The organism is Pseudomonas sp. A25(2017), from assembly GCF_002001065.1.
Lineage (GTDB): Bacteria > Pseudomonadota > Gammaproteobacteria > Pseudomonadales > Pseudomonadaceae > Aquipseudomonas > Aquipseudomonas kilonensis.
The window spans coordinates 1-200,883 of the sequence record NZ_MUOA01000068.1 but is presented as its reverse complement, the minus strand read 5'-3'; the positions used below and the strand labels follow the sequence as shown (position 1 = coordinate 200,883).

Genomic DNA, 200,883 nt, shown 5'->3' with positions numbered 1-200,883 from the left:
GTGCTGGCCAACCGCGACAGTCTCAACGTGCTGGAAAACTTTGTGTATGGCGATACGCCGGAACTTGCAGGCATTCGTTGCGTGCTCGATGACCTGAAGGCCGCCGGCCCCGATGGGCAATGGGAGTTCTTGCTGGGCCCCTTGGCGGACCAGAGCAACATCCGGCAACTGCCGCTCAAGACGCTGCTGGTCCAGTTGGAGCTGCGCCGGCTGATCGCGCCACGCTATGCCTATTTCGCGGAGTATCGCTTCAAGTACCTGAGCGAGCCGCACGAGCTGCTGGCGCACTTCGAAGGTGAGCGAAGGGACTTCGTCTCGGCCATCATCCAGACCTCCAGTCGCGCCCGGGCCTGGGCCACGGTAAATTTCGATGGGATGTACCAGCAATATCACGCTGAGCGTAATCGCGTGGTCAAGGCGCTGGATTATTTCCAGGAAAAGGGCTGGATCGAGCTGGAAAGCAAACAGATGACCGAGGTGTACAGCGTGCTGCAAGCGGACCTGGATACGCAGGTCTTGAGTGCCGAGCTACACGCCTATTTCACCCGACACGAACAAGGTGAAATCGCGCGAATCCACGCCATGCTCGAGTTGTTCGCCACCGACCGTTGCCTGGGTTACCGCCTGGCGCAATATTTCGGCGATGACCATGCGCCAATCCAGTGTGGCCATTGTTCGGTGTGCCATGGGCATGTCGCTCGCCTGCCGGAGCCGCCTGCGTTGCCGGCGCTTGTGGATAAAAACTTCGAGGCGCTGTGCGGCGACTTTATCCACAAGCACGAGCAGCATAGCGGCAGCGTGCCGTCTGCCGAGCGCCTCACCCGCTTCCTGTGCGCAATCAGCGTGCCGCTGTTCACCCGATTGAAGGCGCGGAAGATCCACGGATATGCCGCACTGGAGGCATACCCATACGCTGAAGTTCGCCAGTGGACCCAAGCGCACCTGTGAGCTGCATCCATCCGCTGAATGCCCTTCATCACACGAATAAATTTCAAAAATATTCGGCGGCTGACTAAGGTGAAGGCTGTCTTCGGATCGCCAACAAGAGAGCCAACATGAACCAGACACCTTTCGATATTCAGCGTGCCGCGGTGGTCGGAGCAGGCACCATGGGCAGGGGCATCGTGATGTGCCTGGCCAACGCTGGCGTAGCGGTGCAGTGGGTCGACAACAATCCGCAGATGCTCGAGCAGGCCCTGGTCGCCGTGGCCGAGACCTATGCCCATGGCGTGCGCCAGGGCCGTATCGACCAGGGTGAGGCCGATGCGCGGATCGCCCGGGTGACACGGGCGGAGGATTACGCGGCAATCCGCAATGTGGACCTGGTGATCGAAGCGGTTTACGAAAACCTTGAGCTCAAACAGAAAATCTTTCGTGAGCTGGACGGCCTGCTCAAGCCCGAAGCCATCCTGGCGAGCAACACCTCGGCGCTGGACATCGATGCCATCGCCGCTGTCACCCGCCGGCCAACCCAGGTCCTGGGCCTGCATTTCTTCAGCCCGGCGCACATCATGAAGCTGCTGGAAATCGTTCGCGGAGCACAAACCTCCAAAACGGTGCTGGACGCGGCGTTGGTGCTGGGCAAGCGCATGGGCAAGGTCAGCGTTGTATCGGGCAATTGCCATGGATTCATTGGCAACCGAATGCTTCATCCTTATGTGCTGGAAGCGCGCAAGATGCTGCTGGAGGGGGCATTCCCCCATCAGGTGGATGCGGCGTTGCAAGGCTTCGGCTTCGCCATGGGGCCGTTTCGCATGTACGACGTCGTCGGCATCGACCTGGAATGGCGCGCCCGTGAGCTGGCGGGCAAGGGCCAGGACGCGCCCGAGGTGCAAGTGGACAACCGTTTGTGCGAGCTGGGACGCTTCGGCCAGAAAAGCGGCAATGGGTACTATCACTACGAACCGGGCAGTCGACAGGCCGAGCATGATGTCGAGGTCGATGCGCTGGTGCTGCGGGTCAGTGAGGCGCTGGGTTTCCAGCGTCGCGAGATCGGCCCGGAGGAAATCCTCGAGCGCTGCTTGCTGGCGCTGGTCAACGAGGGGGCAAAGATCCTGCAGGAAGGCATTGCCGAGTCGGCCCACGATATCGACCTGGTCTACCTGAACGGTTACGGCTTCCCAGTGGACAAGGGCGGGCCGATGGCCTGGGCCGACGGGCAGGGGCTGGAGAATATCCACACACGCCTGTTGGAGCTCGAAACGAAGCAGGGCGACCAGTGGAAGCCCGCGCGCCTGATCGGCGAGCTGGCAGCACAGGGCAAGGGGTTCGCGAACCGATAGGTCGCCATCCCGTGAACCATTGAACAACCATGAAGAGCACTTGATGCCCCAACGCAACGAATACCCACACTTGCAACCCATCACCACGCGCTGGCACGACAACGATGTGTACGGTCATGTCAATAACGTCACCTACTACAGTTTTTTCGACACCGCCGTGAATACCTACCTGATCGAAGTGGGTGGCCTGGATGTCCATGACGGAGAGGTGGTGGGGTTCGTGGTGAGCTCGGCCTGCGACTACTTCGCCTCGATTGCCTTTCCAGACCGGATTGAAATTGGCCTGCGGGTCGGCAAGCTGGGCAGCAGTTCGGTGCAATACGAGCTGGCGGTGTTCAAGGCGGGTGAGGAGGAGGCTTGCGCGGCGGGGCGTTTTGTTCACGTATTCGTGGACCGGGCGTCGAATCGGCCAGTGGCGATTCCGGATCGGCTGCGTGGGGCTTTGGAGCAGTTGGTGGTCTGAAACAAAAAATCGCAGCCTCCTGTCAGCTCTGGGAGCTGCCGGAGGCTGCGATCTTCAACGGCGGATATCAGTCAGCCGTTAGTCGCGGTAGTGGCGATGATGTTTTTTGCGATGCCCGTAGGCATGGCCGCGACCTGGGTGGCCGTCACGGTAGTAGCGGCGGTCACCACGGCGACCGTCATAACGACGATCATCGTCATCGTCCTTGCCCATGTAGTTACCCAGCGCGCCACCCGCGCCGCCGCCCGCCGCCGCACCGATCAGGCTGCCAGTGCTGCCGCCGACACTACGGCCGACCACGTTACCACCGGCCGCGCCCAGCGCACCGCCGATCGCCGCTTCGCCGCGGCTGTGTCTGTCTGCACCGACTGCACTGCCGCCCGCACCGCCCAGCGCCGCGCCGATAGTGGAACCGGTGTTGCCGCCCAGGGACTGGCCGACGACCGAACCCAAAACCCCGCCCAATGCGCCGCCCACACCTGCTTCGGCAGTGCCACCGGCAGAAGCGATGCCACTGGTCAGGCTAAGGGACAACAAGAGAATGGAGGAGAACTTCATAGAGGAGCCTCAAAGGGATGACGGCGCGATCCTGAGGCTGGCTTCGCTTGGTTACAATAGAAATCCGACGAGTAACACGACTTGTGCACAATTCTCTAAGTTATTGTTTTCTAGTGGGAACTTAAGGCAATTCGGCCGGTCTTTAGCTACTTCGGACAGGCCGTTTTCTATGGGAAACGGCCTTTTTGTGGGCGTTCGAAAAATAGGATTGTGAGAACAAAGCTGTGTGGGAGCAAAGCTTGCTCGCGACACAGGCGACTCTGAACTTCTGAAAGACCGCACCGCTTTCATCGCGGGCAAGCCTTGCTCCCACACAACCTAAATCCTCGCCATAGACGTGTGTGTCAGGCCGACTTGGCCAGGATCAGTCCATTCTCACTCGCCGCTTCCAGGCGGATCGCGACGAATTTCGACGTTGGGGTATGGCTGCCGTCGCCCGTGCTTTCCAGTGGCACCAGCGGGTTCACTTCAGGGTAGTAGGCCGCAGCCTGCCCGGCAGGAATGTCGAACGCCAGCAGGGTAAAGCCCTTGACCCGACGCTCGCGACCGTCATCCCAGAGCGAGACGATGTCGGCTTTCTGTCCCGGCTTGAAGCCCAGGCGAATGATGTCCGCTTCGTTGACGAACAACACGTCACGCTGGCCCTTCACACCGCGATAGCGGTCATCCAGGCCATAAATGGTGGTGTTGTACTGATCGTGGGAACGCATGGACTGCATGATCAGGTCGGGCAACTGGCCGGTGGCCCGAGTGCGTTCATGCACAAGGTCGGTCGGCAACCGGTTGGGCTTGAAGTTGGCGCGACCCGACGGGGTGTTCCAGCGCCGCGAGCCGGCGCTGTTGCCCAGATAGAATCCGCCGGGGTTCTTCAGCTTTTCGTTGAAGTCCTTGAAGCCGGGTACGGTCTCGGCGATCAGATCGCGGATGCGACTGTAGTCGGCCACCAGCCAGTTCCAGTCCACCGGGCGGCTACCCAGCGTGGCGGCGGCAATGCCGGCGATGATCCACGGTTCAGAGCGCATCTGGTTCGACAGCGGCTGCAACTGGCCCCTGGAGGCATGCACCATGCTGAAGGAGTCTTCCACGGTCACCGCTTGCGCACCTTCGGTTTGCAGGTCGATGTCGGTGCGGCCCAGGCACGGCAGGATCAGTGCCTCCTTGCCGTGAGCCAGATGGCTGCGGTTGAGCTTGGTGCTGATCTGCACCGTCAGGTCGCAATTGGCCAAGGCCTGGAACGTGCGATGGCTGTCCGGTGTGGCTTGGGCAAAGTTTCCGCCCAGGGCGATGAACACCTTCGCCTGGCCGTCGGCCATGGCGTGGATCGCCTCGACTACGTTGTGGCCGTTTTCACGCGGTACCTTGAATTGGAAGCGCCGCTCCAGCGAGTCGAGGAACGCCACTGGCGGACGCTCGTTGATGCCCATGGTCCGGTCGCCCTGGACGTTGCTGTGGCCGCGTACCGGGCACAGGCCTGCGCCTGGCCGGCCGATGTTGCCGCGCAGCATCATCACGTTGGCGATTTCCTGGATGGTCGCCACCGAATGACGGTGCTGGGTAATACCCATCGCCCAGCACATGATCACGTTCTCGCTTTTGGCGTACATGCGCGCCGCTTGCTCGATGTCGACCAGGGTCATGCCCGATTGCTCGACGATCTGTTCCCACGGCGTATCGTCGACCGCAGCCAGGTAGTCCAGCACGTTGGTGCTGTGTTCGTTGAGGAACGCGTGGTCGAACACCGCCGCAGCGCCAGTGTTCTGCGCGTCACGCTCCCACTGCAGCAGGAATTTCGCCATGCCGCGCAAGATCGCCATGTCGCCACCCAGGGCCGGGCGGAAATAGGCGGTGTTGGTCGGCTTATTGCCGTTGGTGAGCATTTCGATCGGGCTCTGCGGATGCTGGAAGCGCTCCAGGCCACGCTCCTTGAGCGGGTTGATGCAGACCACTTGGGCGCCGCGTTTCACCGCCTCGCGCAGCGGTTCGAGCATCCGCGGATGGTTGGTACCGGGGTTCTGGCCCCAGACGAAAATCGCGTCGGCGTGCTCGAAATCGTCGAAGGTCACCGTGCCCTTGCCCACGCCAACGCTCTGGGACAGCGCTACGCCGCTGGCCTCGTGACACATGTTCGAGCAGTCGGGGAAGTTGTTGGTGCCATAGGCGCGCACGAACAGTTGATACAAGTAGGCCGCTTCGTTACTGGCTCGGCCCGAGGTGTAGAACTCGGCCTGGTTCGGGCTGGACAACCCTTGCAGGTGCTTGCCGACCAGGGCGAACGCCGCTTCCCAACTGATGGGCTTGTAGCGGTCGGTTTCGGCGTCGTAGCGCATTGGCTCGGTCAGGCGACCCTGGTACTCGAGCCAGTAGTCGCTCTGCTCCAGCAGCGAGCTCACGCTGTGCTTGGCGAAAAATGCCGCGTCGACGCGGCGCTTGGTGGCTTCCCAGTTCACGGCCTTGGCGCCGTTCTCGCAGAACTTGACCACGCCGCTTTCCGGCGAGTCACCCCAGGCACAACCTGGGCAGTCAAAACCGCCATTCTGGTTGGTCTTGAGCATCATGCGGATGTTCTTCAGCGCGTTGTCGCTGGTCAACCAGGCCTGAGCGACGCTGATCAGCGCTCCCCAGCCACCGGCCGGGCCCTTGTAGGGCTTGTAGCGCGGTACGGGTTTCTGGTCGGCTTGTTGATGATTGCTCACGCTTGTTTCTCCATCGCAGGGCTGTAGACCCGCGGCGCACTTTTTTGCGGCAGGTGGATGAGGTTGAGGTTGTGTTGGCGGGCCCACTGCACCGCAAGGCCCGTGGGCGACGACAGGCTGACCAGGGTCTGGATGCTGGCCCGCAGGACTTTCTGGATCAGTTCGAGGCTGCAACGGCTGGTGACGATCGCCACGCCGCCGGCCACCGGGATCTGCTGCCGGATCAACGCGCCGATCAGCTTGTCGAGGGCGTTGTGCCGGCCAATGTCTTCGCGACCCAGCAGCAATTCGCCCTGGGCGTTCATGAACAGCGCGGCGTGGACCGCGCCGCAGTACTGGCCCAGGGGCTGGAACTGGCTGATACGGTCACGCAGGCCATCAAGCCACTGGGCCGGTGGCAGCGGTGCGCCGGGCAGCACCTTGAGGTTTGGCAATGCCTGTTCCACCGCTTCCACACCGCACAAGCCGCAGCCACTGGTGCCCGTCAATTGCCGGCGTTGCTGCTTGAGGTTCCAGAAGGCGCGGTTGGCGATGGTCACCTCGGCATGGTGCGCAGCACCCGTACCGCTCAGTTGCAGGTCATAGATGTCCGATGCGTCTTCAATGATGCCGCTGCCGAGGCTGAAGCCGACGATGAAGTCTTCAAGGTCGGAGGGGGTGACCAGCATGACCGCCTGGCTGATGCCGTTATAGGCAATCGCCAGCGCCACTTCCTCGGCCAGCGCGGTGCTGTCCGATTGGGAGTGGTCCAGGTTGCAGTAGCGATAGCTCTGGCTGGCGGCCGGCGCGGATGTTTCCATCGCAGGCGCTGGACTGACCGGAGGCTTGTCGTTCATAGGCATCACTGAAAGTAGGAATAGTGTTAAGACTAAATGCGGCAATCTGCCACGTCTAATCGCTATTACTGATCTTCCAATAGATGACGTCGATCAAGAAGTCGTCGCTGATTTCTGATAAAGGGCAAAACAGGCCTCTGCCAAGGCCGAGCGTGGGGCGCCGCGTCGCATGATCAGGCCCAGCGGGACTAACGTCTGCGCGCTTTCGATGGGCTGTATGCGCAAGTCTTCGGTCAGCACATTCAGGCCGCTGTCCAAGGGCATCACCGCGCAACACAGTCCGCCGTGCACAGCTTGTAACAATTGATGCACCGCGTCGGTTTGCAACAGCGGTTGAGGCGTGAGGCCCCGGCTGTGGAAGTTGTGGTCGATGGATTGGCGAAAATGCATGCCGCTGGTGAGCATGCCCAGGGGCAGCTCGATCAGCGCTTCCCAGCTCAGCGGTTGTTCGCCGAAAAAGAAAAAGCGCTGGTCGTAGAGCAGGCCCATGCGGGTGTGGCTGAAGGGCAGGGCTTCGAAACGTTCGTTGTCCAGGCGTTCCAGATAGGAAATACCCAGGTCGATACGGTTGTTCGCCAACTGTTCAAGGATGCGTTCGGAGCTCAGGGACGACAATTCGAAACGCAGGCTGGGGTGCTCGGCGTGCAAGCGCTGCATCATTGCCATCGGGTCGAAGTCCGACAACGGCACCACGCCCAGGCGCAGCGTACCCACCAGGTTGCCACGACAGGCCGCCGCTTCGGCATGCAGCCCGTCATAGGCCGCCAACACCGTGCGCGCCCAGGCCAGCACCCGTTCCCCCGGCGCGGTAAAACCTTCAAAGCGCTGGCCGCGATTGACCAGCGGCAGGTCGAGTTCTTCTTCAAGGCTGCGCAGGCGCATCGACAGGGTCGGCTGGGTGATGTGGCAGCGTGCGGCGGCTTGGCCGAAGTGGCGGGTTTCGTCGAGCGCGATGAGAAATTTCAGCTGCTTGATGTCCATCTTCGCTCCAGGGCGCAGGAAGGTTCGGATTCTAGCGCTTGCGCGTGGCGGGGTCATTGGTCGGTTGGGAACCGGGTTCGTTTCGCCTGGTCTAGTCTTTGCGTCTGGACACTTAAATCAAGGAGCGTGTGCCATGAGTATTTTTAGCTTTGTGAAGGAAGCCGGTGAAAAGCTGATCGATCTGCTGACCCCCGGGAATGCCAATGCCAGCGAACAACTGAAAGCGCACATCGCAAAGGTCGGCCTGGGTAATCCGAATGTCCAGGCGACCATCGACGGCGACAAAGTCATTGTCACCGGTGAAGTAGCGAGCCAGGAAGAAAAGGAAAAGATCCTGTTGGCGGTGGGCAATATCGCCGGTGTCGGCAGTGTCGAGGACCAGATTACGGTGACTGGCCCGGTGGCTAAAGAGGCCAAGTTTGTGACAGTCGAAAAAGGTGACACCTTGAGTGCCATTTCCAAGCGTGTTTATGGTGATGCGAATAAGTACCAGAAAATTTTCGAGGCCAATAAACCGATGCTGTCGCACCCGGACAAGATCTATCCGGGGCAGGTGTTGCGTATTCCCGAGTAACCTTCAGGCCTGACAGCCCGGATGTTGTCGATCGAGTGCATATCCATTGCTGCGGTAACGGCGGCTTATGGTTCCGCTCTTACAGCGGGTCACTTTTGAAGAGCGCCAAAAGTAACCAAAAACGCTTTGCCCCACCACTCGGTGCCTCGCCTAGGCTCGGCATGCCCTCTCTCCGGCATTGCTCCGTGGGCCGCCGCGAAGGGCCATCCATGGCCCAGCGCGGCTATCCCGGCATCCATGCCGGGATGCCCACTCCACAATGCCTGCGTTCGGCCAGCGTGGTTAACGGGGCACCGAGATCAACGTCCACCGCGAGGCGGCCTTAGAGCCGACCTGACTCTCCCGGTCGTACACCCATCAGCTCTGTTTGAGCAGGACCTGTGGGAGCAAAGCTTGCTCGCGATGCGGCCTTAGGGCCGACCTGACTCTCCCGGTCGTACACCCATCAGCTCTGTTTGAGCAGGATCTGTGGGAGCAAAGCTTCCTCGCGATGCGGCCTTAGGGCCGGCCTGACTCTCCCGGTCGTACATCCATCAGCTCTGTTTGAGCAGGACCTGTGGGAGCAAAGCTTGCTCGCGATGCGGCCTTACAGCCGGCCTATTTCTCCGACCGTGCCCCGATCCAACTGTGGGAGCGAGCTTGCTCGCGATGAATACGGCGCGGTTCAAAGCCCGGCAATCAAGTCCCGATAATCCCCCAACGCGTCAAACTCCCCCGTGTCCTTCGGTCCTTTGCGGCTATCCGGCTCGCTCACGGCCAGCAAGTGCGCCACGCCGAAGTCCCGAGCACTGCGCAGCACGGGCAGGGTGTCGTCGATGAACAGGCTGCGGGCCGGGTCGAAATTCAAGTCGGCTTGCAGCGCGTCCCAGAATTGCGGGTTTTCCTTGGGGAAGCCGTAGTCGTGGGAACTGATCAAGCGGTCGAAGTAAGGGGCCAGTTCGATGCGTTCCAGCTTCAGGGACAATGAATCGCGGTGGGCGTTGGTGATCATCACCACGCGCTTGCCGGCCCGCTGGATCGCCGCGAGGAAGGTATCGGCGTCCGGGCGCAAGGCGATCAGGTGCGCGGTTTCCAACTTCAGTTCGCGTACCGGCAGTTTCAGCTCGGTGCTCCAGAAATCCAGGCAATACCATTGCAACTGGCCGGCGTTGCGCTCGAACAGCGGCTGCAGCTCCATCTCGGCCATCGCCCGGCTCACGCCATGCAGTTCGGCGTAGCGCTGGGGCAGGTGTTCGAGCCAGAAATGGTTGTCGTAATGCAGGTCCAGCAGGGTGCCGTCCATGTCCAGCAGAACCGTATCGATCTCATGCCAGGGCAGCAAAGCCATAAAACTTCTCCATCGGTAATCGGATATCCGACACAAACAATCAGAATAGGCCGGGTATAGTAGCCCGCTATCGCCCAGGGAGCCGTTTATGCGCCAGAAACCCACCATACTCGATCGCCGGATCGTCGCTACCAGCCGCCTGTTTTGCGTGGAAGAACTGAAACTGCGGTTTTCCAACGGTGTGGAGCGCACCTATGAACGTCTGGCGAGCAAGGGGGTGGGCTACGGCGCGGTGATGATCGTGGCGATGCTCGATGCCGATCACGCGGTGTTGGTGGAAGAGTATTGCGGTGGCACCGACGCCTACGAACTGTCCCTGCCCAAGGGCTTGATCGAGCCAGGCGAAGACGTGCTGGCGGCGGCCGAACGGGAGCTCAAGGAAGAGGCCGGTTTCGGTGCGCGCCAGTTGGAACACCTGACCGAACTGTCGTTGTCCCCCGGCTACATGAGCCAGAAGATCCAGGTGGTGCTGGCGACCGATCTGTATGAAGAACGGCTGGAGGGTGACGAGCCCGAGCCGATGCGTGTGGACAAGGTCAACCTGCGTGAGCTGTCGGCCCTGGCACAGAACCCGCAGTTCACCGAGGGCCGGGCCTTGGCGGCGCTGTACCTGGCCCGTGACCTGCTGGCCCAGCGTGGAGCATTTCTGTCATGACATTTCCTCATTCGCTGATGGCCCCGGTGGTCGAGCTGGCGCTCCAGGCCGGCGAGGCAATCCTGCCGTTCTGGCGCGCCAACGTGCAGGTCAACCACAAGGCCGACGAGTCGCCGGTGACGGCCGCAGACATGGCCGCTCATGATGTGATCGTGGCCGGGCTGACGGCACTGGCCCCGGATATTCCGATCCTCTCCGAAGAAGACGCCGATATTGCCCAAAGCGTGCGCGCCGGCTGGCATCGCTGGTGGTTGGTGGACCCGTTGGATGGCACCAAGGAATTCATTTCCGGCAGCGAGGAGTTCACCGTCAACATCGCGTTGGTGGAGCAGGGCCGTGTGGTGTTCGGCGTGGTATCGATGCCCACCAATGGGCGCTTTTACGTCGGCGGCGCAGGGCTGGGTGCCTGGCGTAGCGACAAGGGCGGCGTGCCTTTGCCTATCGCGGTTCGTGACGTCCTGGCCCCGGGTGAAGCTTTTACCGTGGTCGCCAGCCGTCGGCACACCAGCCCGGAGCAGGAGCGCCTGCTGAATGGCCTGAGCGGGAGCCTGGGTGAGCTGCAACTGACCAGTATTGGCAGTTCGTTGAAGTTTTGCCTGGTGGCCGAAGGCGCGGCGGATTGCTATCCACGACTGGCGCCGACCTCCCAATGGGACACCGCCGCCGCCCAGGGGGTATTGGAAGGTGCGGGTGGCGAGGTGTTGGACTTGAGCGGCGAACCGTTCTGCTATCCACCGCGTGAGTCGCTGTTGAATACGTCGTTTCTGGCGTTGCCGGCGAAAGCGGCTTGGCGTGCAAAGTTGTTGGAGCTTGCTCGCTCTTAAGCCTGGCTCGATCCTTTGTGGCGAGGGGATTGTGGGAGCAAAGCTTGCTCGCGATACAGGCGCCTCGATCTCTGAAAGACCGCAGCGCATCCATCGCGGGCAAGCCTTGCTCCCACACAGCGATAGCTCGCCACAGGGGCCGGCGGTGTTTCAGCGATGCAACACGTACTGCCCCTCGAACTGCACCGCCACGTCCTCGCTGCCGGTATTCATCACCCGCGTCTGCAACGCCAGCCGGGCCCGTCCGTAACGCCGGTAGGTGGCCAGGAAGCGCTTCCAGAGCTTTTCCTCGGGTGCTTGGCAAACCACAGTCGCGTCGCGGGTCACTGGCAGTGGATAGCTGATCTGTCCTTCCTGAATCACGATATGCCCGTCTTCGATGCCTTCCTCGCGCAGGGCCAGGTGCAACCAGCCCCAGCCACCGAGCACCGCGCCGCAATACAGGCTGCCACCGAACATGGTGCTCTTGTGATTGACGTTGGCCGCAAGCGGCAAAGACAGGCGCAGTTGCCGGGCCTGCCAATCGAGCACCTTGAGGCCCATGTCCCGGGTCAAGGGGATGTCGTGGTGCAGGATCGATTCCAGGTAACGACTGTCGCGGTTCATTGCGGGGCCTTTTGCTTGAACGGGAAATGACGATAACTCAATCGGACTCATCGGCCGAACCGTGGCTGCTGTCGCCGAAGTTCAGCCCATGTTTGCGTAACTTGTCGTGCAAGGTCTTGCGTGGAATGCCCAAGGCTTCGGCCAGGCTGCGCACCGAGCTGTGGGGGCGGGCCAGTTCAGCGGCGATCAGGGTTTTCTCGAAGTTTTCCACCTGCTCGCTCAAGCCGCCACTGACCACTTCCACCGGTGCGCCGGGGCTGCCGTCTGGCGCGGCGTTGTCCAGGGCCAGTTCCAGGCCCAGGGCAAAACGTTCGGCGGCGTTCTGCAACTCTCGCACATTGCCCGGCCAACTGTGGCGCAGCAGCAACGCCCGTTGCGCCGGTTGCAATTGATGGGGCGGCAGGCCGTGGCGAGCGCTGGCTTCGTCAGCGAAGTGCTGGAACAGCATCAGCGCATCCTCTCCCCGTTCGCGCAATGGCGGTATGCGCAGCGGGGCGACGTTCAGGCGGTAATACAGGTCGGCGCGAAAACGCCCCTGGTCGGCGGCCTGGCGCAGGTCTTCCTTGGTTGCGGCGATTACGCGGATATCCAGCGGGATCTGTTGATTGCCCCCCAGCCGCTCCACCATGCGCTCTTGCAGCAGACGCAGCAGTTTGACCTGGACATCCAGGCTCATGCTTTCGATTTCATCCAGAAACAGTGTGCCGCCATTGGCGAACTCGAACTTGCCGATGCGGCGTTTCTGCGCGCCGGTAAACGCGCCGGGTTCGTGGCCGAACAGCTCGCTTTCCACCACCGACTCGGCCAGGGCTCCGGCGTTGATCGCCACGAAGGGGCCGTTGCGCCGGCCCGAAAGATCGTGCAATGCACGGGCGACCACTTCCTTGCCGGCGCCGGTTTCACCAAGGATCAACACATCGGCGCGGGTGGCGGCCAGGGCGCCGATCTGCTCGCGCAGGCGCAACATCGGTGTCGATTGGCCGACCAGACGGGCGCTGAGTTCATGGCGATCGCTCAGGGCCAGGCGCAGGCTGCGGTTGTCCAGCACCAATCGACGCAAGGCCAGGGCCCGGCGTACGCTGTCGAGCAGGTGATCACTGGCGAAAGGCTTTTCCAAAAAGTCATAGGCCCCGGCGCGCATCGCCTGCACCGCCAGCGGCACGTCACCGTGGCCGGTGATCAACAGCACCGGCAGTTCTGAGTCCTGGGCGTGGAGTTCGCCCAGCAGTTCGAGGCCATCCATGCCCGGCATGCGAATATCGCTGACTACCACGCCCGGCCAGTCACGGGGCAGTTGCGCGGCCACGCCCTTGGCTTCGGCCAGGGGCAGGATTTTCAGGCCCGCCAGGTCGAGGGTCTGGCTCAGGGCCTGACGCAAATGGGGATCGTCGTCGATCAGCACCACCTCAATCCGGTTGTCGATGGTCATACACTTCGGTCCTCGGACGGTTGCAGGCTCACCCCGGGGGCGCCAGCGCGCAGTTTCAGGGTAATCAGGGCGCCGCCTTCCTTGTGGTTGGCGAACGACAGTTCGCCGCCAAAGGCGCGCATCAGGGTGTCGCAGATCGCCAGCCCCAGGCCTAGGCCTTGGGTGCGCGTCTTGGTGGTGTAGAAGGGCTCGCCGGCGCGGCCCAGGGCTTCCATGCAAAACCCCGGGCCGTTATCGCGGATGTACAGGTTGACGCCGGTTTCGGTGGCCTGGGCACTGAGCCAGAGTTTGCGCGGCGGGCCTTTCTCGGTGAGCGCATCGAGGGCGTTGGCCAGCAGGTTGCCGAGTACCTGGCGCAAGCGGGTTTCGCCGGCCTCGACCCACAGGGTGGCGGCCGGCAAGTCGCGGATCAGTTCCACTTCCATGCTGCGCCGGCGTTTGGCGAGCAGGGCCAGGGCATCGTCCAGCGCCGGCTGCAGGGCGACGCTTTCCGGGGCATGGCGGTCGCGGCGGGCGAAGGCGCGCAGGTGGGCGATGATCGACGCCATGCGCCCCGTCAGTTCGCTGATCAGCTTGAGGTTGCCCCGGGCGTCGTCGGTGCGTTGGTGATCGAGCAGAATCTCGGCGTTTTCCGCGTAGCTGCGAATCGCGGCCAGCGGCTGGTTGAGTTCGTGGCTGATGCTCGCCGACATGGTGCCCAGGGCCGACAGCTTGCCGGCCTGCACCAGGTCATCCTGGGCGCGGACCAACTCCTGCTGGGCCTGTTCGCGCTCCAGCACTTCCTGTTTCAACCGTCGGTTCAGCCCTTCCAGGTCACTGGTGCGCTCGGCCACCCGGCCCTCCAGCTGTTGGCGGGCCTTGGCTTCGAAGGCGATCCGATCCAGGTAATGGCGCCGGCGTTGCATCATCAACCCGAGCAACAGCATCAACACCAGCAACGCCGCGCCACCGATGGCGACCACGGTGCGCACCGGACGATCAATCAGCGTGCGCGGGGCGAGAATGCTCACGCTCCAGCCGGTTTCCTCGATGGACTGGGTCTGGGTCAGCCAGGCGTTGGCGTCCAGGTTCAGCGGCTTGGGATCACGGGTCGGATACGGTTGTACCGCGCTGATGGCCTTGCGCTCATCGTCATTCAAGGGCCGGGTCGCGCGAAATCGCCATTCCTGTCGCGACGTAAGGATGACCACGCCGTTGTGGTCGGTCACCAGCAATTGTTCGGGGGTCTTGCCCCACAGGCTTTCGGTGTGGTCGAGGTCGACCTTGACCACCAGCACGCCGATGACTTTTTCGCGGTCGTGCACGGCGGCGGCAAAGAAGTAACCGCGCTTGGCCGACGTCGTGCCCAAGCCGAAGAAGCGGCCCAGGCGTCCGGCCATGGCTTCGATGAAGTAGGGCCGGAAGGCGAAATTGCGTCCGACGAAACTGTCGTGTTTGTCCCAGTTTGACGCGGCCAGGGTCTTGCCGGAAGGGTCCATCAGGTACATGACTTCGGCGCCGGTCTGGGCGCTGATGTTTTTCAACAGCCGGTTGGCGTTGCCTTGGGTCACGCCATCGTCCGGCGCCGATAAGGCGGCGCGCAAGGCGGGCAGCTCGCCGAGAATCTGTGGCAGCACCTCATAGCGGTGCAGCGTGCCCAACAGGTTGGCGACGTAGAGGTCCAGGGTCTGGCGGTTCTGCCCGGCCAGCTCGCTGCGGTAATAACGTTCGGCCAGGTGTTCCAACGGCCACAGCAAGGGCGCCAGGCACAGCGCGAGCAAGGCCAGGCTGCGCCAACGGGGTCTGCGGGGAAGGGTGGAATTCATGAGCCTCGGACGCCTGTGGTGACAGGCGTATTATGCCTAGTTGCCTTGCAAATACTATTTGTAAGGCAGTACTAGGTTTGTCCGGCGAGGCACTGCTGCAACGCGCTTCGCCAGTCCGGTTGGCTCACCTCCCACTCCTTGAGCAGGCGCGTGCAATCCAGGCGCGAATTAAGTGGCCGCGGGGCTGGAGTCGGATAGGCGCTGGATTCAATGGGCTCCAGCAGCGCACACGGTTTGTGCCGATCGAGCAGGTTTTCGCCGATGGCCTGGGCGAAACCGAACCAGGACGTCTCACCCTGGGCCGTCAGGTGATAGGTGCCCCAGGCGCCGGGGTGGCCGGCCTGCCAGCGCTCGATCAGTTGCGCCGTACTGTCGGCAATGGTGCCGGCCCAGGTCGGTGCGCCGACCTGGTCGGCGACCACCCGCAACTGCGGTTTTTCCTGCAACAGGCGCTGCATGGTCAACAGGAAGTTGCGGCCCTCGGTGGAGTACACCCAACTGGTGCGCAGAATCAGGTGCTGGCCACCAGCCTGGCGGATGGCATTCTCGCCGGCCAGCTTGCTGCGTCCGTAGACACTCAGCGGGTTGGGCGTGTCGTCCTCGGTGTAGGGGGCGGGTTTGAGGCCATCGAAGACGTAGTCGGTGGAGTAGTGAATCAGCGGGACGCCCAGTGCAACCGCTGCCTGGGCCAGGATGCCCGGTGCCGTGGCATTGATGGCGAACGCCCGCTCCGGTTCACTTTCGGCCTGGTCGACGGCCGTGTGGGCGGCAGCGTTGATGATCAGGCCGGGCCTCAGCGCCTCGATGGGCGCGCGCAGGGCGTCCGGTTGCGCCAGGTCGAGCTGGTCGCTGCCGCGCACGATCAACTCGCCCAGGCCGCTCAGGCGCGACTGGAGCGCCCGGGAAACCTGGCCATTCTGGCCGATGATCAGGATACGCAAGGGGGCACTCATGGGAACAGGTCGGCCTCGTGCAGGGCCTTGCCGTTCTGGTCCTTGGCCGAGAGGATCGGCGCGCCTTCGAGCTCCCAGTCGATGGCCAGCTGCGGGTCGTCCCAGCGAATGCAGCGTTCGGCCGATGGCGCGTAGTAGTCGGTGGTCTTGTAGAGGAAGTCCGCTGATTCGCTCAGTACGACGAAACCGTGGGCAAACCCTGGCGGCACCCACAGCTGCCGATGGTTCTGCGCCGACAGGCGTACGCTGGCCCACTGGCCGAAGGTCGGCGAGCTGCGGCGGATGTCCACCGCGATATCCAGCACCTCCCCGGCAGTGACGCGCACGAGTTTTCCCTGGGCCTGTTCGATCTGATAGTGCAGGCCCCGCAGCACGCCCCTGGTGGAGCGTGAATGGTTGTCCTGAACGAACGGCAGGGTGCAGCCGGTCGCCTCGGCAAACGCCCGGGCATTGAAGCTTTCGTAGAAAAAACCTCGGTCGTCGCCAAAGACTTTCGGTTCGATGACCAGGACGTCTGGCAAGCGAGTGGCGATGACATTCATCGTGTTTCTCCGGCGATCTTGAACAAGTACTGGCCGTAGCCGGTCTTGCCAAAATACTGGGCGCGCTCAAGGACGTGCTCGCGGCTGACCCAACCTTGCTGGTAGGCAATTTCTTCCAGGCACGCCACTTTCAGGCCTTGGCGATGTTCGATGGTCTGCACGTATTGCGAGGCTTCCAGCAGGCTATCGTGGGTGCCGGTGTCCAGCCAGGCGAAACCACGGCCGAAGCGCTCGACGTGCAGGTCGCCGCGTTGCAGGTAGGCATTGTTGACGTCGGTGATTTCCAGTTCGCCGCGCTTGGACGGCTTGATGGCCTTGGCGATCTCGATCACGTCGTTATCGTAGAAATACAGGCCGGTTACCGCGTAGCTGGATTTGGGCGCGGTGGGTTTTTCTTCGATGGACATCGCCCGTCCTTCTGGATCGAAATCGATCACGCCAAAACGTTCAGGGTCCTTGACCCAGTAGCCGAACACTGTCGCGCCACTCTGCCGGTTGACGGCGGTCTGCAATTGTTCGCCAAAATGCTGGCCGTGGAAAATGTTGTCGCCCAGGATCAGGCACACCGAGTCGCTGCCAATGAACTGCTCGCCGATCAGGAACGCCTGGGCCAGGCCATCGGGCGTCGGCTGCTCGGCGTAGCTGAACTGCACACCAAACTGATGACCGTCGCCCAAGAGGGCGCGGTATTGCGGCAGATCCTGGGGGGTGGAAATCACCAGGATGTCTTTGATGCCGGCGAGCATCAGCACCGAGATCGGGTAATAAATCATCGGTTTGTCATAAACCGGCAAGAGTTGCTTGGAAACCCCAAGGGTGATCGGGTGCAAGCGTGTGCCGGAACCGCCGGCCAGAACAATGCCCTTCATCATGCAATTGCATCCTTGTTGTCGAGCGAGCCCAGGCGCTCGCCTTGATAGCTGCCGTCCTGGACACGTTGGCACCACAGCAGGTTTTCGAGGTACCACTGCACGGTCTTGCGCAGCCCGGTCTCGAAGGTTTCCCGTGGTGTCCAGCCCAGTTCCCGTTCGATCTTGCTGGCGTCGATGGCGTAGCGCAGGTCGTGGCCGGGGCGATCCTGGACGAAGCTGATCAGGTCGGCATAGTGCTCGACGCCTTCGGGTTTGCGTGGCGCCAGTTCTTCGAGCAGCGCGCAGATGCTGCGCACCACGTCGATGTTTTTCTGCTCGTTGTGACCGCCAATGTTGTAAGTCTCGCCGACCGCGCCTTCGGTGACGACCTTGAGCAGTGCACGGGCATGATCTTCGACAAACAGCCAGTCGCGCACTTGCTGGCCGTTGCCGTAGACCGGTAATGGCTTACCGGCCAGCGCGTTGAGAATCACCAGTGGAATCAGCTTCTCGGGGAAGTGAAACGGCCCGTAGTTGTTCGAGCAGTTGGTCAACAGCACGGGCAAGCCATAGGTGCGTTGCCAGGCACGGACCAGGTGGTCGGACGCCGCCTTGCTCGCCGAATACGGTGAGCTTGGGGCATAGGCGGTGGTCTCGGTGAACAGGTCATCCACACCGTGCAGGTCGCCATACACTTCGTCGGTGGAAATGTGGTGGAAGCGAAACGCGCGTTTCTGCGGCTCGGGCAGGGCCTGCCAATAGGCTCGAGTGGCTTCCAGCAGGCTGTAGGTGCCCACGATATTGGTCTGGATGAAGTCCGCCGGGCCATCAATGGAGCGGTCTACATGGGACTCGGCCGCCAGATGCATGATGGCGTCAGGCTTGAATCGCGCTAGCACCGCACTGACGGTTGGTTGATCGACGATATCGGCCTGGACGAATTCGTAGCGGCTGTCGTGATCGATGCTGCTCAGTGATTCGAGATTGCCGGCATAGGTCAGCTTATCGAGGTTCAGGACCTGGTGTCCGGTATCAAGAATCAAGTGCCGTATGAGAGCCGAGCCGATGAAACCGGCACCGCCAGTGATGAGAATGCGCATCCGGGTAAGCCTTTTTCCGTGAGACGACAGAGCCTTAGGAGCATAGCTTGTAGGCATGGCGGGGGCGGTGCAAGCGAATATCCTATGGACACCCCCTCCCCATATAGCCTCTCAGGAGAGCTGTGCATATTTTTGAACAGGGGGGGGTTGCTTATCCCCCGACTCAGTGGCGTGATAGGCATCCGATCAAAACCACCTCAGGGGTCGTTGTATGCCGCTCACTACGTTGGTTCACCGTGCCAGTTTGCCAAGCCCACAGATCAGCGCCGAGCAGGCGTTGGTGCTGTTGCGCTTGAATTACGGACTCAGCGGCGACCTGCGACCCCTTGGCAGCAACCAGGACCTGAACTACCGCGTCGACAGCGAGCGCGGGCGCTTTGTGTTGAAAATTTGCCACGGCGACTACGCCGTCCAGGAGCTCCAGGCCCAACACGCTGCTCTCAAGCAGTTGGCCGGGCACGGCGCGGTGAAGGTGCCGCGGGTGATTACCGCCAGCAACGGCCAGGACCTGCTGACATTGGACGTCGACGGGCAAGCGGTCCATATGCGACTGCTGGAGTACATCGACGGCCAGTCCCTCACGCAGCTCAAACACCTGCCGCCTGAGTTGGTGACCGGCCTGGGCCGCCTGTGCGCGGAAATGGACCTGGCCCTGGCGACATTCGACCACCCAGGCCTGGAGCGCACCCTGCAATGGGACGCGCGCCACGCCCCCGCCCTGATCGATCACTTGTTGCCTGTCATCGACGACGATCAGCGGCGGCAACTGATCGCCGAGGTCGCGCAACAGGCCGAGCGGCGCTTGCAGCCGCTCAAGGCCAGCCTGCCGGTGCAGGCGATCCACATGGACATCACCGATGACAACGTGGTCTGGCAGCGCGATGCCCAGCGCCAATGGCAATTGCAGGGCGTCATCGATTTCGGCGACCTGATCCGCACTTGGCGCATCACCGACTTGTCGGTGACCTGCGCCGCCCTGCTGCACCACGCCGACGGCGATCCGTTCTTTATCTTGCCGGCGATCAAGGCCTATCACGCGGTCAATCCCTTGCAACGTGAAGAACTGCTGGCGCTATGGCCACTGGTCGTGGCACGCGCCGCGGTACTGGTGCTCAGCGGTGAGCAGCAGGTTTCCATCGACCCGGACAACCAATACAGCCGCGACAACCTGGCCCATGAGTGGGAGATTTTCCGGGTCGCGCACTCGGTGCCCCTCGAACTGATGGAAGCGGCGATTCTCACCGCCGTCGGCCACAGCCTGCCGGCCATTGCCAGCGAAGGCTTTGCGCCGCTGTTGCCGACCCTGGTGGGGCGTGAATTTGCCTTGATTGACCTGGGTGTACTGAGCCCGCATTTCGAGGCCGGCAATTGGGAGCAACCGGGGATCGACCAGCGCCTGTTGAGCGAGGCCGCTGGCGTTCACGGCCTGGCGGCCAGCCGCTACGGGCAGTACCGGTTATCCCGCACCCGACCGGACAGCGCCGTCGAGCCCGATACTTATCCACTGCACGTGGAGTTGAGCGTTCCTCAGGGGACGCCGCTCGAATCCCCGTTCGCCGGGGTCGTGCACAAGACGGCCGACGGCCTGTTGCAGCTGGACAGCGCGCAGTTGAGCGTGCGGCTGTGGGGCGTGACGTCGCCGCTGCATTCCGGCGCGGCACTGGTCAAGGGGCAGGTGCTGGGCGAAGTGACGGGACCGTTGCGGGTCCAGTTGTGTCGGGGCGCCCAGGTGGATCCACCACTGTTCTGCACACCTTCCAGGGCATTGGCCTGGCAGGCGCTTTGCCCTTCGCCGGCGGTGCTGCTGGGGCTGGCTTGTGATGCCGAGCCGGAGATCGATCCCGACGCGCTGCTGGCCCGTCGCGATGCGAGCTTTGCCCGTTCGCAAAAGCACTACTACGTCGACCCGCCGCGTATCGAGCGCGGCTGGCGCAACCACCTGATCGACATGCAGGGCCGCTCGTACCTGGACATGCTCAATAATGTCGCGGTACTGGGCCACGGCCATCCACGCATGGCGGCGGTGGCTGCCCGGCAATGGTCGCTGCTCAATACCAACTCGCGTTTTCACTATGCGGCGATTGCCGAATTTTCCGAGCGCCTGCTGGCGCTGTCGCCCTCCAACATGGATCGGGTGTTCCTGGTCAACAGCGGCACCGAGGCCAACGACCTGGCGATCCGCCTGGCCTGGGCCTACAGCGGCGGGCGGGACATGCTCAGCGTATTGGAGGCCTATCACGGCTGGTCGGTGGCGGCCGATGCGGTCTCGACCTCCATCGCTGACAATCCCCAGGCCCTGAGCAGCCGCCCGGACTGGGTGCATCCGGTGACCGCACCGAACACCTATCGCGGCGAATTCCGTGGCCCCGACACTGCGCCGGACTACGTGCGCAGCGTCGAACACAACCTGGCGAAAATCGCCGAGAGCAAACGCCAGCTCGCCGGTTTCATCTGCGAACCGGTGTACGGCAACGCCGGTGGGATCGCGCTGCCGCCCGGTTACCTCAAACAGGTCTACGCGATGGTGCGCGAGCGCGGTGGGGTCTGCATCGCCGACGAAGTACAGGTCGGTTACGGGCGCATGGGCGAGTTTTTCTGGGGTTTCGAAGAGCAAGGCGTAGTGCCGGACATCATCACCATGGCCAAGGGCATGGGCAACGGCCAGCCGCTGGGCGCGGTCATCACCCGCCGGGAAATCGCCGAGGCGCTGGAAGCCGAGGGGTATTTCTTCTCGTCGGCCGGTGGCAGCCCGGTCAGTTGCCAGATCGGCATGGCGGTGCTGGATGTCATGGAAGAAGACAATCTCTGGGAAAACGCCCGGGTAGTGGGCGGGCATTTCAAGGCGCGGCTGGAGGCCTTGATCGACCGCTATCCATTGGTCGGCGCGGTGCATGGCTCCGGGTTCTACCTGGGCGTGGAACTGATCCGCGACCGCAACACCCTGGAGCCGGCCACTGAAGAAACCACGGCGTTGTGCGATCGCCTGCGAGCGTTGGGGATCTTCATGCAACCGACCGGCGATTACCTGAACATCCTCAAGATCAAACCGCCGATGGTCACCACGCGCCAGAGCGTGGATTTCTTCGTCGATATGCTGGTGAAGGTCTTGGACGAGGGGCTGTAATCGATCGGGAACGCCAGGCTGTAAAGCTGTGTTCTCCTGTGGGAGCGGGCTTGCTCGCGAAAGCGGTGTGTCAGTCACCGCATAGGTCGCTGACCCGACGCCTTCGCGAGCAAGCCCGCTCCCACAGATATTTCGTTATAAAATCGATTTTTGTCGGTATTTTCAGCTGTTTTTTGATTGTGTTTAGTCTTTCTGACTTTATTAGTCGATATTTATCGTTTATAAAGTTGCCACTGCCCCATCGCCCAGGAGATGACCCCATGACAACGTTGCACAGCACTCCCCGCGCGGATGGTTTCCACATGCCTGCCGAGTGGGCGACCCAGACCCAGGTCTGGATGATCTGGCCCGAGCGCCCGGACAACTGGCGCCTGGGTGGCAAGCCCGCGCAGGCCGCCCACGTAGCGGTCGCCAAGGCCATCGCCCGTTTTGAACCGGTGACTGTGGCGGTGTCTGCGGCCCAATACGAAAATGCCCGGGCGCGTCTCGACGTGCCGAATATCCGCCTGGTGGAAATGTCCAGTGACGACGCTTGGGTTCGCGACACAGGGCCGACGTTCGTCATCAATAACAACGGTGAAGTGCGCGGTGTCGATTGGGATTTCAACGCCTGGGGCGGTTTCGACGGTGGCCTGTACACGCCGTGGAACCGTGATGCGCAAGTGGCCGGCAAGATCCTCGAGATCGAGCGCAGCCCGCGTTATTGCACCGAAGGTTTTGTGCTCGAGGGCGGTTCGATCCACGTGGACGGCGAAGGCACCCTGATTACCACCGAAGAGTGCCTGCTCAACCGCAATCGCAACCCGCACTTGAGCCGCGAAGAGATCGAGGCAGTGCTCAGCGCGCAGTTGGCGGTGGACAAGATCATCTGGCTGCCTGATGGTCTGTTCAATGACGAGACCGACGGCCATGTGGATAACTTTTGCTGCTACGTGCGGCCGGGTGAAGTCCTGCTTGCCTGGACCGACGACCCGCAAGACCCTAACTACACCCGCTGCCACGCAGCGATGAACGTGCTGCAAAACAGCACTGACGCCAAGGGACGCCCGTTCACAGTGCATAAAATGCCGATTCCGGGGCCGTTGTATGCCACCGAGCAAGAGTGTGCCGGCGTGGATGCGGTGGAGGGTTCCCAGGAGCGTAACCCGTCGGTACGGCTGGCCGGTTCCTACGTGAATTTCCTGATCGTCAACGGCGGCATCATCGCGCCAAGCTTTGACGATCCGCTGGACACGCCGGCCAGGGACATCCTGCAGAACCTGTTCCCGCAGCACGAAGTGGTCATGGTACCGGGGCGCGAACTGTTACTGGGGGGTGGGAATATCCATTGCCTTACACAACAGCAACCTGCGCCGCGGGCAAAATGAGTGGCGATGTAACAGCTGGGTGATAACGACCGCGCCGGCTCTAGGCCGGCGGTTTTGGATCCATCCCGGCAAGCCCGCGGCCTGATTGGTGCGCGGGTTTTTTTGTGCCTGTTTATTGGCGTGACGGATACATTGGCATAGCTCTTGTATCTGTACTTCGGCAGTTCTGGGGAGAGAACTGAGTTGTTTTGTCATAAACCTTGGATAAATTGGCCGCTCATCAACCAGGAGAGGGCGCTGGAATGAATATGATAAGCGAGCGCACATGCCATCCCTTGGCCGTTAATGGTGAGTCGCTTCAAGCCTTGGCGCAGTGGTTGAAATCCAACGGAACGCGTCAGATCAGAGAACCTGATCCGCGCCAGGTAATCGTTGAGCGTTACCCCGTTGGCCTGTTCAGCGAGGCGGAGCTGGAAGCGTTGTGGGATGTGATGCAAGGATAGAATTCGACGGATTGATAAAAAGCGCTGGCCGGGATGGCAGCGCTTTTTTTGTGTCCGCCGGACTTGCGGGCTGATGCAACTCGTGTGGGAGCGGGCTTGCTCGCGAAAGCGGTGTGTCAGGCACCGCATATGTAGCTGACCCGACGCCTTCGCGAGCAAGCCCGCTCCCACAGGATCAGTGTTCACCATGGGTATTCGACCGATCCACGAAACAGATTGAAAGCCATTCCAGCGTTTTTCCGCAGCGCTCCGGAGACTACCCTGCTGCCATCGAATCCTCATGGCTAGCGGAGTCCCCATGACCACTCTTCATTATATCTACGACCCGCTGTGCGGCTGGTGTTACGGCGCCAAGCCGTTGGTGCAGGCCGCCCGGACCGTTTTGCCGGTGATTGCCCATGGCGGCGGCATGATGACCGGTGCCAATCGCCAGCAGGTCTCGCCGCAGTTGCGCAATTACGTGATGCCCCACGACCGGCGCATTGCCGAGTATTCCGGGCAACCATTTGGCGAGGCCTATTTCGAAGGTCTGCTGCGCGACCACCGCGCCGTGTTCGATTCGGCGCCGCCGACCGCCGCCATCCTCGCTGCCGAACAGCTCGGCGGCCACGGCCTGGAGTTGCTCGGGCGCCTGCAAACCGCACACTACGTCGAAGGCCGGCGCATCGCTGACGAAACCGTCCTGCTGGAGCTCGCCCAAACCATCGGCCTGCCGGCCCAGGCGTTCCTGACGGCATTCAGCACGGTTGATGTGCAAGGGCATATCAAGGCCAGTCGCACCTTGCTGGCCCAGGTCGGCGGCCAGGGTTTCCCAACCTTGGCCTTGGAGCAGGATGGCCAGTTCACGCTGATCGACATCGGCCCTTGGTTCGGCAAGCCCGAGGTATTCGCCCAATGGCTGACGCAAGCCTTGCCGGTTCAGGCCTCCACGTCATCAGCGGCCTGCGGTCTTGACGGTTGTTCGCGGTGAGCAGTTCTTAGACATTTTTTGCCTAATTACAGACGTTTCACGAAATTGACACACCGTTGAGGGCGCGACTAGGATTCGCCTACGCCTGTGGCTAACAACCATGACTCTTAAATAATAAAAAGGCCCGACACGATCACTCGTGGGCGGGCCTTTTCATTATTTCCAGGAGCAAGAGTCCGAAAAAGAGCGCAAAAGCGCCATTTCGGTTGCCCGCCACAGTGCGTATCAACCCGTACAAGGAAAATAATCATGTTGAACAAGCGCATTAGTTTGATCGCACTGGGGATCTTGAGCACGACACACGCCATGGCCAACGACCAGGCGCAGTCCAAAGGGTTCGTTGAAGACAGCAGCTTGAAAGTGCTGTTGCGCAACGCTTATATCAACCGCGACTACAAAGATGGCAACGAAGACAAGGCCGAATGGGGCCAGGCGGCCATCGGTACCTTCTCGTCCGGCTTCACCCAGGGCACCGTGGGTGTCGGTGTGGATGCGTTCGGCCTGTACGCGCTGCGTCTGGACGGCGGTAAAGGCCGCAGCGGGGCGGGCGGCATCGACTTCTTCAAGCAAGGCGACAGCGGCAACGCCGCCGATGACCTGTCCAAGTTCGGGGCAGCGGTCAAGTTCCGCGTCTCCAACACCGTGCTGGCCTACGGTGACCAGATGCCGGCCCTGCCGGTGCTCAGCTATGACAACTCGCGCCTGCTGCCGGAAAGCTACACCGGCACGCTGATCACCTCCAAGGAGATCAAGGGCCTGGAACTCAATGCCGGCCGTTTCACCGCCGAATCGCGCAAGAGTGCTGAAGGCCGCGACAGCGGTGGCCTGAAGTCGATCAACGTCTTGGGCGGCAGCTATCAGTTCACCGAGCAGTTCAAGGCTTCGCTCTACGCCTCGGATGTCGAGGACGTATTGAAGAAGCAATACGTGAACGCCAACTACGTGTTCCCGCTGGCCAAGGATCAGTCCCTGACCCTGGACTTCAACGGTTATCGCACCAAGCTGGACAACAGCTACGTTCGTGAAAACAACGTCACCGGCGACGACAACAAGATCTGGAGCCTGGCTGCCACCTTAGCCACAGGGCCGCACAGTTTCACGCTTGCCCACCAGCGCAGCACTGGCGACAGCAACCTGGGTTATGCCTACGGTGGCTATCAGCGCGAGCAGAATCGGGTGGGTGATGGCGGTAACACGATCTACCTGGCCAACTCCTACTGGTCCGACTTCAACGCTGAAGACGAACGCAGCTGGCAGTTGGGCTATGGCCTGGACTTCACCACGTTCGGCGTGCCGGGCCTGACCTATAACGTCGCTTATGTGCGTGGCGATAACATCACCACGTCCACCAGCGAAGGCGGTACCGAGCGCGAGATCTTCAACCAGTTCAAGTACGTGGTCCAGAGCGGCCCGGCCAAGGACTTGAGCGTAAGGTTGCGCAGTTCCGTGCTGCGGGTGTCGCAGAAGTCCAGCGAGTACAACGTCAGCGGCAATGAGCTGCGGGTGTTCGTGGATTACCCGATCAACGTCTTCTGATGCCTGAACAGGTTACAAGCGTATAAAACCGTGGCGAGGGAGCTTGCTCCCGCTGGCCGTAGGAGCTGCCGAAGGCTGCGATCTTTTGATCTTTTGATCTTTTGATCTTTTGATCTTTTGATCTTTTGATCTTTCGCTTGAGACTCAAGCGTCTGGGGAAAGATCGCAGCCTCGTTGCACTCGACAGCTCCTACGAGCCCAGCGAGGGCAAGCTCCCTTGCCACAACTGATTCGTGCCTGCCTGAAGTGAATAGCGTTGCGACCTCAAACTCGGGTCCTTTTGGCTTTTAGCGCAAGAAAAGCCACTGAAACCGTCGGTATTCCCGAGAAAAAGTCGTACTAATGCATCTTTGCCCGCCGTTTCAAGCATCGCTTGAAATGCCTCAAATACTTTCTCATGGACGTAAATCCTGCACCTACTAGATTAGGCCGCTCAACGCAGCGGAGACCTATGAAAAATGATCGTTCTGAACAGGGAAGTGGGCGAAGCGCTAAGACGTGACAAATACGTCAACGTTCGCGGTGGGGACTTCAACCTCTACGGTCATTTCGGCGATTTTGTCCGGTTGACCAAAAGCTGGGAAAACATGGAGCCCGACAGCTACTACGGCCAGGCCGAGTCAGGCATGCGTTTTCGCCGCTACAGCGACTTCGAATACAACCCTACGACCCGTGAGCTTGCGCAGCTCGAACACCGGGCCTACGTTCAGTCCAAGGCCAACAACAGCTATGTCGGCGGACTGGAGCGGCACTTCGAGGACTTTTCCAACGAAGTGATCAATTCGCCGGTGATGCGCAGCCTGATCGACACGGACTTCGAGGTTTACAAGAACGTCCTGCCGCAGGAATTGCACGATGAAATCTGGCAGTGCCAGATCCATCAGATCCGCATCGAGATCAAGCCGGGCAAACAACTGGAAATCACCCCCGAAGGGATTCACTGCGACGGCTATCCGTTCAGCGGCGTGCACTTCTGGGGCCGTCAGAATGTGGCAGGTGCGGAAAGTCGCTTGTACACCGCCCAGGAAGAACAGCTGGCGGCGACGACCTACGAGGATATCCTCGACACGACGTTTTTCCTGGATCGCGACATGCGCCATTACGTGACCCCGGCGCGCAACACCCATAGCCATGACATGGCGTACCGGCAGATCCTGGCCATTTCCTTCTCGCGGCCCGGGACCGCTTTCGACATTGTTCGCTGAACGGCTCGAACCCATGGACGACCCGACGCAGCAGGTCCTGTTGCGCCGGACCATGATCCGGGACGCCGAGCGACTGGAGCGGTTCTTTCGCGGTTTCGACGAAGTGTCGTTCTGCGAATGGCAGGACGCCCGATTCTTGCGCGGTGTGTTGTTGCAGGAAACCACCACCGCGTACCTGGCCATCGATGCGAGCGGTGAAGTCGTGGGCGCGGTGATCGGCGGCATGCTCGGTACCCGTGGCACGATCAATCACTTGGCGGTCAGCCCGCAGCATCGCACCAAAGGCCTGGGCCAGCGCCTGGTGGAAGCCGCATCGGCTGACATGAAGCGGGTCGGCGTGCTGCGCATGTTCCTTTTCGTCGATGATGCTAATCTGGCTGGCAAGCGTTTCTGGGCCGCCCAGGGGTTCTGTGAGCCCCGGGGTGAAATCACCTTCGAGAGGGATTTATGAACAAGACTTCCAGCCAACCGCTGGCGGTCGAACCACAAGCCTCGCGTACCTTTGCTGAAGCCAGTCCGGTGGTAGCGGGTTATTTCACGGTTTCGTTTGTGTTCGGTCTGATGGCGGTCAACGCCGGGCTGCCCCTGTGGCTGCCGGTGGCGATGTGCCTGTTCGTTTATGCGGGCGCTGCGCAATTCGCCGCGCTGGCGTTGATTTCCAGCGGTGCGTCGCTGACCACCATCGTGCTCACCACGTTCCTGATCAATGCCCGGCACATGCTGATGTCGGTCTACATGGCCAAGGCCCTGCGTGCGCTGGGGCTCAGCCGTTTCGAGCGCTGGTGCTACGCGGCGGGGCTGACGGACGAGTCGTTCGCGTTCCACAGCGTCAAGCTCGGCAGCGGGGCACCGGTGAGCGTGCGCTACCTGGTCGGCTTCAACCTGTTCTGCCACACATCCTGGGTGCTCGGTGGCTTGCTCGGCGCCGTGTGCGCGCAATACGCGGCGCACCTCATCAAATACCAGCTCGACTATGCCCTGACCGCGATGATGCTCTATGTGCTGGTTTCGTTGTGCAACACCCGCAACAAACTGATCGCGGCCCTGGCGGCTGTCGTCTGCATGGGCGGGCTGAGCCTGCTGGGCAGCTCGCCATTCAATGTCTTCATTGCCACGTTCGTTGGCTGCGGGGTGGGCGTATGCCTGACCAAACGTTCCTGATCCTGGTCGTGGCCCTGATGATGGCTGTGACCTTCCTGCCGCGCGCCCTGCCGTTGCAGATCAATACCGAACACTGGCCACCCTTCGTCGCCCGTGCCTTGGAATACTTGCCAGTGGCGATCGTCGCTGCCATCAGCCTGACCCCCTTGCTGATCAAGGACCAGCAGATACAACTTGATCGCCCTGAATTCTATGCCGCGATACCGACGCTGTTATGTGCGTATTTCAGCCGCAACCTGTTTCTCAGTGTGGCGGTGGGCACGGCGGCGTACATCGCGCTCGGTTCGTTCCTGTAGCGTCAGGTCCACTACATCGTGCAGCGCCTGGCCGGACAGCTCCGAATTGTTCACCGCCAGGCGGACCTCAAGGAAGTCTTCGAAGTCCGGGAAAATCGCCAGGCCGTTGCGCAACGCCGCCTCCCGGGATACCAGCCCCAGGCCATCGAGTTGCGTGATCAACGACAACGTCAGCGTTTCACTGCAGGAATACACCATTCGCTGGCTCGACCCATATTCGCCCAGGCCTGCATCGAGAAAACGCAGGAAACTCTGGGAATACGGACATTCTTCTGCCGGACGCACCTGAAACTTGTCACCGAGCAAGCCAAGGGAATCGTCTGCGTCGCCACAATGGGCGCCGACCACCTGCACCTGTACATCCGGCATGGTGATGCTGGTAAAACCGCCCAGCGGCTGCCCGATCAGGATCGCCAGGTCAAAATCTTCGTTCCTGAGCTTGCTCAGGTTCTCCATCGACTCGGCGTAGCTGAATTCCAGCTGATACTGGGGGAACACGGCGATCAAACGGTCGATCATCCGCCGGTTGAACTCCGCCGGCAGGGTGGTATTGAGTGCCACTCTGAGGGTGCGCTGTCGCGGCGTCTTGAGCGCCGCGACTTTCTCCTCCAACTGCCGGGTGGCAACCAACACCTGATCCATGAAGGGGGTCAGTTCCGAGCCTTGGCTCGTCAACGTCAGGCCCTTGTTCGAGCGTCGGAACAACCGGAAACCGAACTGTTCCTCAACCTTGTTCAACTGCGCCGCCAACGCCTGCACCGTGAGGCACGAATGCTCGGCCGCTGCCGACAACGAGCCGGTCTGCACGATACGCATGAGGTTGCGTAGGGTTCTGCTATCCATGAGGTAATGCCCTCTGCTTAAGTGGGCTCGCTATTGTTGTGCACCTGGTCCGGGCCAGGCAGTGCATGCTGGCTATCATCATGCACCTTGCCACGATTGTCGCGATTTTGTGCCGAAAAACGCTCGGAGGCGATGGTTGGAGCTTATGCGGAATTTGGGGTTTTTGCCGGTTTGGCGTGAATTGGCTTGCCCGATATTCGAGATATTGCGGTCGTACCAACGGCCTCCCCAGTGCGGGAGTTACCCGGTGCCGTTGACTTCGACAGTGCCCTGAAGCAGGTAGCCTTGGGTTTTGGGCTGCAGGAATATATGGATACCGTCTGGATAGACACACCGTATGTGCCGGTGATTGTCAGACGTCGCTACCTTCTACATATCGTTGAGAAAAGACCCAACGCTCGAGAGCGCTTCACGGAATTTGCAGTGGATACGGTGCGCCTGAAAAATTATCTACTCAGACTTGTTTGTTCGCAGATGAATAAAAACTTAAAAATAATCCACATCTGTACTATCCTCTAAGCACCACCCCGCGACAAAGGAGCCCAAACCCATGGCGACTTCCTCCATCACGCTCAACGCACAGCAACAATTGGACTCCCCGGACGCGGGTCGAGTCGCGTTGAAGTTTTTCTTCAACCTCATGGCGCTCTGGGGCTGCAGCGTCGAACAGCAGCGCACATTGCTGGGCAAGGTGGGAAACACGACCTTCTACAAATACAAACAGTTGCCGGAAAACGTGAAGTTGCCTCGCGATACGCTGGAGCGCATTTCCTACCTCATGGGTATCCACAAGGCGCTGAGCATTATCTTCAGCAATAGCCGGGACCGTGCTTATCAATGGGTCAGCAGTCCGAACACCGCGGCACCGTTCAACGGCCAGTCGGCGCTGTCCTACATGCTGACCGGACGAGTGGTGGACATCGCCGATGTGCGGCGATACCTCGACGGAGTGCGCGGTTAATGGTGCCACCACTGGCGGACCCGCAATGGAAACGGGCCTATCGGATCGTCAACAGCAGCTTCCCGCCGATTTCGCTGTTTGAAGACGTACTCGACCCCGAAGACCTGCCCACGGCCTACGCCCTGGAAGCGTTGACCAACGATCGGCTGATGGAACAAGCCGGCGTGCTGTCCCGGGTCCGCCCCGAGGACCGCATTTCCGGGCCCGGCTCCTCGCCGGTGATGGCGGCGTTTACCCACATCGGCAAAAGCAGCCGCTTCAGCGACGGCACCTTCGGTGTCTACTACGCGGCCAGCAGTCAGGAAGCTGCCATCGCCGAGACCTGCTACCACCAGGCGCGATTCCTTGGCGCGACCAACGAGCCGGACCTGGAATTGACCATGCGCACCTACGTCAACAAGGTCGTCAAACCCCTGCACGACATCCGCCACGACCACCCCCACCTCCACAACCCGGACCCCACCGCCTACGGCCCATCCCAAGTGTTCGCCCGGCAACTGCGTGAAACCTTGTCGTGGGGGCTGCTGTACAACAGCGTCCGCCTGCCCGGCCACGAATGCGTGGCCGCGTTTCGCCCGCCGGCGGTTTCGATTCCGACGCAGGGCAAGCACATTCGGTATGTCTGGAGTGCCCAGAAACGGGAGATTTCGTTTGTGTTTGAGGTGACTCAGGTGTGAGTCAGGCTTTTAGGGTGTTTTATGGCTGGGCAATAATTATTGCCCAGCCATAATTTTCAATAATTCGTGAGTATTGAAAGTAGAGGCTGCTGTGCAGCCCAGCGGGAGCAAGCGTCCTCGCCACAAAAGCGCCGATTGATCAAATCTTGAACTGCTGCACCGAAGCCTGCATCGACCCCGCCGCATTGTTCAATTGATCCGCCGTTTGCGTCAGGGTGTGAATCGAGCGGGTGTTCTCACGGGACTGTTCGGCAATCGACTCCACCCGCTGGGCCATCTCATCACTGGCCTTGGATTGCTCGGCAATGGTCTGGGAAATTTCCTCCACCACTTCGGCCGCATGCCGGGCACCGGTGCGGATTTCGCTGATGGACACCCCGGCCTGCTGGGCCAGGTCGACGCCTTCGTCCACGCGGCTGACGCAAGCCTGCATGTTCGCCACCGCGTCCCGTGCGCTGGACTGGATGCGCTCGATCATCGCGGTAATTTCCTGAGTGGACTGGGTGGTGCGCGCCGCCAGGTTGCGCACCTCATCGGCCACCACCGCAAAACCACGCCCCGCCTCACCGGCACGGGCGGCTTCGATGGCGGCGTTGAGCGCCAGCAAGTTGGTTTGTTCGGCGATGCTCTTGATCACCTGGATGATGGAATGAATGTCCTCGGACGACGCGTCCAGCGCCGTGATCTTGCTGGACGACTGGTTGACCACCTCGGCGATCCGGTTCATGCCTTCCACCACGCCGAGAATCACCTGGCCACCGCTGCTCGCCAAATGCTCGGACTGTGCTGAAATCGTCCGGGCGCTGTCGGCGTGCTGATGGATCTGGCTGATATTCGCCATCATCTGCTCCATGCTCGCCGCCATGCTGGTCGCGCTCTGGGCCTGCTGGTCGGCGCTGGAGACAATCTGCCGCGCCGTATCGCCCAAATCCCGGGACGTGCCGTGCAACTCATCGCTCTGGCCGCGGATCGTAGCGATCATCTGCCGCAGATTGGTCTGCATCTGCTCGATCACACCTTGCAACTGCCCCAGCTCATCCTTGCTCTGGGCCCCCATCGAGCGCTGCAAATCCCCTTGGGAAATCGCCTGGGTATTGAGGATGATCTTGTTCAGCGGCGTAAGCACCGCCTTGAGCAGGCTCCACGACAACAGCGCCAGCGCCACGCAGGTGGCCAGCAACGTCACGATCAGCCAGCGCTCCGAGGTGTGAATGCTTCGGTCCTGATGCTCGCGCGATGACTGCGCCTGGTTCTCGATCAGTTCGCTCACCGCCTCGTTGCGCTCCTCCAACGCCGAGAACGCCCCATCGAACTCCGCCCGCAACGCCTGGCCATCCTGGGCACCGTTCAGGGCCTTGCCGATGACTTGCTTGGCTTTATCGATGTAGGTTTCGACCTGTGGCTTGAGCTCGACAATCGCCTTGGCGACATCCCCCGGCAACTTCGCCTCGGCGTTTTCGGCGATGACCTTGCGCATCCGCTGCGTATGTTCATCGAACGCCTCCAGCACCTCCTTCGCCCCCTGGACATCCCCCGGCTTCACCAGCAGAGCGGCGAGCACATCGGCACGAATGGCGTCGTGCATCATGTCCGCTTCCATGTGCTTGCGCATGGCCGAAATACTGGTCTCGTTCTGCACCAGGGCCTCGGTCATGGAGTGATAACCCCACAACCCGATACCGCCGAGCAACAGCGCAAAAGAAAGACTGACCAACCCCGAGCCTATGACCTTGGTGCGGATCTTCATTGCTTACTGCTCCTTGGCGCGGGGGGAATTCTGGGAAAGTGTAGTCGAGCGCCAGCCGAGCCTTGGGACAGGCCAAGCTCTTATCTGAGGCTATCGGCGGGGGAGTTGATTAGATGAATACGCCGCAAATTGTTTGGGCCAGGGACAGGGTGAACCTGTGGCGAGGGCGCTTGCTCCCGCTGGGCTGCGAAGCAGCCCTTCTTTAACTGCCCCAGCAGACTAAAGCCGCCGGACGCTAATCGCACTTTGGGAGAACCATCACCGTGTGGCGTAGCCTTAAAGGTTCTGCTACCTGGGTTGCTGTCAACGACAGCGCTTTGCCAGATCTTTTCTACGCCTGTCTGATCACTCAACCCCGCAGTTTCAGTTCCCTCACCCGTTTGATCACAAACTGTTCAAACAGAGGGTGCTCAGTCACCACATCGAACATCTCATATCTTGTGAATGCTCGAATGACGGCTCCGCAGATTTCTGCCTCGTCGAGCGCTTTGTTTTTTCCGTAAGCAGCAGCAAGAATGCCGTTCATGTTCTGCAAATATCCCTGAGTGTCAGTGTCATGCAGGATTTGGTTGAATACTTCCCGCCACGGCCTTTTGTCGATTTCCCGTATGTCGCGGCCGATGAAAGTCCAGCTCATGTAAAACTGGCCGTCTATTTCAAAGCTTTCGAAACGACAGTCTGTCTGAAAGGTTTCGCTGCTGACTTCGGCGTTTCGTTCTGGAGGATACGGCGCCGTTTGGGATCTTCGCCTGCTGAGAACTCTGGAAGTGCTGTCCACTTGCACGCAAATCACAGGCTGCGGGAGCGGGCGTAATATTTTATTGAATGTTGCTTCTTTGGATGCCCCGGCCTGGGTAAGGACCGAGCGGAAATATTGCTCCACACTGGATGCGGCTTTGAATGCCTCACGCAACCAGTCAGATGGCATCAACAGCTCTGCCGCGAAGCGATTGGCTTCGGTCTCCATTTGGCTGTAGGCAGCATCAACTTCCCGGTTCTCCAGATGAGAGACAATTGTGCCTGTGTGCCATGGGATAACTACGTGCCCGATTTCATGGGCCAGTGTAAATTTTCGACGGGTAGCAGGTGCGCTTGAGTTGATCAGGATGCGAGGCTTGGTAGCAGCACCAATACCAATAGTGATTCCGTCCACGCCGAACGGTAGTTCAAGGTATTCAAGCTCTCCATAGGCAGAGGCTAGCTGTTCTAGATCGTAAGGCGGTGTCAGCTTGCGGATAGCCAGGACGCGACTGGCCATTTTTTCTTCTGGGGTCACTAGATCTTGCCCACGCTGCGTAGCCAGGCTTCGACTTTGGTCGCTTCAGCGACCGATCGTGCGCGCGCAGCAATCGCAAATTTGTCTTGATCGAGTTGGTCCTTAAGAGAAGTGCCGTACTTGTGGGCAGTCAATACAAAGGGTAAGACAGACGGGGTGGTTGACCACAGTTGGTACTCTTCCCACTTCATGCCCAGGTATTCATGCAGTTGCATGTCGGCACCTTGACGGCCCTCGTGCCAGTCCTCGACGAATCGATCGATCTCTTCTTCCAGCACATCGCCTTTAAGGCAAAGCTCTACAAAATTCATATGAACCTCTCAGTTCGGTTTGATCCTTCGTCCGCGGACGGCAGGTTTCAAAGCAAGCCCGGTTTCAGGGCAGACCGAACCCAGGTGAAAGCCACGTCGGTCGAAGACTTCAAACTCGCCGTGAAGCGAATCCCATGAGTAGTATCGTTGCTCTACGGCATCAAAGTAATACTTACGGCCACCCTCTACATACGCGACTCTGAAACCGCTGACAATAGAAGGATCAGGCCTCGGTTTACCGCCCATCCAAGGTTCCCTTAATCCTGAAAACTGGTCTTGGCATATTCGCCAAGGATGGGCGGGACTATACCGTAGCTGGATTGGCATGGGCGGCAGGCTGGAGCCCGGATTCGTTTCAAGAAATCGCAAACTGCATGTGAGGGAGCCAGGGGATCTCCAAAACGAAAAAACCCGCCAGAAGGCGGGTTTTTCGGGGGATCCAGAGATTTTGAAAGCCTTCTCTGGAACCTTGTATGGTGCCGGCACCAGGAGTCGAACCCGGGACCTACTGATTACAAGTCAGTTGCTCTACCAACTGAGCTATACCGGCGTGTGGGCGACGATTATAGCGATTGGATGCGTTCTGTAAACCCCTGAATTCTGACTATTTTTGCGCAGGTCCGGCTCAGGCGCGGTGCAGCAGGTTGCGCAGTTTATTCAGGGCTCGCCAGATGTGGCTATTTTGCATGGCGTGGAGTTCGGCTTAGGCCTGTTCAGGCCGTTGCTGGGCGGCGCTGAGTTGGCGGTCGGTTTCGTCGACGGGGTGGCTGAATTTGTGGCCTTTGCAGAGTTGGAAGCCGTCGAGGTTGCACGGGGGATGTCGAAGGCGGGTTTGAGGGCCAGGTGTTCTTCGGCGAGGTAGTAGGTGTTGATGCCGTCGAACAGGATGGCTTGGTAGCCGGCACCGGTCACCAGGGTTTCCCAGGTTTGGTCGCGGGCCCATAGAGTTTCGATGAGGATGATCCAGGGGCGCCAGCGGCTGAAGTCCATGCCGCGCAGGACGATCTCTTCGTGGCGTTCGACGTCGACTTTCAGGAAGTGGATGGGGCGGTCTTGGGCGCATTGTTCGCCGATGGCGGCCAGGGTGCGGACCGTCTGGGTGCGCACGGTCCATGCCGGCATCACGATGCTGTTGGGCGACGCTAGTTTCTAGCATGGACAGGCCCGTGTCGGCGATAGTGTAGAAGCTCAGACTGTCGGCGTTTTCACCGGCCACGCATTGCAGGTTGATGTCGTCGGTGCGTTGCACAGTGCGTCGTAGTAGGCCTGCACCGGTGACGCAATTACTGGCGCGGAGCAGCACTGAATTCGGCGGTTATGTCGTTTTGCTTAGACGCTTATGCACAACGGGCAGGATGAGGCGCTGGGCATCTTGCGATTTTGTGACCGCTTTCGCGTTTCGTCGCAAATGACTGTTTTCATGGTTTTTTATCCATATGAACAAAAAATGACCAATGCTGATTCGGTCAGGAAATCACGGATTTCTTGGATCCAGGTTTATTTCATCAACAGAGTTATCCACAGGCTGTTTCGTCTCAGTAACGCTCTGCCAACAACAACAGATTGCGTGGCGTCAGCGGGGTCTCGCAGAAGGTGCCAAGGCGAACGTCATAGCCCTTTTGCGTGAGGAAAAGTGCTCGGTCCAGCACCAGCCAAAGCTCCAGTGGCCGTCGGAAAAGGCCTCGCAGCAACTCCAGGTTACGCACCTCGGCCAGGCGTTGATGGCCCGCTGCTTCCAGGGCGAGCCAATCCGGCGTGCCGACTGTGGATAAGTCTTTCAGAGCCGCCAGATCGGTGCAGTACTGGGCGAAGGATTTTTCCAGCCAGGCGCTGGGCAATGAGGGAGTGGGCAGGTAATCGTCGCACCCTCTGATTTGCCGTTGCAGCAGGTCGAAACCCAGGCGCCAGGCCATGGATTGGTCCCGTTGTCTTCTTACGCGCGCGCCAGCGGTGATGGTTTCGGTCTGCGGCAGGCCGAGATCGTCGAGTGATAGCTGTAGGGCTGAGCCTTTGGCCGCATCGGACAACGCTTGATAACGCTCGCTGCTGATGCGGTTGTAACAGCATGGCGCGATAGCCAGTTGTGCACAGCCAGCTGCGCTGGCCAGGTGCATCAGGCGCACGTGCAGGTCACCGCAGGCGTGCAGGGCCACAGGGGTGTGTCCTGGATGCAGCGTCAGGGCCGCGTCTGCCGCTAGTACGTCTTGTTGCAGGTGCGTGGCGGGCAGGTGATGGCGCTGGCTCAGTTGTTGGCCGCTGGCGACCAGTGCGGGGTCGTACTCCAGGCAGGTCAGTTGCTGCTCGCCGTGCAGCAGACGTCGACCGAGGTGGCCCTTGCCGGCACACCAATCGAGCCAGTGAGTTGGCTGGGTGGTGAAGTGCAGGCGACTGGCGAAGGCTTCGATCTGCTGCCATTTGCGGCCGGGCACATCGACGTTGAGGCGATGGCGTGGCGCTTCGAGCGTGCTGGCCGGCAATTCAGCAACAGCGCTCAGTGCGCGGGAGACAACGGCCAATTCCGGGAATGGCGCTGCCGCGTTTTCCATCAACCACGGTTGGTGATGATCGTTTTCCGCCGCTTCCAGCGAACGCTGGCGTAGCCATTGGGCCAATTCCGGGTGAGACGTTTCCCAAGGCAACTGCAGATGGACGAACGGACGCGGTTTCCACAGTGCCTGGTGCGCCGTGAGAAAAATGTCCAACGCCGTGAAGCGGGCGAGCAGTGCCTCGCCCGTCAGGACGTCGCTGTCAGCGTCCTTGGCAGGCATCGACGCGCAACCAGCGTTCCAGTTGCTTGAAACCTTGTACCAGGACGAAGGACATCAGCAGGTAGAACATGCCGGCCGCGAAGAAAATCTCCACCGGCATATAGGTCCGGGCAATGATGGTGCGGGCCATGCCGGTGAGTTCCAGCAAGGTCACGGTACTCGCCAGGGCGCTGGCCTTGAGCATCAGGATCACTTCGTTGCTGTAGGCCGGCAGGCCGATGCGCGCGGCGCGGGGCAGCATGATGTAGAACAGCGCCTTGGGCCGCGACATGCCCAGGGCCCGCGCGGCTTCGATCTCGCCCTTTGGGATGGCCTGGATCGCGCCGCGCAAGATCTCGGCGATGTAGGCGGCGGTGTGCAGGGTCATGGTGGCCGTGGCGCACCAGAACGGATCCCGCAGGTACGGCCACAGCGCGCTGCTGCGCACGGCATCGAATTGCGCCAGGCCGTAGTAGACCAAGAACAGCTGGACCAACAGCGGCGTGCCACGGAAAAAGAAGATGTAGGCGTAGGGCAATGCCCGCACCTGCCACAGGCGCGAAGAGCGGGCGATACCCAGCGGAATCGCCAGCAGCAGCCCGGCGATCACGGCGATGGCCACCAGCTCCAGAGTCAGTGTGGCGCCTTGGGCCAGCTTCGGCAGCCACTTGATGATGACGTCCCAGTTCATTGGGTGCTCCTGGTGAATCCACGGGCGGCGCGTCGTTCCAGCAAGTGCATGCCGATCATGGCGAGCACCGTCAGCCCCAGGTACATGAAGGCTGCGACCATATAGAAGGTGAACGGTTGCTTGGACACGGTCACGCCGATTTGCGCATGGCGCATGATTTCTTCCAGGCCGATCACCGAGACCAGCGCGGTGTCCTTCATCAGGATCATGAACAGATTGCCCAGGCCGGGCAGGGCGATGCGCCACATCTGCGGCATGATCAATCGGGTGAAGATCCGCCATTTCGACAGGCCCAGGGCGACGCCGGCCTCGCGATGGCCCTTGGGAATCGCCAGGATCGCGCCGCGAAACACTTCCGTGGCGTAGGCGCCAAAGCACAGGCCCAAGGCAATGACCCCGGCGGCGAAGGCGTTGAGGGCAAGGTCGGGGTTGCCGAAATATTCACCCACGGCGCGCATCAGGTTGACGGTGCCGAAATAGATCAATAGCACCCAGAGCAATTCCGGGATGCCGCGAACCAGTGTTGAATAAGTGCCGCCCAGCCATTGCAGCGACTTGTATGGCGAGGTCTTGGCCAGGGCACCGAGCAGGCCGAGTACCAGCCCCAGGCCTAAGGCAGAAAGGGCCAACTTGACGGTCATCAGCGCGCCGGCGGCGAGCGCTGGGCCGAATCCGTAGAGATCGATCATCATGGGTGTGTGTTCATATCGCGGCAGGCTTTGCTAAGGGCGGGCGCCGCGCAATAGCGGGCGCCAGCCAGGCACGTCAGGATCAATAGATGCTGAACGGGAAGTACTTGTCGTTGATTTTTTTATAGGTGCCGTCGGCAACAATTTCTTTCAGCGCTGCGTTCAGTCGGTCACGCAGTGGATCGGCCTTGCGCACGGCGATGGCGATCTTGTCGCCCTCTACCACCGGGTCACCTTTGAATTCGTAAGCACGGCCAGCGTCGGTTTTCAGCCAGTCGTAATTCACGTATTTGTCCGCCAGGATTGCGTCAACGCGGCCGGAGATGAGGTCCAGGTAGGCGTTTTCCTGAGTGTCGTAGAGTTTCAGTTCGACGCCTTCCATGTTGTCTTCCATCCAGGTACCAGCGAGCGTGGAGCGTTGTGCACCGATGACCTTGCCCTGGAGAGACGCTTTATCGATGTTGAAATCGACGTTTTTCGGTGCGATGAATTGCAGTTTGTTGGAGTAGTACGGGTCGGTGAAGTCTACGGCTTGCTTGCGTTCTTCGTTGATCGACAGCGAAGAAATCAGGAAGTCGAACTTCTTGGCCATCAAGGCGGGAATGATGCCGTCCCAGTCGGAAGTGACCACTTCGCACTCGACTTTCATCTTGGCGCACAGGGCGTCGCCGATGTCTTTATCGAATCCTACGACCTGGCCGCTGGCGTCCTTGTTGTTGAACGGCGGATAGGCCGCTTCGATGCCCATCTTCAGCTTTTCCGCCGCCATGGCATTGGCCGAAAAGACCAGGCCGGCAACTGCGGCCAGGAGGAATTTCTTGTAGGTCTGCATCAGTACTGCTCCGTTAGCGGTTGCTGGACATGAATTGTTTGCAGCGCGCCGAAAGCGGGTTCTCGAAGACCTGCTGTGGCGATCCTTGCTCCTCGACCAGGCCTTGATGAAGAAACACGACTTCGCTGGAAACCTGACGGGCGAAGCCCATTTCATGGGTGACCAGCAGCATGGTGCGTCCTTCTTCGGCCAGGGCGCGGATCACACTAAGTACTTCCTGAACCATTTCCGGGTCAAGGGCGGAGGTGGGTTCGTCGAACAGAATCACCTTGGGCTGCATCGCCAGTGTGCGGGCGATGGCGGCGCGTTGTTGCTGGCCGCCAGACAGTTCGGCCGGGTAGGCGTGGCGCTTGTCGGCGATACCGACCTTGGCCAGCAGCGCTTCGGCCACTTCGACGGCTTCGGCCTTGCTCTGGCCCAGCACCCGGCGCGGCGCTTCGATGATGTTATCGAGCACGCTCATGTGCGGCCAAAGGTTGAAGTTCTGGAAGACAAAACCGATCTCGCTGCGCAGGCGGTTGATCTGTTTGCCGTCGGCGGCCACCAGTTCACCGTTCTTTGCGGCCTTGAGCTTGAGCGCTTCGCCGGCCACCAGGATCTGGCCCTGGTTAGGGTTTTCCAGCAGGTTGATGCAGCGCAGGAACGTGGACTTGCCGGACCCGGAGGATCCGAGGATCGAGATCACATCGCCGTCGCGGGCGGTCAGCGAGACGCCTTTGAGCACCTCCAGCTGTCCGTAGCGTTTGTGCAGGTTGCGGATTTCAAGCGCGGGCGTGGCCTGGGCCATGTGCGGTCCTCATGGTATGTGCTCCCTTGCTGTTGGCTGCCTTCCTTGGCGAGGCGGCCAAGCTAGCATGCGTCCGAATGGCAGCCAACAGCGCTACGGGCGGTAAACCGGTGATGTGCGGCAGGTTGTCGCATCGGCGCAGCAGACTGTCGCGCCATCAACAACCGAACGGCCGTTTGAACCTGGTTACCGATAAAAAGTCCGGGGAGTCGCGTAAAAAAAGGCGCGATGGTGCCAGCTTTGGGCGGGGGTTGGAAGGGTTAACCGGATGAGCGTTCGTGTTGTGCCTGTTTATTGTCCTGGGAGGGGATTATCTGAATTCCTCTATTCCAATCCGCAGTGTGGGCAAGTTCCAATCGGTCTAAACCCATGTGGACGATTAATAATCACACAAGAAGCCTCAATTGGTTTTTTCCAGAGAGCGGGAGTTTCCATCATGAAATCCCTCCACCATTTGTTGTTGCCTTTCGTTGCCATCAGCATCCTGCTGTTCCCCATCGCCCTCAACGCCACCAACCTCGCGCCCATCGACAACACCGGCGTGCAGGTCCAACCCATGCAGCAGAACGGCATTACTTACCTGTCGGGCGGTATCGGTGAGGATGAAGCCCGGGCCATCGGGCAGGCCCAGGGCTACAACTTGCACATGACATTCGCGGTTGGCCCGGAAAACAAATACATCCCGGATGTGGAGGTCACCGTCCAGAACGCGTCGGGGCAAACGCTGCTGACGCTGGATGAGGCCGGGCCGCTGGTTTATGTGCAACTGCCGCCGGGCAAGTACAACGTGGTGGCGACGCGCAACGGTGAGGCGCGGCGCGACACTGCTGAGGTAGGCAGTGGGGCCGCGCGCAACCTGGTGTTCCATTGGAACAGTGACGAATAGCCGGCCGGCTTATTCGCTGGCGGGTTCTTCCAGGGTCTGGCGGTAACGGTCCAGCGCCTCGCTGAAATCCTTGATGAACTCCGGTGTGCTGAGCCAGCGCTGGGCGGTCTCGCGGTCCATTTCATCGACCCACATGCGGTAGTCCACCAGCATGTCGGCGGCCAGGTTGGTCGCCGCCATGCTTTCATTTTCGGCGTTTTTCAGGTCGAGCAGGCCTGGGCGCTCATTGATCATCACGCTCAGGGATGCGAGCAGCGTATCGAGCATTTCACTGCGGCTGATGGCCTCGGCTTCGCGCAGTTTGGCGAACAGTTCCAGCACGTAGACCGGCGGCTGGGCGGTGGCGTGGGCCGGGTCGCCATACATCGGGATCGATTTGCGCCCGGTCATGCGGATCTGTTTGGCTTTGTCTTTGGCGCGCTTGGCGCGTTTTTGCTGTTTGTTCAGTGAGGCCATTGGGCTTCGGTTTCCAATTCGTTAGGGGAGGTCCGCAACACCTGGATTGGGGAGGAATGGGCTGCGGCCGGTGACGTGCAGGATAGCGTTCTTGGGGTAGGCGCTGCTGAAAAAACACACTAAAGGCGGTTATCGGGTGTCGGCTGTCACGTCTTCAAGGCGCGCCCGTTCGCGATCCAGCTCGTTGCGCAGCTCTTCTTCCGTGGGCAGCACCAATTGGTATTGGCTGGCGAACAACTGTTCATGGCCTTGCAACACGGAATAACGCACCACCGAGTCGTCTTTGCGCGCACAGAGAATGACGCCCACGGTAGGTTTGTCGTCAGGGCCGCGCTTGAGATCATCGTAGAGACGTACATACATATCCATCTGGCCGATGTCCTGGTGGCTGAGCTCGCCACGTTTGAGATCGACGATCACAAAGCACTTGAGCAGGTAGTTGTAGAAGACCAGGTCGATGTAGAAGTCTTTGCTTTCGGTGCTGATGCGTTGTTGGCGGGCAATGAAGGCGAAGCCCTTCCCCAGCTCAAGCAGGAAACCCTGTAGCTGGTCGATCAAGGCCTGCTCCAGGTCCGTTTCCAGTAGCGTGCCGGCGTTGGGCAGGCCGAGGAATTCCAGAACCACCGGATCCCTGACGATGTCCCGGGGGCCGAGGTTCATCTCCTTGATATGGGTGCCGGCTTCCTGCTCCACTGCAGGCCTGTCGCGGCTGGCCAGCAAGCGTTCGTAATAGAAACTGCCGATCTGGCGCTCCAGGGCGCGGGTGGACCAGTTTTGAATGGCCACTTCGTTCATGTACCAATGACGGGCGACGTCGTGTTCTACGCGCAAAAGCGTGCGGTAGTGGGTCCAGCTCAATTCGGTACGCACTGCGTTCCAAATTGGGAACTTCTGATAAAAGTCTCGCATGTGCCGTAGGTTGCGTTCATCAAATCCCTTCCCGAACCGCGCCGTCAGCACTTTCGCCAGTGACGGCAGCAGCCGTGTCCCATAGGCCGCCCGTTCGGCGCCGCCCTGTTCGAATTCAATGATATGCCGGCCGATCTGCCAGCAGGTTTGTACCTGGAGCGTATCGACGGCACGCAGAACCTTCTGGCGTGCCTGGCGAATCAGCTCACCGAGTTCGTTGATCAAGGGGGCGAGCTGTGGGTCATCTTGAGGTAGCAGTGGCGTCATCGCAGTGTCCAGCCATTGAGAGGGGCGGACCGCAAGGATGCTCCAGGCGACGTTTCGATGATGCCGGACGGGGCTGATTACTTGGGAGGAAAAATAGCTGATTGACGCAGGACGGGTATGACGCCGTCCCATGTTGGTTGACCTTGGCTTGTAGGAACTATTCCCGCAGCCTGTCAGCCACCGCGAACCCCTTCGCCACAAAGCGCTTGGCGGGTGACAGTCAGACCTTGCCTTGCGCCAGTGTCTGGGATGCAGCCACATAGTCGGCCTGGAATTGCTTGCTTTCCACCCAATCCAGCGCGGTCTGCTCATCCACTCCAGTGGTCAAGCGGCGGTATTCGATCAATGCGGTAAAGATGAAGTCGGTCGCTTCTTCCTCACCTTCCTGCTCCAGCACCAACTCCAGCAGTGGATGCCCCAGGAAGGCGATGCACATGGCCTGCTGGCTGATCTTTTCGGCAGCGCCCATGAGTCGGAACATGTCCGATAGGTCCACGGTTTCCAGGTCGATGCGCTCGTCGTTCGGGTCGAGGAAATCGTTCGGCGCAGCAGCACGCTTAGTACGGTTCTGCTTGGCTTTCGCCTTGGCGCGCTGGCTGCGCTTCTGCTGTTTGTTCGCCGATGACATGGTCGGATTCCTGATGGATAAGGCCATCTATCCTACAGCTTCAACGCGCACGCTTCGAATCTCAATCCACGATGAAGAGCGTAGCCCCCGATGAAGTGGAGGAACGATGGGGTTCGGCCTGGTCGGCGACCTGGTAGCTCATGCCGGGCTTGAGCAAAAATTGCCGACCGTCTTCGAGTTCAGTATTGAGCTCGCCCTTGAGGCAAAACAGGATGTGGCCCTTGGTGCACCAATGGTCGGCCAGGTACCCCGGCGTATATTCCACCATCCGCACGCGAATGTTCCCGAACTGCTGGGTGCGCCAATACGCGGTTCCAGTGACACCTTTGTGTTCGGTGGGCTCGATGGTTGACCAGTCGGTGGTGCCAAAGGGGATGCCGGTGATGTCCATGTCGACTCGCTTGCTGGAGGGGAGCGGACGAATGTAGCCGACTCGGTAAGGCGGAGGAAGAAAATCCCGGGCAATAAAAAACCCCGATCAATTGCTTGATCGGGGTTTTCGGTATTTGGTGCCCAGAGACGGAATCGAACCGCCGACACGGGGATTTTCAATCCCCTGCTCTACCGACTGAGCTATCTGGGCAACGGGGCGCATTAAACGGGTTTTTCAGGGGGGCGTCAAGCAAGTTTTCAAAAAATATTTAACTATTACCGTCGCTTACGATCCGCCCCCGTGTTGAACAGCTTATTCGGATGGCGGTACGTAGCCTTCGGCCTTGGCGTAATCTTCGCCGGAAAAGTACTTGTCCATCTCGCCCTGAAGGTATTTGCGATCTTCGGCGTTCATCATGTTCAGGCGTTTTTCGTTGATCAGCAGGGTCTGGTGCTTCTGCCAGTCGGCCCAGGCCTTGGCCGAGACGTGGTCGTAGATGTCCTGGCCCTTGGCACCCGGGAACGGCGCACGTTCCAGGCCTTCGAGTTCTTCTTTGTACTTGCGGCACATGATGGTGCGGGTCATTGCAACTCTCCTGCGTTCATTACGGCGGCCGCGCGTTCGAGCAAGGTTTTGACCGGGGCGGCAAGGCCCAGGCGCGGCGGGGTGGCGAGGTTATACCAGAGCCAGTCGGCCTCGGCCACGTGATGGCCGGTTTCCCGGACCCGGACCAGCCAGGGTTCGATCGCCAACTGAAAGTGGCTGAAGGTGTGCACCAGGCTTGGCATTTCCTGTTGGCTGCCCAATTCCAGCGAGTGTTGCAGGGCCAGGTGCTGCAGGTCGTCGAGGTCGTCGAGCTCCGGCAGGCTCCACAGACCGCCCCACAGCCCCGTGGAAGGGCGACGGTAAAGCAGGATCGCGCCTTCGTGGTTCGCCAGCATCGGCATCAAAGTGCGCTTCTTGGGCACTTCCTTGCGAGGCTTGGGAATCGGGTAGCGGGTTTCCAGGCCCAGCATGTGGGCCTCGCAGCCTTGCTTCAGCGGGCAGAGCAGGCAACTGGGCTTGCTGCGGGTACAGAGCGTGGCGCCCAGGTCCATCATCGCCTGGGTGTAGGCGTTGACGCGGTCCTGTGGCGTGAAGCGCTCGGCGGTGGCCCACAGCTGCTTCGCAACCTTGGGTTCGCCTGGGTAGCCTTCCTGGGCGGTGAAGCGCGCCAGCACCCGCTTGACGTTGCCATCGAGGATCGGCGCCCGCAGGCCCATGCTGATGCTGGCAATGGCGCCAGCGGTGGAGAGACCGATCCCCGGCAACTCAGTGAGTTTCTCCACGTCCCGGGGAAATTCGCCGCCGTACTGTTCGACGACGATTTTCGCGGTTTTCTGCAAGTTGCGCGCACGGGTGTAATAACCCAGCCCGGTCCACAGGTGCAGCACTTCGTCCTCTGGCGCAGCGGCCAGGGCTTGGACGGTGGGCAGCGAGGCCATGAACCGGTCGAAGTAGTTGAGTACGGTACTGACCTGGGTCTGCTGCAACATGATTTCCGAGACCCACACCCGATAGGGCGAGATGGCTTGTTGCCAGGGCAAATCGTGGCGCCCGTGGCGGTCGAACCAGTCCAGTACGGCGGTGGAAAACTGCTCGGCTCTCATCGCTTGAACAGCCCCTTGAGCGCATCTTTGAGTTCGGGGCTGACCTTGTCGCCCAGCTTCTCATCGATCTTGTCGCCGAGACGGTCGCCGGCCAGTTTCGCCGCGACCTTGCCCAGCCCGTCGTTGTCCAGGCGGCAGGCCTTGGCGCCCAGTTCCAGCGGACCGCGGCAGCGCAACGGCCATTCGACGTCGACGTAGCGTTCGTTGACCTGGCAGGCCGGGTCGGGCATATCGCTCTTGTCGCCTTCGACGATGACGCCGATGCGATAATCCATGCCCAATACCCGCAGGTCGATGTCGCCGTTGCCGTTGACGGTCATGCCGGGGATGCGGACTTTCAGGTCCGGGTTGTGGGCAACGCCATTGTTGAAGGTGAGATTGCCGTTGAGTTGCTGGAACGGCGTGTCCTTGCCCCGGGGTTCACCGCTGAGGGTCTGGCGATTGAGGGTGGCGATGCCTTTGCACAATTGCTGTTCGAGGTTGGCATTGAGCAGCACGCCATCGTTGATGACGAACCCGGCGGTGCCGTTGAGGCTGTCGATCAGGGCTTTCTGGCTATTACCGCTGGCGGTGATCGCGCTGTTGACGGTGACCAGGCCTTTGACCGGTGGATTCTTGCCTTGGCTTTCGATGATCTTCTCGGCAGGGACCCGGTTGATGCGCGTTTGCAGGCTCAACTGTGGCGTAGGCTGGCGCACGTCCAGGGTGCCCTTGGTTTCGAAGTTGCCGCTGTACAGGTCGCCTCGCAGGTTCTCCAGGGTCAGCAGGCCGCCCCGGCCGGTGGCCTTGAGCGCAGCGTTCTGGATCGGCAGTTTATCGAGGGTCAGTTGCCCGAAGGTCAGGTCGGCATCGAGGTCCAGCTTGCTCAGGCGTTCCACCGGAAACAATCGATCGTTACTCCAGGCACCCTGGGTCGGGGCGCTTGGCAGCGGTGTACTGCCGGCACCGGCCATGGCGCTGGCTTCGGTGTTGCTGACTTCGGCTTCGCGGGCGGCCTTGGAGCTGTCGGCTTCGGCGGACTTTGGCGCCAGGTAGCGGTCGACGTTGAACGTGTCGGCCTTGAGTTGCGCGCGCAGTGACTGCTTGGCGAAGTCCTCCACGGCGATGCGACCGCTGAAGTTGCTGTCGTCCACTTTCAGGTTGATGTCGTTGAGCTCGACACTGGTTGGTGTACCGGCAATGCGGCTGGACAGCTCGACCTTGCTCAGGCTGCCTTCGGCCATGTCCGGGAGTTTCTGGCCGACGCTGTCGACGAATTTCGCCAGATCGAACTGGGCGATCGATATCCCGCCATTCAATTGCGGGGTCTTGTCGAGGTCGTTGACCTTCAGTTCACCCAGGGCGCGCAGTTGATTGAGCGACAGCTTGATGCCGGTCCACTCGGCGACGTTGGCCGCCTTGTCCAGGAACAGTTGGCCTTGGGCGGCGAAATTCAGGGTCTTGCCCTGCAAGGGGTCGCCGGTGGCTTCGCCGGACAGTTTCAGGTCTTCGAACTTGTAGCGCTGCAGGGCACGCTCGAAGCGCAGTTCACCTGTCACTTCGGTGCGTACGCGCACGGCCGGCTGGTTGCTGGACAGGAAGGCGGTCAGGGTCACCGGGATGTTGGTGGAGTCGTGGACCGGACCGGTGCTCAGTTGGATGCTCTCGGCGGTGTACAGCTTGCCGGTCTGCTCGTCGGTGTATTCGACCCGGGCGTTGTTCACGGTCAGGCTGTCGATGTCCAGGCGGGTCGGCTGGGCAGGTTTTTCTGCCGGGGTGCCGGTGGGCGGGGCCGGTTGCTCGGCCGGTGCCGGGGTGTTCGCCGTCGTCGCGGAGGCTGGCGCCTTGCCGATGTCTTCCCAGTTGCCGTGCCCGTTCTTGTCACGGTTGAGTCGCAGGTTCAGGCCTTCGACCCGCACATCGCTCATTTGTACTTCCCGGCGCAGCAGCGGTATCACCCGTACCGAAAGACCGAGCATCTGCAGGTCGGCGAAAGGCTGCGTTGGGCTGGCCAGCGTCGCGACGCTGGCGTCGTGCAACTCAAGGCCCAGCCATGGAAACAGGCTCCAGCCGATGTCGCCATTGAGGGTCAGCTCGATGTGGGCCTTGTCGCGGGCTATCTGGCGGATCTCTTCTTTGTAGTCGTTGGGATCGAACAGGTGGCTCAGGGCAAAGCCCAGGGCCACAATGATCAGCAACAGCCCGAGAAGTACCAGACCCAGGATTTTGCCGAACGCTTTCATGGGCGAATCCTTGTAGGTTGAGTTCAAAATTTAGCCGGGAGTATAACGTCCTGAGTTGGCGGCGCGTTGGGGGATCGTTTCTCGATTCGCCGCCGCGCTGTCCCCCGTGGCGAGGGAGCTTGCACTCGCAGGGCCGTAAATGCTGTGTAGCAGCCGTGTAGGAGCTGTCGAGTGCAACGAGGCTGCGATCTTTCCTCCAACGCTTGAGTCTCAAGCGAAAGATCAAAAGATCGCAGCCTTCGGCAGCTCCTACAGTGCAAGCCCCCTCACCATCGGATTTGTCTCCAACCATCGATTAGCTTTCATTAAGCGGCATCTTCAGCTTGGCCGCCAGCGCCTGGGCTTGCAGATGCCCGGTCGGCGCCAACAAATGCAGCTCGGCACCGTTTAACGCGGCCATTCGCCGGGCTTCGCTCACCAGCCGTTCAGCCACGCCACGGCGACGGGTAACGTTTCGTACGCACAGGTGGGACAAGCGCCAGGCGTTCTGGTGCCGTTGCAGGCGTGCGGCACCGAGCAGGCGGTCATTGAACCGTGCTGCGACCAACGAGCCTTCCTCAAGGCATTGCGCGATCAGTTGCGTGGCATCGCCAAAGGGTTCAAACAGCCAGGCCGGGGCATCCCGGTAGATTTTCTGCAGGTCCTGTTGGTCCTGACAATTGGCGTCAGTAATGAGCTCGACAACGATGGGCATGAAAATTCCTGAAAAAATAAATCGTTAGCCCCCTACAGAAAGCGAGCAAGCGTGCGATAAGACAGATGGCACGAAAAAGGTGATATCACTTTGGTTTTTCTGCCGCGAGCAAATGGTAACCTTTGCCCGTTCGTCCGTCCTTCTGCGACTTGATGTCGCACACTATGGAGCCTCACCAGAAAATACAGCCATGCCTGCGTGCAATGAAGGCTGAGGGTGAGGCGTGGCTGACGGATCATTCCAATAATTGGGGGATACACAATGAGCACGAGCATCACGGCAGACGGCATCGCCGACCAGCCAGCGTTCCTCTCCAAGGAACGTATCATCGCCAAGCCCGGTTTCAACCGGTGGCTGGTTCCACCGGCCGCACTGGCCATTCACCTCTGCATCGGCATGGCCTATGGCTTCTCGGTGTTCTGGTTGCCACTGTCCAAAGCCTTGGGTGTCACCAAGCCTGTGGCCTGTGCACCGGATATGAGTTTCATCTCGCAAGTCTTTTCGTCCCAATGCGACTGGCCGATCTCGATGCTCGGCTGGATCTACACCCTGTTCTTCATCTTCCTGGGTTGCTCGGCAGCCATCTGGGGCGGCTGGCTGGAACACGCCGGGCCACGCAAGGCCGGCGTTGTATCGGCATTGTGCTGGTGCGGTGGCCTGCTGATTTCCGCGTTGGGTATCTATACCCACCAGATCTGGCTGATGTGGGTCGGTTCCGGGGTGATCGGTGGTATCGGCCTGGGCCTGGGCTACATCTCCCCGGTGTCGACCCTGATCAAGTGGTTCCCGGACAAGCGCGGCATGGCGACCGGCATGGCGATCATGGGCTTCGGCGGTGGTGCGATGGTCGGTGCTCCGCTGGCCGCGGCGCTGATGAACCATTTCGCTTCGCCAACCGGCGTGGGCGTATGGCAGAGCTTCCTGGTCATGGCCGCGATCTACTTCGTGTTCATGATCGGTGGCGCCTTGTCGTACCGCGTTCCACCGACCGGCTGGAAGCCTGAAGGCTGGACCCCGGCACCGAAGAAAGCCGCGAACGCGATGATCACCCATCGCCACGTTCACGTGAACGTTGCCTGGAAAACCCCGCAGTTCCGTCTGGTATGGCTGGTGCTGTGCCTGAACGTATCCGCCGGTATCGGCATCCTCGGCATGGCTTCGCCACTGTTGCAGGAAGTGTTCGGCGGCAAGTTGCTCGGCAATGACCTGCCTTTCGGTCAGCTGGACGCCGTGCAACTGGGCCAGATCGCGGCCATCGCGGCGGGTTTCACCGGTCTGTTGAGCCTGTTCAACATCGGTGGCCGGTTCTTCTGGGCCTCCTTCTCGGATTACCTGGGTCGTAAAAACACCTATTTCGTGTTCTTCGCCCTGGGCTTTGCCCTGTACGCGCTGATCCCGAACCTGGGTCACCTGGGCAGCGTCGCGCTGTTCGTGGCGGCGTTCTGCATCATCCTGTCGATGTACGGCGGCGGTTTCGCCACGGTGCCGGCCTACCTGGCGGACCTGTTCGGTACGCAAATGGTCGGTGCAATCCACGGTCGTCTGCTGACTGCCTGGGCGGCGGCAGGCGTGCTGGGTCCGGTACTGGTGAACTACCTGCGTGAATATCAACTGAGCATCGGTGTTGAACGTGCCGCGGCCTATGACATCACCTTGTACATCCTCGCCGGCCTGCTGGTGCTGGGCTTCCTCTGCAACCTGATGGTCCGTCCGGTCGCCGACAAGTACTTCATGACCGATGCCGAACTGGCCGCCGAACAGGCGCTGGGCCATGACAAAGGCGCCGACAGCAGCACTTCGCTGGAGTGGAAAGCCGCACCGGGCACCAAGTCCCTGGCGATCGCCGCCTGGCTGGTGGTGGGCATTCCGTTGGCGTGGGGTGTGTGGGTGACCCTGCAGAAGACGGCGGTGTTGTTCCGCTAAGACCGTTGCCCTGACCGTCAGGCCAGGGCAACCCTAAATGTGGGAGCGGGCTTGCTCGCGAATGCGGTGTGTCAGTTAACGATGATGTCGACTGATACGCCGCCTTCGCGAGCAAGCCCGCTCCCACATTTGCTTTTGGGTGACCTTGAAAGCTTGTATGGACATGTCTATCACCGACAGCCCGGGATTCAGCCCGTCAGTGATGTCACCTCTTGTGTTTCTGTTTGCCGCTCGCGCCCCTATAATGGCTGCCTTTTTCGCCCAATGATTTTGCGGAGCTGGTGATGGCCGAACGTAAGGCGTCTGTCGAGCGCGACACTCTGGAAACCCAGATCAAAGCCTCGATCAACCTGGATGGCACCGGAAAGGCCCGGTTTGATATCGGTGTACCTTTTCTTGAGCACATGCTGGACCAGATCGCCCGTCACGGGCTGATCGACCTGGACATCGTCAGCAAGGGCGACCTGCATATCGACGACCACCACACGGTGGAAGACGTCGGTATCACCTTGGGCCAGGCCTTTACCAAAGCCATCGGCGACAAGAAGGGCATCCGTCGCTACGGTCATGCCTACGTGCCGCTCGATGAAGCGCTGTCGCGCGTGGTCATCGACTTCTCCGGTCGTCCGGGCCTGCAGATGCACGTGCCGTACACCCGTGCCACCGTCGGCGGCTTCGACGTTGACCTGTTCCAGGAATTCTTCCAGGGCTTCGTCAACCACGCCAACGTGACCCTGCACATCGACAACCTGCGCGGGCACAACACCCACCACCAGATCGAAACCGTGTTCAAGGCTTTCGGCCGCGCCCTGCGCATGGCCGTCGAGCTCGATGACCGCATGGCCGGCCAGATGCCTTCCACCAAGGGCGTCCTGTAATGCAGACGGTCGCGGTAATCGACTACGGCATGGGCAACCTGCACTCGGTGGCCAAGGCCCTCGAGCACGTGGGCGCTGGCAAGGTGCTGATCACCAGCGATGCCGACGTGATTCGCGAAGCCGACCGGGTGGTGTTCCCCGGCGTCGGTGCGATTCGCGATTGCATGGCCGAGATTCGTCGCCTGGGCTTCGACAAGCTGGTGCACGAAGTCAGCCAGGACCGTCCGTTCCTTGGCATCTGCGTGGGCATGCAAGCCTTGCTCGAGCGCAGCGAAGAGAACGACGGCGTCGATTGCATCTCCATGTTTCCAGGCCAGGTGAAGTTTTTCGGCAAGGGCCTGCATGAAGACGGCGAGCACCTGAAAGTCCCGCACATGGGCTGGAACGAAGTGAAGCAGACGGTGGATCACCCCCTGTGGCACAACATCCCGGACCTGGCGCGCTTCTACTTCGTGCACAGCTACTACATCGCCGCCGGCAATGCGCGGCAGGTGGTGGGCAGCGGTCACTATGGCGTTGATTTCGCCGCGGCCCTGGCCGATGGTTCGCGCTTCGCCGTGCAGTTCCACCCCGAGAAGAGTCATACCCATGGCCTGCAGCTGTTGCAGAACTTCGCCGCGTGGGACGGGCGCTGGTAATGGCCCGCAAGAAACCGCCGATCCTCACCCTCACGCCCGAGCAGGAGAGTGAAGCGAACCGCAAGATCCAGCGGTTCATGGAGGACCGTTTCGAGCTGGACCTGGGCTCGTTCGAAGCGGCGGAAATTCTTGACCTGTTTACCCGCGAAATTGCTCCGCACTATTACAACAGGGCGATTTTCGATGTGCAGACGCACCTTAAAGAAAGGTTCGAAAGCATTGAAAGCGACTTGTGGGCGCTCGAGAAAAACTGATTTTCGAGCCAAGCTGAATATTCGTATTTGAAGGTTTGCCAGATGCTGATTATCCCCGCTATCGATCTCAAGGACGGCGCTTGCGTACGTCTGCGTCAGGGCCGCATGGAAGACTCCACGGTGTTTTCCGATGACCCGGTGAGCATGGCCGCCAAGTGGGTGGAGGGCGGCTGCCGTCGCCTGCATCTGGTCGATCTGAACGGTGCCTTCGAAGGGCAGCCGGTCAATGGCGAAGTGGTCACGGCCATTGCCAAGCGCTACCCGAACCTGCCGATCCAGATCGGCGGCGGCATTCGCTCGCTGGAAACCATCGAACATTACGTCAAGGCTGGCGTGAGCTACGTGATCATCGGCACCAAGGCCGTGAAAGAGCCCGAGTTCGTTGCTGAAGCGTGCCGCGCCTTCCCGGGCAAAGTCATCGTTGGCCTGGACGCAAAAGACGGTTTTGTCGCCACCGACGGCTGGGCTGAAGTCAGCACCGTGCAGGTGATCGACCTGGCCAAGCGTTTCGAAGCCGACGGCGTGTCTGCCATCGTCTACACCGACATCGCCAAAGACGGCATGATGCAGGGCTGCAATGTCCCGTTCACCGCCGCCCTGGCTGCCGCGACGAAGATCCCGGTCATCGCTTCCGGTGGCATCCACAACCTGGGTGACATCAAGGCGCTGCTCGACGCCAAGGCGCCGGGCATCATCGGTGCGATCACCGGTCGCGCGATCTACGAAGGCACCCTGGACGTCGCCGAGGCCCAGGCCTTCTGCGATACCTATAAAGGCTGAGGACTCACCATGGCGCTGGCCAAACGCATCATCCCTTGCCTGGACGTGGACAACGGCCGGGTGGTCAAGGGCGTCAAGTTCGAGAACATCCGTGATGCCGGCGACCCGGTGGAAATCGCCCGTCGCTACGACGAACAGGGTGCGGACGAGATTACCTTCCTCGACATCACGGCCAGCGTCGATGGCCGCGATACCACATTGCATACCGTCGAGCGCATGGCCAGCCAGGTGTTCATCCCGCTGACCGTGGGCGGTGGCGTACGCACCGTGCAAGACATCCGCAACCTGCTCAATGCCGGGGCCGACAAGGTGTCGATCAACACCGCGGCGGTGTTCAACCCGGAATTCGTCGGCGAAGCGGCCCAGCACTTTGGCTCGCAGTGCATCGTCGTGGCCATCGATGCGAAGAAGGTCTCCGGCCCGGGCGAAACCCCGCGCTGGGAAATCTTCACCCACGGCGGGCGCAAACCCACGGGCCTCGACGCCGTCGAGTGGGCGAAGAAGATGGAAGGCCTGGGCGCCGGTGAAATCCTGCTGACCAGCATGGACCAGGACGGCATGAAAAACGGCTTCGACCTCGGCGTCACTCGCGCCATCAGCGATGCCCTGGGCATTCCGGTGATCGCTTCCGGCGGCGTCGGCAACCTGCAACACCTGGCCGACGGCATCCTCGAAGGCCATGCCAGCGCGGTGCTGGCGGCGAGCATTTTCCACTTTGGCGAATACACCGTGCCGGAAGCCAAGGCCTACATGGCGCATCGCGGTATCTGCATTCGCTGACTGCTGGACACCATGGCGGGCCCAAGGCACTCTTGGGCACACCATGGATTGCGGTAGCCCGACATGCTCAAACGCCTCGTTCTTGCCTTTGCCGGTGCCACGCTGCTGCTCGCCGGTACCGTCCGCGCCGCTGAAACATCGCTGGTGTTACTGACGGAAAACTTCCCGCCGTACAACATGGCCAAGAACGGCAAGAACTTCGCCCAGGACGAAAACATCCATGGCATTGCCGCGGACATCGTCCGCGAAATATTCAAGCGTGCCGATATCTCCTACAGCCTGACGCTGCGTTTCCCCTGGGAGCGCATCTACAAACTCGCCTTGGAAAACCCTGGCTACGGTGTGTTTGTCATGGCGCGGTTGCCGGAGCGTGAAAAGCTTTTCAAATGGGTCGGCCCGATCGGCCCGGATGATTGGATCATGCTCGCCAAGGCCGACAGCAAGATCGCCCTAGGCTCGCTGGAGCAGGCGCGCCAATACAAGGTCGGTGCCTACAAGGGCGACGCGATTGCCGAGACATTGGCCAAGCAAGGGCTGAACCCGATTGTCGTGTTGCGCGATCAGGACAACGCCCGGAAACTGGTCAACGGCCAGATCGACCTGTGGGCCACCGGCGACCCTGCCGGGCGGTACCTGGCGCGTCAGGAAGGGGTGAACGATCTCAAGACCGTGCTGCGATTCAACAGTGCCGAGCTGTACCTGGCCTTGAACAAGGACGTGCCTGACGACGTGGTTGCCCGGCTTCAAAAGGCCCTGGATGAATTGCGCAAGGAAGGTGAAGTGGACGCGATCATGGCGCGGTATCTCTGAGCGCTGTGCAGGACTGTGCCGCCGCCATCGTCGGATCGCCGCCCGGAGCAAGCTCGCTCCCACAGGTATCCGGGTGTTCATAAATACTGCCTTCACCACAGATCAAAATGTGGGAGCGAGCCTGCTCGCGAATGCGGTGGATCAGCTTGCAGAGATGTTGAATGTGCAGCCTTCATCGCGAGCAGGCTCGCTCCCACAAGGGATCTGCTGTGAATACAAATCTTGTGCCCGATGCAGAACCACTGTGTGCGAGCTTGCTCCGGGCGGCGATCCGACGATGAAGGCAACGCGGTCGCCGCTACCGATAAACCCCATCCTTCCCATGCCCGACCATCGCCCGATTGCTGCGCAGGCTGATCATCGACTTGATGTCGATCCATTCGATGCCCTGGGCCTTGAGCTTGGGTAGCTCGCGTTCGAGCACGGCCAGGGTCTGCGGGTAGGGGTGGCCGATCATCACGGCCGAGCCCTGCCGGCGGGCCAGGTCGATGGCGCTCTGGAGTTGCTGGGCGATGGCGGCTTCGGTGCGCTCGTCGTCCAGGAACACGTCCCGCGACACGCTGGCGAGGCCGATCTTCTGCGCCTCGGCGGCGGCGACTGTCTGGGCGCTGGTGCGGCTGTCGACGAAAAACTTGTGGCGCTGCTGCAAATTCGCCATCAGCCACGCCATGGCCTGGGGCTGGGCGGTCATGCGGCTGCCCATGTGGTTGTTGATCCCGCTGGTGTAGGGCACTGCCGCGAAGGCGGCGTCGAGGCGCTTGCCCAGTTCTTCGGCGGGCAGCTCAGGATGCCAGGCGAACGGCCCGGTGGCCGGGTCCATGGGCATGTGCAGCATGACCAGTTTGCCGGCGCGATGGGCCTCGCGGGCGAATTCGGCGGCGTGGGGTGTGTCCGGCATGATCGCGGCGGTGACCGGGCCGGGGAGGGCCAGTACCCGGCGATCCCTAGGCAGGTTTTGCCCCAGGTCATCGATGATCAGGCTCAGGTACGCCTTGTGCGGCGAAGAGGGTGTGGCGGGCGCCGCGTTAACGGCCCCCGCCAGCAGGCACAGCAGGACGAAGGTAAAACGCAGGCCCATCTCAGCGGCCGGACGTGATGTTCAACCCTTTGAGCAGGCTCAGGGCCTGGGCCAACTGATAGTCGTCATCCTGCGGCATTGGCTTGGCCTTGGCGCCTGAGCCGGTCGGCTTGTCGGCACCGCCGTTGCCATTGCCCAGGTGACCTTGCAGGTCGGCTTCCTTGAAGTATTCGCTGTCCTGCTCGTTGGTGATCTTGGCCTTGCGCACCTCGATGTCCGGGACGATGCCCTGGGCCTGGATCGAGCGGCCGTTGGGCGTGAAGTACAGCGCGGTGGTGATCTTCAGGGCGCGGTCGTTGTTCAGTGGCAAGACGGTCTGTACCGAGCCCTTGCCGAAACTGGTGGTGCCCATGACCACGCCACGCTTCTGGTCTTGCAGGGCGCCGGCGACGATTTCCGATGCCGAGGCGCTGCCGCCGTTGATCAGCACTACCAATGGCACGGCTTCGCTCAGGTCGTTGCCGGTGGCCGAGAAGCGCAGCTCGGAATTGGCGATGCGCCCCTTGGTGTAGACGATCAGGCCCTTGGTGATGAAGTGATCCACCACTTCCACTGCCGATTGCAGCACGCCACCGGGGTTGTTGCGCAGGTCCAGGACCAGGCCGTTGAGCTTCTTGCCGTTGTCCTTGCGCATCTTGGCCAGGGCCTTGGCGACTTCTTCGCCGGTCTTGACCTGGAACTGAGTGATGCGGATGTAGCCGTAGCCCGATTCCAGCAACTGGCTCTTCACGCTCTTGACCTGGATGACCGCTCGCGTGAGGGTCACGTCGAACGGCGTGCCGCCGTCGCGCACCAGGGTCAGGGTGATCTTCTGGCCGATCTTGCCGCGCATCTTGTCCACGGCTTCGGTCATGCTTTGGCCGCGGGTCGGCTGGCCGTTGATCTTGACGATGAAGTCACCGGCCTGGATGCCGGCCTTGGAAGCGGGTGTGTCGTCGATCGGCGAAACCACTTTGACAAAACCGTCTTCGCTGCCGACCTCGATGCCCAGGCCGCCGAATTCGCCGCTGGTGCTTTCCTGCAGCTCGGCAAAATCCTCCGGCCCCAGGTAGGCCGAATGCGGGTCAAGGTTGCTGAGCATGCCTTTGATGGCGTTCTCCAGCAGTACTTTGTCGTCCACCGGTTCGACATAGGCGGCCTTGATCCGGTCCATGACCTCGGCAAAGGTGCGCAGTTCGTCCAGCGGCAGCGGGGCCTTGGTGGTCGCGGCTGTGGCGGCGGGTGCCGACGGGGCCGGTTCGGCGGCGAAAGCCAGGGGCGCAGCGATCACGAGGGCGATCGTCAGGGCCAGCGAGGTAAGGCGGGACAAATGCAGCATGTCGAACGAACTCCTTAATAGGATGGGCGCGCTTATCCTTGCGCACGACACCATTGGGTCGGGTCACTGGGGCGACCCTGCTGACGAATAGCGAAATACAGTGCTGGCGTATCCTGCCCGCCACTGTTACCGACCGTGGAGATGGACTCACCGGCCTTGACCACATCCCCCGCGGACTTGAGCAGCGTCTGGTTGTGGCCGTACAGGCTCAAATAACCGTTGCCGTGATCCAGGATCACCAGCAGGCCGGCGCCGCGCAGCCAGTCGGCGAAGACCACGCGCCCGCCATGCACGGCATGCACCTGGCTACCGGCGGAGGCGCTGATCATCACGCCGTCCCACTTGGTGCGGGTGTCGTCGCCGCGGGTTTCACCAAAGCGCGCAAGCAGTCGACCATTGACCGGCCATGGAAGTTTGCCTCGTGCCGAACCAAAAGCGCCGCCGAAGGTTTCTCCGTCACTGGAAACCAGTGCGCCGGGGCTGGATTTTGCCGGTTTGCGCGGTGCGTCGCCGGCGTCTGCGTCGGCCTGGGCTTCACGCAAACGCTTTTTTTCGGCTTCCTGCTGGGCGATCAGCGCTTTCTGGCGCGCTTCTTCCGCCTCTCGGGCCTGGCGGGCCAGGGTTTCTTCGATGGTTTTCAACACATTGGCCAGTTCGGCCTGGTCCTGCTCGCGGGCCTTGAGTTTGCTGTCGCGAGCCTTCACATCGTCATTGAGCTTGGCCAGGGCCACCTGGCGTTCCTTGCGGACCTTCTCGAGTTCTTCGCGCTGGGTGTCGAGGCTGCTTTTCTGCACCAGCAACTGGGCTTGCTGCAGTTCGATGTCTTTTTCGACATTGGCCAGTTGGCGCAGGGTTTCGTTGAAGCTCTTGAGCTGTTCCAGGCGTGCCTGGCTCAGGTAATCGTAATAAGTGAGGGTGCGGGCGAATTTCTCGGGGTTCTGCTGGTTGAGCAGCAGCTTGAGGTATTCCTGGCGACCGTTCTGGTAGGCGGCCCGGGCCTGGATGGCGATCAGCTTTTGCTGTTCAGTGCGCGCGCTCTGGAGTTTTTTTTTCTCTCCATCGAGTCGTTGCAGCTCGGATTCGCTTTTCTTCAGCTCTTTTTGCAGGGCCTCGACCTGTTTCTCCAGATTGCCCATCTCGGTCTCGGTGCCGCGCAGGTCTTTCTGCACGCCGGATTTCTCTTCCTGCAACTTGCCCAGCAGCTTTTTCAGCTCGGCAATGTCCTGGCGCGTGGCTTCCAACTGTTGTTGGGTTTGCGCGCGCTCGTCGGCAAAGGCCGGTTGGAGCAGGCAGGTCAGAGCGAGGGCTATCAGGACGCGAAGCATAGAGGCGGGCGACACCAGGGAAAGGGACGGCCTAGTATGCCCGCCCCACGCTGCAAAAAAAACGCCCATTTGGGGCTGTGTGATAACTGGAGTGGTGCAGGGCGCTTATTTCCCGCCAAACCCCTGTGGGAGCAAAGCGTGCTCGCGATGACGTCGGCACATCCAACGAAAATGTAGATTGTCAGATTGCTATCGCGAGCAAGCTTTGCTCCCGCAGGGTTTGCGGTGATTGATGGATCAATCAGACCAGGATCGACGTCCCGGTCATCTCCGCCGGCTGCTCCATGCCCAGCAGCATCAGCATGGTCGGTGCCACGTCGGCCAGCACGCCGCCGTCGCGGACCTTGAAATCACGCTTGCCGACATAGATAAACGGCACCGGCTCGGTGGTGTGGGCGGTGTGGGCCTGGCCGGTGGATTCATCGGACATCTGCTCGACGTTGCCGTGGTCGGCCGTGATCAGTGCTTCGCCGCCGACCTTTTCCAGGGCTTCGACGATGCGGCCAACGCAGGTGTCCAGGCATTCCACGGCCTTGACCGCCGCGTCGAACACGCCGCTGTGGCCCACCATGTCGCCGTTGGCGTAGTTGACCACGATCACGTCGTAACGCTGGTTTTCAATGGCCTCGACGATGCGGTCGGTCACTTCCGGCGCGCTCATCTCCGGTTGCAGGTCGTAGGTGGCGACTTTTGGCGAGGGGATCAGGATGCGTTCTTCGCCCGGGAAGGGTTCTTCACGGCCGCCGGAGAAAAAGAACGTCACGTGGGCGTATTTTTCGGTCTCGGCGATGCGCAGTTGGGTCTTGCCGTTCTTCGCCAGGTAGTCGCCCAGCACGTTTTCCAGGCTGCCGGCGGCGAAGGCCGATGGCGCGGGGATGCTGGCGGCGTATTGGGTCAGCATCACGAAACCGGCCAGTTTCGGCTGGCGAGCGCGTTCGAACGCCTTGAAGTCGTCCTCGACAAACACGCGGGTCAGTTCGCGAGCGCGGTCGGCGCGGAAGTTCATGAACACCACGGCGTCGCCGTCTTCAACCTTGACCGGCTCACCGATGGTGGTGGCCTTGACGAATTCGTCGCTTTCGCCGCGCTCGTAGGCGGCTTGCAGGCCTTCCTGGGCGGTGGCGGCGTTGAAATCGGCGCTGCCGTCGACGATCAGGTTGTAGGCCTGGGACACGCGGTCCCAACGGTTGTCACGGTCCATGGCGTAGTAGCGGCCAATGAGGCTGGCGATGCGCCCCTTGCCGAGTGCCTGGAACGCTGCGTCCAGCAGTTCGATCGACGACGTGGCGCTTTTCGGCGGGGTGTCGCGGCCATCGAGGAACGCGTGCAGGTAGATCTGCTCGGCGCCGCGCTTGAAGGCCAGTTCGGCCATGGCAATCAGGTGGTCCTGGTGGCTGTGCACACCACCGTCGGACAGCAGGCCCATGAAGTGCACGGCCTTGCCAGCGGCCACGGCTTTATCCACGGCGGCGCAGATGGTCGGGTTTTCGAAGAATTCACCGTCGCGGATCGATTTGGTCACGCGGGTGAAGTCCTGATACACCACGCGGCCTGCGCCGAGGTTCATGTGGCCGACTTCGGAGTTGCCCATCTGCCCGTCCGGCAGGCCGACGTCCATGCCGCTGCCGGAGATCAGGCCGTTGGGCACGGTGGCCCACAAACGGTCCAGCACAGGCTTGTTGGCCGAATACACGGCGTTGGATTCGTGGCTGTCACTGTGACCGAAGCCGTCGAGAATCATCAGGACCAAAGGTTTAGGCGTGGTAGTCATGGAATCCACTCGTGGCGGGTTAAAAGAAGACGATGGAAAAGGGACGGGCAGTTTAAAGGTAAGTTCCGACGGCGTCACCGCCGGGCGGGGTTTGGCCGGCCTTGTGTGCTGTGTATACTGGCCGACATTTTAACGCCCTGGAACCTCCTTCGATGGTTGCTCACCTGATTGAATTTGCCACTAACCACTACATTCTCGTCGGTATCTTCGTCGTACTGCTGGCGTTGCTGGTAGCCCATACGATGCAGGGCGGCGGCCGCAGCCTCAGTACCGCCGAGCTGACGGCGCTGGTCAACAAGGATGCCGGCGTGGTGGTGGACATCCGCCCGAGCAAGGACTACGCCGCCGGCCACATTGTCGGGGCGGTGAATATTCCCCAGGACAAACTGATCGCCCGTATCGGCGAGCTGGAAAAACACAAGGCCAAGACGCTGATCCTGGTAGATGCCCAAGGCCAGCACGCCGGCACCCACGCCCGCGAGCTGATGAAGTCCGGTTTCACCGCCGCCAAGCTGTCCGGTGGTGTGGCGAGCTGGAAAGCCGACAATCTGCCCCTGGTGAAGTGAAATGCCCCACGTTGTTGTCTATTCCAGCGATTACTGCCCCTATTGCTCCAGAGCCAAGTTCCTGCTCCAGAACAAAGGCGTGGCCTTCGAAGAGATCAAGGTCGACGGCAAGCCGCAACTGCGCGCCGAAATGACCCAGAAGGCCGGGCGCACGTCCGTGCCGCAGATCTGGATCGGCAGCACCCACGTGGGCGGTTGCGATGATCTGTTCGCCCTGGAGCGTGCCGGTAAGCTCGACGCACTGCTCAAGGCCTGAATTTCCCACTGAAAGAACCTGAAAGTAAGAAGGATCTGCGATGACTGACCAACAGAACACAGCTGCCAGCGAAGAAGAAGCCGCACCGCAATTCTCCTTGCAGCGCATTTATGTACGTGACCTGTCCTTCGAAGCCCCGAAAAGCCCGGCGATCTTTCGCCAGCAGTGGGAGCCGAGTGTAGGCCTGGACCTGAACACTCGCCAGAAAGCCCTGGAAGATGACTTCCACGAAGTGGTGCTGACCCTGTCGGTCACCGTGAAAAACGGTGACGAAGTGGCGTTCATCGCCGAAGTGCAGCAGGCCGGGATCTTCCTGATCAAGAACCTGGATGCGGCCTCGATGAGCCACACCCTCGGTGCGTTCTGCCCGAACATCCTGTTCCCGTACGCCCGCGAAACCCTGGACAGCCTGGTGACCCGCGGCTCGTTCCCGGCCCTGATGCTGGCCCCGGTGAACTTCGATGCCCTGTATGCGCAAGAACTGCAGCGCATGCAGCAAGAAGGCGGCGTGACCGTTCAGTAAACGGCGCTGCCAGCCCGGCACAAACCCTGTGGGAGCGAGCTCTGTGGGAGCAAAGCTTGCTCGCGATGAACGATGACGCGGTTTTGCAGTTGAACCGTGTCGACCTCATCGCGAGCAAGCTTTGCTCCCACAGGCTTGCTCCCACAGGTGTTTTTGGCTGACAGGAAGGGCTCAGGCGAAGCCGTTCTGCCGCCACGCTTCATAAACCGCCACTGCCACGGTATTGGACAGGTTCAGGCTGCGGCAGCCTTCGCGCATCGGCAGGCGCAGGCGCTGGTCGGCGGGCAGGGCGTCCAGCACCTCGGCCGGCAGGCCACGGCTTTCCGGGCCGAACAGGAACGCATCACCGGCGACGAAGCTGGCGTCATGGAACGGCCGCGAACCCTTGGTGGTAAAGGCGAACAGGCGCGGATGCCCCAGGCTCTCCAGACAACTGGCAAGGTCGGCGTGACGCTGCAAGGTGGCATACTCGTGGTAGTCGAGACCGGCACGGCGCAGGCGCTTGTCGTCCATGTCGAAGCCCAGCGGTTCGATCAAATGCAGGTGGCAGCCGCTGTTGGCGCACAACCTGATGACGTTGCCGGTATTCGGCGGAATTTCCGGTTGAAAAAGGATGACGTGAAACATGCACGGCTCCGCAGATAAAGATGAGCGGCATTCTACGCCGCAAACCGATAAACGTTCGAAGCTAATGCCTCGGGTGATGGGCTCGTTGGCGATCGTCGGCGTGATGGTCGGGCTGATGATCGGACGCCTGACCACACCCGAACCGAGCGTGCTGCAGCAGGTCGAGGTGACCGACGGTGGCGTGGTGGCCTGGTTCAATAACGAACCCAAGTTGCACGGGGAAGTCATCGACGGCTCGGTGGCGTTGTTGTTCGAAGCAGAAGGTCGATCGCAGAACGGCCAGTTGAAGCTCAACGGCAAGGACGTGAACTGGCGGGTGCGTTTGAGTGACAAGGGGTTGTTGCTGACGCTGGTGGCTGCGCGTCCGCTGCGCGGGGCGTGGACCGCCAGCGAGGTCGATGACCGCTGGCGGCTGGAGGTCCGTCTCCAGGAGCAATAAAAGAGGGAATCCCCGGCCTGCCTGTACCAAGGTCCCCAAAACGGGAGGGCTTACCGCGAAGGTCCAGCCCTGGTGTAAAGAAGGGAAACCTTGACCTGCCTGTATCAAGGCCCCCAAAACAGTGGGCTCGATGAGCCCGGTATAAAATGGGGAATCCCCGGCCTGCCTGTACCAAGGTCCCCGAAACTGGGTAGTGATTGAGTTATTGCAGGGGGCGTGCCAGTTTTAAATGGCTTGTCACAAAAAGACCGCTGGTGATGCGAAAAGCCCCGTATTCCGGGGCTTTTGTTTTTATTTGTGCGGTTTTTTTCGAACGGGGTCGATGGTTTTGGCTCGTTGTGCATGCGCAATTGCGGTTCGCAGTGCATTGATGCGGTGCACAAAGCTTTTAAAAGCATCGCGAGCAGGCTCGCTTCCACAAGGTTCAGTGGTGTTCACGCGCTCGCGAACACCGAAAATCCATTGTGGGAGCGAGCCTGCTCGCGATTGGCCTTCAAGATCAGCGAAGAGCTAAAGGCTATTCAGCCCTCATCCCCGTCATCATCATCCCCACCGTCAACCTTCATCCCCAATTCCTTGATCTTGCGGGTCAAGGTATTGCGGCCCCAGCCCAGCAGCACGGCGGCGTCGCGGCGGCGACCGGCGGTGTGCTTGAGGGCGGTCTCGATCATGATCCGCTCGAAGCTGGGCACGGCGCTGTCCAGCAGGCTCGACTGGCCACGGGCCAGGGCCTGATCAGCCCACTGGCGCAGGGCTTGCTCCCAGTTGGTCACCGGGGCTGAATCCTGCGGCAGGCTCAACAGCTCCGGCGGCAGGTCGCTGATGTGCACTTCGCGGCCCGAAGCCATCACCGTGATCCAGCGGCAGGTGTTCTCCAGCTGACGCACGTTGCCCGGCCACGGCAGGTTCTTGAGGTATTCCTCGGTTTCGCTCTTGAGCAGCTTGGGCTCGACCGCCAGTTCCTGGGCCGCGCGGCTGAGGAAGTGCCGGGCCAGGGTCGGGATGTCTTCTCGACGGTCCGCCAGGCGCGGGATATGAATGCGGATCACGTTCAGGCGATGGAACAAATCCTCACGGAATTTGCCGGCGTGAACCAGGGTTTCCAGGTTCTGGTGGGTGGCGGCGATGATGCGCACGTCCACCTTGACCGGCGTATGCCCGCCGACCCGATAGAACTCGCCATCGGCCAGTACGCGCAGCAAGCGGGTCTGGGTGTCCGCCGGCATGTCGCCGATTTCATCGAGGAACAACGTGCCGCCGTCGGCCTGCTCGAAGCGCCCGCGCCGCAGATTGGCGGCGCCGGTGAATGCCCCTTTTTCGTGGCCGAACAGCTCGGACTCCATCAGGTCCTTGGGAATCGCCGCCATGTTCAGCGCGATGAACGGCGATGCCGCCCGTGGACTGTGACGGTGCAGGGCGTGGGCCACCAGTTCTTTACCGGTGCCCGACTCGCCGTTGATCAGCACGGTGATGTTGGAGTGGCTCAGGCGCCCGATGGCGCGAAACACTTCCTGCATCGCCGGCGCTTCGCCGATGATTTCCGGGGTACGGGCCAGGGCCGGCACCTCTTCCATGCCCTGTTGTTCCTGGGCATGTTGATTGGCGCGCTTGACCAGCGACACGGCTTCATCGACGTCGAATGGCTTGGGCAGGTATTCGAAAGCGCCGCCCTGGTAGGACGCCACGGCGCTGTCCAGGTCGGAATGGGCGGTCATGATGATCACCGGCAGCCGCGGATGCTGTTCGCGAATCCGCGCCAGCAGGTCCAGGCCGCTGGCGCCCGGCATGCGGATGTCGGAGATGATGACGTCCGGTTGCTGACGCGCCAGGCGACTCATCACCCCATCGGCGCTGTCGAAGCTCTGGGTGGTCATGCCTTCCTGTTGCAAGGCTTTTTCCAGGACCCAACGGATAGAACGGTCGTCATCGACGATCCACACGGTTTCACTACGGCTCATGTCGATGTGGCTCCTTGTTCCAGTGGCAGGAAGATCGAGAAGGTGGTGTGGCCGGGGTGGCTTTCACACTCGATCAAGCCCTGATGCTGACTGATGATGTTCTGGGTAATGGCCAGGCCCAGCCCGGTACCGTCCGGACGGCCGCTGACCATGGGAAAAAAGATGGTTTCCTGCAGCTCGGCAGGGATGCCCGGGCCGTTGTCGATGATTTCGATCTTGGTCACCAGGCGATGGCGCACGTGGCCGATGGTGAACTGGCGCATGGCGCGGGTACGCAGGCTGATGCGGCCTAGGCGCAGCTCGTTCTGGCTGCTGATGGCTTGCATTGCGTTGCGCACGATGTTCAGCACGGCCTGGATCATCTGCTCGCGGTCGATCAGGACATCGGGGATGCTCGGGTCGTAGTCGCGCACCAGTGTGATGCAACCCTGGCTTTCCGCTTCCACCAGGCTGCTGACGCGCTCCAGCACCTCATGCACGTTGCACATCGCCAGCGATGGCAGCTTGTTCGAGCCGAGCATGCGGTCCACCAGGTTCCGCAGGCGGTCGGCTTCCTCAATGATGACGTTGGTGTAGTCCTTGAGGCTTTCTTCCGGCAGTTCGCGGGCGAGCAACTGCGCCGCGCCGCGAATCCCGCCGAGGGGGTTCTTGATCTCGTGGGCCAGGCCGCGCACCAGCATCTTGCTGGTTTCCTGCTTGGACAATTGCGCTTCTTCCTTGGTGATGCGCAGCAAGCGATCACGCGGGTGGACTTCCAGCAACAGCAGGGTGGCGCCGTTGTTCAGGATCGGCGTAACCGCGTAGTCCACGGTCAGGGTCTGGCCGGTCAGCGCGGTGAGCATCGCTTCGCGCTTGGTGAACGGATGGGCCTGTTCCACCGCCTGGCGCAAGGAGTTGAGCGCTTCGGTGGATTCGGTGAACAACTCGCTGATGAACTGCCCGTGGCTGCGCTGGCCACTGACGGCCAGGAGCATCTCCGCCGCCGGGTTCATGTACTCGAGGCGCAGTTCGGCGTCGAGCAGGATGGTCGCGGTGGTGAGGTTGTCGAGCAGCAAGCGGTGTAGTGCGTCGCTAATGGTCATCAGGACCTCTTTTGGAGCGTAGCAACTCGGGACCGGTCCCAAATTGCGCGCGCGATTAATGCGCTGTTACAAGGAAAATGCAAAAAACAAACCAAGGCTCCGAAAAGAAGCGTTTAGAGCCTCAAAAAGGTGTTTTTCGCCCGGTTGCGTGGCATTCAGCCAGCTTTTACGGGTACTTTCGAACCAAAATGGGTTTGGGATCTGAGTAGTGTGCAATGTATTGCACCAATATAGTGCGCAGTCCTGAGTGACGTCAGAAGAACGGCAGGATGCTGCTTTTTTCTTCTTCAGGCTTTTCGGCGAGGGGGCATTCGGGGCGTTGACCGTAGTCGGTCGTGGTGCAGGGCTTGATGCGGCGCTTTTGCGCCAGGGACATGCGTTGCATATGGAAGGGCTGGTTGGCGGTGCGTTCGACGATGCGGTCCTGCTCATCGAGGATTTCTACCGCCAGGTGATGGGTGCCTCGATCGATGTTGCTCAAGGCAAACACCGGGCTCGGCCCCGGCGCCCCCGTCGGCTGGCCGTCGAGCAGCAGGCGGTAGCGGTGGCTTTTTTTCAGGCCGGGTTCGCTGGTGACGCTGACGATCAGTTCGCCTGCGGTGCTGCGTATCGTCGCGTCCGGCTCGGGTATCAACAGTCGGAGCATTTCGTAATGAAACAGCGGCTCGGGCCGGGTTTCGGCGGTGGGCGCCGTTGTTGTGCCCGGGGGCGTTGGCATCCGGTTGCCGGGTGGCAGTTGGACTTTCTTCGCATTGCCGGGGCGCGGCTGATCGGTGAAGACGCGATTACCCTGGGCATCGATGTAGGTGTAGACCTGCGCCACCCCAGGCAGCGCCGCCAGTGCCAGGCTAAGCGCGAGCAGCCAGCGGATCATGGCTGGTGCACCCGCTGCACGGTGAACGTGACGGTTTCGCTTTGTTGCACGAGGGTGTCCCCGTCGATGACTTGCACCGCCAGGCTGTGCTCGCCCCGATCGATGTTCACCAATTGCAGGCGCGGTACGTTGGTCGGCTGGCCATAGGGTTGGCCGTCCAGCAGCAGCCGGAACAGGTGAGGGCTGCGCAGGCGCGGTTGCGCCCGCACGCCAACGGTGAAGGTGCCGTTGTTGGCGCGCAGGGCTTCTTCGGTGGGGATGTCGGTCAGTTCCAGTGCCTCGTAGGCATTGCGCGGCTCGTCGCTGTTGGCGGGGGCTGGCGGTGTGTCCGGGCTGGCCGGGGATTGGCGTTCGATACTGTTGAGCGGCGGCAACTCCACCGTCTGGGCCGGTACGCCTTGGGGCGGCTGGTTGCTGTAGGCGGTGTTGCCGTCGGCGTCGGTGTACTTGTAGATCTGCGCGGCGGCGGGCAGTGCCAGCAGCAACAACAGGATGATTGAAAAGCCGCGACCCATGGAAAATCGACCGAAAACGAAAAGTGATGGGTGCAGCATAGGCCAGGGCGGATGGTTGGCCCAAGTTGTTGTGTTGCATGCGCCTCCTGTGGGAGCGGGCTTGCTCGCGAAAGCGGTGTATCAGTCGACATCTGTGTGTCCGACACACCGCATTCGCGAGCAAGCCCGCTCCCACAAGGGGAGGTAGGCTGTCTTAAGCTTTTGTGGAGGTACACAGCTCTCCGGTCGCTCGGATCAGGGCGAGGCGGTGCACCGGGTGCTGCTTGTTGTGGTGGGTGGCTCGGGCCAGCCATTGCGGGCACTGCGGGTCGGTGCGGTAGGGGGCGAAGTCGGCCAGTTGTTGCAGCAGGCGTTTTTGCAACCGGTCGAGTTGCGGGCGGATCTGTCCCACCAGGTCCGGGCGCGGGAGGTCCGGGGCCTTACCTTCCTGGGCCCAGTCGGACAAGTTGATGTACTGCACCATTTTGTTGGCTTCTATCTGGGCGGCGAAAAACGCTTCCACGGTTTCGCCACTCAGCTTGTAGGCCGGCGCCTGGGCGACAGCCGCGGCAATGACTTCACGCTCGCGCTGACGGTCTTCTACCGGTTTATGGCTGTCCCATTTGCTCAGGGCCACTTGATCGGCGAGGGCCAGGCGTTCGCCAATGGCGTTAAGCAGCGGGGTCAGGGCCTCGGGGGCGTGAGTCGAGGCGGCTTCGGCGGTGGTGGCCAGCAGCGCGGCTGACAGGGCAAGGCAGAGTTTGAAGCGCAAAGTCATGGACAGTCTCGTCTTCTATGGGGGGGGGCGACGGGGCATCATGCACGTAACTGGCGCCCATAAAAAAGGCCTCCCGAAGGAGGCCTTTCTTTATTGCACGCCGTGCGTGGCGGCGCTTACTGGATTAGCAGCTGTAGTACAGCTCATATTCCAGTGGGTGTACGAAGGTGCGAACCTTGATTTCTTCTTCGCTTTTCAGTGCGATGTAAGCGTCGATGAAGTCATCGCTGAATACGCCGCCCTTGGTCAGGAAGGCACGGCCCTTGTCCAGCTCTTCCAGGGCTTCTTTCAAGCTGCCACACACCTGTGGAATTTCCTTGGCCTCTTCAGGCGGCAGGTCATACAGGTTTTTGTCAGCGGCGTCGCCAGGGTGGATCTTGTTCTGGATACCGTCCAGACCGGCCATCATCAGTGCAGCGAAGGCCAGGTACGGGTTGGCAGCCGGATCCGGGAAGCGCGCTTCGATACGGCGGGCTTTAGGGCTGTTCACGTAAGGAATACGGATCGAGGCGGAACGGTTGCGAGCTGAGTAGGCCAGCATGACCGGGGCTTCGAAGCCAGGTACCAGACGCTTGTAGGAGTTGGTCGACGGGTTGGTGAAGCCGTTCAGGGCCTTACCGTGCTTGATGATACCGCCGATGAAGTAGAGGGCGGTGTCCGACAGGCCAGCATAGCCTTCGCCTGCGAAGGTGTTCTTGCCGTCCTTGGAGATCGACATGTGAACGTGCATGCCCGAACCGTTGTCGCCGTACAGAGGCTTCGGCATGAAGGTCGCGGTGCGGCCGTAGGCGTCAGCAACGTTGTGTACGCAGTACTTCAGGGTCTGGACTTCGTCAGCCTTCTTGACCAGCGTGTTGAATTTCACGCCGATTTCGTTCTGGCCGGCAGTTGCCACTTCGTGGTGGTGAACTTCCACGGTCTGGCCCATTTCTTCCAGTGCGTTGCACATGGAGGTACGGATTTCGTGGTCGTGGTCGAACGGTGGAACCGGGAAGTAGCCGCCTTTGACGCCTGGACGGTGGCCTTTGTTGCCGCCTTCCACGTCCTGGTCGGACATCCACGAACCTTGTTCGGAGAAGATCTTGAACATGGAGCCGGAGATATCGGACTTGAATTTGACTTCGTCGAAAATGAAGAACTCAGGCTCAGGACCGAAGAAAGCGGTGTCGCCGATACCGGTGGACTTCAGGTATTCCTCGGCGCGGTGGGCGATGGCGCGTGGGTCGCGGTCATAGCCTTGCATGGTCGAAGGTTCGATGATGTCGCAGACCAGGATCAGGGTCGGCTCTTCGGTGAACGGATCCAGGACGGCAGTTTCGTCGTCCGGCATCAGGATCATGTCGGAGGCTTCGATGCCTTTCCAGCCGGAGATGGAGGAACCGTCGAACATTTTGCCGATTTCAAAGAATTCGTCGTCCAGCGCATCACGGGCCGGCATGGTCACGTGATGTTGAGTACCTTTGGTGTCAGTGAAGCGCAGATCAATCCACTTGACGTCATGATCTTTGATGAGTTGAACCGACTTCGACATATGTCCTCCGGGTGGCTTCGGGCGGGTAGTGGAGTGCCCTTAGATATGGGTGATGCCGGCGCGAATACTCTGCCAAGGCAACCTGCCTCACAAGGGAGCAAATTGCATGCCAGTGCCCCGCCATGGGTTTTTTTGCACCAAATCCACGCTTTTAAAGGCGTAAATCAAAGATTGTCAGACAATAACGCACTGCAATGTGGCGCCGTCAATCGATAATGACCTGTTTTGGTGCGTGTAAAACCATCTGCACATAAACTGGTTAAACCTTGAGCAATTTCCGCTATAATCCGCGCCCCCCTTTTTCGGCTGGCCGTTCGCGCGCTGTTTTCATGAAACTAATCGTAAAAGTCTTCCCCGAGATCACCATCAAGAGCCGCCCGGTACGGATGCGTTTCATCCGCCAGTTGGCCAAGAACATCCGTGCCGTGCTCCGAGACCTGGACCCGGCCGTGGTGGTGAATGGCGTGTGGGACAACCTCGAGCTGGAAACCCGTGTCAGCGAACCCAAGGTCCTGAAGGAAATGACCGAGCGCCTGAGCTGCATGCCGGGCATCGCGCATTTCCTGCAAGTCGATGAATACCCGCTGGGGGATTTCGACGACATCCTCGCCAAGTGCATGCTCCATTATGGTGATGCCCTGGCCGGCAAGATTTTTTCGGTGCGCTGCAAGCGTGCCGGCAAGCACCCGTTCAGTTCGATGGACGTGGAAAAGTACGTCGGCAGCCAGTTGCGCCGACAGTGCGGCGCGGCCGGTATTTCGCTGAAAGACCCGCAGATCGAAGTACGCATCGAAATTCGCGACCAGCGGCTGTTCGTGATCCACAGCCAGCACAACAGCATTGGCGGCTATCCGCTGGGTTCGCTGGAGCAGACCCTGGTGCTGATGTCCGGCGGTTTCGACTCCACGGTCGCCGCCTACCAGATCATGCGTCGCGGGTTGATGAGCCATTTCTGCTTCTTCAACCTCGGCGGGCGTGCCCATGAACTGGGCGTGATGGAAGTGGCGCACTTCATCTGGAAGAAGTACGGCAGCTCCCAACGCGTGTTATTTGTGAGTGTGCCGTTCGAAGAAGTCCTGGGCGAGATTCTCGGCAAAGTCGATAACAGTCATATGGGCGTCATTTTGAAGCGTATGATGTTGCGCGCCGCTTCACGAATTGCCGACCGCCTGCAAATCGATGCGCTGGTGACCGGCGAGGCGATCTCCCAGGTGTCGAGCCAGACGTTGCCGAACCTGTCGGTGATCGACTGCGTGACCGAGAAGCTGGTCTTGCGGCCGCTGATTGCCAGCCACAAGCAGGACATCATCGACCAGGCCAATGAAATCGGCACCGCCGAGTTTGCCCGGCACATGCCGGAGTACTGCGGCGTCATCTCGGTCAATCCGAAGACGGCGGCCAAGCGCGGGCGGGTGGAACACGAAGAGAAAGAATTCGACATGGCGGTGCTCGAGCGTGCGCTCGAAAACGCCAGGCTGGTGCCAATCGATCGAGTCATCGATGAGTTGGGCCAGGACATTCAGATTGAAGAAGTCGGCGAAGCGCTGGCCGGTCAGATCATCATCGACATCCGTCACCCGGACGACGCTGAAGACGACCCGCTGAGTATCGCCGGCATCGAGGTAAAAACGATGCCGTTCTATGCAGTGAACGCGCGTTTCAAGGAACTGGACCCTACTCGCCAGTACCTGCTGTATTGCGACAAAGGCGTGATGAGTCGCCTGCATGCCCACCATTTGCTCAGTGAGGGGCATGCCAATGTGCGCGTTTATCGACCGAGCTAAGTGCCCGGGGCTGTTTGCCTGTGGCCTGCGTCACCGGCCCCCCGACGCCGCCGACAGGCTGTAACGGCTTTGTCGGACTCAACGTAAATCGCTGCCACGACCTGTCAGCACACCGAATCCTCTGATCGAGATACACAAGTGATCGAAAATCTACGCAACATCGCCATCATTGCTCACGTTGACCATGGTAAGACCACCCTGGTAGACAAACTCTTGCGTCAATCCGGCACCCTGGAGCGCAACGAGCTCAACGACGAGCGCGTGATGGACTCCAACGACCAGGAAAAAGAGCGCGGTATTACCATCCTGGCGAAAAACACCGCCATCAACTGGAATGGCTACCACATCAACATCGTGGACACCCCGGGCCACGCCGACTTCGGTGGTGAAGTAGAGCGCGTGATGTCGATGGTCGACTCCGTGCTGCTGCTGGTTGACGCTCAAGACGGCCCTATGCCGCAAACCCGTTTCGTGACCAAGAAGGCTTTCGAAGCCGGTCTGCGTCCGATCGTGGTCATCAACAAGGTTGACCGTCCAGGCGCGCGTCCGGACTGGGTTCTGGACCAGATCTTCGACCTGTTCGACAACCTGGGTGCCACCGAAGAACAGCTGGACTTCAAAGTCGTCTACGCCTCGGCCCTGAACGGTATTGCCGGTCTGGACCACACCGCCATGGCTGAAGACATGACCCCGCTGTACCAGTCGATCGTCGACGACGTACCAGCACCGAAAGTCGACCGTGACGGTCCGTTCCAGATGCAGATCTCGGCACTGGACTACAACAGCTTCCTGGGTGTTATCGGTGTTGGCCGTATCGCCCGTGGTCGCATCAAGCCGAACACCCCGGTGGTTGCCATCGACGCCGACGGCAAGAAGCGCAACGGTCGTATCCTCAAGCTGATGGGTCACCACGGCCTGCACCGCATCGACGTTGAAGAAGCAGCGGCCGGCGACATCGTCTGCATCAGCGGCTTCGAGCAACTGTTCATCTCCGACACCCTGTGCGACCCACTGAACGTCGAAGCGATGAAGCCGTTGACCGTCGACGAGCCAACCGTTTCCATGACCTTCCAGGTCAACGACTCGCCATTCTGCGGTAAAGAAGGCAAGTTCGTGACCAGCCGTAACATCAAGGAACGCCTGGACAAAGAGCTGCTCTACAACGTGGCACTGCGCGTTGAAGAAGGCGACTCGGCCGACAAGTTCAAGGTCTCCGGCCGTGGTGAGCTGCACCTCTCGGTACTGATCGAAACCATGCGTCGCGAAGGCTTCGAAATGGGTGTGGGCCGTCCTGAAGTGATCATCCGCATGGTTGATGGCGTCAAGCACGAACCGTACGAAAACGTGACCATCGACCTGCCGGAAGAATCCCAGGGCGCGATCATGGAACAAATGGGCCTGCGTAAAGGCGACCTGACCAACATGGTTCCGGATGGCAAGGGCCGTGTGCGCCTTGAGTACAACATCCCGGCTCGTGGCCTGATCGGTTTCCGTAACGAGTTCCTGACCCTGACCTCCGGTGGCGGCATCCTGACTTCGATCTTCGATCGTTACGACGTGATGAAGTCCGGCGACATGTCTGGCCGTCAGAACGGTGTCCTGGTATCGGTTGCGACCGGCAAGGCACTGACCTACTCGCTGGAAACCCTGCAAGCGCGCGGCAAGCTGTTCGTCGAGCACGGCCAGGATATCTACGAAGGTCAAATCGTCGGCCTGAACAGCCGCGACAACGACCTGGGCGTGAACCCAACCAAAGGCAAGAAGCTCGACAACATGCGTGCTTCGGGCAAAGACGAAACCATCGCCCTGGTTCCGCCGGTCAAGTTCACCCTGGAGCAAGCTCTGGAGTTCGTGCAGGAAGACGAGCTGTGTGAAGTGACGCCGAAGTCGATTCGCCTGCGTAAGAAAATCCTTGGCGAAAGCGAGCGTACCCGCGCTGCCAAGAAAAGCGGCAACTGAGTTTCGACTTAGTTAGCAGCTAAAAAAACGCCCCTGATTGTGAAATCAGGGGCGTTTTTTTATGCCTGGAGTTTGTGTCTAGTTTGTCAGGGCCCTATCGCGAGCAGGCTCGCTCCCACAGTGGATTTATGTCGGACACAAAATCTGTATCCGCTGAAAATCAACTGTGGGAGCGAGCCTGCTCGCGATAAACGATGGTCCAGGCGCAGTTGAGCCAGTAGTCGATCAGAATTTGTCCAGCGTCCGCGGATTCCGCTCGCGCTCCACTTCCTTGGGTTTGTAGGCGCAATAGCCCGGACGTGGCCCGACCCGTGGATGGTTGCGGCAGGTGTCCGGACGTTTCTCGTAAATGGTGCACAACCGGCTTTTGCGGTCCAGATAAAGGCAATCGTTGTTGCTCATGCGCTGGAGCGTGAAGATTTCCGACTTCTGGTTGTAGCGCTCGACGATCCCTTCCTTTTGCAGGCGCTTGGCGATGTTCTTCGGCGGGTCGCCCAGTTCGAACTCATCGACGATGCCGATGCGGATCAGGTCCTTGATCTTGACCTCCACCGGCAGCGTGCAGCAGCTCGACACGCAGGAACCGCACATCGGGGCGGAGTACTTGGCCCAGGTATCGAGTCGGTCGATCTCCGCGGCGGCGATCAGGTTGGGCTTCATCATCACGGTTTACCAGCATGCATCAGGGCGCGCGATCATACCGGGACTGGTGAAATTTTGAACGACCATCCGCCAGTTTTTTTTCATCCCGGCCAAACCCGCCCGGATCGGCACGGCCCCTGCATTCATTCGACCATCCGGCAATTCCATGGCGATGATTCTCCGACACTCGGGGAAATCCACCGAACCAAGAGCCTGTACCGTCTGTCAGACCGTCTAGGCTCAGACAATTCCATGCTCGTTCGAGGTCTTATCAATGACTCAAGAACCACTTGTTCGCGAAGCCGAAGTTGCCGCATTTCGCGACGCCGTGTTGACCAAACTCACTTATGCCGTCGGCAAGGATCCGGATCATGCGTTTGATCACGACTGGTTCGAAGCCATTGCCCTCGCCGCCCGCGACCACATGGTCGATCACTGGATGGACCACACGCGACAGATCTACCGCAAGGGCCAGAAGCGCGTTTATTACCTCTCCCTGGAATTTCTCATCGGTCGCTTGCTCTACGACAGCCTGAGCAACCTCGGCCTGCTGGATACCGCCCGCGAAGCCCTGACCGAGTTGGGCGTGGACCTGGAGCGCATCCGTCTGCTCGAGCCGGATGCGGCGTTGGGCAACGGTGGCCTTGGCCGCTTGGCCGCATGTTTCATGGAGAGCATGTCGACCCTGGGCATCGCCGGCCATGGCTACGGTATTCGTTATGAACACGGCCTGTTCCGCCAGGCGATCGTCGACGGCTGGCAGCAGGAGCAGACCGAACACTGGCTGGATTTCGGCAACCCGTGGGAGTTCGAGCGGCCGGAGGTGGTCTACCCGATCGGCTTTGGCGGTGGCGTCGAGACCGTGACCGATGAGGCGGGTAAAACCCGGCAAGTCTGGTCCCCGGCCGAAACCGTGCGGGCCATCGCCTATGACACACCCGTGGTGGGCTGGCGCGGTGCCAGCGTCAACACCCTGCGCCTGTGGCGTGCCCGCGCCGTGGAAGACCTGCACCTGGAGCGCTTCAACGCTGGCGACCACCTGGGCGCGGTAGCCGAAGTGGCCCGGGCCGAAAGTATTTCCCGCGTGCTGTACCCGGCCGACAGCACCGAGGCTGGCCAGGAACTGCGCCTGCGCCAGGAGTACTTCTTCGTGGCCGCCTCGCTGCAGGACCTGCTGCGTCGTCATCGCAACATGCACACCTCGGTGCTGACCCTGGGCGACCACGCGGCGATCCAGCTCAACGACACTCACCCATCCATTGCCGTGGCCGAGCTGATGCGGCAACTGGTGGACGTCTACGACGTGGCGTGGGACGCGGCCTGGCAGATCACCCAGGACACACTGTCCTACACCAACCACACGTTGCTGCCCGAAGCCCTGGAAACCTGGCCGGTGGGGCTGATGGAGCGCATGTTGCCCCGGCACATGCAGATCATCTACCTGATCAACGCCCAGCACATCGATTCGCTGCGAGCCAAGGGCGTGCACGATTTTGATGTGCTGCGTTCGGTTTCGCTGATCGAAGAGGACAACGGTCGCCGGGTGCGCATGGGCAACCTGGCGTTCCTCGGTTCCCACAGCGTCAACGGCGTGTCCGGGTTGCATACCCAACTGATGCGCAGCACGGTGTTTTCCGAGCTGCACAAGCTCTATCCGGATCGGATCAACAACAAGACCAACGGCATCACCTTCCGCCGCTGGTTGTTCCAGGCCAACGCCGAATTGACCTCGATGATGGTCGACGCCCTCGGCCCGAGCGTGCTCGACAACCCCGAGGAGCGCCTGATCGAACTGGAGCCGTTTGCCGACAAGCCGGCGTTTCGCAAGCTGTTCGCCGAGCAGCGCTTGCACAGCAAGAAGGCCCTGGCTTATCTGATCCACGAGCGCCTGGGCATCGCCGTGAACCCGGCGGCGATGTTCGACGTGCAGGTCAAGCGGATCCACGAGTACAAGCGCCAGTTGCTCAACTTGATGCACACCGTGGCGCTGTACCAGGCGATCCGCGCCGAGCCGGAAGTGGACTGGGTGCCGCGGGTGAAGATCTTCGCCGGCAAGGCTGCCGCCAGCTATCACCAGGCCAAGCTGATCATCAAGCTGACCAACGACATCGCCCGGGTGGTGAACAACGACCCGACCGTGCGTGGCCTGCTCAAAGTGGTGTTCCTGCCCAACTACAACGTCAGCCTGGCCGAAAGCATCATCCCGGCGGCGGACCTGTCGGAGCAGATCTCCACGGCCGGTTTCGAAGCGTCGGGCACCAGCAACATGAAGTTCGGCCTCAACGGCGCACTGACCATCGGCACCATGGACGGCGCCAACGTGGAGATGCATGAGCGCGTCGGCGGTGAGCACATGTTCATCTTCGGCCTGACTGCCGAGCAGGTGGAGGCCCGCAAGCAAAACGGTGAGTTCAGCGCCGCGCCGGACATCGCCGCGTCCCATCGGCTCAACGATGTGTTGCAGGCGATTCGCGGCGGGGTGTTCTCGCCGGATGATCCGATGCGCTACGCCGGGCTCGTGGACTCGTTGGTCGATTACGATCGCTTCCTGGTCTGCGCCGACTTCGACTCGTACTGGAACGCCCAGGCCAAGGTCGAAGAGCGTTGGCATGACTCCAAGCAATGGTGGCGTTCGGCGGTGCTCAACACCGCGCGCATGGGCTGGTTCTCTTCGGATCGGACCATCCGTGAGTACGCGACCGACATCTGGAAAGCCCTGGAGTAGCATTTGCTGTAAGAAATGTGAGCGAAGCCCAACGGCGGTTGGGCTTCGTCGATATACTAGGCGCCAGTTTCGCCGGGCTATGTGGCCGGGCTCAGCACTGGAAGTGCCAACAATCCAATGTGGGAGCGAGCTGTGTGGGAGCAAGGCTTGCCCGCGATGAAAACGCCGCGGTCTCTTGAGGACCGCAGCGCCTGGATCGCGAGCAAGCTTTGCTCCCACACAGCTCGCTCCCACAGGGTTTGGGGGTTTCCACTAGACTGATCCAGGCACCGCATCACCCCGGTTACGCCCGCACGGGCCGCTTAGGGATATCGACCATGCAATGGATCTTGACGCTGTTGGGCCTGGCACTCGGCTGGGTGGTGGACGAGTCGTTCGCCGATGCGCTGATAGGCGCGCTGGTGGGGCTTGGCATCGCTCAGTCGTTTCGATTGGGGCGCCTGGGTATCCAGGCGGCCAAGCAACAGATCTTGTTGCAAGAGGCCCAGCAGAGCTTGCTCACGTTGGAGGCACGGCTGGCAGTGTTCGAGCGCGGGGCCGTTGCCGCATCGAGTGAGCCTGCGCCAGCGCCCGAGGTTGTCGTGCCCCAGGCCGCGAAGCCCGAAGCGCGCACCGAGCCAGAGCTGGTCTGGGAGTTGCCGCCAGATCTCGAGCCCGTTCCCACGATGGCCACCCAAGCCAGCCAGCCGTTGCCCGATGACGTTTGGAAACCCGCGCCAACCACGTCCAGTCGGCGTGCCGACCGCGACTTCACCCCGTTGCCCCTGGAACCGAGGGTTTCGAAACCCGCGGCCCCCCGTGGCCCGAATCTGTTCGACCGCGCCGTGATTGGCGCGCGCAACTGGCTGTTCGGTGGCAACACGGTGCTGCGGGTCGGTGTGGTGCTGTTGTTCCTCGGCCTGGCGTTTTTGCTGCGCTACGCCACCGAAGGCATGGTGGTGCCGATCGAATTGCGTTACGCCGGCGTCGCGGCCAGCGCGTTGGGCCTGTTGGGCCTGGGCTGGTGGTTGCGCCAACGCAACAGCAACTATGCGCTTATGCTCCAGGGCACCGGGATCGCGGTGCTGTACCTGACGGTGTTCGCGGCCATGCGCCTGCATCCGTTGCTCGATTCCAAGGCGGCCCTGGGCTTGCTGGTCGCGGTGACGGTGTTCTCGGCAATCCTGGCGATTACCCAGAACGCCCTGGGCCTGGCTGCGGCTGCGGCGCTGGGCGGGTTTGCCGCGCCGATCCTGACCTCCACCGGCAGTGGCAACCACGTCGCCCTGTTCAGCTATTTCATCCTGCTCAATGCCGGCATCCTTGCGATTGCCTGGTTCAAGGCCTGGCGCCTGCTCAACCTGATCGGTTTTGTCGGCACCTTCGGCATCGGTTTCGCCTGGGGCATGCGTTCCTACACGCCGGAACTGCTCTGGAGCACCGAACCGTTCCTGATCCTGTTCTTCCTTGTCTACCTGGCGATTGGCTTGCTGTTCACCCGGCGCAAGTTGCTGGAAATGAGCGATGCTCCCGAAGACGCCAGCCGCGATGCGCTGTTGCACTGGTCGGCGCGCAAGGGTGATTACGTGGACGGCACCATGCTGTTCGGCCCGCCGCTGGTGGGCTTCGGCTTGCAGTTCGCGTTGGTGCAGCATTTTGAGTTCGCCGCTGCGTTCAGCGCCCTTGCCCTGGGCATGATCTACATGGGCCTGGCGCGGGTATTGATGGGCGGTCGCGCCCTGCTGCTGGCGGAAACCTGCCTGGCCTTGGGGGTGATTTTTGCCAGCCTGGCGATCCCTTTGGGGCTCGATGCTCGTTGGACCGCAGCGGCGTGGGCCGTGGAGGGCGCAGGGATCTTCTGGCTGGGCCTGCGCCAGCAGCGCCCATTCGCCCGGGCTTTTGCCTTGTTGCTGCAGTTGGGCTCGGCACTGGCGTTCGTCAGCGAATTGCGTATCGGCGACGGCAGCCTGCTCGATGGGTCTGCGCTGGGCGCGTTGATGCTCGGCGGCGCCTTGCTGTTCACCTTCTACCAACTGCACAAGGCTGAGCCCGGACACAGCGCCCATTGGGAGCGCCAAGGCCTGCCGGTGCTGGCTGTGCTGGGGTTGAGTTTCCTCTATCTGCTGGCACCACTGTTCTTCTTCACCCACGGCACCGCCATCGCCTGGGCCCTGGCTGGATTGGCAACGCTGTTTGTTGGCCTGCGCCTGCAGTCGCGCAGCTTCCTGTTCAGCGCATTTGGGGTGCAATTGCTCGGCGGCGCGCTGTTCCTGCTGCGCTTGCAAGGCGCCGAGGGGGATTCGGCGGCGGTGTTCAGCGCGGGCTGGAGCGGTTTGCTCAGCGCCTCGCTGATCGGCCTGGCGTTGATTGGCGGCATGTTGCTGGCGGCACGTGACGACATGGTGCGCAACGATGTTCGGTTGCTGCGCGGCTTGTCGGTGGTGTTGCTGGCGGGGCTGGTGCTGATCAACCTCGCGGTGCTGTTCGTCCTGCCGTGGCAAACGGCGAGCGGTGTGTGGGCGGCCAGCGGCCTGTTGATCATCTGGCTGAGCCTGTACCTGAAACAGCGCGTGAGTTTTGTCTTCGGCCTGCTGCTGCAACTGCTGGGCGGTGCGGCGTTCCTGACCGCGGGGCCGGCGCTGTTGGGGCCGCTCAACGCCGAGGATCTGCGACCGCTGGCCCATAGCGGCTTCTGGACGCCGCTGGTGCTGGGGCTGGCAGCCCTGGTGGGCGCATGGCGCCTGCAGCGGGCGCACGCGGCGCGGGAACTCGAGGCCTTGAGCTTGCAGCGCTTGTCCGAGCTGCTGCTGATCTGGGGCGCCGGTTGGTGGGCGCTGGCGTGGGTCAGCGAAGTATTGCGCTTTGCCCCGGCGAACCTGCAAGGCAGCTGGCTGCTGCTGGTCGCGGCGATCAGCGTGGCGGTATGGACGGTCTTGGCGCTGCGGTTGAAATGGCCGGCGCTGGGGCTGCTGTGCACCTTGCTGATTCCGGCGGCGGGCTGCGTGCTGGTAGCAACGTGGCACAGCCACTATCACCCTGCCGCGAATTTCGGCTGGCTGGCCTGGCTGGCGGTATTTGCCGTGCATTTCCTCTCTCTCAAGCGCCTGGCTGCAACACTACCGGCCCAAGCACGCAGCACGGCCCATGTGCTCGGTTGCTGGTTGCTGATGGCGGTGTTGATGCTGGAGTTGCGTTACGGCCTGCTGTTGCTGTCCGAGCAGTACAACGCCTGGCGCTGGCTGGCCTGGGCGATCCTGCCAGGCCTTTACCTGGTGCTGATGGCCACGCCGCGTACCTTGCCGTGGCCGGTAGCGGCCCAACCGCGCGAATACCGCGTCTATGCGGCGGCGCCGATGGCGCTGTTGATGCTCGCTTGGTTCTGGCTGACCAACACCTTCAGTGATGGCAACTCAGAGCCGCTGCCGTATGTGCCGTTGCTCAATCCCTTGGAATTGGGCCTGCTGTTCGCCTTGTTCGGCATCTATGTGTGGGCCCGCAACGCCGTGGCGCAATCGACGAACCGCTGGAGTCGCGTCGGGCACATCGCCCAGTTGATCGCCGGTGTGTCGCTGTTCGCGTTCTTCACGGCCCTGGTGATGCGCACTGCCCACCAGTGGATGGGTGTCCCGTACGAACTGGATGCGCTGCTCGAGTCGATGTTCGTGCAGGCCGGCTTGTCCATTGTCTGGACCCTGATTGCCCTGGGCCTGATGATCGGGGGCCACCTGCGCCATCGTCGTGAAGTGTGGCTGATCGGTGCGGCGTTGATCGCCGTGGTCGTCGCCAAGTTGTTCTTTGTCGAATTGAGTAACCGTGGCGGTCTGGCGCGGATCGTGTCGTTTATCGGCGTGGGTGTGTTGCTATTGGTGGTGGGCTACTTCGCACCGCTGCCACCCAAGCGCCCGGAGACGGTCGCCGAGGATGAGCCGCCTATGCCTGTCAGTGAGGGAGTGTCATCTTGAGTCGCAAGTTGAATCGGATCGGGCTGGGTGTGGTCGGATTGTGGGTAGCCTTGTCGGCTACGGCCCAGGAGCAACCGGCGGATTTCGCCCATCAGGTGCCATTGGCCTTGAGTGGCGAGGGGCCGTGGTATCGCCTCCCATTGCCACTGGACGTTCAGCTGCAAGCGCGGCAGACCGACCTGAGCGACCTGCGGGTCTTCAACGCCACCGGCCAGCCCCAGGCCTACGCCCTGGTGCGCGAGTCGGCCCAGAGCCGGGAAAACCGCACCCTCACCGACGTGAAGTGGTTCCCGCTGTACAACGCCGTCGATGACAACGAGCGTGCGCCCAGTGTGCGAGTGCAATCGAACGCCAACGGCACCCTGGTGGAGGTCCAACCCTCCAGCCGGCTCGAAGCAGGGGAGGAGGCGTTGCGTGGCTGGTTGTTGGATGCCAGCGCGATCAAGGCACCGTTGCAGCAGTTGATCCTCGACTGGACCAGTGAGCGCGACGGTTTCCAGCGGTTCACCATCGAAGCCAGTGACGACTTGCAGCACTGGCAGTCGTGGGGCGAAGGCCAGGTGGCGCGCTTGACCTTTGCCGATGAGCGAGTCGAGCAGCATGAAGTGAGCTTGCCGGGGCAATCGGCGCGTTACTTGCGGTTGTTGTGGGATTCGCCGTCCTCCGCGCCGATCCTGACCTCGGCCCAACTGCAAAGCGCCAGCCGCGAAAGCCTGCCGTTGCCGCTGGTCTGGTCGCAGCCGTTGGCCGGCAGCACTGCGAAGGCCGGTGAATACACCTGGCAGTTGCCCATGGGGCTGAACATCGAGCAGGTGCAGGTCGAACTGAGCCAGGCCAACAGCCTGGCGCCGGTGACCCTGGCCGGTCGCCGTGAAAGCAGCCATCCGTGGCAACCGTTGGGCAGTGGCTTGCTCTATCGCCTGACCCAGAACGGCCAGGATGTGTTGCAAAACCAATTGCAACTGTCCGGCCAGACCGTGCAGCAATTGAAATTGACCGTGGATGAGCGCGGCGGCGGCCTGGGTAGCGAAGCCCCGGCCCTGCGCTTTGCCGTGCGTCCGACCCAGGTGGTGTTCCTGGCGCGCGGCGAAGGGCCCTACCGCCTGGCGCTGGGCAGCGCGACCGTCAAAGCGGCCAGCTTGCCACTGAGCACGCTGGTGCCCGATTACAAACCGTCGCGCCTGGCGACGCTGGGTACGGCGACCATGAACGGCGCGGCCACGTCGACCCCGGCGGCGGCCACGGCAAGCGCGCCTGCGACGGTCGAGACCAACTGGAAGAAAATCGGCTTGTGGGCGGTGCTGCTGCTCAGCGTGCTGTTCCTCGCGGCGATGGCGTTCAGCCTGTTGCGCAAGCCGCCGGTCAAATCCCCGTAGGAGCTGCGTAGGAGCTGTCGAGTGCAACGAGGCTGCGATCTTGCCCCAGACAATTGAATCTTGAGTGAAAAATCAAGATCAAAAGATCGCAGCCTCGCTTCGCTCGACAGCTCCTACGCAGGTTGGCAGGCTCGGATATGAACTCAATCCTCCATATCCCGTCTCATAGGAGGAATTAAGTCCCGACTCGCGCTAAACTGCGCTGGTTTTTCCGTCCCCTATTCTTCGGAGCCGTCCATGTCCCGCGTTACCTTGAGTCGCTATTTGATTGAGCAGACCCGCAGCAACAACACCCCTGCCGATCTGCGCTTTTTGATCGAAGTGGTGGCGCGTGCGTGCAAGGAAATCAGCCACGCCGTCTCCAAAGGCGCGCTGGGTGGTGTCCTGGGCAGCATGGGCACCGAAAACGTGCAGGGCGAAGTGCAGAAGAAGCTCGACGTGCTGTCCAACGAAATCCTGCTCGAAGCCAACGAATGGGGCGGTCACCTGGCCGGCATGGCGTCCGAGGAAATGGACAATGCCTACCAGATCCCGGGCAAATACCCCAAGGGTGCCTACCTGCTGGTGTTTGACCCACTGGACGGTTCGTCGAACATCGACATCAACGCACCGGTTGGCACCATCTTCTCGGTACTGCGTTGCCCGAATGAATACCTGAGCCAGAACGAAGCCTTGAATGAAAAGGCCTTCCTGCAGCCAGGCACCGAGCAGGTCGCTGCCGGTTACGCCATCTACGGCCCTCAGACCATGCTGGTGCTGACCCTGGGTGACGGCGTCAAGGGCTTCACCCTGGACCGCGAAATGGGCAGCTTCGTACTGACCCACGAAGACATCACCATTCCTGAAACCACCCAGGAATTCGCCATCAACATGTCCAACCAGCGTCACTGGGAAGCCCCGGTAAAACGCTACGTCGAAGAATTGCTGGCGGGCGAAGAAGGCCCGCTAAAGAAGAACTACAACATGCGCTGGGTTGCCGCGATGGTTGCCGATGTGCACCGCATCCTGACCCGTGGCGGTCTGTTCATGTACCCGCGCGACAGCCGTGAGCCGTCCAAGCCAGGCAAACTGCGCCTGATGTACGAAGCCAACCCGATGTCGTTCCTGGTGGAACAGGCGGGCGGCGCTTCCACCGACGGCCACCAGCGTATCCTCGATATCAAGCCCGAAGGCCTGCACCAGCGCGTAGCGGTGTTCCTCGGCTCGAAGGAAGAAGTGGCGCGCGCCACGGCCTACCACAAGGAATAAATCATGGCCGAGCCCTGGCAGCCGTTGCTCGACTGGTGGTTTGGTTCAGCCAAGACACCGGACGAGATATCGGCTGACAGAGGCAAGCTGTGGTTCGGCAAACGCCATGATCGCCAGGCCAACGAGCGCTTTGGCGATCAGGTCGAGCTGGCACTGGCCGGCGGATTGACTGACTGGGCGCAACGCCCGGAAGGTTGGCTGGCCCTGGTGCTGCTACTCGACCAACTCCCGCGAATGATCTTCCGCGACACCCCCAAGGCCTTCTCCGGTGACCTGCGTGCCCAAGCGCTGGTGGCCCAGGGCATGGCAGCGGGTTTTGACCGGCAACTCAAACCGATCCAGCGGGTATTCATCTATCTCGTACTCGAACACTGCGAAAACCTGGCGGTGCAGAACGAGGCCGTGTCACGGTTTATCGACTTGGTGCGAGAACAGCCGGAGGCGCAGCGGGCGGTGTTTGAGGACAACCTGGATTATGCCGAACGGCATCAGAAGATCATTGCCCGGTTTGGGCGCTTTCCCCATCGCAATGCGGTGTTGGGGCGCGAGTCCACGGCTGAGGAAGTGGAATTCTTGAACAGGCCTGGGTCCAGGTTCTGAGTGTTCTGCGCGGCTGATGCCGTCTTCGCGAGCAAGCCCGCTCCCACAGTTGATCGCGTTTACCTGACGGAACTCGGTCAACTGTGGGAGCGGGCTTGCTCGCGAAAGGGCCCTTGAGAGCACTAGATCCGGAAGCTACCCACCAACTGCTTCAACCGCGCCGCCTGCTGCTCAAGGTCGGCACAGGCCCGCAAGGTGGCTTGCAGGTTTTCCACGCCTTCCTGGTTCAGGGTGTTGATCTCGGTGATGTCGACGTTGATCGACTCCACCACGGCGGTCTGTTCTTCGGTGGCGGTGGCCACGGATTGGTTCATGCCGTCGATCTCACCAATACGCTGGGTCACGCTGCCCAGGCGCTCGCCGGCCTGGTTGGCGATGCCGACGCTGCTTTCGCTCTGGCGCTGGCTGTCCGTCATGGTCAGTACCGCTTCCCGGGCGCCGACTTGCAGCTCTTCGATCATCTTCTGCACTTGCTGCGCCGAATCCTGGGTGCGGTGGGCCAGGTTGCGCACTTCATCGGCCACCACCGCGAAGCCGCGTCCGGCTTCACCGGCACGGGCCGCTTCGATGGCGGCGTTGAGGGCGAGCAGGTTGGTCTGCTGGGAAATACTGGTGATCACCTCAAGAATCTGGCCGATGTTCACCGTGTTGCTGTTCAAGGTTTCGATGTTGCCGCACGAATCGCTGATCTTGGCCGACAACTGCTGCATGGCCGCGATGGTTTTATCCACCACTTGTTGGCCGTCTTCGGCCAGGTTGCGCGCATCGCTGGAGTGTTGCGAGGCGAGGGCGGCGTTCTGGGCGATTTCCTGGGCGGCGGCACCGAGCTGGTTGATGGCAGCGGCCACACTGCTGGTGCGCGAAGCCTGCTGGTCGGAGTTGAACATCGACGAGTTGGACGCGCTGACCACGCGCAGGGCGACTTCGTTGACCTGGCCAGTGGCCGAGGCCACTTCGCGGATCGAGGTGTGAATGCGCTCGACAAAACGGTTGAACGACGTGCCCAGGGCACCGAATTCGTCCTGGCCGTGGATGACCAGGCGTCGGGTCAGGTCGCCTTCGCCCTCGGCGATGTCATGCATGGCGCGCCCCATGGTCAGCAGCGGTTGCATCAACACGCGGATCAACATGCCGAGCAGGGCGATGATGAACACCACCGCGATGACCATGGCAATCAGCGCCGAAGTACGGAACTCGCTGAGCATCGCCAGCGCGGTGTCCTTGTCGAGCACCAATGCCACGTACCAATCGGCGCCCGGCACGCCGCTGACGCGGGTGAAGGAGATGAATTGGGTCTTGCCGTCGAGGTCGACTTCCTTCACGCCCGGGCTGATTTGAGGCGCGCCGTTAGGGTAGGCCTCGGCCAGGGTCTTGAGCACGCGCTTGCTGTCGGGGTGGATCAGGATCTTGCCGTCTGCACTGACGATGAACGCGTGGCCGTGGCCGCCGAAGTTCAGCGAATTGATGATGGCGCTGATGCTGGACAGGTCGATGTCCGCACCGGCCACGCCAATCATCTGGTTCTGGTGCTGCACCGGGGTGGCGACGGTGATCACCAGCTTGCCCGACGAGGCGGCGATGTAGGGTTCGGTGACGATGGTTTGCTGTGCGCTGTTGGCGGCCTTGTACCAGCCACGGGCGCGCGGGTCGTAGTCGGCGGCGCGATTGCCGGCCGGTACCGAGAACATCACGCCGTCGGTGCCACCAAAATAACTGAGCTGGAAATTGCCGGTGTAGGCCGGCAGGCCCACGGCGCGCTTGAGGCTGTCGGCACTGTTGCCGTCCACGGCGATCTGCTGGGCCAGCGATTGCAGCAGTTGGATGCGGCCGTCTACCCACGTCTGGATGTTGCGGCTGGTCAGGCTGCCGAGTTCCTGCATGGAGGTCTCGGTGCTGGCGTGCAGGCTCTGGCGTTGACGGTAGTCGTTGAACAGGATGAAACAGGCGAATGCGACGGCCACCACGAGGGCGGCAGCCAGCAGGATTTTATGGCTGAATTTCATGTTTCTGGTCATTAAGAGCACTACCGCGAAGGGACGGGTCAGGACGGGCTGTCAACTTGCCATAACGCAGGGTTTTGCGCTGTTACTTCTTATCGGCGCAAAAGCCCTGCCCATCAGGCGTCAGGGCCCCAATCCCGACGAAAGGTACGACGGCGTCACAAACCGGGTGATTCACCGATGAAACACCTCTGCACAGCCAATAAATACTGGGCGCGTCAGGGAACCAGATAGGGGTTTTCTCTTCTAAGGATCAGGTTGGCACCCTGCCACCACCCTTCGTTCCAGGAGTTACTCCATGTCGCTGCGATCTATCGCCCTGTTGTTTATGTGCGTCGTGTTGACTGCATGCAGCAAGGTCAACCAGGAAAACTATTCGAAACTGTCGGCTGGCATGCCCAAGTCCGAAGTCGAAACGTTACTGGGGAAACCGACCGATTGTTCAGGCGCGCTCGGCATGTCCAGCTGCACCTGGGGCGACCAGAAAAGCTTTATCAGCGTGCAGTACGCCGGTGACAAAGTGTTGATGTTTTCCGGCCAAGGCCTGAAGTAAACCGAGGCCAGAGGCCTGCGGGAGAAAAATAATGATGCGGTTAGTTTTTGTGCTTTTGGCTGGCCTGGTTTTGGCTGGCTGTGCCACTTCTGGCGAAGATCCGCTGGCACCCAAGACGGTCAACAGCGTCAATCTCAAGCGCTACCAAGGGACCTGGTATGAGTTGGCCCGCCTGCCCATGTATTTCCAGCGCAATTGCGCGCAATCGGAAGCCCACTACACCCTCAAGCCAGACGGCAACGTGGGTGTGCTCAATCGCTGCCTGACCTCGGACTGGCAGTGGGAAGAAGCCAGGGGCACCGCCTCGCCGCAGGTGCCGGGCAAGACCGACAAGCTCTGGGTCGAGTTCGACAACTGGTTTTCACGGATCGTGCCGGGTGTGGCGAAAGGGCAATACTGGGTGTTGTACGTCAGCGATGACTACAAGACCGCCATCGTCGGCGACCCAAGCCGTCGCTACATGTGGCTGCTGTCCCGTACCCCGACCGTCAATAGCGTCGTGCGCGAGGAACTGCTGAGCATCGCGCGCCAGCAGGGCTACGACACCACACGCTTGATCTGGCGCGCGTCGGATCGACAGATGGCCAGGACTTCGAATTAGTCGGTGGGCTTGAGGGAGTGTCAGCAGCAGGGGAGCTCCTCCATCTTGTTTTTTTGGGGGGGCTTGAACGGGAGCGCACTTTCCGTGGGGGGCATCCGGTAGTGCTGTTGCCAAATATCGAAAGCGAGCGACTCATCCTCTTTGTTAAGATCCTGTACGCCGCAAGAATAGCGGACATTATTTTGGGATAATCTGTTTCCAGCAATGATATGAGCTGCGCAAGGCTGATGTATGGATGGGTCGGCAGTGCCGAAATCAATCAATGTGTTGGGTGATTCTCCATTAAACGGGAGAATTATTTTGTGGCCAGTCGAACGTACGATGTATATATAGGTTTGACTGCTCTCGTGCTGTTCTTGAAGTGAAATGATTCCTTCGCGTAACAGTGCTTCAAGATTGAGCTCGTCATCGGGTGATGTAACTGTAAATATGATTGTGCCGTCCCTGACTTTTTCGAAGTCACTGGCTTTGATGGCATGGTTGCCTGTGGCGCAAAATATAACATCGCATTTAGCATAAAGCTCATCAATGCGGTGTGCGATATTTTCTTCAGGGATTCCGGTCGTTCGGCCAGAGTCTGTATCGTATACCAATGGTTTTTCTGCGTGCCTTGCCTGGAGCTGGTGTGTTATTCGGCTGCCAAGAGTCCCGTGGCCAATCACACCCACTTTGGTGTCTTGATTGAAGAGCATGACACCACCGTTTTGTAGGTATAGTTCGGCAGCAAGCAGTATGCTGTCAGCCGATGCATGGTCACTTTCCCTTTTCAAGGCAAGTCTACCCACTGAAATGATTGGGCGGTCATTAATGTTGAGTGAAATATACCTTTGTTCGCCATTTAACGCATATTCCGCAATTCCGGAAATAACATCGGGGCCTAGTGCTCGCAGAATTTTTTCGTTTAAGGCGAAATAGCCTCCATGGTCCAAAACTATGCAGTTGTTGTCGCCAATTGCGGTGTGTAATTTATCTATGGTTTCTTGTGAAGCAAGTTTTATATCCTGCTTTGAGATGTCCAAAACTGGATAGTCTTGAGTTGTTAATAATGCCTTGAGAGAGCCTGCCGTTCTTTTTGTGGAATTTTTTATTATGATTCCGCACAGATCAAAATGACGGGAAATGCTTTCGATCATCGGGAAGGTTGACTCGTAGCCAGGACATACAAGGAGTACTCTGGCTCTGGCCGATCTGAGGCCAGACTGGGTGACAACGTCGTTATAGAAACTCAACGCTTTAGTGTAAGTGGTTCTTTTTATTCTGTTTAGGATTAGCATGGAGTGTGCGGGCTCGTCTGCGCCATTGGATTTGGGCTTAATTGTTGGAGAGTGGTTGAGATGTGGGCAAAAAACTGGTTGGGTTTTTTGTGTTTTTAACGAAGGATGCCAGATCCTCATGGAATGCTATATTTTTCAATCCAGGCCGCATGTTGAGGAAAGGCTTTCAGCAGCTCGTTTCTTTGACCGAGCCGGGAATCCAGGTCGTTCCAAGCGGGCACTGTGACTTCACTGATCAAACCGTATTCACCACCCAGCTGAAGCTCACTGCATTTCCAAATGTCGGCGGGCGCATAAAGTTGCAATGAATGCCCCTGTACCAGATCCGGGCCGAGTATATGTTCTTCAGTATCTCCATTCGTATGGATGTAGCGATATGTTATTGGTGAGCCGCTGTGGTAGAAATGAATGATGGGCGATAAGTTGGTGTGAAGATAACCGATAGGGCTGTCATCAGTCAGTAGGTAATAAATGACGCTCGCAAGGCCGCGTTCAATACTCAGCCCGGCTCGGTCAAAGTTTACGTTAATGGCAGAATCAAATGTTTGAGAGAAAAAACCTCCCTCGACATGCTTGCGTAGGGAAAGCATGTTCTGGATGTCTTTTTTTGTCATATATTTTTTCCGCGTTTTGGTCGACGTGAATTTTTAATAGGTGTCTGGAGTCGTAATGATTGGTTTTTTTAGGGACTGCCAACAGGTCGCGGCGATAGTGTAAATTTTGAGCGCGGAATGTCTAATTTTTGTTGTTATTAATTGTTGCGATTCTGGAGTTTGCTAGAAGCAGACTCTATTAATGGTTCGGTTAAGTTAATTCGAATGCATTTGGCAGAGCACGGGGTTCAACAATTGGAGGGCTTTGGGGCGAACGGATGGGCTGCAGGCTGGAGGAAGGGATTTGGTCCGCCTTTGGCAAGACCAAATCCCTATGGTGGATTGTTGGATGTTGACTTATGTGTAATAGAGCGTCGTTGCAGGACAATGATGAATCGACATTTCAGCGTAGCAATTCCCTTAGTACCTGGGTGAACGCCGCAGCGGCCTCGCGTTCGTCAGGATGACGGCCGTTTTCAATCACGCGCTTGCCCTTGACCCACACATCCCGTACCTGGCGATCGCCGCCGGCAAACAGCCAGCGATTGAGGATCCCGTCACCCTGGGCCGTGGCCAGGTACGGGTCGTTGCCATCGAGCACCAGCCAGTCGGCACGCTTGCCGATTTCAAGGGCTCCGATCGGTTGCCCCAGGGCCTGGGCACCGCCTTCCAGCGCCGCGTCAAACAAGGTGCGGCCGACCATCGGCTGATCCGCTCGATACAAGCGGTTGCGCCGTTGATCCCGCAGGCGCTGGCCATATTCCAGCCAACGCAATTCTTCGACCACGCTCAATGACACATGGCTGTCAGAGCCGATCCCCAGGCGCCCGCCCTGGGCGAGGAAATCCACGGCCGGGAAAATCCCGTCCCCCAGGTTGGCTTCGGTGGTCAGGCACAGGCCGGCAATCGCCCGGCTCCTGGCCATGAGGCTGACTTCCTGGGCGTTGGCGTGGGTGGCGTGGACCAGGCACCAGCGCTGGTCGACTTCGGTGTTTTCGTACAGCCATTGCAGCGGGCGGGCGCCGCTCCAGCTCAGGCAGTCATCGACTTCCTTTTGCTGCTCGGCAATGTGAATGTGCACCGGGCACTCGCGGTCACTGGCGGCCAGCACATCCTGGATCTGCCCGGGCGTTACGGCACGCAGCGAGTGGAAGCACAGACCCAGCGCCTGGGACGGCTGCCCGGCCAGGATCGGCTGCAGGCGTGACTGAAGCTTCAAGTAGTTTTCGGTGCTGTTGATGAACCGGCGTTGCCCGTCATTGGGCGCCTGGCCGCCAAAACCGGAGTGGCTGTAGAGCACCGGCAGCAGCGTCAGGCCGATGCCAGCGGCGCTGGCGGCGTGGCTGATGCGCAAGGCCAGTTCCGCCGGGTCGGCGTAGGGCGTGCCGTCGATATCATGGTGCACGTAATGGAATTCGGCGACCGAAGTGTAGCCGGCCTTGAGCATTTCGATGTACAGCTGACGGGCGATGATGCCGAGTTGGTCGGGACTGATTTTTCCGACGAGGCGGTACATCAAGTCGCGCCAGGTCCAGAAACTGTCGTTGGGATTGCCCGCCACTTCCGCCAGCCCGGCCATGGCCCGTTGGAAGGCGTGGGAGTGCAGGTTCGGCATACCCGGCAACAGCGGACCGCCCAGCCGTTCGGCGCCGTCTGCGTGGGAACCGGCCTGGACATGGGTCAGGACGCCTTCGGCATCGACCTCAAGACGTACATCATGGGCCCATCCACTAGGCAGCAGCGCGCGTTCGGCAAAGAAGGCGGACATGGTTCAACCTCATCGTGCGTAATTTGTATATACATATACAGACGTTTGCCTGGCCGGTAAACTCCGGCAAGCTAGCATTCTTATCCGCAGAACAAGGAACCGCCGTGTCGACTCCGCCTGCCAAACCGCCGCTGGCCGCAAACATGGGTGACAGTCCGGCCCCCCTGTACGCCCGCGTCAAACAAATGATCACCCAGCAGATCGACAGTGGAAACTGGCCGCCGCATTACCGCGTGCCGTCGGAAAGCGAACTGGTCAGCCAACTGGGCTTCAGTCGCATGACCATCAACCGTGCGCTGCGGGAAATGACCGCCGACGGCCTGTTGGTACGCATGCAGGGTGTCGGCACCTTCGTGGCCGAGCCCAAGAGCCAGTCCGCGTTGTTCGAAGTGCACAACATCGCCGACGAAATCGCCTCCCGTGGTCATCGGCACTCCTGCAAGGTCATCACTCTGGAAGAAGAGGCGGCCGGTTCCGAGCGGGCCCTGGCCCTGGACATGCGCGAAGGCCAGAAGGTGTTCCATTCGCTGATCGTGCATTTCGAGAACGACATCCCCGTGCAAATCGAGGACCGCTTCGTCAACGCACTGGTGGCGCCTGAATACCTCAAGCAGGACTTCACCGTGCAAACGCCCTACGCCTATCTCAACCAGGTCGCGCCGCTGACCGAAGGCGAGCATGTGGTCGAGGCGATCCTGGCCGAGCCGAGCGAATGCAAGTTGCTGCAGATCGAAAAGGGCGAGCCGTGCCTGTTGATCCGTCGCCGTACCTGGTCCGGACGCCAGCCGGTGACCGCCGCACGCCTGATCCATCCAGGCTCCCGTCACAGTCTGGAAGGGCGCTTTCATAAATGAGCCATTTGAAGGTTTTGCGCGCGGCAGACTACCCACGCATGCCGTGGAAAAACGGTGGCGGCAGCACTGAGGAAATCACTCGCGATGCCGGCGCCGGCCTGGAAGGTTTCGGCTGGCGCCTGTCGATTGCCGATATCGGTGAGTCGGGCGGTTTTTCCACCTTCGCCGGTTACGAGCGGGTCATCAGTGTCTTGCAGGGTGAAGGCATGACGCTGAACGTCGATGGCCAGGCCACGCGGGCTCTGCATCCGCTGGACCCCTTTGCCTTCAGCGGCGAGAGCCATGTGTTTTGCACACTGCTGGGCGGACCGATTCGCGACTTCAACCTGATCTACGCGCCGCAGCGTTACCGCGCGCGGTTGCAGTGGTTGGGCGGTCTACAACGGTTTTTCAGTGACGCGCAAACGGTGCTGGTGTTCAGTGCCGCTCCGGGACTGGCTATCAGGATCGGTGAGTCCGCCGTGGACTTGGGCCTCTACGACTGCTTGCAACTGAGCGGTAACACCGGGTTGGTGGATGTCTCCACTCACGGTCAATGCTGCGTGATCGAGCTGACGGCTCACTAATTTCAGCTTATTGAGTACCTTGTGGGAGCAAGGCTTGCCCGCGACGAGGGCGATGCGGTCCGCCAGAAAATCGAGTCGCCGGCATCGCGGGCAAGCCTTGCTCCCACAGATAAATCCCCCTCGCCACAAGGTGCCTGCCTGCTGTTTCTTCTGTGCACCAACTTGTTACCGAATGCCCCAGCGTGGCGCAACACCACGCGTCTGTGACCCTCCAATTTCCCCCTCGAAAACCCTCTTGAAAAATTTCATGCCGCTCAGCAGCCCTTAAATCACAAGGCTTTCAGCCAATTGCCCAACTGTTTCTGAACACCACCTCTAACAAGTTGGCCGCCTGATTGCATATGCTTGTACATACAAGTAAAGACGTATGCGTATGAGTCACCGATATTCAACGCAACGTCCGCTGAATCGCTGCCCACTGCCCGGGCTGGTCTGGATTGATCGCTGAGGAGTTTTTGCTGTGACCGACGCTACCCGCAAACCCGAAAAATACCGTGACGTTGAAATCCGTGCCCCTCGCGGTAACACGCTGACCGCCAAGAGCTGGCTGACTGAAGCGCCGCTGCGCATGTTGATGAACAACCTCGACCCGGAAGTGGCCGAGAACCCCAAGGAACTGGTGGTCTACGGTGGCATTGGCCGCGCGGCGCGCAACTGGGAGTGCTACGACAAGATCGTCGAAAGCCTCACCAACCTGAACGACGACGAAACCCTGCTGGTGCAATCCGGCAAGCCGGTGGGCGTGTTCAAGACCCACAGTAACGCCCCTCGCGTACTGATCGCCAACTCCAACCTGGTGCCGCACTGGGCCAGTTGGGAGCACTTCAACGAACTCGACGCCAAGGGCCTGGCCATGTACGGCCAGATGACCGCCGGCAGCTGGATCTACATCGGCAGCCAGGGCATCGTGCAAGGCACTTATGAAACCTTCGTCGAGGCCGGTCGCCAGCACTACGATTCCAACCTCAAGGGCCGTTGGGTCCTGACCGCCGGCCTGGGCGGCATGGGCGGTGCGCAACCCTTGGCCGCGACGCTGGCCGGTGCGTGCTCGCTGAACATCGAGTGCCAACAGGTGAGCATCGATTTCCGCCTGAAAACCCGCTACGTCGACGAGCAAGCCAAGGACCTCGACGATGCCCTGGCGCGCATCGAGAAATACACCGCCGAAGGCAAGGCGATTTCCATCGCGCTGTGTGGGAACGCTGCCGAGATACTGCCGGAAATGGTCCGTCGTGGTGTGCGCCCGGACATGGTCACCGACCAGACCAGCGCCCACGACCCACTCAACGGCTACTTGCCGGCCGGCTGGACCTGGGACCAATACCGTGCCCGCGCCAAGACCGAACCCGCCGCCGTGGTGAAGGCCGCCAAGCAATCGATGGCCGTCCACGTCAAAGCCATGCTGGCCTTCCAGAAAATGGGCGTGCCGACCTTCGACTACGGCAACAACATCCGCCAGATGGCCCAGGAAGAGGGCGTCGAAAATGCCTTCGACTTCCCAGGCTTCGTCCCGGCGTATATCCGTCCGCTGTTCTGCCGCGGCATCGGCCCGTTCCGCTGGGCTGCGCTGTCCGGCGACCCGCAGGACATCTACAAGACCGACGCCAAGGTCAAGGAACTGATCCCCGACGACGCCCACCTGCACAACTGGCTGGACATGGCCCGCGAACGCATCAGCTTCCAGGGCTTGCCGGCTCGTATCTGCTGGGTTGGCCTGGGCCAACGCGCCAAGCTGGGCCTGGCCTTCAACGAAATGGTCCGTAGCGGCGAGTTGTCGGCGCCGATCGTCATCGGTCGCGACCACCTCGACTCTGGTTCCGTAGCCAGCCCGAACCGTGAAACCGAGTCCATGCAGGACGGCTCCGATGCGGTCTCCGATTGGCCGTTGCTTAACGCCTTGCTCAACACCGCCAGCGGCGCGACCTGGGTGTCGCTGCACCACGGTGGCGGCGTCGGCATGGGCTTCTCCCAGCACTCGGGCATGGTGATCGTCTGCGACGGTACCGACGAAGCGGCCGAGCGCATTGCCCGCGTGCTGCACAACGACCCGGCCACGGGCGTGATGCGTCATGCCGATGCCGGTTACCAGATCGCCATTGATTGCGCCAAGGAACAGGGGCTGAACCTGCCGATGATTACCGGCAAATAACGCAAAACCCATGTGGGAGCGGGCTTGCTCGCGAAGGTGGTTTTACATCCGAGGCATGTGTTGAATGACACACCGCTTTCGCGAGCAAGCCCGCTCCCACAAAAGAGCATCGCCGAACCAGAACAATCCACAGAGGTTGAACCATGGCTGTCACCAGCACACGTGCAAGCAGCAAGCCGTTGATCGAGAAACGTTCGATCGACTACATCCCGGAAACGGAGAGACACGGTCGGCTGTTGAGCCAGTTCACCCTCTGGATGGGTGCCAATCTGCAAATCACAGCCATTGTCACCGGCGCATTGGCGGTGGTGTTGGGTGGTGATGTGTTCTGGTCGTTGATCGGTTTGCTGATCGGCCAACTGCTGGGCGGTGGCGTCATGGCGTTGCATGCCGCGCAAGGGCCCAAGCTGGGCCTGCCGCAGATGATCTCCAGCCGGGTGCAGTTTGGTGTGTATGGCGCGGCCATCCCGATCGTGCTGGTGTGCCTGATGTACCTGGGTTTCACCGCAACGGGAACCGTGCTTTCCGGCCAGGCGCTGGGCCAGTTGTTTGGTGTCAGCGACAGTGTCGGCATCCTCATTTTCGCCAGCGTCATCGTGCTGGTCACGGTGCTCGGTTATCGGGTGATTCACTTCATTGGCCGTGTCGCCAGCGTTATTGGTGTGATTGCCTTTGTTTACCTGTTCGCTCGCCTGATGAGCCAGACGGACGTTGGCGCACTCCTGCAAATCCGCCATTTCAGCTGGAGCGGTTTCCTGCTTGCGGTGTCGCTCGCGGCATCCTGGCAGATCGCCTTCGGCCCCTACGTGGCGGACTATTCGCGTTACCTGCCGAGCCAAACTTCCTCGGTGAAAACCTTTTTTGCCGCAGGCGCCGGTTCAGTCATCGGCGCACAGGTGGCGATGATCCTCGGCGTGTTTGCCGCGGCCTCGGCCAATGGGCAGTTCGCCGGTCACGAAGTGGCCTACATCGTGGGCCTGGGTGGCACCGGCGCCACCGCTGCGTTGCTGTATTTCAGCATCGCATTCGGCAAGGTCACCATCTCCACGCTGAACTCCTACGGCAGCTTCATGTGCATCGCGACCATCATCAGCGGTTTTCGTGGTCACCTGAACGTAACGCGCCTGCAGCGACTGGTCTTCGTGCTGGTCATCGTCGGCGCTGCGACCCTGATCGCGCTGCTCGGCCAGCACTCGTTCCTCGGTGCGTTCAAGTCCTTCATCCTGTTCTTGCTGGCGTTCTTTACACCTTGGAGCGCGATCAACCTGGTGGACTACTACTGCATCACTCGCGAGCGCTATGACGTGCCGGCACTGGCCGACCCGAACGGTCGCTACGGTCGTTGGAACGCCCTCGGCATCAGCGTCTATGTCTTCGGCGTCCTGGTCCAACTGCCGTTCATCGCCACCAAGTTCTATACCGGTCCGCTGGTGGAAGAGATGGGCGGTGTGGACATTTCCTGGATCATCGGCCTGGTGGTTCCGGCGGCGCTGTATTACGTCGTCGCCAAGAAGTGGCACAGCGCGGTACCCGATCAATTGATCCTGCCAATCGAGCAGGACACGGTTGACGCACAACCGAGCAGGGCGGGCCGCATCCAAGCGGTCTGATGGGACGTTGACAGGGCTGGATGCCTCTTGACTGCCGTAAGCCAATCCAACTGATTAGGAGCGTCACATAATGAAGTCGAACAAGACCCTGCTGACCACATTGCTTTCCATGGGCCTGCTGGCCAGCGCCGGCGCCACACAAGCGGCGGGTTGGTGCGAGTCGGGTAAACCGGTGAAGTTCGCCGGCCTGAATTGGGAAAGTGGCATGTTGCTGACCGACGTCCTGCAAGTGGTGCTGGAAAAAGGCTACGACTGCAAGATCGACAGCCTGCCGGGCAACTCCATCACCATGGAGAACGCCCTGAGCAGCAACGACATCCAGGTGTTCGCCGAAGAGTGGGTCGGCCGCAGTGAAGTCTGGAACAAGGCCGAGAAGGCCGGCAAGGTAGTCGGCGTCGGTGCCCCGGTCGTGGGTGCCATCGAAGGCTGGTACGTGCCGCGCTACGTGGTTGAGGGCGACGCCAAGCGCAAGCTCGAAGCCAAGGCTCCAGGCCTGAAGAACATCGCTGACCTGGGTCAGTACGCCGCCGTGTTCAAGGACCCGGAGGAACCGTCCAAGGGCCGCTTTTATAACTGCCCGGCCGGCTGGACCTGCGAGCTGGACAACAGCGAAATGCTGAAAAGCTATGGCCTGGAAAAAACCTACACCAACTTCCGTCCAGGCACCGGCCCGGCGCTGGATGCAGCGGTGCTGTCGAGCTACAAGCGCGGCGAGCCGATCCTGTTCTACTACTGGTCGCCCACGCCGCTGATGGGCCAGGTGGACCTGGTGAAACTCGAAGAAAAACCAGGCGTGGATAAAAGCGTGAGCATCAAGGTCGGCCTGTCCAAGACCTTCCACGACCAGGCTCCGGAACTGGTGGCGGTGCTGGAAAAGGTCAACCTGCCGATCGACATCCTGAACCAGAACCTCGGGCGCATGGCCAAGGAACGAATCGAGTCGCCGAAACTGGCGAAGATCTTCCTGAAGGAACATCCTGAAGTCTGGCACGCCTGGGTCAGTGAAGACGCTGCCAAGAAAATCGACGCGGCTCTGTAGGTCGAATACTTCCCGGCCAACCGTGGGGCTGGCCGGGACGTTCACCGCATCCATCTGATCGAGAGTCTCTTATGTTTCCCGAAAGCTTTACCTTCTCCATCGCCGATTGGGTCAACGGTTGGGTTGACGCCCTGGTGACCAACTATGGCGATGTGTTCCGGCAGATCTCCGACACCTTGCTGTGGGCCATCGTCAACCTCGAAGGCCTGCTGCGCATGGCGCCCTGGTGGCTGATGCTGGCGATCGTTGGTGGCATCGCCTGGCACGCCACCCGCAAGGTCGTCGCCACGGCGGTGATCGTCGGCCTGTTGTTCCTGGTGGGCGCGGTGGGCCTGTGGGACAAGCTGATGCAGACCCTCGCGTTGATGCTGGTGGCGACGCTGATCTCGGTGTTGATCGGTATTCCGCTGGGCATTCTTTCGGCGCGCAGCAATCGCCTGCGTTCGGTGCTGATGCCGCTGCTGGACATCATGCAGACCATGCCGAGCTTCGTGTACCTGATTCCGGTGTTGATGCTGTTTGGCCTGGGCAAGGTCCCGGCGATTTTCGCCACGGTGATCTACGCCGCGCCGCCACTGATTCGCCTGACCGACCTGGGCATCCGCCAGGTGGACGGCGAAGTGATGGAAGCCATCAACGCCTTTGGCGCCAACCGCTGGCAACAGCTGTTCGGCGTGCAATTGCCCCTGGCCCTGCCGAGCATCATGGCCGGGATCAACCAGACCACCATGATGGCCCTGTCGATGGTGGTCATCGCCTCGATGATCGGCGCCCGTGGCCTGGGTGAAGACGTGCTGGTGGGCATCCAGACCCTCAACGTCGGACGCGGCCTGGAAGCCGGGCTGGCCATCGTGATTCTCGCCGTGGTCATCGACCGCATTACCCAGGCCTATGGTCGTCCTCGGCACGAGGTGAGCAAATGAGCAACGCAGCCATCAGCAAGATCGAAGTCAAGAACGTCTTCAAGATTTTTGGCAATCGCTCCAAGGAAGCCCTGGACCTGATCCGCCAGAACAAGACCAAGGACCAGGTGCTGGCCGAAACCGGTTGCGTGGTCGGCGTGAACGACCTGTCGCTGAGCATCGGCACCGGTGAGATCTTCGTGATCATGGGGCTGTCCGGTTCCGGCAAGTCCACGTTGGTGCGCCATTTCAACCGGCTGATCGACCCTACCAGCGGCGCGATCCTGGTGGACGGCGAAGACATCCTGCAACTGGACATGGACGCCCTGCGCGAATTTCGCCGGCACAAGATCAGCATGGTGTTCCAGAGCTTCGGCCTGCTGCCCCACAAGAGCGTGCTGGACAACGTTGCCTACGGCTTGAAAGTGCGCGGCGAGAGCAAGCAGGTGTGCGCCGAGCGGGCGCTGCACTGGATCAACACCGTGGGCCTGAAAGGTTACGAGAACAAATACCCGCACCAGCTCTCCGGCGGCATGCGCCAGCGCGTCGGCCTGGCCCGGGCCTTGGCGGCGGACACCGACATCATCTTGATGGACGAAGCCTTCAGCGCCCTCGACCCGCTGATCCGCGCGGAAATGCAGGACCAGTTGCTGGAGCTGCAAAAGACCCTGCACAAGACCATCGTCTTCATCACCCACGACCTCGACGAGGCCGTGCGTATCGGCAACCGCATTGCGATTCTCAAGGACGGCAAGCTGATCCAGGTCGGCACGCCCCGGGAGATCCTGCACTCGCCGGCGGATGAGTATGTTGATCGGTTTGTGCAGCGGCGGGCGGCGGTGGTGTAAGGCAGGACTCAGTTGTGGCGAGGGGATTTATCTGTGGGAGCAAAGCTTGCTCGCGATACAGGCGCCTTGGTTCCAGAGAGATCGCGTTGTTTTTATCGCGGGCAAGCCTTGCTCCCACAGATATCCGCTCCTCGCCACAAATGTTATTGGCAACTTTATGTGCATGAGGCTTTAGATGTCCCAGGCTGAAAAAATCGTAATCACCGGCGCCCCGCTGCGCTGGCAGGATGTCGTCGCCGTCGCGCGCTTCGGCGCTGTGCTCGAGCTGTCGACCCAGACCTGGGCGCGGATCGACAATGCCCAGGCCATCGTCCAGCGCATCGTCGCAAGCGGCGAGCGCGCCTATGGCGTCAACACCGGCCTGGGGGCCTTGTGCAATGTTTCGCTCAAGGATGAGCAGCTCAGCCAACTGTCGCGCAACACGCTGCTCAGCCATGCCTGTGGCGTCGGTGCGCCGCTTGCCGATGAGCAAACCCGGGCGATTATCTGCGCCGCGATCCTCAACTACAGCCAGGGCAAGTCCGGCATCCATCGCCGGGTGGTCGAAGCGCTGCTGGCGCTGCTCAATCGCGGCATCACACCGCAAGTGCCGTCCCAGGGTTCGGTGGGTTACCTGACCCACATGGCCCACATCGGCATCGCACTGCTGGGTGTCGGCCAGGTCAGCTATCGCGGGCAAATAGTCCCGGCGCAAGAAGCCCTGGCCGCAGAGGGTTTGCAAGCGGCGCAACTGGGGGCCAAGGACGGTTTGTGCCTGGTCAACGGCACGCCGTGCATGACCGGTCTGAGCTGCCTGGCCCTGGCCGATGCAACGCGGCTGCTGCAATGGGCCGATGTGATCGGCGCCATGAGCTTCGAAGCCCTGCGCGGGCAGATTGCCGCGTTCGATGCCGACGTCATTGCACTCAAGCCACACCCGGGCATGCAGAAGGTCGGCGTCAACTTGCGGGCACTGCTGGATGGCAGCGAAGTCATCGCCGCGAGCCTGGGCATTCGCACCCAGGACGCCTTGAGCATCCGCTCGATTCCCCAGGTGCACGGCGCGGCTCGCGACCAGTTGGCCCACGCCCGGCAACAGATCGAAACCGAACTCAACGCAGTGACCGATAATCCGCTGCTGCTGGGTAGGCCGGAAAACTTCCGGGTCATGTCCCAGGCCAATCCTCATGGCCAGTCGGTCGCCTTGGCGGCGGATCTGTTGGCGATTGCCATGGCTGAGATCGGCTCCATCGCCGAGCGTCGCCTCGACCGCTTGATCAACCCCCACGTCAGCGGCCTGCCGGCCTTCCTGGTGGCCAACCCCGGGGTGAACTCGGGGATGATGATCGTGCAATACGTCGCCGCGTCGCTGTGCGCGGAGAACAAGCAACTGGCGCAACCGGCGGTGCTCGACAATTTCGTCACCTCCGGGTTGCAGGAAGACCATTTGAGCATGGGCACCAACGCGGCCCTGAAGCTGCACCGGGCGCTGGAAAACTGCACGCAGATCCTCGCCATCGAATACCTGCTGGCGGCCCAGGCCTTTGAGTTTCTCAAGGCCCAGCGCTTCGGTGCCGGCACCGACATCGCCTGGAAGCTGCTGCGCGAGCGCGTCCCGGCCTACGACCAGGATCGCTGGCTGGCGCCGGACATCGCCAGTGCCGCCGGCCTGCTCAAAGACCCGAACGTGCTGCACAACGTATTACCGAATTTGAATTGATCAAAAAAGCGCCAGCGTGCCAAGGCACCTCTTGCCCACAAGGCATCGCCCAAAAAGCGAAGGTGACGGATAACGGAACATTCCGGAGCGACTGGTGGGTAAAAACAAAACTCTCAAAAGGAGCAATACATGACTGCCTTAAACCTGATTCCCGGCCAATTGAGCCTGGCTCAATTGCGTGACATCTATCAGCAACCCGTGACCTTGAGCCTCGACGCCAGCGCGTCGGCGCAGATCGAGGCCAGTGTTGCCTGCGTTGAACAGATCCTTGCCGAGAACCGCACCGCCTACGGCATCAACACCGGTTTCGGCCTGCTGGCCTCGACCCGCATCGCCAGCGAAGACCTGGAAAACCTGCAGCGCTCCCTGGTGCTGTCCCATGCCGCCGGCGTGGGCGAGCCGATCAGCGATGCGCTGGTGCGGTTGGTCATGGTGCTCAAGGTCAACAGCCTGAGCCGCGGTTTTTCCGGCATCCGTCGGCAGGTGATCGATGCGCTGATTGCGCTGATCAATGCCGAGGTCTACCCGCACATTCCGCTCAAGGGCTCGGTCGGTGCTTCCGGTGACCTGGCGCCACTGGCCCACATGTCCCTGGTGCTGCTGGGCGAAGGCAAGGCCCGCTACAAGGGCGAATGGCTGCCGGCCGTCGACGCGCTGAAAGTGGCTGGCCTCGCGCCGCTGACCCTGGCCGCCAAGGAAGGCCTGGCGCTGCTCAACGGCACCCAGGTGTCCACCGCGTTTGCCCTGCGTGGTCTGTTCGAAGGCGAAGACCTGTTTGCCGGTGCGCTGGCCCTGGGCGGCCTCACGGTGGAAGCGGTGCTCGGCTCGCGTTCGCCATTCGATGCACGCATCCATGCCGCCCGTGGCCAGAAAGGCCAGATCGACGCCGCCGCTGCCTACCGCGATCTGCTGGGCGAGCGCAGCGAAGTCTCCGATTCGCACCAGAATTGCGACAAGGTCCAGGACCCGTACTCCCTGCGCTGCCAACCGCAAGTGATGGGCGCTTGCCTGACTCAGTTCCGCCAGGCCGCCGAGGTGCTGGTGATCGAGGCCAACGCGGTGTCGGATAACCCGCTGGTGTTCGCCGCCGAGGGCGATGTGATTTCCGGTGGCAACTTCCACGCCGAACCGGTAGCGATGGCGGCCGACAACATGGCCTTGGCGATTGCCGAAATCGGCTCCCTGAGCGAGCGCCGCATTTCGTTGATGATGGACAAGCACATGTCGCAACTGCCGCCGTTCCTCGTCGCCAATGGCGGGGTGAACTCCGGCTTCATGATCGCCCAGGTCACCGCTGCGGCCCTGGCCAGTGAAAACAAGGCGCTGTCCCATCCCCATTCGGTGGACAGCCTGCCGACTTCGGCCAACCAGGAAGACCACGTCTCCATGGCCCCGGCTGCCGGCAAGCGTCTGTGGGAAATGGCCGAGAACACCCGTGGGATCCTCGCGGTGGAATGGCTCGCGGCGTGCCAGGGGCTGGACCTGCGTGGCGGTTTGAAGACCTCTGCGAAGCTGGAGCAGGCCCGAGGGCTGTTGCGTGCGCAAGTGCCGTTTTACGAGAAGGATCGCTTCTTTGCGCCGGACATCAATGCGGCCAGTGAATTGCTGGCGAGCCGGTGCCTGAACGAGCTGATCACGGCGCAGTTGTTGCCGAGCCTGTAAGGGCCTCATCGCGAGCAGGCTCGCTCCCACAGGGGACCGGTGTCGCCCCCATTTTTGGGCACACCATAGAACCCATGTGGGAGCGAGCCTGCTCGCGATTCGATTTTGAATGAGACGAGGAAAACGGGATGAAAACCCTCTGGCAAAACTGCCACGCCGCCACCATGGCCCAGGGCGTCTACTCGATCATCGAAGACGCCGCCATCGTCACCCAGGGCGAGCACATCCAATGGATCGGCCCGCGTGCCGAATTGCCGACGGGTGACTACCCGGCGGTCAACGACCTCAAGGGCGCCTGGGTCACGCCGGGGCTGATCGACTGTCACACCCACGCGGTATTTGGTGGCAACCGCAGCGGTGAGTTCGAGCAGCGCCTGCAAGGCGTCAGCTATGCCGAGATCGCCGCCGCCGGTGGCGGCATCGCCAGCACCGTGCGCGCCACCCGCGCCGCCAGTGAAGACGAGCTGTTCGCCAGCGCCGCCAAGCGCCTGGCAAGCCTGATGCGCGACGGCGTGACCACGGTGGAAATCAAATCCGGCTACGGCCTGGACCTGGCCAGCGAGCGCAAGATCCTGCGGGTCATCCGCCGCCTCGGCGCCGAGTTGCCGGTCAGCGTACGCAGTACCTGCCTGGCGGCCCACGCCTTGCCGCCGGAGTACAAGGAGCGCGCCGACGATTACATCGAGCACATCTGCAGCGAGATGCTGCCGGCCCTGGCGGCTGAGGGGCTGGTGGATGCGGTGGATGCCTTTTGCGAATACCTGGCGTTTTCCCCGGCTCAGGTCGAGCGGGTGTTCATCACCGCGCAACAACTGGGGCTGCCGGTGAAGCTGCACGCCGAGCAATTGTCATCCCTGCACGGTTCAAGCCTGGCGGCGCGTTACCAGGCGCTGTCGGCCGATCACCTGGAATTCATGACCGAGGACGACGCCAAGGCCATGGCCGCATCCGGCACCGTGGCGGTGCTGTTGCCGGGCGCGTTTTATTTCCTGCGCGAAACCCAACTGCCGCCCATGGATGCCTTGCGCAAGCACGGTGTGAAAATCGCCGTGGCCAGCGACCTCAACCCCGGCACCTCGCCGGCGTTGTCGTTGCGCTTGATGTTGAACATGGCCTGTACCTGTTTTCGGATGACCCCGGAAGAAGCCCTGGCGGGGGCGACGATTCATGCGGCCCAGGCCTTGGGCATGGCTGACACCCACGGTTCGCTGGAAGCTGGCAAGGTCGCGGATTTTGTCGCCTGGCACATCGACCGCCCGGCCGACCTTGCGTACTGGCTCGGTGGTGATCTGGAAAAACGCGTCGTGCGTCACGGCGTGGAAATCGATTGAGGAGAACGGTTGTGGAGAAGGTCCTGAATTTCAAGCAAGGGCGCGTGCCGCTGTTGATCAGCATGCCCCACGCCGGCCTGCGCCTGACCCCGGCGGTACAGGCCGGGTTGATCCCCGAGGCCCAAAGCCTGCCGGACACCGACTGGCACATCCCAAGGCTCTACGAGTTCGCCGCCGAGCTGGGTGCCAGCACCTTGGCCGCCGAGTACTCGCGGTTCGTCGTCGACCTCAACCGCCCCGCCGATGACAAGCCGATGTACGTCGGCGCCACCACCGGTTTGTACCCGGCGACGCTGTTCGATGGCGTGCCGCTGTTTCGCGAAGGGCTGGAGCCGTCGGCCGAGGAGCGGGCGACGTATCTGCAACAGGTCTGGATGCCTTACCACCAGGCGTTGCAGCAGGAACTGGCGCGACTCAAGGCCGAGTTCGGCTATGCTTTGCTGTTCGATGCCCATTCGATCCGTTCGGTAATCGCGCACCTGTTCGACGGCAAGCTGCCGGACTTCAACCTCGGCACCTTCAACGGTGCCAGTTGCGACCCGACCCTGGCCAGCCAGCTCGAAGCCATCTGCGCTCGCCATGGTGAATTCACCCACGTGCTCAACGGGCGGTTCAAGGGCGGACACATCACCCGGCACTACGGCAACCCGGCCGAAGACATCCACGCGGTGCAACTGGAACTGTGCCAGAGCACCTACATGGAAGAGTTCGAACCGTTCAACTACCGCGCTGACCTGGCGGCGCCGACTCAGGTGGTGCTCAAGGAACTGCTGGAAGGCTTCCTGGCGTGGGGACAACGAACCTACGAAAAATAAACGCCAACGCGATTCTCTGTGGCGAGGGGAGTTATCTGTGGGAGCAAAGCTTGCTCGCGATACAGGCGCCGCTGTTTCAGAGCAATCGCGTCGTCTTCATCGCGAGCAAGCTTTGCTCCCACAGAACCCGCTTGCCACAGGTTTGTGTTCTCCTCGAGTCTCGGGAGCAACTGTCGCCACCGTGCAAAACCGAGTCGCCACAGTTCATCTTCAGCCCCTCGGCGCTGCGTAATGTTTTGGGCACGGTGCAACAAGACACCGACCTACAATAATCCGCTGCCGCACGAGACCTTCCCGATGAAAAGACTGTTCAAACGCTGTCTGTCGATCCTCTGCGGTACCACCCTGTTGAGCGCCGGGGCGATGGCCGCCGAGCCGGCGTCGTGCCAGACCGTGCGCATGGGCGTGGTCAACTGGACCGACGTGATCGCCACCAGCGGCATGGCCGATGTGTTGCTCACTGGGCTGGGCTACGACAGCAAGCAGACCAGCGCCGTGCAGCAGATCATCTTCGCCGGCATCCGCGACAAGCGCCTCGACATCTTCCTGGGGTATTGGAAGCCGGCGATGGACAAGAACATCGCGCCGTTCCTGGCGGCCAACCAGGTGAAAGTATTGGACAAACCGAGCCTGGCTGATGCCCAGGCCACGCTGGCGGTACCGGACTACGTGGCCGCCGCGGGGCTCAAGACCTTTGCCGACATCGCCCGGTTCAAGGACCAACTCGGTGGCAAGATCTACGGCATCGAGCCGGGCAGCGGTGCCAACACCACCATCAAGACCATGATCGAAACCAACCACTTCGGCCTCAAGGACTTCAAGCTGATCGAATCCGGCGAGGCGGGGATGCTGGCCGCGGTGCAGCGGGCGGTGAATCGCAAGGAATTCGTGGTGTTCGTCGGCTGGACCCCGCACCCGATGAATATCAACATGAACATCGCCTACCTGACCGGCAGCGAGGATGTCTATGGCCCGAACGAAGGTGCCGCGACCGTCTCCACCGTGACCGCGCCGGACTACGCCCAGCGCTGCCCGAACGTGAACCGGTTGCTGGAAAACCTCACCTTCACCGCCGCCCAGGAGAGTCAATTGATGGTGCCGATCATGGAGCGCAAGACGCCCCAGGACGTCGCCCGGCAATGGCTGCGCGATCATCCCGAGGATTTGCGGCGGTGGCTGGTCGGTGTGACCAGTTTCGATGGCAAGGATGGCGTGGCGGCGGTGCAGGCCAGTCTCAAGAATTGACCTACCTGGCTGTGGCGGGGTGATTTATCTGTGGTGGAGTGATTTATCTGTGGGAGCAAGGCTTGCCCGCGATAGCGATGTGTCAGTCGACATAACGATTGGATGTACCACTGCCATCGCGGGCAAGCCTTGCTCCCACATTTCAATAGGTGGTGTTCTTCATGGCCTCATATCCACTCTCAGAACAGATGTCAGCCTTCATCGACAAAATCCTGAGCTTCAACAGCCCGGACGACAGCCTTACCGGTTTGCGCCAGGCCTACAGCCAAATGTGCCGGGCGTTCACCCCGGCATGCCCGCCAACGCTGGCCATCGAGGATTTCGAACTGGCCGGCGTGGCTGTGCGCGCCTACCACCCACGGGGTGCAGCGCCGCCCGCCGGCTGGCCGTGCCTCCTCTATCTGCACGGCGGTGGTTGGGTGGTGGGGGACCTGGACTCCCATGACTTCATCTGCATGGAGCTGGCGGCTGCCCTTGAAGCGCTGGTGGTGGCGGTGGATTATCGGCTGGCGCCAGAGCATCCGTTTCCAGCCGGGTTGGACGATTGCCTCGCCGTGTGGCACCATCTGGCAGCCGCGCCCTTTGCCATCGACCCGCGTCGGCGGCTGGTGGTCGGTGACAGTGCCGGCGGCAATCTTGCCGCCGCGTTGTGCCTGGCTTTGCGCGATGCCGGGCAAGTGTTGCCACGGGCCCAGGTGCTGATCTATCCGGCGCTCGGTGGCCCGGCAGCACTGCCATCGCGCCGTGAATGTGCCGATGCGCCGCTGTTGAGCAGCAACGATCTGGACAGCTATCACACCCACTACCTGAATGGCGCTCAACCGTCCGCGCTCGCCATGCCGTTGCTCGCCGAGCACCTGGACGGCTTGCCGCCGGCGTTGATCGCCGTGGCGCAATGGGACCCGCTGCGCGACGATGGCGTCCTTTATAGCGAGCGGCTGAACGCCGCAGGCGTAGCCTCTGTGTTGTACATGGGCGAAGGGTTGGTCCACGGTTGCCTGCGCGGTCGGGGCCAGGTGCCAGAGGTCGATCGGATGTATCGCACGCTGCTGGCGTACCTGGCTGACATGCTTTGACTGCGCAGGGGACATGCTCATAAAGGTAATTCGGGTTTATGATGCCGGACGGCAGACTAAATAGACGTCCCCACAGGGATGACTCGACCCCTTACGGAGCGCGCAATGCAGACTTTGTACCCGCAGATCAAACCCCATGCCCGGCACGATCTGGCTGTCGATGACACCCACACGCTCTATGTCGATGAAAGCGGTTCCCCGGAAGGCCTGCCAGTGGTGTTCATTCACGGCGGCCCGGGTGCTGGCTGCGATGCACAGAGCCGCCGCTACTTCGATCCGAACCTGTACCGCATCGTTACTTTCGACCAGCGCGGCTGCGGTCGGTCCACCCCCCATGCCAGCCTTGAGAACAACACCACCTGGGACCTGGTCGAAGACCTGGAGCGCATCCGCAAACACCTGGGCATCGAGAAATGGGTGCTGTTTGGCGGTTCCTGGGGTTCGACCCTGGCCCTGGCCTACGCCCAGACTCATCCAGAGCGGGTACACGGCTTGATCCTGCGTGGGATCTTTCTCTGCCGACCGCAGGAAATCGAGTGGTTCTACCAGGCCGGCGCCAGTCGCCTGTTCCCTGACTATTGGCAGGATTACATCGCACCGATCCCGTTGGACGAGCGCGACGACCTGCTCAGCGCTTTTCACAAACGCCTGACCGGTAACGACCAGATCGCCCAGATGCACGCGGCCAAGGCCTGGTCCACCTGGGAAGGTCGCACCGCGACCCTGCGTCCGAACCCGCTGGTGGTCGATCGCTTCTCCGAGCCGCAGCGGGCGCTGTCGATCGCCCGGATCGAATGCCACTACTTCACCAACAACGCTTTCCTCGAACCCAACCAGTTGATTCGCGACATGGGCAAGATCGCCCATTTGCCGGGCGTCATCGTGCATGGCCGCTACGACGTCATCTGCCCGCTGGACAATGCCTGGGAGTTGCATCAGAACTGGCCCAACAGCGAACTGCAGGTCATTCGCGACGCCGGTCACGCCGCTTCTGAGCCGGGGATCACCGATGCACTGGTGCGCGCCGCTGCGCAAATGGCCCGGCGCCTGCTCGACCTGCCGCCCGAAGAAGCATGAAGGGGCTGTTGCAACGCGTTCGCGGCGCACGGGTCGAAGTATCAGGCGAGATCGTCGGGGCCGTGGATCAGGGCTTGCTGGTGTTGGTGGCCGTCGAGCCCGGGGATACCCGGGCCAGCGCCGACAAACTCCTGCACAAGCTGCTTAACTATCGAGTGTTCAGCGACGCCGACGGCAAGATGAACCTGTCCCTGGTGGATGTCGGTGGCGGGTTGCTGCTGGTGTCGCAGTTCACCTTGGCGGCGGACACCAAAAGCGGTCTGCGCCCGAGCTTTTCGACCGCCGCGCCTCCTGCCTTGGGCGAAGAGTTGTTCAACTATTTGCTAACTCAGGCGAAACAGGTGCATGGCACTGTGGCATCAGGTAGATTCGGCGCCGACATGCAGGTTCACCTGGTCAATGATGGCCCGGTAACCTTCCTGTTACAGGCCTGAAAGCGTTTGAAACATCTTTTCGGTGCCGTTTCGAGGTAAAACAGGGAGTTTTCTCGATAAATACTTTGCTGCCCCTGATGCGTTGTCACGCGGGCTACTAGATAATCGCGCGCTACGGGGGATCAGCGTTCGCTGGTCCATTTGACTTAGGTAGAGACTTGTCCTGGACCGTTTGGGGAATCATTTTGTCCCATCGGAGTCGGAACAATGCTCGCCAACTTGGCAAGAGTGGTCGGCAGGGACGGTTTTTCAGCGCCGTTACCGTGCAGATACTTTATCTGGCCGTTGGTTTTTTGATCAGTTTTCGGCGAGGGTTGCTCGTGATTGTTAGTCCCTGTAATGCACCAAAAATGACTGCCAAACGGTTTAGAAGCGCCTTGGTAGCGGGCTCGGCCCTGCTGTGCCTGTTCGGCGCGGGCCAACTGTGGGCATTCAGCCTGGATGATGTATCGGCGAAGGCACAAGAGCTGGCCGGGCAGAAGTTCGAAGCCCCGCGCAGCAATTTGCCGAACGAATTCCGCGAAATGAAATTCGCCGATTATCAGAAAATTCGTTTCCGCACCGAAAAAGCGGAATGGGCCGACCAGAAGACGCCGTTCCGGCTGTCCTTCTATCACCAGGGCATGCATTTCGACACGCCGGTGAAAATCAACGAAATCACCGCGACCACCGTCGACGAGATCAAGTACGACCCGACCCGTTTCGATTTCGGCGACGTGAAGTTCGATCCCAAGGCCACCGAACAGCTGGGCTACGCGGGTTTTCGCGTGTTGTACCCGATCAACAAGGCCGACAAGCAAGACGAAATCATGACCATGCTGGGCGCGAGTTATTTCCGCGTCATCGGCAAGGGCCAGGTTTACGGTTTGTCCGCTCGTGGCATGGCCATCGACACCGCGTTGCCATCCGGTGAGGAGTTCCCGCGCTTTCGCGAGTTCTGGATCCAGCGTCCGAAACCGACCGACAAGCACCTGGTGATCTTCGCCCTGCTGGATTCGCCACGGGCCACGGGTGCTTATCGCCTGACCGTGCGTCCGGGCACCGACACCGTTGTCGACGTGAAATCACGCGTGTTCCTGCGTGATCGCGTCAACAAGCTGGGCATCGCCCCGTTGACCAGCATGTTCCTGTTCGGCGCCAACCAGCCGTCCAAGGTGCTGAACTACCGTCGTGAGCTCCACGATTCCAGCGGCCTGTCCATCCACGCCGGCAACGGCGAGTGGATCTGGCGTCCGCTGAACAACCCGAAACACCTGGCCGTGAGCAACTTCTCGGTGGAAAACCCGCGTGGTTTCGGCTTGCTGCAACGGGGTCGTGACTTCAGCCACTATGAAGACCTGGATGACCGTTACGAAAAACGTCCAAGCGCCTGGATCGAACCGAAAGGCGATTGGGGCAAGGGCAGCGTCGATCTGGTAGAGATTCCGACCGCCGACGAAACCAACGACAACATCGTTGCGTTCTGGAGCCCGGAAAAACTGCCTGAGCCTGGCCAGCCGCTGGACTTCGCCTACCGTCTGCACTGGACGCTCGATGAAGCCAACCTGCACTCGCCAGACAGCGCCTGGGTCAAGCAGACCCTGCGTTCCACCGGTGACGTGAAGCAGTCCAACCTGATCCGTCAACCGGACGGCAGCGTGGCCTACCTGGTGGATTTCGAAGGGCCGTCCCTGCAAGCGTTGCCTGAAGACGCCGAGGTGCGTAGCCAGGTGAGCGTTGGCGACAACGGCGAGATCGTCGAGAACAGCGTGCGCTACAACCCTGAGACCAAGGGCTGGCGCCTGACGTTGCGCTTGAAGATCAAGGACCCGAGCAAAGCGACCGAGATGCGTGCCGCCTTGGTCCGGCCGCTGGTTCCTGTCGAGCTGCCAGCCACCGCGCACTCCGTGGCCACACTGGCCAAGGCCGACAAGGTCGCCAAGCAGCAGAGCGAAAAAGAGAAAGCCAACGAGCAAGCCGGCGAGCAGAAAGAAGCCAAGGCCGTCAAAGCGGCCACCGCCGCCGCCGAGCCGACCCCAACCCCACAGGAACCGGAACAGACTGAACAAGTCCTGACCGAGACCTGGAGCTACCAGTTGCCTGCCGATGAGTAATACGTCCGTACAACCAGAGTCTCTGCGTGAGTATCTGGCCCATTTGCCGATGACCGACGAGCAGCGCGCCGAGCTGGCGGGCTGCTCGTCATTCAGCGAATTGCATGAGCGCCTGGCTTCTTCGACATTCGACGCACCCAACGAGGCGGCGCAAGCCTCGGTGGGCCGTCGCCTGACGCTGAGCACCGCCGAGGAACTCGAGGACGCCGAAATGCTGGCCCTCGACTCCAGCGGCCGGGTGTGCTTGAAGGCGACACCGCCGATTCGCCGGACCAAGGTCGTACCGGAGCCGTGGCGCACCAATATCCTGGTGCGCGGCTGGCGGCGCCTGACCGGTCGTACCAACCCGCCGAAGCCGCCCAAGGATGAGCGCGTGCTGCCCCATGCACGCTGGCGTACCGTGGGTTCGATCCGCCGCTATATCCTGCTGATCCTGATGCTTGGCCAGACCATCGTTGCCGGCTGGTACATGAAGGGCATCATGCCGTACCAGGGCTGGTCGCTGGTGGACCTGGACGAAGTCATGCACCAACCGCTGATGCAGACGGCCACGCAAGTGCTGCCGTATGCATTGCAGACCAGCATCCTGATTCTGTTCGGGATCCTGTTCTGCTGGGTGTCGGCGGGTTTCTGGACGGCGCTGATGGGCTTTCTCGAATTGCTCACCGGCCACGACAAATATCGCATCTCCGGCGCTAGCGCCGGCAACGAGCCGATTCCCAAGGACGCCCGCACCGCGCTGGTGATGCCGATCTGCAACGAAGACGTGGCACGGGTATTCGCCGGTTTGCGCGCGACCTTCGAGTCGGTGGCCGCCACCGGTGACCTGGATCGCTTCGACTTTTTCGTGCTCAGCGACAGTAACGAAACCGACATCTGCGTGGCCGAACAACAGGCCTGGCTGGACGTCTGCCGTGAAGCCGGGGGTTTCGGCAAGATCTTCTACCGCCGTCGTCGCCGTCGCGTGAAGCGCAAGAGTGGCAACCTCGACGACTTCTGCCGTCGTTGGGGCGGTGACTACAAGTACATGGTCGTACTCGACGCGGACTCCGTGATGAGCGGTACGTGCCTGACCAGCCTGGTGCGCCTGATGGAAGCCACGCCGGACGCCGGCATCATCCAGACCGCGCCACGGGCCTCGGGCATGGACACGCTGTATGCGCGCATGCAGCAGTTCGCCACTCGGGTGTATGGTCCGTTGTTTACTGCCGGCCTGCACTTCTGGCAGTTGGGTGAATCCCACTACTGGGGCCACAACGCGATCATTCGCATGAAGCCGTTCATCGAGCACTGCGCCTTGGCGCCGTTGCCCGGTAAAGGCGCGTTCGCCGGTGCCATCCTGTCCCACGACTTCGTCGAAGCTGCGCTGATGCGCCGTGCCGGCTGGGGCGTGTGGATTGCCTATGACCTGCCGGGCAGCTACGAAGAGCTGCCGCCGAACCTGCTGGACGAACTCAAGCGTGACCGTCGCTGGTGCCACGGCAACCTGATGAACTTCCGCCTGTTCCTGGTCAAGGGCATGCACCCGGTGCACCGTGCGGTGTTCCTGACCGGCGTGATGTCCTACCTGTCGGCGCCGCTGTGGTTCTTCTTCCTGGTGCTGTCCACGGCGTTGTTGGCGGTGAACACGCTGATGGAGCCGCAGTACTTCCTCGAGCCACGCCAGCTTTATCCGCTGTGGCCGCAATGGCATCCGGAAAAGGCCATCGCCCTGTTCTCGACGACCATCGTGCTGCTGTTCCTGCCCAAGCTGCTGAGCATCGTGCTGATCTGGGCCAAGGGCGCGAAGGAATTCGGTGGCAAGTTCAAGGTGACCATGTCCATGTTGCTGGAGATGCTGTTCTCCATGCTGCTGGCGCCGGTTCGCATGATCTTCCACACCCGTTTCGTGCTCGCCGCTTTCCTGGGCTGGGCCGCGACCTGGAACTCGCCGAAACGTGACGACGACTCCACGCCATGGAGCGAAGCGGTCAAGCGCCACGGTCCGCAAACCTTGCTGGGCTTCTTCTGGGCCTTGCTGGTGATCTGGCTGAACCCAAGCTTCCTCTGGTGGCTGGTGCCGATCGTCGGGTCGTTGATCCTGTCGATCCCGGTGTCGGTGATCTCCAGCCGCGTGGGCCTGGGCTTGAAGTCCCGCGATGAGAGCCTGTTCCTGATCCCTGAGGAATACGCCCCGCCCCAGGAGCTGCTGTCGACGGACCAGTACACCCATGAAAACCGTTGGCATGCGCTGAACGACGGTTTCATCCGGGCGGTGGTCGATCCGCAACAGAACGCCTTGGCGTGTGCGCTGGCCACCTCGCGTCACGGCCAGGCCGAGCCGATTGAATGGCTGCGGGTCGAACGTGTTCGTCACGCCCTGAAGGTGGGTCCTGCCGAGCTCAGCAACACTGAGCGACTGGCGTTGCTAAGTGACCCGGTGGCCCTGTCCCGCCTGCATGAGCAGGTCTGGAGCGAGGCTCATCCGGAGTGGCTGACGGCGTGGCGTGAGTCGGTCAAGGCCGATCCTCATGCACCGTTGCTGCCGCTACAGCCGGTGAGCGTACAGCCTCAACTGGCCTGATACGCAAAAAGCCCCGCTTCTGGAAGGAAGCGGGGCTTTTTGTTGGGCGTATTTTCTATCTGCGGATCGCCCTTGTGGCGAGGGAGCTTGCTCCCGCTGGGTGGCGCAGCCGCCCCCGATTTTGTGTTGCGGTCAGTGTTGCGGATTGATGCTATCCAACATCCGGTTTGCCAATAACCTACTCAGTTCGATCAGTTGCTGAATGCCGAAGGCAATGTGGCGCCGCGAGCCTTTCAGATCGAACGCGAGGTCGCTGACCATGGCGTCGGCTGAGGCCAGGTTTTCGCTGAGGTTGGCCAGCAGGCTTTCGGTGTCGATGCCGTCGACGACGGTGAAGAGCTGGCCCGATGGCTGTTTTTCTTCGGGGTTGGGCTGTTTGGGCTTCAGGTAGTAATCGAGTGCGCGGTCGGTGGCTTCCTGGAGTTTCTTGGGGTCGGTTTCTGGTTCTGGTGGGTTGGGTGTGACCTTGTGCATGGTGACGCTCCTTGACTGATGGAGCCGCCAGACATCGCTGCTAAACGAAAAGGGTGGCGGCAGTACGCGGGTTAGCAGACCAGGAATCAAGGAACCCGGCGCACCGAAGTGCCCCACGCACAGCCGCCATAAAGCGGACCTGCGTGCCTTGATATTGTGCCGAGCTGCTAAACCCGATCGCTGAACTGACAGCGACCTGCAAACGTTAGAGCCCAGGGCCAAGGCGCACAAGCCGGCGGATTCTGGCGTAGTTGTAGGCAATGGCGCAAGGCTCCGTAGCCTTGGGATGACGGATTGTGGGACGCAGGTATTTTTGTATGTATATCCGTTATTTAGGTCACGGCTGCTGACGGTTCCGCTCTTACAGCGGCTCACTTTTGAGAAGCGCAAAAGTAAGCAAAACGCTCATGCCCCACCACTCGGTGCCTCGCTTAGGCTCGGCATGCCCGAACGAAGGCATTGCTCCGTGGGCCCGCCGCGAAGGGCCATCCATGGCCCAGCGCGGCTATCCCGGCATCCATGCCGGGATGCCCACTCCACAATGCCTGCGTTCGGCCATCGTGGTTAACGGGGCGCCGAGATCAACGTCCACCGCGAGGCGGCCTAGTAGCCGACCTGGCTCTTGCGGTCGTACACCCCTCAGATCTGTTTGAGCAGGACCTGTGGGAGCAAAGCTTGCTCGCGAGGCGGCCTTATAGCCGATCTGGCTCTCCCGGTCGTACACCCGTCAGATCTGTTTGAGCAGGACCTGTGGGAGCAAAGCTTGCTCGCGAGGCGGCCTGACAGCCGACCTGGCTCTCCCGGTCGTACACCCATCAGATCTGTTTGAGCAGGGCCTGTGGGAGCAAAGCTTGCTCGCGAGGCGGCCTGACAGCCGGCCTGGTTCTCCCGGTCGTACACCCATCAGATCTGTTTGAGCAGGGCCTGTGGGAGCAAAGCTTGCTCGCGAGGCGGCCTGACAGCCGGCCTGGTTCTCCCGGTCGTACTCCGATCCCATTGTGGGAGCGAGCTTGCTCGCGAAGACGGCGGTACATTCAGCATTGATGCAAGCAGACCCACCGCCATCGTGAGCAAGCTCGGCTCCCACAGGGATCGGCGGTGGACGCTGATTTTATAAACGACCAAAAACCTATGTGGGAGCGAGCCTGCTCGCGAAGGCGGCGGTACATTCAGCATTGATGCAAGCAGACCCACCGCCATCGCGAGCAAGCTCGGCTCCCACAGGGATCGGTGGTGGATGCTGATCTTATAAACGACCAAAAACCTATGTGGGAGTGAGCCTGCTCGCGAAGGCGGCGGCACATCCAGCATTGATGCAAGCAGACCCACCGCCATCGCGAGCAAGCTCGGCTCCCACAGGGACCGGCGGTGGACGCTGATCTTATAAACGACCAAAAACCTATGTGGGAGCGAGCTTGCTCGCGATGGCGGCGGGGCAGTCAGTATTGATGTTGCCTGACAGACCGCTATCGCGAGCAAGCTTTGCTCCCACAGATCTAACGGGTGTACGACCGGGAGAGCCAGGTCGGCTGTTAGGCCGCCTCGTGGTGGACGTTGATCTCGGGCGCCCCGTTAACCACGATGGCCGAACGCAGGCATTGGGCCGTGGGCACCTCGGCATGGATGCCGAGGTAGCCGCGCTGGGCCATGGATGGCCCTTCGCGGCGGCCCACGGAGCAATGCCGGAGTGAGGGCACACCGAGCCTAGGCGAGGTGCCAAGTGGTGGGGCAGAAGCGCTTTGGTTACTTTCGCGCTTTTCGAAAGTGACCCGCTGTAAGAGCGGAACCCTAAGCCGCCGTTACAAAAAAACGGATATACACACAAATCCTAAGTAAGGCAGCCGCAAGGCATCAAACCCGGAACCGCCCCACCAACGTCTGCAAATGCACCCCCAACCGCGCCAGCTCAGCACTGGAGGCGGCAGTCTCCTCACTGGACGACGCCGTTTGCTCCGACACATCACGCACATTCAGCACGCTACGGTTGATCTCCTCAGCCACCGCACTCTGCTGCTCGGCGGCGGCGGCGATCTGCTGGTTCATCGACTGGATCGCCGAGACCGTACGAGTGATGTTCTCCAACGAGCCCCCCGCACGGCGGGTCAGTTCGACGCTGCTGTCGGTCAGGTTGCGGCTGTTGTCCAGGGTGGTCGCGACCTGTTCGGTGCCTGATTGCAGGCCGACGATCAGTTGCTCGATTTCTTCAGTGGATTTCTGGGTGCGCTGGGCCAGGCTGCGAACCTCGTCGGCCACCACGGCGAAACCACGACCGGCTTCTCCCGCGCGAGCCGCCTCGATTGCCGCGTTGAGGGCCAGCAGGTTGGTCTGTTGGGCGACGGACTTGATCACGTCCAGCACACTGCCGATCTTGTCGCTTTCTCGCTTCAAATCGCCCATGGCGGTGGTGGAGTTACCGACTTCGAGTGCCAGGCGTTCGATTTGGGCAATCGCTTCTCCGACCACCTTGTCGCCTTCGCGCGCCTGGGCATCGGCAGCGGCTGCGGCCTCGGAGGCTTCTTCGGCATTGCGGGCCACTTCCTGCACCGTGGCGGTCATTTCGTGCATGGCGGTGGCGACCTGGTCGGTTTCCACTTTCTGGCTGTTGACCCCGGCGCTGGTCTGTTCGGTCACGGCTGAAAGCTGCTCGGCGGCGCTGGCGATTTGCGTGACGCCCTCGCTGATGCCGCCGATCAATTGCCGCAGACCCACGGTCATGCTCTGCATGGCGCGCTGTAGCTGGCCCAGTTCGTCGCGGCGGTCGGAGTTGAGGTTGTGGGTCAAGTCACCCGCCGCCACACGTTCGGCGATCTTGAGGGTCTGGCCCAGGGGGGCGACGATCTGCCGGGTGATGACCAAGGCAGCGATGACACCAAACAGCAACGCGAGCACGGCAGCCGATGCCAGGAAGGTCTTGGCCTTGGCTGCGTCGTGGTCGCGAACGGCCGTCTGGGACGCTGTCAGCTTTTGGCTGGCGTCGATCAATACGTCGCCTTGTGATGCCATGCGCTTGAGTGCCGCGGCGTTATCAATCTGGGAGTCGCGGAACTGGCTGACCGCTGTGCGATAGGCATTGATCGAGTCGTTGGCCTGTTGCAGGTTGGCGGCATGTTCCTCGGGCAATTGCTCTGGCAAGCGTGCGAGAAGTTTGAGGACATTGTCGATGGCCTCAAGGGCCGGTTGCTGGGCTTCGTTCTTGCCGCTGTAGGTATAGCCGCGAACTTGATAGCGCGCTTGCTGGACCGCCTTGCTCAGGGTCACAACGCTGTTGAACTGGGCGACGCTGTCGCCTTGCAGTAGCGATTTCTCCACTTCAGTGACGCGGGCCACGGCGTTGTCGGCACTGGCGCCAAGTTTGCTGCGGGCATCTTCACGGCTAACGGTAGCGCGGGTCATCTCGGCGAAGGCGCTTTTATACTCGGCAACGGCGGCCAATTGTTTATCGATCAGCGCTACATCGGCCGGTTGCTCAATCAGTTGGCGGGCGGTCTTCAGCCCTGCTTCGAGTTTGTCAATCAGGTCGTTGACTTGCTGCGGGCCGTTCTCGCCCCGTGTGGTGTAGTAGTCCATGCGGGCGAGGCGCAAGTCCTTGGTCAAATCGTTCAGGCTGGCAATGAACCCCAGTTTGTCGCCACGGCTGATCACGTTACCCAAGCCGCTCCAGCCGGTGAAGGCGATGATCACGGTCAGGAACAGCACCAGGCCGAAGCCGAAACCAAGTTTGCGATTGACGCCTATGTTACCTAGCCATCGGAACATGCCGTTACTCCCAGCAGCGTTGAGTTTATATGCTGGAAGTTATATCGACCGGTTGGAAGGGATCTGTAGCGAGTAGGCGTCAGTTGCTTTGCGTAGCGAGCAAGCTGCCTCGCCACGTGTTCCCGCTTTTTCGGTGCTTAGACTTTGAAACGTCCTACCAGCGTCTGCAAATGAACCCCCAGCCGTGCCAGCTCGGCGCTGGAGGCGGCGGTTTCCTCACTGGAGGAGGCGGTTTGTTCGGACACGTCGCGAACGTTCACGACGCTGCGGTTGATCTCTTCGGCCACGGCGCTCTGCTGCTCGGCAGCGGCGGCGATCTGTTGGTTCATCGACTGGATCGCCGAGACCGTGCGGGTGATGTTTTCCAGTGAGCTACCGGCCCGGCGGGTCAGTTCGACGCTGCTGTCGGTCAGGTTGCGGCTGTTGTCCAGGCTGGACGCGACCTGTTCGGTTCCGGTCTGCAGGCCAAGGACCAGTTGCTCGATCTCTTCGGTGGACTTCTGGGTGCGCTGGGCCAGGCTGCGCACCTCGTCGGCCACCACCGCGAAACCACGCCCGGCTTCACCGGCCCGGGCCGCCTCGATGGCCGCGTTGAGGGCCAGCAGGTTGGTCTGCTGGGCCACGGACTTGATCACGTCCAGGACGCTGCCGATCTTGTCGCTCTCGCGTTTGAGGTGGCCCATGGCTTCGGTGGAATTGCCCACCGCGTTGGACAAGCGCTCGATCTGGGCGATTGCTTCACCGACCACCTTTTCGCCTTCGCGAGCCTGTTGGTCCGCGGCGACCGTTGCTTCGCTCGCTTGCTCGGCATTACGCGCCACTTCCTGCACCGTGGCGGTCATTTCGTGCATGGCGGTGGCGACCTGGTCGGTTTCCACTTTCTGGCTGTTGACCCCGGCGCTGGTCTGTTCGGTCACGGCTGAAAGCTGTTCGGCGGCGCTGGCGATTTGCGTGACGCCGTCGCTGATGCCGCCGATCAATTGCCGCAGACCCACGGTCATGCTCTGCATGGCACGCTGTAGCTGGCCCAGTTCGTCGCGTCGCTCGGAACTGAGGTTGTGGGTCAGGTCGCCTGCCGCCACGCGTTCGGCAACCTTCAGGGTCTGCTCCAGCGGGGTGACGATCTGCCGGGTGATCGCCATGGCAGCGATCACCCCGAACAGCAGGGCCAACGCGGCGGCCGAGATCAGGAGGCGGTTGGCTCGGGTGGCCTCGTGGTCGCGCACGTCCGTTTGGGACAGCGTGATGTCTCTACTGGCCCCGCGTAGCACAACCCCCAAGTCGGACATGCGCTTGATGGCGGCAGCGCTGGCGGTCTGGGCTTCATGGAACTGGCTGATCGCGGCACGATAGGCCTTGAACGACTCACTGGCCTGTTGCAGGTTGGCGGCGTGTTCAGCGGGTAGTTGGGCCGGTAGGCCGCCGAGCGCTTTCAGCGCGTTATCGATGGCATCCAAGGCCGGCTGCTCGGCGTCGGCCTGGCCGCTGTAGGTGTAGCCGCGAACCTGATAGCGGGCTTGCTGGATGGCCTTGCTCAGGCTCACCACGCTGTCGAGTTGAGCCGCGTTGTCGCTTTGCCGTATGGCATTTTCAACGCTGGCGACTCGGGCCACGGCGTTATCGGCGCTGGCGCCCAGTTTGCTGCGCGCATTCTCTCGACTGACGTTGGCGCGGACCAATTCGGCAACGACAGTCCTGTACTCGGCGACAGCCGCCAGTTGCTTGTCGATGAGCGCCACGTCGGCCGATTCCTCGATCGATTGGCGAGCAGTCTGTAGCCCAGGCTCCAATTTACCGAGGAGATCGTTGAGGTCACCTGGACCTTTCTCGCCGCGGGTCGCGTCGTAATCCATGCGCGCGGAGCGCAGGTCCTTGGTCAGGTCGTTCAGGCTGGCGATGAGCCCCAGCGTGTCGCCGTGGGCAATCACCTTACCCAGGCCGGTCCAGCCGGTGAAGGCGATCATCACGGTCAACAACAGTACCAGGCCGAAACCGAAGCCGAGTTTGCGATTGACGCTTACGTTACCTAGCCATTGGAACATGCTGATACTCCCTTGAAGGGCGGAATTGCTTTGTATAAAGCACTATCGGCCCATAAAGGGGGAGCAGGAGAAATGAGTTAGATGCGTTTGGAATACCGTCGCAAACCAAAGGGGTCAGAACAGTCGTGCGAGCAGCGCTGTAACCGCGGTCTCGACCCGCAGGATCCGCTCACCCAGTTGTACCGGTTGCAAGCCGGCCTTGCCCAGCAGGTCGATCTCGTAGGGAATCCAACCGCCTTCGGGCCCGATGGCCAAGGTCACCGGTTCGGTCAGCGCGCGAGGGCAGGGCGGGTAGTTGCCGGGGTGACCGACCAGGCCCAAGGTGCCGTCGGTGATGGCCGGCAGGCGGTCCTCGACGAAGGGCTTGAAGCGTTTCTCGATAACCACCTCAGGCAACACGCTGTCCCGGGCTTGTTCCAGGCCCAGGATCAGTTGCTCGCGGATGGCCTCGGGTTCGAGGAATGGTGTCTGCCAAAAGCTCTTTTCCACGCGATAGCTGTTGACCAGCACCACACGCGGCACGCCCATGGTGGCGACGGTCTGGAACACCCTCCGGAGCATTTTCGGACGCGGCAGGGCCAGCACCAGGGTCAGCGGCAACTTGGCCGGTGGAAGCTGGTCGAGGGTCACTTGCAGTTCGGCCTCGCGGGCTTCCAGGCGCAGCACCTGGGCGGTGCCCATCAGCCCGCCGATGCGCCCGACGCGCAGGCTGTCACCGACGGCGCTGCGATGGACTTCCTGCATGTGGGTCAACCGGCGATCGCTCAGGATCACGCGGTCAGGCCCGATGAAGTCGGCCTCTTCGAGCAGCAGCAGGTTCACGCTTGGGTCGCTGGCGGCTGGTCGTTGTGGTCATCGACCGGCTGTTCCTCGGGCTCTTCTGCCCGGCGCTTGCGCACCAGGCCACCGAACAGGATGCCGATCTCGAACAGCAGCCACATCGGCACAGCCAGCAGGGTCTGGGAGAAGATGTCCGGCGGGGTCAGGATCATGCCGACCACGAAGCAGCCGATGATCACGTAGGGGCGGATCTTCTTCAAATAGGCCACGTCGACCACGCCGATCCACACCAGGAGCACCACGGCCACCGGGATTTCGAACGCCACGCCGAAGGCGAAGAACAGCGTCATGACGAAATCCAGGTAGCTGCTGATGTCGGTCATCATTTCCACGCCCGCCGGGGTGGCGGCGGCGAAGAACTTGAAGATCAGCGGGAACACCAGGTAATAGGCGAAGGCCATGCCGGTGTAGAACAGCAGGATGCTGGACACCAACAGCGGCACGGCGATGCGTTTTTCGTGCTTGTACAGGCCCGGCGCGATGAAGCCCCAGATCTGGTGCAGGATCACCGGGATCGCCAGGAACAGCGAGACCATCATCGTCAGCTTCAGTGGCGTCAGGAACGGCGACGACACGTCGGTGGCGATCATTGTCGCCCCTACCGGCAGGTACTGGCGCAGCGGCGTGGAGACGAAGGTGTAGATCTGCTGGGTGAAGGAAAACAGTCCGGCGAAGATGATGAAAACCGCCGCGACACAACGCAGCAGGCGGGTGCGCAACTCGGTGAGGTGCGATACCAGCGGCATCGGCTGGTCGTTTTCAGGGAGATCGCTCATGGGGCTCGCGGCGGCAAAGTAGGGTCGTTAGGCGCAGGGACAGCAGCGGGCGCTGCGTCCGCTACCGTCGGTGTCACTGGCGTCGGTTCAGCCGCCGACCCCACGCCATCCACGGCTGTCTGGGGCGCTATCGCCTGTTCGGCCACGGGCTGAATAGGCGTCGGTTCCTGTTGGGTCGGCGTGAAGATTTTCCGCGCCTCCTGCTCCAGGGACAGAATGTGTTCGTTGTGAAGCTGCCGACGAATGTCGTCGGCGCCGATTTCACGCTCAACTTCCTGTTTGATCGCATTGAAGCTGCGCTTCAGGCGCCCGATCCACAGACCGGCGGTGCGCGCAGCCCCCGGCAGACGCTCGGGGCCCAGTACCAGCAGGGCGACGAGGCCGACGAGCAGCAGTTCAGTGAAGCTGATCCCAAACATTAGTCAGTGCTCACGAGTCTTTGCGGATGGGCTCTTCGACCTTCTGGGCCTGCACGTCGATGGTATTCGGCGCATTCACCGGCTGGGTGGCCTGTGGGTGTACCGGTTGGGTCGGTTGTGCGGCCTGAGCCTGGCCTGTCGTCGGATCGGCCGGTTTCTCATCATCGTTCATGGCCTTGCGAAAACCCTTGATCGACTCGCCGACATCGGTGCCGAGGTTTTTCAGTTTCTTGGTACCGAACACCAGCACCACGACGACCAGGATGACGACCCAGTGTTTCCAGTCAAAAATACCCATGTGGCTATTCCTCTCAAAAGTTGATCAGGCGGACGGGCGCGAGGCTTTCTCGACGTGCCCGGACAGACCGAAGCGACGGTCCAGTTCATCCAGTACGGCCTGCGGATGCTGCCCCAGTTGGGCCAGCATGACCAGGCTGTGGAACCACAGGTCGGCGGTCTCGTAGATCACGTCGCTGCAATCGCCACTGATGGCGGCGTCCTTGGCGGCGATGATGGTCTCGACCGACTCTTCGCCGACTTTCTCCAGAATCTTGTTCAAGCCCTTGTGGTACAGGCTGGCGACATAGGAACTGTCGGCCGCGGCGCCCTTGCGCTCTTCCAGCACCTGGGCCAGGCGGGTCAGGGTGTCACTCATGGGTATGTCCTGAATAAATGGCGTGCGGGTCCTTGAGCACCGGGTCGACGGTTTTCCAGTCGCCGTTCTCGAAGACGCGATAGAAGCAGCTTTGACGGCCGGTGTGGCAGGCAATCTCACCGACTTGCTCGACCATCAGGATGATGACGTCGCCGTCGCAGTCCAGGCGCATCTCATGCAGGTGCTGCACGTGCCCGGACTCTTCACCTTTGCGCCACAGCTTGCCACGGGAACGTGACCAATAGATGGCGCGGTTCTCGGCGGAGGTCAAGGCCAGCGCTTCGCGGTTCATCCAGGCCATCATCAATACGCGCCCGGTCTTGTGGTCCTGGGCGATGGCCGGCACCAGGCCGTCAGCGTCCCATTTGATCTCGTCCTGCCAGTTTTTCATCTTTGACTCCGACCATGGGCCGCGCACCTGACGTCGGCGGGCCCAGCGTTGAAACAGTGTGCCAGCGCGAACCGGTGCTGGCTATCGGCGAACGACCAGATACAAACCAACGATCACCATGATTGCGGCGGGCCAATGGCCCAATTCGCTCAACGGTCCACCAGCCGCCAGCATTGCGCCACCTCCCAGGTGAGCCGCGCCAAGCAGCCGCAGAAACCAGTCATCCTTGCGTCGGTGCCACGGCGGCGTCGGGTCGTGTGCGTGGGGTTGGGACATGCGTTCGAGCAGGTCGCGGGTCATGTTGGCCAGGTGCGGGAGCTGCTCGAACTGGCTTTGCACGTTGCCCAGCAAGGTTTTGGGGCTGACGCGCTCGCGCATCCAGCGTTCGAGGAACGGTTGGGCGGTGTTCCACAGGTCGAGGTCCGGGTACAACTGGCGGCCGAGACCTTCGATGTTCAACAGGGTTTTCTGCAACAGCACCAACTGTGGCTGGACTTCCATGTTGAAGCGTCGCGCGGTCTGGAACAGGCGCATCAGCACCTGGCCGAAGGAAATATCTTTTAACGGTTTTTCGAAAATCGGTTCGCACACGGTACGGATTGCCGCTTCGAATTCGTTGAGCTTGGTCTCGGCCGGCACCCAGCCCGAATCGATGTGCAGTTGGGCGACGCGACGGTAGTCACGCTTGAAGAAGGCGAACAGGTTGCGCGCCAGATAGTCCTGGTCTTCGGGGGTCAGGCTGCCGACGATGCCGCAGTCGATGGCAATGTATTGCGGGCTCCACGGCTGCACCGTGCTGACGAAGATGTTGCCCGGGTGCATGTCGGCGTGGAAGAAGCTGTCGCGAAACACCTGGGTGAAGAAGATTTCCACGCCGCGTTCGGCGAGCATCTTCATGTCGGTGCGCTGGTCGGCCAGGGTCGCCAGGTCGGTGACCTGGATGCCGTAGATGCGCTCCATCACCAGCACTTTCGGCCGGCACCAGTCCCAATAGACTTGCGGCACATAGAGCAGCGGCGAGCCTTCGAAGTTGCGACGCAGTTGGCTGGCGTTGGCCGCCTCGCGCAGCAGGTCGAGTTCGTCGTAGATGGTTTTTTCGTAGTCCTGGACCACGTCCACCGGGTGCAGCAGGCGGGCATCGGCCGACAACCGTTCGGCGGCGCGAGCGAGGATGAACAGCCACGCCAGATCCTGGGCGATGATCGGCTTGAGGCCCGGGCGAATGACCTTGACCACCACTTCTTCGCCGCTCTTCAGCTGGGCGGCGTGAACCTGGGCCACGGAGGCCGAGGCCAGGGGCTCGACGTCGAAGCGGCTGAAGACTTCGCTGATCTTCTTGCCCAGTTGTTCCTCGATCAGCGCCACCGACACCTTGGAATCGAACGGCGGCACGCGGTCTTGCAGGCGCATCAGTTCATCGGCGATGTCTTCGGGCAACAGGTCGCGCCGGGTCGAAAGGATCTGCCCGAACTTGATGAAGATCGGCCCCAGGTCCTGCAACGCCAGGCGCAAGCGCGCACCGCGACTCAGGTCCAGCGTTCGCCGGGGAAGCCAGCGCCACGGCAGCACGAAGCGCAGGGCCAGGAGAAACCAGGGCAACGGCAGGGCGAACAGCAGGTCATCGAGGCGGTAGCGGATCACGACGCGCTGGATGCGCAACAAACGGCGGACGGCAAGCAGCTTCATGCGTTATCGCTTGGTTTCAAGGGATCGGGAAAGGCGCTCGAAACGCGCCTCGAGACGTTCCAGGTCAAGTTTGATCTGGTCCAGTTCATTAAAACGGGCTTGTGCTTCGCGTTGGCCTACGAGGGTACGCGATTCTTCGGCCAGGTATTCACTCAGATTCTGTCCCAGGCTGGCGAAGCCCTGGCGATACCAGCGGCTGCGGCTACGCAAATGGCCGCTGAGCAATTGGGTCGCCACCGGACCGATCCAGCGGGACACTTCGTATTCCCAGTCCAGCTCCAGGTCCTGGAGAATCGCCGCCAGCTCCAGCAGTACGCCGCTGTCGCCGTCGAGCTCCACGTCGGGGCTGTGCAGCACCGCGGTCTTGTCCTTGCCCAGGGCCAGGTTCAGCAGGCTCGACGCCGGGGCGCGCAGCGTGCAATCCGCTTCGGCCTCCCAGTGCGCGGCGAGCAGCAGGCCTTCGTCGCTGGGCAGGATGAACAACCGCAACGCCGGGCTGCGGCAGTCGACGGCGATCACGCTGCCGCTCAAGCGCGCCAGGCGCGCGAGCGCCGTGCTGTCCAGGCGCAGCACCCGGTTGAGGCCCAGTTCGACGCTGGCGAGCAGGCCGGTGAGCAGCATCAGGGTTTGATGCCGCGATGCAGGGCGACGATGCCTGCGGTCATGTTGTGGTAGGTCACGCGGTCGAAACCGGCCTCGACCATCATCGACTTCAGGGTTTCCTGGTTCGGGTGCATGCGGATCGATTCGGCCAGGTAGCGATAGCTTTCCGAGTCATTGGTGATCAGCTTGCCCATCAGCGGCATGAAGGCGAACGAGTAGGCGTCATAGGCCTTGGACATCAGCGCGTTGGTCGGCTTGGAGAACTCCAGCACCAGCAGGCGGCCACCGGGCTTGAGCACGCGCAGCATCGAACGCAGGGCATCTTCCTTGTGGGTGACGTTGCGCAGGCCGAAGGCGATGGTCACGCAGTCGAAATGGTTGTCGGGGAACGGCAGCTTTTCAGCGTCGGCCTGGACGAACTCGACATTGCCGGCCACACCCAGGTCCAGCAGGCGGTCGCGACCGACCTTGAGCATGGATTCGTTGATGTCGGCCAGGACCACCTGGCCGGTCGGCCCGACAATGTGGGAAAACTTCTTCGTCAGGTCACCCGTGCCACCGGCGATGTCCAGCACGCGATTGCCGCTGCGCACGCCCGACAGCTCGATCGCGAAACGCTTCCACAGGCGGTGCATGCCGCCCGAGAGCAGGTCGTTCATCAAGTCATACTTGGCGGCTACGGAGTGGAAAACCTCAGCGACTTTTTCCGCTTTCTGGCTTTCCGGCACGTTCTTGAAGCCGAAGTGAGTGGTGGGTTCGGCATCGCTGCCTTTGCGCTGATCAGTCATATCGCGGTCACCAAAAAAGAATGCGGGACATTCTAATCCCGGTAGAGGGCTTTGTCTTGGCAAGGCTGAAGGTAAGATGGGCTACCGCCGGGACGTTTTGACGCAGCCAGGGTTTGAAACGTTCAGGCAAGTCCCGATAAAACAGGAGTCACCCGATGGCCCGTATAACTGTTGAGCGTGCCCATGGCCTGGGCAAGGAAGCGGCGCGAGAGAAAGCCGACAAGCTGGCGCAGAAGTTGTCCGACAGCTATGGCCTGGAGCCGCAGTGGGTGGGCGACACCCTGAAACTCAAGCGTTCCGGGGTCAAGGGCGAAGTGCATGTGGGCGAGGACTCGATCCGCGTCGACGTGGAGCTGGGCATGTTGATGTCGGCCATGAGCGGCACGATCAAGAGCGAAATCGAAAAAGCACTGGATAAGGCGTTGGCCTGATCGACCGAAAGGGGGGTGAACACAGAATCAAAGTTCACCACCAAACTCTGTGGGAGCGGGCTTGCTCGCGAAAGCGGTGGATCAGTCAACATCAATAGTGAATGACACACCGCATTCGCGAGCAGGCCCGCTCCCACATGAGGCCACTCACCGTCCAGTTTGTGTCAGTTGTTAGGGTGCCCTTTCTAATTATTGTCACTACTTTGTGCCTGAGCCCGACCGTGTGCGGGCAGTTCCTCAAACCTTTTTTCGAGTGAGGTGCACCATGGCCAAAGTTATTTTGAAGAAAAAAACCGACGTTGAATCTTCCACGCTCAGCGACGTGAAAACGTACGCGCGCAAGATCTGGCTGGCGGGCCTGGGCGCCTACACGAAGGTCGGCCAGGAAGGCAGCGAGTACTTTCAGGAGTTGGTAAAGGCTGGCGAAGTTATTGAAACCAAAGGCAAAAAGAAAATTGCCGGAAAACTTGAAGCGGCCAACAGTGAATTGATTGAAGCCAAGAGCGAGGTCAATACTTTCAAGGCCCGGGTTGAAGTACAACTCGATAAAGTCGAGAAGGTATTCGATGCCCGTGTTGCAAGTGCCTTGAATCGTATCGGCATTCCGTCTAAACATGACGTTGAGACACTCTCTGCTAAGCTCGATGAGCTGACAGCATTGCTCGAACGTGTCGCGCGTAAACATTAAGGAGAACGGGATGGCTGGCAAAAAAATCACAGAAAAAGAGGGCAGCTCGTGGGCCGGGAAGATTGAAAAGTATTCCCGCAAAATCTGGCTTGCTGGTTTAGGCGTGTACTCGAAGATCGACACTGACGGCAGCAAGCTCTTCGAGTCCCTGGTTAAGGACGGCGAAAAGGCCGAAAAACTCACCAAGACGGCAGTCGGCAAACAAGTCGATGCAGCCAAGGACTCTGCCGAGTCCGCCAAGTCGCGAATCGGCGGCGTGAAGGATCGTGCACTGGGCAAATGGGACGAACTGGAAGGGGCTTTCGACAAGCGCCTGAACAGTGCGATCTCGCGTCTGGGGGTGCCGAGCCGTAATGAAGTCAAGGCACTGCACAGCAAGGTCGACACCCTGACCAAGCAGATCGAAAAACTCACCGGCGCTAAAGTCGCACCGGCGGCAGCCAAGACTGCGGCGGCCAAGCCGGCTGCTAAAACGGCGGCCAAGCCACTGGTCAAGGCTGCGGCAAAACCCGCGGCCAAGCCTGCGGCGAAAGCAGCGGCCAAGCCCGCGGCTAAAACTGCTGCAGCCAAGCCTGCTGCCAAGGCGGCGGCCAAACCGGTAGCGGCCAAAGCGGCAGCCAAGCCTGCGGCCAAACCCGCGGCTAAAACGGCAGCGGCCAAACCGGCAGCGAAACCCGCCGCCAAGCCTGCGGCAAAAGCGGCGGCCAAACCTGCTGCGGCGAAAAAACCGGCCGTGAAAAAACCGGCCGCGCCGAAAGCCGCGGCACCGAAGGCGCCGACCGCCGCCGCCAAACCGGCAACCCCGACGAGCCCGGCGAACTCCGCCGCCGCTCCGACCCCGGGCGCCATGCCAACTCCAGCGCCGGCTCCAACGACGCCTACCACCCAGTCCTGATTCTACGGGACATGCAAAAACGCCCGGCCTGTGAAGGTCGGGCGTTTTTGTTTGTATGCAGGTCAACCTGTGGGAGCGAGCTTTGTGGGAGCAAGGCTTGCCCGCGATGAAAACGCCGCGGTCTCTTGAGGACCTCAGCGCCTGGATCGCGAGCAAGCTTTGCTCCCACAAAGCTCGCTCCCACAATGGATCTGCCACTGCCGGCGGTTACTCGTGTTCTTCCAGGTAACGCAACGCCAGTTGCTCCGTCGCCACCTTGGCCGCAGGCGGCAGGTGCGGGGCCACCAGCATCATGATCTGGTAGACCACCAGTCGCACCTCGCCCTCGCGGTCCAGGATCCGCTGGTAGTCCAGGGAGAACAGCAAGGTCATGGTGATCTGCTCCACCAACTGCCCCAGGGCCTGGGTATCGCTGACCAGCAATCCCTGGGCCTTGAGTTGCGCCAGCAGTGAGGCGAGGGTGCGCTTCAGGGCATTGAGCAATTGGCGGATACCCTTGGCCAGCTTCGGCAGGCGTCCGGCCAGGTTCGACAGGTCCTGGAACAGAAACCGGTACTGGGCCAGGCGCTCGACGATCAAGTGCAGGAACAGCCAGTAGTCTTCCGGCGCCAACTGCACGTCCGCCGGAGGGTCCAGCAGCGGCGCCAGTTCGCCCTGGAATCGCTCGAACAGCCCGAGGATCAGCGGTTCCTTGCCATGGAAGTGGTAGTAGAGGTTGCCCGGGCTGATGCCCATTTCGTTGGCAACTTCCAGGGTGGAGACGTTCGGTTCGCCCTTTTCGTTGAACAATTGCAGGGCACATTCAAGGATGCGGTCGCGGGTTTTCATCCGGTCTTCTTAATGATCAAGTCATGCCACGGCCAATCGCCTGGCCGTGGGGTAAGGCCTTCAGCGCACGCGAACATAGGTGCCGGGAGCGGCGTCCAGAGGCGGGTAGTTCGCATTGCCCAAGGTCATCTGGGTTTCGTGCTGGGCACCGGAGCGTTCCTGGATCCAGCCCAGCCATGGGGTCCACCAACTGCCTTCGACGTGCTTGGCGTCGTAGTACCAGGCCCGTGGGTCGCTGCTCAATTTTGCGCTTTCGATGAAGTTGGCCTTGGGGTTGCCCGGCGGGTTGAGGATGCTCTGGACATGGCCGCTGTTGGAAAGCACGAAGCGTTTTTCGCCACCGAGCAACAGGGTCGAGCGATACACCGCGTCCCACGGCGTGATGTGGTCATTGATGCCGCCCACACTGAAGCTGTCCACCGTCACTTTCTGCAGGTCGATGGGCGTGCCGCACACTTCCAGGCCGCCGGGATGGGTCAGTGGGTTGTGCTTGAAGAAGTCCAGCAGGTCGCCGTGGTAAGCCGCCGGCAGCCGGGTGCAGTCGTTGTTCCAATAGAGGATGTCGAAGGCCGGTGGCTCCTTGCCCAGCAGGTAGTTGTTGATGAAGTAGGTCCAGATCAGATCGTTGGGGCGCATCCAGGCAAACACCCGGGCCAGGTCGCGGCCATCGAGGATGCCTTTCTGGTAGGAACGGCGCTTGGCGGCTTCGAGAGTCTGCTCGTCGATGAACAACGTGGCCTGGCTGTCGATCTGGCTGTCCAGCAGGCTCACCAGGTAGGTGGCACTGGCGACCCGGCGTAACTGGCGCTTGGCTTGCAGGTGGCCTTGCAGGGCCGCGATGGTCAGGCCCCCGGCGCAGGCGCCCATCAGGTTGACCTCGCGGGCACCGGTGATCGCCCGGCAGACGTTCATGGCCTCTTCCACGGCCTCGACGTAGCTGGACAGGCCCCATTCGCGGTGGCGTACGTCAGGGTTGCGCCAACTGATGATGAAGACCTGCAAACCGTTTTTCAGGGCGTACTGGACGAAGCTGTTGGAAGGACTCAGGTCGAAAATGTAGAACTTGTTGATCTGCGGCGGCACGATCAGCAACGGTTTGGCGTATTGCTTTTCGCTCATGGACCGGTACTGGATCAGCTCGAGCAATTCGTTGCGAAACACCACCGCGCCAGGGGTGGTCGCCAGGGTCTTGCCGACTTCAAAGGCATGGGGCGTGACTTGTCGCGGCAACCCGTCGTTGTGCAGCAGGTCATCCACCAGGTGGCTGAGGCCTCGGACCAGGCTGGTACCGCCGGAGTTGAACAGTTCCTTGACCGCCAGTGGGTTGAGCAAGGTATTGGACGGCGATACGGCGTCGTTGAGCAGGGCGAAGGCGAAGTGGGCGCGGGCGCGGTCATCCTGGCTCATGGTGCTTTCGTCGATCCAGCTCGTGACCTGCTTCTGCCAGCTCAGGTAAGCCTGCAGGCTGCGGCGGTAGAACGGATTGAGCTGCCAGGTGGGATCGGCAAAACGCGGGTCGTTGGGGTTGGTGGGGTGCAGGGTCTCGCCCAGCAGCACGCGGCCCAGTTGGCCGCCCAGTTTCAACGCGTGCCGGGCACTGTGCACCGGGTTGCGCAAGCCGTGTGCGGCGACGCTGCGCAAGGTCGACAGCAAGTCCCTGCCACGCAGGCCGGTGACCGCACTTTGTGCGTTGATGAAGTTGGCAGGGGCGGGTATGGAACCCTTCGCCGGTTTGTCGCGCATGAGTCAACTCCTTCGTCATCAGGCTAAAAACAAACACACCGAACCAGACAACATAGTCGCTGTTTCGGGTCGCTGCGCGGTCCGGCGTCCTGCCAGGCGCTAATGGGCGGTTTTAGCCGCCGCCCAGCGGCGAGGGATGCGGATGCATCACGGCACGCTGACGTTCTTCCTCGAGGAATTTCATGATGATCGGCGCCACCGCCTCGGCCCGGGTGATCAGGAACAGGTGGCCATCATCGATGATGTGCAATTGAGCGTTGGGAATGCGCCAGGCCAGCATGCGCATGTTGATCAGCGGGATCAGCGGATCGTCGTCGCCGGCCAGCACCAGGGTCGGCTGGTGGATCTTGTGCAGCCAGTGGATGCTGGTCCAGCCCAGGCCGGCGAACAGTTGCCAGTAATAACCGAGCTTGCCCGCCGAACGAACCTTGGCCGCATGGCTGGCCGCCAGGCTCGGGTCGCGACGGAACGAACCGCCGTAGATCAGTGGGGCGATACGCATCACATGGGACGGTTGAACGTAGCGCCGGGGGCTGGCCATCATCCACAGTACCTTCGGTTTGCCCGGTATCATCACCGCCCCGGCCGCCGTGGCCGCCAGGACCAGCTTCTTGCAGCGCTCGGGGTAGTCATAGGCGAACTGCTGGGCCAGGGCGCCCCCCCAGGACACGCCGATCACGTTGACCTGCCCGTAGTCGAGGTAATCGAGCATCCGCGCGGTGAGTTTGGCCAGGCCAGGAAAGCGATACGGCCGGTTGGGCGTCGATGAACCGCCGACACCGGGTACGTCAAAGGCGATGACTTCCAGGTCCGGGTCCAAGGCCTGGATGAACGGGAACACCAGCTCGAGGTTGGCGCCGATGCCGTTGAAAATCAGCAGGGGCGTCAAGTGAGGCTTGCCGGGACGTACCGCGGTGCGCAAGGTCTGGCCATCCAGATCGACGGTACGGAAGATGTACGGTTGCGGCATGCTTCAAGCCCTGTGGGTCATGTCTCGGTTTACCTGTGTTCGGTCTGTCAGACCGAGTCGCGGCCTTCGCGAGCAAGCCCGCTCCCACGTTGGGTTCTGCTGTGAACATGAGTTTCAGGTTCGCAACCGATCAAATGTGGGAGCGGGCTTGCTCGCGAAGACGGCCTTGTATTCACCAGTAATGTCGGCTGTCGAAGTGCATTCGTGAGCAAGCCCACTCCCGCAGCAGACGAGTTGCATCCATTACCGCTCATGCACATAGGTGCCGGGTGCCGCTTCACCGGCCGGGTAGGCCTTGTTACCCAGCACGGTCGGGGCTTTCTTCAGTTTGCCCGAGCGCTCGGCCTGCCAGGCCTGCCAGTGCAGCCACCAGGAATCGGTGTGCTTGGTGGAGTTTTCCTGCCAGTCCTCGGCCTTGGTCGGCATGTCCTCGCTGGTCATGTAGCGCGACTTGGGGTTGCCTGGCGGGTTGAGGATGCTCTGGATATGGCCACTGCTCGACAGCACGAACTCCACCTTGCCGCCAAACAACTGCGCCGATTTGTAGCAGGACTTCCACGGCGTGATGTGGTCGTTGGTGCCAGCCAGGGAGTAGATGTCGGCGGTGACCTGCTTGAGGTCGATGGGCGTGCCGCACACTTCCAGTGCATTGGGACGGATCAGTGGATTGTTCTTGAACATTTCGATGAGGTCGCCGTGGAACGCCGCCGGCAGCCGCGTGGTATCGTTGTTCCAGAACAGGATGTCGAACACGGGCGGCTCGTTGCCCAACAGGTAGTTGTTGACCCAGTAGTTCCAGATCAGGTCGTTGGGGCGCATCCAGGCGAACACCTTGGCCATGTCGCGGCCTTCGAGTACACCGGCCTGGTAGGAGTGACGCTTGGCCGCCTCAAGGGTCTGTTCGTCGACGAACAGTGCCACGTCGGTGTCCAGGGTGGTGTCGAGCACACTCACCAGCAGGGTCAGCGCATTGACCTTTTTCTCGCCGAGGGCGGCGTAATGGCCCAGCAGCGCGGTGCAGGTGATGCCGCCCGAGCAGGCGCCGAGCATGTTTATGTCCTTGCTGCCGGTGATGGCCGTGACCACGTCCACCGCTTCCTTGAGCGCCTCGATGTAAGTCGACAGGCCCCACTCGCGCTGCTCCTTGGTGGGGTTGCGCCAACTGATGACGAAGGTCTGCACGTTGCTGCGCAGGCAGAAGCGCGCCAGGCTCTTGTCCGGGCTCAGGTCGAATACGTAGAACTTGTTGATCTGTGGCGGCACCACCAGCAGCGGTCGCTCGTGGACCTGCTCGGTGATGGGCCGGTAGTGGATCAGCTCCAGCACGTCGTTGCGAAACACCACGGCGCCTTCGGTCACGCCCAGGCTCTTGCCGACCTCGAACGCGCCCATGTTGACCTGGCTCGGCATCCCGCCGTTGTGCACCAGGTCCTTGGCCAGGTGGGACAGGCCGTCCAGCAGGCTCTTGCCGCCGGTTTCGAAGAAGCGCTTGACCGCCGCCGGGTTGGCCGCCGAGTTGGTCGGGGCCATGGCTTCGGTCATCAGGTTGATCACGAAATGCCCGCGGCTGATGTCCGCGGGCGAGAGGTTGCTGTCGTCGATCCAGGCGTGCAGCTCCTTGCGCCACGCCAGGTAGGTTTGCAGGTAGCGCTTGTAGAGCGGGTTCTGGCTCCACGCCGGGTCAGCGAAGCGACGGTCGTCGCCGGCCGGTTGCAGTTCGGATTTGCCGAACAGGACATTCTTGAGTTCGACGCCGAAATGGGCGACGTGCTTGACGCTGTGCAGCGGTTGTTTGATGGCCTGGGTCAGCACCATGCGGGCAGAGGCCAGCAGATCTTTTCTGCGCAAGCCGACGACGGGATTCAACCCCAGGGTATTTTCCGAGGCTTGATACTTCAGGTCATCGTTGTTCTTGTTGCTCATCTACGACGCTCCATTGTCCTTCAGACGAGTACCCGGATCGTGCCATGAAGACACACAGCCGATACCAGGTACGCTGCTCGGGTGACCATTAATTCCGCATCGAGGTCCAATGAGGAAACGTATGCCAGGAACTCGCCGGTTCCTTTGCAGGTAACTTGCCAGCTCCATTGGTTACCCGAGTTTAATTTTTTTCGCAAGCAGGCCAGTCATTGACGTTGCCGCGCGGGCATTCAAGCAGATGAGTCTAGAAAATTCGCCCTAAAGCGCCAGCCCTTGAGTTAGAGCATCAGCTTGACGACGGACTCGTTCGGATCGCGGGTTTTCCCGGCAGCCTTGAGTTCGCCAAGATAATCGTTCCACAAGTCTTCCTGACGCACCGCCAACTGATAGAGATAGTCCCACGTGAACAGTCCGCTGTCGTGGCCGTCGTCGAAGGTCAGTTTCAGTGCGTATTGGCCGGCCGGTTCGACCTTGGTCAGGGCAACGTTGAGCTTGCCGTATTGCAGGATGGGTTTGCCGTGGCCCTGGACCTCGGCGGAAGGCGAGTGCACCCGCAGGAATTCGGCGGGCAGGTGATACTCCTCGTCCGGCGCGTATTTGAGCGTCAGGGTCCTGGAGGCTTTGTGCAGGTTGATGGCGGTGGGGAGTTTGGTCATGGCCTGTGATCCGTCTCTGAAGGATGCCTTGATCTGCAAAAACGACACGGTCCATGTGGGAGCGAGCTGTGTGGGAGCAAGGCTTGCCCGCGATGAAAACGCCGCGGTCTCTTGAGGACCGCAGCGCCTGGATCGCGAGCAAGCCTTGCTCCCACACAGCTCGCTCCCACAGGTCCCGGGAAACCTGTCAGTGATTTACAGGATATACCGCGACAGATCTTCGTTCTGCGCCAGCTCACCCAGGTGGCTGTTGACGTACTCGGCGTCGATGAGGATCGGCGCTTCGTTGTGGGCGCTCGCCAGGTCGCCGGCGCTGAACGAGACTTCCTCGAGCAAGCGTTCGAGCAGCGTGTGCAGGCGACGGGCACCGATGTTCTCGGTCTTCTCGTTGACCTGCCAGGCGATCTGGGCCAGGCGCTTGATGCCTTCTGGCGTGAACTCGATGTTCAGGCCTTCGGTCTTGAGCAGCGCGCAATACTGTTCGGTCAGGGACGCGTGGGGCTCGCTGAGGATGCGTTCGAAGTCTTCGGGCGTCAGCGCCTTGAGTTCGACACGGATCGGCAGGCGACCCTGCAGCTCCGGCACCAGGTCGCTCGGCTTGCTCAGGTGGAACGCACCGGAGGCGATGAACAGGATGTGGTCGGTCTTGACCATGCCCAGCTTGGTGTTGACCGTGCAGCCTTCGATCAGCGGCAGCAGGTCGCGTTGTACACCTTCGCGGGACACATCGGCACCGCCGACATTGCCGCGCTTGGCGACCTTGTCGATTTCGTCGATGAACACGATGCCATGCTGCTCGACCGCCTCCAGCGCCTTGGCCTTCAACTCTTCTTCGTTGACCAGGCGACCGGCTTCCTCATCGCGCACCAGCTTCAGCGCTTCCTTGACCTTGAGCTTGCGGTTTTTCTTCTTGCCCTTGCCCATGTTGGCGAACAGGCTCTGCAACTGGTTGGTCATCTCTTCCATGCCGGGCGGCGCGGAAATATCGACGCCGGCCATTTCGGCCACTTCGATCTCGATTTCCTTGTCGTCCAGCTGGCCTTCGCGCAGGCGCTTGCGGAACAGCTGGCGGGTGTTGGAGTCCTGGGTCGCGGCGGCGTCGGCGTTGAAGCCCATGCGCGCCGGTGGCAGCAGGGCGTCAAGGATGCGCTCTTCGGCGGCGTCTTCGGCGCGGTGGCGGACCTTGGTGATTTCCTGTTCGCGCAGCAGCTTGATGGCGGCATCGGCCAGGTCACGGATGATCGACTCGACGTCGCGACCGACATAGCCGACTTCGGTGAACTTGGTGGCTTCGACCTTGATGAACGGCGCGTTGGCGAGTTTGGCCAGGCGCCGGGCGATTTCGGTTTTACCGACACCGGTCGGGCCGATCATCAGGATGTTCTTGGGGGTCACTTCGACGCGCAGTTCTTCGGGCAGTTGCATCCGGCGCCAGCGGTTACGCAGGGCGATGGCGACGGCGCGCTTGGCATCGTCCTGGCCGATGATATGGCGGTTGAGTTCGTGGACGATTTCGCGGGGAGTCATGGACATAATAATGGGTGGTCCTCAAGCAGGAATGGGCCGTGGCGTGGGTCGCCTGGACAGGCTTATTCCGCGAGGTCCTGCTCCTCAATGGTCTGGGTGTGGTTGGTGAATACACAGATGTCGCCGGCAATGCCCAAGGCAGTCTCGACGATCTCACGGGCCGACAGGTCGGTTTTTTTCAGCAGGGCGCTGGCCGCAGCCTGGGCATAGGCTCCGCCGGAACCCATGGCGATCAGGCCGTCTTCGGGCTCAACGACGTCGCCGTTGCCAGTGATGATCAGGGAGGCGTCCTTGTTGGCGACCGCGAGCATGGCTTCGAGGCGGCTCAGGGAGCGGTCGGTGCGCCATTCCTTGGCCAGTTCCACGGCGGCACGGACCAGGTGGCCCTGGTGTTTCTCAAGCTGGCCTTCGAAACGTTCGAACAAGGTGAAGGCGTCGGCAGTGGCCCCGGCGAAACCGGCGATGACTTCGCCGTGATACAAGCGGCGGACTTTCTTCGCGTTGCCTTTCATCACGGTGTTGCCCAGTGAAACCTGGCCGTCGCCGCCCATGACGACTTTGCCATGACGGCGGACTGAAACGATGGTGGTCAAGGGAGAGTCTCCACGCAGCGGGGCGAAAATGCCCGGATGGAACTCATATGGGGGTGGCGTGGTTTTTTTCAACTGCGGGGGACGAGTGGTGCGAGTCACGTAGGAGCTGTCGAGTGCAACGAGGCTGCGATCTTTCCCCAGACCATTGAGTCTCAAGCGAAAGATCAAGATCAAAAGATCGCAGCCTCGCTCCGCTCGACAGCTCCTACAGGCCCAGCGGGAGCAAGCTCCCTCGCCACGAAAGCCCCGCAGCCACAGATGCCTTCGTTAGAATCAGCGGCTTTGGCGTTGTTGTAACAACAGATTGCTGAAACCGCTGCCAGCCAGTTGCTTCTGGGCCTTGGTCAGTTCCTCGCGGTTGCTGAACGGCCCGACCAGTACCCGGTACCAGGTTTCGTCCTTCACGGTGCCGGACTCCACTGACACGGACTGGCCTAGCAGAATGATCTGTGCCCGGACCTTGTCGGCGTCGGCTTCCTTGCGGAACGAACCGGCCTGCAGGAAGAACTTCGTCACCGGCGCGGCTTTCTGCACCGGAGGGGCCGGTGGCGGCGTGATGCCGGCCAGGGCCGCCTGGGCGCGAGCGGTGTCGATCTTCGCCGCTTCGGCTGGGGTCACCGGCGTGGTGGGCACTTGCGGCGTCGGCAGGGTTTTCTCCGGCACGGCCTCGGGCGGCACGATGACTTCCGATTCCGGCAGCAAGGTGTAGAAGTCGTACTTCGGCTTCACCGGTTGCGTCGGGCTTGGCGGGGTCTTGTTGGCCTCGGCGATGCGCGTGGCTTTCTGCTGCTCTTGCCGGACGCGCTTGACGTCATCGCCCTGGCCCGGATCCAGCTTCATCAGAAACACAATGAACGCGCCGACGGTCAGGCCGATGGCCATCCACAACCAGCCCGGAATCGGCTGTTTGGCCGGGGGCTGGTAACGACTGGCGCCGCGCTTGGGTGCAGGTTTTTTCTTGGCGGCCAACTTACATGCGCTCCAGGGTTTCCAGGCCCAGCAGTTCCAGGCCTTGCTTGAGCGTACGCCCGGTCAGCGCGGCGAGGCGCAGGCGGCTCTGCATTTGCTCTGGGGTTTGCGCGTTGAGGATCGGGCAGTTCTCGTAGAAGCTGGAGAACAGGCCGGCGACATCGTACAGGTAGGCGCACAGGGTGTGCGGCGTGCCCTTGTCGGCGACGTTATTCAACACTTCACCGAACTGCGCCAGCTTCGCCGCCAGCTCCTGTTCATGAGGGGCCTCGAGCACAATCTGGCCGTCCACTTCATTGAAGCTTTTGCCGAGCTTGCGGAACACCCCCGCCACGCGGGTGTAGGCGTACAGCAGGTACGGCGCGGTGTTGCCTTCGAAATTGAGCATCAGGTCGAAGTTGAAGCTGTAGTCGCTGGTGCGGTGCTTGGACAGGTCGGCGTATTTCACCGCGTCGATGCCCACGACCTTGGCGATCTTGCGCAGTTCGTCTTCGGCCAGCTCGGGGTTCTTGCCCTTGACCAGGGTGTAGGCGCGGTCCTGGGCTTCGGTCAGCAGGTCGATCAGCTTCACCGTGCCGCCATCGCGGGTCTTGAACGGGCGGCCGTCGGCGCCGTTCATGGTGCCGAAGCCCATGTGCTCCATCTCCATTGGATGGGTCACGAAACCGGCCAGGCGTGCGACTTCGAACACTTGCTGGAAGTGCAGGGCCTGGCGCTGGTCGACGAAGTACAGCACCCGATCGGCCTTGAGCACGCCGTTGCGGTAGCGCACAGCTGCCAGGTCGGTGGTGGCGTAGAGGTAGCCACCGTCGGCCTTGACGATGATCACCGGCAGCGGCTCGCCATCGGCGGTCTTGAACTGGTCGAGGAACACGCACTGGGCGCCGTTGCTTTCCACCAGCATGCCCTTGGCCTTGAGGTCGTTGACCACGTTGATCAGGTCGTCGTTGTAGGCGCTTTCGCCCATCACGTCGGCCATGGTCAATTTGACGTTCAGCAACTCGTAGATTTTCTGGCAGTGGGACAGGGAGATGTCCTTGAACTTGCTCCACAGTGCCAGGCACTCGGCATCGCCGGCCTGCAGCTTGACCACCAGGCCCCGGGCACGGTCGGCGAACTCGGGCGACTCGTCGAAGCGTTGCTTGGCGGCGCGGTAGAAGTTCTCCAGGTCCGACAGCTCGTCACTGGTGATTGGGTTTTCCTGCAGGTAGGCCATCAGCATGCCGAACTGGGTGCCCCAGTCGCCCACGTGGTTCTGACGGATCACGGTGTCGCCGAGAAACTCCAGGACCCGGGCCACGCCGTCGCCGATGATGGTCGAGCGCAGGTGGCCGACGTGCATTTCCTTGGCCAGGTTGGGGGCCGAGAGGTCGACCACGGTGCGCTGCAACGGGCCGGCCTTGCGCACGCCAATGCGTTCGTCAGCCAGGGCCGCGTCAAGGCGCGAAGCCAGGGCCTGGGTGTTCTGGAAGAAATTGATGAACCCGGGCCCGGCAATGTCGGCCTTGCTGACGTTCTCGTCGGCCGGCAGCGCATTGATGATTTTCTCCGCCAGGTCCCGTGGCTTCATGCCAGCCGGCTTGGCGAGCATCATCGCGATATTGCTGGCGAAGTCGCCGTGGGTCTTGTCGCGGGTGTTTTCGACCTGAATCGCCGGCGACAGGCCTTCTGGCAGCACACCTTCAGTGACGAGTTGGGCGATGGCTTGCTGGATGAGCTGGCGAATGGTGTCTTTCATGGTCTTCTCTTTCAACCGCAGGCGCGGCGGCGCTTCGATGCGCTGGTGGAAAAACTGGGCATTATCCGTGGCGAAGACGGGCTTGCCAACTGTAGCGGGTCGGTTGGGGATGTGTGGTGACTATTCGAGCGTCATCGCGAGCAGGCTCGCTCCCACATTGGAATGCGATTCCCTGTGGGAGCGAGCCTGCTCGCGATGACGATGTCTGAATCAATACAAATCCACCGGATCCACATCCAGCGACCAGCGCACCGCCCGCCCGCTGGGCATCTGTTCCAGCACCAGCAGCCAGGCGCTCAGCAGTCGATGCAGCGGTGCCCGGGCATTGGCCTGTAATAAAAGCTGCGCGCGATAGCGCCCGGCCCGCCGTTCCATCGGCGCCGGCACCGGGCCCAAGAGTTCGATGCCGGTGAGATTCTGCTCCGCCAGCAAGCGCTCTGCCTCGCTGCAGGCCTCATCGAGAAAGCCTTCGGCCTGCCCCGGCTTGTGGGCTTCGGCCCGCAACAGCGCCAGGTGGGCAAAAGGCGGCAGGCCGGCGCTGCGGCGTTCGCTCAAGGCCTGTTCGGCGAAGGCGAAATAACCTTGTTCGGTCAGTTGGATCAATAGCGGATGATCGGCCAGGTGGGTCTGGATGATCACTTTGCCCGGCTCCTCGGCCCGCCCGGCCCGGCCTGCGACCTGGACGATCAACTGCGCCATGCGCTCGCTGGCGCGGAAATCACCGGAAAACAGTCCGCCATCGGCGTCGAGGATCGACACCAGCGTGACCCGTGGGAAGTGGTGCCCCTTGGCGAGCATCTGCGTGCCCACCAGGATGCACGGCTGGCCCTTCTGGATCGTGGCGAACAACTGGTTCATCGCGTCCTTGCGCGAAGTGCTGTCGCGATCCACCCGCAGTACCGGGTAATCGGGGAACAGGATGCCCAGCCGTTCTTCGGCACGCTCGGTGCCGGCACCGACCGGGCGCAAGTCCACTTTGCCGCACTGCGGGCAATGCCTTGGCACGCGCTCGACGTGGCCGCAATGGTGGCAACGCAGCTCGCCATGGCGTTGATGCACGGTCATCCGTGCGTCGCAACGTTCGCAGCCCGACATCCAGCCGCAGTCGTGGCACAGCAGGGTCGGGGCAAAACCGCGGCGATTGAGGAACACCAGGACCTGTTGCCCGGCAGCCAGGGTCTGGCCGATGGCTTGCTGCATCGGCCCGGAAATGCCGCTGTCCAGCGGGCGACTTTTCACGTCCAGGCGCAGGAAGCGCGGTTGCTTGGCGCCGCCGGCCCGCTCATTGAGGCGCAGCAGGCCGTAGCGGCCGGTGTAGGCGTTGTGCAGGCTTTCCAGCGATGGCGTGGCTGAGCCGAGGACGATCGGAATGTTTTCCTGGCGGGCGCGCACCAGCGCCAGGTCGCGGGCGTGGTAGCGCAGGCCTTCCTGCTGTTTATAAGAGCCGTCGTGTTCTTCGTCGATGATGATCAGGCCAGGGTTCTTCATCGGTGTGAACAGGGCCGAACGGGTGCCGATGATGATGTCGGCCTCGCCGTCACGGGCGGCGAGCCAGGCCTCCAGGCGTTCGCGGTCGTTGACCGCCGAGTGCACCAGGGCGATCCGGGCGTTGAAGCGCTGTTCGAAGCGCGCCAGGGTTTGTGGGCCGAGGTTGATTTCCGGAATCAGCACCAGGGCCTGCTTGCCGGCCTCCAGGGTCTGGCGGATCAGTTGCAGGTAGACCTCGGTCTTGCCGCTGCCAGTGACGCCGGCCAGCAGAAAGGCGTGATAGCTGTCGAGACCTGCGCGAATCGCTTCGCAAGCAGCCCGCTGTTCGGCGTTGAGCGGCAGTTCCGGCTGGGCCAGCCAATGTTCATGGCGGACACCGGGGGCGTGCCTGCGCACTTCCACCTGCACCAGGTCCTTGGCCAGCAGTAGATCGAGACTGTCCTTGCTGAGCATCAGTTTGCTCAGCAATTGATGCGCCACGCCGTGGGGATGCTGGGCCAGGGTCGTCAAGGCCTCACGCTGGCGCGGGGCACGGGCGATGCGCGGGTCGTCCAGCGAGGCGCCAGGTGCCACCGACCAGAACCGCTCCTGGCGCGCCTCGGCCGGTTCGCCCTGGCGCAGCAGCACCGGCAGCGCCCAACTCAGGGTGTCGCCGAGACTGTGCTGGTAATACTGGGACGTCCACAGGCACAACTTGAACAGCGCGGCGGGCAGTGGCGGTGTGGCATCGAGCAGGGCCAGGGCTGGTTTGAGCTTGTCGACCGGAACCTCGCTGTGGTCGGTGACCTCCACCAGGATGCCGATCATTTCCCGCCGGCCGAACGGCACCCGCAGACGCATGCCCGGCTGCAACTGGGTGCGCAGGACCCCGGCCGGGGCGCGGTAGTCGAACAGGCGGCGCAGGGGCGAAGGCAAGGCGAGGCGCAGGATGGCGTCGGGCACGCGGGAGGGTCTCGATAAACGGATGAATTCAGAAAGCTGGAACAACCCCTGTGGGAGCGAGCCTGCTCGCGATAGCGGTAGATCAGCCACATGGAGATAGGTTGACACTCCGCCATCGCGAGCAGGCTCGCTCCCACAAAAGAGCTTGCGCATGAGGCCGGGAGCCTAGCAGACGGTTGGTACAAGTCATAGCTTGCGTGATTGATGTTGTCTGGTAGAATCCGCGGCCTAATTACGTGCGGTATTCAACAATAGTGTTGGATGGCGGCACGCTAGCCTGAGGAAAACAGCATGAAAACCGATATCCATCCGGAATACCCAGCAATTGCCGTAACCTGCAGCTGCGGCAACAAGTTCGAAACGCGTTCGACCTACGGCAAAGCCCTGGCGATCGACGTTTGCAACGAATGCCACCCGTTCTACACCGGTAAGCAAAAGACTCTGGATACCGGCGGCCGTGTTCAGAAGTTCGCCGATCGTTTCGGTGCTTTCGGCAAGGTTACTCCAAAAGCCTGAGGCTGATCATTCTGGAGGGTCGTCTCGACTGCTCCGGATTGATAAAGAAGGCGTCCCTTGTGGACGCCTTTTTTGTGTCTGCGATAAGTCGAGGTGTCGAGTTTCGTCGCGTTCAATGGGCGGAGCGGGATGTCTCGACGAAAAATTGTAGACATTTCTCTGTCTGATTGTATGCATATAGGCCTTGTGTTTCGCGGCCCTTGGCCCAAAGTCGTAGGGCTGGGCGCTTGACAGTAGTGACTGGTCAGTCTTGTGGGGACTTTACGAGGCGCGTATCCTCGGCGGTCCGTCTGTCCAACACAGTAAAAAGCGGAATGCCCACATGTCTGATCTGAAAACTGCCGCTCTCGAATATCACGCTCATCCTCGTCCAGGAAAGCTGAGTGTCGAGCTCACCAAGGCCACCGCTACTGCTCGCGACTTGTCGCTGGCCTACAGCCCCGGCGTAGCCGAACCAGTCCGCGAAATCGCTCGCGACCCTGAACTGGCCTACAGATACACCGGTAAAGGCAACCTGGTTGCAGTCATTTCCGATGGCACCGCGATTCTCGGCCTGGGTAACCTCGGCCCATTGGCTTCCAAGCCGGTCATGGAAGGCAAGGGCGTGCTGTTCAAGCGCTTCGCCGGTATCGACGTATTCGACATCGAAGTCGACTCCGAGAGCCCGCAAGCCTTCATCGACACCGTCAAGCGCATCTCCATCACCTTCGGTGGCATCAACCTGGAAGACATCAAGGCACCTGAGTGCTTCGAGATCGAGCGCGCCCTGATCGAACAGTGCGACATTCCGGTATTCCACGATGACCAGCACGGCACCGCGATCGTTACCGCGGCCGGCATGATCAACGCCCTGGAAATCGCCGGCAAGACCCTGCCGGAAGCCAAGATCGTCTGCCTCGGCGCTGGCGCTGCGGCCATCTCCTGCATGAAGTTGCTGGTGAGCATGGGCGCCAATATCGAAAACATCTTCATGGTCGACCGTACCGGTGTGATCCACTCCGGCCGTGACGACCTGAACCAGTACAAGGCTGTGTTCGCCCACGCGACCGAGAAGCGCTCCCTGGCGGACGCGCTGGACGGTGCCGACGTGTTCGTCGGCCTGTCGGGCCCGAACCTGCTGAGCGCGGAAAACCTGCTGCGCATGGCGTCGAACCCAATCGTGTTCGCGTGCTCGAACCCGGATCCGGAAATCGCCCCGGAACTGGCTCACGCGACCCGTAACGACGTGATCATGGCCACCGGCCGTTCGGACTACCCGAACCAGGTCAACAACGTACTGGGCTTCCCGTTCATCTTCCGTGGTGCCCTGGACGTTCGCGCCAAGCGCATCAACGAAGAAATGAAAGTCGCGGCCGCCAACGCCCTGCGCGAACTGGCCAAGCTGCCGGTGCCTCAGGAAGTGTGCGACGCCTACGGCGGCATCAAGCTGGAATTCGGTCGTGAGTACATCATCCCGAAACCAATGGACGCCCGCCTGATCACCTTGATCTCCGATGCCGTGGCCAAGGCCGCCATCGAGACTGGCGTGGCCACCCTGCCGTATCCGAAGAACTACCCGCTCAAGAGCGTGGATGACGTGTTCAACGGCTAAGCCGTTGTAGCGCTTCAACAAAAAGCCCCGGCTCCTGTGAGTCGGGGCTTTTTTGTGCCTGCCGGTTTTGTGTGGCCACCACAAATCCCTGTGGGAGCCGAGCTTGCTCGCGATTGCAGTCTGGCATTCAACATCGATGCAAGCTGACCTTCCGCCATCGCGAGCAAGCTCGGCTCCCACATTTGGTCGGTGGTGGGCTTTGATTGTGGCTACCGCAAATCCCTGTGGGAGTGAGCTTGCTCGCGATTGCAGTTTGGCATTCAACATCGATGCAAGCTGACCCGCCGCCATCGCGAGCAAGCTCGGCTCCCACATTTGGTCGGTGGTGGGCTTTGATTGTGGCTACCGCAAATCCCTGTGGGAGCGAGCTTGCTCGCGATTGCAGTCTGGCATTCAACATCGATGCATGCTGACCCGCCGCCATCGCGAGCAAGCTCGGCTCCCACATTTGGTCGGTGGTGGGCTTTGATTGTGGCTACCGCAAATCCCCGTGGGAGCGAGCTTGCTCGCGATTGCAGTCTGGCATTCAACATCGATGCAAGCTGACCTTCCGCCATCGCGAGCAAGCTCGGCTCCCACATTTGATCGGTGATGGACTTTGATTGCGTCCACCGCAAATCCCTGTGGGGGCCGGTCAGAACAGATCGATCGGCGCCGCTTCATCCGCCGGCAGCGGGCTGCCCGGCGCTACACCGTTGCCCAGCTCATTGGCCGAGGGAGGGGTGTCTTCGCTCTTGAACAGTTCGAAGTACGCCCCCGGGGTGCCTGGCGTGGCGGCGCGGCCGCTGACCGGGTCGACCCGCAGGCTGAGGATGCCTTCCGGTTCCGGCTGGGTGTGCGGCGGCTTGTCCTTGAGGGCGGCGCCCATGTAGTTCATCCAGATCGGCAGCGCCACGGTGCCGCCGAACTCGCGGCGACCCAGGCTTTCGGGCTGGTCGAAACCGGTCCAGACGGTGGTTATGTAATCGGCGTTGTAGCCGGAGAACCAGGCGTCCTTGGATTCGTTGGTGGTACCGGTCTTGCCCGCCAGGTCGGTGCGGCCCAGGGCCAGGGCGCGGCGGCCAGTGCCGAGCTTGATCACGTCCTGCAGCATGCTGTTGAGAATGTAGGTGGTACGGCCATCGACAATGCGTTCCGCGATGGCAGGCGCTTGGGGCAGGCCAGGGGGCGTGGTGGCTTCGCCCGGTGTCGCATTGACCGTGAACGTCTCGGTGGACGGTGCGGCGACGCCATCGCTGGCCTGCTCACCCGTGGGAACGCGTGGCGGGTTGGCGACGAACAGCGTTTCACCGTTGCGGCTTTCAATCTTGTCGATGATGTACGGGGTGATCTTGTACCCGCCGTTGGCGAACGCGCTCCAGCCCGTGGCGATCTCCATCGGCGTCAAGGTCGCGGTGCCCAGGGCCAGGGACAGGTTGCGCGGCAGGTCCTGCTTGTTGAAGCCGAACTTGCTGATGTAGTCGATGGTGCGGTCCACGCCCAGCGCTTGCAGCAGGCGGATCGAGACCAGGTTGCGGGACTTGTACAGCGCTTCGCGCAGGCGAATCGGGCCGAGGAACGTATTGGTGTCGTTCTTCGGGCGCCAGACCTTGTCCAGGTACTCGTCGACGAACACGATTGGCGCATCGTTGACCAGGCTGGCGGCGGTGTAGCCGTTATCCAGGGCGGCGCTGTAGACGAACGGCTTGAAGCTCGAGCCCGGCTGGCGCTTGGCCTGCAACGCTCGGTTGTAATTGCTTTGCTCGAAGGCGAAGCCACCCACCAGCGAACGAATGGCGCCGTTCTGCGGGTCGAGGGACACCAGTGCGCCCTGGGCGGCCGGGATCTGGCTGAACTTCAGGGTGTTGTCCGCTTGGCGCTGGACGCGGATCAGGTCGCCGACCTGGGCGACGTCCGACGGCTGCCGTGGGTTGGCACCCATGCTGTTGGTATTGAGGAACGGGCGGGCCCACTTCATGGTGTCCCAGGCCACGTGTTCTTCCTGTTCGGCGTTGCGGGTCAGCACCTTGATGCCGTCCTTGTCCACCGACGTGACGATCGCCGGCTCCAGGCTGCTGATGGTGCGTTGCTTGGTCAGCTCCAGTGCCCAGGCTTCCTTGGTCTTGCCCGGCAGGCGCGATTCAGGGCCGCGGTAGCCGTGGCGCTGGTCGTAGGTCATCAGGCCTTCGTGCAGCGCGGTGTTGGCCATTTCCTGCAAGTTGCTCGGCACCGTGGTGGTCACGCGAAAACCTTCGGTATAAGCATCGCTGCCATAGCGCCCGACCATCTCGGCACGGGCCATCTCGGCGATGTACGGGGCGTTCACTTCCGGGGTCGGTACGTGATAGCTGGCGTTCAGCGGCTCATTGATCGCGGTGGTGTAGTCGGCCTCGCTGATCTTGCCGAGCTTGTACATGCGCCCCAGGATCCAGTCGCGACGCTCCTTGCTGCGCGCCGGGTTGGCCAGCGGGTTGAAGCGCGACGGTGCCTTGGGCAGGCCGGCGATCATCGCCATCTGCGCCAGGCTCACATCGCGGATCGACTTGCCGTAATACACCTGCGCCGCCGCCTCGATGCCGTAGGCGCGGTTGCCCAGGTAAATCTTGTTCACGTACAGCTCGAGGATTTCATCCTTGGTTAGCTGCCGCTCGATCTGCAAGGCCAGGAGGATCTCGGTGGTCTTGCGCGAGAAGCTGCGCTCGCTGGTCAGGAAGAAGTTCTTGGCCACCTGCATGGTGATGGTGCTGCCGCCGGACTGGATGTGCCCGCTCTTGACCAACTGGCTGGCGGCGCGCATCAGGCTGCCTGGATCGACGCCATAGTGATTGGCGAAGTTATCGTCTTCAGCACTTAGTAACGCATTGATGAAATTGGGGGGAATGTCGGCGAAACGGATTGGTGTGCGGCGCATTTCGCCAAATTCGGCGATCAACTTGTTGTCGCTGCTGTACACCCGCAAAGGAATCTGCAACTGAATACTTCTCAGCGCCTCCACGGACGGCAATCCCGGACTAAGGTAAAGAAAAGCACCGCTCAGGCCCAAGAGCAGTCCGCAGAAAACGGCGACGATGGACCATCCGAAAAATTTCAGCAGACGAATCAAGGCTTTTGGATATCCAGGCAAAGAATGAAAAAGGCGCCAGGTGCAGGGATGGACCCGTGCTTGCAACAAAGCGAAAAAAAACGCTGGGCATTATAAGCATTTTTTTTCATCGGGAATGCCATCCGGGCTTCCGTCGGACGGCCGTGATTGAACGCAATGCGTATTCGAGAGTCCGTAACTCACGGATAGTCATAGGGAATTGGTAGTGCTACGACTCTTCAATAAAAAAGCCCATGCGCTTCTGGGGATCGACATCAGTTCGACGTCGGTGAAGCTGCTCGAGTTGAGCCGCCAGGGTGAACGCTACCGCGTCGAGTCCTACGCGGTCGAACCGTTGCCAGCCAACGCCGTGGTCGAGAAGAACATCGCCGAGCTCGAAGGGGTGGGCCAGGCGTTGTCGCGTCTGTTGGCCAAAGCCAAGACGCCCTTGCGTAGCGTGGCCGTGGCCGTGGCCGGTTCGGCGGTGATCACCAAGATCATCGAGATGGACGCCGGCCTGTCCGACGACGACATGGAGAACCAGCTCAAGATCGAAGCCGATCAGTACATTCCCTATCCGCTGGATGAGGTGGCCATTGATTTCGAGGTGGTGGGCGTTTCGCCGCGCAGCGCCGAGCGCGTCGAAGTGCTGTTGGCGGCGTGCCGCAAGGAAAACGTCGAGGTCCGCGAGGCCGCGTTGGCGCTCGCCGGGCTGACGGCCCGGGTGGTCGATGTGGAGGCTTATGCGCTGGAGCGTGCGTTCGGCCTGCTCGCCACGCAATTGGCTGCCTCCCAGGAGCGGCTGACCGTGGCGGTTGTCGACATCGGCGCCACCATGACCACCCTCAGCGTGCTGCATAACGGGCGCATCATCTATACCCGCGAACAATTGTTCGGCGGCCGCCAGCTGACCGAGGAAATTCAGCGCCGCTATGGCCTGACACCCGAACAGGCCGGTCTGGCAAAGAAGCAGGGTGGCCTGCCCGACGATTATCTCGGCGAAGTGCTGCAACCTTTTCGCGAGGCCCTGGTACAGCAGGTGTCGCGGTCCCTGCAATTTTTCTTCGCCTCGGGCCAGTACAGTGCGGTGGACCACATTCTGCTGGCCGGGGGCACGGCTTCGGTCGCCGGCCTGGATCGGTTGATCGAGCAGCGCCTGGGCACGCCGACCCAGGTGGCCAACCCGTTTACCAACATGGCCCTGAGCAGCAAGGTCAATGCCGGCGCCCTGGCTGGTGATGCGCCGGCACTGATGATTGCCTGTGGGCTGGCCCTCAGGAGTTTCGACTGATGGCGCGGATCAACCTGCTCCCCTGGCGCGAAGAGCTGCGTGAAGAACGGCGCAAACGCTTTTTGCTGGCCTTGGTGGGGGCGCTGGTCGGCGCGGTCGGCGTGGTCCTGGTCGCGGTCCGGTACATCGACAGCGCCATCGACCAACAGGTCGCTCGCAATAGCCATCTTTCCGAGCAGATCGCCGTGCTGGACGGGCGCATCAAGCAGATCAGCGAATTGAAAGCCCGGCGCCAGCAATTGCTGGAGCGCATGCGCATCATCCAGGACTTGCAAGGTAACCGGCCGGTCAGCGGGCGCATCTTCGACCAGTTGGTGCGGACCTTGCCGGAGGGGGTGTATTTCACCGAAGTGAAGATGGAAGAGCGGATGCTCTCGATCAAGGGGGCTGCGGAGTCGAACAACCGAGTCTCGGACCTGATGCGCAACCTGGACTCGTCGGACCTGTTCGACACGCCCAGTCTGACGGAGGTCAAGGCCACCACCGCAGGACAGCTCGACCAGGCCAACGTCTTCCAGCTGACGGTTCGCCAGACCCGCCCGGCCGATGCGGAGGACGCCCAATGAAACCAGGGGAGTGGTTCGATGCACTGCGCAAGATCGATCTCAGTGACCTGGACACCAACAACATCGGTTCCTGGCCGGCGCCGATCAAATGGCTGGCCGGGGTCCTGCTGGTGGTCCTGGTGCTGGGGCTGGGCTATAACTTTGCCTTGAGTGACCTGGAGAGCCAGTTGCAGCAGGTGCGCGAGGAAGAAAACACCCTCAAGGCGCAATTCGCGGGCAAGGCCCACATGGCCGCGAACCTGGAGCGCTACACCGAGCAGATGAAGCAGATGGAAACGTCTTTTGGTGTGCTGTTGCGGCAATTGCCCAGCGATACCGAAGTGCCGGGCCTGCTGGAGGACATTACTCGCACCGGCCTGGGCAGTGGCCTGGAGTTCGAGGAAATCAAGCTGCTGCCGGAGGTCACCCAGCCGTTCTACATCGAGTTGCCGATCCAGATCACCGTCACCGGTGGCTACCACGACCTGGCGACGTTCGTCAGTGGGGTGGCGGGGCTGCCCCGGATTGTCACGCTGCACGATTTCGAGATCGCACCGATGGAGCCCGAGGCCGGCGCGAAGCTGCGCATGAGCATCCAGGCCAAGACCTACCGGTACAACGAGCAGGAGGCGCAACCATGAGGCCGGTGTGTCGCATCTGCCTGCTGGCAGGCCTGGTCACGCTGGCGGGCTGCGGGAACGACAACGGTTTCAGCGACCTGGACGCCTACATGAATGAAGTGCGCCTGCGGCCGCCCGGCAAGATCGAGCCGACGCCGACGTTCAGGCCCTACGAAACCTTTACCTACAGTGCCGCCAACCTGCGCAGCCCGTTTTCCCGGCAGGTCCGCGTGGACCAGGCCGAGCGTCAGCGGGGCTCGCGCAACGTCCGGCCCGACCCCAACCGAGTCAAGCAGTACCTGGAAGGCTTCAACATCGAGCAGTTTGAAATGGTCGGTACGATCTCCAACGTCAGTGGCTCCTTCGCGCTCCTGCGGGGCGCGGGCGGGGTGCATCGGCTCAAGGTCGGTGACTATCTGGGGCGCAACGACGGGCGGATCGTCAACATCAGTGCCACCCAGGTCGATGTGGTCGAAATCGTTCCCGATGGCGAGGGTGCCTGGCTGGAGCGACCACGGACCATTCCTTTGAAAGAGCATTCATAGTGGAACTCGAACAATGAACAGGTTTTTTTCAGCCCTCGGTATTTCGCTATGGATAGCGCTGTTGTCGCCGATGGTTCATGGGGCCAGTCTGAAGACGCTGGATGTGGCGGCGTTGCCGGGGGACCGTGTCGAGTTGAAGCTCACCTTCGACGGGCCGCCGCCGACACCCCGGGGCTACACCACCGAACAACCGGCGCGGATTGCACTGGACCTGCCGGGCGTGACCAATCAACTGTCCAGCAAGCTCCGCGACCTGGGCGGGGGCAATGCACGCAGCGCCACCGTGGTCGAGGCGGGGGATCGCACCCGGTTGATCATCGGCCTTACCCAACTGGCGCCGTATGACACCCGGGTCGAAGGTAACAACCTGTTCGTGGTGGTTGGCAAGGGCGCTGCCCCGAAGGCTGCCGCCCAGGCCCCGCGCGCGGCGGTTGCCAGTGCTGCGCCTGCGAGGGCCAGTGCGCCGGTGGGCAAGGCGATCCGTGGGGTGGACTTCCAGCGCGGGACCCAGGGCGAAGGCAACGTGGTGATCGATCTGTCTGATCCGTCCATCGCCCCGGACATCCAGGAGCGCGAAGGCAAGATCATCCTCAATTTCGCCAGGACCCAGTTGCCAGAACCGCTGCGGGTGCGCCTGGACGTCAAGGACTTCGCCACCCCGGTGCAATTCGTCAATGCCAGCGCCGGCAGCGACCGGGCGACCATCAGTATCGAACCCAGTGGCACCTTCGACTACTCGACCTACCAGACCGACAACAAGCTCACCGTCAGCGTCCGGCCCATGACCGTCGACGACCTGCAGAAACGCAACGCCGACCGCGCGGCCTACAGTGGCGAGAAGCTCTCGCTCAACTTCCAGGACATCGAGGTGCGTTCGGTCCTGCAACTGATTGCCGATTTTACCAACCTGAACCTTGTGGCCAGCGATACGGTGCAGGGTGGTATCACCCTGCGGCTGCAGAATGTGCCTTGGGACCAGGCGCTCGACCTGGTGCTCAAGACCAAGGGATTGGACAAGCGCAAGGTTGGCAACGTGCTGTTGGTGGCTCCGGCCGATGAAATTGCCGCCCGTGAGCGCCAGGAGTTGGAGTCGCAGAAGCAGATTGCCGACCTGGCGCCGCTGCGGCGTGAGCTGTTGCAGGTCAACTATGCGAAGGCGGCGGACATCGCCAAGCTCTTCCAGTCGGTGACCAGTGCCGAGGCAAAAGCCGATGAGCGCGGCACGATCACGGTCGATGAGCGAACCAACAACATCATTGCCTACCAGACCCAGGACCGCCTCGACGAACTGCGCCGGATCGTGGCGCAGCTGGATATTCCGGTGCGCCAGGTGATGATCGAGGCGCGGATTGTCGAGGCTAACGTCGACTACGACAAAAGCCTGGGCGTACGCTGGGGCGGTTCGATTCAAAACAAAGGCAACTGGAGTTCCTCGGGGGTCACCACGGGCGACTCCACCACCATCGGCACGCCGGGCAGCACCAGCACCAACCAGCCGTTCGTCGACCTGGGCGCCACGGGCAATACCTCGGGCATCGGCATAGCCTTCATTACCGACAACGTATTGCTGGACCTTGAGTTGACGGCCATGGAGAAAACCGGCAACGGGGAAATCGTCTCCCAGCCCAAGGTGGTGACGTCCGACAAGGAGACGGCAAAGATCCTCAAGGGTACGGAAATTCCTTATCAGGAAGCCAGCTCCAGCGGTGCTACGTCGGTGTCGTTCAAGGAGGCTTCGCTGTCGCTGGAGGTGACCCCGCAGATCACTCCAGACAACCGGATCATCATGGAGGTCAAGGTCACCAAGGATGAGCCGGACTACCTGAACAAGGTGAATGATGTGCCGCCGATCAAGAAAAACGAGGTCAATGCCAAGGTCCTGGTCAATGATGGCGAGACCATTGTGATTGGTGGGGTTTTCTCAAATACTCAGAGCAAGGTTGTAGATAAGGTGCCATTTCTTGGCGATGTGCCGTATCTTGGCCGCCTTTTCCGGCGTGATGTGGTTTCGGATAGCAAATCCGAGCTGCTGGTGTTCCTCACTCCGCGTATCATGAATAACCAGGCGATTGCTGTGAGTCGTTGATTCTGTGCGAAATTTGATTCTTGTTGGGCCGATGGGCGCTGGAAAAAGCACCATCGGCCGTTTGCTGGCCAAAGAGCTGCGCCTGCCGTTCAAAGATTCCGACAAGGAAATTGAATTGCGCACGGGCGCCAATATCCCATGGATTTTCGACAAGGAAGGCGAACCGGGCTTTCGTGACCGTGAGCAGGCGATGATCGCCGAGCTGTGCGCGTTCGATGGCGTGGTGCTTGCCACCGGTGGCGGCGCGGTGATGCGCGAAGCCAATCGTCGGGCGCTGCATGCCGGCGGACGAGTGGTCTATCTGCATGCTTCTGTCGAGCAGCAGGTCGGTCGCACCGCCCGGGATCGCAACCGCCCGCTGTTGCGCACCGCCGACCCGGCCAAGACCCTGCGGGACCTCCTGGCGCTGCGTGATCCGCTGTATCGGGAGATCGCCGACCTGGTGGTGGAAACCGACGAGCGGCCGCCGCGAATGGTGGTGCTGGACATTCTCGATCGCCTTCAGCAACTGCCTCCCCGTTAATGCGCTTGGCGAAATGCGCTATCCTCGGCGTCCCGTCATGGCCCGCCTGGGGCGTGGCGGATGGCCATTAACTGGCGTCAGAACAAGCACCGTGGACTTTCGTTAATTGCAGGCAGGACGCCTGATTCCATCTTCACTGTGGGGACACATGCAGACACTTAAGGTCGACCTGGGCGAGCGCAGCTACCCGATTCATATTGGCGAAGGCTTGCTGGACCAGCCCGAACTGCTGGCGCCGCATATCGCCGGGCGGCAAGTGGCGATCATTTCCAATGAAACCGTCGCACCCCTGTATCTGGAACGTCTGACCCGCAGCCTGTCGGCCTTCTCGGTCATTTCCGTGGTATTGCCCGACGGCGAAGCCTTCAAGAACTGGGAAACCCTGCAACTTATTTTCGACGGCCTGCTGACTGCGCGCCACGATCGTCGCACCACGGTGGTCGCCTTGGGTGGCGGTGTGATCGGCGACATGGCCGGCTTTGCAGCCGCCTGCTATCAGCGTGGCGTCGATTTCATCCAGATCCCCACCACGCTGCTGTCGCAGGTCGACTCGTCGGTGGGCGGCAAGACCGGGATCAACCATCCGCTGGGCAAGAACATGGTCGGTGCTTTCTATCAGCCCAACGTGGTGCTGATCGATACCGCCACCCTCAATACCTTGCCGGCCCGCGAACTGTCTGCGGGGCTGGCGGAAGTCATCAAGTACGGGCTGATCTGCGACGAGCCATTCCTGGGCTGGCTCGAGGAGAACGTCGACCGCCTGCGTGCGCTGGATCAAGCGGCCCTGACCTACGCCATCGAGCGCTCCTGCGCCGCCAAGGCTGCCGTGGTCGGTGCCGATGAGCGTGAGTCGGGGGTGCGCGCCACCCTCAACCTGGGTCACACCTTTGGCCATGCCATCGAAACCCACATGGGCTATGGTGTCTGGCTGCACGGTGAAGCGGTTGCGGCCGGTACGGTCATGGCCCTGGAGATGTCTACGCGCCTGGGCTGGATCAGCGAACAGGAGCGTGATCGCGGTATTCGTCTGTTCCAGCGCGCCGGGCTGCCGGTGGTTCCGCCCGAGGAAATGAGCGAGGCGGATTTTCTTGAACACATGGCAATCGACAAAAAAGTGATCGACGGTCGTCTGCGCCTGGTGCTGCTGCGCCACATGGGCGAAGCGGTGGTGACCGACGATTATCCGAAAGAAGTTCTACAGGCCACGCTGGGAGCGGACTACCGCGCCCTGGCTCAGCTTAAAGGTTAATAAGATTCCGATGACTAGTTTGCATGCCGACGAGGCTTTCCTCGGCCATTTCCAATTGAGTCATGACCCTTTCGCACCGCGGGTCCCGGGCTTCAAGTTCTTCCCTGCCCAGCGCAAACCAGTACTGGGCCAGTTGCATCACCTGGCGCGCTACAGCCAGTTGCTGCTGGTGGTCACCGGTCCCCAGGGCAGCGGCAAGACCTTGCTGCGCCAGGCTCTGGTGGCCAGCACCAACAAGCAGTCCGTGCAAAGCGTGGTGGTGTCGGCCCGTGGCGCTGGCGATGCCGCCGGTGTATTGCGTCAGGTGGCCCAGGCGCTGAACGTCGCGCAGGCCGAAGTCGGTGCAATTCTCGATCAGATCGTGCAACTGGCGCTGACCGGGCAGGAAGTCTATCTGCTGGTGGACGATGCCGAGCAACTCGACGAGTCGGCTCTTGAGGCCCTGCTGGCCCTGGCAGCCGGTGCGCCGGAGGGGCGCCCTCATGTGTTCCTGTTTGGTGAGTCGTCGCTGATCGCCGACCTGGACCAATTGAGCCTTGAGGAAGAGCGCTTCCACGTCATCGAGCTGGCGCCCTATACCGAGGAAGAAACGCGTGAATACCTGGCCCAGCGTCTTGAGGGGGCGGGCCGGGGTATCGAACTTTTTACCGCCGATCAGATCTCTGAGATTCACGAAAGCGCCGACGGTTGGCCTGGCAACATCAACCAGGTCGCCCGCGATGCTCTGATCGAAGTCATGATTGCTAGCCGCTCAGCGGTGAAGCGTCCAAGTATGGGGTTCAACATGCCGAAGAAACACGTATTGGCAATTTCCGCCGTCGTCGTGGTCGCGGTTGCCGCCGCCTGGCTGATGCCGGGTCGCACCAAGGCACCCACCACGGGTGCCCCTGCCAACGAACAGGCGCAACTGCCCCTCGGCCAAGGGACGCCGCAACCCAACGGTGGTGCGCCGGCAGTGGAATTCGCCGGCAACACCCAGCCGATGCCACTGCCGCTGGTCGGCCAGTCGCAACCGGTCATGCGCGGCCCGCTGGCTGAAGCGGCAGGCGGCATCACCGAAGGCGACGACGGTGCGGCGCCACCGATCGACGACAGCAGCGACGTGCCTCCGACCGTGACCACCACCGCGCCGCCTGTGGGCGTGCCGGCGGGTCCTGCACCGACGCCAACGCCTGCTCCGGCCGCCAAGCCGACCCCGGCGCCCACCCAGGTGGCCACCGCCAAGCCAGCCCCGGTTCCAGCGCCTGCCGCCAAGCCCGCGGCGCCAGCACCTGCCGCCAAGCCTGCTGCTCCGGCCAAGTCCGCGGGCGGTAGCTGGTACGCTGGCCAGGCACCGGGCAACTACGTAGTGCAGATCCTCGGCACCAGCTCCGAAGCCGCGGCACAGAGCTTCGTCAAGGAGCAGGGCGGCGAGTACCGCTATTTCAAGAAAGTCCTCAATGGCAAGCCGCTGTATGTCATCACCTACGGCAGCTTTGCCAACCGTGATGCAGCCGTTTCCGCCATCAAGGCCTTGCCAGCGAAGGTTCAGGCTGGTAAACCTTGGCCTCGCACTGTCGCCAGCGTCCAACAGGAACTGGCAGCAACTCGCTGAAGATTCGGCGGCCTTACCCAGGCCGCCTCTCCCGGCAACCTCAAAATTTCCGCAGGGGCGGGCGACCTTTCAGGCCGCGCGCCTTGTGGTGTCTGCGTCACAGTAGCGTTTGAGTCGTAGCGGTCGAACCCAAAAAAGTTTTGACTAGCACAGCATATAGCTTTAAACCTTTCACAAATGCGACATGGATTTGCGACAGTTCGTCGTCAAATTTGTGAGCCTCTGTGTCGGTGTGTACAATGACCTCCCTTTTGCCCCCGCAAAGCTGGCGTACGTTCGGCGCGGTATGCAACTGGTTGAATTGAAAAGAAATTTGCCTCGATTAGAGGCAGCCTGGTGAGAAAGTGTCTATGAAAGCAGGTCTGTACCAACCAGATGAATTCAAGGATAACTGCGGTTTCGGCCTGATAGCTCATATGCAGGGCGAGCCCAGCCACACCCTTTTGCAAACGGCCATTGAGGCCCTGACCTGCATGACCCACCGTGGTGGGATCAACGCCGACGGCAAGACCGGCGACGGTTGTGGCTTGCTGATTCAAAAGCCCGACGAGTTCCTGCGTGCCGTAGCCCAGGAAACGTTTGGCGTGACCCTGCCCAAGCAGTACGCCGTGGGCATGGTGTTCTTCAATCAGGACCCGGTGAAGGCGCAAGCGGCTCGCGAAAACATGAATCGCGAAATCCTGGCTGCCGGCCTGCAACTGGTCGGCTGGCGCAAAGTGCCGATCGACACCAGTGTCCTCGGCCGCCTGGCGCTTGAGCGCCTGCCGCAGATCGAACAGGTGTTCATCGCCGGCGAAGGCTTGAGCGACCAGGACATGTCGATCAAGCTGTTCAGCTCCCGTCGTCGTTCGTCCGTGGCCAATGCCGCCGACACCGATCACTACATCTGCAGCTTTTCCCACAAGACCATTATCTACAAAGGCCTGATGATGCCGGCGGACCTCACCGCCTTCTATCCAGACCTGAGCGACGAGCGCCTGAAAACCGCGATCTGCGTGTTCCACCAGCGCTTCTCCACCAACACCCTGCCGAAATGGCCGCTGGCCCAGCCATTCCGCTTCCTCGCCCACAACGGCGAGATCAACACCATCACCGGCAACCGCAACTGGGCCGTGGCCCGTCGCACCAAGTTCGCCAACGACCTGATGCCGGACCTCGAAGAGCTCGGCCCACTGGTCAACCGCGTGGGCTCGGACTCCTCGAGCATGGACAACATGCTGGAACTGATGGTGACCGGTGGCATCGACCTGTTCCGTGGCGTGCGCATGCTCGTGCCGCCGGCGTGGCAGAACGTCGAGACCATGGACCCGGACCTGCGCGCTTTCTACGAATACAACTCCATGCACATGGAGCCGTGGGACGGCCCGGCCGGTATCGTCATGACCGACGGTCGCTACGCTGTGTGCCTGCTGGACCGTAACGGTCTGCGTCCGGCGCGCTGGGTCACCACCACCAACGGGTTCATCACCCTGGCGTCGGAAATCGGCGTCTGGAACTATCAGCCCGAAGACGTCATCGCCAAGGGCCGCGTAGGTCCGGGCCAGATCTTTGCCGTGGACACCGAGACCGGCCAGATCCTCGACACCGACGCCATCGACAACCGCCTCAAGTCCCGTCATCCGTACAAGCAATGGCTGCGCAAGAATGCCCTGCGCATCCAGGCGACCATGGAAGACAACGACCATGGCTCGGCTTTCTATGATGTCGACCAGCTCAAGCAGTACATGAAGATGTACCAGGTGACGTTCGAAGAGCGTGACCAGGTGCTGCGTCCGCTGGGCGAGCAGGGCTACGAAGCGGTCGGCTCCATGGGTGACGACACGCCGATGGCCGTGCTGTCGCAGCGCGTGCGTACGCCGTACGACTATTTCCGCCAGCAGTTCGCCCAGGTGACCAACCCACCGATCGACCCGCTGCGCGAAGCGATCGTGATGTCCCTGGAAATCTGCCTCGGTGCCGAGCGCAACATTTTCCAGGAGTCGCCGGAACACGCCTCGCGGGTGATCCTCAGCTCGCCGGTCATTTCCCCGGCCAAGTGGCGCTCGTTGACCAACCTCGACCGCCCGGGCTTTGCGCGTCAGGTCATCGACCTGAACTACGACGAAAGCGTCGGCCTGGAAGCGGCGATCCGCAACGTTGCCGATCAGGCTGAAGAAGCCGCGCGCGCCGGTCGTACCCAGATCGTGCTCAGCGACCGTCATATCGCGCCGGGCAAGCTGCCGATCCATGCCTCGCTGGCCACCGGTGCGGTGCACCATCGCCTGACCGAAAAAGGCCTGCGCTGCGACTCCAACATCCTGGTAGAGACCGCCACCGCCCGCGATCCGCATCACTTCGCGGTGCTGATCGGTTTCGGTGCCTCGGCGGTGTATCCGTTCCTGGCCTATGAAGTGCTGGGCGACCTGATCCGTACCGGTGAAGTGCTGGGCGACCTCTATGAGGTGTTCAAGAACTACCGCAAGGGCATCACCAAGGGCCTGCTCAAGATCCTGTCGAAGATGGGTATCTCGACCATCGCCTCGTACCGTGGCGCGCAACTGTTCGAGGCCATCGGCCTGTCCGAAGAAGTCTGCGAGCTGAGCTTCCGTGGCGTGCCGAGCCGCATCAAAGGTGCGCGTTTCGTCGACATCGAAGCCGAACAGAAAGCCCTGGCGGCCGAAGCCTGGAGCCCGCGCAAGCCGATCCAGCAAGGCGGCCTGTTGAAGTTCGTCCATGGTGGCGAGTACCACGCCTACAACCCGGACGTGGTCAGCACCTTGCAAGCTGCCGTGCAGCAGGGCGACTACAGCAAGTTCAAGGAATACACCTCGTTGGTGGACAACCGTCCGGTGTCGATGATTCGCGACCTGCTCAAGGTCAAGACCCTCGACACGCCGCTGGACATCAGTGAAATAGAGCCGCTGGAATCGGTGCTCAAGCGCTTCGATTCGGCCGGTATTTCCCTGGGCGCCTTGTCCCCGGAAGCCCACGAAGCCCTGGCCGAAGCCATGAACCGCCTCGGTGCGCGTTCCAACTCCGGTGAAGGCGGCGAAGACCCGGCGCGCTACGGCACCATCAAGAGTTCGAAAATCAAGCAGGTGGCGACCGGCCGCTTCGGTGTGACGCCGGAATACCTGGTCAACGCTGAAGTGCTGCAGATCAAGGTTGCCCAGGGCGCCAAGCCCGGCGAAGGCGGCCAGCTGCCCGGCGGCAAGGTCAACGGCCTGATCGCCAAGCTGCGCTACGCGGTACCCGGCGTGACCCTGATCTCGCCGCCGCCGCATCACGACATCTACTCGATCGAAGACTTGTCGCAACTGATCTTCGACCTCAAGCAGGTGAACCCGAAGGCGCTGGTCTCGGTGAAACTGGTGGCGGAAGCCGGCGTTGGCACCATCGCGGCCGGCGTGGCCAAGGCTTATGCCGACCTGATCACCATCTCCGGCTACGACGGCGGCACCGGCGCATCGCCGCTGACTTCGATCAAGTACGCTGGCGCACCGTGGGAACTGGGCCTGGCTGAAACCCACCAGACCCTGCGCGGCAACGATTTGCGCGGCAAGGTCCGGGTGCAGACCGACGGTGGCCTGAAAACCGGCCTGGACGTGATCAAGGCCGCCATCCTCGGCGCCGAGAGCTTCGGCTTCGGCACCGCGCCGATGATCGCCCTGGGCTGCAAATACCTGCGCATCTGCCACCTGAACAACTGCGCCACCGGCGTCGCGACCCAGAACGACAAGCTGCGCAAGGACCACTACATCGGTACCGTCGACATGGTGGTGAACTTCTTCACCTACGTGGCCGAAGAGACCCGTGAGTGGCTGGCGAAGCTGGGCGTGCGCTCGCTTGAAGAGCTGATCGGCCGTACCGATCTGCTGGAAGTGATCGAAGGCCAGACCGCCAAGCAGCATCACCTGGACCTGACCCCATTGCTGGGCAGCGATTACATTCCGGCAGACAAGCCACAGTTCTGCCAGGTTGATCGCAACCCGCCATTCGACAAGGGTGAGCTGGCCGAGAAGATGGTCGACATGGCCGCTGCGGCGATCAACGACCTGAGCGGTGCCGAGTTCGACCTGGATATCTGCAACTGCGACCGTTCCATCGGCGCACGGATCTCCGGCGAAATCGCGCGCAAGCACGGCAACCAGGGCATGGCCAAGGCGCCGGTGACCTTCCGCTTCAAGGGCACCGCAGGCCAGAGCTTCGGCGTCTGGAACGCCGGTGGCCTGAACATGTACCTGGAAGGCGATGCCAACGACTACGTGGGCAAGGGCATGACCGGCGGCAAGCTGGTCATCGTTCCGCCCAAGGGCAGCGTCTACAAGACTCAGGACAGTGCCATCATCGGCAACACCTGCCTCTACGGCGCCACAGGCGGCAAGCTGTTCGCCGCCGGCACCGCAGGCGAGCGTTTTGCCGTGCGTAACTCCGGGGCCCACACTGTGGTGGAAGGCACCGGCGATCACTGCTGCGAGTACATGACCGGTGGTTTTGTCTGCGTGCTGGGCAAGACCGGTTATAACTTCGGCTCAGGCATGACCGGCGGTTTCGCCTACGTGCTCGACCAGGACAACACCTTCGTTGACCGGGTCAACCACGAACTGGTGGAAATCCAGCGGATCAGCGGCGAGGCGATGGAAGCCTATCGCAGCCACCTGCAAAACGTGCTGAACGAGTACGTCACGGAAACCGACAGCGAGTGGGGTCGTGAACTCGCCGAGAACCTCGATGACTACTTGCGCCGTTTCTGGCTGGTCAAGCCCAAGGCTGCCAACCTGAAGTCGTTGCTTTCCAGCACTCGTGCCAACCCGCAGTGATATGCGCCTGAAGAGTTTGATGAGGTTTTAACAATGGCTGAACGTCTGAATAACGACTTCCAGTTCATCGATGTCGGGCGCAAGGATCCGAAGAAGAAACTGTTGCGTCAACGCAAGAAAGAGTTCGTGGAAATCTACGAGCCTTTCAAACCCCAGCAGTCGGCCGACCAGGCCCACCGCTGCCTGGGTTGTGGTAACCCGTATTGCGAATGGAAGTGCCCGGTGCACAACTTCATTCCCAACTGGTTGAAACTGGTGGCCGAGGGCAACATCCTCCAGGCCGCCGAGCTGTCCCACCAGACCAACACCCTGCCGGAAGTCTGTGGCCGGGTGTGCCCGCAGGATCGCCTGTGCGAAGGTGCGTGCACCCTCAACGACGGTTTTGGCGCGGTGACCATTGGTTCGGTGGAGAAGTACATCACCGACACCGCGTTCGCCATGGGCTGGCGTCCGGACATGTCCAAGGTCAAGCCGACCGGCAAGCGCGTGGCGATCATCGGTGCCGGCCCGGCGGGCCTGGGCTGTGCCGATGTGCTGGTGCGTGGTGGCGTGACCCCGGTGGTGTTCGACAAGAACCCGGAAATCGGCGGTCTGCTGACCTTCGGCATCCCCGAGTTCAAGCTGGAAAAGACCGTGCTGAGCAATCGTCGCGAAGTCTTCACCGGCATGGGCATCGAGTTCCGCCTGAACACCGAGGTGGGCAAGGACGTGACCATGGAGCAACTGCTCGAAGAATACGATGCGGTATTCATGGGCATGGGCACCTACACCTACATGAAGGGCGGCTTTGCCGGTGAGGATCTGCCAGGCGTCTACGACGCACTCGACTTCCTGATCGCCAACGTCAACCGCAACCTGGGCTTTGAAAAGTCGCCGGAAGATTTCGTCGACATGAAAGGCAAGAAGGTCGTGGTGCTCGGCGGTGGCGACACGGCGATGGACTGCAACCGTACGTCGATTCGCCAGGGCGCCAAGTCGGTGACCTGTGCCTACCGTCGTGACGAAGCCAACATGCCCGGCTCGCGCAAAGAGGTGAAGAACGCCAAGGAAGAAGGCGTGAAGTTCCTCTATAACCGCCAGCCGATCGCCATTGTCGGTGAAGACAAGGTCGAAGGCGTGAAAGTGGTCGAGACCCGTCTCGGCGAACCGGACGCCCGTGGCCGCCGCAGCCCCGAGCCGATTCCCGGTTCCGAAGAGATCATCCCGGCCGACGCCGTGGTCATCGCCTTCGGTTTCCGTCCAAGCCCGGCGCCGTGGTTCGAGCAGTTCAGCATCCAGACTGACAGCCAGGGCCGCGTCGTGGCGCCGGAGCAGGGCCAGTACAAGCACCAGACCAGCAACCCGAAGATCTTCGCCGGTGGCGACATGGTCCGCGGTTCCGACCTGGTGGTGACGGCGATCTTCGAAGGCCGCAATGCGGCGGAAGGGATCCTGGATTACCTGCAAGTCTGACCGAACGACACCAAACCCTGTGTGTGAGCTTTGTGGGAGCAAAGCTTGCTCGCGATCCAGGCGCCTCGGTACTCAAGAGACCGCGGTGTTTTCATCGCGGGCAAGCCTTGCTCCCACAAAAAAAGCTCCCACAGGTGTTTTGTGGGGTTGCGAAAGTTGTGCTGCCCCGCGACAAATTGCCCCGATAGATAAAAGGCACGGCTCTTGCCGTGCCTTTTGCGTCGCGCTCTGAGAAAATGCCCGCACTTTTTTTCCGGATGCCGACATGACTGCCCTGAAGAACGACCGTTTCCTTCGCGCCCTGCTCAAGCAACCCGTGGACGTCACCCCCGTATGGATGATGCGCCAGGCCGGTCGCTACCTGCCGGAGTATCGCGCCAGCCGCGCCAAGGCCGGTGACTTCATGAGCCTGTGCATGAACCCCCAGTTCGCTTGCGAAGTGACGATGCAGCCGCTGGATCGGTATCCGCAGCTGGACGCGGCCATCCTGTTCTCCGACATCCTGACCATTCCCGATGCCATGGGCCAAGGCCTGTACTTCGAGACCGGCGAAGGTCCGCGCTTCAAGAAAGTCATCAGTACCCTGGCCGACATCGAGGCCCTGCCGATTCCCGATCCGCAGAAAGACCTGGGCTACGTCATGGACGCGGTCAGCACCATTCGCCGCGAGCTCAATGGTCGCGTGCCGCTGATCGGTTTCTCTGGCAGCCCATGGACCCTGGCCACCTACATGGTCGAAGGCGGCTCGTCGAAGGACTTCCGCAAGACCAAGGCAATGCTCTACGACAACCCGCAAGCCATGCACCTGTTGCTGGACAAGCTGGCCCAGTCGGTCACGTCCTACCTCAACGGCCAGATCCTGGCCGGTGCGCAAGCGGTACAGATCTTCGACACCTGGGGCGGCAACCTGTCGGCGGCGGCGTACCAGGAATTCTCCCTGGCCTACATGCGCAAGATCGTCAGCGGCCTGATCCGCGAGCACGAGGGTCGCAAAGTCCCGGTGATCCTGTTCACCAAGAACGGCGGCCTGTGGCTGGAAAGCATCGCCGATGTCGGCGCCGACGCCCTGGGCCTGGATTGGACCTGCGACATTGGCAACGCTCGTGAGCGCGTCGGTCACAAGGTCGCGCTGCAAGGCAACATGGACCCGACCGTGCTCTACGCCAAGCCTGAAGCCATTCGTGCTGAAGTCGGGCGCATCCTGGCCAGCTACGGCAGTGGCAGCGGCCATGTGTTCAACCTCGGCCATGGCATCACCCCGGAAGTCGACCCCGAACACGCTGGCGCCTTCCTACGGGCGGTGCATGAATTGTCGGCGCAATATCACGTCTGATCGCGGTCCCTGTCACCCAGCCTGTCCGGACCTGCGCCGGACAGGCTTTTTATGCGCGCTTGTTTAACGATCCGACCTAAAGCAGCCAATGGCTTCTTTTGGGTGTGTTTGTTTGTCTTTGGTTGAGAGTTATTTCTGTTCGTAAGATGTTTCTCTAGTTATGTAGGGGAAATCGATTCAGAGATCATTCCTTCTATGTTGAGAGATTTTTCCTACATAGGGAGTGTTCGACTTTCTATAAGGTTCCGGTCACTTGCAAGGGTGTGCGCTGAGCGGTCTTGCGCACCTTTCAAGAGGACGGTGATCCGTCTTTCATTTTGATGACTAGTCTGGAACTTATATGAAGAATAACTTCAACAAGAGCAATCTATTAACGGGGTGTGCGTCCTCATTAGTTCTGTTGTCGGCCATGGCGGCATCCCAAAGTGTACTGGCCCATGGTTACCTCGACGTGCCACCTTCGCGTGCATTGCTGTGCCAGAAAGGCGAAAACAAGAATTGCGGGCAAGCGCAATACGAGCCACAAAGTACCGGTGAAACCTTTAAAGGTTTCCCCAATGGAGTGGGCGGTGCCCCGCTGCAAGGTCCCATTGACGGTAAAATCGCCAGCGGCGGCCACGCCATGTTTTCCGCCCTCGATGCCCAGTCGGCCACGCGCTGGCACCTGACTGAAATCAATGACCGCAATATTGCCTTTAAATGGCACTACACCGCGGCGCACCCAGCGACCAAGCACGAATACTTCATCACTCGCGACGGTTGGAATCCCAACGAAGCGCTCAAGCGTGCCTCGTTCGACAGCACGCCGTTCTGTACGGTGGATGGCGGTAATCAACTCCCGGTAGCAGGTGCCCCGCATAACTGCGTCATTCCCGACAGCAAGACGGGTCATCACGTCATCCTGGCGGTCTGGACGGTAGGTGACACCGCCAATGCGTTCTATGATCCGGCGGATGTGAACATTCTCGCCGAAGCCGCATTGCCGGGCGGCTGGCAGCCGGTGGGCAGCATTGCGCCATCGACCCCATTGCTGGTGGGTGACAAGGTCAAGGCCCGGGCGTTCTCCGCGACCGGCGAAAGTGCCGAATACAGCGTAGAAATCAGCATCGACAACGCCGAGGAAGGCAAGCCTGAGAACTGGTCGTTCAAACTGGCCGAAGCCATCAACAACGCTCACCCCCTGATTCGTGCCGGTATTCGTGACGAAGACGGCAACATCACGCCGATCAAGGGCGCCAACAGCCTGTACGCCCAGGACGAAAGTGGCGTTAAGCGCTATGAAGTGCAACTGGACATGAAGGAAGACGCTGGCGCCAGCATGGAAATTTCTTCCCTGCAGCCAGAGTACGTACTCGACAAAGGTCGGGTCAGCATGGCCTTCACCGCGCAGACGAACCGCAGGATGAACCTTGAAGCCACGCTGTTCGATGAGAAGAACAAGCAGGTCGGTGTCGTTAGTCAGACCGTGGGTGAAGGCAGCACCGGCCTGAACCTGGACGTGCGCAGCGCGCCTGGCGCTCACACCCTGACACTGGTGGGGACCACCGAAGACGGGCGCACCAATCGCCAGGACACCCAGGCGGTCACCTTGACCGGCGAGGGCGCAGGCATCGAGTACGACTTCGTGTTCCCTGAAGGCCTCAGCGACTACACCGCCGGCACGAAAGTGCTGCAGCCCAAGACTGACGAAGTCTTCGAGTGCAAGCCGTTCCCGGCGTCCGGCTACTGCAAGCAGTACAGCCCGACGTCGAACGGTTTCGAGCCGGGAGTCGGTGCGTCCTGGCAGAGCGCCTGGGACAAGCTGTAAGTCCTGACAGGCATGGCCCCAGGCGATCCGCACGGGTTGCCTGGGGCCTTCATACGAGCGCGCAGTGATGTCTATCAATTACTCCAGGCGACGGGTGCTGCTGCACTGGGTGTCGGCGGCCATTATCTTATGGGCGTTGGTGTCCGGTTTTTATGTGGCGTTCAACCCGGTGTCAGCTTCGACCGAACAGTGGATCGGCTCACTCAATGTGTCGCTGACCACGCTGTTCATTCCATTTTTCGTGTGGCGGGCCTGCCTGTTTTTCGGCGCGCTGGAAGCCCGTGGAACCGCGTCTTCATTTACACAGTGGCTAGCCCTGGCGGTACACACGCTGATCTACCTGGTCATTGGCATCGTGCTGGTGACTGGTGTGCTGATGATGAAAAGCGCCATCAGTGTCTTCGGCATTGTTCACATCCCCCAGCCACTGGGCGATCCGGCACTGATCGAACTGGCCAACACCGTCCACACCCTGTCTTGCGTGGTGCTTGCGATGCTGGTCGCGCTGCATCTGTGCGCTGTGCTCTGGCATGAGTTTTCCGGACGCCGGGTGGTGCGGCGAATGTCCTTCGCCAAGCCCGCGGGCACGATCCAGAGCGCACAACGGTGAGCCTGTCTTTTCGGGTCGGCAGCCGTCTGCCGAAGCTGCTGCTGGTGCTCCTGCCGCTGCTGTACGGGATCTTCCTGGCCGGGCAAGAGTGGCGCTTTCGCCAGGTATTGGGCCGTGATGTACCGGTGCTGACCAACCCGCCGGTGGCTCCTGTCCGCGACCTGCCCAACGTCCAGGCCGTGGCCACGGTGCTTGGCCTGGCGCCTGAAGGTGCCCACGCCCCGAGCGCCGAACCGATTACGTTGCAAGCCAGTTTTGTCGCCGACCAAGGCTTGTCCCGGGCATTGCTCGCGGACGCTGCCGGCCCGCGCATTTATCAGGTGGGTGAGCGCTTGCCCGGTGGCAGCGTGCTGCGCCGGGTCGAGGCCAGCCATGTGACGTTGTGGCGCAACGGACGTGAAGAACGGTTGGCCCTGCAACACGCGGTCAAGCCCTTGCTACGCCGGTTGGAGCTCGAAGACGGGCGCCATGCGGCGCTGCATTCCTCGCAATACCTACGCCCGGTGGCCGGGCAATCAGAGTGATCGAATTCATGAACAGCTTTATCCGGGGCGGTGTTTCGCGCGTCCTGTTCTGCCTGGCCGTGTCCTGCCCAGTGGCGTTCTCCGGTTCGCTGCAGGCCGAGGAGACCCAATGGCAACTGGCGATGAACAATGCGGAACTGCGCGACGTGGTCGAGGAGTTTTCGGCGATCCTGGGCAAGACCGTGGTGCTTGATCCGCGGGTGTCCGGGCGCATTACGGTGATGTCCCGCCAGGCACTGGACCGCGAAGGCGTGCGTCGGTTGTTTTATTCGGTACTCGATGCACACAACTTCACTGTGATCGACGAGGGCGAGCGGATCCTGATCACCCCGGTCAGCGAGGCCAAGACGCGCGCTGGAATCGCTGATGCGAAAAGCGCCACGCCGTCGCAGTTCGTCACCCGGGTCATCGACCTGCAATCGAGCATTGCCGCCGACGTCGCCGGGCTGGTTCGGCCCTTGGTGTCGGCCAATGGTTACGTCGGCCCTTCGGTATCGTCCAACGCGCTTGTGGTCACCGATACGGCTGCCAATGCCCAGCGCATTGCCGACGTGGTTCGGCAGTTGGACTCAGGGCGCAACCGCAATCATGTGGTGGTGCGGTTGCGGCATGCCCAGGCCGGCGATATCGCACCGCTGATGGAAGCCTCCGGTGGCAAGCGCGAGGGCGATATGGCGGGCCTGGTGATCGCCGATGCCCGCAGCAATCGCCTGGTGATCATCGGCGCACCGGTGGTGCGTCAGCGCTTGGTCGACCTGGCTCGGACCCTCGACGTCCCTGCCGTCGTCTCCCTGGACAACGCCCGGGTCATCCGTCTGCGCCATAGCGATGCCAAGCAATTGGCCGAGGTGCTGGAAGGCGTCGGGCAGGATAAAAAAACCACGCCGACCCTGGCCGGCCAGCGGGACATTGCCGCCACCCGCCCGTTCATGATCAAGGCCGATGAAAGCCAGAATGCCCTGGTGTTGATCGCCGATCCGGCCCAGGTCCGCATCATCGAAAACATCGTCCGTGAACTGGATCAACCTCGGGCCCAGGTGCTTATCCACGCGGCCATCGTGGAGGTTTCCGGGGACATTACCGAAGCCTTGGGCGTGCAGTGGGGCCTCGACAGAGGCAGCGCGACCGGGTTCATCAACTTCCCGGGAACCGACATCCCGATCATCGGCAACCTGAACCTCAGCGAACTGGATAAAGGACCGGAAGGCGCGATCCTGCGGCTGGGCGGCGACCGCTTCAGTGCGCTGATCTCGGCGCTGGCGAGCAATACCCACAGCAACCTGCTGTCCACACCCAGCCTGCTGACCCTGGATAATCAGGAAGCGGAAATCATCGTGGGCCAGAACGTCCCGTTCAAGACCGGCTCCTACGCCACCAGCGGTAACGGTGCGGACAATCCGTTCACCACCGTCGAACGCAAGGACGTCGGCATCAGCCTCAAGGTCAAGCCGTACATCAACGAAGGCTCGACCTTGCGCCTTGAGGTCGAGCAGGAAGTCTCGGACATCGCGCCGTCGGTCTCCGGTGTGGACTCCTCGGACCTGATCACCAACAAGCGGGCCTTGAAGAGCACGATCCTGGCGGACGATGGCGAGATCATCGTGATCGGCGGCTTGATCCGCGACAGTGTTCGCACCCAGCAAAGCGGTGTGCCGTTGCTGCGCAGTATTCCGTACCTGGGCGCGCTGTTTCGCTGGAACCGCGACACCCAGACCAAAAGCAACCTGATGGTATTCCTGCGCCCGACCATCGTGCGCAGCAACGAAGACCTCGCCGAGGTGAGCCGTCAGCGTTATGACGCGCTCCGGGACCTGAGCAAGCCGGGCTCGCGGAAAAACAATTCGCTGCTGCTGCCGCGGGACGCTCGCCAGTTGTTCGAATCCTCCCCGCAAGCGCCGTCGGCCGACCCGCGCCCACAGCGCTCCGGTGACCTGTGAGCGAGCCGTTGCCCTTTGGTTTCGCCAGGCGCCTGGGGGTGTTGCTGGAAGGCGAGGGGCCGACCTTGAGCTTGGTCATGCGCCGCGATACGCCCTTGACCGCCGTGGCCGAAGTGCAACGTCTGTGCGGTCGGGATTTGCCTATCCTGGTGCTGGAGCTGGCGCCGTTCGCCGCGCGCCTGGCCAGCGTCTATCGCCAGGGCCAGAGCGCCGCCGAACAGGTCGCCCAAGGTCTGGACGAGGAACTGGACCTGCTCAGCCTGGCCGACCAGATGCCGCAGACCACCGACCTGCTGGAGCAGCAGGGCGATGCGCCGATCATCCGGCTGATCAACGCCCTGCTCAGTGAGGCGGTCCGTGAACACGCGTCGGATGTGCACCTGGAAACGTTCGAACAGTACCTGTCGGTGCGCATGCGCATCGACGGTCAGTTGCAGGAAATGCTCCGTCCGCGTCGGGAACTGGCGAGTCTGCTGGTGTCGCGGATCAAGGTCATGGCGCGCCTGGACATCGCCGAGAAACGCGTGCCCCAGGACGGTCGAATGGCCTTGCGCCTGGCCGGGCATGAAGTCGATGTGCGGGTCTCGACCCTGCCTTCGGCCCATGGCGAGCGCGTGGTGCTGCGCCTGCTCGACAAGCAGGCCGGGCGCCTGGAGCTGCAGCGCCTGGGCCTGCCCGACGACACCCTGGCGAGTTTGCGTCAGTTGCTCGGCAAGCCCCACGGCATCGTGTTGGTCACCGGACCCACGGGGTCGGGGAAAACCACCAGCCTGTACGCGGCGCTGAGCAGCATCAACGACCAGAGCCGCAACATCCTCACCGTCGAAGACCCGATCGAATATCACCTGCCGGGCATCGGCCAGATGCCGGTCAACCCGAAAGTCGACATGACCTTCGCCCGTGGTTTGCGGGCCATTTTGCGCCAGGATCCGGACGTGGTGATGGTCGGCGAAATACGCGACCGCGAAACCGCCGAGATCGCCGTCCAGGCGTCGCTGACCGGGCACCTGGTGCTCTCTACCCTGCACACCAACACCGCCGTCGGCGCGGTCACGCGGCTGGTGGACATGGGCGTGGATGCGTATCTGTTGGCGTCGTCCCTGGCCGGCATCGTCGCCCAGCGCTTGTTGCGCATCTTGTGCCCGTCCTGCAAGACGCCTTATGTGGCCGACGCCGCTACGAGTCGGCGTCTGGGCCTCGACGCCGATGCCGCGCCCCGATTGTTCAAGGCCCAGGGCTGCGAGCACTGCCAGAAGGGTTATCGCGGGCGCTTCGGTATTTATGAACTGGTGAATGTCAGCGCCGCCCTGTCGCAACTGATTCATCAGGGCGCCACCGAGCAGGCGCTGGCCGCCGAGGCGCGCAAGACCTCCCGCAGCCTGTTTCAGGACGGCCGGCAGAGGGTGCTGGAAGGCCTGACCAGCGTCGACGAACTGCTGCGCATCACCCAGGAGGATTAGCACCGTGCCGACCTTCGACTATCGGGCCGAAGACGCCCAGGGCCGCCGCTGCAAGGGCCGTGTGGAAGCCGACAGCCCGCGCCATGCTCGCCAGTTGCTGCGCGAGCGCGGCTTGCTGCCCAGCGAACTGGCTGAAGCCAAGGAACCGCGAACCTTGGGCGGGCGACATGCCGGGGCGCGTTTGAGCCCGGCAGATCTGGCGTTGCTGACATTGCAGCTGTCCACCTTGATCCAGGCCGGCCTGCCCCTCGAAGAGTCCCTGGGAGCGGTGGCGCAACAGAGCCAGAAGCGCCGCGTCGCCCACCTGCTGGCGGCGGTGCGCAGCCGGGTGATGGAAGGCCATGCGTTGGCGACGGCCCTGAGGGCCTTTCCCCAGGCGTTCCCCGAGCTGTTCTGCGCCACGGTCGCGGCGGGCGAGCAATCCGGGCACCTGGGGCAAGTGTTGGAGCAGCTGGCGAGCTACACCCAGGCGCGCCAGGCGTCACGCCAGCGTATTCAACTGGCGTTGGTGTACCCGCTGATCCTGATGCTGGCCTGTGTCGCGATTGTTGGTTTCCTGTTGGGCTACGTGGTGCCGGATGTGGTGAAGATTTTCATCGACAGCGGCCAGCCGTTGCCCTGGCTGACCCAGGCGCTGATTGCCGTGAGCGATGGCTTGCGCCGCTATGGCCTGCTGCTGCTCGGTGCGCTGGCCGGGCTGCTCGGGCTGTGGCGTTGGAGCCTGCGCCAACCGGCGTGGTGCCTGCGCTGGCACCGTGTGTTGCTGCGGCTGCCGGTGTTGAGCGAAGTGCTGCGGGCGATGGAGGCGGCCCGATTCGCCAGCACCCTGGCGATCCTGAGCAAAAGCGCCGTGCCTCTAGTGGATGCCTTGCACATCGCCGCGCAGGTGATCGGCAACCTGACGATTCGCGCCCGCATGGCCGACGTCGCCCGTTCGGTCCGCGAAGGCGGGACGCTTACTCGTGGCCTAGAGCAGGGCGGTGATATCCCGCCGCTGATGTTGCACATGATCGCCAGCGGCGAACGGGCCGGCGAGCTCGACAGCATGCTGGCCCGGGCCGCCGAACAACAGGAAGCCAGCCTCGCGGCGCGTATCGCGCTGGTGGTGAGCCTGTTCGAACCGGCCATGTTGGTGGTGATGGGCGGCGTCGTGCTGCTGATCGTCATGGCCATCCTCCTACCGATCCTGAGCCTCAACCAATTGGTGAATTGACCGATGAAATTTCAAAGCAAGCGACCTGCACGCCCTCAACGCGGCTTCACCCTGATCGAAATCATGGTGGTGGTGGTCATCATTGGCGTGCTGGGCGCCATTGTGGTGCCGCAGTTCATGAGCCGACCCGACCAGGCCAAGGTCACGGCCGCCCGCACCGATATCCAGGCGATCGCCACGGCCCTGGAAATGTACCGCCTCGACAACTTCCAGTACCCGTCGACCCAACAAGGCCTGGAGGCGCTGAGCAAACGCCCGTCCGGTACGCCAGCAGCCAGGAACTGGAACCCCCAGGGCTATCTGAAAAGCCTGCCGATCGACCCTTGGGGCACGCCCTACCAGTACCTCAATCCGGGGCACAAATCCGTCGATGGCAGCTATGACCTGTACTCGCTGGGCGCCGATGGCGTGTCGGGCGGCGAAGGCATGGCGGCTGACATCGGCAATTGGGTCGAGTGAATATGGGGCGTCATTGTCGGGGCTTTACCTTGCTGGAACTGATGGTTGTCATCGTGCTGATCGGGGTACTGGCGGGCATGGTCAGCTTCGCCACGGGGTCGAGCCCGACACGTGAGGCTCGGCAGCAAGCCCAAGATTTCGTCCGTGTGGTCCAGCAGTTGCGCGAGCGGGCGGTACTGGACGGGCAGGAATACGGTGTGCGCGTGCAGCCTCTTAGTTACCAGGCGTTGCGCCTTGAAGCCCAGGGCTGGACGGCGGTGTCGGCGTTGCATCGATTGCCTGAGGGGCTGACGCTCGGGTTGGAGCAGGACGGTCATGTCCTCAGGCTCGATGATGTTCAAGGTCCACCGCAGTTGTTGATGCTCAGCAGTGACGAGATCAGCCCCTTCAGGCTGCTCATCAAAGTCGCCGGGCAGACGATTTCCCGGGTGTCGAGCGATGGATTGGCGGAGCCGCTGATCGATGACTGACCCTCGCAGGCCGGCTGCCGGTTGCCGCGGCTTCACGCTGTTGGAAGTCGTGATCGCCCTGGCGATTTTCGCGACGCTGGCGGCTGCCGTGCTCTCGGCCAGTCAGTTCGTGCTCAAGCAAAGCGCTGGCCTGGAGGACCGTCTGTTCGGCGCCTGGCTGGCGGACAATCAACTGAGCGAACTGCGCCTGCAAGCTGTCACGCCGCCCGGGCAACAGCGACTGAGCCGGCACTTGGATCGCCGCGATTGGGTCCTGCAACAGCGTGTCGCCCCGGCCGGTGATGGGCGCTTGCTGCAGGTCGAGATTCAGGTCAGCCGTGTCGACAGCGCAACGGTCGTGCACCGCACCACCGGATGGATCCGCAGCCGTGATGAATAAGCAGTCGGGCTTCACCTTGTTGGAACTGGTCATCGCCATCGGCATTTTTGCCCTGCTCGGCCTGGCCAGTTGGCGGCTGTTCGACGGCGTTGTGCGCACCCAGCAGGGGACCGGTCAGCATGAGCGCGACATCAGGGCCTTGCAGCGTGCTGTCGGCGTGATCGAACGGGATGTGTGGCAGGCGGTTGCCGACTCGGTCGTGCTCGCGCCGGGGCGTTTGCAACTGCAGCGCAGCCATTGGCGCAATCCACTGGACCAGCCACGCAGCGAACGGCAGACGGTGAGCTATCGGCTCGAGGGTGCCGCGTTGTGGCGCGACGGTGTCGGCGAAGGCACGTCCCTTGTACAGCAGCAGAAGCTGCTCGACGACGTACACGGCCTGAGCTGGCGTGTGTTCGACCCGCAGCGGGGCTGGCACAGCGAAACCGTGGGTGACACCGCGCCGCTGGCGTTGGAGTTGATCGTGTCGGTGGGGCGTTTCGAACAGGTCCGTCGGGTGCTGCTGTTGCCGGGGGCGTTGCCATGAACCGACAACGCGGTGTGGCGCTGATCAGCGTGCTGCTGGTGCTGAGCCTGGCCTTGCTGCTGGTCGGTGGCCTGTTGCGCAGCCATCGCCTGTTGTTGCACAGCAGTGCGCAGCAACTGCAGCAGGTCCAGTTGCGGCAATTGGGATTGGCAGGGGAAGACTGGGCGCGGGTGGTGTTGGAAAACAGTGGGATAACGCCGTCCGGGCCTGTTGACCTGAGCCAGGGTTGGGCTCGGCTCGAGCCTGTCTTCGAAATGGAAGACGCCAAGCTCCACATCGATATCGAGGATTTGTCCGGACGCCTGAATCTCAACGCGCTGCTGGCCCTGGGGAAAATCGATCAGGTCACCCTCGGCCGCTGGACTCGCTTGCTGGCCTTGCTGGATTTACCGCCGCTGTCGTTGCCCCAGGTCGGGCCGGTGCAGGAGCTGAGTCAACTGCGTCTGTTGCCGGGCATCGACGGCCAGACACTGCGGCGCCTGGAGCCTTGGGTGGTGCTGCTGCCCAAGGACGCGCGGCTGAATATCAATACCGCACCGTGGCAATTACTGATGACCCTGGACGGCATGGAGGACGGGCCGGCCAACGCGTTGGTCAACCAGCGGCGCCACGCGCCCTACGCCAGCGTGCAGGCGTTTACCAACGACCCGGTGTTGTCCGGGCTGGGCCTCAACAGCCACGGTCTGGGGGTGGGCAGTCGCTGGTTCCGGATCACCGTGAGTGTGACCCACGCCGGCAGCCGTCTGCGCCTGGCCTCGGATGTTGAGCGCGATTCCGTTAGCGGGCGCTGGACTGTTCGTCAGCGTCGTTTCCTACCCTTGAGCACCAGCGAGCTTCCCTGATGAAAACCTGGCTTTACCTGACGGCCGAAGGCCTGGGCGCGCCTTGCGCCAACTGGCCATGCTGCGTGTGGTCGCCCACCGGCGAGCGTCGTCGCCTGCCTCTGCATGAGGCGGCCGGCGAGTTGAACGGACGGCTCGTCGATGTGCTGTTGCCGATGGAAATGTGCAGCTGGTTGCGCAGCGATCCGTGGCCCTCTCGACGCCAGCCCCGGCCTCAGGCCCTGGCATTCGCCGTCGAAGAGCAACTGAGTGAAAACCTGGAGGCGCTGCACATCAGCATCGGCCCGCGCGACCGTCAGCACCGCTATCCGCTGATGGTGACGGAGCGGACCCGGTTCCGGGCGCTGCTGGCGTTGCTGACGGCACAAGGCATTGAGGTGCGTGCGGTGCATGTCGATGCCGATCTGCTTGCCGATGAGCGGGCGTTTGGCGTGCGCTGGTTCGGGCGTTGGCTCTTGGGCGCAGGACTGTCGGCGCGGCTGTCGTTGTCGGCCCGAGGCTTGGCGACGCTCAAGCCTGGCCTGCCTGAAGACATCCACTGGCTGGACGAGGAACGTGATCGCCAGGGCATCGATGAGTGGTTGTTGAGCGCTGGCGGACAGCCCATCGACCTGTTGCAGGGCGAGTTTCGTCGGCGCCGCCAACCGCTGCCATGGCGCGGCGCTTCGGCGGCTGTGCTGGGCGCGTTGGTGCTCACCTGGGCCTTCAGTGAAACCCGCCTACGTTTTCTTGAAAGCGAAACTCGGCTTCTCTATGCCCAAAGCGAACAGCGCTTCAGGTCGTTGTATCCCGGGCAGGCGCGGATCGTCGACCTGGCGGCGCAGTTCCAGGCATTGCAGAGTCGTCGTGGACAAAGTCAGGACACCCAGGTCGCGCGTCTGGCGCGTCTGACCGAGCAGGTCATTGGCGCCAGCAGCGTCGAGGTGCAGCGCATCGATTTTCGTGAAGGCGAGGGTTGGAAGATCCAACTGACGGCCAACAGCTTCGTCGAACTTGAGCAACTGCGTGAACGCGGGCAGCAGAACGGATTGCCCGTCACCCTGGGCAGCGCGAGCAAACAGAACAATCGCGTGCAGGCCATTCTCACGCTGGAGAACCGTTGATGAACGTCAAGGGATGGCTGGCTTTGAAACAGGCCTGGGAGAGAACATCGCGCCGTGAGCAAGGACTGTTGCTGGGACTTGCCGGGCTGGTGCTGGTGGCTGTGGCCTACACCTCGATCTGGCAACCGACCCGGCAACGGCTGGAGGTTGCCGAACGACAGCATCGCCAACAGGCCGAACTGATGGCCCGGATCCAGCGCGCCGAACCCACCCGGGATGCGACTGCTGCCACGCGGCCCTTGTCGGTGCGCGTCAACGAGGATGCGACAGCGGCGGGCTTGGACATAGCGGAAATGGAGGTCGACGGCGATTCGTTGCGACTCGCCGTCAGTGGCGAGGCCAATTCGTTGCTTCGTTGGCTGGATCAACAAGAGCGGGAGGGGGCGGTGCTGCAATCGCTGACTCTGGAAGCTGAGAATGGTGTGCTGGGTGCGCGGGTGGTGTGGCGTCAATGACCGACCGCAACAATTTTGACCAGGAGTATGGGCTCTTGTGGCGAGGGGATTTATCCCCGCTCGGCTGCGCAGCAGTCGTAAACCGCTTTGCAGGGTTCATCTGTTGCGCAGCGGTGTCGGGTTTTTGGGGCGGCTGCGCCACCCAGCGGGGATAAATCCCCTCGCCACAAAGTGTCTGTTTGCCCCTGGTTTTTGGGACGTGAAGTCGCTATGGCTAAACCTGCACATTCCCCGGCAGCAACGGCAATTTCGCCAGCTTCACCGCCACCCACAATGCGACCACCAGCAAGCCACCGATGAACAAGCCGACACCATTCCACCCGCCCAGGTGCCAGGCCACGCCGCCGGCCGTACCCGCAACGCTGGATCCGGCGTAATAGCTGAACAGATAAAGTGACGAAGCCTGGCCCTTGGCCTTGAGGGCGCGGCGGCCGATCCAGCTGCTGGCGACCGAGTGGGCGCCGAAGAAACCGAAGGTGAACACCAGCATGCCCAGCACGACCAGCCACAGCGGCGTGGCCATGGTCAACGCGAGGCCGGCCAGCATCAGCGCAATGGTTGCCCAGAGCATTTTGCGCCGGCCGAGTCTGTCCGCCAGTGCACCGATTTTTGCCGAGCTGTAGATGCCCGACAGGTACACCACCGACAGCAACCCGACAAAGGCCTGGTCCAAGTGATAAGGCTCGGCCAGCAGGCGGTAGCCGATGTAGTTGAACAGCGTCACAAACGCGCCCATCAACACGAAGGCTTCGAGAAACAGCAGCGGCAACCCGGCGTCGCGAAAGTGCATGGTAAAGCCGTCCAACAAACTGCGCGGGTGCAGCGAGCGGGGACGGAAGTTGCGTGACTCGGGCAGGATTCTCCAGAACACCGCCGCCGCGATCAGCGCCAGACCGCCAATCACCAGCATCGCGGTGTGCCAGCTGACAAAATCGATCAAGACCCCGGTGATCAGGCGTCCGCACATGCCGCCGATAGCGTTGCCGGCGATGTACAGCCCCATCGCCAGGCCGATGTGTTTGGGATGAATTTCCTCGCTCAAATACGTCATCGCGACCGCTGCCAACCCGCTCAACGACAGCCCCACCAAGGCGCGCAGCAGCAATACACCCTGCCAGGTCGGCATCATGGCGCTGGCAATCGTGCACACCGAGGCGGCGAACAGCGCCGCGACCATCACCGGTTTGCGGCCGATGCGGTCGGAAATCGGGCCGGTGATCAACAGGCCGATGGCGAGCAGGCCGGTCGCCACCGACAGGATCAGGCTGCTCTGCGCCGCGTTGATGGAAAATTCCTTGGACAACAGCGGCATCATCGGTTGCACGCAATACAGCAGGGCAAAGGTCGCAAAGCCACCACTGAACAGCGCCAGCACCGTGCGCATGAACATCGGCGTGCCTTTCTCGATGTAGATGTCCTTGAGTTCGGCGACGACATCATCCTGCACACGCGGTGGGATTTCATGGGCCAGTGGAGCGACAGCAGTTTTCACGGTGGACCTCGCAAGGGCACGATCAGGCAGGCAATGAAAAAAGCATATAGCCGGCTAATGTTTCTATCCAATATATTGTTCGACCTGTTTAAGACGTTTTGCGACCTATTGGATTGCCCATGGAATTGCGTCACCTGCGTTACTTCATCGCCGTTGCCGAAGAACTGCATTTCGGCCGTGCCGCGCTGGCCCTGGGCATCTCCCAGCCGCCCTTGAGCCAGCAGATCCAGGCGCTGGAGCAGGAGATTGGCGCGCGGCTGTTCGAGCGCACTAATCGTCGGGTCGAATTGAGCGAGGCCGGACGGTTGTTCCTTGAAGAAGCGCGACGGGTATTGGTCCAGGTCGACAAAGCCGCCGACGTCGCCCGCCGCGCCCAACTGGGGGAATTGGGCGAACTGAAGATCGGCTTCACCTCCTCGGCGCCGTTCAATTCCACCATCCCCCAGGCGATTTTTTCATTTCGGCAACGCTTCCCGGCGGTGCACCTGAACCTGCGGGAAATGAGCAGTACCCAAGTGGCCGACGCACTGGTGGACGAAGAGATCGAGGTGGGCATCATGCGACCGTTGCCGTTGCCTGACTCCCTGGCGGAAATCGAGCTCAGCCGCGAACCGCTGGTAGCCGTGCTCAGTGCCAAGCACCCCCTGGCCCAAGGCAATGAAGACGGCCTGTTCCTCTCGGCCTTGGCCCTGGAGCCGTTCGTGTTCTTCCCCCGCAGCTACGGCAGCGGCCTCTACGCCCAACTCCTGAACCTGGCTCGCGACGCCGGCTTCAGCCCGCACTTCGCCCAGGAAGCCGGCGAAGCCATGACCATCATCGGCTTGGTGGCGGCGGGGCTGGGTGTTTCGGTATTACCGGCGTCTTACCAGCGCATGCGTATCGATGGGGTGGTCTATCGACCGCTGCTCGATCCAGCGGCGGTGTCGGCGGTGTGGCTGGTACAGCGCAAGGACCAGCGTTCGCCGATGGCGAAGGCGTTTGTGGCGTTGTTGACCGATGGTGATCAAGGCGTTGCCTGAGCTTCCCAGGACCACCGAAGAAGGAGGGCAGCATGAAAAGCGACCAGCCGACTCGATTAAGAAGGGCGCCCAAAGGGGTAAGGTCAGTCAGTTAAGCAGCAAACCTGTGGGAGCAAAGCTTGCTCGCGAGGCGGCGGCACATCCAGCGCTGATGCAAGCTGCTCCACCGCTATCGCGAGCAAGCTTTGCTCCCACAGGACTTATGCCGTTTGCGCCTAACTGATAGGCATTAGCCCAAAGGAGGCGTCCTTCTTCGTTCATACCCCACCATCAGATCTTATGATGGCCTATTGCCCGACATTTTTTATCGTCAGAAATGCCAGGATTGCATCGCGGGTAGCCTGAGTTTGTTCCTCAAGCACCCAATGGCCGGTATTGATCAATATCAATGAATGCGGTTGCGTTGCGATGTGCAGAGCCTGTTCGGCCAGGTTTTTTCCTCTCGAATGGTCCCCGCCGATGGTGAGCAGCGGAATAGTCAGTTTATTCTTGGCAAACTCCAGGTTGTCATTCGCGTCATTTTCTACCCAGGCTGCATAAAGCTTGAATACCGCTTCCATGCGATCGGGTCGAGAGTAGTCTTCTATCAATGCCTGTCGCACCATATCTGGCACTTTGTCGTTGCCCTCGAATACAAAGTCATCAAAAAACATATCCAGGTAGGTTTTTTCATGCCCTCTGATCATGCCAATGGCCGTTTTGCCAAAGAAGCGAAAATGCCATTTGCTGGTAGTGCCCACAGCGGGGTTTCCGTTATAAGCGGTTTCCCACCCGGGGATGCCTGGAATGAATCCATCCATCAATACGATGTGTTTGGTTTCATCCGGATAAAGTGCCGCGTAGGCGTAGGCAATGATCAAGCCGATGTCATGGCCAATGATATCGACCTGATTGATGTTCAAGAGGGTGACCAGTTCGTGCAGATCATGGGCCATGCTTTTTTTGTCGTAGCCACCGACTGAAATATCCGTTTCGCCAGCGCCGCGGTAATCAGGAACGATGGGTGTATAACCGGCACGCACCAATGCGCCCATCAACGGCTCCCAGCTACGCCAACTGCCCGGAAACCCATGCACCAGCAAAATTGGGCGTTCACCATCACCGCCCATAAGGTAGTGAAGGCGAATACCGTTCACGCATGCGTAGCCATGGGTAAATGTCGCGCCGTCGACAACGGCGCTGTCTTGTTCCGTAGAAGGTGATGTGGCGGGGTGTTTGCGAGATATGGCTGTGCGGCCCGACCAGGCTATTGTGCTCATCAATTTTTTATCCATGTTTGGACCAGATTAATTTTCTTGAGATGCGAGTTGCAGCTCATAAGGTCGAACAGTTTTATCGAGCGTCGACCTGGATAACGGCTAAAGCCTGAAGCTATTGCGAAGCCCATCGAACTGTCAGAGTTGACAGTTCCGACAGGCGGCAAAGAGCGCTGCTTCGATCGTCATCAGCAGGACAGGGGGGACGAAAAGTTGTGTCAAATACCCTTCGACTGTAGGAAAACGCGCATTTCTAGTTACGACACTTCCGATTCGTTGCACAGACCACTTCGCAGGGGTTGCGACTCGCCCGCGCTGCAACGTCTTATTCATCATTCCGAAGCCGCCGGCTCAGCGCTCCTTCCCAGTGGCAAGGGATGCAGCCTGAAGCCCATGAATGAGGTCCCTGGAAATGCACTCATCTTTGGATGCCCCCTACACCAACGAAATCTCCCATGAAGCTCTTCGTCATTTGGATGACTTGTACTTGGAGCCCCGGCAACTGGAGGGTTACGGCGAAGAAGTCGCGGCGTTCATGAGTCGACAAAAAGCCTTCGTCGAAGCTCATCCGCCAATTGCCATCTACCGAGTGGCCACCGAGGGCAGCCAGACGCGTAACGGCGGAACGATCCAGCAAGTAGTGTCATCGTCGTTGACGTTCACCTTGGACAATGGCTGGAAGGTACGCGCCGCGCAAAAAGGCGATGAGGTGGTGTATGCCGATGGCAGCACGGCACGGATCATCACTGGTGCTGGGAAAAACAATAGCAACATTGCATTGGTGGGCAGTCGCCTGAGCAATGGCGATGAGATCATTAATACGCTTCAGAGGCGTTTCATGATCATCGTGCGGGAGGGTGTGCCGATGGCGGAGGATTTTTTGCCTGGGCTTAGGTTGGCGGAGGTTCATCGCCTGCACTCGAATGCGGTGAAGGAGAACATCCAATGAACGAGGGTTACTTCATTGGTCAGGGTGACAAGACCACGTGCGGTGGGAAAGTGCTGGATGGCGACGGCAAGGTGAACATGTTTGGCCTGCAGCATGCCCGCGAAGGTGACCGCGTCTCTTGTGGAAAGGACGGGAACACCTATCAGATCAGGGGCGGTATCGGGCACATGGTCAGCCATGGCAGGCATATGGCCGGCACCCTGGATAGCCACAGTACCTGCCCCTGCAAAGCGCGACTGATCCCCTCGGTATTCTGGGTCACCTACAAAAATGCAGACCCCGCACCGCAAGCCAGCCGAGCCGCTCAACTGGCTTAATGACCCTGTGGGAGCGAGCTTGCTCGCGATGACGGCGGCACAGCCAACATCACCGGCGCTGACCCACCGCTATCGCGAGCAGGCTCGCTCCCACAGTGGATCTTTGGTGTTTGCAATATCTGGGCACACCACCCAACCCTGTGGGAGCCGAGCTTGCTCGCGATGACGGCAGCACAGCCGACATCACCGGCGCTGACCCACCGCTATCGCGAGCAGGCTCGCTCCCACAGTGGATCTTTGGTGTTTGCAATATCTGGGTACACCACCCAACCCTGTGGGAGCCGAGCTTGCTCGCGATGACGGCAGCACAGCCGACATCACCGGCGCTGACCCACCGCTATCGCGAGCAGGCTCGCTCCCACAGTGGATCTTTGGTGTTCGCAATATCTGGGTACACCACCCAACCCTGTGGGAGCCGAGCGTGCTCGCGATGGCATCGCCTGGGTCTATCTGCTAGACCGAGGTGTTTGCATCGCGGGCAAGCCTTGCTCCCACAGGCTCAGCTCCCACATGAGGGTGTTTGATGGCCTGGCATTAGTCGTCAGGCTTCTCTAATGGCTCAACAGGCGCTTTTTTATTGCACCTTCGCCAAATCCCCTTTCAACGCAACACCCGCCATGATCGCGCCGGCGTGGCATTCGTAGGTGGTGGAGTCCTTGCGTTCGTTGCGCTTGTAGAAGCTGACGATGTTGGTGACGGCATTGGCGCCGGCGTTCTTGGCGGCCTGGTGCAGGCTGATCAGGGCCGATTGCAGGACCCATTCGCAGGCCACTTCATCGGATTTGTTGAAAGCGTTGGTTTTCTTGTTGGTCACCGCACCTGGGCTGACCACGGTGACGTTGCCGGCCGGTTTGTTGCCGGCCAGGTAGAACTTCACGCTGCCGTCGATCTTGCCGGTGCGGATGGCTTCGGCGACGACTTTGTCGAACGGCAGGAACAGCGCGGTATCACGGGCCTGGCTGAGGCTTGGCAGGGTGCTGAGCAACAGGGCGGCGGTCACGGCGATTTTCTTCAACGACATCATGGTCTCCTTGACGAGGGGCAACAGGGTTTTGAATCCGATTCAGTGCCAGCGGCGGAAAATCAGCGAGGTGTTGACCCCACCAAAGGCGAAGTTGTTGTTCATCACGTATTCGTTGCTCATCGACCTGAACTCGTTACGCAGGTAATCGAGCTTGCCGCATTGGGGATCAACCTCATCGAGGTTGAAGGTGTGCACGTAGAGGTCGCGGTTCATCATTTCGATGCTGAACCAGGACTCCAGCGCCCCGCAGGCACCCAGGGTGTGGCCGAGGAAACTCTTCTGTGAGCTGATGGGCATGTGTTCGCCGAACAGGCTGCTGGTGGCCAGGGTTTCGGCAATGTCGCCCTGTTCGGTGGCGGTGCCGTGGCCGTTGACGTAGCCGATGGCCGAGGGCTCGAGGCCGGCATCTTCCAGGGCCAGTTCCATGGCCCGGCGCATCGTGCTCAGTTCGGGACGGGTGGCGTGCTGGCCGTCGGCGTTGCTGCCAAAGCCGACGATCTCGGCATGGATCCGTGCGCCACGGGCCAGGGCGTGTTCCAGTTCTTCAAGCACGAGCATGCCGGCGCCTTCACCGATCACCAAACCGTCGCGGTCCTTGTCGTAGGGGCGCGGGCTGGTTTGCGGCGCATCGTTTTTCAGGCTGGTGGCGTAGAGCGCATCGAAGACCATCGCTTCGGTCGGGCACAGTTCTTCAGCGCCACCGGCGAGCATCAACGGCAGGCGCCCGAACTTGATGGCTTCGTAGGCGTAGCCGATGCCATGGCTGCCGCTGGTGCAGGCGCTGGAGGTGGGGATCAGGCGCCCGGTCAGCCCGAAGAAGATGCTGATGTTGGCCGCCGTGGTGTGGGGCATCATTCGCACGTAGGAATTGGCGTTCAACCCTTCGGCCACGCTGTTGAGCAGCATGTTGCCGAACGCCTTGATCTCATCGGTGCTGCCGGTGGAGGAACCGCAGGACACGCCCATGCGCCCGTCCTTGATCGATTCGTCGCCGAGCAGGCCGGCGTCGGCCAGGGCCTGTTCCGCCGCGCCCACCGCCAGGCGCGAAACGCGGCCCATGCTGCGCAGTTGCTTGCGGGTCCAGTGGGCCGGGACCTGGAAGTCGTCGATGGGGCCGGCCAGACGGGTGTTCAGTTCGGTGAAACGGTCCCACTCATCCATGCGCCGGATGCCGCTGCGGTTGGCGGCGAAGTTGGCGGCGATGGTCTCCCAGTCGCTGCCTATGGAGGTGATACCGGCCATGCCGGTGACGACGACGCGCTTCATCAGCACAAGCCTCCGTTGACGGCCAGGACCTGCCGGGTGATGTAGCCGGCTTCGGCGGACATCAGGAAATTCACCGCACCCGCCACTTCTTCCGGGGTGCCCATGCGCTGGGCGGGGATCATTTTCATCAGTTCTTCCACGGGTACGTTTTCATCGAGCATGGCGGTGTCGATCAGGCCTGGCGCGACGCAATTGACGGTGATCTTGCGCTTGCCCAGCTCGATTGCCAACGCCTTGGCCGCGCCGATCAAACCGGCCTTCGAGGCGCTGTAGTTGACCTGGCCGCGATTGCCGATCAGTCCGGAAACCGAGGTGATGCAGACGATTCGCCCGGCGGCGCGACGACGGATCATCGGCATCATCACCGGATGCAGCACGTTGTAGAAACCGTCGAGGTTGGTGCGCATTACCACATCCCAGTCGTCTTCGCTCAGGGCCGGGAAGGCACCGTCGCGGGTCAGGCCGGCGTTGAGCACCACGCCGTAATAGGCACCGTGGGTGTCGACGTCGGCTTCGAGGATGGCCTTGCACGCGGCACGGTCGGCCACGTCGAATTGCAGCACCCGGGCGTTGCGGCCCAGGGCCTGGATTTGCGCCTGGACCGTCTCGGCCTCGGCGCGGCCGCTGCGGCAGTGCAGCACGATGTCGTGCCCGGCCTGGGCCAGGCGCAGGGCGATGGCGCGACCGATGCCACGGCTGGAGCCGGTGACCAGTACGGATTCAGTCATGACGGGTTTCCTGTTGCGGACGGTTCATGAAGGTAATGGGCGGCCTGGGGCGGACGGAATACGTTGAGCCGGGCCGTGGCGTGGATGCCGGGGGCGTGGATGTGGCATTCGAACACGCCCATGCCGTTGTCGTCTTCCAGGGAGCGCACGCCGTGGATGGTCAGCTCGACGCCGGCTGGAAAACACTCGACGTTGCATTCGAACTTGCGGGTGCCGAGCAAAAAGCCCAGGGCCACGGCATCACCCCGTTGGCGTGCATGGCAACCGGCAAAGGCGGCGACGCTTTGGGCCATCAGCTCGATGCCGACCCAGGCCGGCAGCGCGCCATCGTCGCGGCTGAACAAACCGCCGGGCTTGACGGTGGCGTGGGTATGGATCTGTTCGTCATCGAACGACAGGATCCGGTCGATGAGGATCATGTCGCCGGCATGGGGCAGCAGTTCGGCGAGCGGCCAGTCAATCATGGGGCGTCTCCGATAATCAGGCTGACGTTGTTGCCGCCGAATGCAAATGAATTGCTCATCAGGCGGCGCGGGGTGGCCGGGCTCAGGTGGGTGCCGGCGGTGACCCAGTCCAGCGCCGGCAGGGCCGGATCGGCCTGGCCGTCCCAGACATGCGGCGGCAGGGCCAGGGCGGTGTTCTCTGCGCTCAGGGCCAGCCAGCAGAACGCCGCTTCCAGTGCCCCGGCCGCGCCGAGGGTATGGCCCGTCATGGGCTTGGTGGACGAGCAGGGCACGCCCGCCGGAAACAGCCCGGCCACCGCCTGGCTTTCCATGGCGTCGTTGTGTTGCGTGGCGGTGCCGTGCAGGTTCAGGTAGTCGATCTGGCTGGCCTCGAGGCCGGCGCAACGCAGGGCTTTTTCCATGGCCTGGCGGGCGCCGCGACCGCTGGGTTCAGGTGCGGAAATATGGTGGGCATCGGAACTGGCACCGTCGCCGAGCAAGGCAATCGGTGCTCCTTCGCCCGGCGTCTTGCTCATGAGGAACAGCACGGCTGCTTCGCCAATGTTGATGCCGCTGCGGTTCACCGAAAACGGGTTGCAGCGTTCGTTCGACACCGCTTCCAGTGCGGAAAAACCGTTGAGGGTCAGTTTGCACAGGCTGTCCACGCCACCGCACAGCACCGCATCGCACAGGCCCAGGTCCAGCAGGCGCCGGGCGCTCATCAAGGCGCGGGCGCTGGAGGTGCAGGCCGTGGAAATCACGTAGGACGGGCCGCTCAGGCCGAGCCAGTCGGAAAGAAAGTTGGCCGGCGCGCTGAGTTCCTGTTGCTGGTAGTCGTAGCCGTCGGGGAAGTGTTGTTCGCGCAGGTAATGGGCAATGCCCTGGCTGGCCTCATCGATCCCCGAAGTGCTGGTGCCCAACACGATGCCGATGCGGGCGCGACCGTAGGCCTGGATGGCCTGGTCGATCTCGGCGCGAATCTGCAGCCCGGCTTCCAGCAGCAGTTGATTGTTGCGGCTGCGGTGCGCCAACAGGGTTGGGGGAATGGGGGCGAGTTCACCCGGCACCGCGGCAACCGGCAACGCACGTTCGGCGACCCAGCCGTCCTTGATACGCACGCCCGAGCAGTCGCCGGCAAACAGGTTGCGCGCGACGCTGTGCTTGTCGCGGCCCAGGGCACAGATCACCCCGAGGGCATTCAAATAGGCGGTCATGGGGTGTTCTCGGTCAACGGTGTGATGCGGTAGCGGGGGCCTTGGGGCAGGCTCATTTCAAAATCCAGCGGCTGCGTGTAGCGCACCTGCCAGCGACTATCGAGGGTCCGTTGCGCCGCCTGTTGCCGGGCGGCCGGGTAGTTGCCGGGCAGTTCGGCTTCGGGGGTCAGGGCGAACAACAACGCGGCGAACAACTCCCGGGCCTCGGCATTGGGCGGCAGCAGGCCGTCGGCCTGCCACTGGCCCGCGACCAGGCGCTGGCGGGCCACGGGAATGCCCAGCGGGTCCATCATCGACCAACGGATGCCGGCGTCTTCGCGCTGGATCACCAGCAGCCAATCCTGGCGTTGGCCGGCCATTGTCCGCTCGATGTGCAGTTGCATCGGCAAGGCCAGGGTTGGCGTGCGCTCGGGCAGCGGCGCATGGCTGGCGCAGGCACTGAGCAGCAACAGGCAGCCGATAAGCAGGGCACGAATCATCCGATGGCCCCTTCGACGGGCTTGCGAGCCACCACATTGACCAGGGTTTCCTCTCGCTCGCCGAACGGTTTGGCCCGGCGCAGGCCAAAACGCTCCAGCAAGCCGAAGTCCTTGGCGCGGCTCCACCACAGGTACGGATAGGACACGTTGCAGGTTTCGAACTGGAAACCCTGCCCACGGATCATCTCCAGGTACTGCGCGGCACTTTTCTGCACGTGCATGGGATGACGGAACAGCCAGCGAATCACCCAGGTGTCGATGTAGGCTTCGGTGGATTCGGCGAACATCAAATAGCCGCCGGGCTTGAGTACGCGGTAGAACTCGGCGAGGGCGTTTTCCTGCTCCACCAGGTGATGGAAGGTCTGGTGGCAGAACAGCAGGTCGACGCTGGCATCCGGCACTGCCAATGTCGCGCAGTCGCTGCCAATCAGCTCCACGGTCATGCCCTGGCGCGCGGCCTCCTCCCGGCTTAGGTCCAGGCTGTGGGGGTCGGCATCCACGCCGATCAGGTGGTGTGGCGCGAACACCTGGCGCAGGTACTGGAATGATTTGCCCTGGCCGCAGCCAGCGTCGAGCAGCACCGGGTTGCTCGGCAGCGGGGTGCTGAACAGGCTGCGCAGGTCGTTGATCGCCACGCGCAACACATGGTGCTGCCAGGTGTGGCTGCGCAGGAACCAGAAACCGAAGCGGGTTTCTTCGACGTAGTTGTCGCTCAGGTAGCTCATGGTTGCTGACTCATGGCGTCGGGCTCGCGCAGATTTCCGAGAGCATGCGCAGGCGCCGCTTGGGTTCGCTGACAAACGGATTGCGCTGATCCCAGGCGTAGCCGGCCAGGATCGAGCTGATCATGCGGCGGATGTCGTCCGAGCCTTCGGTGTAGAAAATCACGTCCTGGAAGGTGCCGGCGTACCAGCCCTCGACATAGCAGCGGAAGGTGTCGACGCCGCGCTTGAGCGGCACGGCAAACTCGCTTTGCCAATCCACGGGTTCACCTTGCAACTGACGGTGGAGCACGTCGGCGGCCATGCTCGCCGAGCGCATGGCAATGGTCACGCCGGAGGAGAACACCGGGTCGAGGAATTCCGCAGCGTTGCCCAGCAGGGCGAAGCCTTGGCCGTGCAGGGTCTTGACGTTGGCCGAGTAGCCGCCGATGGTCCGCGCCGGGGTGTCCCACACGGCGTTCTGCAGCACGCCGGCCAGGCTTGGGGTTTCATCGATGAAACCGCGCAGGCAGGCATCGAGGTCGTCGGTGCGGCCGGCGAAATGTTCCGCCGCTGCAACCACACCCACCGAGCAGCGCCCGTCGCTGAATGGAATGGTCCAGAACCACACGTCGCGTTTGCTCGGGTGGGTGGTGATGAGGATCTTGTCCCGATCAAAAGCCGGGGCGTCGATGCGATCTTCGATATGCGTGAACACCGCCTGGCGCACCGGGAAGTTCGACGGCGCCTCAAGGTCCAGCAGACGCGGCAGGACTCGGCCATAGCCGCTGGCATCGAGCACGAAATCGGCTTCGACGCAGTACTCGCTGCCGTCTTCGCGCTGCACGCCCAGTTGTGGTTTGGCGAGGCTGAAATCGGCGCTGGTGATTGCTTGGCCGTAGCGGATCTCCACGCCTTGCAGGGCGGCCTGGTCGGCCAGCAACTTGTCGAAATCGGCGCGTTGCACCTGGAAGGTCGTGGGCTTGCCGTTGCTGAAGGTGTCGCCGAAATCGAAGGCACTGTAGCGCTCGCCCCAGGCAAACGCGGCGCCGTTCTTGCGCTGGAACCCGGCGGCATTCACCGCGTCGAGCATGCCGGCTTCTTCGACGAAATCCAGGCAATGGGACAACAGGCTCTCACCGATGGAGAACCGGGGGAAATGCTGGCGCTCGATGACCAGCACATCGTGGCCCTTGCGCTTGAGCAGCGCGGCGGCGATGGCGCCGGAAGGGCCTGCGCCGATGATGACGACCTGTCGACGTTCCGTTTCAACTGTTGGCACGGGAGCTCCTGGCCGGGACGGCAAGCGAGGGGATACGGTGGAAACCGGCCACGGCCGGCAGCAATGTGGCGATCAGCCCCATCAGCATCAGCGTGAAATACAACGCCGGGCTGATGAGTTGTTGTTGCAAGAGCAGGTTGAGGAAGACGATTTCACTCAAGCCGCGAATGTTCAGCAGGATACTTTCGCGCCAGCGACTGGCGCCGGCGAATGATGCTGTGGCCCAACCCAGGCCCAGCCAGTTGCCCAGCAGTTTGCTGGCAATGGGCAACAGCAGCAACGCGGTCAATTGCACCCCGTCGAGGCTGCTCATGGCGCTGTGGACGTCGATCTGCACAATGCCGAACGTGAGGATCAGCGGGATCGCCAGGTATGTCTGCAAACCCTGCATCCAGGCGATATTGAGCGGCAGCCTCAAGGGCACTTTGAGCGCGGCCATGCACAGCAGATAGCCGATGCCGACGATCAGGGCATTGAGCCGGTAGTGCTCGGCCACCACCAGCAAGGCAAAAAACACGCCGCTGTACAGCAACGGCTGGCGCAGGCCAACCAGGCGCAACAGCAGCGGCACACAGGCGCCGGCCAACGGCAACAGCAGGCTGCCCAGGTGAAGACTGCCCTGGGCCAGGCCGAACAGGCTCCAGCAGGCCAGGTCGATCAGGATCGCCGTTTGCACCAGTCGCCGTGTGGCGGCGGGTGGGTAATCGATGTGATGCAGGTACAGGTACAGCACCGGGATCGCCGTGATCGCAAACAGCAGTCCCACCGCCAGGGAGCTGATCCAGGGCTGGGGCGGCAGCAGCCAGAACGCTGTCGCCAGACCGCAGGCGAACGGAACGACGAAGCTTGGCAGGGCGATTTTCACGCTCTGGCGGTCCAGGCGCAGGTCGATCACGTCGCTGAGGATGTGCCCCAGCAACAGCGCGAACGCGAGGCTGTAAAGGTTCTTCAGCCACACCGGCGACACCAGTTGCGCGCCGCTGAGCTGCCAGCCCGGCTCGATCCAGAAATACATCAGCAGCGGCAGGCCGAACGTCGCCAGCAACAACTGGCTGACAATCGGGATCAACCCGAAGCGACGGCCTATGTGGGTCGCGACTGCGAATAGCCCCAGGGCCATGAGCCAGAACAGTAGGATCATCATGGGGCGGGCTCCGCGATCGCTGCCGCGTGGGCCTGATGTCCGACCCACGGCGCCAGCATGAAGCTGAAGGCCAGCCCCAGGCTTACTGCCAGGCCGAAGTTGCTCACCGCCGGGGTGCTGGACAGCGCCAGCAGGCCGAACGACAGCCAGGTGGTGACCGCCGCCAGCAACGTGCCCAGCAGGCTCACGGCGGCACCGCCGATCTGCTCGCGCATCAGGATCGCGTAATCGACACCGATGGCCGTCACCAGCAACAGGCCGAACAGGCTGAACAAGGTCAGTGGCTGCCCCAGCCAGCCGAGGCTCGCCAGGCTGCACAGCGCGGCCAGCAATGGCAGGGCGACGATGCGCAAGGCCGCGCCGACACCGAACGGCCAGATCAGCACCAGCACAATCAACACGCAGGAGGCCAGTTTCAATTCGGCGGCGCTGACCTGCGTGGCAGCGAAGACTCGGTTCAGGTCGCCCAGGCGATCCACCAGTTGTACGCCCGGCAAATCCACCGCCTGCACCCGCAGCAATGCGGCATCGTTCAAGCCTTGGAGGCTGATCATGGCGGCCACGCCTTGCCCTGTCGGTCCGAGCCAGAGTGTGCGATAGGGCTCGGCCAGGGGCCCGGTCAACGCGGCATCGATGTCTTCCACCGGCAAGGCTTGCAGTTGCGCCATCTCCGCTTGCAGCGCGGCGACCGGCACGCCCAGGTCCAGCAGCGGTTGCCAGAAGGCTGGCAAGCGGGCCAGGGCCTCACGCACGTTCTGCTGTTCGGCGGGGGGGCTGACCAGTTGGTTCAGCGACAGGTAGCCCTGGAGTTTTTCCAGGCCGATCAACTGATCCAGCCGCTCGTTGAGGGCGGTCTGGCGCTCCAGCAGTTGGGACTGATCGTCGGCGCGGATCAGGAAGAACTGGCTGGTGGGCTGGAAACCGGTGATGCGCGCGATGTCGCGGGCTTCGTCGGTGAGGTGCTGGGGCGTGCCGATCCACTGGCGAATGTCGTTTTTGGTGGTCAGGTGCCAGAGGCCGCCTGCGCAAAAGCTCAGCAGCAACACCAGCAGCACTGGCGTGGGCACCCGCGCCAACAGCGCTTGGCGGGCCTGGAGCAGGCATTCGCACAGCCGCAGCGGCCACTGGGCCGGACGCAAGTCGGCCCCCTTGAGCAGTGCCGGCAGCAGGCAGACGGCGCTCAGGTAGGCGCCCACCAGCCCGGCGGCGGAAAAGATCGCGATCTGGGTCAGGGCCGGGAAGGGCGTCCAGGCCAGGGCCAGGTAGCCGATGCAGGTGGTCACCAGGCTCAGGCTCAGCCCCGGCAGGGTCAGGCGCAAGGCCGGCCAGCTGCGCCATGGCTTCAGGCTCCAGCTCTTGGACAGGTAGTGCAACGGGTAATCCACGGCCACGCCAATCAGGCTGGAACCCAGGACGAGGGTCATGACATGCATGCGGCCAAACAAGGCCACGCACGCCACCGCGCCGAACAGAATGCCCACCAGCACCGGCACGAACGCCAGCCACACGCGCAGGCGCCGGAAGGCCAGTAACAGCAGCAGCAAGATGCCGACCGTCGCGCCACCGCCGACCCAGGTGATTTCCCGCGACGCCTGTTGCTGGCCGCTGGCGGCGTACAGCAGGCCGCTGGCCGCCAGCAGTTGCCCTTGGGCCTGGGACGCCTGGTCGCGGCTGCGTTGCAGCAGCTCGGCCACTTGCAGCGGCAGGTTCATGTCGAAGGCGTTGCCCTGGGCGCGGGCCCGCAGCATCACCCAGCTTTTACCGTCGGCATCGGCGACCAACGCTCCGCTGCCGATGTCGAATTTTATCGCGCCGCGTTGTGGCTGGCTGTTCTGGATGCGCCCGGTCAGGCCCAGCCAGTCGTCCTGGTTCGGCACCAGGCTGAAGCCGCTGAATGGGTCGAACAGGGCCTGCACCCGCTGTTGGATGAACGCCTCGGGCTGCTCGATCAATTGCTGCCGGTCCGCCGCCGAGAGCATCGCCAGCCGCCCGTCGAGCAATTGCCTGCGCAGCGCCGGCAAGTCGGCCTGCAACGTCCACTGCACCTTGTCGAACAGGCCGCTGGCCTGCCATTGCTCGCCGAGGGTCTGCGCCAGGGCGATGGCTTGCTGGCGATCGGTGTGACCGACCAGCACCAGCACCTCGCGATTGAGCGGCTCCTGCATGCGTTGTTCGGCGATCAGCTCCAGGGCATCGGGTGACGTACCCGGCACCAGCTCCATGAGATTGGCCGACAGCGGCGCGCCGTTACGCCATTGCCAACCGGCGAGCGCGAGCACCGCCAGCAGCAGGATCAGGAACAGCCGGGGCAGCATCCGTTCACTCGGCAAAATCATGTTGCTCCGCTTCGCTCAACGGTTGCGCAGGGGTAGCGTCCTGCATGCGCAGCACGGTGCTGTCGCCCTGGGTTTCCAGCAGTTCGATGCGCTGTACCAGTTCGCCGCCGTCAATGTTGATCTGGTTGAAAACCTGTTTGAGCAGCACCGAGCGCGGGGTCAGGGTGAGCTTCCATTGTTGCGGCTCGCCCGACAGGCTCAGTTCGAAATCCCGCTGCAGGCCTGTGCTGTCACCCTGCAATACGGCCAGGAACAAGCGGTTCTGCTCGGCGCCGGCGCTCTTGTTCGGCAACATCTGCCAGGTGCTGCCGTCTCGCCGGGCGATGCCCTGGGCGGTGATGCGGTAGTCCTGTTGCAGTGGGGTTTGCAGCAGCCACAGCAGGCCGTGGTTTTTCGCCAGCACGAAGCGGCCCTTGCTGGTGAGGGGCTGGGGCAGGGCGCGCAGGTGTTTTTCCTGGATGAACTGCCCGTGGATCACCTCCGGGCGGGCCAGTTGCTCGCTCAGTTGTTGCAAGTCGAACGCTTGGGCAGCGGGCGCCAGGCAGCACAGCAACAGCCAGATAACCAGGCGCTTCATGGCAGTTTCCTTTCCACGGCTTGAACAAAGACCCGGGGCGAGGCCAGCAGCATTTCGCGACTGGCGAGGTCCACGGCCACTTGCACCGAACTGGCACGGGTCAAGCGGTCGCCGGTGGCTGCGTCGCTGATCAGGTAATTGATCTTCAGCCGGTTTTCCCACTCCACCAGACTGGCACGCACGGTCAGGGCCTGGCCGAACACGGCGCTGCGCACGTAGCGCAATTGCAGGTCGATGATCGGCCACGCATGGCCGGATTCGAGCATGTCGTTGTAGTTGTGGCCGATCAGGTCGAGCAAGGCACAGCGGGCCACTTCCAGGTATTTGACGTAGTGGCCGTGCCAGACCACGTTCATCGAATCGACATCGAAGAACGGCACCACGATGTGTGTGTCAACGTGCAAAACGCCTTGGTTACGCATGCAGCCTCCAGTGTTGCTCGGCGATGCGTTGCAGGCACAGGCGCAGCTCGCCTTCCAGGGCGCGGTCTTCGATCACCGGAGGGAAATCCTCGGCCAGTTGCTGGTGCATGGCGGCCAGGGCCGGCGGCAGTGGGCGCGCGTCTTCGGCACGGCTGCGCAGCCAGACGCCCTGGTTGGCGGCCAGCAAGGTGGCGGCGGCGACTTGTTCGGTCAGCTCCAGCACGCGGATCGCGTCCCGGGCGGCGATGGTGCCCATGCTTACCTTGTCCTGGTTGTGGCACTCGGTGGAGCGCGAGAACACGCTGGCCGGCATGGTGTTTTTCAGGGCTTCGGCGGTCCAGGCACTGGTGCCGATCTGCACGGCCTTGAAGCCATGGTTGAGCATCGCCCGCTCGGCGCTGGCGCCGGACAGGTTGCTGGGCAGGCCATGGTTGTAGCGCTCGTCCACCAGCAGTGCGAGCTGGCGATCGAGCAGGTCGGCGACGTTGGCCACCAGGTTCTTCAGGCTGTCCATGGCGAAGGCGATATGCCCGCCGTAGAAGTGCCCGCCGTGCAGCACGCGCTCGGCTTCGGCGTCGATGATCGGGTTGTCGTTGGCGCTGTTGAGTTCGGTTTCGATGAACGCGCGCAGCCAGCCCAGGCTGTCGGCCAATACCCCAAGCACATGGGGCGCGCAGCGCAGGGAATAGCGATCCTGCAGGCGATGCAGCGGCGCGGTGGGGGCGTCGATCGCCAGGTCCTTGCGCAGCCACGCGGCGACTTGCATCTGCCCCGGGTGTGGCTTGGCGGCGAACAGGCGTTCGTCGAAGTGTTCCGGGTTGCCTTGCAGGGCGACGACGTTCAGCGCGGTGATGCGGGTCGCCAGTTGCAGCAGGTAGTCGGCGCGGGCGAAGGCCAGGCAGGCCAGGCCGGTCATCACGGCGGTGCCGTTCATCAGCGCCAGGGCTTCCTTGGGCCGCAGCACCAATGGGGTCCAGCCCAGTTCACGGTGCACATCAGCGGCCAATCGTTGTTCGCCACGGAACATCACTTCCCGTTCGCCGGACAGCGTGGCGGCGACGTAGGACAGCGGCGTCAGGTCGCCGCTGGCGCCCACCGAGCCTTCTTCCGGAATCAGCGGCAGGATGTCGTGTTCGAGAAAGGCCTGCAGGCGTTCCAGCAGTTCCACCCGCACCCCCGACACACCGTGGCACAGCGACTGCAGACGCGCCGCCAGCACCGCACGGGTGGCCTGGGCGTCGAGCAGCTTGCCCAGGCCGCAGCCGTGGAACGTGTACAGGTGACGCGGCAGGGCCTCGACGTGGTGCAACGGCACGGCCACCACGCAGGAGTCGCCGTAACCGGTGGTCACGCCGTAGATCACGCCTTCCTTGTCCAGCAGGGAATCGAGGAATTGCGCACCCTTGGCGATGCGCTGGCGGAACGCCAGGTCATCCTGCAACTGCGTTGGTGCCTGACGGTTGGCCAGGGCCAGCACATCTTCGATGCGCAAGGGGCGTTCGCCGAAGGTTACCGGCTCAAGAGTGGGCATCGTCATCGGTCTTCCAGAAAGGGTAAAAGTTGAACCACTGTTGGGGCCCCTGGAGGCAGTATTGCGCCAGGCGCTCGGCGTAGCGGCCAGCCCAGTAGGCGATCACTTGCTCGCGGTCGTTGCGTTTCCACACCACGGCATCGGCGAAGGGTTCGAGGGTGACGCGATAGCGTCCCTCGTGCTTGAGGCACATCAGCAGGTTGACCGGGCATTTCAGCAGGCCGGCCAACAGCCAGGGGCCCTGGGGGAATGCGGCCGCAAGCCCCATGAAGTCCACGGTCACGCTGCGCCCGCCGTGCAGCGGTACGCGGTCGCCGGCAATCGCCAGCCACTCGCCGCGCTCCAGGCGCTCGCTCAACTGCAACATGATCACCGGGTTCAGCTCGCTGACCTGGATCAGCCGCAAGTGCGTGGCACCGGCTTCGCCCAGCAAACGGTTGAACTGCTCGGCGTGCTTGGTGTGCACCAGCACGTTCATGGTGACTTTCTCGCCCAGCTCGGCCAGGGCCCGGCACATCTCCAGATTGCCCAGGTGCGCGCCCACCAGCATTTGCCCGCGGGCATCGCGCAGATGATTGCGCAGCAGCGCCGGGTCGACGATTTCGATCTGGTCGATGCTCAGCTTGCCGTTCCAGACGTCGAGCTTGTCCAGCAGGGAGTCGGCAAAGGCCATGAACTGCCCGAACACCCGCCAGCGGGTCGGGCGCAGCTCGGGACGTGCGCTCCAGTCGGCCAGGCGCTGCTGATATTGCCAGGCGGCCTGGCGAGCGCTGCGGCCGAAAATGAAGAAGTACAGGACGATGCCGTACAGCACCGGGGTCAGCAAACGCCGACCGAGCACCTTGGCGGCGAGCGCGGTGAGTTTCATCAGCCAGAAACTGCCGCGCTCCTGGCGGTCGGCCCAATGCTGCTTGTCTTCCTGAACGCTCATGCCCGCCACCGTCGCCAGAGAATCAGGGGGAAACGCACCAGCATGCCGAAGAACAACCGGGTGTGCATGCTGGAAATCAGTACGTTGTCGTGGAACAGGCGAAAGTGCGAGACCCCGTCCTGAGGGTAATGGACCCGCGTGTGCAGCCAGTGCATCGGCTGATTGCGCCAGGCCAGGCGCACGAGGATGTCCGAATCGAAATCCATCCGCTTGCCGATATTGGCCGAGTCGATCAGCGCCAGGGTCGGTGCCAAGGGGTAGACCCGAAAGCCGCACATGGAGTCGCGGATTTGCAGGGACAGGCTGTTGATCCAGACCATCACGTGGGTCAGGTAGCGCGCGTACAGACGACCTTTCGGCACGCTGGCGTCGTAGCGCGGATAACCACAGATCACCGCGTCCGGGTGGGCACGGGATTGCTCGATGAACGTCTTCACGTCGCCAAGATCGTGCTGCCCGTCGGCGTCCACCTGCAAGGCGTGGCTGAAGCCCAGGCGCGCCGCTTCCCGCAAGCCGGTCATCACCGCGCCGCCCTTGCCCTGGTTGACGGCCAGCCTGACCAGGTGAACCCGCTCGCCCTCGGCCAGCCGATCGAGCACGGCGGCACACGCCGGGCTGCTGGCGTCATCCACCAGCACGCAGGGCAGGCCGTTGGCGAGCAACGCCTGGACCACGGCCGAGATGGCGGTTTCGTGGTTGTAGACCGGGATGACGGCGCAGGGGTTATGCATGTTTTCTGCCCTCCACAAATCCATTGTGGCGAGGGAGGTTGCTCCCGCCGTAGGAGCTGCCGGAGGCTGCGATCTTTTGATCTTTCGCTTTGGACTCAATTGCTAGGGACAAGATCGCAGCCTCGTTGCACTCGACAGCTCCTACGCAGCCCAGCGGGAGCAAGCTCCCTCGCCACAGGGGAGTGGTGAGCACATGTGAGTTAATCATCGGCCACCCCCAACACAATCCGTCCACTGGAGCACGCCGCCGTGTCATTGCGGTAGGCAAAGTACAACTTGCAGCGCTCGCGGTCGAAGCGCAGGTGCAGCTGGATTTCATCGCCGGGGCGAACCAGTTGCTGGAATTTCAGCACTTCCATGCCGACGAAGCGGGGCGGCAGGTCCAGCAATTGCCGGCCCAGGCTCAAGGCCCAATCGACCTGCACCACGCCCGGCAGTACCGGCGCGGTGGGGAAGTGGCCGCTGAAGTACGCCAGGTCTGGCGGCACGACCAGTTGCAGGTTCCACTCACCGTCGGTTTCGACGTGTTCCAACACTTCGGGAGCCTTGGGGCGTGGCGCCATCAGCAGCGCCTCGACTTCGGCCTGGGGCAGCTTGCCCTGGGCGTTGAGCGGCAACTGCCGCAGCCAGCGCCAACGCCGCGGCAGGGCGAGGGTTTCGCAATGTTCGCTCAGGTGCCGGCGCAGGCCCTCGGTGACGGCGCGCCGGCCCTGGTTGCGCAAGGCTCGCAGGCCAGCGTCGCTCAGCACCAGCAGCGCGCCGAGGGAGGCGCGATTTTCCTGCACCACCCCCAGCCGCGCTTCGCTGACCCAGTCGTGGGTTACCAGCGCTTGTTCGAGCATCGGCAGGGAGATGCGTTTTTCTTCGAGCTTGACGATACGGTCCAGTCGCCCGAGGAGCTCAAAGCGCCCATCTTCGGCGATTCGTGCCGCGTCGGCGGTGTGTTCCACATGCCCGGCCGGCAGATAGGGCGAGGCGATCAGCAAGGCGCCGTCGCTGTCCTGGCTCAGCTCGACGTCGGCAAAGGGTTGCCACAATCCGTCACCCTGGCGCCAGGCGATGCCGCCGGTTTCCGAACTGCCGAAAATTTCCGTCGGCCATTGCCCCAGGCGCTGCTGCAGGCTTTGCGCAGCCTCGGGGGGCAAGGCGCCGCCAGAGGAGAACACCCGGCGCACGCAGCTCAAGGCCGGCCAATCGAGGTTGTCGCCCATGCGCTTGAGCAGCGCCGGGCTGGCGACCCAGGCGAAGGCCGGTTGCTCACGGCTGGCACGTTGCAGGTCTTCCGGGAAGGCCAATTGCCGACGCACGAACGCACGCCCGGCGCACAGCGGCCACAGCACCCGGAACAGCAGCCCGTAGATGTGTTGTGCGGCAACGCTGCCGATCATGCAGGCCGGGCCCAGGTCGGCGCCCCACAGGTGTTCCAGGGCCAGGACCTCGTTACTCAACTGGCGCAGGGTTTTCTCGATGCGCTTGGGCTCGCCGCTGGAGCCGGAGGTGCACAGGCTCAGCCAGCAGTGATCGAGGTCCAGTTCGGCGGCGTCCATCGGCGCCTGTTGCACGTCGTTGGGATGGGTGTCGCCGGGCTGGTCGGTCAGCCACAGATCCACGTCCGCCGCCCAGCGCTGGCGTGTCTGCGTTTGCAGGTCGGCGGGAAGCAGGACCCGCACCCCGGCGCGCCAGGCACCGAGCAGGGTGATGGCCAGGTCGGCGGCATCTTCCAGGTGCACCGCCACATGCCGCACGCCCCGGGCGTGCAGGCCGGCCGCCAGGCGCAACGCCGCGTCCCGCAGTTGCGAGTGATTCAGCGCCGGATCGACCGCAACGGTGCGTTCCGGCTGAGCCTTGAGCAGCATCTGCTCAAGTGTTATCCAATTCATGGGCGGCCTCTTACCCGTTGTCGTATGAGCCATTCAATGGCAAACAGCAGCCCCATCAATCCGTAGGAAATCAGGCCGGTGTACAACATCCACCAGCTCAGCGGCGCCCAGAGGGTCAGGGCGGCGGCGAGCAAGCCGTTACACAGGAAAAACACACTCCAGGCCACCGTGACCTGACGGGTATACACCACCGCCTTGGCCGGCAGCTGCGGTTCGCGCAGGCGGGCCAGGCGTTCGATCATCGGCGGGCCGTATTTCAGGCTCAGCACGAACAGCCCGAGCATGAACGCGCTGATCAGCACCGGGTACCAGCGCAGCAGGAGCGGGCTGTCGAACAGCGCGAGCAATACACAAAACACGATCGCTGTGGCCGCCATCCAGCGGCTGCCGGCCCCGCCCTTGCCAAGCAACGCCCGGGCTAGCCACAGGCTGCCCAGCAGCAGCCCGAACTGCCACGGGGCGAAGTGCTCCATGCCGAAATACACCGCAAAGGGGTAGAGCAGGCCCGCCAGCAGCAGGCCGAGGCCAATCAGCCGGGTCATGCGGCCGGTTGGACCAGTCGATAAACCGCCTCGACCACGTCATTGACGGTGCGCACCGACTTGAATTCTTCGGCGGCGATTTTCTTGCCGGTCTGGCGCTTGATATGGTCGATCAGGTCGACTGCATCGATGCTGTCGATTTCCAGGTCCTGGTACAGGTTCGATTCCAGCGTCACACGCTCAGGGTCCAGCTCGAAAAGCTCGACCAGAGCATCGCGCAGGGTGTGGAAAATGTCGTCACGAGTTTGCATGATCCGGTCTCAGGGGCGTTTTGCAGTGACGAAGGCCGCAAGGCTTGCCACATTGCTGAAATGGTTACGGGTGTCCTTGGCGTCGGCATCGATCTTGATGCCGTACTCCCTCTGGATCGCCAGGCCGAGCTCCAGGGCATCCACCGAGTCCAGGCCCAGGCCTTCGCCGAACAGGGTCTGGTGGTCGCCGATGTCGTCGATGCCGATGTCTTCCAGGCCGAGGGCGTCGATGATCAGCTGTTTGATGTCACGGTGCAGATCGCTCATCTTCGGCGAGCTCCTTGATGTAATAGTGATGCAGAAAATCGTTGAGCCTGCGCGAAGCCTGGGGAGGCGGGCCGAGCGCGGCGAACGCCTGTGGGTCTATATCGGCCCCGACGCGGAAACTGAAGTGCACGCGGCGCTGGGGGATGCGATACCAGGGTTCAGCCTTGGTCAGGGTCGTGGGGCAGACCTTGATCGTGACGGGTGTGAGGATTTTCGCACCCCGCAGGGCGATGGCCGCCGCCCCCCGATGAAAGGCCGGCACCTGGCCTGGCTGGGTGCGCGTCCCTTCGGGGAAGACGATCAGCGTCTGGCCCTCTTGCAGGGCGTCGCTGGCGGCATCGAGCATGTCCATGCTGCCGTCGTTGCTGATGTATTGGGTCGAACGCAGTGGGCCACGGGTAAAGGGGTTGTCCCAGAGGCTTTGCTTGACCACGCAGTTGGCATCGCGCACCAGCCCGATCAGGAACACCACGTCGATCAGCGACGGGTGGTTGGCAATGATCATCTGCCCGGGGCGCCCGAGCCGTTCGGCGCCATCGATCTGGTAGGTGAGCACGCCGGTGCGGGCCATGAACCGAATAAAGAACCAGAACAACCGCCCGACCGTGCGGCGCGCCCTTTGACGGTGAGCCTGGGCATCGCCGGGCCACCAGGCCAGCAACGGGAATACCAGCAAACGCAGGCACAGCCCGCCCAGCCCGAACAGGGCGAAGCTTGCTGCGGTCGCGACCAGGCGCCAGTAATAGGCGTCGCGATGTTTACCGGTCACCGGTTGCGTTGCCAGGTCCATACACGATTCTTCCAGGCATGTTGGCAGGTGGTTTCGTTGTTCAGCAGGGTACGCAACAGATCCAGGGCATGGGGCCAGTCGCTACCAGACGATTGGCCGGCCTGCGCGCACAGGTCCAGTTGCCAGTCATCGCCCGGGGTCAGCAGCAGGCCCATGGCATAGGGAAACGGCACGTCATCGACCCACGGAGCATAGACTTGCGGAGGTTGTTCTTCGGTGATCACCAGCAGCACCGCAGGCGATCCTTCGTTCAATAGCGCGACGGCCTCCAGCACACCGTGCTCCAACCCGTCGCCGGTCGCGGCCAGGGCGGTCATTTCGCTGGTTTCGCCGCGCATGATCGACCACAGGCCAATCACCGCGTTGTGCACCGACAGGCTGAATTGGGTCGGCGACAATGGCTGATCGGCTGCCAGGTCCTTGAGAATCTCAAACGTGCGCGGGGTTTCACCGTGGCGGGAAATAAAGACCAACGGTAGGTCCGGCCGACCCTCGGCCAACGGCCAGCCAACACTGAAGGCCATCCGCGCCAGGCGACTGAGGCGCCGGCGCTGCATGGCCGGCAGGAACGATACGTCAGGGGCGGCATCGCTGGGCGGCAATACGACCGGCTGTCGGCTCCATGCCTGCCAATCGTCCACGCTTTCGAGCCCAGGGGCCCATGCGCGCCATTGGGCGATATTGAAATTGATCACAAACTTCATCCCACCCCTGCGGGCTTTTATTGTCACGGTTCAGTGGTTTGACCCGCGTCCAACCCTGCATGGCCTTGCGACCCAAGTGGCGCGCATTATCCCGGTGCGGTTGGCTTGTAGCAAATACTGGTTACATTTTGCCCAGCGAAATGTACGAGTTGGTCCGCTCAAGGCCAGACCCGGACCATGGTCGCGATCAGCACGAGCCGGTCTGTCGGTTGTTTCTGTCACGGTCTGGGCGAATTGACGTCCGAATCGTTGGAAAAGCCACTGTTGCTGTAGTCCTTCTACGCAGAAGGTAGCTAAGCAGTGTCGCTGCCTACTACACTCGGGAATCTTTGATACACGGAGGTTTTGACATGCGGCGTGTGGTGTTCAATCAGAAAGGTGGCGTGGGCAAGTCCAGCATCGCCTGCAATCTGGCGGCAGTCAGCGCCAGCGAAGGCTATCGCACGCTGTTGGTGGACCTGGATGCCCAGGCCAACTCCACTCAATACCTGACTGGCTTGACCGGCGATGACATTCCCATGGGCATTGCCGATTTCTTCAAGCAAACCCTGTCGTCCGGGCCGTTCTCGAAAAAGAACAAGGTGGATATCTACGAAACGCCGTTCGACAACCTGCACGTGATCACCGCCACGGCGGAACTGACGGATCTGCAGCCCAAGCTTGAGGCCAAGCACAAGATCAACAAGCTGCGCAAACTGCTTGAAGAGCTGGAGGAGGATTACGACCGGATTTACCTGGATACCCCGCCTGCACTGAATTTCTATGCGGTTTCAGCATTGATCGCCGCCGATCGGGTGCTGATCCCCTTCGACTGCGACAGCTTCTCCCGGCAGGCCCTGTACGGCCTGCTGGCGGAAATCGAAGAGCTCAAGGACGACCATAACGAAGGCCTGGAAGTCGAAGGCATCGTGGTCAACCAGTTCCAGGCCCGGGCCAGCCTGCCGCAACAGATTCTTGACGAGCTGATCGCCGAAGGCCTGCCCGTATTGCCGGTGTACCTGAGCAGTTCGGTGCGTATGCGCGAGTCCCACCAGGCCAGCCTGCCGCTGATCCACCTCGACCCGCGGCACAAGCTGACCCTGCAGTTCATGGAGTTGCATAGCCTGCTGGAAAGCGCCTGAATCTGACCTGTGCAAAACCCATGTGGGAGCAACTGTGTGGGAGCAAGGCTTGCCCGCGATGAAAACGCCGCGGTCTCTTGAGGACCGCAGCGTCTGGATCGCGAGCAAGCTTTGCTCCCACAAAGCCCGCTCCCACAGTTATCTCATGGCTTCAAATCCCCTGGCTGCGCAACCAAGCCATCAACTGCGGCAACGGCAGCGCCCCACTCTGGCGCGCTACTTCCCGGCCGTCCTTGAACAGAATCAGGCTGGGAATCGAGCGAATGCCCAACTGCGCCGACAGTTGCTGGTTGGCCTCGCTGTCGAGCTTGGCCAACCGGCATTTGCCCACCAGCTGTGCGGTGGCTTGTTCGAACACGGGCGCGAAGGACTTGCACGGCCCACACCAATCGGCCCACACATCCACCAGCAACGGCAGGTCACCCTTGATCTGGCTGGCGTAGTCGCCTTGTTTGAGTTCGAACGGTTTGCTCAATAACACCTGGGCCTTGCAGCGCCCGCACTTGGGCTGGTCGCCCAGGCGTTCGGCGGGTATGCGATTGAGCCCGTTGCAATGGGGGCAGGGGATCAGCATCAGGTCAGTCTCCAGAAAATCTTTGGCACAGATTGAACACTATATAGAAACCACCACAAAAACCCCTGTGGGAGCAAGCTTGCTCCCACAGGGGTAAATCGGTGTGGCTGTTATTTGGCGTTGGTCAGCGTGTTGTAGCTGGTCATCAGGTTGCGGTAGTCCGGGATGTGGTTGGAGAACAAGGTCGCCAGCCCTTCCACGTCGTTGCGCCAGTCGCGGTGCAGTTCACAAGCCAGGCCGAACCAGGTCATCAGTTGCGCACCGGAGGATGACATGCGGTCCCAGGCCGATTGACGGGTCAGCTCGTTGAACGTGCCGGACGCATCGGTGACCACGAACACTTCGAAACCTTCGGCCAGGGCCGACAGTGCCGGGAAGGCTACGCAGACTTCAGTGACGACGCCGGCGATGATCAGTTGTTTCTTGCCGGTGGCCTTGATCGCCTTGACGAAATCTTCGTTGTCCCAGGCATTGATCTGGCCAGGACGAGCGATGTACGGCGCATCCGGGAACAGCGTCTTGAGTTCTGGCATCAACGGGCCGTTGGGGCCTGTTTCGAAGCTGGTGGTGAGGATGGTCGGCAGTTGGAAGTACTTTGCCAGGTCAGCCAGGGCCAGCACGTTGTTCTTGAAGCGGTCCGGGTCGATGTCGCGTACCAGGGACAGCAGGCCGGCTTGGTGATCGACCAGCAGAACGGCGGCGTTATCTTTGTCGAGACGGTTGTAGGAAGTGGTCATGGCGTAGCCCTCATTAAGTTTTGGTTGCCGAAGGTTTCGGCGTGGTTAAGGTTTTTAATGGCGGTGTTGCGATTGATCAGTGACTCATCCGATCGAAGCGCCCCGGCTTCAATCCGTGTTGCGTTTCGATGGGTGTAGATTAAAACTGGCACCTTTGATGCGCTAGACTGCAAAAATTCGCCTTAGCGTTCTATTTGGAGAACGATCATCGAAGACCTCAACACGCTTTACTACTTCACCCAGGTGGTCGAGCACCGCGGTTTCGCCGCCGCGGGCCGGGCGCTGGACATGCCAAAGTCAAAGCTCAGCCGGCGTATCGCCCAGTTGGAGGAGCGGCTCGGGGTGCGGTTACTCCATCGCACCAGCCGCCACTGCACGTTGACGGAGATCGGCCAGGCCTATTACCAGCGCTGCCTGGCGATGCGGGTCGAGGCCGAGAGCGCGGCGGAAGTGATCGAGCGCAACCGCTCCGAACCCCAGGGGCTGGTGCGCATCAGTTGCCCGACGGCGCTGCTCAACAGCTGGGTCGGGCCGATGCTGACTCGCTACATGCTCAAGTACCCACGGGTGGAGTTGTTCATCGAGAGCACCAACCGCCGGGTCGACCTGATCCATGAAGGGTTCGATATCGCCTTGCGGGTGCGCTTTCCGCCGCTGGAAAACACCGACATGGTCATGAAAGTGCTGAGCAACAGCACCCAGTGCCTGGTGGGTAGCCCGGCGTTTCTGGAGCGCTTGTCTTCACCGGCTTCCCCGGCGGACCTCAATGGCTTGCCCAGCGTGCACTGGGGCGCGGCGCAGCGGGAATACCAGTGGGAGTTGTTCGGCCCGGACGGCACCCGCGCGCTGATCCGCCATGAACCGCGCATGGTCACCGACGACCTGCTGGCCCTGCGTCACGCCGTGTTGGCCGGCATCGGCGTCGCCCACCTGCCCGCCGTGGTGGTGCGCGAAGACATAGCGGCCGGCCGATTGGTGGAACTGGTGCCGGGCTGGACGCCCAAGTGCGGGATCGTCCATGCGATCTTTGCCTCGCGACGCGGGTTGCTGCCGTCGGTGCGTGCGCTGATTGATTTTCTGGCCGAGGAGTTCAGCCAGAGTGATATGGCGTAGCGTGGAGGCCACTATGCCAGCGTATTTCCCTTGTGTGTGGGCTTGCTTGCGATGCTGGCCTGATAGTTGGTCGGGGTTTTTGACTGAGTACATATCCATTGTTGCGGTAATGGCTGCTTAGGGTTCCGCCCTTACGGCGGCTCACTTTTGAGAAGCCCGGGAGCCGGCCCAGTCAAAAGTAAGCAAAACGCTTCTGCCCCACCACTCGGTGCCTCGCTTAGGCTCGGCATGCCCTCACTCCGGCATTGCTCCGTGGGCCCGCCGCGAAGGGCCATCCATGGCCCAGCGCGGCTATCCCGGCATCCATGCCGGGAT

The 200,883-nt window shown here is 61.6% G+C and carries 184 protein-coding genes, 2 tRNA genes and 3 pseudogenes; 90 read left to right on the top strand and 99 right to left on the bottom strand.

What is annotated here, in order from left to right; all coding sequences use genetic code 11:
• From B0E42_RS17280 to B0E42_RS17270, 3 genes are all read left to right on the top strand, one after another.
• Positions 1–948: RecQ family zinc-binding domain-containing protein (locus B0E42_RS17280; protein ID WP_174599584.1), on the top strand; the 948-nt coding region annotated here is incomplete at its 5' end.
• 107 nt (positions 949–1,055) lie between these two features.
• Positions 1,056–2,282 carry a 3-hydroxyacyl-CoA dehydrogenase gene (locus B0E42_RS17275; RefSeq protein WP_053185084.1) on the top strand — a complete coding sequence of 409 codons (1,227 nt, stop codon included), beginning with the start codon at positions 1,056–1,058 and terminating at the stop codon, positions 2,280–2,282.
• Between the two features lie 43 nt (positions 2,283–2,325).
• Positions 2,326–2,745, top strand: coding sequence for a thioesterase family protein (locus B0E42_RS17270; protein WP_018608773.1), 420 nt, complete (start codon positions 2,326–2,328; stop codon positions 2,743–2,745).
• Positions 2,746–2,823: 78 nt separating this feature from the next.
• Here the strand turns inward: B0E42_RS17270 and B0E42_RS17265 are convergent, their stop codons facing one another.
• The 4 genes from B0E42_RS17265 to B0E42_RS17250 form a co-directional block, all read right to left on the bottom strand.
• Positions 2,824–3,303: a glycine zipper domain-containing protein gene (locus tag B0E42_RS17265; protein WP_024619131.1), complete on the bottom strand. Its 480-nt coding sequence runs from the start codon at positions 3,301–3,303 to the stop codon at positions 2,824–2,826.
• A gap of 344 nt (positions 3,304–3,647) precedes the next feature.
• A complete protein-coding gene (locus B0E42_RS17260; RefSeq protein ID WP_077506905.1) occupies positions 3,648–5,996 on the bottom strand; it encodes an FdhF/YdeP family oxidoreductase in 2,349 nt (782 codons plus the stop codon).
• A complete protein-coding gene (gene fdhD, locus B0E42_RS17255; protein WP_053177638.1) occupies positions 5,993–6,832 on the bottom strand; it encodes a formate dehydrogenase accessory sulfurtransferase FdhD in 840 nt (279 codons plus the stop codon). Before fdhD ends, B0E42_RS17260 begins: the two co-directional genes overlap by 4 nt.
• Positions 6,833–6,925: 93 nt before the next feature.
• Positions 6,926–7,813 carry a LysR family transcriptional regulator gene (locus tag B0E42_RS17250; protein WP_077506904.1) on the bottom strand — a complete coding sequence of 296 codons (888 nt, stop codon included), beginning with the start codon at positions 7,811–7,813 and terminating at the stop codon, positions 6,926–6,928.
• Between the two features lie 133 nt (positions 7,814–7,946).
• Here B0E42_RS17250 and lysM point away from each other — a divergent pair, with 133 nt between their 5' ends.
• The gene (gene lysM / locus B0E42_RS17245) at positions 7,947–8,387 is read left to right on the top strand and encodes a peptidoglycan-binding protein LysM (RefSeq protein ID WP_053177641.1); all 441 of its coding nucleotides are present in this window, start codon (positions 7,947–7,949) and stop codon (positions 8,385–8,387) included.
• Between the two features lie 664 nt (positions 8,388–9,051).
• Here the strand turns inward: lysM and yrfG are convergent.
• A complete protein-coding gene (yrfG, locus tag B0E42_RS17240; protein WP_014336052.1) occupies positions 9,052–9,714 on the bottom strand; it encodes a GMP/IMP nucleotidase in 663 nt (220 codons plus the stop codon).
• An 88-nt stretch (positions 9,715–9,802) separates the two neighbouring features.
• Here yrfG and nudE point away from each other — a divergent pair, with 88 nt between their 5' ends.
• Both nudE and cysQ read left to right on the top strand, forming a co-directional pair.
• Positions 9,803–10,369: an ADP compounds hydrolase NudE gene (nudE, locus tag B0E42_RS17235; protein WP_053185093.1), complete on the top strand. Its 567-nt coding sequence runs from the start codon at positions 9,803–9,805 to the stop codon at positions 10,367–10,369.
• Positions 10,366–11,193, top strand: coding sequence for a 3'(2'),5'-bisphosphate nucleotidase CysQ (cysQ, locus tag B0E42_RS17230; RefSeq protein WP_053177643.1), 828 nt, complete (start codon positions 10,366–10,368; stop codon positions 11,191–11,193). The genes nudE and cysQ overlap by 4 nt, the downstream gene beginning before the upstream one ends.
• 150 nt (positions 11,194–11,343) lie before the next feature.
• Here cysQ and B0E42_RS17225 read toward each other — a convergent pair whose 3' ends face one another.
• From B0E42_RS17225 to rfbB, 7 genes are all read right to left on the bottom strand, one after another.
• Complete coding sequence (locus B0E42_RS17225; protein WP_053177644.1) at positions 11,344–11,799, bottom strand: YiiD C-terminal domain-containing protein; 456 nt, start codon at positions 11,797–11,799, stop codon at positions 11,344–11,346.
• A gap of 37 nt (positions 11,800–11,836) precedes the next feature.
• Complete coding sequence (locus B0E42_RS17220; protein ID WP_018606399.1) at positions 11,837–13,228, bottom strand: sigma-54 dependent transcriptional regulator; 1,392 nt, start codon at positions 13,226–13,228, stop codon at positions 11,837–11,839.
• A complete protein-coding gene (locus tag B0E42_RS17215) occupies positions 13,225–15,033 on the bottom strand; it encodes an ATP-binding protein (RefSeq protein ID WP_018606396.1) in 1,809 nt (602 codons plus the stop codon). Before B0E42_RS17215 ends, B0E42_RS17220 begins: the two co-directional genes overlap by 4 nt.
• Before the next feature lie 71 nt (positions 15,034–15,104).
• On the bottom strand, positions 15,105–15,986 hold the full coding sequence (gene rfbD / locus B0E42_RS17210; RefSeq protein ID WP_053177649.1) for a dTDP-4-dehydrorhamnose reductase: 882 nt from the start codon (positions 15,984–15,986) through the stop codon (positions 15,105–15,107).
• On the bottom strand, positions 15,983–16,528 hold the full coding sequence (rfbC, locus tag B0E42_RS17205; RefSeq protein WP_053177651.1) for a dTDP-4-dehydrorhamnose 3,5-epimerase: 546 nt from the start codon (positions 16,526–16,528) through the stop codon (positions 15,983–15,985). The genes rfbD and rfbC overlap by 4 nt, the downstream gene beginning before the upstream one ends.
• Entirely contained in the window at positions 16,525–17,400 is an 876-nt protein-coding gene (rfbA, locus tag B0E42_RS17200; protein ID WP_018606390.1) for a glucose-1-phosphate thymidylyltransferase RfbA, read from the bottom strand. Before rfbA ends, rfbC begins: the two co-directional genes overlap by 4 nt.
• Positions 17,397–18,479: a dTDP-glucose 4,6-dehydratase gene (gene rfbB / locus B0E42_RS17195; RefSeq protein ID WP_053177653.1), complete on the bottom strand. Its 1,083-nt coding sequence runs from the start codon at positions 18,477–18,479 to the stop codon at positions 17,397–17,399. Before rfbB ends, rfbA begins: the two co-directional genes overlap by 4 nt.
• 211 nt (positions 18,480–18,690) lie before the next feature.
• On the opposite strand from rfbB, the gene B0E42_RS17190 reads away from it, so the two are divergent.
• From B0E42_RS17190 to B0E42_RS17150, 9 genes are all read left to right on the top strand, one after another.
• Positions 18,691–21,603, top strand: a complete 2,913-nt coding sequence (locus tag B0E42_RS17190; protein WP_077506903.1) for an aminotransferase — start codon at positions 18,691–18,693, stop codon at positions 21,601–21,603.
• A gap of 260 nt (positions 21,604–21,863) precedes the next feature.
• On the top strand, positions 21,864–22,970 hold the full coding sequence (aguA, locus tag B0E42_RS17185; protein ID WP_077506902.1) for an agmatine deiminase: 1,107 nt from the start codon (positions 21,864–21,866) through the stop codon (positions 22,968–22,970).
• A 242-nt stretch (positions 22,971–23,212) separates the two neighbouring features.
• Positions 23,213–23,413 (top strand): hypothetical protein, encoded by a 201-nt coding sequence (locus B0E42_RS17180; RefSeq protein WP_053177657.1) that lies wholly within the window; start codon positions 23,213–23,215, stop codon positions 23,411–23,413.
• Between the two features lie 298 nt (positions 23,414–23,711).
• Positions 23,712–24,383, top strand: a complete 672-nt coding sequence (locus tag B0E42_RS17175; protein ID WP_077506901.1) for a DsbA family protein — start codon at positions 23,712–23,714, stop codon at positions 24,381–24,383.
• 249 nt (positions 24,384–24,632) lie between these two features.
• Positions 24,633–25,919 carry an OprD family porin gene (locus tag B0E42_RS17170; RefSeq protein ID WP_077506900.1) on the top strand — a complete coding sequence of 429 codons (1,287 nt, stop codon included), beginning with the start codon at positions 24,633–24,635 and terminating at the stop codon, positions 25,917–25,919.
• A gap of 458 nt (positions 25,920–26,377) precedes the next feature.
• On the top strand, positions 26,378–27,124 hold the full coding sequence (locus B0E42_RS17165; RefSeq protein WP_018606376.1) for a 2OG-Fe dioxygenase family protein: 747 nt from the start codon (positions 26,378–26,380) through the stop codon (positions 27,122–27,124).
• Positions 27,125–27,137: 13 nt separating this feature from the next.
• Positions 27,138–27,575 carry a GNAT family N-acetyltransferase gene (locus B0E42_RS17160; protein ID WP_174553527.1) on the top strand — a complete coding sequence of 146 codons (438 nt, stop codon included), beginning with the start codon at positions 27,138–27,140 and terminating at the stop codon, positions 27,573–27,575.
• A complete protein-coding gene (locus B0E42_RS17155) occupies positions 27,572–28,285 on the top strand; it encodes an AzlC family ABC transporter permease (RefSeq protein WP_024619247.1) in 714 nt (237 codons plus the stop codon). The genes B0E42_RS17160 and B0E42_RS17155 overlap by 4 nt, the downstream gene beginning before the upstream one ends.
• A complete protein-coding gene (locus B0E42_RS17150; RefSeq protein ID WP_018606370.1) occupies positions 28,264–28,581 on the top strand; it encodes an AzlD domain-containing protein in 318 nt (105 codons plus the stop codon). Before B0E42_RS17155 ends, B0E42_RS17150 begins: the two co-directional genes overlap by 22 nt.
• Here B0E42_RS17150 and B0E42_RS17145 read toward each other — a convergent pair.
• Entirely contained in the window at positions 28,498–29,424 is a 927-nt protein-coding gene (locus B0E42_RS17145) for a LysR family transcriptional regulator (protein ID WP_077506899.1), read from the bottom strand. The genes B0E42_RS17150 and B0E42_RS17145 overlap by 84 nt on opposite strands.
• 186 nt (positions 29,425–29,610) lie before the next feature.
• Between B0E42_RS17145 and B0E42_RS17140 the strand changes: the two genes are divergently transcribed.
• Genes B0E42_RS17140 through B0E42_RS17130 form a run of 3 tightly spaced genes read left to right on the top strand, consistent with a single transcriptional unit; the run spans position 29,611 to position 31,062 of the window.
• Positions 29,611–29,943 (top strand): hypothetical protein, encoded by a 333-nt coding sequence (locus B0E42_RS17140; RefSeq protein ID WP_077506898.1) that lies wholly within the window; start codon positions 29,611–29,613, stop codon positions 29,941–29,943.
• A 31-nt stretch (positions 29,944–29,974) separates the two neighbouring features.
• The gene (locus B0E42_RS17135; RefSeq protein ID WP_003196771.1) at positions 29,975–30,385 is read left to right on the top strand and encodes an MbcA/ParS/Xre antitoxin family protein; all 411 of its coding nucleotides are present in this window, start codon (positions 29,975–29,977) and stop codon (positions 30,383–30,385) included.
• Positions 30,385–31,062 carry an RES family NAD+ phosphorylase gene (locus B0E42_RS17130; RefSeq protein WP_018606363.1) on the top strand — a complete coding sequence of 226 codons (678 nt, stop codon included), beginning with the start codon at positions 30,385–30,387 and terminating at the stop codon, positions 31,060–31,062. The genes B0E42_RS17135 and B0E42_RS17130 overlap by 1 nt, the downstream gene beginning before the upstream one ends.
• A gap of 139 nt (positions 31,063–31,201) precedes the next feature.
• Here the strand turns inward: B0E42_RS17130 and B0E42_RS17125 are convergent, their stop codons facing one another.
• The 11 genes and pseudogenes from B0E42_RS17125 to B0E42_RS17075 form a co-directional block, all read right to left on the bottom strand.
• Entirely contained in the window at positions 31,202–32,809 is a 1,608-nt protein-coding gene (locus B0E42_RS17125) for a methyl-accepting chemotaxis protein (RefSeq protein ID WP_077506897.1), read from the bottom strand.
• Positions 32,810–33,158: 349 nt separating this feature from the next.
• Positions 33,159–34,067, bottom strand: coding sequence for an ImmA/IrrE family metallo-endopeptidase (locus B0E42_RS17120; RefSeq protein WP_053177663.1), 909 nt, complete (start codon positions 34,065–34,067; stop codon positions 33,159–33,161).
• A gap of 17 nt (positions 34,068–34,084) precedes the next feature.
• Positions 34,085–34,396: a hypothetical protein gene (locus B0E42_RS17115; protein ID WP_018606359.1), complete on the bottom strand. Its 312-nt coding sequence runs from the start codon at positions 34,394–34,396 to the stop codon at positions 34,085–34,087.
• A 9-nt stretch (positions 34,397–34,405) separates the two neighbouring features.
• On the bottom strand, positions 34,406–34,642 hold the full coding sequence (locus B0E42_RS17110) for a colicin E3/pyocin S6 family cytotoxin (RefSeq protein ID WP_018606357.1): 237 nt from the start codon (positions 34,640–34,642) through the stop codon (positions 34,406–34,408).
• Between the two features lie 228 nt (positions 34,643–34,870).
• A tRNA-Thr gene (locus B0E42_RS17105) sits at positions 34,871–34,946 on the bottom strand.
• A gap of 75 nt (positions 34,947–35,021) precedes the next feature.
• A pseudogene (locus B0E42_RS17100) lies at positions 35,022–35,671 on the bottom strand (FkbM family methyltransferase); the annotation flags it as partial.
• Positions 35,672–35,931: 260 nt separating this feature from the next.
• Positions 35,932–37,164 (bottom strand): methyltransferase, encoded by a 1,233-nt coding sequence (locus B0E42_RS17095; RefSeq protein ID WP_077506896.1) that lies wholly within the window; start codon positions 37,162–37,164, stop codon positions 35,932–35,934.
• The gene (locus B0E42_RS17090; RefSeq protein WP_018606351.1) at positions 37,145–37,834 is read right to left on the bottom strand and encodes an ABC transporter permease; all 690 of its coding nucleotides are present in this window, start codon (positions 37,832–37,834) and stop codon (positions 37,145–37,147) included. The genes B0E42_RS17095 and B0E42_RS17090 overlap by 20 nt, the downstream gene beginning before the upstream one ends.
• Entirely contained in the window at positions 37,831–38,526 is a 696-nt protein-coding gene (locus B0E42_RS17085) for an ABC transporter permease (RefSeq protein ID WP_077506895.1), read from the bottom strand. The genes B0E42_RS17090 and B0E42_RS17085 overlap by 4 nt, the downstream gene beginning before the upstream one ends.
• A 79-nt stretch (positions 38,527–38,605) precedes the next feature.
• On the bottom strand, positions 38,606–39,355 hold the full coding sequence (locus tag B0E42_RS17080; RefSeq protein WP_024619256.1) for an ABC transporter substrate-binding protein: 750 nt from the start codon (positions 39,353–39,355) through the stop codon (positions 38,606–38,608).
• Between the two features lie 13 nt (positions 39,356–39,368).
• Complete coding sequence (locus B0E42_RS17075; protein ID WP_018606345.1) at positions 39,369–40,142, bottom strand: ABC transporter ATP-binding protein; 774 nt, start codon at positions 40,140–40,142, stop codon at positions 39,369–39,371.
• A gap of 436 nt (positions 40,143–40,578) precedes the next feature.
• Between B0E42_RS17075 and B0E42_RS17070 the strand changes: the two genes are divergently transcribed.
• Entirely contained in the window at positions 40,579–41,028 is a 450-nt protein-coding gene (locus tag B0E42_RS17070; RefSeq protein ID WP_018606344.1) for a carboxypeptidase-like regulatory domain-containing protein, read from the top strand.
• 9 nt (positions 41,029–41,037) lie between these two features.
• Here the strand turns inward: B0E42_RS17070 and B0E42_RS17065 are convergent, their stop codons facing one another.
• The 9 genes from B0E42_RS17065 to panM all read right to left on the bottom strand — a co-directional run bounded on the left by B0E42_RS17065 (position 41,038) and on the right by panM (position 48,226).
• Entirely contained in the window at positions 41,038–41,484 is a 447-nt protein-coding gene (locus tag B0E42_RS17065; protein WP_018606342.1) for a hypothetical protein, read from the bottom strand.
• Positions 41,485–41,613: 129 nt separating this feature from the next.
• Positions 41,614–42,660, bottom strand: coding sequence for a YhcG family protein (locus B0E42_RS17060; protein ID WP_018606340.1), 1,047 nt, complete (start codon positions 42,658–42,660; stop codon positions 41,614–41,616).
• A gap of 220 nt (positions 42,661–42,880) precedes the next feature.
• Positions 42,881–43,288 carry a hypothetical protein gene (locus tag B0E42_RS17055; RefSeq protein WP_077506894.1) on the bottom strand — a complete coding sequence of 136 codons (408 nt, stop codon included), beginning with the start codon at positions 43,286–43,288 and terminating at the stop codon, positions 42,881–42,883.
• A gap of 61 nt (positions 43,289–43,349) precedes the next feature.
• On the bottom strand, positions 43,350–43,679 hold the full coding sequence (locus B0E42_RS17050) for a DHCW motif cupin fold protein (protein WP_014336091.1): 330 nt from the start codon (positions 43,677–43,679) through the stop codon (positions 43,350–43,352).
• Between the two features lie 116 nt (positions 43,680–43,795).
• Positions 43,796–43,871, bottom strand: a tRNA-Phe gene (locus B0E42_RS17045).
• Between the two features lie 102 nt (positions 43,872–43,973).
• Positions 43,974–44,246 carry an oxidative damage protection protein gene (locus tag B0E42_RS17040; RefSeq protein ID WP_003196814.1) on the bottom strand — a complete coding sequence of 91 codons (273 nt, stop codon included), beginning with the start codon at positions 44,244–44,246 and terminating at the stop codon, positions 43,974–43,976.
• The gene (gene mutY / locus B0E42_RS17035; RefSeq protein ID WP_003196816.1) at positions 44,243–45,310 is read right to left on the bottom strand and encodes an A/G-specific adenine glycosylase; all 1,068 of its coding nucleotides are present in this window, start codon (positions 45,308–45,310) and stop codon (positions 44,243–44,245) included. The genes B0E42_RS17040 and mutY overlap by 4 nt, the downstream gene beginning before the upstream one ends.
• On the bottom strand, positions 45,307–47,532 hold the full coding sequence (locus B0E42_RS17030; RefSeq protein WP_053177672.1) for an AsmA family protein: 2,226 nt from the start codon (positions 47,530–47,532) through the stop codon (positions 45,307–45,309). The genes mutY and B0E42_RS17030 overlap by 4 nt, the downstream gene beginning before the upstream one ends.
• Before the next feature lie 295 nt (positions 47,533–47,827).
• A complete protein-coding gene (gene panM, locus B0E42_RS17025; RefSeq protein ID WP_077506893.1) occupies positions 47,828–48,226 on the bottom strand; it encodes an aspartate 1-decarboxylase autocleavage activator PanM in 399 nt (132 codons plus the stop codon).
• A gap of 261 nt (positions 48,227–48,487) precedes the next feature.
• On the opposite strand from panM, the gene B0E42_RS17020 reads away from it, so the two are divergent.
• The 7 genes from B0E42_RS17020 to B0E42_RS16990 all read left to right on the top strand — a co-directional run bounded on the left by B0E42_RS17020 (position 48,488) and on the right by B0E42_RS16990 (position 54,289).
• Positions 48,488–50,149, top strand: coding sequence for an OFA family MFS transporter (locus B0E42_RS17020; protein WP_018606324.1), 1,662 nt, complete (start codon positions 48,488–48,490; stop codon positions 50,147–50,149).
• Between the two features lie 284 nt (positions 50,150–50,433).
• Entirely contained in the window at positions 50,434–51,027 is a 594-nt protein-coding gene (gene hisB / locus B0E42_RS17015; RefSeq protein ID WP_003186751.1) for an imidazoleglycerol-phosphate dehydratase HisB, read from the top strand.
• Positions 51,027–51,665, top strand: a complete 639-nt coding sequence (hisH, locus tag B0E42_RS17010) for an imidazole glycerol phosphate synthase subunit HisH (protein WP_018606318.1) — start codon at positions 51,027–51,029, stop codon at positions 51,663–51,665. The genes hisB and hisH overlap by 1 nt, the downstream gene beginning before the upstream one ends.
• Complete coding sequence (locus tag B0E42_RS17005; protein ID WP_018606317.1) at positions 51,665–51,919, top strand: DUF2164 domain-containing protein; 255 nt, start codon at positions 51,665–51,667, stop codon at positions 51,917–51,919. Before hisH ends, B0E42_RS17005 begins: the two co-directional genes overlap by 1 nt.
• 42 nt (positions 51,920–51,961) lie before the next feature.
• A complete protein-coding gene (gene hisA / locus B0E42_RS17000) occupies positions 51,962–52,699 on the top strand; it encodes a 1-(5-phosphoribosyl)-5-[(5-phosphoribosylamino)methylideneamino]imidazole-4-carboxamide isomerase (RefSeq protein ID WP_003196828.1) in 738 nt (245 codons plus the stop codon).
• Positions 52,700–52,708: 9 nt separating this feature from the next.
• Positions 52,709–53,479 (top strand): imidazole glycerol phosphate synthase subunit HisF, encoded by a 771-nt coding sequence (hisF, locus tag B0E42_RS16995; protein WP_003196830.1) that lies wholly within the window; start codon positions 52,709–52,711, stop codon positions 53,477–53,479.
• Between the two features lie 63 nt (positions 53,480–53,542).
• The gene (locus B0E42_RS16990; protein ID WP_018606316.1) at positions 53,543–54,289 is read left to right on the top strand and encodes an ABC transporter substrate-binding protein; all 747 of its coding nucleotides are present in this window, start codon (positions 53,543–53,545) and stop codon (positions 54,287–54,289) included.
• A 298-nt stretch (positions 54,290–54,587) separates the two neighbouring features.
• Here the strand turns inward: B0E42_RS16990 and B0E42_RS16985 are convergent, their stop codons facing one another.
• The 4 genes from B0E42_RS16985 to gpmI form a co-directional block, all read right to left on the bottom strand.
• Positions 54,588–55,367, bottom strand: a complete 780-nt coding sequence (locus B0E42_RS16985; protein ID WP_077506892.1) for a divergent polysaccharide deacetylase family protein — start codon at positions 55,365–55,367, stop codon at positions 54,588–54,590.
• A 1-nt stretch (position 55,368) separates the two neighbouring features.
• Positions 55,369–56,685: a S41 family peptidase gene (locus tag B0E42_RS16980; RefSeq protein WP_018606312.1), complete on the bottom strand. Its 1,317-nt coding sequence runs from the start codon at positions 56,683–56,685 to the stop codon at positions 55,369–55,371.
• A 32-nt stretch (positions 56,686–56,717) separates the two neighbouring features.
• Entirely contained in the window at positions 56,718–58,010 is a 1,293-nt protein-coding gene (locus B0E42_RS16975; protein WP_018606310.1) for a murein hydrolase activator EnvC, read from the bottom strand.
• 241 nt (positions 58,011–58,251) lie between these two features.
• On the bottom strand, positions 58,252–59,781 hold the full coding sequence (gene gpmI / locus B0E42_RS16970; RefSeq protein WP_053177678.1) for a 2,3-bisphosphoglycerate-independent phosphoglycerate mutase: 1,530 nt from the start codon (positions 59,779–59,781) through the stop codon (positions 58,252–58,254).
• Positions 59,782–59,933: 152 nt separating this feature from the next.
• Here gpmI and B0E42_RS16965 point away from each other — a divergent pair, with 152 nt between their 5' ends.
• From B0E42_RS16965 to secB, 3 genes are read left to right on the top strand one after another with little or no spacing between them, the layout of a single operon-like run.
• The gene (locus B0E42_RS16965) at positions 59,934–60,347 is read left to right on the top strand and encodes a rhodanese-like domain-containing protein (RefSeq protein ID WP_003196840.1); all 414 of its coding nucleotides are present in this window, start codon (positions 59,934–59,936) and stop codon (positions 60,345–60,347) included.
• 1 nt (position 60,348) lies between these two features.
• Positions 60,349–60,603, top strand: coding sequence for a glutaredoxin 3 (gene grxC / locus B0E42_RS16960; protein WP_014336106.1), 255 nt, complete (start codon positions 60,349–60,351; stop codon positions 60,601–60,603).
• Positions 60,604–60,643: 40 nt separating this feature from the next.
• On the top strand, positions 60,644–61,126 hold the full coding sequence (gene secB / locus B0E42_RS16955) for a protein-export chaperone SecB (RefSeq protein ID WP_018606305.1): 483 nt from the start codon (positions 60,644–60,646) through the stop codon (positions 61,124–61,126).
• Between the two features lie 171 nt (positions 61,127–61,297).
• Here the strand turns inward: secB and trmL are convergent, their stop codons facing one another.
• Positions 61,298–61,753, bottom strand: coding sequence for a tRNA (uridine(34)/cytosine(34)/5-carboxymethylaminomethyluridine(34)-2'-O)-methyltransferase TrmL (gene trmL / locus B0E42_RS16950; RefSeq protein ID WP_003196848.1), 456 nt, complete (start codon positions 61,751–61,753; stop codon positions 61,298–61,300).
• On the opposite strand from trmL, the gene B0E42_RS16945 reads away from it, so the two are divergent.
• Positions 61,752–62,192 (top strand): hypothetical protein, encoded by a 441-nt coding sequence (locus B0E42_RS16945; RefSeq protein ID WP_018606302.1) that lies wholly within the window; start codon positions 61,752–61,754, stop codon positions 62,190–62,192. The genes trmL and B0E42_RS16945 overlap by 2 nt on opposite strands.
• Positions 62,193–62,713: 521 nt before the next feature.
• Here B0E42_RS16945 and ntrC read toward each other — a convergent pair.
• The 6 genes from ntrC to glnA all read right to left on the bottom strand — a co-directional run bounded on the left by ntrC (position 62,714) and on the right by glnA (position 68,909).
• Positions 62,714–64,150 carry a nitrogen regulation protein NR(I) gene (gene ntrC, locus B0E42_RS16940; RefSeq protein ID WP_014336110.1) on the bottom strand — a complete coding sequence of 479 codons (1,437 nt, stop codon included), beginning with the start codon at positions 64,148–64,150 and terminating at the stop codon, positions 62,714–62,716.
• On the bottom strand, positions 64,147–65,232 hold the full coding sequence (gene glnL, locus B0E42_RS16935; protein WP_014336111.1) for a nitrogen regulation protein NR(II): 1,086 nt from the start codon (positions 65,230–65,232) through the stop codon (positions 64,147–64,149). The genes ntrC and glnL overlap by 4 nt, the downstream gene beginning before the upstream one ends.
• Positions 65,233–65,485: 253 nt before the next feature.
• Positions 65,486–66,106, bottom strand: coding sequence for a DUF4124 domain-containing protein (locus B0E42_RS16930; RefSeq protein WP_077506891.1), 621 nt, complete (start codon positions 66,104–66,106; stop codon positions 65,486–65,488).
• Complete coding sequence (locus tag B0E42_RS16925; RefSeq protein ID WP_018606666.1) at positions 66,103–66,621, bottom strand: DUF4124 domain-containing protein; 519 nt, start codon at positions 66,619–66,621, stop codon at positions 66,103–66,105. The genes B0E42_RS16930 and B0E42_RS16925 overlap by 4 nt, the downstream gene beginning before the upstream one ends.
• A 193-nt stretch (positions 66,622–66,814) precedes the next feature.
• Positions 66,815–67,378 (bottom strand): chorismate mutase, encoded by a 564-nt coding sequence (locus tag B0E42_RS16920; RefSeq protein ID WP_053178184.1) that lies wholly within the window; start codon positions 67,376–67,378, stop codon positions 66,815–66,817.
• A gap of 124 nt (positions 67,379–67,502) precedes the next feature.
• Complete coding sequence (gene glnA / locus B0E42_RS16915; protein WP_003186728.1) at positions 67,503–68,909, bottom strand: glutamate--ammonia ligase; 1,407 nt, start codon at positions 68,907–68,909, stop codon at positions 67,503–67,505.
• A gap of 329 nt (positions 68,910–69,238) precedes the next feature.
• On the opposite strand from glnA, the gene thiI reads away from it, so the two are divergent.
• On the top strand, positions 69,239–70,693 hold the full coding sequence (thiI, locus tag B0E42_RS16905; RefSeq protein WP_003196863.1) for a tRNA uracil 4-sulfurtransferase ThiI: 1,455 nt from the start codon (positions 69,239–69,241) through the stop codon (positions 70,691–70,693).
• A 138-nt stretch (positions 70,694–70,831) separates the two neighbouring features.
• Positions 70,832–72,652, top strand: a complete 1,821-nt coding sequence (typA, locus tag B0E42_RS16900; RefSeq protein ID WP_003186725.1) for a translational GTPase TypA — start codon at positions 70,832–70,834, stop codon at positions 72,650–72,652.
• A gap of 225 nt (positions 72,653–72,877) precedes the next feature.
• Here typA and B0E42_RS16895 read toward each other — a convergent pair whose 3' ends face one another.
• Positions 72,878–73,315 (bottom strand): YkgJ family cysteine cluster protein, encoded by a 438-nt coding sequence (locus tag B0E42_RS16895; protein ID WP_003196865.1) that lies wholly within the window; start codon positions 73,313–73,315, stop codon positions 72,878–72,880.
• A 253-nt stretch (positions 73,316–73,568) separates the two neighbouring features.
• Between B0E42_RS16895 and B0E42_RS16890 the strand changes: the two genes are divergently transcribed.
• The 5 genes from B0E42_RS16890 (at position 73,569) to B0E42_RS16865 (ending at position 83,184) form a co-directional block, all read left to right on the top strand.
• Positions 73,569–76,019, top strand: a complete 2,451-nt coding sequence (locus B0E42_RS16890; protein WP_018606673.1) for a glycogen/starch/alpha-glucan phosphorylase — start codon at positions 73,569–73,571, stop codon at positions 76,017–76,019.
• Positions 76,020–76,336: 317 nt separating this feature from the next.
• Positions 76,337–79,960 (top strand): DUF2339 domain-containing protein, encoded by a 3,624-nt coding sequence (locus B0E42_RS16880; protein WP_077506889.1) that lies wholly within the window; start codon positions 76,337–76,339, stop codon positions 79,958–79,960.
• Positions 79,957–81,336, top strand: coding sequence for a DUF3999 domain-containing protein (locus B0E42_RS16875; RefSeq protein WP_077506888.1), 1,380 nt, complete (start codon positions 79,957–79,959; stop codon positions 81,334–81,336). Before B0E42_RS16880 ends, B0E42_RS16875 begins: the two co-directional genes overlap by 4 nt.
• Positions 81,337–81,573: 237 nt before the next feature.
• Positions 81,574–82,584: a class 1 fructose-bisphosphatase gene (locus B0E42_RS16870; protein WP_018607993.1), complete on the top strand. Its 1,011-nt coding sequence runs from the start codon at positions 81,574–81,576 to the stop codon at positions 82,582–82,584.
• A gap of 3 nt (positions 82,585–82,587) precedes the next feature.
• Complete coding sequence (locus B0E42_RS16865; protein ID WP_003196874.1) at positions 82,588–83,184, top strand: DUF924 family protein; 597 nt, start codon at positions 82,588–82,590, stop codon at positions 83,182–83,184.
• Positions 83,185–83,306: 122 nt separating this feature from the next.
• Here the strand turns inward: B0E42_RS16865 and B0E42_RS16860 are convergent, their stop codons facing one another.
• Positions 83,307–85,199: a methyl-accepting chemotaxis protein gene (locus B0E42_RS16860; RefSeq protein ID WP_024618631.1), complete on the bottom strand. Its 1,893-nt coding sequence runs from the start codon at positions 85,197–85,199 to the stop codon at positions 83,307–83,309.
• Positions 85,200–85,482: 283 nt separating this feature from the next.
• Between B0E42_RS16860 and B0E42_RS16850 the strand changes: the two genes are divergently transcribed.
• Positions 85,483–85,737 carry a lipoprotein gene (locus B0E42_RS16850; protein ID WP_018608002.1) on the top strand — a complete coding sequence of 85 codons (255 nt, stop codon included), beginning with the start codon at positions 85,483–85,485 and terminating at the stop codon, positions 85,735–85,737.
• A 31-nt stretch (positions 85,738–85,768) separates the two neighbouring features.
• Entirely contained in the window at positions 85,769–86,338 is a 570-nt protein-coding gene (locus B0E42_RS16845; protein ID WP_018608005.1) for a lipocalin family protein, read from the top strand.
• Between the two features lie 20 nt (positions 86,339–86,358).
• On the opposite strand, the gene B0E42_RS16840 is transcribed toward B0E42_RS16845, so the two are convergent.
• The 3 genes from B0E42_RS16840 to B0E42_RS16830 form a co-directional block, all read right to left on the bottom strand.
• On the bottom strand, positions 86,359–87,471 hold the full coding sequence (locus tag B0E42_RS16840; RefSeq protein WP_139353171.1) for an NAD(P)-dependent oxidoreductase: 1,113 nt from the start codon (positions 87,469–87,471) through the stop codon (positions 86,359–86,361).
• Positions 87,472–87,728: 257 nt separating this feature from the next.
• Positions 87,729–88,226, bottom strand: a complete 498-nt coding sequence (locus B0E42_RS16835; RefSeq protein WP_053178175.1) for a cupin domain-containing protein — start codon at positions 88,224–88,226, stop codon at positions 87,729–87,731.
• 382 nt (positions 88,227–88,608) lie between these two features.
• On the bottom strand, positions 88,609–89,973 hold the full coding sequence (locus B0E42_RS16830) for a formimidoylglutamate deiminase (RefSeq protein WP_053178173.1): 1,365 nt from the start codon (positions 89,971–89,973) through the stop codon (positions 88,609–88,611).
• Positions 89,974–90,116: 143 nt separating this feature from the next.
• On the opposite strand from B0E42_RS16830, the gene hutC reads away from it, so the two are divergent.
• From hutC to mdoH, 17 genes are all read left to right on the top strand, one after another.
• The gene (hutC, locus tag B0E42_RS16825) at positions 90,117–90,827 is read left to right on the top strand and encodes a histidine utilization repressor (protein ID WP_172681130.1); all 711 of its coding nucleotides are present in this window, start codon (positions 90,117–90,119) and stop codon (positions 90,825–90,827) included.
• A complete protein-coding gene (locus B0E42_RS16820) occupies positions 90,824–91,393 on the top strand; it encodes a HutD family protein (RefSeq protein ID WP_077506886.1) in 570 nt (189 codons plus the stop codon). Before hutC ends, B0E42_RS16820 begins: the two co-directional genes overlap by 4 nt.
• A gap of 460 nt (positions 91,394–91,853) precedes the next feature.
• Positions 91,854–93,542 (top strand): urocanate hydratase, encoded by a 1,689-nt coding sequence (gene hutU, locus B0E42_RS16815; RefSeq protein ID WP_018608013.1) that lies wholly within the window; start codon positions 91,854–91,856, stop codon positions 93,540–93,542.
• 143 nt (positions 93,543–93,685) lie between these two features.
• On the top strand, positions 93,686–95,152 hold the full coding sequence (locus tag B0E42_RS16810; RefSeq protein ID WP_053178171.1) for a cytosine permease: 1,467 nt from the start codon (positions 93,686–93,688) through the stop codon (positions 95,150–95,152).
• A gap of 70 nt (positions 95,153–95,222) precedes the next feature.
• On the top strand, positions 95,223–96,191 hold the full coding sequence (locus B0E42_RS16805; RefSeq protein ID WP_077506885.1) for an ABC transporter substrate-binding protein: 969 nt from the start codon (positions 95,223–95,225) through the stop codon (positions 96,189–96,191).
• A 71-nt stretch (positions 96,192–96,262) separates the two neighbouring features.
• Positions 96,263–97,114: a proline/glycine betaine ABC transporter permease gene (locus B0E42_RS16800; protein WP_003186705.1), complete on the top strand. Its 852-nt coding sequence runs from the start codon at positions 96,263–96,265 to the stop codon at positions 97,112–97,114.
• Positions 97,111–97,941, top strand: coding sequence for a glycine betaine/L-proline ABC transporter ATP-binding protein (locus tag B0E42_RS16795; protein WP_077506884.1), 831 nt, complete (start codon positions 97,111–97,113; stop codon positions 97,939–97,941). The genes B0E42_RS16800 and B0E42_RS16795 overlap by 4 nt, the downstream gene beginning before the upstream one ends.
• Positions 97,942–98,116: 175 nt before the next feature.
• Positions 98,117–99,640, top strand: coding sequence for a histidine ammonia-lyase (gene hutH, locus B0E42_RS16785; protein WP_077506883.1), 1,524 nt, complete (start codon positions 98,117–98,119; stop codon positions 99,638–99,640).
• A gap of 129 nt (positions 99,641–99,769) precedes the next feature.
• Positions 99,770–101,302, top strand: coding sequence for a histidine ammonia-lyase (hutH, locus tag B0E42_RS16780; RefSeq protein ID WP_053185191.1), 1,533 nt, complete (start codon positions 99,770–99,772; stop codon positions 101,300–101,302).
• A 128-nt stretch (positions 101,303–101,430) separates the two neighbouring features.
• Entirely contained in the window at positions 101,431–102,633 is a 1,203-nt protein-coding gene (gene hutI, locus B0E42_RS16775; RefSeq protein WP_077506882.1) for an imidazolonepropionase, read from the top strand.
• Positions 102,634–102,644: 11 nt separating this feature from the next.
• Positions 102,645–103,448: an N-formylglutamate deformylase gene (gene hutG, locus B0E42_RS16770; protein WP_053178165.1), complete on the top strand. Its 804-nt coding sequence runs from the start codon at positions 102,645–102,647 to the stop codon at positions 103,446–103,448.
• Positions 103,449–103,745: 297 nt separating this feature from the next.
• The gene (locus B0E42_RS16760; protein ID WP_077506880.1) at positions 103,746–104,693 is read left to right on the top strand and encodes a choline ABC transporter substrate-binding protein; all 948 of its coding nucleotides are present in this window, start codon (positions 103,746–103,748) and stop codon (positions 104,691–104,693) included.
• 161 nt (positions 104,694–104,854) lie between these two features.
• Complete coding sequence (locus B0E42_RS16755) at positions 104,855–105,769, top strand: alpha/beta hydrolase (RefSeq protein WP_077506879.1); 915 nt, start codon at positions 104,855–104,857, stop codon at positions 105,767–105,769.
• 105 nt (positions 105,770–105,874) lie between these two features.
• Positions 105,875–106,846 carry a prolyl aminopeptidase gene (gene pip / locus B0E42_RS16750; RefSeq protein WP_003196909.1) on the top strand — a complete coding sequence of 324 codons (972 nt, stop codon included), beginning with the start codon at positions 105,875–105,877 and terminating at the stop codon, positions 106,844–106,846.
• Positions 106,843–107,280, top strand: a complete 438-nt coding sequence (dtd, locus tag B0E42_RS16745; RefSeq protein WP_053178161.1) for a D-aminoacyl-tRNA deacylase — start codon at positions 106,843–106,845, stop codon at positions 107,278–107,280. The genes pip and dtd overlap by 4 nt, the downstream gene beginning before the upstream one ends.
• A 350-nt stretch (positions 107,281–107,630) precedes the next feature.
• On the top strand, positions 107,631–109,373 hold the full coding sequence (locus tag B0E42_RS16740; RefSeq protein WP_162493979.1) for a glucan biosynthesis protein G: 1,743 nt from the start codon (positions 107,631–107,633) through the stop codon (positions 109,371–109,373).
• Entirely contained in the window at positions 109,366–111,936 is a 2,571-nt protein-coding gene (gene mdoH / locus B0E42_RS16735) for a glucans biosynthesis glucosyltransferase MdoH (RefSeq protein WP_077506878.1), read from the top strand. The genes B0E42_RS16740 and mdoH overlap by 8 nt, the downstream gene beginning before the upstream one ends.
• Positions 111,937–112,068: 132 nt before the next feature.
• Here the strand turns inward: mdoH and B0E42_RS16730 are convergent, their stop codons facing one another.
• The 14 genes and pseudogenes from B0E42_RS16730 to ubiE form a co-directional block, all read right to left on the bottom strand.
• Positions 112,069–112,410: a DUF6124 family protein gene (locus B0E42_RS16730; protein WP_053178157.1), complete on the bottom strand. Its 342-nt coding sequence runs from the start codon at positions 112,408–112,410 to the stop codon at positions 112,069–112,071.
• A gap of 1,532 nt (positions 112,411–113,942) precedes the next feature.
• On the bottom strand, positions 113,943–114,107 hold the full coding sequence (locus B0E42_RS31165; RefSeq protein WP_156331334.1) for a hypothetical protein: 165 nt from the start codon (positions 114,105–114,107) through the stop codon (positions 113,943–113,945).
• Between the two features lie 154 nt (positions 114,108–114,261).
• Entirely contained in the window at positions 114,262–115,125 is an 864-nt protein-coding gene (locus B0E42_RS31795; RefSeq protein ID WP_371915898.1) for a methyl-accepting chemotaxis protein, read from the bottom strand.
• A pseudogene (locus B0E42_RS31790) lies at positions 115,120–116,166 on the bottom strand (methyl-accepting chemotaxis protein); the annotation flags it as partial. The pseudogene B0E42_RS31790 and the gene B0E42_RS31795, both read right to left, overlap by 6 nt.
• Before the next feature lie 137 nt (positions 116,167–116,303).
• On the bottom strand, positions 116,304–118,208 hold the full coding sequence (locus tag B0E42_RS16710) for a methyl-accepting chemotaxis protein (RefSeq protein ID WP_077506877.1): 1,905 nt from the start codon (positions 118,206–118,208) through the stop codon (positions 116,304–116,306).
• Between the two features lie 114 nt (positions 118,209–118,322).
• Entirely contained in the window at positions 118,323–119,030 is a 708-nt protein-coding gene (locus B0E42_RS16705; protein ID WP_077506876.1) for a 16S rRNA (uracil(1498)-N(3))-methyltransferase, read from the bottom strand.
• Positions 119,027–119,824 (bottom strand): twin-arginine translocase subunit TatC, encoded by a 798-nt coding sequence (gene tatC / locus B0E42_RS16700; protein ID WP_018611219.1) that lies wholly within the window; start codon positions 119,822–119,824, stop codon positions 119,027–119,029. The genes B0E42_RS16705 and tatC overlap by 4 nt, the downstream gene beginning before the upstream one ends.
• Positions 119,821–120,243, bottom strand: coding sequence for a Sec-independent protein translocase protein TatB (gene tatB, locus B0E42_RS16695; RefSeq protein WP_077506875.1), 423 nt, complete (start codon positions 120,241–120,243; stop codon positions 119,821–119,823). The genes tatC and tatB overlap by 4 nt, the downstream gene beginning before the upstream one ends.
• A 10-nt stretch (positions 120,244–120,253) precedes the next feature.
• Positions 120,254–120,541 carry a twin-arginine translocase TatA/TatE family subunit gene (locus tag B0E42_RS16690; protein WP_018611224.1) on the bottom strand — a complete coding sequence of 96 codons (288 nt, stop codon included), beginning with the start codon at positions 120,539–120,541 and terminating at the stop codon, positions 120,254–120,256.
• A gap of 24 nt (positions 120,542–120,565) precedes the next feature.
• On the bottom strand, positions 120,566–120,898 hold the full coding sequence (locus B0E42_RS16685; RefSeq protein ID WP_003186671.1) for a phosphoribosyl-ATP diphosphatase: 333 nt from the start codon (positions 120,896–120,898) through the stop codon (positions 120,566–120,568).
• Positions 120,891–121,289: a phosphoribosyl-AMP cyclohydrolase gene (hisI, locus tag B0E42_RS16680; protein WP_077506874.1), complete on the bottom strand. Its 399-nt coding sequence runs from the start codon at positions 121,287–121,289 to the stop codon at positions 120,891–120,893. Before hisI ends, B0E42_RS16685 begins: the two co-directional genes overlap by 8 nt.
• A gap of 81 nt (positions 121,290–121,370) precedes the next feature.
• Positions 121,371–122,975 (bottom strand): ubiquinone biosynthesis regulatory protein kinase UbiB, encoded by a 1,605-nt coding sequence (gene ubiB / locus B0E42_RS16675; protein ID WP_077506873.1) that lies wholly within the window; start codon positions 122,973–122,975, stop codon positions 121,371–121,373.
• Positions 122,972–123,596: pseudogene (locus B0E42_RS16670) on the bottom strand (SCP2 domain-containing protein). Before B0E42_RS16670 ends, ubiB begins: the two are co-directional and overlap by 4 nt.
• Positions 123,596–124,366 carry a bifunctional demethylmenaquinone methyltransferase/2-methoxy-6-polyprenyl-1,4-benzoquinol methylase UbiE gene (gene ubiE / locus B0E42_RS16665; protein ID WP_003196937.1) on the bottom strand — a complete coding sequence of 257 codons (771 nt, stop codon included), beginning with the start codon at positions 124,364–124,366 and terminating at the stop codon, positions 123,596–123,598. The pseudogene B0E42_RS16670 and the gene ubiE overlap by 1 nt, the downstream one beginning before the upstream one ends.
• Positions 124,367–124,521: 155 nt before the next feature.
• On the opposite strand from ubiE, the gene B0E42_RS16660 reads away from it, so the two are divergent.
• The 3 genes from B0E42_RS16660 to B0E42_RS16650 all read left to right on the top strand — a co-directional run bounded on the left by B0E42_RS16660 (position 124,522) and on the right by B0E42_RS16650 (position 126,380).
• Positions 124,522–124,797: a polyhydroxyalkanoic acid system family protein gene (locus tag B0E42_RS16660; RefSeq protein ID WP_018611231.1), complete on the top strand. Its 276-nt coding sequence runs from the start codon at positions 124,522–124,524 to the stop codon at positions 124,795–124,797.
• Between the two features lie 265 nt (positions 124,798–125,062).
• On the top strand, positions 125,063–125,485 hold the full coding sequence (locus B0E42_RS16655; protein ID WP_046064121.1) for a phasin family protein: 423 nt from the start codon (positions 125,063–125,065) through the stop codon (positions 125,483–125,485).
• 10 nt (positions 125,486–125,495) lie between these two features.
• Positions 125,496–126,380, top strand: coding sequence for a phasin family protein (locus tag B0E42_RS16650; RefSeq protein ID WP_077506872.1), 885 nt, complete (start codon positions 125,496–125,498; stop codon positions 126,378–126,380).
• A gap of 207 nt (positions 126,381–126,587) precedes the next feature.
• On the opposite strand, the gene B0E42_RS16645 is transcribed toward B0E42_RS16650, so the two are convergent.
• From B0E42_RS16645 to B0E42_RS16600, 10 genes are all read right to left on the bottom strand, one after another.
• Entirely contained in the window at positions 126,588–127,208 is a 621-nt protein-coding gene (locus tag B0E42_RS16645; RefSeq protein WP_053177799.1) for a TetR/AcrR family transcriptional regulator, read from the bottom strand.
• 60 nt (positions 127,209–127,268) lie between these two features.
• On the bottom strand, positions 127,269–128,951 hold the full coding sequence (gene phaC, locus B0E42_RS16640; RefSeq protein ID WP_053177802.1) for a class II poly(R)-hydroxyalkanoic acid synthase: 1,683 nt from the start codon (positions 128,949–128,951) through the stop codon (positions 127,269–127,271).
• A gap of 112 nt (positions 128,952–129,063) precedes the next feature.
• Positions 129,064–129,921, bottom strand: a complete 858-nt coding sequence (gene phaZ / locus B0E42_RS16635) for a poly(3-hydroxyalkanoate) depolymerase (RefSeq protein WP_053177804.1) — start codon at positions 129,919–129,921, stop codon at positions 129,064–129,066.
• A gap of 243 nt (positions 129,922–130,164) precedes the next feature.
• Positions 130,165–131,844 carry a class II poly(R)-hydroxyalkanoic acid synthase gene (gene phaC / locus B0E42_RS16630; protein WP_018606684.1) on the bottom strand — a complete coding sequence of 560 codons (1,680 nt, stop codon included), beginning with the start codon at positions 131,842–131,844 and terminating at the stop codon, positions 130,165–130,167.
• A 278-nt stretch (positions 131,845–132,122) separates the two neighbouring features.
• Complete coding sequence (locus B0E42_RS16625) at positions 132,123–132,500, bottom strand: gamma-butyrobetaine hydroxylase-like domain-containing protein (RefSeq protein ID WP_018606686.1); 378 nt, start codon at positions 132,498–132,500, stop codon at positions 132,123–132,125.
• 195 nt (positions 132,501–132,695) lie between these two features.
• On the bottom strand, positions 132,696–134,033 hold the full coding sequence (hslU, locus tag B0E42_RS16620) for an ATP-dependent protease ATPase subunit HslU (protein ID WP_003196955.1): 1,338 nt from the start codon (positions 134,031–134,033) through the stop codon (positions 132,696–132,698).
• 56 nt (positions 134,034–134,089) lie between these two features.
• Positions 134,090–134,620, bottom strand: coding sequence for an ATP-dependent protease subunit HslV (gene hslV, locus B0E42_RS16615; RefSeq protein WP_003196958.1), 531 nt, complete (start codon positions 134,618–134,620; stop codon positions 134,090–134,092).
• 273 nt (positions 134,621–134,893) lie between these two features.
• A complete protein-coding gene (locus B0E42_RS16610) occupies positions 134,894–135,589 on the bottom strand; it encodes an SPOR domain-containing protein (RefSeq protein WP_018606713.1) in 696 nt (231 codons plus the stop codon).
• A gap of 1 nt (position 135,590) precedes the next feature.
• Complete coding sequence (argS, locus tag B0E42_RS16605; RefSeq protein WP_077506871.1) at positions 135,591–137,327, bottom strand: arginine--tRNA ligase; 1,737 nt, start codon at positions 137,325–137,327, stop codon at positions 135,591–135,593.
• Between the two features lie 210 nt (positions 137,328–137,537).
• Positions 137,538–139,757, bottom strand: coding sequence for a primosomal protein N' (locus B0E42_RS16600; RefSeq protein WP_053177810.1), 2,220 nt, complete (start codon positions 139,755–139,757; stop codon positions 137,538–137,540).
• A gap of 291 nt (positions 139,758–140,048) precedes the next feature.
• Here B0E42_RS16600 and rpmE point away from each other — a divergent pair, with 291 nt between their 5' ends.
• Complete coding sequence (rpmE, locus tag B0E42_RS16595; protein ID WP_014336159.1) at positions 140,049–140,273, top strand: 50S ribosomal protein L31; 225 nt, start codon at positions 140,049–140,051, stop codon at positions 140,271–140,273.
• Between the two features lie 322 nt (positions 140,274–140,595).
• Positions 140,596–141,864, top strand: a complete 1,269-nt coding sequence (locus tag B0E42_RS16590; RefSeq protein ID WP_077506870.1) for a malic enzyme-like NAD(P)-binding protein — start codon at positions 140,596–140,598, stop codon at positions 141,862–141,864.
• 634 nt (positions 141,865–142,498) lie between these two features.
• Here the strand turns inward: B0E42_RS16590 and B0E42_RS16585 are convergent.
• Positions 142,499–144,943 carry a penicillin-binding protein 1A gene (locus tag B0E42_RS16585; RefSeq protein ID WP_371915897.1) on the bottom strand — a complete coding sequence of 815 codons (2,445 nt, stop codon included), beginning with the start codon at positions 144,941–144,943 and terminating at the stop codon, positions 142,499–142,501.
• 208 nt (positions 144,944–145,151) lie between these two features.
• On the opposite strand from B0E42_RS16585, the gene B0E42_RS16580 reads away from it, so the two are divergent.
• From B0E42_RS16580 to gspM, 24 genes are all read left to right on the top strand, one after another.
• Complete coding sequence (locus B0E42_RS16580) at positions 145,152–146,216, top strand: pilus assembly protein PilM (protein ID WP_053177813.1); 1,065 nt, start codon at positions 145,152–145,154, stop codon at positions 146,214–146,216.
• Positions 146,216–146,782, top strand: coding sequence for a PilN domain-containing protein (locus B0E42_RS16575; RefSeq protein ID WP_053177815.1), 567 nt, complete (start codon positions 146,216–146,218; stop codon positions 146,780–146,782). Before B0E42_RS16580 ends, B0E42_RS16575 begins: the two co-directional genes overlap by 1 nt.
• Entirely contained in the window at positions 146,779–147,402 is a 624-nt protein-coding gene (gene pilO, locus B0E42_RS16570; protein WP_077506869.1) for a type 4a pilus biogenesis protein PilO, read from the top strand. Before B0E42_RS16575 ends, pilO begins: the two co-directional genes overlap by 4 nt.
• On the top strand, positions 147,399–147,926 hold the full coding sequence (locus B0E42_RS16565) for a pilus assembly protein PilP (RefSeq protein ID WP_024616290.1): 528 nt from the start codon (positions 147,399–147,401) through the stop codon (positions 147,924–147,926). The genes pilO and B0E42_RS16565 overlap by 4 nt, the downstream gene beginning before the upstream one ends.
• 13 nt (positions 147,927–147,939) lie before the next feature.
• A complete protein-coding gene (pilQ, locus tag B0E42_RS16560) occupies positions 147,940–150,012 on the top strand; it encodes a type IV pilus secretin PilQ (RefSeq protein ID WP_077506868.1) in 2,073 nt (690 codons plus the stop codon).
• A gap of 4 nt (positions 150,013–150,016) precedes the next feature.
• Positions 150,017–150,535, top strand: a complete 519-nt coding sequence (aroK, locus tag B0E42_RS16555; RefSeq protein ID WP_024616288.1) for a shikimate kinase AroK — start codon at positions 150,017–150,019, stop codon at positions 150,533–150,535.
• Between the two features lie 148 nt (positions 150,536–150,683).
• Positions 150,684–151,784, top strand: coding sequence for a 3-dehydroquinate synthase (gene aroB / locus B0E42_RS16550; protein WP_024616287.1), 1,101 nt, complete (start codon positions 150,684–150,686; stop codon positions 151,782–151,784).
• A gap of 10 nt (positions 151,785–151,794) precedes the next feature.
• Positions 151,795–153,378 (top strand): AAA family ATPase, encoded by a 1,584-nt coding sequence (locus B0E42_RS16545; protein ID WP_077506867.1) that lies wholly within the window; start codon positions 151,795–151,797, stop codon positions 153,376–153,378.
• Between the two features lie 350 nt (positions 153,379–153,728).
• On the top strand, positions 153,729–158,177 hold the full coding sequence (gltB, locus tag B0E42_RS16535; RefSeq protein ID WP_018603498.1) for a glutamate synthase large subunit: 4,449 nt from the start codon (positions 153,729–153,731) through the stop codon (positions 158,175–158,177).
• A 33-nt stretch (positions 158,178–158,210) separates the two neighbouring features.
• Entirely contained in the window at positions 158,211–159,629 is a 1,419-nt protein-coding gene (locus tag B0E42_RS16530) for an FAD-dependent oxidoreductase (protein ID WP_003196992.1), read from the top strand.
• 265 nt (positions 159,630–159,894) lie between these two features.
• On the top strand, positions 159,895–160,962 hold the full coding sequence (gene hemE / locus B0E42_RS16525; protein ID WP_018603491.1) for a uroporphyrinogen decarboxylase: 1,068 nt from the start codon (positions 159,895–159,897) through the stop codon (positions 160,960–160,962).
• A 340-nt stretch (positions 160,963–161,302) separates the two neighbouring features.
• Complete coding sequence (gene gbpA / locus B0E42_RS16520; protein ID WP_077506866.1) at positions 161,303–162,769, top strand: N-acetylglucosamine-binding protein GbpA; 1,467 nt, start codon at positions 161,303–161,305, stop codon at positions 162,767–162,769.
• A gap of 67 nt (positions 162,770–162,836) precedes the next feature.
• Positions 162,837–163,379 (top strand): cytochrome b, encoded by a 543-nt coding sequence (locus B0E42_RS16515; protein ID WP_018603486.1) that lies wholly within the window; start codon positions 162,837–162,839, stop codon positions 163,377–163,379.
• The gene (locus B0E42_RS16510; RefSeq protein WP_053177825.1) at positions 163,376–163,903 is read left to right on the top strand and encodes a type II secretion system protein N; all 528 of its coding nucleotides are present in this window, start codon (positions 163,376–163,378) and stop codon (positions 163,901–163,903) included. The genes B0E42_RS16515 and B0E42_RS16510 overlap by 4 nt, the downstream gene beginning before the upstream one ends.
• An 8-nt stretch (positions 163,904–163,911) precedes the next feature.
• Positions 163,912–165,840 (top strand): type II secretion system secretin GspD, encoded by a 1,929-nt coding sequence (gene gspD, locus B0E42_RS16505; RefSeq protein ID WP_174599583.1) that lies wholly within the window; start codon positions 163,912–163,914, stop codon positions 165,838–165,840.
• Positions 165,837–167,300: a type II secretion system ATPase GspE gene (gene gspE / locus B0E42_RS16500; RefSeq protein WP_077506864.1), complete on the top strand. Its 1,464-nt coding sequence runs from the start codon at positions 165,837–165,839 to the stop codon at positions 167,298–167,300. The genes gspD and gspE overlap by 4 nt, the downstream gene beginning before the upstream one ends.
• Before the next feature lie 4 nt (positions 167,301–167,304).
• Positions 167,305–168,513 (top strand): type II secretion system inner membrane protein GspF, encoded by a 1,209-nt coding sequence (gene gspF / locus B0E42_RS16495; protein ID WP_077506863.1) that lies wholly within the window; start codon positions 167,305–167,307, stop codon positions 168,511–168,513.
• Between the two features lie 3 nt (positions 168,514–168,516).
• Positions 168,517–168,972, top strand: coding sequence for a type II secretion system major pseudopilin GspG (gspG, locus tag B0E42_RS16490; protein WP_053177831.1), 456 nt, complete (start codon positions 168,517–168,519; stop codon positions 168,970–168,972).
• 2 nt (positions 168,973–168,974) lie between these two features.
• Positions 168,975–169,442 carry a type II secretion system minor pseudopilin GspH gene (gene gspH / locus B0E42_RS16485; protein ID WP_077506862.1) on the top strand — a complete coding sequence of 156 codons (468 nt, stop codon included), beginning with the start codon at positions 168,975–168,977 and terminating at the stop codon, positions 169,440–169,442.
• Positions 169,435–169,821, top strand: a complete 387-nt coding sequence (gene gspI / locus B0E42_RS16480; protein ID WP_077506861.1) for a type II secretion system minor pseudopilin GspI — start codon at positions 169,435–169,437, stop codon at positions 169,819–169,821. The genes gspH and gspI overlap by 8 nt, the downstream gene beginning before the upstream one ends.
• Positions 169,814–170,347, top strand: a complete 534-nt coding sequence (locus B0E42_RS16475) for a type II secretion system protein GspJ (protein ID WP_077506860.1) — start codon at positions 169,814–169,816, stop codon at positions 170,345–170,347. Before gspI ends, B0E42_RS16475 begins: the two co-directional genes overlap by 8 nt.
• Positions 170,344–171,189, top strand: coding sequence for a type II secretion system protein GspK (locus B0E42_RS16470; RefSeq protein ID WP_077506859.1), 846 nt, complete (start codon positions 170,344–170,346; stop codon positions 171,187–171,189). Before B0E42_RS16475 ends, B0E42_RS16470 begins: the two co-directional genes overlap by 4 nt.
• Positions 171,189–172,292, top strand: a complete 1,104-nt coding sequence (gene gspL / locus B0E42_RS16465) for a type II secretion system protein GspL (protein WP_053177835.1) — start codon at positions 171,189–171,191, stop codon at positions 172,290–172,292. The genes B0E42_RS16470 and gspL overlap by 1 nt, the downstream gene beginning before the upstream one ends.
• On the top strand, positions 172,292–172,747 hold the full coding sequence (gene gspM, locus B0E42_RS16460) for a type II secretion system protein GspM (RefSeq protein WP_077506858.1): 456 nt from the start codon (positions 172,292–172,294) through the stop codon (positions 172,745–172,747). Before gspL ends, gspM begins: the two co-directional genes overlap by 1 nt.
• Positions 172,748–172,961: 214 nt before the next feature.
• Here the strand turns inward: gspM and B0E42_RS16455 are convergent, their stop codons facing one another.
• On the bottom strand, positions 172,962–174,137 hold the full coding sequence (locus tag B0E42_RS16455) for an MFS transporter (protein WP_258691200.1): 1,176 nt from the start codon (positions 174,135–174,137) through the stop codon (positions 172,962–172,964).
• Between the two features lie 221 nt (positions 174,138–174,358).
• On the opposite strand from B0E42_RS16455, the gene B0E42_RS16450 reads away from it, so the two are divergent.
• A complete protein-coding gene (locus B0E42_RS16450; protein ID WP_077506857.1) occupies positions 174,359–175,258 on the top strand; it encodes a LysR family transcriptional regulator in 900 nt (299 codons plus the stop codon).
• A gap of 287 nt (positions 175,259–175,545) precedes the next feature.
• On the opposite strand, the gene B0E42_RS16445 is transcribed toward B0E42_RS16450, so the two are convergent.
• Positions 175,546–176,532: an alpha/beta fold hydrolase gene (locus B0E42_RS16445; RefSeq protein WP_256578319.1), complete on the bottom strand. Its 987-nt coding sequence runs from the start codon at positions 176,530–176,532 to the stop codon at positions 175,546–175,548.
• Between the two features lie 379 nt (positions 176,533–176,911).
• Between B0E42_RS16445 and B0E42_RS16440 the strand changes: the two genes are divergently transcribed.
• Together B0E42_RS16440 and B0E42_RS16435 are read left to right on the top strand one after the other, a co-directional pair.
• Entirely contained in the window at positions 176,912–177,463 is a 552-nt protein-coding gene (locus B0E42_RS16440) for a hypothetical protein (protein WP_253278519.1), read from the top strand.
• Complete coding sequence (locus B0E42_RS16435) at positions 177,460–177,780, top strand: PAAR domain-containing protein (protein ID WP_053177839.1); 321 nt, start codon at positions 177,460–177,462, stop codon at positions 177,778–177,780. Before B0E42_RS16440 ends, B0E42_RS16435 begins: the two co-directional genes overlap by 4 nt.
• 574 nt (positions 177,781–178,354) lie before the next feature.
• On the opposite strand, the gene B0E42_RS16430 is transcribed toward B0E42_RS16435, so the two are convergent.
• The 21 genes from B0E42_RS16430 to B0E42_RS16330 all read right to left on the bottom strand — a co-directional run bounded on the left by B0E42_RS16430 (position 178,355) and on the right by B0E42_RS16330 (position 197,023).
• The gene (locus B0E42_RS16430) at positions 178,355–178,801 is read right to left on the bottom strand and encodes a hypothetical protein (protein ID WP_018603453.1); all 447 of its coding nucleotides are present in this window, start codon (positions 178,799–178,801) and stop codon (positions 178,355–178,357) included.
• 42 nt (positions 178,802–178,843) lie between these two features.
• Positions 178,844–180,070, bottom strand: coding sequence for a beta-ketoacyl-ACP synthase (locus tag B0E42_RS16425; RefSeq protein WP_053177840.1), 1,227 nt, complete (start codon positions 180,068–180,070; stop codon positions 178,844–178,846).
• Positions 180,070–180,798 (bottom strand): 3-oxoacyl-ACP reductase FabG, encoded by a 729-nt coding sequence (gene fabG / locus B0E42_RS16420; protein WP_053177841.1) that lies wholly within the window; start codon positions 180,796–180,798, stop codon positions 180,070–180,072. The genes B0E42_RS16425 and fabG overlap by 1 nt, the downstream gene beginning before the upstream one ends.
• Entirely contained in the window at positions 180,795–181,262 is a 468-nt protein-coding gene (locus B0E42_RS16415) for a hotdog family protein (protein ID WP_014336202.1), read from the bottom strand. The genes fabG and B0E42_RS16415 overlap by 4 nt, the downstream gene beginning before the upstream one ends.
• The gene (locus B0E42_RS16410) at positions 181,259–182,455 is read right to left on the bottom strand and encodes a beta-ketoacyl-[acyl-carrier-protein] synthase family protein (RefSeq protein WP_077506855.1); all 1,197 of its coding nucleotides are present in this window, start codon (positions 182,453–182,455) and stop codon (positions 181,259–181,261) included. Before B0E42_RS16410 ends, B0E42_RS16415 begins: the two co-directional genes overlap by 4 nt.
• Positions 182,452–182,934, bottom strand: coding sequence for a DUF3261 domain-containing protein (locus B0E42_RS16405; protein ID WP_053177843.1), 483 nt, complete (start codon positions 182,932–182,934; stop codon positions 182,452–182,454). The genes B0E42_RS16410 and B0E42_RS16405 overlap by 4 nt, the downstream gene beginning before the upstream one ends.
• The gene (locus B0E42_RS16400) at positions 182,931–183,659 is read right to left on the bottom strand and encodes a class I SAM-dependent methyltransferase (protein WP_018603443.1); all 729 of its coding nucleotides are present in this window, start codon (positions 183,657–183,659) and stop codon (positions 182,931–182,933) included. The genes B0E42_RS16405 and B0E42_RS16400 overlap by 4 nt, the downstream gene beginning before the upstream one ends.
• Before the next feature lie 10 nt (positions 183,660–183,669).
• On the bottom strand, positions 183,670–184,917 hold the full coding sequence (locus B0E42_RS16395) for an NAD(P)/FAD-dependent oxidoreductase (protein WP_077506854.1): 1,248 nt from the start codon (positions 184,915–184,917) through the stop codon (positions 183,670–183,672).
• Positions 184,904–186,061 (bottom strand): sodium:proton antiporter, encoded by a 1,158-nt coding sequence (locus tag B0E42_RS16390; protein WP_077506853.1) that lies wholly within the window; start codon positions 186,059–186,061, stop codon positions 184,904–184,906. Before B0E42_RS16390 ends, B0E42_RS16395 begins: the two co-directional genes overlap by 14 nt.
• Positions 186,058–188,397, bottom strand: coding sequence for an MMPL family transporter (locus B0E42_RS16385; protein ID WP_077506852.1), 2,340 nt, complete (start codon positions 188,395–188,397; stop codon positions 186,058–186,060). The genes B0E42_RS16390 and B0E42_RS16385 overlap by 4 nt, the downstream gene beginning before the upstream one ends.
• On the bottom strand, positions 188,381–188,974 hold the full coding sequence (locus B0E42_RS16380; protein WP_077506851.1) for an outer membrane lipoprotein carrier protein LolA: 594 nt from the start codon (positions 188,972–188,974) through the stop codon (positions 188,381–188,383). Before B0E42_RS16380 ends, B0E42_RS16385 begins: the two co-directional genes overlap by 17 nt.
• A complete protein-coding gene (locus tag B0E42_RS16375; protein WP_018603433.1) occupies positions 188,971–189,396 on the bottom strand; it encodes a thioesterase family protein in 426 nt (141 codons plus the stop codon). Before B0E42_RS16375 ends, B0E42_RS16380 begins: the two co-directional genes overlap by 4 nt.
• Positions 189,389–190,933 (bottom strand): histidine ammonia-lyase, encoded by a 1,545-nt coding sequence (gene hutH, locus B0E42_RS16370; protein WP_033062489.1) that lies wholly within the window; start codon positions 190,931–190,933, stop codon positions 189,389–189,391. The genes B0E42_RS16375 and hutH (B0E42_RS16370) overlap by 8 nt, the downstream gene beginning before the upstream one ends.
• Complete coding sequence (locus B0E42_RS16365; RefSeq protein WP_053177849.1) at positions 190,914–191,858, bottom strand: glycosyl transferase; 945 nt, start codon at positions 191,856–191,858, stop codon at positions 190,914–190,916. Before B0E42_RS16365 ends, hutH (B0E42_RS16370) begins: the two co-directional genes overlap by 20 nt.
• Entirely contained in the window at positions 191,855–192,589 is a 735-nt protein-coding gene (locus B0E42_RS16360; protein WP_018603427.1) for a glycosyltransferase family 2 protein, read from the bottom strand. Before B0E42_RS16360 ends, B0E42_RS16365 begins: the two co-directional genes overlap by 4 nt.
• 200 nt (positions 192,590–192,789) lie before the next feature.
• Entirely contained in the window at positions 192,790–194,469 is a 1,680-nt protein-coding gene (locus tag B0E42_RS16355) for an AMP-binding protein (protein WP_033062488.1), read from the bottom strand.
• Positions 194,466–195,011 carry a hypothetical protein gene (locus tag B0E42_RS16350; protein ID WP_018603423.1) on the bottom strand — a complete coding sequence of 182 codons (546 nt, stop codon included), beginning with the start codon at positions 195,009–195,011 and terminating at the stop codon, positions 194,466–194,468. Before B0E42_RS16350 ends, B0E42_RS16355 begins: the two co-directional genes overlap by 4 nt.
• Positions 195,008–195,262, bottom strand: coding sequence for an acyl carrier protein (locus B0E42_RS16345; RefSeq protein WP_003197040.1), 255 nt, complete (start codon positions 195,260–195,262; stop codon positions 195,008–195,010). Before B0E42_RS16345 ends, B0E42_RS16350 begins: the two co-directional genes overlap by 4 nt.
• Before the next feature lie 9 nt (positions 195,263–195,271).
• A complete protein-coding gene (locus B0E42_RS16340; protein WP_018603399.1) occupies positions 195,272–195,529 on the bottom strand; it encodes a phosphopantetheine-binding protein in 258 nt (85 codons plus the stop codon).
• Positions 195,510–196,319, bottom strand: a complete 810-nt coding sequence (locus B0E42_RS16335; RefSeq protein WP_018603396.1) for a 1-acyl-sn-glycerol-3-phosphate acyltransferase — start codon at positions 196,317–196,319, stop codon at positions 195,510–195,512. The genes B0E42_RS16340 and B0E42_RS16335 overlap by 20 nt, the downstream gene beginning before the upstream one ends.
• Positions 196,295–197,023, bottom strand: a complete 729-nt coding sequence (locus tag B0E42_RS16330; protein WP_033062487.1) for a beta-ketoacyl synthase chain length factor — start codon at positions 197,021–197,023, stop codon at positions 196,295–196,297. Before B0E42_RS16330 ends, B0E42_RS16335 begins: the two co-directional genes overlap by 25 nt.
• A 350-nt stretch (positions 197,024–197,373) precedes the next feature.
• Here B0E42_RS16330 and B0E42_RS16325 point away from each other — a divergent pair, with 350 nt between their 5' ends.
• Positions 197,374–198,144, top strand: a complete 771-nt coding sequence (locus B0E42_RS16325; protein WP_003197050.1) for a ParA family protein — start codon at positions 197,374–197,376, stop codon at positions 198,142–198,144.
• A gap of 151 nt (positions 198,145–198,295) precedes the next feature.
• On the opposite strand, the gene trxC is transcribed toward B0E42_RS16325, so the two are convergent.
• On the bottom strand, positions 198,296–198,718 hold the full coding sequence (trxC, locus tag B0E42_RS16320) for a thioredoxin TrxC (RefSeq protein ID WP_053177851.1): 423 nt from the start codon (positions 198,716–198,718) through the stop codon (positions 198,296–198,298).
• A 110-nt stretch (positions 198,719–198,828) separates the two neighbouring features.
• Positions 198,829–199,455: an isochorismate family cysteine hydrolase YcaC gene (gene ycaC / locus B0E42_RS16315; protein ID WP_018603387.1), complete on the bottom strand. Its 627-nt coding sequence runs from the start codon at positions 199,453–199,455 to the stop codon at positions 198,829–198,831.
• A gap of 207 nt (positions 199,456–199,662) precedes the next feature.
• Between ycaC and B0E42_RS16310 the strand changes: the two genes are divergently transcribed.
• The gene (locus B0E42_RS16310) at positions 199,663–200,568 is read left to right on the top strand and encodes a LysR family transcriptional regulator (protein ID WP_216598570.1); all 906 of its coding nucleotides are present in this window, start codon (positions 199,663–199,665) and stop codon (positions 200,566–200,568) included.
• Positions 200,569–200,883: the final 315 nt, after the last annotated feature.

Excerpts from the sequence above, each read along its gene's own strand:
- gpmI (WP_053177678.1), bottom strand. The coding sequence starts at position 59,781 with ATGACTACCACGCCTAAACCTTTGGTCCTGATGATTCTCGACGGCTTC.
- B0E42_RS16975 (WP_018606310.1), bottom strand. The coding sequence starts at position 58,010 with ATGCTTCGCGTCCTGATAGCCCTCGCTCTGACCTGCCTGCTCCAACCG.
- B0E42_RS16590 (WP_077506870.1), top strand. The coding sequence starts at position 140,596 with ATGTCTGATCTGAAAACTGCCGCTCTCGAATATCACGCTCATCCTCGT.
- B0E42_RS16880 (WP_077506889.1), top strand. The coding sequence starts at position 76,337 with ATGCAATGGATCTTGACGCTGTTGGGCCTGGCACTCGGCTGGGTGGTG.
- B0E42_RS16385 (WP_077506852.1), bottom strand. The coding sequence starts at position 188,397 with ATGATTTTGCCGAGTGAACGGATGCTGCCCCGGCTGTTCCTGATCCTG.
- mutY (WP_003196816.1), bottom strand. The coding sequence starts at position 45,310 with ATGAGAGCCGAGCAGTTTTCCACCGCCGTACTGGACTGGTTCGACCGC.
- hisA (WP_003196828.1), top strand. The coding sequence starts at position 51,962 with ATGCTGATTATCCCCGCTATCGATCTCAAGGACGGCGCTTGCGTACGT.
- B0E42_RS17145 (WP_077506899.1), bottom strand. The coding sequence starts at position 29,424 with ATGGATAGCAGAACCCTACGCAACCTCATGCGTATCGTGCAGACCGGC.
- B0E42_RS16925 (WP_018606666.1), bottom strand. The coding sequence starts at position 66,621 with ATGGGTCGCGGCTTTTCAATCATCCTGTTGTTGCTGCTGGCACTGCCC.
- phaZ (WP_053177804.1), bottom strand. The coding sequence starts at position 129,921 with ATGCCGCAACCGTACATCTTCCGTACCGTCGATCTGGATGGCCAGACC.
- B0E42_RS17220 (WP_018606399.1), bottom strand. The coding sequence starts at position 13,228 with ATGACCATCGACAACCGGATTGAGGTGGTGCTGATCGACGACGATCCC.
- B0E42_RS16730 (WP_053178157.1), bottom strand. The coding sequence starts at position 112,410 with ATGCACAAGGTCACACCCAACCCACCAGAACCAGAAACCGACCCCAAG.
- B0E42_RS17150 (WP_018606370.1), top strand. The coding sequence starts at position 28,264 with ATGCCTGACCAAACGTTCCTGATCCTGGTCGTGGCCCTGATGATGGCT.
- hutH (WP_053185191.1), top strand. The coding sequence starts at position 99,770 with ATGACTGCCTTAAACCTGATTCCCGGCCAATTGAGCCTGGCTCAATTG.
- B0E42_RS17180 (WP_053177657.1), top strand. The coding sequence starts at position 23,213 with ATGAATATGATAAGCGAGCGCACATGCCATCCCTTGGCCGTTAATGGT.
- B0E42_RS16805 (WP_077506885.1), top strand. The coding sequence starts at position 95,223 with ATGAAGTCGAACAAGACCCTGCTGACCACATTGCTTTCCATGGGCCTG.
- B0E42_RS16425 (WP_053177840.1), bottom strand. The coding sequence starts at position 180,070 with ATGAAGCGCGTCGTCGTCACCGGCATGGCCGGTATCACCTCCATAGGC.
- glnL (WP_014336111.1), bottom strand. The coding sequence starts at position 65,232 with ATGACCATTAGCGACGCACTACACCGCTTGCTGCTCGACAACCTCACC.
- B0E42_RS17120 (WP_053177663.1), bottom strand. The coding sequence starts at position 34,067 with ATGGCCAGTCGCGTCCTGGCTATCCGCAAGCTGACACCGCCTTACGAT.
- aguA (WP_077506902.1), top strand. The coding sequence starts at position 21,864 with ATGACAACGTTGCACAGCACTCCCCGCGCGGATGGTTTCCACATGCCT.
- B0E42_RS16360 (WP_018603427.1), bottom strand. The coding sequence starts at position 192,589 with ATGCATAACCCCTGCGCCGTCATCCCGGTCTACAACCACGAAACCGCC.
- B0E42_RS31795 (WP_371915898.1), bottom strand. The coding sequence starts at position 115,125 with ATGACCGTGGGTCTGCGGCAATTGATCGGCGGCATCAGCGAGGGCGTC.
- hslU (WP_003196955.1), bottom strand. The coding sequence starts at position 134,033 with ATGTCCATGACTCCCCGCGAAATCGTCCACGAACTCAACCGCCATATC.
- B0E42_RS17080 (WP_024619256.1), bottom strand. The coding sequence starts at position 39,355 with ATGCAGACCTACAAGAAATTCCTCCTGGCCGCAGTTGCCGGCCTGGTC.
- B0E42_RS16365 (WP_053177849.1), bottom strand. The coding sequence starts at position 191,858 with ATGAGCGTTCAGGAAGACAAGCAGCATTGGGCCGACCGCCAGGAGCGC.
- B0E42_RS16870 (WP_018607993.1), top strand. The coding sequence starts at position 81,574 with ATGTCCCGCGTTACCTTGAGTCGCTATTTGATTGAGCAGACCCGCAGC.
- gspM (WP_077506858.1), top strand. The coding sequence starts at position 172,292 with ATGAACGTCAAGGGATGGCTGGCTTTGAAACAGGCCTGGGAGAGAACA.
- B0E42_RS17165 (WP_018606376.1), top strand. The coding sequence starts at position 26,378 with ATGATCGTTCTGAACAGGGAAGTGGGCGAAGCGCTAAGACGTGACAAA.
- B0E42_RS17020 (WP_018606324.1), top strand. The coding sequence starts at position 48,488 with ATGAGCACGAGCATCACGGCAGACGGCATCGCCGACCAGCCAGCGTTC.
- ycaC (WP_018603387.1), bottom strand. The coding sequence starts at position 199,455 with ATGACCACTTCCTACAACCGTCTCGACAAAGATAACGCCGCCGTTCTG.
- fdhD (WP_053177638.1), bottom strand. The coding sequence starts at position 6,832 with ATGAACGACAAGCCTCCGGTCAGTCCAGCGCCTGCGATGGAAACATCC.
- B0E42_RS16435 (WP_053177839.1), top strand. The coding sequence starts at position 177,460 with ATGAACGAGGGTTACTTCATTGGTCAGGGTGACAAGACCACGTGCGGT.
- argS (WP_077506871.1), bottom strand. The coding sequence starts at position 137,327 with ATGAAAGACACCATTCGCCAGCTCATCCAGCAAGCCATCGCCCAACTC.
- B0E42_RS17175 (WP_077506901.1), top strand. The coding sequence starts at position 23,712 with ATGACCACTCTTCATTATATCTACGACCCGCTGTGCGGCTGGTGTTAC.
- B0E42_RS16450 (WP_077506857.1), top strand. The coding sequence starts at position 174,359 with ATGGAATTGCGTCACCTGCGTTACTTCATCGCCGTTGCCGAAGAACTG.
- phaC (WP_018606684.1), bottom strand. The coding sequence starts at position 131,844 with ATGAGCAACAAGAACAACGATGACCTGAAGTATCAAGCCTCGGAAAAT.
- B0E42_RS17155 (WP_024619247.1), top strand. The coding sequence starts at position 27,572 with ATGAACAAGACTTCCAGCCAACCGCTGGCGGTCGAACCACAAGCCTCG.
- B0E42_RS16830 (WP_053178173.1), bottom strand. The coding sequence starts at position 89,973 with ATGTCCGCCTTCTTTGCCGAACGCGCGCTGCTGCCTAGTGGATGGGCC.
- B0E42_RS17065 (WP_018606342.1), bottom strand. The coding sequence starts at position 41,484 with ATGGCCTCACTGAACAAACAGCAAAAACGCGCCAAGCGCGCCAAAGAC.
- B0E42_RS16810 (WP_053178171.1), top strand. The coding sequence starts at position 93,686 with ATGGCTGTCACCAGCACACGTGCAAGCAGCAAGCCGTTGATCGAGAAA.
- B0E42_RS16860 (WP_024618631.1), bottom strand. The coding sequence starts at position 85,199 with ATGACCAGAAACATGAAATTCAGCCATAAAATCCTGCTGGCTGCCGCC.
- ubiE (WP_003196937.1), bottom strand. The coding sequence starts at position 124,366 with ATGACTGATCAGCGCAAAGGCAGCGATGCCGAACCCACCACTCACTTC.
- B0E42_RS16455 (WP_258691200.1), bottom strand. The coding sequence starts at position 174,137 with ATGTTCATGCGCACGGTGCTGGCGCTGTTCAGTGGTGGCTTTGCGACC.
- B0E42_RS16350 (WP_018603423.1), bottom strand. The coding sequence starts at position 195,011 with ATGACCCGGCTGATTGGCCTCGGCCTGCTGCTGGCGGGCCTGCTCTAC.
- B0E42_RS16430 (WP_018603453.1), bottom strand. The coding sequence starts at position 178,801 with ATGTCGTTGAAGAAAATCGCCGTGACCGCCGCCCTGTTGCTCAGCACC.
- B0E42_RS16710 (WP_077506877.1), bottom strand. The coding sequence starts at position 118,208 with ATGTTCCAATGGCTAGGTAACGTAAGCGTCAATCGCAAACTCGGCTTC.
- B0E42_RS16850 (WP_018608002.1), top strand. The coding sequence starts at position 85,483 with ATGTCGCTGCGATCTATCGCCCTGTTGTTTATGTGCGTCGTGTTGACT.
- B0E42_RS16410 (WP_077506855.1), bottom strand. The coding sequence starts at position 182,455 with ATGACCGCCTATTTGAATGCCCTCGGGGTGATCTGTGCCCTGGGCCGC.
- B0E42_RS16405 (WP_053177843.1), bottom strand. The coding sequence starts at position 182,934 with ATGATTCGTGCCCTGCTTATCGGCTGCCTGTTGCTGCTCAGTGCCTGC.
- B0E42_RS17265 (WP_024619131.1), bottom strand. The coding sequence starts at position 3,303 with ATGAAGTTCTCCTCCATTCTCTTGTTGTCCCTTAGCCTGACCAGTGGC.
- B0E42_RS17225 (WP_053177644.1), bottom strand. The coding sequence starts at position 11,799 with ATGAACCGCGACAGTCGTTACCTGGAATCGATCCTGCACCACGACATC.
- B0E42_RS17275 (WP_053185084.1), top strand. The coding sequence starts at position 1,056 with ATGAACCAGACACCTTTCGATATTCAGCGTGCCGCGGTGGTCGGAGCA.
- B0E42_RS16845 (WP_018608005.1), top strand. The coding sequence starts at position 85,769 with ATGATGCGGTTAGTTTTTGTGCTTTTGGCTGGCCTGGTTTTGGCTGGC.
- rfbD (WP_053177649.1), bottom strand. The coding sequence starts at position 15,986 with ATGAGTGCCCCCTTGCGTATCCTGATCATCGGCCAGAATGGCCAGGTT.
- dtd (WP_053178161.1), top strand. The coding sequence starts at position 106,843 with ATGAAGGGGCTGTTGCAACGCGTTCGCGGCGCACGGGTCGAAGTATCA.
- B0E42_RS16920 (WP_053178184.1), bottom strand. The coding sequence starts at position 67,378 with ATGACTTTGCGCTTCAAACTCTGCCTTGCCCTGTCAGCCGCGCTGCTG.
- secB (WP_018606305.1), top strand. The coding sequence starts at position 60,644 with ATGACTGACCAACAGAACACAGCTGCCAGCGAAGAAGAAGCCGCACCG.
- B0E42_RS16390 (WP_077506853.1), bottom strand. The coding sequence starts at position 186,061 with ATGATGATCCTACTGTTCTGGCTCATGGCCCTGGGGCTATTCGCAGTC.
- B0E42_RS17115 (WP_018606359.1), bottom strand. The coding sequence starts at position 34,396 with ATGAATTTTGTAGAGCTTTGCCTTAAAGGCGATGTGCTGGAAGAAGAG.
- fabG (WP_053177841.1), bottom strand. The coding sequence starts at position 180,798 with ATGACTGAATCCGTACTGGTCACCGGCTCCAGCCGTGGCATCGGTCGC.
- hisB (WP_003186751.1), top strand. The coding sequence starts at position 50,434 with ATGGCCGAACGTAAGGCGTCTGTCGAGCGCGACACTCTGGAAACCCAG.
- B0E42_RS16445 (WP_256578319.1), bottom strand. The coding sequence starts at position 176,532 with ATGGATAAAAAATTGATGAGCACAATAGCCTGGTCGGGCCGCACAGCC.
- nudE (WP_053185093.1), top strand. The coding sequence starts at position 9,803 with ATGCGCCAGAAACCCACCATACTCGATCGCCGGATCGTCGCTACCAGC.
- B0E42_RS16740 (WP_162493979.1), top strand. The coding sequence starts at position 107,631 with ATGACTGCCAAACGGTTTAGAAGCGCCTTGGTAGCGGGCTCGGCCCTG.
- B0E42_RS16530 (WP_003196992.1), top strand. The coding sequence starts at position 158,211 with ATGGCTGAACGTCTGAATAACGACTTCCAGTTCATCGATGTCGGGCGC.
- B0E42_RS17030 (WP_053177672.1), bottom strand. The coding sequence starts at position 47,532 with ATGAAAGCGTTCGGCAAAATCCTGGGTCTGGTACTTCTCGGGCTGTTG.
- B0E42_RS16930 (WP_077506891.1), bottom strand. The coding sequence starts at position 66,106 with ATGATCCGCTGGCTGCTCGCGCTTAGCCTGGCACTGGCGGCGCTGCCT.
- B0E42_RS16400 (WP_018603443.1), bottom strand. The coding sequence starts at position 183,659 with ATGAGCTACCTGAGCGACAACTACGTCGAAGAAACCCGCTTCGGTTTC.
- yrfG (WP_014336052.1), bottom strand. The coding sequence starts at position 9,714 with ATGGCTTTGCTGCCCTGGCATGAGATCGATACGGTTCTGCTGGACATG.
- B0E42_RS16515 (WP_018603486.1), top strand. The coding sequence starts at position 162,837 with ATGTCTATCAATTACTCCAGGCGACGGGTGCTGCTGCACTGGGTGTCG.
- B0E42_RS17125 (WP_077506897.1), bottom strand. The coding sequence starts at position 32,809 with ATGAAGATCCGCACCAAGGTCATAGGCTCGGGGTTGGTCAGTCTTTCT.
- B0E42_RS16330 (WP_033062487.1), bottom strand. The coding sequence starts at position 197,023 with ATGAAGTTTGTGATCAATTTCAATATCGCCCAATGGCGCGCATGGGCC.
- rpmE (WP_014336159.1), top strand. The coding sequence starts at position 140,049 with ATGAAAACCGATATCCATCCGGAATACCCAGCAATTGCCGTAACCTGC.
- B0E42_RS16965 (WP_003196840.1), top strand. The coding sequence starts at position 59,934 with ATGGTTGCTCACCTGATTGAATTTGCCACTAACCACTACATTCTCGTC.
- B0E42_RS17050 (WP_014336091.1), bottom strand. The coding sequence starts at position 43,679 with ATGGACATCACCGGCATCCCCTTTGGCACCACCGACTGGTCAACCATC.
- B0E42_RS16660 (WP_018611231.1), top strand. The coding sequence starts at position 124,522 with ATGGCCCGTATAACTGTTGAGCGTGCCCATGGCCTGGGCAAGGAAGCG.
- B0E42_RS16380 (WP_077506851.1), bottom strand. The coding sequence starts at position 188,974 with ATGAAGCGCCTGGTTATCTGGCTGTTGCTGTGCTGCCTGGCGCCCGCT.
- trxC (WP_053177851.1), bottom strand. The coding sequence starts at position 198,718 with ATGCTGATCCCCTGCCCCCATTGCAACGGGCTCAATCGCATACCCGCC.
- B0E42_RS17005 (WP_018606317.1), top strand. The coding sequence starts at position 51,665 with ATGGCCCGCAAGAAACCGCCGATCCTCACCCTCACGCCCGAGCAGGAG.
- rfbA (WP_018606390.1), bottom strand. The coding sequence starts at position 17,400 with ATGATGAAGGGCATTGTTCTGGCCGGCGGTTCCGGCACACGCTTGCAC.
- ubiB (WP_077506873.1), bottom strand. The coding sequence starts at position 122,975 with ATGAAGCTGCTTGCCGTCCGCCGTTTGTTGCGCATCCAGCGCGTCGTG.
- pilQ (WP_077506868.1), top strand. The coding sequence starts at position 147,940 with ATGAACAGGTTTTTTTCAGCCCTCGGTATTTCGCTATGGATAGCGCTG.
- pip (WP_003196909.1), top strand. The coding sequence starts at position 105,875 with ATGCAGACTTTGTACCCGCAGATCAAACCCCATGCCCGGCACGATCTG.
- B0E42_RS16690 (WP_018611224.1), bottom strand. The coding sequence starts at position 120,541 with ATGGGTATTTTTGACTGGAAACACTGGGTCGTCATCCTGGTCGTCGTG.
- hisF (WP_003196830.1), top strand. The coding sequence starts at position 52,709 with ATGGCGCTGGCCAAACGCATCATCCCTTGCCTGGACGTGGACAACGGC.
- B0E42_RS17250 (WP_077506904.1), bottom strand. The coding sequence starts at position 7,813 with ATGGACATCAAGCAGCTGAAATTTCTCATCGCGCTCGACGAAACCCGC.
- B0E42_RS17270 (WP_018608773.1), top strand. The coding sequence starts at position 2,326 with ATGCCCCAACGCAACGAATACCCACACTTGCAACCCATCACCACGCGC.
- gspD (WP_174599583.1), top strand. The coding sequence starts at position 163,912 with ATGAACAGCTTTATCCGGGGCGGTGTTTCGCGCGTCCTGTTCTGCCTG.
- B0E42_RS16565 (WP_024616290.1), top strand. The coding sequence starts at position 147,399 with ATGAGGCCGGTGTGTCGCATCTGCCTGCTGGCAGGCCTGGTCACGCTG.
- B0E42_RS16945 (WP_018606302.1), top strand. The coding sequence starts at position 61,752 with ATGCACGGCTCCGCAGATAAAGATGAGCGGCATTCTACGCCGCAAACC.
- thiI (WP_003196863.1), top strand. The coding sequence starts at position 69,239 with ATGAAACTAATCGTAAAAGTCTTCCCCGAGATCACCATCAAGAGCCGC.
- B0E42_RS17215 (WP_018606396.1), bottom strand. The coding sequence starts at position 15,033 with ATGAATTCCACCCTTCCCCGCAGACCCCGTTGGCGCAGCCTGGCCTTG.
- B0E42_RS16655 (WP_046064121.1), top strand. The coding sequence starts at position 125,063 with ATGGCCAAAGTTATTTTGAAGAAAAAAACCGACGTTGAATCTTCCACG.
- pilO (WP_077506869.1), top strand. The coding sequence starts at position 146,779 with ATGAAACCAGGGGAGTGGTTCGATGCACTGCGCAAGATCGATCTCAGT.
- B0E42_RS17060 (WP_018606340.1), bottom strand. The coding sequence starts at position 42,660 with ATGACGCCACTGCTACCTCAAGATGACCCACAGCTCGCCCCCTTGATC.
- B0E42_RS17070 (WP_018606344.1), top strand. The coding sequence starts at position 40,579 with ATGAAATCCCTCCACCATTTGTTGTTGCCTTTCGTTGCCATCAGCATC.
- B0E42_RS17055 (WP_077506894.1), bottom strand. The coding sequence starts at position 43,288 with ATGTCATCGGCGAACAAACAGCAGAAGCGCAGCCAGCGCGCCAAGGCG.
- B0E42_RS17130 (WP_018606363.1), top strand. The coding sequence starts at position 30,385 with ATGGTGCCACCACTGGCGGACCCGCAATGGAAACGGGCCTATCGGATC.
- rfbB (WP_053177653.1), bottom strand. The coding sequence starts at position 18,479 with ATGCGCATTCTCATCACTGGCGGTGCCGGTTTCATCGGCTCGGCTCTC.
- B0E42_RS17190 (WP_077506903.1), top strand. The coding sequence starts at position 18,691 with ATGCCGCTCACTACGTTGGTTCACCGTGCCAGTTTGCCAAGCCCACAG.
- B0E42_RS16685 (WP_003186671.1), bottom strand. The coding sequence starts at position 120,898 with ATGAGTGACACCCTGACCCGCCTGGCCCAGGTGCTGGAAGAGCGCAAG.
- B0E42_RS16375 (WP_018603433.1), bottom strand. The coding sequence starts at position 189,396 with ATGCGTAACCAAGGCGTTTTGCACGTTGACACACACATCGTGGTGCCG.
- B0E42_RS16440 (WP_253278519.1), top strand. The coding sequence starts at position 176,912 with ATGAGGTCCCTGGAAATGCACTCATCTTTGGATGCCCCCTACACCAAC.
- hutI (WP_077506882.1), top strand. The coding sequence starts at position 101,431 with ATGAAAACCCTCTGGCAAAACTGCCACGCCGCCACCATGGCCCAGGGC.
- B0E42_RS16980 (WP_018606312.1), bottom strand. The coding sequence starts at position 56,685 with ATGCTGCATTTGTCCCGCCTTACCTCGCTGGCCCTGACGATCGCCCTC.
- lysM (WP_053177641.1), top strand. The coding sequence starts at position 7,947 with ATGAGTATTTTTAGCTTTGTGAAGGAAGCCGGTGAAAAGCTGATCGAT.
- B0E42_RS16755 (WP_077506879.1), top strand. The coding sequence starts at position 104,855 with ATGGCCTCATATCCACTCTCAGAACAGATGTCAGCCTTCATCGACAAA.
- B0E42_RS16835 (WP_053178175.1), bottom strand. The coding sequence starts at position 88,226 with ATGACAAAAAAAGACATCCAGAACATGCTTTCCCTACGCAAGCATGTC.
- B0E42_RS17110 (WP_018606357.1), bottom strand. The coding sequence starts at position 34,642 with ATGGGCGGTAAACCGAGGCCTGATCCTTCTATTGTCAGCGGTTTCAGA.
- B0E42_RS16800 (WP_003186705.1), top strand. The coding sequence starts at position 96,263 with ATGTTTCCCGAAAGCTTTACCTTCTCCATCGCCGATTGGGTCAACGGT.
- B0E42_RS16340 (WP_018603399.1), bottom strand. The coding sequence starts at position 195,529 with ATGAGCGATCTGCACCGTGACATCAAACAGCTGATCATCGACGCCCTC.
- B0E42_RS17170 (WP_077506900.1), top strand. The coding sequence starts at position 24,633 with ATGTTGAACAAGCGCATTAGTTTGATCGCACTGGGGATCTTGAGCACG.
- B0E42_RS16645 (WP_053177799.1), bottom strand. The coding sequence starts at position 127,208 with ATGAAAACCCGCGACCGCATCCTTGAATGTGCCCTGCAATTGTTCAAC.
- B0E42_RS16985 (WP_077506892.1), bottom strand. The coding sequence starts at position 55,367 with ATGGGCCTGCGTTTTACCTTCGTCCTGCTGTGCCTGCTGGCGGGGGCC.
- hutH (WP_033062489.1), bottom strand. The coding sequence starts at position 190,933 with ATGACGATGCCCACTCTTGAGCCGGTAACCTTCGGCGAACGCCCCTTG.
- B0E42_RS16840 (WP_139353171.1), bottom strand. The coding sequence starts at position 87,471 with ATGATCGAAAGCATTTCCCGTCATTTTGATCTGTGCGGAATCATAATA.
- B0E42_RS16865 (WP_003196874.1), top strand. The coding sequence starts at position 82,588 with ATGGCCGAGCCCTGGCAGCCGTTGCTCGACTGGTGGTTTGGTTCAGCC.
- B0E42_RS16325 (WP_003197050.1), top strand. The coding sequence starts at position 197,374 with ATGCGGCGTGTGGTGTTCAATCAGAAAGGTGGCGTGGGCAAGTCCAGC.
- tatB (WP_077506875.1), bottom strand. The coding sequence starts at position 120,243 with ATGTTTGGGATCAGCTTCACTGAACTGCTGCTCGTCGGCCTCGTCGCC.
- B0E42_RS16890 (WP_018606673.1), top strand. The coding sequence starts at position 73,569 with ATGACTCAAGAACCACTTGTTCGCGAAGCCGAAGTTGCCGCATTTCGC.
- B0E42_RS16990 (WP_018606316.1), top strand. The coding sequence starts at position 53,543 with ATGCTCAAACGCCTCGTTCTTGCCTTTGCCGGTGCCACGCTGCTGCTC.
- B0E42_RS17090 (WP_018606351.1), bottom strand. The coding sequence starts at position 37,834 with ATGAACTGGGACGTCATCATCAAGTGGCTGCCGAAGCTGGCCCAAGGC.
- B0E42_RS16650 (WP_077506872.1), top strand. The coding sequence starts at position 125,496 with ATGGCTGGCAAAAAAATCACAGAAAAAGAGGGCAGCTCGTGGGCCGGG.
- hemE (WP_018603491.1), top strand. The coding sequence starts at position 159,895 with ATGACTGCCCTGAAGAACGACCGTTTCCTTCGCGCCCTGCTCAAGCAA.
- gspH (WP_077506862.1), top strand. The coding sequence starts at position 168,975 with ATGGGGCGTCATTGTCGGGGCTTTACCTTGCTGGAACTGATGGTTGTC.
- B0E42_RS17085 (WP_077506895.1), bottom strand. The coding sequence starts at position 38,526 with ATGATGATCGATCTCTACGGATTCGGCCCAGCGCTCGCCGCCGGCGCG.
- cysQ (WP_053177643.1), top strand. The coding sequence starts at position 10,366 with ATGACATTTCCTCATTCGCTGATGGCCCCGGTGGTCGAGCTGGCGCTC.
- B0E42_RS17095 (WP_077506896.1), bottom strand. The coding sequence starts at position 37,164 with ATGCCTGCCAAGGACGCTGACAGCGACGTCCTGACGGGCGAGGCACTG.
- tatC (WP_018611219.1), bottom strand. The coding sequence starts at position 119,824 with ATGAGCGATCTCCCTGAAAACGACCAGCCGATGCCGCTGGTATCGCAC.
- B0E42_RS16895 (WP_003196865.1), bottom strand. The coding sequence starts at position 73,315 with ATGATGAAGCCCAACCTGATCGCCGCCGCGGAGATCGACCGACTCGAT.
- B0E42_RS16575 (WP_053177815.1), top strand. The coding sequence starts at position 146,216 with ATGGCGCGGATCAACCTGCTCCCCTGGCGCGAAGAGCTGCGTGAAGAA.
- glnA (WP_003186728.1), bottom strand. The coding sequence starts at position 68,909 with ATGTCGAAGTCGGTTCAACTCATCAAAGATCATGACGTCAAGTGGATT.
- B0E42_RS17075 (WP_018606345.1), bottom strand. The coding sequence starts at position 40,142 with ATGGCCCAGGCCACGCCCGCGCTTGAAATCCGCAACCTGCACAAACGC.
- grxC (WP_014336106.1), top strand. The coding sequence starts at position 60,349 with ATGCCCCACGTTGTTGTCTATTCCAGCGATTACTGCCCCTATTGCTCC.
- hisH (WP_018606318.1), top strand. The coding sequence starts at position 51,027 with ATGCAGACGGTCGCGGTAATCGACTACGGCATGGGCAACCTGCACTCG.
- B0E42_RS17160 (WP_174553527.1), top strand. The coding sequence starts at position 27,138 with ATGGACGACCCGACGCAGCAGGTCCTGTTGCGCCGGACCATGATCCGG.
- panM (WP_077506893.1), bottom strand. The coding sequence starts at position 48,226 with ATGCCCATCGTTGTCGAGCTCATTACTGACGCCAATTGTCAGGACCAA.
- phaC (WP_053177802.1), bottom strand. The coding sequence starts at position 128,951 with ATGCGCGACAAACCGGCGAAGGGTTCCATACCCGCCCCTGCCAACTTC.
- hisI (WP_077506874.1), bottom strand. The coding sequence starts at position 121,289 with ATGAAAAACTGGCAGGACGAGATCAAATGGGACGCTGACGGCCTGGTG.
- gspG (WP_053177831.1), top strand. The coding sequence starts at position 168,517 with ATGAAATTTCAAAGCAAGCGACCTGCACGCCCTCAACGCGGCTTCACC.
- gspL (WP_053177835.1), top strand. The coding sequence starts at position 171,189 with ATGAAAACCTGGCTTTACCTGACGGCCGAAGGCCTGGGCGCGCCTTGC.
- gltB (WP_018603498.1), top strand. The coding sequence starts at position 153,729 with ATGAAAGCAGGTCTGTACCAACCAGATGAATTCAAGGATAACTGCGGT.
- ntrC (WP_014336110.1), bottom strand. The coding sequence starts at position 64,150 with ATGAGCCGTAGTGAAACCGTGTGGATCGTCGATGACGACCGTTCTATC.
- B0E42_RS16795 (WP_077506884.1), top strand. The coding sequence starts at position 97,111 with ATGAGCAACGCAGCCATCAGCAAGATCGAAGTCAAGAACGTCTTCAAG.
- B0E42_RS16335 (WP_018603396.1), bottom strand. The coding sequence starts at position 196,319 with ATGGACCTGGCAACGCAACCGGTGACCGGTAAACATCGCGACGCCTAT.
- B0E42_RS16820 (WP_077506886.1), top strand. The coding sequence starts at position 90,824 with ATGAGCCATTTGAAGGTTTTGCGCGCGGCAGACTACCCACGCATGCCG.
- B0E42_RS16355 (WP_033062488.1), bottom strand. The coding sequence starts at position 194,469 with ATGAATTGGATAACACTTGAGCAGATGCTGCTCAAGGCTCAGCCGGAA.
- gbpA (WP_077506866.1), top strand. The coding sequence starts at position 161,303 with ATGAAGAATAACTTCAACAAGAGCAATCTATTAACGGGGTGTGCGTCC.
- B0E42_RS16415 (WP_014336202.1), bottom strand. The coding sequence starts at position 181,262 with ATGATTGACTGGCCGCTCGCCGAACTGCTGCCCCATGCCGGCGACATG.
- B0E42_RS16545 (WP_077506867.1), top strand. The coding sequence starts at position 151,795 with ATGACTAGTTTGCATGCCGACGAGGCTTTCCTCGGCCATTTCCAATTG.
- trmL (WP_003196848.1), bottom strand. The coding sequence starts at position 61,753 with ATGTTTCACGTCATCCTTTTTCAACCGGAAATTCCGCCGAATACCGGC.
- mdoH (WP_077506878.1), top strand. The coding sequence starts at position 109,366 with ATGAGTAATACGTCCGTACAACCAGAGTCTCTGCGTGAGTATCTGGCC.
- B0E42_RS16625 (WP_018606686.1), bottom strand. The coding sequence starts at position 132,500 with ATGACCAAACTCCCCACCGCCATCAACCTGCACAAAGCCTCCAGGACC.
- B0E42_RS16760 (WP_077506880.1), top strand. The coding sequence starts at position 103,746 with ATGAAAAGACTGTTCAAACGCTGTCTGTCGATCCTCTGCGGTACCACC.
- B0E42_RS16470 (WP_077506859.1), top strand. The coding sequence starts at position 170,344 with ATGAACCGACAACGCGGTGTGGCGCTGATCAGCGTGCTGCTGGTGCTG.
- gspI (WP_077506861.1), top strand. The coding sequence starts at position 169,435 with ATGACTGACCCTCGCAGGCCGGCTGCCGGTTGCCGCGGCTTCACGCTG.
- B0E42_RS16345 (WP_003197040.1), bottom strand. The coding sequence starts at position 195,262 with ATGCAAACTCGTGACGACATTTTCCACACCCTGCGCGATGCTCTGGTC.
- B0E42_RS16475 (WP_077506860.1), top strand. The coding sequence starts at position 169,814 with ATGAATAAGCAGTCGGGCTTCACCTTGTTGGAACTGGTCATCGCCATC.
- hutC (WP_172681130.1), top strand. The coding sequence starts at position 90,117 with ATGGGTGACAGTCCGGCCCCCCTGTACGCCCGCGTCAAACAAATGATC.
- B0E42_RS17135 (WP_003196771.1), top strand. The coding sequence starts at position 29,975 with ATGGCGACTTCCTCCATCACGCTCAACGCACAGCAACAATTGGACTCC.
- hutH (WP_077506883.1), top strand. The coding sequence starts at position 98,117 with ATGTCCCAGGCTGAAAAAATCGTAATCACCGGCGCCCCGCTGCGCTGG.
- rfbC (WP_053177651.1), bottom strand. The coding sequence starts at position 16,528 with ATGAATGTCATCGCCACTCGCTTGCCAGACGTCCTGGTCATCGAACCG.
- B0E42_RS17040 (WP_003196814.1), bottom strand. The coding sequence starts at position 44,246 with ATGACCCGCACCATCATGTGCCGCAAGTACAAAGAAGAACTCGAAGGC.
- aroB (WP_024616287.1), top strand. The coding sequence starts at position 150,684 with ATGCAGACACTTAAGGTCGACCTGGGCGAGCGCAGCTACCCGATTCAT.